The sequence below is a fragment of the Actinomyces radicidentis genome (genome assembly GCF_001553565.1).
Lineage (GTDB): Bacteria > Actinomycetota > Actinomycetes > Actinomycetales > Actinomycetaceae > Actinomyces > Actinomyces radicidentis.
In genome coordinates, this window is the sequence record NZ_CP014228.1 from 344,967 (window position 1) to 575,652 (window position 230,686).

Annotated in this window: 189 protein-coding genes, 3 tRNA genes and 11 pseudogenes (2 of these 203 only partly in view); 81 read left to right on the top strand and 122 right to left on the bottom strand. The window is 71.9% G+C overall.

Annotation, left to right across the window (positions count from 1 at the left end; genetic code table 11):
- Nucleotides 1–134, bottom strand: the beginning of a protein-coding gene (gene secA / locus AXF14_RS01430) for a preprotein translocase subunit SecA (protein ID WP_067939479.1). It extends 2,713 nt beyond the left edge of the window; only the first 134 of its 2,847 coding nucleotides appear in the window; the start codon lies at nt 132–134; its stop codon lies off the left edge, out of view.
- 286 nt (nt 135–420) lie between these two features.
- Between secA and AXF14_RS01435 the strand changes: the two genes are divergently transcribed.
- Both AXF14_RS01435 and hpf read left to right on the top strand, forming a co-directional pair.
- Nucleotides 421–1,356, top strand: coding sequence for a ComF family protein (locus AXF14_RS01435; RefSeq protein ID WP_067939483.1), 936 nt, complete (start codon nt 421–423; stop codon nt 1,354–1,356).
- A gap of 296 nt (nt 1,357–1,652) precedes the next feature.
- Nucleotides 1,653–2,297 (top strand): ribosome hibernation-promoting factor, HPF/YfiA family, encoded by a 645-nt coding sequence (gene hpf, locus AXF14_RS01440; protein WP_067939486.1) that lies wholly within the window; start codon nt 1,653–1,655, stop codon nt 2,295–2,297.
- Between the two features lie 178 nt (nt 2,298–2,475).
- Here the strand turns inward: hpf and AXF14_RS01445 are convergent, their stop codons facing one another.
- The 3 genes from AXF14_RS01445 to mtrA form a co-directional block, all read right to left on the bottom strand.
- Nucleotides 2,476–4,188 carry an LpqB family beta-propeller domain-containing protein gene (locus tag AXF14_RS01445; RefSeq protein WP_067939489.1) on the bottom strand — a complete coding sequence of 571 codons (1,713 nt, stop codon included), beginning with the start codon at nt 4,186–4,188 and terminating at the stop codon, nt 2,476–2,478.
- Complete coding sequence (mtrB, locus tag AXF14_RS01450; RefSeq protein ID WP_236755833.1) at nt 4,185–6,128, bottom strand: MtrAB system histidine kinase MtrB; 1,944 nt, start codon at nt 6,126–6,128, stop codon at nt 4,185–4,187. Before mtrB ends, AXF14_RS01445 begins: the two co-directional genes overlap by 4 nt.
- A gap of 174 nt (nt 6,129–6,302) precedes the next feature.
- Nucleotides 6,303–6,986: an MtrAB system response regulator MtrA gene (gene mtrA, locus AXF14_RS01455; protein WP_067939493.1), complete on the bottom strand. Its 684-nt coding sequence runs from the start codon at nt 6,984–6,986 to the stop codon at nt 6,303–6,305.
- Between the two features lie 146 nt (nt 6,987–7,132).
- On the opposite strand from mtrA, the gene AXF14_RS01460 reads away from it, so the two are divergent.
- The 5 genes from AXF14_RS01460 to AXF14_RS01480 are packed head-to-tail and all read left to right on the top strand — an operon-like array spanning nt 7,133 to nt 12,712.
- Nucleotides 7,133–8,425, top strand: a complete 1,293-nt coding sequence (locus AXF14_RS01460; RefSeq protein WP_067939496.1) for a DUF7847 domain-containing protein — start codon at nt 7,133–7,135, stop codon at nt 8,423–8,425.
- 34 nt (nt 8,426–8,459) lie between these two features.
- Entirely contained in the window at nt 8,460–9,191 is a 732-nt protein-coding gene (locus AXF14_RS13460) for a DUF4129 domain-containing protein (protein WP_067939499.1), read from the top strand.
- Complete coding sequence (locus tag AXF14_RS01470; protein ID WP_067939502.1) at nt 9,188–10,378, top strand: DUF4350 domain-containing protein; 1,191 nt, start codon at nt 9,188–9,190, stop codon at nt 10,376–10,378. Before AXF14_RS13460 ends, AXF14_RS01470 begins: the two co-directional genes overlap by 4 nt.
- Complete coding sequence (locus AXF14_RS01475) at nt 10,375–11,412, top strand: AAA family ATPase (protein ID WP_067939506.1); 1,038 nt, start codon at nt 10,375–10,377, stop codon at nt 11,410–11,412. Before AXF14_RS01470 ends, AXF14_RS01475 begins: the two co-directional genes overlap by 4 nt.
- 7 nt (nt 11,413–11,419) lie before the next feature.
- Nucleotides 11,420–12,712: a DUF58 domain-containing protein gene (locus AXF14_RS01480; RefSeq protein ID WP_067939511.1), complete on the top strand. Its 1,293-nt coding sequence runs from the start codon at nt 11,420–11,422 to the stop codon at nt 12,710–12,712.
- A 50-nt stretch (nt 12,713–12,762) separates the two neighbouring features.
- On the opposite strand, the gene AXF14_RS01485 is transcribed toward AXF14_RS01480, so the two are convergent.
- Nucleotides 12,763–13,758: a stage II sporulation protein M gene (locus tag AXF14_RS01485; RefSeq protein ID WP_067939514.1), complete on the bottom strand. Its 996-nt coding sequence runs from the start codon at nt 13,756–13,758 to the stop codon at nt 12,763–12,765.
- A 14-nt stretch (nt 13,759–13,772) separates the two neighbouring features.
- Between AXF14_RS01485 and AXF14_RS01490 the strand changes: the two genes are divergently transcribed.
- Nucleotides 13,773–14,615 carry an RDD family protein gene (locus tag AXF14_RS01490; RefSeq protein ID WP_067939518.1) on the top strand — a complete coding sequence of 281 codons (843 nt, stop codon included), beginning with the start codon at nt 13,773–13,775 and terminating at the stop codon, nt 14,613–14,615.
- An 84-nt stretch (nt 14,616–14,699) separates the two neighbouring features.
- Here AXF14_RS01490 and AXF14_RS01495 read toward each other — a convergent pair whose 3' ends face one another.
- Nucleotides 14,700–14,906, bottom strand: a complete 207-nt coding sequence (locus AXF14_RS01495; RefSeq protein WP_067939523.1) for a Trm112 family protein — start codon at nt 14,904–14,906, stop codon at nt 14,700–14,702.
- 4 nt (nt 14,907–14,910) lie between these two features.
- Complete coding sequence (locus AXF14_RS01500) at nt 14,911–15,354, bottom strand: DUF3499 domain-containing protein (protein WP_067939528.1); 444 nt, start codon at nt 15,352–15,354, stop codon at nt 14,911–14,913.
- Nucleotides 15,355–15,429: 75 nt separating this feature from the next.
- On the opposite strand from AXF14_RS01500, the gene AXF14_RS01505 reads away from it, so the two are divergent.
- Nucleotides 15,430–15,885 carry a metallopeptidase family protein gene (locus AXF14_RS01505; RefSeq protein WP_067939531.1) on the top strand — a complete coding sequence of 152 codons (456 nt, stop codon included), beginning with the start codon at nt 15,430–15,432 and terminating at the stop codon, nt 15,883–15,885.
- 34 nt (nt 15,886–15,919) lie between these two features.
- Here AXF14_RS01505 and AXF14_RS13835 read toward each other — a convergent pair whose 3' ends face one another.
- From AXF14_RS13835 to AXF14_RS01520, 3 genes are read right to left on the bottom strand one after another with little or no spacing between them, the layout of a single operon-like run.
- Entirely contained in the window at nt 15,920–17,482 is a 1,563-nt protein-coding gene (locus AXF14_RS13835; protein ID WP_067939536.1) for a DUF5719 family protein, read from the bottom strand.
- Nucleotides 17,479–21,627: a glycosyltransferase gene (locus AXF14_RS01515; protein ID WP_067939539.1), complete on the bottom strand. Its 4,149-nt coding sequence runs from the start codon at nt 21,625–21,627 to the stop codon at nt 17,479–17,481. The genes AXF14_RS13835 and AXF14_RS01515 overlap by 4 nt, the downstream gene beginning before the upstream one ends.
- Nucleotides 21,624–21,941: a WhiB family transcriptional regulator gene (locus tag AXF14_RS01520; RefSeq protein WP_067939545.1), complete on the bottom strand. Its 318-nt coding sequence runs from the start codon at nt 21,939–21,941 to the stop codon at nt 21,624–21,626. The genes AXF14_RS01515 and AXF14_RS01520 overlap by 4 nt, the downstream gene beginning before the upstream one ends.
- 287 nt (nt 21,942–22,228) lie before the next feature.
- On the opposite strand from AXF14_RS01520, the gene AXF14_RS01525 reads away from it, so the two are divergent.
- Nucleotides 22,229–22,960: a TIGR03089 family protein gene (locus tag AXF14_RS01525; RefSeq protein WP_067939548.1), complete on the top strand. Its 732-nt coding sequence runs from the start codon at nt 22,229–22,231 to the stop codon at nt 22,958–22,960.
- 53 nt (nt 22,961–23,013) lie between these two features.
- On the opposite strand, the gene manA is transcribed toward AXF14_RS01525, so the two are convergent.
- Nucleotides 23,014–24,204: a mannose-6-phosphate isomerase, class I gene (gene manA, locus AXF14_RS01530; protein ID WP_067939552.1), complete on the bottom strand. Its 1,191-nt coding sequence runs from the start codon at nt 24,202–24,204 to the stop codon at nt 23,014–23,016.
- Between the two features lie 130 nt (nt 24,205–24,334).
- Here manA and rfbA point away from each other — a divergent pair, with 130 nt between their 5' ends.
- From rfbA to AXF14_RS01550, 4 genes are all read left to right on the top strand, one after another.
- Nucleotides 24,335–25,207, top strand: a complete 873-nt coding sequence (rfbA, locus tag AXF14_RS01535) for a glucose-1-phosphate thymidylyltransferase RfbA (RefSeq protein WP_067939556.1) — start codon at nt 24,335–24,337, stop codon at nt 25,205–25,207.
- 164 nt (nt 25,208–25,371) lie between these two features.
- Complete coding sequence (locus AXF14_RS01540) at nt 25,372–27,162, top strand: NTP transferase domain-containing protein (protein ID WP_067939559.1); 1,791 nt, start codon at nt 25,372–25,374, stop codon at nt 27,160–27,162.
- Nucleotide 27,163: 1 nt separating this feature from the next.
- The gene (locus AXF14_RS01545) at nt 27,164–28,117 is read left to right on the top strand and encodes a DMT family transporter (protein ID WP_067939562.1); all 954 of its coding nucleotides are present in this window, start codon (nt 27,164–27,166) and stop codon (nt 28,115–28,117) included.
- A gap of 77 nt (nt 28,118–28,194) precedes the next feature.
- Nucleotides 28,195–29,064, top strand: coding sequence for a LicD family protein (locus tag AXF14_RS01550; protein WP_067943886.1), 870 nt, complete (start codon nt 28,195–28,197; stop codon nt 29,062–29,064).
- A 17-nt stretch (nt 29,065–29,081) separates the two neighbouring features.
- Here AXF14_RS01550 and AXF14_RS01555 read toward each other — a convergent pair whose 3' ends face one another.
- The 4 genes from AXF14_RS01555 to AXF14_RS01570 form a co-directional block, all read right to left on the bottom strand.
- Nucleotides 29,082–30,341 (bottom strand): lipopolysaccharide biosynthesis protein, encoded by a 1,260-nt coding sequence (locus AXF14_RS01555; RefSeq protein ID WP_236755836.1) that lies wholly within the window; start codon nt 30,339–30,341, stop codon nt 29,082–29,084.
- Between the two features lie 15 nt (nt 30,342–30,356).
- On the bottom strand, nt 30,357–31,247 hold the full coding sequence (locus tag AXF14_RS01560; protein ID WP_067939571.1) for a glycosyltransferase family A protein: 891 nt from the start codon (nt 31,245–31,247) through the stop codon (nt 30,357–30,359).
- Nucleotides 31,248–31,306: 59 nt separating this feature from the next.
- A complete protein-coding gene (locus AXF14_RS01565; RefSeq protein ID WP_067939574.1) occupies nt 31,307–32,314 on the bottom strand; it encodes a glycosyltransferase family 2 protein in 1,008 nt (335 codons plus the stop codon).
- 129 nt (nt 32,315–32,443) lie between these two features.
- Complete coding sequence (locus AXF14_RS01570) at nt 32,444–33,283, bottom strand: LicD family protein (RefSeq protein WP_236755843.1); 840 nt, start codon at nt 33,281–33,283, stop codon at nt 32,444–32,446.
- 119 nt (nt 33,284–33,402) lie between these two features.
- Between AXF14_RS01570 and AXF14_RS01575 the strand changes: the two genes are divergently transcribed.
- A complete protein-coding gene (locus AXF14_RS01575) occupies nt 33,403–34,506 on the top strand; it encodes a glycosyltransferase family 4 protein (protein ID WP_067943887.1) in 1,104 nt (367 codons plus the stop codon).
- 10 nt (nt 34,507–34,516) lie between these two features.
- Here the strand turns inward: AXF14_RS01575 and AXF14_RS01580 are convergent, their stop codons facing one another.
- Genes AXF14_RS01580 through AXF14_RS01595 form a run of 4 tightly spaced genes read right to left on the bottom strand, consistent with a single transcriptional unit; the run spans nt 34,517 to nt 38,865 of the window.
- Nucleotides 34,517–34,912 carry a DUF2304 domain-containing protein gene (locus tag AXF14_RS01580; protein ID WP_067939584.1) on the bottom strand — a complete coding sequence of 132 codons (396 nt, stop codon included), beginning with the start codon at nt 34,910–34,912 and terminating at the stop codon, nt 34,517–34,519.
- A complete protein-coding gene (locus AXF14_RS01585; protein WP_067939588.1) occupies nt 34,909–35,655 on the bottom strand; it encodes a glycosyltransferase family 2 protein in 747 nt (248 codons plus the stop codon). The genes AXF14_RS01580 and AXF14_RS01585 overlap by 4 nt, the downstream gene beginning before the upstream one ends.
- The gene (locus AXF14_RS01590; RefSeq protein WP_067939591.1) at nt 35,648–37,369 is read right to left on the bottom strand and encodes a DUF2142 domain-containing protein; all 1,722 of its coding nucleotides are present in this window, start codon (nt 37,367–37,369) and stop codon (nt 35,648–35,650) included. Before AXF14_RS01590 ends, AXF14_RS01585 begins: the two co-directional genes overlap by 8 nt.
- Before the next feature lie 59 nt (nt 37,370–37,428).
- Nucleotides 37,429–38,865 carry a sugar nucleotide-binding protein gene (locus tag AXF14_RS01595; protein ID WP_067939594.1) on the bottom strand — a complete coding sequence of 479 codons (1,437 nt, stop codon included), beginning with the start codon at nt 38,863–38,865 and terminating at the stop codon, nt 37,429–37,431.
- 258 nt (nt 38,866–39,123) lie between these two features.
- On the opposite strand from AXF14_RS01595, the gene AXF14_RS01600 reads away from it, so the two are divergent.
- Genes AXF14_RS01600 through AXF14_RS01615 form a run of 4 tightly spaced genes read left to right on the top strand, consistent with a single transcriptional unit; the run spans nt 39,124 to nt 43,455 of the window.
- On the top strand, nt 39,124–39,954 hold the full coding sequence (locus tag AXF14_RS01600; RefSeq protein ID WP_067939597.1) for an ABC transporter permease: 831 nt from the start codon (nt 39,124–39,126) through the stop codon (nt 39,952–39,954).
- On the top strand, nt 39,954–41,159 hold the full coding sequence (locus tag AXF14_RS01605; protein WP_067939601.1) for an ABC transporter ATP-binding protein: 1,206 nt from the start codon (nt 39,954–39,956) through the stop codon (nt 41,157–41,159). The genes AXF14_RS01600 and AXF14_RS01605 overlap by 1 nt, the downstream gene beginning before the upstream one ends.
- On the top strand, nt 41,156–42,532 hold the full coding sequence (locus AXF14_RS01610; RefSeq protein WP_067939604.1) for a glycosyltransferase family 4 protein: 1,377 nt from the start codon (nt 41,156–41,158) through the stop codon (nt 42,530–42,532). Before AXF14_RS01605 ends, AXF14_RS01610 begins: the two co-directional genes overlap by 4 nt.
- Complete coding sequence (locus tag AXF14_RS01615; protein ID WP_067939607.1) at nt 42,529–43,455, top strand: glycosyltransferase family 2 protein; 927 nt, start codon at nt 42,529–42,531, stop codon at nt 43,453–43,455. Before AXF14_RS01610 ends, AXF14_RS01615 begins: the two co-directional genes overlap by 4 nt.
- Nucleotides 43,456–43,506: 51 nt before the next feature.
- Here AXF14_RS01615 and AXF14_RS01620 read toward each other — a convergent pair whose 3' ends face one another.
- Complete coding sequence (locus AXF14_RS01620) at nt 43,507–46,062, bottom strand: glycosyltransferase (RefSeq protein ID WP_067939610.1); 2,556 nt, start codon at nt 46,060–46,062, stop codon at nt 43,507–43,509.
- A 137-nt stretch (nt 46,063–46,199) separates the two neighbouring features.
- Here AXF14_RS01620 and AXF14_RS01625 point away from each other — a divergent pair, with 137 nt between their 5' ends.
- Nucleotides 46,200–46,496 (top strand): hypothetical protein, encoded by a 297-nt coding sequence (locus AXF14_RS01625; RefSeq protein ID WP_067939614.1) that lies wholly within the window; start codon nt 46,200–46,202, stop codon nt 46,494–46,496.
- Nucleotides 46,497–46,546: 50 nt separating this feature from the next.
- A complete protein-coding gene (locus tag AXF14_RS01630) occupies nt 46,547–47,917 on the top strand; it encodes a glycosyltransferase (RefSeq protein ID WP_150118381.1) in 1,371 nt (456 codons plus the stop codon).
- 87 nt (nt 47,918–48,004) lie between these two features.
- Here the strand turns inward: AXF14_RS01630 and AXF14_RS14730 are convergent, their stop codons facing one another.
- The 3 genes from AXF14_RS14730 to AXF14_RS01645 form a co-directional block, all read right to left on the bottom strand.
- Nucleotides 48,005–50,932, bottom strand: coding sequence for an N-acetylmuramoyl-L-alanine amidase (locus tag AXF14_RS14730; RefSeq protein ID WP_067939621.1), 2,928 nt, complete (start codon nt 50,930–50,932; stop codon nt 48,005–48,007).
- A gap of 212 nt (nt 50,933–51,144) precedes the next feature.
- The gene (locus tag AXF14_RS01640; RefSeq protein WP_150118382.1) at nt 51,145–51,639 is read right to left on the bottom strand and encodes a hypothetical protein; all 495 of its coding nucleotides are present in this window, start codon (nt 51,637–51,639) and stop codon (nt 51,145–51,147) included.
- Between the two features lie 2 nt (nt 51,640–51,641).
- Nucleotides 51,642–54,176 carry a family 78 glycoside hydrolase catalytic domain gene (locus AXF14_RS01645; RefSeq protein ID WP_067939627.1) on the bottom strand — a complete coding sequence of 845 codons (2,535 nt, stop codon included), beginning with the start codon at nt 54,174–54,176 and terminating at the stop codon, nt 51,642–51,644.
- Nucleotides 54,177–54,319: 143 nt separating this feature from the next.
- Here AXF14_RS01645 and rfbB point away from each other — a divergent pair, with 143 nt between their 5' ends.
- Nucleotides 54,320–55,315: a dTDP-glucose 4,6-dehydratase gene (gene rfbB / locus AXF14_RS01650; protein WP_067939632.1), complete on the top strand. Its 996-nt coding sequence runs from the start codon at nt 54,320–54,322 to the stop codon at nt 55,313–55,315.
- 154 nt (nt 55,316–55,469) lie between these two features.
- Here the strand turns inward: rfbB and tagD are convergent, their stop codons facing one another.
- The 8 genes from tagD to AXF14_RS01690 form a co-directional block, all read right to left on the bottom strand.
- A complete protein-coding gene (tagD, locus tag AXF14_RS01655; protein WP_067939635.1) occupies nt 55,470–55,868 on the bottom strand; it encodes a glycerol-3-phosphate cytidylyltransferase in 399 nt (132 codons plus the stop codon).
- 175 nt (nt 55,869–56,043) lie between these two features.
- Nucleotides 56,044–58,275, bottom strand: a complete 2,232-nt coding sequence (locus tag AXF14_RS01660; protein WP_067939638.1) for a DUF6541 family protein — start codon at nt 58,273–58,275, stop codon at nt 56,044–56,046.
- Between the two features lie 60 nt (nt 58,276–58,335).
- A complete protein-coding gene (locus AXF14_RS01665) occupies nt 58,336–59,631 on the bottom strand; it encodes a nucleotide sugar dehydrogenase (protein WP_067939641.1) in 1,296 nt (431 codons plus the stop codon).
- A gap of 87 nt (nt 59,632–59,718) precedes the next feature.
- Nucleotides 59,719–61,725 (bottom strand): DUF6541 family protein, encoded by a 2,007-nt coding sequence (locus AXF14_RS01670; protein WP_067939644.1) that lies wholly within the window; start codon nt 61,723–61,725, stop codon nt 59,719–59,721.
- Nucleotides 61,718–63,070, bottom strand: a complete 1,353-nt coding sequence (locus AXF14_RS01675; protein WP_067939648.1) for a glycosyltransferase — start codon at nt 63,068–63,070, stop codon at nt 61,718–61,720. Before AXF14_RS01675 ends, AXF14_RS01670 begins: the two co-directional genes overlap by 8 nt.
- The gene (locus tag AXF14_RS01680; RefSeq protein ID WP_067939651.1) at nt 63,067–64,179 is read right to left on the bottom strand and encodes a glycosyltransferase family 4 protein; all 1,113 of its coding nucleotides are present in this window, start codon (nt 64,177–64,179) and stop codon (nt 63,067–63,069) included. Before AXF14_RS01680 ends, AXF14_RS01675 begins: the two co-directional genes overlap by 4 nt.
- Nucleotides 64,176–65,417, bottom strand: a complete 1,242-nt coding sequence (locus AXF14_RS01685) for a glycosyltransferase family protein (RefSeq protein ID WP_236755845.1) — start codon at nt 65,415–65,417, stop codon at nt 64,176–64,178. The genes AXF14_RS01680 and AXF14_RS01685 overlap by 4 nt, the downstream gene beginning before the upstream one ends.
- A 155-nt stretch (nt 65,418–65,572) precedes the next feature.
- Nucleotides 65,573–67,084 (bottom strand): glycosyltransferase, encoded by a 1,512-nt coding sequence (locus tag AXF14_RS01690; RefSeq protein WP_150118383.1) that lies wholly within the window; start codon nt 67,082–67,084, stop codon nt 65,573–65,575.
- Between the two features lie 53 nt (nt 67,085–67,137).
- On the opposite strand from AXF14_RS01690, the gene wecB reads away from it, so the two are divergent.
- Nucleotides 67,138–68,220: a non-hydrolyzing UDP-N-acetylglucosamine 2-epimerase gene (gene wecB, locus AXF14_RS01695; protein WP_067939659.1), complete on the top strand. Its 1,083-nt coding sequence runs from the start codon at nt 67,138–67,140 to the stop codon at nt 68,218–68,220.
- Between the two features lie 116 nt (nt 68,221–68,336).
- Here wecB and AXF14_RS01700 read toward each other — a convergent pair whose 3' ends face one another.
- From AXF14_RS01700 to AXF14_RS01725, 6 genes are all read right to left on the bottom strand, one after another.
- Entirely contained in the window at nt 68,337–68,993 is a 657-nt protein-coding gene (locus AXF14_RS01700; RefSeq protein WP_067939663.1) for a glycosyltransferase, read from the bottom strand.
- Between the two features lie 227 nt (nt 68,994–69,220).
- A complete protein-coding gene (locus tag AXF14_RS01705) occupies nt 69,221–70,609 on the bottom strand; it encodes a lipopolysaccharide biosynthesis protein (protein ID WP_067939667.1) in 1,389 nt (462 codons plus the stop codon).
- Nucleotides 70,606–71,889, bottom strand: coding sequence for a glycosyltransferase (locus AXF14_RS01710; protein WP_084355268.1), 1,284 nt, complete (start codon nt 71,887–71,889; stop codon nt 70,606–70,608). Before AXF14_RS01710 ends, AXF14_RS01705 begins: the two co-directional genes overlap by 4 nt.
- Complete coding sequence (locus AXF14_RS01715) at nt 71,886–72,884, bottom strand: Gfo/Idh/MocA family protein (protein WP_084355269.1); 999 nt, start codon at nt 72,882–72,884, stop codon at nt 71,886–71,888. The genes AXF14_RS01710 and AXF14_RS01715 overlap by 4 nt, the downstream gene beginning before the upstream one ends.
- A 2-nt stretch (nt 72,885–72,886) precedes the next feature.
- Complete coding sequence (locus AXF14_RS01720; protein WP_067939671.1) at nt 72,887–74,026, bottom strand: DegT/DnrJ/EryC1/StrS family aminotransferase; 1,140 nt, start codon at nt 74,024–74,026, stop codon at nt 72,887–72,889.
- Nucleotides 74,026–74,670 carry an acyltransferase gene (locus tag AXF14_RS01725; protein WP_067939674.1) on the bottom strand — a complete coding sequence of 215 codons (645 nt, stop codon included), beginning with the start codon at nt 74,668–74,670 and terminating at the stop codon, nt 74,026–74,028. The genes AXF14_RS01720 and AXF14_RS01725 overlap by 1 nt, the downstream gene beginning before the upstream one ends.
- Nucleotides 74,671–74,807: 137 nt before the next feature.
- Here AXF14_RS01725 and AXF14_RS01730 point away from each other — a divergent pair, with 137 nt between their 5' ends.
- Nucleotides 74,808–75,518 (top strand): glycosyltransferase family 2 protein, encoded by a 711-nt coding sequence (locus AXF14_RS01730; protein WP_067939677.1) that lies wholly within the window; start codon nt 74,808–74,810, stop codon nt 75,516–75,518.
- Nucleotides 75,519–75,561: 43 nt separating this feature from the next.
- Complete coding sequence (locus tag AXF14_RS01735) at nt 75,562–75,978, top strand: DUF2304 domain-containing protein (RefSeq protein WP_084355270.1); 417 nt, start codon at nt 75,562–75,564, stop codon at nt 75,976–75,978.
- Nucleotides 75,979–75,984: 6 nt separating this feature from the next.
- Here AXF14_RS01735 and AXF14_RS01740 read toward each other — a convergent pair whose 3' ends face one another.
- On the bottom strand, nt 75,985–76,893 hold the full coding sequence (locus tag AXF14_RS01740) for a glycosyltransferase (protein ID WP_257721772.1): 909 nt from the start codon (nt 76,891–76,893) through the stop codon (nt 75,985–75,987).
- A 157-nt stretch (nt 76,894–77,050) separates the two neighbouring features.
- On the opposite strand from AXF14_RS01740, the gene AXF14_RS01745 reads away from it, so the two are divergent.
- Together AXF14_RS01745 and AXF14_RS01750 are read left to right on the top strand one after the other, a co-directional pair.
- Nucleotides 77,051–78,298: an LCP family protein gene (locus AXF14_RS01745; protein ID WP_067939680.1), complete on the top strand. Its 1,248-nt coding sequence runs from the start codon at nt 77,051–77,053 to the stop codon at nt 78,296–78,298.
- A 604-nt stretch (nt 78,299–78,902) separates the two neighbouring features.
- Entirely contained in the window at nt 78,903–79,835 is a 933-nt protein-coding gene (locus tag AXF14_RS01750) for an LCP family protein (RefSeq protein ID WP_236755847.1), read from the top strand.
- 66 nt (nt 79,836–79,901) lie between these two features.
- Here AXF14_RS01750 and galE read toward each other — a convergent pair whose 3' ends face one another.
- From galE to AXF14_RS01765, 3 genes are all read right to left on the bottom strand, one after another.
- The gene (gene galE / locus AXF14_RS01755; protein ID WP_067939683.1) at nt 79,902–80,891 is read right to left on the bottom strand and encodes a UDP-glucose 4-epimerase GalE; all 990 of its coding nucleotides are present in this window, start codon (nt 80,889–80,891) and stop codon (nt 79,902–79,904) included.
- An 89-nt stretch (nt 80,892–80,980) separates the two neighbouring features.
- Nucleotides 80,981–81,505: a 5-(carboxyamino)imidazole ribonucleotide mutase gene (gene purE / locus AXF14_RS01760; protein ID WP_067939688.1), complete on the bottom strand. Its 525-nt coding sequence runs from the start codon at nt 81,503–81,505 to the stop codon at nt 80,981–80,983.
- A gap of 103 nt (nt 81,506–81,608) precedes the next feature.
- The gene (locus AXF14_RS01765; RefSeq protein ID WP_417862741.1) at nt 81,609–82,895 is read right to left on the bottom strand and encodes a 5-(carboxyamino)imidazole ribonucleotide synthase; all 1,287 of its coding nucleotides are present in this window, start codon (nt 82,893–82,895) and stop codon (nt 81,609–81,611) included.
- A 136-nt stretch (nt 82,896–83,031) separates the two neighbouring features.
- Here AXF14_RS01765 and AXF14_RS01770 point away from each other — a divergent pair, with 136 nt between their 5' ends.
- The 3 genes from AXF14_RS01770 (at nt 83,032) to AXF14_RS01780 (ending at nt 85,857) form a co-directional block, all read left to right on the top strand.
- Complete coding sequence (locus tag AXF14_RS01770) at nt 83,032–84,300, top strand: hypothetical protein (protein ID WP_417862323.1); 1,269 nt, start codon at nt 83,032–83,034, stop codon at nt 84,298–84,300.
- Between the two features lie 63 nt (nt 84,301–84,363).
- The gene (locus AXF14_RS01775; RefSeq protein ID WP_067939692.1) at nt 84,364–84,966 is read left to right on the top strand and encodes a GtrA family protein; all 603 of its coding nucleotides are present in this window, start codon (nt 84,364–84,366) and stop codon (nt 84,964–84,966) included.
- 171 nt (nt 84,967–85,137) lie between these two features.
- Complete coding sequence (locus AXF14_RS01780; RefSeq protein ID WP_067939695.1) at nt 85,138–85,857, top strand: VTT domain-containing protein; 720 nt, start codon at nt 85,138–85,140, stop codon at nt 85,855–85,857.
- Between the two features lie 169 nt (nt 85,858–86,026).
- On the opposite strand, the gene AXF14_RS01785 is transcribed toward AXF14_RS01780, so the two are convergent.
- The 4 genes from AXF14_RS01785 to AXF14_RS01800 form a co-directional block, all read right to left on the bottom strand.
- Nucleotides 86,027–87,106 (bottom strand): sensor histidine kinase, encoded by a 1,080-nt coding sequence (locus tag AXF14_RS01785; protein WP_067939698.1) that lies wholly within the window; start codon nt 87,104–87,106, stop codon nt 86,027–86,029.
- A 78-nt stretch (nt 87,107–87,184) separates the two neighbouring features.
- Complete coding sequence (locus AXF14_RS01790) at nt 87,185–87,853, bottom strand: response regulator transcription factor (protein WP_067939701.1); 669 nt, start codon at nt 87,851–87,853, stop codon at nt 87,185–87,187.
- Nucleotides 87,854–87,935: 82 nt separating this feature from the next.
- The gene (locus tag AXF14_RS01795; RefSeq protein WP_417862327.1) at nt 87,936–89,063 is read right to left on the bottom strand and encodes an adenylate/guanylate cyclase domain-containing protein; all 1,128 of its coding nucleotides are present in this window, start codon (nt 89,061–89,063) and stop codon (nt 87,936–87,938) included.
- Between the two features lie 79 nt (nt 89,064–89,142).
- Nucleotides 89,143–90,048 carry a biotin--[acetyl-CoA-carboxylase] ligase gene (locus AXF14_RS01800; protein WP_067939707.1) on the bottom strand — a complete coding sequence of 302 codons (906 nt, stop codon included), beginning with the start codon at nt 90,046–90,048 and terminating at the stop codon, nt 89,143–89,145.
- Nucleotides 90,049–90,176: 128 nt separating this feature from the next.
- On the opposite strand from AXF14_RS01800, the gene AXF14_RS01805 reads away from it, so the two are divergent.
- Complete coding sequence (locus AXF14_RS01805; protein WP_067939711.1) at nt 90,177–90,863, top strand: Maf family protein; 687 nt, start codon at nt 90,177–90,179, stop codon at nt 90,861–90,863.
- A complete protein-coding gene (locus AXF14_RS01810; RefSeq protein WP_169798235.1) occupies nt 90,860–94,567 on the top strand; it encodes a carboxyl transferase domain-containing protein in 3,708 nt (1,235 codons plus the stop codon). The genes AXF14_RS01805 and AXF14_RS01810 overlap by 4 nt, the downstream gene beginning before the upstream one ends.
- Before the next feature lie 102 nt (nt 94,568–94,669).
- Here the strand turns inward: AXF14_RS01810 and AXF14_RS13015 are convergent, their stop codons facing one another.
- From AXF14_RS13015 to AXF14_RS01840, 6 genes are all read right to left on the bottom strand, one after another.
- Nucleotides 94,670–95,416 carry a MarR family winged helix-turn-helix transcriptional regulator gene (locus AXF14_RS13015; RefSeq protein ID WP_084355273.1) on the bottom strand — a complete coding sequence of 249 codons (747 nt, stop codon included), beginning with the start codon at nt 95,414–95,416 and terminating at the stop codon, nt 94,670–94,672.
- Nucleotides 95,417–95,572: 156 nt separating this feature from the next.
- A complete protein-coding gene (locus AXF14_RS01820; RefSeq protein WP_150118384.1) occupies nt 95,573–96,436 on the bottom strand; it encodes a hotdog family protein in 864 nt (287 codons plus the stop codon).
- Nucleotides 96,437–96,470: 34 nt separating this feature from the next.
- On the bottom strand, nt 96,471–96,638 hold the full coding sequence (gene rpmG, locus AXF14_RS01825; protein ID WP_067939724.1) for a 50S ribosomal protein L33: 168 nt from the start codon (nt 96,636–96,638) through the stop codon (nt 96,471–96,473).
- 61 nt (nt 96,639–96,699) lie between these two features.
- Nucleotides 96,700–96,773: transfer RNA gene (locus AXF14_RS01830), tRNA-Met, on the bottom strand.
- Between the two features lie 41 nt (nt 96,774–96,814).
- Nucleotides 96,815–96,886, bottom strand: a tRNA-Thr gene (locus tag AXF14_RS01835).
- Between the two features lie 121 nt (nt 96,887–97,007).
- Nucleotides 97,008–97,092 (bottom strand) — tRNA-Tyr (locus AXF14_RS01840).
- A 211-nt stretch (nt 97,093–97,303) separates the two neighbouring features.
- Between AXF14_RS01840 and AXF14_RS01845 the strand changes: the two genes are divergently transcribed.
- Nucleotides 97,304–97,801: a YajQ family cyclic di-GMP-binding protein gene (locus tag AXF14_RS01845; protein ID WP_067939728.1), complete on the top strand. Its 498-nt coding sequence runs from the start codon at nt 97,304–97,306 to the stop codon at nt 97,799–97,801.
- Between the two features lie 83 nt (nt 97,802–97,884).
- On the opposite strand, the gene htpX is transcribed toward AXF14_RS01845, so the two are convergent.
- The 20 genes and pseudogenes from htpX to AXF14_RS01950 all read right to left on the bottom strand — a co-directional run bounded on the left by htpX (nt 97,885) and on the right by AXF14_RS01950 (nt 121,196).
- On the bottom strand, nt 97,885–98,751 hold the full coding sequence (gene htpX / locus AXF14_RS01850; RefSeq protein ID WP_067939732.1) for a zinc metalloprotease HtpX: 867 nt from the start codon (nt 98,749–98,751) through the stop codon (nt 97,885–97,887).
- A gap of 141 nt (nt 98,752–98,892) precedes the next feature.
- Nucleotides 98,893–99,462, bottom strand: a complete 570-nt coding sequence (locus AXF14_RS01855; RefSeq protein ID WP_067939736.1) for a GNAT family N-acetyltransferase — start codon at nt 99,460–99,462, stop codon at nt 98,893–98,895.
- Nucleotides 99,463–100,174: 712 nt separating this feature from the next.
- A complete protein-coding gene (locus AXF14_RS01865; protein WP_067939742.1) occupies nt 100,175–100,471 on the bottom strand; it encodes a hypothetical protein in 297 nt (98 codons plus the stop codon).
- 127 nt (nt 100,472–100,598) lie between these two features.
- A pseudogene (locus AXF14_RS01870) lies at nt 100,599–102,077 on the bottom strand (FAD-dependent oxidoreductase); the annotation flags it as partial.
- Nucleotides 102,078–102,297: 220 nt separating this feature from the next.
- Nucleotides 102,298–103,398 (bottom strand): polyprenyl synthetase family protein, encoded by a 1,101-nt coding sequence (locus AXF14_RS01875; protein WP_067939745.1) that lies wholly within the window; start codon nt 103,396–103,398, stop codon nt 102,298–102,300.
- A complete protein-coding gene (gene nuoN, locus AXF14_RS01880) occupies nt 103,395–104,954 on the bottom strand; it encodes an NADH-quinone oxidoreductase subunit NuoN (protein ID WP_067940210.1) in 1,560 nt (519 codons plus the stop codon). The genes AXF14_RS01875 and nuoN overlap by 4 nt, the downstream gene beginning before the upstream one ends.
- A complete protein-coding gene (locus tag AXF14_RS01885) occupies nt 104,951–106,519 on the bottom strand; it encodes an NADH-quinone oxidoreductase subunit M (RefSeq protein ID WP_067940212.1) in 1,569 nt (522 codons plus the stop codon). Before AXF14_RS01885 ends, nuoN begins: the two co-directional genes overlap by 4 nt.
- A 14-nt stretch (nt 106,520–106,533) precedes the next feature.
- Nucleotides 106,534–108,540, bottom strand: coding sequence for an NADH-quinone oxidoreductase subunit L (gene nuoL, locus AXF14_RS01890; RefSeq protein WP_067940215.1), 2,007 nt, complete (start codon nt 108,538–108,540; stop codon nt 106,534–106,536).
- A 14-nt stretch (nt 108,541–108,554) separates the two neighbouring features.
- Nucleotides 108,555–108,860, bottom strand: a complete 306-nt coding sequence (gene nuoK, locus AXF14_RS01895; RefSeq protein ID WP_067940218.1) for an NADH-quinone oxidoreductase subunit NuoK — start codon at nt 108,858–108,860, stop codon at nt 108,555–108,557.
- Entirely contained in the window at nt 108,857–109,813 is a 957-nt protein-coding gene (locus AXF14_RS01900) for an NADH-quinone oxidoreductase subunit J (RefSeq protein WP_067940221.1), read from the bottom strand. Before AXF14_RS01900 ends, nuoK begins: the two co-directional genes overlap by 4 nt.
- Entirely contained in the window at nt 109,810–110,499 is a 690-nt protein-coding gene (gene nuoI / locus AXF14_RS01905; protein WP_067940224.1) for an NADH-quinone oxidoreductase subunit NuoI, read from the bottom strand. The genes AXF14_RS01900 and nuoI overlap by 4 nt, the downstream gene beginning before the upstream one ends.
- Entirely contained in the window at nt 110,492–111,913 is a 1,422-nt protein-coding gene (gene nuoH / locus AXF14_RS01910) for an NADH-quinone oxidoreductase subunit NuoH (RefSeq protein ID WP_067940227.1), read from the bottom strand. The genes nuoI and nuoH overlap by 8 nt, the downstream gene beginning before the upstream one ends.
- A complete protein-coding gene (locus AXF14_RS01915; protein ID WP_067940230.1) occupies nt 111,910–114,633 on the bottom strand; it encodes an NADH-quinone oxidoreductase subunit G in 2,724 nt (907 codons plus the stop codon). Before AXF14_RS01915 ends, nuoH begins: the two co-directional genes overlap by 4 nt.
- 3 nt (nt 114,634–114,636) lie before the next feature.
- Complete coding sequence (gene nuoF / locus AXF14_RS01920; RefSeq protein WP_067940233.1) at nt 114,637–115,992, bottom strand: NADH-quinone oxidoreductase subunit NuoF; 1,356 nt, start codon at nt 115,990–115,992, stop codon at nt 114,637–114,639.
- Nucleotides 115,989–116,720 carry an NADH-quinone oxidoreductase subunit NuoE gene (nuoE, locus tag AXF14_RS01925; protein ID WP_067940236.1) on the bottom strand — a complete coding sequence of 244 codons (732 nt, stop codon included), beginning with the start codon at nt 116,718–116,720 and terminating at the stop codon, nt 115,989–115,991. The genes nuoF and nuoE overlap by 4 nt, the downstream gene beginning before the upstream one ends.
- Nucleotides 116,720–118,114, bottom strand: a complete 1,395-nt coding sequence (locus tag AXF14_RS01930; RefSeq protein ID WP_067940240.1) for an NADH-quinone oxidoreductase subunit D — start codon at nt 118,112–118,114, stop codon at nt 116,720–116,722. The genes nuoE and AXF14_RS01930 overlap by 1 nt, the downstream gene beginning before the upstream one ends.
- Complete coding sequence (locus AXF14_RS01935; RefSeq protein ID WP_067940244.1) at nt 118,114–118,875, bottom strand: NADH-quinone oxidoreductase subunit C; 762 nt, start codon at nt 118,873–118,875, stop codon at nt 118,114–118,116. The genes AXF14_RS01930 and AXF14_RS01935 overlap by 1 nt, the downstream gene beginning before the upstream one ends.
- Nucleotides 118,872–119,501, bottom strand: coding sequence for an NADH-quinone oxidoreductase subunit B (locus tag AXF14_RS01940; protein ID WP_084355275.1), 630 nt, complete (start codon nt 119,499–119,501; stop codon nt 118,872–118,874). The genes AXF14_RS01935 and AXF14_RS01940 overlap by 4 nt, the downstream gene beginning before the upstream one ends.
- A gap of 43 nt (nt 119,502–119,544) precedes the next feature.
- The gene (ndhC, locus tag AXF14_RS01945) at nt 119,545–119,904 is read right to left on the bottom strand and encodes an NADH-quinone oxidoreductase subunit A (RefSeq protein ID WP_067940247.1); all 360 of its coding nucleotides are present in this window, start codon (nt 119,902–119,904) and stop codon (nt 119,545–119,547) included.
- Nucleotides 119,901–121,196 carry a geranylgeranyl reductase family protein gene (locus AXF14_RS01950; RefSeq protein ID WP_067943905.1) on the bottom strand — a complete coding sequence of 432 codons (1,296 nt, stop codon included), beginning with the start codon at nt 121,194–121,196 and terminating at the stop codon, nt 119,901–119,903. Before AXF14_RS01950 ends, ndhC begins: the two co-directional genes overlap by 4 nt.
- Before the next feature lie 400 nt (nt 121,197–121,596).
- On the opposite strand from AXF14_RS01950, the gene AXF14_RS01955 reads away from it, so the two are divergent.
- Nucleotides 121,597–122,298, top strand: coding sequence for a demethylmenaquinone methyltransferase (locus AXF14_RS01955; protein ID WP_150118385.1), 702 nt, complete (start codon nt 121,597–121,599; stop codon nt 122,296–122,298).
- Nucleotides 122,295–123,866 (top strand): isochorismate synthase, encoded by a 1,572-nt coding sequence (locus AXF14_RS01960; protein ID WP_084355277.1) that lies wholly within the window; start codon nt 122,295–122,297, stop codon nt 123,864–123,866. The genes AXF14_RS01955 and AXF14_RS01960 overlap by 4 nt, the downstream gene beginning before the upstream one ends.
- Before the next feature lie 141 nt (nt 123,867–124,007).
- Here the strand turns inward: AXF14_RS01960 and AXF14_RS01965 are convergent, their stop codons facing one another.
- The gene (locus AXF14_RS01965) at nt 124,008–125,789 is read right to left on the bottom strand and encodes a S1C family serine protease (protein WP_084355278.1); all 1,782 of its coding nucleotides are present in this window, start codon (nt 125,787–125,789) and stop codon (nt 124,008–124,010) included.
- A 218-nt stretch (nt 125,790–126,007) separates the two neighbouring features.
- Between AXF14_RS01965 and AXF14_RS01970 the strand changes: the two are divergent.
- Nucleotides 126,008–126,870, top strand: a pseudogene (locus AXF14_RS01970) (ISL3 family transposase); the annotation flags it as partial.
- A gap of 39 nt (nt 126,871–126,909) precedes the next feature.
- On the opposite strand, the gene AXF14_RS01975 reads toward AXF14_RS01970, so the two are convergent.
- A protein-coding gene (locus tag AXF14_RS01975; protein WP_150118386.1) for an IS3 family transposase occupies nt 126,910–128,153 on the bottom strand; the annotation gives its coding sequence in 2 pieces (ribosomal slippage) (nt 126,910–127,832 and nt 127,832–128,153; 1,245 coding nt in all).
- A 355-nt stretch (nt 128,154–128,508) separates the two neighbouring features.
- Here AXF14_RS01975 and AXF14_RS01985 point away from each other — a divergent pair.
- From AXF14_RS01985 to AXF14_RS02000, 6 genes and pseudogenes are all read left to right on the top strand, one after another.
- Nucleotides 128,509–128,895, top strand: a complete 387-nt coding sequence (locus tag AXF14_RS01985; protein ID WP_150118387.1) for a winged helix-turn-helix transcriptional regulator — start codon at nt 128,509–128,511, stop codon at nt 128,893–128,895.
- 112 nt (nt 128,896–129,007) lie between these two features.
- Nucleotides 129,008–129,670: an alcohol dehydrogenase catalytic domain-containing protein gene (locus tag AXF14_RS14275; RefSeq protein ID WP_236755849.1), complete on the top strand. Its 663-nt coding sequence runs from the start codon at nt 129,008–129,010 to the stop codon at nt 129,668–129,670.
- Between the two features lie 24 nt (nt 129,671–129,694).
- Nucleotides 129,695–130,045 (top strand): zinc-binding dehydrogenase, encoded by a 351-nt coding sequence (locus AXF14_RS14280; protein WP_236755851.1) that lies wholly within the window; start codon nt 129,695–129,697, stop codon nt 130,043–130,045.
- Between the two features lie 101 nt (nt 130,046–130,146).
- A pseudogene (locus AXF14_RS13020) lies at nt 130,147–130,353 on the top strand (transposase); the annotation flags it as partial.
- A gap of 123 nt (nt 130,354–130,476) precedes the next feature.
- Nucleotides 130,477–131,664: pseudogene (locus AXF14_RS01995) on the top strand (ISL3 family transposase); the annotation flags it as partial.
- A 300-nt stretch (nt 131,665–131,964) separates the two neighbouring features.
- Entirely contained in the window at nt 131,965–133,038 is a 1,074-nt protein-coding gene (locus AXF14_RS02000; protein ID WP_067938828.1) for an IS110 family RNA-guided transposase, read from the top strand.
- 140 nt (nt 133,039–133,178) lie between these two features.
- Here AXF14_RS02000 and AXF14_RS13030 read toward each other — a convergent pair.
- Nucleotides 133,179–134,062, bottom strand: a pseudogene (locus tag AXF14_RS13030) (transposase); the annotation flags it as partial.
- 142 nt (nt 134,063–134,204) lie between these two features.
- On the opposite strand from AXF14_RS13030, the gene AXF14_RS02010 reads away from it, so the two are divergent.
- The 4 genes and pseudogenes from AXF14_RS02010 to AXF14_RS02025 all read left to right on the top strand — a co-directional run bounded on the left by AXF14_RS02010 (nt 134,205) and on the right by AXF14_RS02025 (nt 137,277).
- The gene (locus AXF14_RS02010) at nt 134,205–134,402 is read left to right on the top strand and encodes a hypothetical protein (RefSeq protein ID WP_067940262.1); all 198 of its coding nucleotides are present in this window, start codon (nt 134,205–134,207) and stop codon (nt 134,400–134,402) included.
- A 160-nt stretch (nt 134,403–134,562) separates the two neighbouring features.
- Entirely contained in the window at nt 134,563–135,072 is a 510-nt protein-coding gene (locus AXF14_RS02015; protein WP_067940265.1) for a hypothetical protein, read from the top strand.
- Between the two features lie 159 nt (nt 135,073–135,231).
- Nucleotides 135,232–135,732: a hypothetical protein gene (locus AXF14_RS02020; protein WP_067940268.1), complete on the top strand. Its 501-nt coding sequence runs from the start codon at nt 135,232–135,234 to the stop codon at nt 135,730–135,732.
- A gap of 199 nt (nt 135,733–135,931) precedes the next feature.
- Nucleotides 135,932–137,277: pseudogene (locus tag AXF14_RS02025) on the top strand (ISL3 family transposase).
- Nucleotides 137,278–137,404: 127 nt separating this feature from the next.
- On the opposite strand, the gene menD reads toward AXF14_RS02025, so the two are convergent.
- The 4 genes from menD to AXF14_RS02045 form a co-directional block, all read right to left on the bottom strand.
- Nucleotides 137,405–139,216, bottom strand: coding sequence for a 2-succinyl-5-enolpyruvyl-6-hydroxy-3-cyclohexene-1-carboxylic-acid synthase (menD, locus tag AXF14_RS02030; RefSeq protein ID WP_067940271.1), 1,812 nt, complete (start codon nt 139,214–139,216; stop codon nt 137,405–137,407).
- Nucleotides 139,213–140,313: an o-succinylbenzoate synthase gene (locus AXF14_RS02035; RefSeq protein ID WP_067943913.1), complete on the bottom strand. Its 1,101-nt coding sequence runs from the start codon at nt 140,311–140,313 to the stop codon at nt 139,213–139,215. Before AXF14_RS02035 ends, menD begins: the two co-directional genes overlap by 4 nt.
- A 143-nt stretch (nt 140,314–140,456) precedes the next feature.
- On the bottom strand, nt 140,457–141,503 hold the full coding sequence (argF, locus tag AXF14_RS02040) for an ornithine carbamoyltransferase (protein ID WP_084355280.1): 1,047 nt from the start codon (nt 141,501–141,503) through the stop codon (nt 140,457–140,459).
- Complete coding sequence (locus AXF14_RS02045) at nt 141,500–142,096, bottom strand: hypothetical protein (protein ID WP_067940274.1); 597 nt, start codon at nt 142,094–142,096, stop codon at nt 141,500–141,502. Before AXF14_RS02045 ends, argF begins: the two co-directional genes overlap by 4 nt.
- Before the next feature lie 558 nt (nt 142,097–142,654).
- Here AXF14_RS02045 and AXF14_RS13490 point away from each other — a divergent pair.
- Both AXF14_RS13490 and AXF14_RS02060 read left to right on the top strand, forming a co-directional pair.
- Nucleotides 142,655–143,041, top strand: a complete 387-nt coding sequence (locus tag AXF14_RS13490) for a transposase (RefSeq protein WP_150118389.1) — start codon at nt 142,655–142,657, stop codon at nt 143,039–143,041.
- 27 nt (nt 143,042–143,068) lie between these two features.
- Nucleotides 143,069–144,509, top strand: a pseudogene (locus AXF14_RS02060) (IS256 family transposase).
- Here the strand turns inward: AXF14_RS02060 and AXF14_RS13035 are convergent.
- Entirely contained in the window at nt 144,506–144,940 is a 435-nt protein-coding gene (locus tag AXF14_RS13035; protein WP_150118390.1) for a hypothetical protein, read from the bottom strand. The pseudogene AXF14_RS02060 and the gene AXF14_RS13035 overlap by 4 nt on opposite strands.
- A gap of 448 nt (nt 144,941–145,388) precedes the next feature.
- Here AXF14_RS13035 and AXF14_RS02075 point away from each other — a divergent pair, with 448 nt between their 5' ends.
- The 8 genes from AXF14_RS02075 (at nt 145,389) to AXF14_RS02110 (ending at nt 154,859) form a co-directional block, all read left to right on the top strand.
- Nucleotides 145,389–146,600, top strand: coding sequence for an ATP-grasp domain-containing protein (locus AXF14_RS02075; protein WP_150118391.1), 1,212 nt, complete (start codon nt 145,389–145,391; stop codon nt 146,598–146,600).
- Nucleotides 146,597–147,775: an ATP-grasp domain-containing protein gene (locus AXF14_RS02080; protein WP_067940289.1), complete on the top strand. Its 1,179-nt coding sequence runs from the start codon at nt 146,597–146,599 to the stop codon at nt 147,773–147,775. The genes AXF14_RS02075 and AXF14_RS02080 overlap by 4 nt, the downstream gene beginning before the upstream one ends.
- A 69-nt stretch (nt 147,776–147,844) precedes the next feature.
- A complete protein-coding gene (locus tag AXF14_RS02085) occupies nt 147,845–148,702 on the top strand; it encodes an isocitrate lyase/phosphoenolpyruvate mutase family protein (RefSeq protein ID WP_067940293.1) in 858 nt (285 codons plus the stop codon).
- Between the two features lie 14 nt (nt 148,703–148,716).
- Nucleotides 148,717–149,757 carry a hypothetical protein gene (locus AXF14_RS02090; RefSeq protein WP_150118392.1) on the top strand — a complete coding sequence of 347 codons (1,041 nt, stop codon included), beginning with the start codon at nt 148,717–148,719 and terminating at the stop codon, nt 149,755–149,757.
- The gene (locus tag AXF14_RS02095) at nt 149,757–150,851 is read left to right on the top strand and encodes a thiamine pyrophosphate-dependent enzyme (RefSeq protein ID WP_236756149.1); all 1,095 of its coding nucleotides are present in this window, start codon (nt 149,757–149,759) and stop codon (nt 150,849–150,851) included. The genes AXF14_RS02090 and AXF14_RS02095 overlap by 1 nt, the downstream gene beginning before the upstream one ends.
- Entirely contained in the window at nt 150,848–152,230 is a 1,383-nt protein-coding gene (locus AXF14_RS02100) for an aldehyde dehydrogenase family protein (RefSeq protein ID WP_067940311.1), read from the top strand. Before AXF14_RS02095 ends, AXF14_RS02100 begins: the two co-directional genes overlap by 4 nt.
- A gap of 45 nt (nt 152,231–152,275) precedes the next feature.
- On the top strand, nt 152,276–153,526 hold the full coding sequence (locus AXF14_RS02105; RefSeq protein WP_067940315.1) for an MFS transporter: 1,251 nt from the start codon (nt 152,276–152,278) through the stop codon (nt 153,524–153,526).
- Entirely contained in the window at nt 153,519–154,859 is a 1,341-nt protein-coding gene (locus tag AXF14_RS02110) for a hypothetical protein (protein ID WP_067940318.1), read from the top strand. The genes AXF14_RS02105 and AXF14_RS02110 overlap by 8 nt, the downstream gene beginning before the upstream one ends.
- Before the next feature lie 39 nt (nt 154,860–154,898).
- Here the strand turns inward: AXF14_RS02110 and AXF14_RS13040 are convergent.
- The 5 genes and pseudogenes from AXF14_RS13040 to AXF14_RS02140 form a co-directional block, all read right to left on the bottom strand.
- Nucleotides 154,899–155,375 (bottom strand): annotated as a pseudogene (locus AXF14_RS13040) (DDE-type integrase/transposase/recombinase); the annotation flags it as partial.
- A gap of 429 nt (nt 155,376–155,804) precedes the next feature.
- Nucleotides 155,805–156,878 (bottom strand): IS110 family RNA-guided transposase, encoded by a 1,074-nt coding sequence (locus tag AXF14_RS02120; protein ID WP_067938828.1) that lies wholly within the window; start codon nt 156,876–156,878, stop codon nt 155,805–155,807.
- Nucleotides 156,879–157,178: 300 nt separating this feature from the next.
- Nucleotides 157,179–158,366 (bottom strand): annotated as a pseudogene (locus AXF14_RS02125) (ISL3 family transposase); the annotation flags it as partial.
- A 308-nt stretch (nt 158,367–158,674) separates the two neighbouring features.
- Nucleotides 158,675–159,031: a transposase gene (locus AXF14_RS02135; protein ID WP_169798238.1), complete on the bottom strand. Its 357-nt coding sequence runs from the start codon at nt 159,029–159,031 to the stop codon at nt 158,675–158,677.
- A 94-nt stretch (nt 159,032–159,125) separates the two neighbouring features.
- Nucleotides 159,126–160,493 (bottom strand): arginine deiminase, encoded by a 1,368-nt coding sequence (locus AXF14_RS02140; RefSeq protein WP_067940325.1) that lies wholly within the window; start codon nt 160,491–160,493, stop codon nt 159,126–159,128.
- Between the two features lie 202 nt (nt 160,494–160,695).
- Here AXF14_RS02140 and AXF14_RS02145 point away from each other — a divergent pair, with 202 nt between their 5' ends.
- The 5 genes from AXF14_RS02145 to AXF14_RS02165 all read left to right on the top strand — a co-directional run bounded on the left by AXF14_RS02145 (nt 160,696) and on the right by AXF14_RS02165 (nt 165,068).
- A complete protein-coding gene (locus tag AXF14_RS02145; protein WP_067940328.1) occupies nt 160,696–161,205 on the top strand; it encodes a hypothetical protein in 510 nt (169 codons plus the stop codon).
- 63 nt (nt 161,206–161,268) lie between these two features.
- A complete protein-coding gene (locus AXF14_RS02150) occupies nt 161,269–161,868 on the top strand; it encodes a hypothetical protein (protein WP_067943921.1) in 600 nt (199 codons plus the stop codon).
- Nucleotides 161,869–161,993: 125 nt separating this feature from the next.
- Nucleotides 161,994–163,205: a sensor histidine kinase gene (locus AXF14_RS02155; protein WP_150118394.1), complete on the top strand. Its 1,212-nt coding sequence runs from the start codon at nt 161,994–161,996 to the stop codon at nt 163,203–163,205.
- Entirely contained in the window at nt 163,202–163,870 is a 669-nt protein-coding gene (locus AXF14_RS02160; RefSeq protein WP_067940336.1) for a response regulator, read from the top strand. Before AXF14_RS02155 ends, AXF14_RS02160 begins: the two co-directional genes overlap by 4 nt.
- 34 nt (nt 163,871–163,904) lie before the next feature.
- Nucleotides 163,905–165,068 carry a 1,4-dihydroxy-2-naphthoyl-CoA synthase gene (locus AXF14_RS02165; protein ID WP_067940339.1) on the top strand — a complete coding sequence of 388 codons (1,164 nt, stop codon included), beginning with the start codon at nt 163,905–163,907 and terminating at the stop codon, nt 165,066–165,068.
- A 90-nt stretch (nt 165,069–165,158) separates the two neighbouring features.
- Here the strand turns inward: AXF14_RS02165 and AXF14_RS13850 are convergent, their stop codons facing one another.
- From AXF14_RS13850 to AXF14_RS02180, 3 genes are read right to left on the bottom strand one after another with little or no spacing between them, the layout of a single operon-like run.
- Nucleotides 165,159–166,097 (bottom strand): anti-sigma factor, encoded by a 939-nt coding sequence (locus AXF14_RS13850; protein WP_169798239.1) that lies wholly within the window; start codon nt 166,095–166,097, stop codon nt 165,159–165,161.
- A complete protein-coding gene (locus AXF14_RS02175) occupies nt 166,094–166,648 on the bottom strand; it encodes a sigma-70 family RNA polymerase sigma factor (protein ID WP_084355285.1) in 555 nt (184 codons plus the stop codon). The genes AXF14_RS13850 and AXF14_RS02175 overlap by 4 nt, the downstream gene beginning before the upstream one ends.
- Before the next feature lie 30 nt (nt 166,649–166,678).
- The gene (locus tag AXF14_RS02180) at nt 166,679–168,376 is read right to left on the bottom strand and encodes a cytochrome c biogenesis protein CcdA (protein ID WP_067940344.1); all 1,698 of its coding nucleotides are present in this window, start codon (nt 168,374–168,376) and stop codon (nt 166,679–166,681) included.
- Nucleotides 168,377–168,562: 186 nt separating this feature from the next.
- Here AXF14_RS02180 and AXF14_RS02185 point away from each other — a divergent pair, with 186 nt between their 5' ends.
- Complete coding sequence (locus tag AXF14_RS02185; RefSeq protein ID WP_067940346.1) at nt 168,563–168,868, top strand: hypothetical protein; 306 nt, start codon at nt 168,563–168,565, stop codon at nt 168,866–168,868.
- Between the two features lie 278 nt (nt 168,869–169,146).
- Nucleotides 169,147–169,758 carry a YagU family protein gene (locus tag AXF14_RS02190; RefSeq protein ID WP_067940348.1) on the top strand — a complete coding sequence of 204 codons (612 nt, stop codon included), beginning with the start codon at nt 169,147–169,149 and terminating at the stop codon, nt 169,756–169,758.
- 252 nt (nt 169,759–170,010) lie between these two features.
- On the opposite strand, the gene AXF14_RS02195 is transcribed toward AXF14_RS02190, so the two are convergent.
- Together AXF14_RS02195 and AXF14_RS02200 are read right to left on the bottom strand one after the other, a co-directional pair.
- Complete coding sequence (locus tag AXF14_RS02195; protein ID WP_067940351.1) at nt 170,011–170,991, bottom strand: 1,4-dihydroxy-2-naphthoate polyprenyltransferase; 981 nt, start codon at nt 170,989–170,991, stop codon at nt 170,011–170,013.
- Between the two features lie 157 nt (nt 170,992–171,148).
- Nucleotides 171,149–172,585 carry an AMP-binding enzyme gene (locus tag AXF14_RS02200; protein WP_236755860.1) on the bottom strand — a complete coding sequence of 479 codons (1,437 nt, stop codon included), beginning with the start codon at nt 172,583–172,585 and terminating at the stop codon, nt 171,149–171,151.
- Nucleotides 172,586–172,657: 72 nt separating this feature from the next.
- On the opposite strand from AXF14_RS02200, the gene AXF14_RS02205 reads away from it, so the two are divergent.
- Entirely contained in the window at nt 172,658–173,104 is a 447-nt protein-coding gene (locus AXF14_RS02205; protein ID WP_067940355.1) for a PLD nuclease N-terminal domain-containing protein, read from the top strand.
- A 57-nt stretch (nt 173,105–173,161) separates the two neighbouring features.
- Here the strand turns inward: AXF14_RS02205 and AXF14_RS02210 are convergent, their stop codons facing one another.
- Nucleotides 173,162–173,911: a hypothetical protein gene (locus tag AXF14_RS02210; protein ID WP_067940359.1), complete on the bottom strand. Its 750-nt coding sequence runs from the start codon at nt 173,909–173,911 to the stop codon at nt 173,162–173,164.
- Nucleotides 173,908–174,606 (bottom strand): histidine phosphatase family protein, encoded by a 699-nt coding sequence (locus AXF14_RS02215; protein ID WP_067940361.1) that lies wholly within the window; start codon nt 174,604–174,606, stop codon nt 173,908–173,910. Before AXF14_RS02215 ends, AXF14_RS02210 begins: the two co-directional genes overlap by 4 nt.
- Nucleotides 174,607–174,680: 74 nt before the next feature.
- Here AXF14_RS02215 and dapD point away from each other — a divergent pair, with 74 nt between their 5' ends.
- From dapD to AXF14_RS02235, 4 genes are all read left to right on the top strand, one after another.
- Entirely contained in the window at nt 174,681–175,664 is a 984-nt protein-coding gene (gene dapD, locus AXF14_RS02220) for a 2,3,4,5-tetrahydropyridine-2,6-dicarboxylate N-succinyltransferase (RefSeq protein WP_067940364.1), read from the top strand.
- Nucleotides 175,665–176,005: 341 nt separating this feature from the next.
- Nucleotides 176,006–176,776 (top strand): succinate dehydrogenase cytochrome b subunit, encoded by a 771-nt coding sequence (locus AXF14_RS02225; protein ID WP_067940367.1) that lies wholly within the window; start codon nt 176,006–176,008, stop codon nt 176,774–176,776.
- Nucleotides 176,773–178,773, top strand: a complete 2,001-nt coding sequence (locus tag AXF14_RS02230) for a fumarate reductase/succinate dehydrogenase flavoprotein subunit (protein ID WP_067940370.1) — start codon at nt 176,773–176,775, stop codon at nt 178,771–178,773. Before AXF14_RS02225 ends, AXF14_RS02230 begins: the two co-directional genes overlap by 4 nt.
- On the top strand, nt 178,770–179,525 hold the full coding sequence (locus AXF14_RS02235) for a succinate dehydrogenase/fumarate reductase iron-sulfur subunit (RefSeq protein WP_067940372.1): 756 nt from the start codon (nt 178,770–178,772) through the stop codon (nt 179,523–179,525). Before AXF14_RS02230 ends, AXF14_RS02235 begins: the two co-directional genes overlap by 4 nt.
- Nucleotides 179,526–179,720: 195 nt before the next feature.
- On the opposite strand, the gene AXF14_RS02240 is transcribed toward AXF14_RS02235, so the two are convergent.
- From AXF14_RS02240 to dapC, 3 genes are all read right to left on the bottom strand, one after another.
- Nucleotides 179,721–181,127, bottom strand: coding sequence for a citrate synthase (locus AXF14_RS02240; RefSeq protein ID WP_084355286.1), 1,407 nt, complete (start codon nt 181,125–181,127; stop codon nt 179,721–179,723).
- A gap of 254 nt (nt 181,128–181,381) precedes the next feature.
- Nucleotides 181,382–181,690, bottom strand: a complete 309-nt coding sequence (locus tag AXF14_RS02245) for a GNAT family N-acetyltransferase (protein WP_067940375.1) — start codon at nt 181,688–181,690, stop codon at nt 181,382–181,384.
- A gap of 74 nt (nt 181,691–181,764) precedes the next feature.
- Nucleotides 181,765–183,027 (bottom strand): succinyldiaminopimelate transaminase, encoded by a 1,263-nt coding sequence (gene dapC / locus AXF14_RS02250; RefSeq protein WP_084355600.1) that lies wholly within the window; start codon nt 183,025–183,027, stop codon nt 181,765–181,767.
- Nucleotides 183,028–183,297: 270 nt separating this feature from the next.
- On the opposite strand from dapC, the pseudogene AXF14_RS13050 reads away from it, so the two are divergent.
- Nucleotides 183,298–184,514, top strand: a pseudogene (locus AXF14_RS13050) (IS110 family RNA-guided transposase).
- A 1,487-nt stretch (nt 184,515–186,001) separates the two neighbouring features.
- Here the strand turns inward: AXF14_RS13050 and fdxA are convergent.
- From fdxA to AXF14_RS02355, 18 genes are all read right to left on the bottom strand, one after another.
- Nucleotides 186,002–186,355, bottom strand: a complete 354-nt coding sequence (gene fdxA / locus AXF14_RS02270) for a ferredoxin (protein WP_067940397.1) — start codon at nt 186,353–186,355, stop codon at nt 186,002–186,004.
- 196 nt (nt 186,356–186,551) lie between these two features.
- Entirely contained in the window at nt 186,552–188,216 is a 1,665-nt protein-coding gene (locus AXF14_RS14645) for a VanW family protein (RefSeq protein ID WP_067940401.1), read from the bottom strand.
- A 516-nt stretch (nt 188,217–188,732) separates the two neighbouring features.
- The gene (gene typA, locus AXF14_RS02280; RefSeq protein ID WP_067940404.1) at nt 188,733–190,655 is read right to left on the bottom strand and encodes a translational GTPase TypA; all 1,923 of its coding nucleotides are present in this window, start codon (nt 190,653–190,655) and stop codon (nt 188,733–188,735) included.
- Nucleotides 190,656–190,855: 200 nt separating this feature from the next.
- A complete protein-coding gene (locus tag AXF14_RS02285) occupies nt 190,856–191,602 on the bottom strand; it encodes a hypothetical protein (RefSeq protein WP_067940408.1) in 747 nt (248 codons plus the stop codon).
- A gap of 135 nt (nt 191,603–191,737) precedes the next feature.
- Complete coding sequence (locus tag AXF14_RS02290; protein WP_169798240.1) at nt 191,738–193,444, bottom strand: ABC transporter family substrate-binding protein; 1,707 nt, start codon at nt 193,442–193,444, stop codon at nt 191,738–191,740.
- A gap of 199 nt (nt 193,445–193,643) precedes the next feature.
- Nucleotides 193,644–195,344, bottom strand: a complete 1,701-nt coding sequence (locus AXF14_RS02295) for an ABC transporter family substrate-binding protein (RefSeq protein WP_067940415.1) — start codon at nt 195,342–195,344, stop codon at nt 193,644–193,646.
- A 301-nt stretch (nt 195,345–195,645) separates the two neighbouring features.
- Nucleotides 195,646–197,379 (bottom strand): ABC transporter family substrate-binding protein, encoded by a 1,734-nt coding sequence (locus AXF14_RS02300; protein ID WP_067940418.1) that lies wholly within the window; start codon nt 197,377–197,379, stop codon nt 195,646–195,648.
- 264 nt (nt 197,380–197,643) lie between these two features.
- Complete coding sequence (locus AXF14_RS02305; RefSeq protein WP_067940421.1) at nt 197,644–199,857, bottom strand: dipeptide ABC transporter ATP-binding protein; 2,214 nt, start codon at nt 199,855–199,857, stop codon at nt 197,644–197,646.
- Nucleotides 199,854–200,876 carry an ABC transporter permease gene (locus tag AXF14_RS02310; protein ID WP_335338919.1) on the bottom strand — a complete coding sequence of 341 codons (1,023 nt, stop codon included), beginning with the start codon at nt 200,874–200,876 and terminating at the stop codon, nt 199,854–199,856. Before AXF14_RS02310 ends, AXF14_RS02305 begins: the two co-directional genes overlap by 4 nt.
- Before the next feature lie 3 nt (nt 200,877–200,879).
- Nucleotides 200,880–201,839, bottom strand: coding sequence for an ABC transporter permease (locus tag AXF14_RS02315; RefSeq protein WP_067940425.1), 960 nt, complete (start codon nt 201,837–201,839; stop codon nt 200,880–200,882).
- Nucleotides 201,840–202,100: 261 nt separating this feature from the next.
- Entirely contained in the window at nt 202,101–203,897 is a 1,797-nt protein-coding gene (locus tag AXF14_RS02320) for a dipeptide ABC transporter ATP-binding protein (protein ID WP_067940429.1), read from the bottom strand.
- Nucleotides 203,894–204,949 carry an ABC transporter permease gene (locus AXF14_RS02325; protein ID WP_084355289.1) on the bottom strand — a complete coding sequence of 352 codons (1,056 nt, stop codon included), beginning with the start codon at nt 204,947–204,949 and terminating at the stop codon, nt 203,894–203,896. The genes AXF14_RS02320 and AXF14_RS02325 overlap by 4 nt, the downstream gene beginning before the upstream one ends.
- Nucleotides 204,942–205,871: an ABC transporter permease gene (locus tag AXF14_RS02330; protein ID WP_067940434.1), complete on the bottom strand. Its 930-nt coding sequence runs from the start codon at nt 205,869–205,871 to the stop codon at nt 204,942–204,944. The genes AXF14_RS02325 and AXF14_RS02330 overlap by 8 nt, the downstream gene beginning before the upstream one ends.
- Nucleotides 205,872–206,004: 133 nt before the next feature.
- Entirely contained in the window at nt 206,005–207,660 is a 1,656-nt protein-coding gene (locus AXF14_RS02335) for an ABC transporter substrate-binding protein (protein ID WP_067940437.1), read from the bottom strand.
- A gap of 191 nt (nt 207,661–207,851) precedes the next feature.
- Nucleotides 207,852–208,946, bottom strand: coding sequence for an LLM class flavin-dependent oxidoreductase (locus AXF14_RS02340; RefSeq protein WP_067940441.1), 1,095 nt, complete (start codon nt 208,944–208,946; stop codon nt 207,852–207,854).
- Nucleotides 208,947–209,084: 138 nt separating this feature from the next.
- Nucleotides 209,085–210,110, bottom strand: coding sequence for a bile acid:sodium symporter family protein (locus AXF14_RS02345; RefSeq protein WP_067940445.1), 1,026 nt, complete (start codon nt 210,108–210,110; stop codon nt 209,085–209,087).
- Between the two features lie 68 nt (nt 210,111–210,178).
- Nucleotides 210,179–210,766, bottom strand: coding sequence for a biotin transporter BioY (locus AXF14_RS02350; RefSeq protein WP_417862364.1), 588 nt, complete (start codon nt 210,764–210,766; stop codon nt 210,179–210,181).
- A gap of 131 nt (nt 210,767–210,897) precedes the next feature.
- On the bottom strand, nt 210,898–211,956 hold the full coding sequence (locus tag AXF14_RS02355; protein WP_067940449.1) for an alpha/beta fold hydrolase: 1,059 nt from the start codon (nt 211,954–211,956) through the stop codon (nt 210,898–210,900).
- Between the two features lie 136 nt (nt 211,957–212,092).
- Here AXF14_RS02355 and AXF14_RS02360 point away from each other — a divergent pair, with 136 nt between their 5' ends.
- Both AXF14_RS02360 and AXF14_RS02365 read left to right on the top strand, forming a co-directional pair.
- Nucleotides 212,093–213,433, top strand: a complete 1,341-nt coding sequence (locus tag AXF14_RS02360; protein ID WP_084355291.1) for a hypothetical protein — start codon at nt 212,093–212,095, stop codon at nt 213,431–213,433.
- 254 nt (nt 213,434–213,687) lie between these two features.
- Nucleotides 213,688–214,227 carry an NUDIX domain-containing protein gene (locus tag AXF14_RS02365; protein ID WP_067940452.1) on the top strand — a complete coding sequence of 180 codons (540 nt, stop codon included), beginning with the start codon at nt 213,688–213,690 and terminating at the stop codon, nt 214,225–214,227.
- Nucleotides 214,228–214,247: 20 nt separating this feature from the next.
- On the opposite strand, the gene AXF14_RS02370 is transcribed toward AXF14_RS02365, so the two are convergent.
- Complete coding sequence (locus AXF14_RS02370; protein WP_211260114.1) at nt 214,248–215,270, bottom strand: VOC family protein; 1,023 nt, start codon at nt 215,268–215,270, stop codon at nt 214,248–214,250.
- Between the two features lie 176 nt (nt 215,271–215,446).
- Nucleotides 215,447–216,403 (bottom strand): patatin-like phospholipase family protein, encoded by a 957-nt coding sequence (locus AXF14_RS02375; protein ID WP_067943934.1) that lies wholly within the window; start codon nt 216,401–216,403, stop codon nt 215,447–215,449.
- A gap of 84 nt (nt 216,404–216,487) precedes the next feature.
- Here AXF14_RS02375 and AXF14_RS02380 point away from each other — a divergent pair, with 84 nt between their 5' ends.
- The gene (locus AXF14_RS02380) at nt 216,488–217,606 is read left to right on the top strand and encodes an NADH:flavin oxidoreductase/NADH oxidase (protein WP_067940456.1); all 1,119 of its coding nucleotides are present in this window, start codon (nt 216,488–216,490) and stop codon (nt 217,604–217,606) included.
- A gap of 141 nt (nt 217,607–217,747) precedes the next feature.
- On the opposite strand, the gene AXF14_RS02385 is transcribed toward AXF14_RS02380, so the two are convergent.
- The 3 genes from AXF14_RS02385 to AXF14_RS02395 form a co-directional block, all read right to left on the bottom strand.
- A complete protein-coding gene (locus AXF14_RS02385; protein WP_067943936.1) occupies nt 217,748–218,209 on the bottom strand; it encodes a YchJ family protein in 462 nt (153 codons plus the stop codon).
- 8 nt (nt 218,210–218,217) lie between these two features.
- A complete protein-coding gene (locus AXF14_RS02390) occupies nt 218,218–219,573 on the bottom strand; it encodes a M18 family aminopeptidase (protein WP_067940460.1) in 1,356 nt (451 codons plus the stop codon).
- A 105-nt stretch (nt 219,574–219,678) separates the two neighbouring features.
- Nucleotides 219,679–220,296 carry a GNAT family N-acetyltransferase gene (locus AXF14_RS02395; RefSeq protein WP_067940464.1) on the bottom strand — a complete coding sequence of 206 codons (618 nt, stop codon included), beginning with the start codon at nt 220,294–220,296 and terminating at the stop codon, nt 219,679–219,681.
- Nucleotides 220,297–220,388: 92 nt separating this feature from the next.
- Here AXF14_RS02395 and AXF14_RS02400 point away from each other — a divergent pair, with 92 nt between their 5' ends.
- Together AXF14_RS02400 and AXF14_RS02405 are read left to right on the top strand one after the other, a co-directional pair.
- Nucleotides 220,389–221,057: an HAD family hydrolase gene (locus tag AXF14_RS02400; RefSeq protein WP_067940467.1), complete on the top strand. Its 669-nt coding sequence runs from the start codon at nt 220,389–220,391 to the stop codon at nt 221,055–221,057.
- Nucleotides 221,058–221,241: 184 nt separating this feature from the next.
- A complete protein-coding gene (locus AXF14_RS02405; RefSeq protein WP_067940471.1) occupies nt 221,242–221,856 on the top strand; it encodes a GtrA family protein in 615 nt (204 codons plus the stop codon).
- Between the two features lie 79 nt (nt 221,857–221,935).
- Here the strand turns inward: AXF14_RS02405 and AXF14_RS02410 are convergent, their stop codons facing one another.
- The 4 genes from AXF14_RS02410 to AXF14_RS13855 all read right to left on the bottom strand — a co-directional run bounded on the left by AXF14_RS02410 (nt 221,936) and on the right by AXF14_RS13855 (nt 223,911).
- Entirely contained in the window at nt 221,936–222,655 is a 720-nt protein-coding gene (locus AXF14_RS02410; protein ID WP_067943938.1) for an aminoacyl-tRNA hydrolase, read from the bottom strand.
- Between the two features lie 208 nt (nt 222,656–222,863).
- The gene (locus AXF14_RS02415) at nt 222,864–223,457 is read right to left on the bottom strand and encodes a DUF1349 domain-containing protein (RefSeq protein WP_067940476.1); all 594 of its coding nucleotides are present in this window, start codon (nt 223,455–223,457) and stop codon (nt 222,864–222,866) included.
- Nucleotides 223,458–223,473: 16 nt separating this feature from the next.
- Nucleotides 223,474–223,671, bottom strand: coding sequence for a hypothetical protein (locus AXF14_RS02420; protein ID WP_067940480.1), 198 nt, complete (start codon nt 223,669–223,671; stop codon nt 223,474–223,476).
- Nucleotides 223,672–223,767: 96 nt separating this feature from the next.
- Nucleotides 223,768–223,911 carry a hypothetical protein gene (locus tag AXF14_RS13855; RefSeq protein ID WP_169798241.1) on the bottom strand — a complete coding sequence of 48 codons (144 nt, stop codon included), beginning with the start codon at nt 223,909–223,911 and terminating at the stop codon, nt 223,768–223,770.
- A gap of 94 nt (nt 223,912–224,005) precedes the next feature.
- Between AXF14_RS13855 and AXF14_RS02425 the strand changes: the two genes are divergently transcribed.
- From AXF14_RS02425 to AXF14_RS02440, 4 genes are all read left to right on the top strand, one after another.
- Nucleotides 224,006–225,283 (top strand): M48 family metallopeptidase, encoded by a 1,278-nt coding sequence (locus AXF14_RS02425; RefSeq protein WP_067940484.1) that lies wholly within the window; start codon nt 224,006–224,008, stop codon nt 225,281–225,283.
- 155 nt (nt 225,284–225,438) lie between these two features.
- Nucleotides 225,439–225,726, top strand: coding sequence for an LppP/LprE family lipoprotein (locus AXF14_RS14295; RefSeq protein WP_257721784.1), 288 nt, complete (start codon nt 225,439–225,441; stop codon nt 225,724–225,726).
- 106 nt (nt 225,727–225,832) lie between these two features.
- Complete coding sequence (locus tag AXF14_RS02435; protein ID WP_067940490.1) at nt 225,833–226,183, top strand: hypothetical protein; 351 nt, start codon at nt 225,833–225,835, stop codon at nt 226,181–226,183.
- Nucleotides 226,184–226,414: 231 nt separating this feature from the next.
- Entirely contained in the window at nt 226,415–227,521 is a 1,107-nt protein-coding gene (locus AXF14_RS02440) for an IS110 family RNA-guided transposase (protein WP_067940495.1), read from the top strand.
- 295 nt (nt 227,522–227,816) lie between these two features.
- Here the strand turns inward: AXF14_RS02440 and AXF14_RS02445 are convergent, their stop codons facing one another.
- The gene (locus tag AXF14_RS02445) at nt 227,817–228,401 is read right to left on the bottom strand and encodes an LLM class flavin-dependent oxidoreductase (RefSeq protein WP_236755864.1); all 585 of its coding nucleotides are present in this window, start codon (nt 228,399–228,401) and stop codon (nt 227,817–227,819) included.
- Between the two features lie 291 nt (nt 228,402–228,692).
- Between AXF14_RS02445 and AXF14_RS02450 the strand changes: the two are divergent.
- The 3 genes and pseudogenes from AXF14_RS02450 to AXF14_RS02455 form a co-directional block, all read left to right on the top strand.
- Nucleotides 228,693–230,002 (top strand): annotated as a pseudogene (locus AXF14_RS02450) (ISL3 family transposase).
- A 222-nt stretch (nt 230,003–230,224) separates the two neighbouring features.
- On the top strand, nt 230,225–230,365 hold the full coding sequence (locus AXF14_RS13860; RefSeq protein ID WP_169798242.1) for a hypothetical protein: 141 nt from the start codon (nt 230,225–230,227) through the stop codon (nt 230,363–230,365).
- A gap of 91 nt (nt 230,366–230,456) precedes the next feature.
- Nucleotides 230,457–230,686 carry the start of a transposase family protein gene (locus AXF14_RS02455; protein ID WP_067940500.1) on the top strand. It continues 586 nt past the right edge of the window, so only the first 230 of its 816 coding nucleotides appear in the window; it begins with the start codon at nt 230,457–230,459; its stop codon lies off the right edge, out of view.

Sequence of the window (230,686 nt, forward strand, 5' to 3'; positions counted from 1 at the left end):
GTGACCTCGCGGAGCTCCTCGTCGGTCATCTCGCTGTAGGCGTCGGCGAGCGCCTCGACCTGGGTGGCGAGGGCGTCGAGCCGCTTGACGGTGCGGCCCTCACCGATGCGAAGGATCCGGTCGACGATCGACACGCTGGCTTCTCCCTTGGTTCGCGGGGGCGGGCCGTGTGGCCCCGGCCGCGGTGGCGGCTCACGCGCCGAGGGGCGCGGCCCGGCGCCCGGTCACCCGGGCGCCGTCGCCGCAATCGTAGTGGACGGCCCCGAACCTCCCGCATGATCTCGCTCATCGCGAGCGTCACCGGATGGTTGCGGAGCGGCGTCGGACGCCGGGCTCCCCAGGCGCCCGCCGTGGGACCCTCCTCCCCCGCCCCGCGGCACGGCCGGGCACGAGCCCTCGCCGACGGCGCAGCATCGTCGCGTGCCTCCCGACCAGCTGCTGAGCGCCGTCGCTCGTCTCGTCCTGCCCGCCTCCTGCGCCGGCTGCGGACGCTGGGAGACGACGCTGTGCGAGGACTGCGCCGCGCTCCTGACGGGCCCGCTCGAGAGGGTCGAGCACGTGCGCGCCGTGGAGGACCTCGAGGTCGCGGCCCCGGCGCGCTACTCCGGCCCCGTCCGGCCGATCGTCCTCGGCTGGAAGAACGGGGCGCGGGAGGACCTCGACGCCGTCGTCGCCGAGGCAGGGCGACGCGCGGGCGCGGCGTGGGCGCAGGACCGCCTGCTCGCGCCCGACGGCGGAGCCCGCCCCGCCTCCGGCGACCGTCCCGCCGGCACCGCCGTCGGCTCGCCGGGCGGTCCGCTCCTGGTCGTCCCGGCACCGTCGGGCGTGGGGCGTCGGCTCCGCGGGCGCCTCGTCGTCGCACGGCTCGCCGATGACGTCGCCCGGGGCGTCGCGGAGGCCCTGCGCGGCAGCGCGGCGGGCCGCGCGACCGGCCCCGGTGACAGCGCGGCGACCGGTGCGGGGCCGGAGGGCCAGCGTCCTCGGGCGACGCTCCCCACGGCCGTGCTGTCGGCCGACGTCCTGCGGCGGGACCGGCGCCGGGCGAGCACGCACCAGGCCGGGCTCTCCGCCCGCGGCAGGCGCAGCAACCGCGCCCGCGAGCCCCGGGTCCTGGCCGACGTCGCGGGCGCCCGGGTCCTGCTCGTCGACGACGTCGTCACGACCGGGGCGACGCTCGGGGCGTGCGCGCGGGCGCTGCGGGCCGTGGGCGCCGAGGTGCTCGGAGCCCTCGTCCTGGCGGCCGCGCCGCCGCCGACCACGGCCCACCCGAGGGTCCCCGGCGGCGGCGTCCGGCGCCCCGCGCCCGGCGCCGAGGGCGCCCCGGCCGGCGCGCCCGGGACCGATGAGCACCGATGAGCACGGCGTCGTGCCGGCCGTCCCCGAGCACTCCGTCGCCGCCCCCTCAGCCGCTGGCGAACCGGCCCCGCGTGAGCCCGCGACGGCGTCCACGGAGGTCGGACGAGTGGTGTAAGTTATGTGGCACATCGCACACGAGGTCGTCCCCGGTCCACCGACGTCAGCGTCGACGCCGGACCGGGGACGCGGATCCAGGAGGTGGTCGAGGACTCTCCAGAACCCGTCGTGAGGTGCGGCGGGCGCTCTTCGGACCGATCCCCCGAGGGGATCCCCAGAACCCGGAAAGAGGTTCCACCATGGACATCACCGTCGTCGGCCGTAACGCTGAGGTCAGCTCGCGTCTGCGGGACTACGTTGAGGAGAAGGCCGTCAAGGTCGAGCAGTTCGACCCGCGCGTCCAGCGCGTCGAGGTCGAGGTCACCCACGAGCGCAACCCGCGGCAGGCGGACACCGCCGAGCGCTGCGAGATCACCGTGATCTCCAAGGGCCCGGTCATCCGCGCCGAGGCCAGCTCCTCCGACCGCTTCGCCGCCTTCGACATCGCCATGGGCAAGCTCACCGAGCGCCTCCGCCGCGCCCGGGACCGCAAGAAGGACCACCGCCGCTACGCGGTCGAGGCCTCCGGCGTGCTCGAGGGCGCGTCGACGCTCGAGGAGCCGGTCGTCCCGGACACGGACGACGCCCCCATCGAGGACCAGCCCAAGGCCCCCACGGAGCACGGCGTCGCCGTCGAGTCGCAGCTCGGCGACTCCCCGGTCCTCGTGCGACAGAAGCTGCACGAGGCGACCCCGATGACCGTCGACGAGGCGCTCTACCAGATGGAGCTCGTGGGCCACCCCTTCTACCTCTTCATCGAGAAGTCCACGAAGCAGCCCTGCGCGGTCTACCACCGCCGCGGGTGGACCTACGGCGTCATCCGCCTCGACGCCCAGGTCCTCTGAGAGAACCGCTCACCACCACTGCGCGCGGGTGCGCCCCGTCGTCCTCCGGGACGGCGGGGCGCACCCGCGTCCGCCGCCGGTGCGCGGGCCGTCGAGGGGCGTCCCGTCCGACGCCGTCGAGGGCGCCGGCCCCGCCCCCCAGGGGCCGGCCGCGGCGAGCGACCGGCCTCGACCGGCGTCAGACGAGCGGGTAGGAGACGTCGGTGACGTCCGTGGACACGACGCGCCAGGTCGCGCCGACGCGCTGCCAGACCTGGTGGGAGTCGTCGACGAGCAGGACGGTTCCGTCCGTGCGGTTGGCGACGATGCTCGCAGCCCCCTGGGCTCCCGGGCTGGCCGAGAGCGTGCCCGGCGCCTGGACCCGCCGGACGACCGGCGCGTCGTCTCCGTCGGAGGGCTCGGCCAGGAGGCACAGGTCCGTCGTGTCGAACCAGGCGAGGCCCGCGCGGGCCCCGCTTCCGGGGAGGAGCCGCACCGCCTCGCCGAGCCCGGTGGGGGCGCCGTCCTCGTCGCGGATGACCGCCGCGAGGGTGATGGTCGCGCCGGACGTGCGCACGAGGAGGCGCTCGGACTCCGCGGAGAGGTCGATCGCCTCGATCCCGTCGGTGAGCCAGTCGGCGGAGACCTCGGCGCGCAGACCCTGGGCGTTGACGACCGTGAGCGCTCCGGCCGAGGCGGTCCAGACCCACCCGTGGCGATCGACGACGGGCGGCAGCATGACGATCTTCGAGGGGTCGTCGGTGTCCGCGGACAGGACGGCCGTCGCGGCCCGCTCCCCGGCGCCGACGCGCAGGAGGCTAGCGCCGGACAGGACGTAGACGGCGCCGTCGACGCCGAGGGCCGGGTAGCGGGCCTCCTTCGTGCCGAGGACGTCGGAGGTGACGAGGGTCGTGCGGGTCGAGGAGGCGCCGCGCACGACGTTCCCGCCGCTCATCCCGACGAGCGCCCCGGGTGAGGCGCCGGGCTCGGGCAGGTCGGCCGCCTCGCCGAGGTCGTCCGAGCCGGTGCTCGCGGTGACGGAGTCGATACCGTCGACCTGCGTGAGGGTCGCGCTCAGCTGCGCGACGAGGAGCGCCCGCTGCGCGGTGGTGAGGCGCTCGGCCTCCTCCGAGAGGCTCACCTGGGCGGTGCCGCCGCCGGTGACGACGCCGTCGTCGACGAGGGCGAGTCCCTTGGGGACGGCGGTGGTGACGGCGGGCGCGAGCCAGGACGCGGGACCGCCGAGGAGCGCCGTGACGAGGCCCTTCTCGCCGTCGCGCCGCGGGAGGAAGCGCAGGTCGGGGACGAGCCGCCGGCGGTCGCGGGTGAGGAAGTAGACCGGGCGGGCGATGAAGTTGTCGGCGAGGGCCGAGGAGGGCAGGAGGATCCCGCCGGGCAGGTCGACGATGCGCCACTCGCCCGCGGCGTTCGTGGCGAGGGAGTACGCGGCGTCGAGGGTGGTGCCGTCGACCTGGGTGAGGACGCCGGTGGAGCCCAGCGAGGCGGTCTGCTCGGTCGAGACCTGGACGGAGCCGTCGTCGGCGACCTCGAGGACGCGCGCCTTGGAGCCCTGGTAGACCCGGACGACGCCGAGCGGCTCCCAGCTCGTCCGCACGGGCCCGAGGAGGAAGCTGCGGGCGGTCGCGAAGTCGTCCGAGAAGCCGGCCTCGCAGGCGCGGAGGAATCCGGAGACGATCTGCTCGACGGTGGCGCCGTCGGCGGGCCCCGCGGCTGTCTGGACGAGGCCGGAGTCGTCCTTGGTGACGGCGTCGGAGCGCGTGACGCCGCCGGAGCGCGGCAGGGAGGCGCAGCCGGCGAGCGCTCCGGCGGCGGCGCTCCAGCCGAGGACCGCGAGGGCCCGGCGGCGGGTGACGGGCGCGGCGGGAGGGGCAGGACGGGTGCGGCGGGTCATCGGGCTCCTCCCTTCGGGGCGTCGGGGGTGCGCGCGGAGGGGGCGTCGCCGGGGACGCGCACGGTGACGCGCCGACCGGCGGCGGGCGGCGGGACCGGGCGCGCGCCGCCGCGCGGCTCCGCGGCGAGGTCCGGCGTCGGGGCGGTCGGAGCCGTCGGGGTCTCGTCGTCCTCGTCGTCGTGGTGGACGCCCTCGGCGCGGCGGGAGACCGGGACCGGGCCGATGGCGGAGCTCGGCGCCGGCGCGGCCGGGTCGCGCCGCGAGGTTGACCTCGACACGACGGGGGCGTCGTCGGGGACGGCGCCGAGCGGCCAGGCTCCCGTGAGGACGCCAGGGGTCCCGTCGGGTCCGAGGCTGCGGGGCAGGACCATGAGGAAGGCGGAGCCGTCGCCGGGCCAGCCCCAGTTCTCGAGGGTGCCGCCGTGGAGGTGGGCGTCCTCGAGGGAGATCGACAGGCCGAGGCCCGTGCCGCCCAGGGTGCGCTTGCGGGAGGGGTCGGCCCGGTAGAAGCGGTCGAAGACCTTGCCCAGGACGTCCGGGCTCATGCCGACGCCGTGGTCGCGCACCCTCACGGCCACGATCGTGTCCGTGCCGGCCAGGGTGACGTCGATCCGCGGCGGCTCGCCCTCCTTGGCGTGGTCGAGGGCGTTGGTGACGAAGTTGCGGACGATGCGCTCGACGCGCACGGCGTCCATCTCGGCGATGAGCGGCTCGGGGGCGGGTGCGATGGTGACGACGGCGCTGCGCTCCTCGATCTGGACGCCGAGGTCCCCGACGACCCGCTCGACGACGGCGCGCAGGTCGGTCTCCTCGACGGAGAGCTGGACGCGGCCGGAGTCGATGCGGGAGATGGCGAGGAGGTCCTCGAGCATGCGGGTGAAGCGGTCGACCTGGTCCTGGAGGATCTCGATGGAGCGGACCGCGAAGGGGTCGTTGATCTCGTCGCGCGCGTCCATGATCTGCTCGCTCGCGAGCCGGATCGAGGACAGGGGCGTGCGCAGCTCGTGGGAGACGTCGGAGACGAAGAGGCGCTGGAGCTCGGAGAGGTTCTCGAGGCGCTTGATCTGGGACTCCAGGGCGTCGGCCATGTCGTTGAAGGAGCGGGCCAGGGCGGCGAGCTCGTCCTCGCCGGCGACCGCGAGGCGCTCGGACAGGAGGCCGGACGCGAGGCGCTGGGCGGCGAGCGAGGTCCTCCGCACGGGGATGAGGACGCGCCAGGTCAGGCCCCAGACCCCGAGGATGAGGATGAGGAGGAAGCCGACGCCCGCCAGCTCGATGGCGCGGGCGGCGGTCGAGATGAGGCGCTGCTCGGGCTCGAGGGAGTAGACGAGGTAGAGGTCGTAGTCGCCGGCCACGGGCAGGCTCGCGCGTGACCCGACGATGATCCCGGGGGCGGTGCCGTCACCTGAGGCGGCCGGCACGGAGACGGACTGCCAGAACTGGGCGCCCGTGTCCCCCTTGACGGCCGCGTCGTCGACGGCCTTCTCGAGCTCGGGGGTGACGAGGGAGGACAGGCGGGTGTCCGTGGCGAGGTCGTTGATGGCGGCGGAGGAGGCGTCCGAGCCGCTGCGGAGCATGACGACGCCGACGCCGCCGGTCCCGGAGGAGGAGCCCTTGATGCGTGACACCTCATACTGGACGGCGGCCGCGGCCTCGTCAGCAGTGGTGACGGTGGTGTCGTCGAACTCGGCCTGGACGGTGGCGACGCGCTGGCGGGCGTCGGCGAGCACGGCGTCGCGCCGGTCGTTGAAGACGTCGTCGCGCACGCGGCTCGTGACACCGGTGAGGAGGAGCGCGATGAGGACGATGCCCGCCGCGGTGGCGAGCAGCGCCATGCGGGTCGAGAGGCTGCGGCGCACGGCGAGCACGAGGCGGCGCAGCCGCGGGGGCAGCCACCGGGGCAGAGGGCGCCGCGTCGGGGCGCCCGGGGAGCTCGTCACTGGTTCATCATCCCGCGTCGGGGGCGGCGATCCGGTCACGGACGGGCCGCATCACGGCAACGCGCCGTGATCCTCACGACCCGGCCGCTCGACGGGTCCGTGCGGGCGGCGCACGACCGACGCGGCCCGGACGGACCGCGGCGCCGACCGAGGCGGGCCGTCGGCGCGCTCAGCTCACCTGGACTCGCCGGCGCGGTAGCCGACGCCGCGCACCGTGATGACGATGGCGGGGTGCTCGGGGTCGTGCTCGATCTTGGCGCGCAGGCGCTGGACGTGGACGTTGACGAGGCGGGTGTCGGCGGCGTGCTGGTAGCCCCAGACCTGTTCGAGGAGCTCCTCGCGGGTGAAGACCTTCCAGGGGGTCCGGGCCAGGGTGACGAGGAGGTCGAACTCGAGCGGCGTCAGCGCGATGGTCTCGTCACCGCGGTGGACCTGGTGCCCGGCGACGTCGATGTCGAGGTCCCCGGCGCGCACGTGCTCGGCGTTGCCGCCGTCGGTGTTGCGGCGCAGGCGCGTGCGGACGCGGGCCAGGAGCTCCTTGGACTTGAAGGGCTTTGTCACGTAGTCGTCCGCGCCGGCCTCGAGCCCGGCGACGACGTCCTGGGTGTCGGTCTTCGCGGTGAGCATGATGACGGGGACGTCGGACTCGGCGCGGATGAGACGGCAGATCTCGACGCCGTCGACGCCGGGGAGCATGAGGTCGAGGAGCACGAGGTCGGGGTCCGTGCTCCGGAAGGTCTCGAGGGCCTGGGCGCCGTCCGCGCAGAAGGACGGCGCGTACCCCTCGGACTCGAGCATGATGCCGATCATCTCTGCGAGGGGGGTGTCGTCGTCGACGACGAGGATGCGCGTGCTCATGGTCCTATCTTGACACGAACACGTTCCTCACAGCGGGCTTGCGTCACGGCCCGGTCACGGACCGGCCCCGAGGACGGGGCCGGCGAGGTCCGATCTCCTCCTCGTGGCGGAGGCCACCGGCGCGCGGGCCGTGCGAGGGTGGGGCCATGAGCGAGAACTCCGGCTGGCTCCCGCCGACCTCCGGCGGCGACCGCGACGCCCGTCCCCAGGAGGAGACCCCCGCCCCGCGCTACGGCGCCTACGGCTCCGCCCCCGCCGGCACCCCGTCCTACGGGTCCTACGGCTCGGAGGATTCCGGCCAGCAGGGCGCCGCGCACCCCGGCGCCCCCTACCCCGGCGCCCCCTACCCCGGGAGCACCCACCCGGGAGACTCCTACCCCGGCGGTCTGCCGCCCCAGGGCGGCTGGGGAGGCCCGAACGCCTCCGCGCCCTACGCCCAGGGATCCGGCGCGCCCGGCGGATTCTTCCTCGCCCCCAAGCCCGGCATCATCCCGCTGCGACCGCTGGGCATCACCGAGATCATCGGCGGTGCCGTCGACGCCCTCCGGGCGAACCCGCGCGCCATGTTCCTCCCGGCCCTCGTCGTCATGACCGTCATCGGACTCGTCTCCGCGCTCCTGTCCGGCCTGTCGATGCGCCCCCTCAACTCGATCGCCCAGACGATGGAGTCCGACGCCAGCCCGACTGCCGACCAGCTCGCGCCCATGGTCGGCAGCAGCCTCGTGACCATGGGCTCGACGGCCCTCGAGGGCCTCATCACGTCGATCGCCACGGCCGTGCTCACGGGCCTGCTCATCGTCGCCGTCTCGCGCTCCGTGCTGGGTCGGGTCGCCACCCCGGGCGAGGCCTGGGAGCGCACCCGGGGCCGCGTGTGGGCCCTCATCGGCCAGTCCCTCCTCATCAACCTCATCACCGGCGTCGTCGCGCTCGTCCTCGTCGGCGCCGCCGTCCTCCTGGCCGTCGTCATCGTCTCCTCCGCGTCGGACGGCTCGACCACCGCCGTCGTCCTGGCCGTCCTCGCCGCGATCATCCTGGGCCTCGGCGCCGTCGTCGCGTCACTGTTCCTCGCGGTCCGGCTCTCGATGTCCTCCTCCGCCCTCATCCTCGAGAACGTCGGCGTCCTCGACGGCATCCGCCGCTCCTGGCGGCTCACGCGGGGCTCCTTCTGGCGAGTCCTCGGCATCCTCGTGCTCGCCGGACTCATCCAGGCCCTCGTCACGGGTCTGCTCGGCGGGCTCGCGAGCACGGTGAGCACCCTCATCACGGCGACCGCCCCGACCCAGATCGCCCTGGCGACCGCCGTCACCTCCTTCATCGCGACCATCCTGTCCGCACTCATCCTGCCCTTCACCGCCTCGGTGACGGCCCTGACGTACATCGACCTGCGCATGCGCCACGAGGGCCTCGACGTCGAGCTGCGTCAGGCGGCGACCCGCTGAGCCGTCCGCCGGAACCGGCGCCCGGACCCCGACCATGACTCCCCCGCTCGCGACCGTGCTCCCCGCCCGCGCTCTGGCGCGGGCGGGCGCCGTCGTGCACGCGCGGGCGCTCGCCGCCGACGTCCCCGCCACGCCGAGCGCCGATGAGGCGCGCGAGGCCGCGAGCCACGAGCTCGCGAAGCCCGCCTACCAGCCGCGCGACGGCCTGGCCGGGGCGGTGCTGGCCTGGCTGCGCGACCACCTCGACCCGGGCGGGCTCGTGCCCGGCGCGCCGTCGTGGCTCTCCGTGCTCATCGTGGGCCTGGCCGTCTGCGGCCTCCTCGCGCTGGTCCTCCTCATGCTCACCCGCCTGTCCGGGGCCCGCACGAGCCGGATCCCCTCCCACTCCCTCTTCGACGGTGACGACCGCGACGCGGACGCCCTGCGCGCCGCGGCGGAGGACGCCGCCGCGCGCTCCGACTGGTCCACGGCCGTCGTCGAGCGCTACCGCGCCATCATCAGGTCCCTCGACGAGCGCGGGCTCATCGAGGACCACCCCGGGCTCACCGCCCACGAGGCCGCGGTCGCCGCCTCCGCGGCGCTCGGCTCCCTCGGCGCCGAGCTCGTCGCCGCGGCCCGCGTCTTCGACTGCGTCCGCTACGGCGACCTCCTGCCCACGGCGCAGCAGGACGCCTCCATGCGCGAACTCGCCGACCGCGTCACCGCGACGACGCCGCCGGAGCCGGAGCGCTCCCCCGCCCCCGAGCGCTGGGCGGTGCACCGGTGAGCGCCCCCGCCGCGCCGACCGCCATCGCCTGCGCCGCGCCCGGAGCGGACCAGGTCCTGGGGGCACCCGTGCGCGAGCGACTGCGGCGCTGGAGGCCCTTCGCCATCGCCCTGGCCGTGCTCCTCGTCGTCGCCCTGCTGACGACCTGGAGCCGCCCGGAGACCTCGAGCACGCCGCTGGCCACGACCAACCCCGGGGACGACGGGGCCCAGGCCCTCACGGCCCTCCTGCGCGACGAGGGCGTCACGGTCACCACCGTCTCCAGCGTCGACGACGCCGTGGCCGCCTCCTCCGAGGGGGCCGCCGTCGCGCTCGTCAACGCGGGCTCGCTCAGCGCCGCCGACCGCGAGCGCCTCGCCGGGGCCGGCGGCGACGTCGTCGTCATCGGCTCTACCTACCAGGCGCTCACGGGCCTCACGCACCTCACCTCCAGCGGCGCCTCGGCGAGCTCGAGCACGCCGCTCGAGGCCCGGTGCGAGGACCCCGACGCCGTCGCCGCCGCGACGCTGCTCGGCTCGAGGGGCTCCGTCGCCACCGACGGCGTCCGCGGCGCCGTCGGCTGCTTCCCGGTCGCCGTCGGCACCTACGCCTACGCCACCGCGCCCCTGCCCTCCGGCGCCGTGCTGAGGGTCATCGCCGACTCCGCGGCACTCACGAACGCGCGGCTCGCGACGGCCGGGAACGCCGCCCTCGGCGTGCGTGCCCTGGGCCACCACGACCGCGTCGTCTGGCTCGACGGCGACCACATGGAGCCGCCGAGCCTCTGGGACACGACGAGCGTGCCCCCGTGGACGCCGGTCGTCCTGGCCCAGCTGGGGCTCGTCGTCCTCGCGCTCGCGCTCGTGCGCGGCCGCCGGATGGGACCGGTCGTCGTCGAGGACCTGCCCGTCGCCGTGAGGGCGACGGAGACCACGCGCGGACGCGGGCGGCTGTACCGCCGCGCCGGCGACCGAGCCCACGCCGCGCGCGTCCTGCGCGCGGGCACCGCCACGCGCCTGGGCCGCCGGCTCGGCGTGCCCGCGGGCGCGGCGACCGACGAGCTCGTCGCCGCCGTCGCCCGCGCCACCGGCCGTCCCGAGCCCCTCGTCCACGAGGTGCTCGCCTGCGACCCACCCACCGACGACAGGGCCCTCGCGGACCTGGCCGTCCAGCTCGACCGACTCGAGAGCGAGGCACAGAGATCATGAGCACCTCGGACCCCAACCCCGACCCCGACGCGACCCCCGCCGCAGCCGCCGCCACCGGCCCCGCGGGGGCCCCGACCGCCGGCCAGGCGGACCCCCACTCCCGGCTCGTCGCCGTCCGCGGTGAGGTCGGCAAGGCCGTCGTCGGCCAGGAGGGCGCCGTCACCGGCCTCGTCATCGGACTGCTCGCCGGCGGGCACGTCCTCCTCGAGGGCGTCCCCGGCGTCGCCAAGACCCTCCTCGTGCGCTCCCTGGCGGCCTCCCTCGACCTGGGCACCAAGCGCGTCCAGTTCACCCCCGACCTCATGCCGGGCGACGTCACGGGCTCCCTCGTCTACGACGCCCGCACGGCGGAGTTCTCCTTCCGCGAGGGCCCCGTCTTCACCAACCTCCTCCTCGCCGACGAGATCAACCGCACGCCACCGAAGACCCAGGCCGCCCTTCTCGAGGCGATGGAGGAGCGGCAGGTGAGCGTCGACGGCGAGCCCCGGCGCCTTCCGGACCCCTTCATGGTCATCGCGACGCAGAACCCCGTCGAGTACGAGGGCACGTACCCGCTGCCGGAGGCCCAGCTGGACCGCTTCCTCCTCAAGCTCGTCCTCCCGCTGCCGGACCGCTCCGACGAGCTCGAGGTGCTCAGCCGCCACGCGGCCGGCTTCAACCCGAGCGACCTCGCGGCCGCCGGGCTCCGGGCCGTCGCCGGCCCCGGTGACCTGGCGCGCGCCAGGGAGCATGTCCGCACGATCGGAGCGTCCCCGGAGGTCCTCGGCTACGTCGTCGACCTCGTGCGCGCCACCCGCCAGGCTCCCAGCGTCGCCCTCGGGGTCTCGCCCCGAGGCGCCACGGCCCTGCTCGCCGCCGCCCGCGCCTGGGCCTGGCTCTCCGGCCGGTCCTTCCTCACCCCCGACGACGTCAAGGTCCTCGCCCTGCCGGCTCTGCGCCACCGCATCTCCCTGCGCGCCGAGGCCGAGATGGAGGGCGTGACCACGGAGTCCGTCATCGCGGGCGTGCTGCGCGCGGTCGAGGTCCCCCGCTGAGGCCGCCGTGTACCTGACGACGCGCACCGTGCGGACGCTCCTGGCGGGCGTTCTCGTCGTCGTGCTCGTCCCGCAGCCGGCGACGGTCCTCGTCATCGCCCTCGCCGTCGCGGCGCTCGTCGTCGTCGACGTCGTCCTCGCCCCCTCGCCGCGGAGCCTGCGGGTCTCCCGCGGCGTGCCGCGCTCCACCAGGCTCGGGGAGAGCGTCACCGACACCCTCACCGTGAGCTCGCAGGCCGCCCAGGTGGTCCACCTCGAGGTGCGCGACGCCTGGCCGCCCTCGGCCGGGGCCGTCGGCGAACGCGGCTCCCTCACGATCCCGCCGGGTCAGAGGCGCCGCCACCGCACGACCCTCACGCCGACCCGACGGGGCGACCGCCTGGCCGAGCGCGTCACCGTGCGCGTGCGCGGGCCCCTCGGCCTGGCCGGACGCCAGGCCTCGCTGTGCGCCCCCGCCACGCTGCGCGTCCTGCCCGCCTTCGCCTCACGCCGCCACCTGCCCAGCCGCCTGGCCCGGCTGCGCGAGATGGACGGTCGCAGCGCCGTCCAGGTGCGCGGCGCCGGCACGGAGTTCGACTCGCTGCGCCAGTACGTCGCCGGCGACGACGTCCGCTCGATCGACTGGCGGTCGACGGCGCGGCGCGGCGACGTCGTCGTGCGCACCTGGCGGCCCGAGCGGGACCGGCGCGTCCTCATCGTCCTCGACACGGGGCGCACCGCGGCGGCGCGCCTCGGGGAGGGCACGCGCCTGGACTCGCAGATCGAGGCCGCGCTGCTCCTGGCGGCCCTCGCCTCGCGCGCCGGGGACCGGGTGGACGTCATCGCCCTCGACGAGGCGGTGCGGGCCCAGGTGCGCGGCGAGTCCGGCCCGGCGCTCATGAGCGCGCTCGCCGACGGCCTCGCCCCCGTCGAGCCGGCCCTCGTCGAGACGAGCTGGTCCCTGGCGGCGGGGACCGTGTCCCGCGCGCTGTCCCAGCACTCGCTCGTCGTCGTGCTCACCGGCCTGGAGGGCGCGAGCGCGGACGCGGCGACCCTGCGGGCCCTCGCCCCGATCGTGCGCGAGCACACGGTGCTCGTCGCCTCGGCCACCGACCCGGGCCTGGTGGAGCTGCGCGGGCGGCGCTCCGACTCGGAGAGCGCCTACGTCGCCGCAGCAGCCGAGCAGGACCTCCTCGAGATCGAGGCCGCCCGCGACCGACTGCGCCGCGCGGGCGCCGAGGTCGTCGAGGCCTCCCCCGCGGGCCTCGCACCCGCGCTCGCCGACTCCTACCTCGCGCTCAAGGCGGCGGGTCGGCTGTGAGCGCCGTCACCCTCACCCGCCCGACGGCGGCATCGCGCCCACGGTCCTGCTCAGGCGGCCTCGGGCAGGACCGCCCCGGCCTCCTCCTCGTCGAGGTCCCCGCTCTCGCCCCCGACGACGGCCCTGCGCCCCAGGACGATCGTGTAGGTCCACAGGGCCGCGAGCGCCAGCGCGCCGACGGCGATCTTGAGAGCCCACGGGACGGGCGCCGGGGTCACGAAGGCCTCGATGACGCCGGAGACCGCGAGCGCCGCGGTGAGGGCGACGGCCACGGTGATGAGGGTGCGGCCCTCCTCGGCGAGGGCTCGCCCGCGCGAGCGCTGCCCCGGGACGAGGAGCGTCCAGAACAGGCGCAGGCCGGCTCCGCCGGCGATGAAGACGCAGGTGAGCTCGAGCAGACCGTGCGGGCTGATGAGCTCGAGGAAGAGGCCGAGGGAGTCGTGGTCGGCCATGACGGCGCCGGCCTGCCCCAGGTTGACGGCGTTGGCCCACAGGACCCAGGCGGGCAGCGCCCCGGTGACGCCGCCGGCGACGCACAGGGCGGCGACGCGCGCGTTGTTGGTCCAGACCTGACCGGCGAAGTCCTGGGCGGAGTACGTGGAGTAGTACGCCTCGAAGGCGTGCTGGGCGTAGGCGTCGAGCTCGCTCGGCGAGCCCAGGGCGGCCATCGCCTCGGGGCTGTGCAGTGTCCAGACCCCCACGACGACCGCGACGAGGAGCGTCGCGGCGGTGACGCCGAGCGTCCACCAGCGCACGCGGTACAGGGCCGCGGGCACGGTGCGCGTGAGGAAGCGCCCCAGGTCCGAGGCGCGCGACTCGCGGGTCCCGGTGACGCGGGCGCGGGCGCGGGCCAGGCGGGTCGAGAGCTCGGCGACGAGCTGCGGGTCCGGCGCGCTGGTGCGCACCTGGGAGAGGTGGTGCGCCGTGCGCCGGTAGAGGGAGACGAGCTCGTCCGCCTCCGCACCGGACAGGCGGCGGCGCGAGGCGAGCGCGTCGAGCCGGTCCCACTGGTCCCGGTGCGCCGCGCTGAAGGCATCGATGTCCACGGAGGGAGTCTGACATGGTGAGCGAGCCCGTCTCCTCGTCCGAGCGGATGATCGAGCAGGACCGCGTCGTCACGGGCGAGGCGGTCGCGCTCGACATCGTCCCGGCGACGCTCGGGAACCGGATGGTCTCCGGCGTCATCGACTACGGCCTGACGGCCGTGGGGCTGGCGCTGTCCCTCCTCACGTGGGCGACGGTCCTGCCGCGGCAGTCGACCGCGGCCGAGATGACGCAGGCCTCCCTCATCGTCTCCCTCTGGCTCGTCGTCCTGCCGCTGGCCGTGGAGACCCTCTCGCGGGGCCGGTCGGCGGGGAGGCTCGTCGTCGGCACGCGGGTGGTGCGCGACGACGGCGGCGCGGTGCGTCTGCGGCACTGCCTCGTGCGGGCCCTCGTCGCGGTCATCGAGGTCTGGACCACCTCGGGCGTGCTCGCGGTGTGCTCCTGCGCGGTGACGCGCCGGGGCAAGCGCCTCGGGGACCTGCTGGCAGGCACCTACGAGGTGCGCGAGCGGGACGGGGCGCAGTCCGCTCCCCCGCTGCTCATGCCGCCCGAGCTCGCGGCCTGGGCCGCGCAGGCGGACATGGGGGCGCTGCCCGGCGGGCTGGCCATGGCGGCCCGGACCTTCCTGCAGCGCGCCTCGTCGACGAGGCCCGAGGCGCGGGCGCGTCTCGCCGCGCAGCTGGCCGACGCGGTGGCGCCTTACGTGGCGCCGGCCCCGCCGGCGGGCACGCACCCGGAGCGCTTCCTCGCGGCGGTGCTCGTCGAGAGGCGGGACCGGGAGCTGTCGCGCGAGATGCGGGACCGCGAGCTCGACGAGGCCGCTGCCACGCGTGCGCTGCGCCCCCGCTACGGCGTCTGAGCCGGGCCGGGGCGCAGGCCGCCCCTGCGGCTCGGCCCGCTCGACGTCTCAGCCCGAGCCCCGCCCCGGCCGGGGCGCCGAGCGTCAGGCGAGCGGGCTCGCCTCGTGGGCGAGGAGGATCGGCACGCCGTCGCGCACCGGGAAGGACAGGCCCGCCTGCGGGGAGTCGAGGCGGGGCTCGCCGTCGGGGCCGACGGCGTCGACGAGCTCGCCGCCTGTGACGGGGCAGCGCAGGTCCTCGCGGAGCCAGGCCGCCGGGGCGGGGGCGGTCGAGCTGGTGTCGGTGCTCACGGGGTCAGTCCTCCTTCTCGCCTCGCAGCACGCGCAGGTGCCCTCGGCGCAGGATCTCGCCGTCGCCCAGACCCGTGAGGTGGGTGGGGAGCTCGGCGGGGTCGTGGGTGATGGGGCCCGGCATGATGCCGCCGGGGCGACCGGCGTGCTCAGCGGGCTGGGGGCGCGGGCGCGGCGTGCGCGAGGCCTCGCGGACGGCGTCGGCGAGGGCGGTGAGGTCGTCGTCGCTCGGCGGTGCCGGGGCGAAGTCGGTGGCGAGCCGGATGACCTGCCATCCGCGGGGGGCGGTGAAGGACTCGACGTGCTTCTCGCACAGGTCGTAGGCCTCGGGCTGGGCCTCCGTGGCCAGCGGGCCGAGCACGATGGTGGAGTCCGCGTAGACGCTCGTCAGGGTCGACACGGCGGGGTTCTCGCAGCCGGGCCTGCGGCAGCGTCGGACGGTTCTCACGGCGGCAGGCTATCGCGCGCCCGCCGAGGGGCCGAGCGCGCCACTCGGGCCCGCCGGGGACCTAGGGTGTGCTCCATGACGCCAACCGAGCCGAGGCCCCGCCGCTCCCCCGCGCAGGCGCCGCGCAGCTCGCGGCGCCGCGACCGTCACGGGCGCGGCCTGCGCGGTCCGCTGCTTCCGCCGGGGCTGCCGGCCTGGCGCACGCGCGCGGAGCGCTTCGACGAGATGGTCATCACCGCGGCGGACGAGCTGGCCGCGCACTGGCCGCAGGTGGAGTCGATCCAGTTCGCGGTCGAGGAGGTACCGCCCTCGGACCCGGCCCCCTGGGAGCGCGGCGTCGTCCTCGGGCGGGGCTTCGCGGCCGAGCCGCGCGCCGGGCTGCCGGCGCGGGTCGTCGTGTACCGGCGCCCCGTCTCCTCGCGCGCGCAGGACGACGAGGAGCTCATGGAGCTCGTGCGGCGCGTCGTCGTGGAGCAGGTGGCGCTCATGCTGGGGCGCCGCCCCGAGGAGATCGACCCCGAGGGCTACTGACGCCCTCTCCGCCGGGCCCGGAGTGCCGGCCGGCTCAGCCGAGGCGCAGGCGCCGCTCGGCGAGCGCCTGGGAGTCCGCGACCGGGGTCAGCGCCGAGATGAGGGTGCCGGCGGCGTCGCCCTTCACCGTCGCGGTGACGACGACCGCCGCGGTGACGTCGCGCCCGGGCTCGCCGCTCATCGTGACGGCGTCGACGTCGTCGGGGACCTTCGCCGTGACCGTGGTGCCGGCGGGGACGTCGACGTCGGTGGACCAGGAGCCGTCGGCCGAGGTCAGGTGGACGGTCGTGTCGCCGAGGGCCGCGTCGCCCGAGCTGCCGAGGAGGAGCTGCGGGCTCATCCCGTTCGAGCGCGGCATCGAGACGGACCCGGCCCGGACCGCGGAGGGCTCGCCGGCCTGGGCCCAGGCGACGTCGTGGACGAGGGCGCCGGAGGCCTCGGGGTACTGCCCGTCGCTGCGCACGAGGCGGACGGCGGCGGCGACGGGCTGGTCGGAGGTGACGTGCACGCCGTAGGCGCCCGCGTCGACGCCGGCGAGGCTGACGTCGAAGACGGCGCCCGGGTCGATGGTGACGGACTCGGCGCCCGGGAGGACCTCGGAGCCGTGCTCGCCCTCCATGGTGAGGGTGACGGTGGCGGGCTCGCTGCCGGGGTTGGCGACGCGGACGGCGGGGGCGTCGGAGGACGTGGCGCCGTCCTTCTCCTCCTGGCCCTGGCCGGCGGCCTCGGTGAGGAGGACGCCGGGGACGGTGAGGTCGGTGGAGGGGGCGGCGCCGGGGGTCATGACCTCGGTGCCCGCGGGGGTCTCGCCGTCGAGGGACTCGGTGGCCAGGGAGACGCCGAGGGCGCCGTCCTCGGCCTCGACGCCGACGGCGACGCGGTCGGAGCCGTCGGAGGCGGTCTCGAGCAGGACGGTGCGGGTCTCGCCGGCGGGGACGGCGACGACCCCGCCCGAGGGCAGGGTGAGCTCGCCGGTGGAGCCGAGGAGGGTGACACGGGCGGTGACGGAGGTCGATCCCGGGTTGGTCAGGCGCAGCTCGGAGGAGGAGCCGACGGCCGCGGAGCCGCCGACGATCCACGAGACGGCGCTGGGCGGGGTGCAGGAGGCGGTGGTGAGGCCGCGCAGGTCGCCGTCGGAGGAGAGGCTCGTGACGACGCCGGTGGCGCTGCCGCGCTGCCCGGGGGCGGTGGCTGCGGCGCCGGCGGTCGGCGAGGCGCTCGCGGTGGCGGAGGGCGAGGCGCTCGCGGCGTCCTCGAGGCGGATGACGCCGCCGTCGGCGCCCTTCCCGCTCCAGGTGGGGTCGGCCGTGAGGGTCTCGCCGTCGTAGCTGAGCGAGCCGGACGGGTTCAGGCTCGTGACGGCGGTCGAGGTGGTCGCCTTGCCGACTGTGACGGCGCCGATCGTGTCGGAGGGGCCGGCGGGGCAGACGTAGCTGACGGCGCTCGCGGGGGCGGGCACGCCGTGCGGCTCGACCTGCGGGGAGGTCGCTCGCGGGGCGAGGGCGCCCCACCAGGTGAGGCCGCCGACGGCGACGACGGCCGCCGCGGAGACGAGGAGGCCGGTGGTGCGGCGGGCCGCTCGGGCGAGGCGGGTCATGCGGTGGTCCTCCTGCGTCGCAGGGGCAGGGCGGCGAGGGCGACGACGGCCCAGGAGGCCCAGATCGCCGGGGCGAGGATGTGCTGCTCGCCGTCGTCGTGGGTGAGGACGAGGCGGCCCCCCTCGGCGGGGACCGCGAAGGCCTGGCGCCAGGCTCCTGAGGCGCCGCCGGGGGCGGTGGTCGAGGCGAGGTCGCGGCCGTCGAGGGTGGCGCGCCATCCGGGGTCGGCGCGCTCGGCGAGGACGAGGTCGCGGTCGTCCCCGTCGTCGGCGGCCGGGAGCTCTGCGGTGATGCGGCCGGCGCTGGATCCGCGGGTGGAGACGGTCGTCGTCGCGGCCTGCGCGCCGCCTGAGGCCCCGGTGACGAGGGCTGCGCGGGCGGGCTCGCCGGTGGCGGGCTGGACGCGCCAGGAGGTGCCCGTCGAGGTCGTGGCGAGCTGGCCGAGGCCCTCGGTGGAGTCGAGGCCTGTGCGGGCCGTCGCCGTGGTCTCGTCTCCGGAGCGGGAGGCGAGGACGACGACGGCCACGTCGTGGGCGGCGAGGTCGGCGGCGGCGTCGGGGTCCTGGCCGCTGGTGGCGCGGGCGACGGCGTCGGCGAGGGAGGCGTCGGCGGAGTCGGTGAGGACGGTGGGGACGGTGCCGTCGAGGGCGGGGTCGCTCGTGGCGCTGCCCTGGTAGGAGCCCGTACCGGTGAGGGACCCGTCGGCGTCCTCGTCGACGCGCTCGCGGCGCTGGGCGGTGAGGACGTCCGGGAGGGCGTCGACGAGGCGGGTGCCGTCGCCGCGCCGCAGGGTCGCGGTGAGCGAGTCCCCGTCGGAGCTGAGGAGGAGGACGCGGCCCGAGGTGCGCGAGGAGGCGATGTCCTCGGCGATGAGGGGCACGGCGCGGGAGGCGGGGCGCAGGGCCATGAGCTCGGCGTCCGCGCCCATGGCGGTGGAGCGGGCGGCCTGCGCGGCCCAGGCGCCGCCGACGGCGAGGGGGACGAGGAGGCAGGCGGTGCCGAGGACGCCGAGGATGACGTGGCGCCAGCCGACGCGGTGGCGGACGAGGGCGGAGCGTGCGGCGTCGCCTGCGGCGAGGGCGGAGGCGATCATGCCGGCGAGCGCGAGGGAGAGGCCGGTGCCGGGCCAGGCGCGCACGAGGACCTCGCCGGTGCCGTCGGGGGCGGTGCCGACGGCGGTGGTGACGCGGACGGCGACGGCGGCCAGGGCGAGTCCCGCCACGGTGAGGAGGGCGCCGGTGCGGGCGCGGTGGCCGCGGTGGCCACTGAGGAGGAGGCCGAGCACCGCGAGGACGGGGGTGCCGACGAGGGCGGCCTTGATGACGAGGGAGACGGTGGGGCTGGGGGCGAGGGCGTCGAGGTCGACGGGCGAGCCGAGGAGGAGCTCGACGGAGCTCGGGGCGCTCGCGGCGACGGGTGCGCCCGCCTCGGTGAGGAGGTAGCGGACGCCCTCGTCCCAGGCTCGCCCGGAGCCGGTGAGCTCCCAGGCCCGGGCCCAGGCGGGGGCGGCGGTGAGGACGACGGGGACGGCCGTGAGGAGGAGGCGGGTGGCGGTGCGGCGGGCCGTGAGGGCGAGCCCCGCGAGGAGGAGCAGGAGGAGGGGCGCGGTGGCCGGCTCGGCGGCGACGACGAGGCAGAGCAGGAGGCCGGCGAGCGCGGCCGCGGCGGCGGAGCCAGGGCCGTACTGCTCGGTGGCGGCGGCGCGGACGGCGGCGCCGTGCGCGGTGGTCGCGGCGACGACGACGCCCTCGGCGTCGTCGAGGACGGGGGTGGCGGGGTCGTCGTCGACGGGGCCCGCGCCGAGGTCGGTGCGGCTCGAGCGGCTCGTGCCGGCGTCGTGCTCGGGGGCGACGACGTCGGAGGCGGCGTCGGGCGCGAGGGCGTCGGCGTCACTGCACTCGGACGGGGCCGCGGAGTCCGGGGCCGCGACGGAGGAGGGGGTGTCCGAGGGGGCTGCGTCGTCGGTGCCGGCCCCTGCGGCCGTGCTCCCGTCATCGGGCTCCTCCCCCAGGTGGGCGAGGTCCTCGACGCGCTCGGAGGCGAAGCGGTCGAGCTCGGCCTTCTCCTCGGCGGAGGCGTGGTGCGCGCCGACGAGGCCTGAGAGGACGACGTCGCGGCGGTCGGCGCCGACCGCGCGGGACAGGGCGGTGAGCGCCCAGGGCAGGACGAGGTGGACGAGGACGGCGGGGAGGCGCCCCTGGCCGAGGGAGAGCAGGAGCGTCGGGGAGAGGGCCCAGGTGAGGGCCGCCCAGGCGCGCAGGCTAGTGCGCCGGGTGATCGTGCCGGCGGCGTACCAGGCGCCGAGGGCGGCGAGGGGGACGCCGAGGACGAGCACGGCATGGACGAGGTCGTCGCCGGTGAGTCCGAGGCGTCTCACGACGGCGACGGGCACCGCGATGATGGCGAGGAGCGGGTTCATGGCGCTCGGGTAGCCGTCGCCGGAGGGCACCCACGTGCCCCAGGCGGTGGCCCACAGCTCGTGCCAGTCCTGGCCGACGCGGGTGAGCGCCCCGCCCGTCACGAGCCGGGTCGCCAGGACGCGGCTCGTACCCGCCAGCCCGAGGGCGGCGGTGATGACGAGGGTCGTGCCGAGGACGCGCCGGCGTCGCCGCCGGCCGGCGGCCAGCTCGCGCAGCTCGAGCTCGCTGGGCGCCGCGGCGCGCCCGAGGCGCTCGTGCTCCTGGCGGGCGACGTCGCGCCGGGCGGCGCGGATCTCGGCCGGCGTCGCGTAGAGCTCGGAGAGCACGGAGCGCGGGACGGTGCGCAGCGCGTGGAGGCGGCGGCGGCCCTGGCGGATCGTGCGCGCGGAGCGCAGGGCGGCCCAGGCGGCCGCGGTCTCGTCGTGGGCGAGGGCGGGCTCCTTGGCGACGAGCCGCCACAGGGAGCGGAGGAGGCCGAGGAGGAGGACCCAGGGCAGGAGGAGGGTCAGGGGGCGGTTCGAGAAGGTGGCCCAGGCGCGCAGCTGGGCGGTGCGGCGGGCACGGTAGGAGCGGTCGGCGTCGGGCTCGTCCCGCTGGGCGAGGGCGGCGAGCTCCTCGTCGGGGGTCGGCGCCTCCCCCGGCTCCGTGCCGCGGGTGCGGTCCTCGTGGGCGGTGTCGCGGCGGCGGCCGGTGCCGCGCAGGCCGAGGTAGGACGCGCGGCGGTGGCGCACGCGCGCGGCGGGGACGAGGACGACGCGGTGGCCGGCGAGGCGCGCGGCGCGGGAGAGCTCGAGGCCGTCGCCGAAGGGGCCGAAGGCGGGCGAGGGGCCGCCGACCTCGTCCCAGAAGGTCTGGCGCACGAGGACGCCCGCGGTGCCGACGGCGAGGACGTCGGAGCGCTCGTCGAGCTGCCCCTGGTCGATCTCGCCGTCGACGACGTCGATGGCGCGGCGGGCGGAGCGGGTGGTCCGCAGGCCCGCCTCGAGGAGCCGGGTCGGGTCGTCCCAGTCGACCTGCTTGGGACCGAGGACGGCGGCCGAGGGGCTCACGGCCGCCGTGGTGACGAGGCGCTCGAGGCAGTCGGGCTCGGGGGCGGCGTCGTCGTGGAGGAGCCAGAGCCAGGCGGTGGACGGGGCCCCGTCCACGCCGGGGCCGGTCGAGGCGTTGTCGTCGGCGGCTCCTGCTCCGTGGCGCCGGGCCTCGGAGCGGGTGATGGGCGAGCGGGCGCCGGCGGGGCCGTCGAGGCGGCCCGTGTCGCGCCGGTCGCCCAGCGGGCCGAGCCGCAGGCGGCGGTGAGGCTGCTCGTCGACGCCCTCCGAGCGGCGGCCGGGAGCGAGCGCAGCGGTGGGGACGGAGGTGGACCCGCCGGCGCGGCGGTGCGTGCGACGGCGGTTGCCCTCGGCGACGAGCTCGCCGTAGAGCGCGAGCCCGCGGTTGACGGCGTCGCCGAAGGTGGCGGCCTCGGGGGCGCGGACGATGCGGACGTCGGTGACGGCGTCGAGGCCGGAGTCGTTGACGGACTCCTCGACGGGCGTGCCGTCGCCCAGTCCGTTGGCGCGGGAGCAGACGTCGACCAGGAGGACGACGTCAGGGGGGAGGGTCTGGCGGGCGACGGCTCCGAGCGTGCGGCGCAGGTACGGGGTCGTGCCCGCGGTGACGATGACCGCGAGGGTCTCGGCGAGGAGGGCGGGACCGGCGAGGCTCGAGGCGCTCGCCGGGGTCATACCGCGCGGCGCTTGAGCTTGCGGCGCTCGCGCTCGGACAGGCCGCCCCAGATGCCGAAGCGCTCGTCGTTGGCGAGGGCGTACTCGAGGCACTCCTCGCGGACCTCGCAGGTGGCGCAGACGCGCTTGGCCTCGCGGGTCGAGCCGCCCTTCTCGGGGAAGAAGGCCTCCGGGTCGGTCTGCGCGCACAGGGCGCGCTCCTGCCACGCGAGCGGGCCCTCGTCGACCTCGTCACCGCCGAAGAGGAGCAGCAGTGCCTCGTCGTCGGCGTCATCGGTCCTGGTGATCGGACCGTCGCCGAGGATGTTCCACACGATGGCGTCCCTTCGAGCTGTCTTCTGCTTACCAGTGGAAATTACACGGGTGTAGGACGGGTGAGTCAAGCCGGGCGGGTCGATTTCACCCACTTGTGACGATTCCGCATCATGATGCGGTTTCAAGAGGGTGAAGTGAGACCCGCACCACGTGCGACGGGTGAAGTCGGACGGGTGCGCGCCCCTGGCAAGGGCGACGCCCGACGGTCCGCAGCAGCATTCTCACGACTCCTCGCGAGCCCCGTCCCGGCGGTCCGGCAGCCGGTCGCTTCTGCTTGGATGGCGCCATGACCGACGCCCTCGCAACGATCCTCCCGCAGCACTCCGACGCCGACCGCCCCTGGCTCGTCTGGTACGCACCCGGGGAGCGAGTCGAGTTCTCGGGGCGCGTCCTGGCCATGTGGGAGGCCAAGACGGCGGGTTTCATCACAGTTGAGTCACGACCTGGCGCCCCGGTGCACGTGGGGCTGCCCGTCCACTGGCGCACGGTCACCTGGTGCGCTGGGGCCTGGGCCGCCGGATCGCCCGTCCTCCTCACCGACGGCCCGACCGCCGACTCGCTCGTCGAGGCGGGCGACGAGCCCGCGGGCCTGTCCGTCGCGATGGACGCGGCGCTCCTGAGCGAGGAGGCCGACGCGCAGGCCCTCGTGCCGGCCGCGTCCCTGGCCGTGCGCTGGCCTGGCGAGCTGCCGCCGCTGGTCCTCGACGGCCTCGCGGACCTCATGGTCCACCCGGACAGCTTCTCGGGCCCGGCGGTGCCCGGCTCCGCCGCGGCCGTCCTGGAGGCCGCCGAGGGCGCTGCGCGGCCCGTCAGCCGGGACGAGCTGGCGGAGGGGCTGCGCCCGGTCACCGTCCGGCCCTGCGCGAGGGCCGTGACGGTCCGGGAGTCGGAGCCGCTCGAGGCCGTGCGCGGGGTGCTCGCCGCGTGGCGGGCGGGCCTCACGGCGGTCCTTCTCTCCCCCGACGCCGACGACGCGCTGGCCGCGACGGCGGCGCGGCAGGAGGGCGCTGACGTCTGAGCGAGAGCCGCAGTGCCGACGCCCACTCCGACGGCGGTACCGCGCTGGCCGGATCAGGGCACGTCGGCCTGAACGACGGTTCCGCGCCCCTCGAGCGCAAGGGTGCGCTCGTCCGCACCGACGAAGACCGCCTGCCCGCGGCGCAGCGGCAGGGAGCCGATCGGCGTCGTCACCTTCACCTCGCCGTCGAGGCAGAGGAGGAGGCGGGGCCCGCGACCGGGCACCTGGACGCGGCCGTCCTCGGGGACGACGTCGGTGACGAGGAGCTCGAAGTCGTCGACGGGGGCGTAGTAGGCGCGGGTCGCGCGCGAGAGGTACTCCGGGGCGGGGCGCACCGGCGGGGCCGCGACGTAGTCGACGCAGGCGAGCATCTCGGGGACGTCGACGCGCTTGACGGTGAGGCCGGCGCGCAGGACGTTGTCCGAGGAGGCCATGATCTCGACGCCGAGGCCGGAGACGTAGGCGTGGACGGACCCTGCGGGGACGAAGAGGGCCTCGCCCGGGCGCAGGGTCACCGGATTGAGGAGGAGGGCGGCCGCGAGACCCGGGTCGCCGGGGAAGGCGTCGGACATCGCGATGGCATTCGCGTCGACGCGCGGCGAGGGTGACTCCCCCGCGGCGAGGCGCGCGGCGAGCTCGGCGACGAGGTCGGCGACCTCATCGCCCGTGGGTCGCGTCGCGTCCTGGACGAGGTCCGTGAAGACCTGCCGGATGCCGAAGCGCGTCGGGTTGAGGCGCAAGGTCCGGCGCATCCGCCGCGCCAGCGGCGACTCGAGCCCGACGAGGACCTCCCCGACGCGCCGCGGCGCGCGGAAGCCCGCGACCGCCTCGAAGGTCTCCAGGGCGAGGACCATCTCCGGCTTGTGGTTGGAGTCCTTGTAGTTGCGGTCGGGGGCGTCCGGCGCGAGGCCGGCGCGGTTCTCGCGCGCGTAGCCCTCACCGGCCTGCTCGAGGGAGGGGTGGACCTGGAGGGAGAGGGCCCGAGCGGGCGCGATGAGCTTGAGGAGGAAGGGCAGCTGCGGACCGAAGCGCCGAACGACGTCCTCACCGAGGAGCCGCTCGGGCGCGGAGTCGATGAGGGCCTCCAGGGTGCGCCCGCCCTGGACACGGGTGGGGCCGGCGGGGTGCGAGCCGAACCACTGCTCGGCCCAGGGGCGCCCGTCCGCGGGCACGCCGAGGAGGTCCGGGATCGCGTCGGGCGCGCCCCACGCGTACTCCTGCCTGGCGCCTTCGAGTCTCTCCATGAGGGCGACGGTACCGGCAGGCGGCCGACCCCGCTCGGAGGCGGCCCCAGGGCGGCGGGCGGACATGCACTTGGGCACTGGCCGCCCGATAACGCTCGCTCCCAGCCGTCCCATGGGTCAGACTGTTCTCATGCGAGGCATCATCCTGGCCGGCGGTTCCGGCACGCGACTCAACCCGATCACCCTGGGCACCTCGAAGCAGCTGGTCCCCGTCTACGACAAGCCGATGGTCTACTACCCGCTGAGCACCCTCATGCTCGCAGGCATCCAGGACGTCCTCGTCATCACGACGCCGCACGACGCCGCCAGCTTCCACCGACTCCTCGGCGACGGCTCCCAGCTCGGCGTCAACCTCTCCTACGCCGTCCAGGAGGTCCCCAACGGCCTCGCCCAGGCCTTCGTGCTCGGCGCGGACTTCATCGGTGACGACGCGGCGGCCCTCGTCCTCGGCGACAACATCTTCTACGGCCCCGGCATGGGCACCCAGCTCCGTCGCCACACCGATCCCGCCGGCGGCGTCGTCTACGCCTACCAGGTGGCTGACCCCACCGCCTACGGCGTCGTCGAGTTCGACGAGAACAACAAGGCGATCTCCATCGAGGAGAAGCCCGCTCACCCGAAGTCCGACTACGCCGTCCCCGGCCTGTACTTCTACGACAACGACGTCGTCGAGATCGCCAAGAACCTCGAGCCCTCGGCCCGAGGCGAGTACGAGATCACCGACGTCAACCGCGTCTACCTGGAGGCCGGGCGGCTTGAGGTCGAGGTCCTCCCCCGCGGCACGGCCTGGCTCGACACCGGCACCTTCGACTCCCTCGCGGACGCCACGAGCTTCGTGCGCACCATCCAGCACCGTCAGGGCCTCAACATCGGCTGCCCCGAGGAGATCGCCTGGCGCAACGGCTTCATCGACGACGAGGGCCTGCGCCAGCGCGCCGAGCCGCTCGTCAAGTCCGGCTACGGCGAGTACCTCCTCGACCTGCTCGACCGCGGCCGGCGCTGAGATGCCGCGCAGCGTGCTGCGGCGGACCAGGCCGCGCACCGAACGCGCCGCAGCCCCTCAGCATCGTCGCAGGTGCGCAGGAGCTAGCACGATCGTTCAGATTCCCGTAGGCTAGGTTCGTTTTCGAACACCGACCACCGACGGCGATCCCGAACGGATGACCGATGCCCACGAGTCTCAGCGAGCCCCAGTTCACCGTCCTCAACACCCTGCGCACGGCCGCCTCACCCCTGACCCAGCGGCAGCTCGAACGCAGCACGCCCCTGTCACTGGGCACTGTCAACGCCACCGTGCGCGAGCTGGAGGCGCTCGGGCTCGTCAGCGACCGGAGCATCACCGAGGCAGGCCTCCAGGCGCTGGCCCCCTACCGGGTGGACAACGCCATCATCCTGGCGGCCGGCCTGTCCAGCCGCTTCGCCCCCATCTCCTACGAGCGCCCCAAGGGCACCCTCCGCGTCCGCGGGGAGGTCCTCATCGAGCGCCAGATCGAGCAGCTCCGTGACGCCGGCATCGAGGACGTCACCGTCGTCGTGGGCTACAAGAAGGAGCACTACTTCCACCTCGTCGAGAAGTACGGCGTGTCCCTCGTCGTCAACAAGGAGTACGCCAGCCGCAACAACAACGGCTCCCTGTGGCTCGTGCGCGAGCAGCTGGGAAACACCTACGTGTGCTCCTCGGACGACTACTTCACCGAGAACCCCTTCGAGGACCACGTCTACCACGCCTACTACTCCGCGCAGTACGCCTCGGGCCCCACCGACGAGTGGTGCCTGACCACCGGGCCCGGAGGACGGATCACCGGGGCGACCATCGGCGGTGCCGACGCCTGGACGATGCTCGGTCACGTCTACTTCGACCGCACCTTCTCCAGGACGTTCCGCACCATCCTCGAGTCGGTCTACGACCGCCCCGAGACGGCACCGCTGCTGTGGGAGTCGATCTACCTCGCCCACATCAAGGATCTCGACATGGCGATGCGGCCGTACCCGGCCGGCGTCATCAACGAGTTCGACTCCCTGGACGACCTGCGCGGCTTCGACCCCCACTTCATGGAGAACCTCGACTCGGAGGTCTTCAGCACCATCAGCTCCGCCCTCGGGTGCGACAAGAGCGAGATCACGGACTTCTTCCCGCTGAAGCAGGGCATCACCAACCTGTCGTGCCACTTCCGCGTCGGGGACGAGGAGTACGTCTACCGCCACCCCGGCGCCGGCACCGACAAGATGGTTGACCGCACCGCCGAGCTCGAGGCCCTTGAGCTCGCCCGGAGCATCGGCATCGATCGGACGTACGTGGCTGGCAGCCCCAGCAGGGGCTGGAAGATCTCCCGGTTCGTGCCCGAGGCTCGTAACCTCGACGTGCGGGACGACAACCAGCTGCGCACCGCGATGGGCATGTGCCGGACGCTGCACTCCTGCGGCCGCCGCCTGGAGCGCACCTTCGACTTCATCACTGAGGGACTTCGCTATGAGTCTCTCCTGCGGGAGCACGGTCCCATCGACGTGCCCGGGTACGACGACCTGCGCACGAGGGTCCTGCGTCTGAAGTCCCGTGCCGACGCCGACGAGCACGGCCTCGACCTCGTCCCCAGCCACAACGACTTCTTCCCCCCGAACTTCCTCGTCGCCCCCGACGGGCGTATCGACCTCATCGACTGGGAGTACGCAGGGATGTCCGACGGTGCCGCCGACTTCGCGACGATGGTGGTGTGCACGCCCGAGATGGACGAGGAGAGGATCGAGACCGCTCTGGGCTTCTACTTCCAGCGCTCCCCCACGGCGGACGAACGTCGTCACTTCCGCGCCTACGTCGTCCTCGCGGGCTGGTGCTGGTACGTCTGGGCCCTTGCCAAGGAGGCCGAGGGGGACGACGTCGGAGAGTGGCTCCTGACCTACTACCGCCACGCCCACGAGCACCTCGACAGGCTCCTGGCTGAGTACGAGGACGAGGCCTGAGATGCGCTTCGGACTGATCTCGGGCGCCCTGTGGGGCCTCGACACGGTCATCCTGGGCATCGCGCTCGCGATGGCGCCCTTCGTCGGTGGCGGGCACGCAGCGCTGTCAGGCGCCGTGCTGCACGACGTGACCAGCGCCCTCATCCTGCTGGCCTACATGGCTGCCAGAGGCCGCCTACGGGACACCCTGGTCGCCGTGCGCACGCGCTCAGGACGGGCCGTCATCATCGCGGCCCTGCTCGGAGGACCGGTGGGGATGACCGGCTACCTGCTGGCGATCAGCAACATCGGCCCCGCCTACACCGCGATCACCTCGACCTTCTACCCGGCCGCGGGCACGGTCCTGGCCTTCTTCGTCCTGGGTGAGCGGATGCGCCCCCGGCAGGTCATCGCCCTCGTGACCGCGCTGGCTGCGATCATCGTCATCGGCTGGTCCTCCTCACGGAGCGCTGAGTCCGGTTCCGCGCTCATCGGGGTCCTCGGCGCCGTGACCTGCGTCCTGGGCTGGGGCTCCGAGGCCGTCCTGCTGACCTGGGGGATGCGTGAGGAGACGATCGACAACGAGACCGCGCTCCAGATCCGTCAGACGACGTCGGCCCTCGTCTACGTGCTCGTCGTCGCGCCGCTGGGCGGAGCGCTGGGCCTCGCCGGGCGGGCCGTCGCCTCCCCGGCCACCGCGCTCGTCGCGCTCGCTGCTCTGGCCGGCTCCGCCTCCTACCTCTTCTACTACCGGGCGCTGGGAACGATCGGGGCCTCTCGGGGGATGGCTCTCAACATCTCCTACTCGGCCTGGGCCGTGCTCTTCGCCCTCCTCCTTCAGGGGACCGTGCCCACTGCCGTGCAGCTCGTGTGCTGCGCCGTCATCCTGGCTGGGGCCGTCCTCGCGGCGACGCCCCGGTGGTCGCTCCTGTGGTCCCGCCCGTCGCAGCCCTCGTCACCGGCGACCTCCTCCTGAGGACTCCCGCCACCCGCTTCATCTGTCCCACCACCGCCGGCTCCGCCTGCCGGCCGCACTCTCACAAGGAGACGCTGATGCCATCCTCTGACGCCGTCGACCCACGGCTCCTCACCCAGATCCAGACCGCCACCACCCGGGTCCTGGCCGAGCTCGACCGGGTGTGCCACGAGCTGGGGGTCGTCTACGCCGTCTACGGCGGCACCGCGATCGGCGCGGTACGTCACCAGGGCTTCATCCCCTGGGACGACGACATCGACGTGTGCATGGAGCGCAAGGACTACGAGCGCTTCCTCGCTCAGGCCCCGGCCCTCATCGGTGAGGACTTCGTCATCGACAGCCAGGAGTCGAACGCCCGCTACCCCAAGACCTTCGCGATCATGGGCCTGGAAGGTACTGAGTTCGTGCCTGCCGCGGCCGCCGAGCGTTCCTACCCGATCCCCATCGGGGTGGACGTCTTCCCTCTGGACGTCATGCCCGAGGAGCCCCGCGCCTACCGCCGCCAGGCCCGCCGCTCGTGGCTGTGGGGCCGGCTGCTGTTCCTGCACGGTTCAGCCACCCCGGACACGGGCCTGGGCACCCCGCTCAGGCAGGTGGCCGACGCCGTGTTCCGCGTGACCCACTGGGGGCTGCACGCCGCCCGGATCACCCCGAGGACCATCTACCGGAGGTGGGAGCAGGCGGCCCGGGCCAGCGAGGGAACGGACTCGCCGTGGCTCGGCGACTTCTCGACGCAGGACCCACGGCGATGGTCGATGCGACGCGACGAGCTGCTGCCGGTGCGCCGGGTCCCCTTCGGGAGCATCATGGTGGACATCGCCCACGACTACGACGCCGTCCTGACACGAGGCTACGGTGACTACATGACGCTGCCGCCCGAGGACGAGCGGGTCAACCACAGCCCCGTGCGCATCAGCTTTGGTCGGCACGCGCCTCAGGTGGACTGAGGCGCCCCCGCGCACGCTCAGGCGGCACCGGGGCGAGGCGACGTCTCCAGGCGTCGGTAATCGACGACGAGGAACAGCGCCAGCACGATCACGGCCACCGCGTAGGAGACCACCCCGCCCCAGGACACTCCGTTCATGCCGAAGGTGTCCACCATGAAGCGGTAGCACAGGAGCGTGACGACGGTGGCCGCCACGTTGCCCAGGAAGCTGGCCTTGAAGTCACGCAGAGCCAGGAGCAGGTCGTTCATGAACCAGGCGAAGGCCGTGGTGAAGGTGCACAGCACGGCAGGCAGCAGCAGGTAGGTGTACCGGGTGATCTCCGCGCCGTACATGAGGAAGAGGATCGGCTTCCCCAGAAGGAGCAGGAGCACGGAGAAGACGGACGTCACGCCGATGATCCCCAGCGTGGTGCGCCGCAGCAGGTGCAGGGCGGAGCGCTTGTCACTGCGGAACCGCTCAGCGAACTCCGTCATGAGCGGGCTGTAGACGTAGGCGGCGCCCATCTGCACGATGACGGCTGGCGAGGCGACGGAGGCGTAGATGCCCAGAGCCGCTGCTCCCGCCGTCGCCGCCAGGTACTGGCGCGGGATGGTGAGCACCGACGAGGAGCACACCTGCGCGAGGACCAGAGGCAGCAGCGTGCCCAGTATCCTCGCGACGCCTCGCAGGTCGAGCTCAGGACGCAGCCGCTCGAAGCGAGCCGCCCGTGGAAGGGCGTAGACCAGGCCGACCGCTGCTGTTGCCACGGCCATGAGGCCGACGGCGAGGTCGAGGGAGTTGGTCCACCACAGGGCGGCGCAGAAGACCACCAGGGTGGACACGCCCTGCATGAGGTAGGACCGGCCGATGACGTCCATGCGCCGGTGCCGCTGCAGGACGGCGTGGAGCACCTCGATCAGCGTCGCGGCCAGCGAGTACAGGAGGTAGAGCAGGATGACGCTGAGGGCCCGGGTGCCACTGGTGGCCAGGGCGTAGCCGAGGCCGATGACGAGGGCGAGCACCGTCGTGCACAGGCGCAGCCCCACGTAGGCCCCCGCCGTGCGCTCACCGTCAACGTCCGTGACCTGAATGGTTCTGAGCCGGAAGTCAGCGAAGGGTGTGACGAGGTTGGAGATCGCCATCGCCAGGGCCAGGGCTCCCGCCGCGTCAAAACCGTGCGACAGGCGCACGACGGCGATGGTGATGAGGTAGTTGCAGGCGAGCCTGCCGATGGAGCCGACGGCGTTCCACGCCATATTGGCCCTGAGCGAGAGTCCCTGCCCCTGAGCGAGTGCCACCACGCGTGCTTCTCCCTACTTGAAGACGGTGTAGCGGGCGACGAGCGCCGGCAGGTAGCAGGCCACGGCCAGCATCCTGCTCGGGGCCATGCGGATCGCGCCCTTCTGTCCTGCCAGACGGCATCCGACGAGGTAGAGGACCGTCTCCCGGGCTCGGCCTCGCAGGGTGGTGGAGCGGGTGGCGCAGTAGCGCTTGTGCTTCCAGTAGCCGATCGGGTTGCGCTTGGCGTTGGCCACGAAGTTGTGGGTGAGCCCGTCCGGAAGGTAGTGGCAGATCGTGAGGATCGTGTTGTCGGTGCGCATCCAGTAGTGCTCATCGAGGGCGAAGAACACGGAGGCCTCGGAGACGAAGGTCTCCGAGGGAGCGACCTCATAGGGGTGGTCACGCAGGACGTCCGTCCGGTGGATCAGGGAGGTGTCCCCCCTGAAGCGGTACCGGTCCAGGAGGTCCCACATCTTGACCCTGCTGACCCCCTGGGGCATCCACGTCCCCAGGGGGGTCGTCTCGTCCGTGCCCCGCAGGGCGACGATCCCGGCGTAGGAGTCGTCCCCGGCGATCGTGCCCCACAGCGTCAGGACGTGCTCGACCGCGGTCGGCACGATCCAGTCGTCCGAGTCCACGACGAAGAACAGCGGGCACTCACAGCGCTCGACGCCGACGTTGACCGCGCGCTGCTTGCCACCGTTGGGCACCTTGAGGTAGTCGATGGCGATCCGTCCCTCGGCCTGCCACCCGGCCACCAGCTCCTCAGTCTCGTCACTGGAGCCGTCGTCAACGACCATCCACACGAAGTCCTGGCTGGTCTGAGAAACCAGGCTGCGGTAGAGGACCGGCAGGATGTACGCGCGGTTGTAGGTCGGCGTGAAGACGCACAGAGACCTCGCGACAGACGGGCTGTCAGACATGTTCCTCCCTCAGGACCCGGAGTCACCCACCATTATGCCTACTCACCTGCCACCAGAACTCAGGACGCGGTCTGGGTGGGGTGCCTGCGAGAGAAGACCGCTCCGAGCAGGCGTGCGGTAGCCCTCGGGCCCACGACCCGGCCCAGGAGCCCGCACAGACGCGGAACACGGTCCCTGCTCATCGCGACGACCTGCGGGAGCCTCGCCAGCAGGTCGTCTCGACCGGCCGATCCGGAGGAGAGCAGCCCCAGTGCCGCAGCCTGACCGGCCCAGACCACCATCGGGTAGGCGAGAAAGGCCTGCAGCGCGTCACGCCGCTGAGGAGACAGCTCGTCGGCGAGGGCGAGGTTCTCGGTGAGGACCTCCTGAAGATCGTCCACGGACGCCTCGGTCAGGGCGTGTGACGTCTGAGCGTAGGGGTGCCCCATGCGGTAGACGTAGAAGCGGTCGTCGCACCAGGCGACCGACGCGCAGTGGGCGATCACCTTGGCGCTCCACTGCGTGTCCTCGTTTCGCATGCCGACGGGGAAGACGATGCCGTGCTCCTCCAGCAGACCGCGACGCACGACCTTGGTCCACACGGCGCTCGACGTCAGTCCGTGGTCGATGATGAAACGGATCGCCTGGGCCGTGGGCAGCGCTGCGACCTTCTCCCCGATCGCGGTGGGCTCGGTCTGGGTGACCTCGGAGCCGTCATGGTTGGACCGGCAGCTCATGTGCCACAGGAGGTCGACCGGACGCTGGACGAGGGAGGAGACGACCTTGTCAAGGCAGGCCTCCGTGCGCCACCAGTCATCGTTGTCGATGAAGGTGACGTACCTGCCCGTGGCAGCGGACACCCCGGCGTTGCGCGCGGCGCTCGTGCGCGCGTTGGCCTGGTGAATGACCCGGATCCGCTCATCCCTGGCGGCGAGAGCGTCGCAGAGCTGCGGGGAGGAGTCAGTGGAGCCGTCGTCGACCAGGATGACCTCCCAGTCGGTGAAGGTCTGGCCCAGGACGCTGTCCACGCACTGAGGGAGGAACTCCTCGGCGTTGTAGACAGGAATGATGATGCTGATGAATGCCACGAGATCCTCACTCGGGTGGATGGAGCGCGCTTCTCGCCTCGCCCTGCCTGGGAGCAGGCAGGCAGGCCGAGGAGCACCACGTTACTGACCGGGCACCGCTCCGGGGCGGGGCCAGTGAACGCACCCGCGTCAACGAGCGTCGTCGGAAGCGGCCCAGGTGGCGGTGCGGACGTGCGCCGGCGGACGCTCCTCGGGCGACGGAACCCTCCGCCAGTCCCCGTAGCGGGCTGTCAGGACGTCCTCAGCACGCGCCGGAATCGGCAGCATCGCCCCCTCGAACAGGGTTCGACGCACCGGGAGGAGATCCTCGGGCCGCAGCGTGTTGTTGTCCATGTCGTTGTCCACGAGCATGACGTAGCGAGGATCCTTGGCGTCAGCGACGTGCGCCGCCCGGGCGAGCTCGTCGCTGCGACGCGCGATCTCGTAGGGGTTCATGCGCCTGGTGACCGGGTAGATGAGACGCTTGACGAGGGCCGCCCGCCAGCTGGTCGCCAGGTGCGGGTCACTCGCCGCGATCGACCGCTTCCAGACGTGCCTCAGGGCGCGCAGACGGGTCAGGCGGATCCGCCTGTCGGCGAAGTCCACGTGCTCCAGCGGGAAGATGTCCACCCACAGGCCGAGGTCCTGCTCCACCCCGACGTAGCTCTCCTCGACGTGGGTACGCGTGTCCACGAGCTTGAAGAAGGGGTAGATCGAGTTCCGGTCCCGGTAGGAGGTGAGCCGGAGGTGCTCCGGCAGCGCTCCTGAGCGGCTCAGCCCGTAGAGCCTCTCGAAGTCCGCCCGAGGCATGTAGACGTCGATGTCGTCATCCCAGGGGATGAAGCCCTCATGCCGCATCGCGCCGATGAGGGTGCCGAAAGCCAGCACGTAGGTCAGCTCATGCTCCCGGCAGAAGCGCTCCAGCTCCAGCAGGACACCCAGCTGCACCTGACGTGACTCCTCATCGCTGAGCTGCTCGCCCTTCCTCACTACAATTCTCCTCATACACTGCACGCTCAGCCCCGAGAGGCTCTTCCGTCCGCGTCACGGCCCGACGTCAAGGGTATCTGCTCAGGCTGCGTGTGCGCGACCACGAGGAGGACGGCGCGGTGCGAATCGCCATCATCACGAACAGCTACCCCCCTCGCATGGGCGGCCTCGAGCTCCACATCGAGAACCTCGCCCACGGGCTCCACGCCCTGGGGCACCAGGTGCAGGTGCTCACCATCGCACCGGACCCCGGCGTCCGTGAGGACGGAGGCGTCCGCGTCCTCACGGGGCGCTCCCACCTCCCGATCGCTGACGTCATCAGCGTCCCCAGCCCCGGCGCGACCCGCGCGATCACCGGGCTCCTGCGTCGGGAGGGCGTCGACCTGGTGTCCACCCACACCCGCTTCTTCCCCATGAGCCTCATCGGGCTGCGCGCCGCCCGCGCCGCTGGTGTCCCCGTCATCCACACCGAGCACGGCAGCGGCTTCGTCGCCTCCCCCTCCCCCGTCATCGCCCTGGGGTCACGAGCCGTCGACCTGACCATGGGGCGTTACGTGCTGCGTCACGCCGACCGCGTCCTGGGCGTCTCCCCCCAGGCTGCCGCCTTCGCCCGCAGGCTGGGTGCGCCGCACGCCGAGGTCTTCTACAACGCGATCGCTCCGGTGACGCTCGCGTCACCGCCGGATGACCGCCCGCGCCACCTCGTCTTCGTGGGCCGGATGGTTCCTGGCAAGGGGTGGGACACCTTCCTGGAGACCGTGGCCCTGCTACGCAGCCAGGGCCTCGACGTCGACGGTGAGGTGCTCGGCGACGGAGCCGATCTGGCGCAGGCACGCTCCAGGGCCTCCGAGCTCGGCCTCAGCGGGATCGTCGCCGTGCGCGGGAGAGTCTCGCAGGAGGCCGTCCAGGCGTCCTTGACCGGCTCGACGCTCGTGAACCCGACGGTCCTGTCCGAGGGGTTCCAGACCACGCTCTTGGAGGCGATCGCCGCCCAGGGTCGGGTCGTCACCTTCGAGGTCCCCGGAGCCCGTCTGCTGCGAGAGCAAGGCGCTCCCGTCGTCGTGTGCGAGGAGCGCAGCGCCTCAGGGCTGGCGCGGTCACTGACGACCGTGCTGACCACTCCGCCTCCGGCGGCCTCCCAGGATCTCATCGCCCAGTGGACGTGGCCCGTGCGGGCCCACGAGTACGCCGCCATCGCCGAGCAGGTCGTCCGCTCCAGGTGACGCCCGTGACTCAGGAGCCGCTGCGACCAGCAGGGTCCTCGTCATGGCGCAGCCGTGCGACCTCCTGCTCAAGAGCCCTGACATCATGACGCAGCAGGGCGGTCTCCTCCGCAAGACGCCGACGGTCCTCGGAGGCCTGCGAGAGATCCACGCTGAAACGCAGCGAGAGCAGCAGCAGGATGATCGCAGCGACGAAGAACGCGAGGTTGAGGGGCACCTTCACCCCGATGAGCGTGGAGAGGGCCTTGAGCGCCCCGGGGATGACGGAGAAGAAGACCGAGCCGACCGCGATGACAATCCACCAGGTCGCGTAGACCTCCTTCATGCCCGAGTTGCGCATCTTGAGGAAGACGGACACGAGGACGATCACCCCGAAGAGCGCACCGAGGAGATAGGTCGTCGTCATGCTGAGGTCTCCTCCGAGAACGTGACGGCGCTCCGTGGCCGCGTCAGGGCGATGCCCAGCGCCATGAAGGCACGCAGAAGGAACCGTGCCGCCTTGATGGGGTTGTGCGAGGGCGTGCCACCAGCCCGAGGCCGCATCTCCACGGCGACCTGGGTGACGGTCAGTCCGCTGCGCGCCGCCAGGACGAGGGCCTCGACGGTGTCCCCGAGGTACTCGGCCGGGTAGTCGCGGGCGAACAGGGTGATGGCCCGCCGACCGCTCAGCTTGAAGCCGGAGGTCGTGTCCGTCAGCCGCGTCCGGCACACGCGCGAGAGCACCACCGAGAGCACCCTCATCGCCCAGTGCCGCGGCCCGTGCACGGTGTAGTCACCCTTGCCGGCGAATCGCGCGCCGATGACGACGTCAGCGCCGCCGGAGCGTGCCGCCTCAAGCAGCGCGGCGACCTCCCGGGGATCGTGCTGACCATCAGCATCGAGCTGGACCGCGTAGTCGTAGCCGTGCCGGTACGCGTAGAGGTAGCCCGCGCGCATCGCCCCTCCCACACCGAGGTTGACGGGCAGGTCGAGGACCTTGACGCCGCGCTCCTGGGCGATCGCGGCGGTCGCGTCGGTGGACCCGTCGGAGACGACGAGGACGTCGACGCCGCCACCGAGCACCTGCTGGGTCTCGTCGAGGACCGCTCCGATGACGTCAGCCTCGTTCCACGCCGGGATGATGACGAGGACGCTTCCCGGGTCAGTCACGTCCCCGCCCTCCCCTGCTGGGAGCAGCGTCGGTACCGCCCCGGTGAGCACCGGCCTCGGGCGCGGGCCCCCTACCCGCTCCGTCGGCCGCCACGGCGTCGCCGTCCGGCTCCTGCTCGGAGCCGGTCCGCGACGCACCCGTCGCGCAGTCGCCGAGCAGCGGGGAGAAGGGGCTCGTGAGGACCGCGGCGCCCTGACGCCGGCTGAGCCACAGGGCGGCCACGACCAGCAGGGTGAAGGCCACGCAGGCGGTCATCCACACGAGCATCGGGCCGGGGACGCGCTCGCTCCACCACCAGCTCGCCTGGTAGTCCAGGTTGAGGAACTCCTCCACGTCCATCCCGTGCACGTAGCGGAACATCACCGAGTGCATCGTCAGCGCGAAGCCTCCAACGACGCACAGGCAGATCCCGGCCAGCTGGGCAGGACGCATCTCGAAGCACCGCTCACCTCCGGCGACCAGCAGGAAGAGGACGGCGACCGCCAGGAGCGGGAGATTGTACCGCGCCTGGTAGGAGAAGATGTCGGGGAAGAGCCCGACCGCGTAGAAGACGGCGGGGATCCCGAGCATGGCGCCGACGACGACCGTCGTCGACAACCACGTGCGCCAGGAGCCTCGCGCGAGCCCCGCCATGACGCATCCGCCCAGGGCCAGGACCCCCAGGACGAAGGGGGCGAACTGGTCGAGGTGGACGTCGATCCAGCCGGGCAGCCAGAACTGGCCGTAGAAGCCGGCGACGTACTTCGGGGCCGTGAGGACGCCGGTGACGAGCCTGTCCCAGAGCTCGGAGTGGCCACCTGCCGAGGACTGGGCGCCGGCCGAGCGCCCTGCGATCATGCCCTGGATCATCCACCACGTGCCGACCAGGGCCAGCACGACGGCCATCACGGCCTCGGGCAGCCGCTTCCGGTTCCACGGCACCGCGAGGGCCAGGGCGACGGCGACGACGAAGAGGTAGAAGGAGGTGTCGTACCTGGTGGCCAGGCACAGGAGCGCGCCGATCAGGGCGGTGACGAGCAGGAGGACGCGCCGTGAGCCGTGCGAGCGAGTCGCCAGGAGCATTCCCGCGCCGTAGACGAAGGTGCCCGTCACGGCCCACGAGCTGGGGTTGTTGGAGGCGATGAAGTAGACCCCCATCGGTACCCAGGACACCAGGACCGCCACGGTCAGTGCCAGCCTGTCCCGACGCTGCGCCCCGAGCCACAGGAGGGTGACGAGCGTGGTGGCGATGAGGACGTTGACCCCGCGCATCAGGACGGCCGAGCGCTCCGGGTCCCCGGTGACCAGCAGGTGGTGGAACCGGTAGAAGCCGCCGGGGTACCCGCCGTCGTCGTACCGGTTGATCCAATGGGTCCTCGTGTCCGAGTACGTGAGCACGCAGGCCGCGGACTCCTGGGTCCGGAAGGAGTAGCACGTTCCTCCCAGCGGCGCCAGCGAGGAGGACGAGGACTCCCCGACCGCCTCGGGCACCTGCACGAGCACCCTGTCCCCGTCCACCTTGGAGGGGCAGGACTCGTACGCCGGCCTCGGGCACCAGATGCTCCCAAGGTGGTAGTCGTCATCGGGGGCCCCGCCCATGGGGGAGGCGACCGCCCAGCCGAGCCCGGAGGCGAGCATGAGCAGCACCATGGCGGCCACTGCCAGCACCGCCCCCCAGCGGGAGGGCGTCCGCCCCCCGTGCGAGCCCCCGCTGTCACCGCGGCTCGTTCTCATCCGGTCCTCCCCACCAGACCGTCGTGCCGACGGGCGCGGCCCTCGAGCACGACGACGCCTCACAGGTCGATCGTGGGCACGTACTGCCCCAGGCGCTCCATCGAGTCGCGCGGGGTGAAGCCCGTGGCCTCGATCTTGGACAGGTCCAGGGCGGACTTGAGCGGGCGGGGGGCGACGCCCTCCTTGCCGGCGAAGTACTCCTCGGTGGTGACGGGGGTGACGTCGTCGGCGGAGAAGCCGCGCAGCTCGAAGACGCGCTTGGCGACGTCGGCCCAGGAGACGACGGGGCCCTCGCCGGAGAGGTTGTAGGTGCCCCACTCGGCGCCGGTGGACAGCAGGTGGATGATGCCGGCGGCGAGGTCCGAGGTGAAGGTGAGCCGGCCGGTCTGGTCGGCCACGACCGACGGCTTGATGCCGCGCTCGGCCAGGGAGGCCATCGTCTTGGCGAAGTTCTTCCCGTCGCCCACCACCCAGCTGGTGCGCACGAGGTAGTGGCGCTCGGTGGCCTCGATGGCGGCGTCGCCGCCGGCCTTGGACTGGCCGTAGACGCCCAGCGGGCTGGGGGCCTCGTCCTCGGTGTGCGGCTCCAGGGTGCCGTCGAAGGTGTACTCGCTGGAGACGTGGACGATCGTCAGGCCCCGGCCGCCGGCCTCACGGGCCAGGTTCGCCGGGCCCGTGGCGTTGGCCCGCCAGGACAGGCGGCGTCCGTCAGGAGTCTCGGCGCCGTCGACGTTCGTCCAGGCCGCGGCGTTGATGACGACGTCGTAGGCGGACCAGTCGAAGGCGGCCATCTGGGCGGCGTCGGAGATGTCGACGTCGGGCAGGTCCACCCCGGTGGGCTGGTAGCCGGCCTGCGGCAGCTGCTTCATGAGCTCGCGGCCGAGCTGCCCGTTGGCGCCGGTGACGAGGACGCGCCTGCCCGTACCGGTGGTCTCGGCAGCGGGGAAGGGAGTGACCTCGGCCAGTCGCGGGTGCGCCTTGTCCTTGTCGGAGAGGATCGCCTGCTCCAGCGGGATGGGCCACGGGACGGCGGCGGTCTCGTCGGCGAGGTTGAGGAAGGTGTACTGCGCGTCCGGCGACCAGTGGTCGTTGACGAGGTAGGTGTAGGCCGTGTTCGGCTCGAGGGTCTGGTAGGCGTTGCCGACGCCCTTGGGGACGTAGACCGCGACGGAGGGGTCGATCTCCGTGGTGTAGACGGTGCCGAAGGACGGGCCCTCGCGCAGGTCCACCCAGGCGCCGAAGACGCGGCCGGTGGCCACCGAGACGAACTTGTCCCAGGGCTCGGCGTGGATGCCGCGGGTGACGCCGACCTCGTCGTTGAAGGAGATGTTGTTCTGGACGGGGCCGAAGTCCGGCAGGCCGAGGGCCACCATCTTCTCGCGCTGCCAGTTCTCCTTGAACCAGCCGCGGTTGTCGCCGTGGACGGTGAGATCGATCCGGAGGAACCCGGGGATCGGGGTGGTCTCGACGCCGAGGGGCTTAGGGGTCGCAGTCATGTCTTCCGTTCGATGAGCTCAGGCACCGGTCCAGGCACCGTCACCATAGTAGTCGTCAGGACCGCGCGCCCCTACCCCCGGCACGGGAGCCGGAGCGGCCCAGGCCCCAGGACGTCGGCGGGAGGTGCTGGCGACCCCACGAGCGCGGTGACGGTCACCACGGGCGCACGAGGCAGGTCAGGAGAGCCCGCCCCCTATGCTGTCCCCCATGCAGCGCGGTCTCCTCCGTGCCTGCACCTCTTCGACGAAGGGTGAGCCGTGCCAATCTTGCGGGAGCTGCGCGAGTCGCGAGAGCTTCTCTACAACCTGACGCTGCGCGAGGTGAAGGGGAAGTACAAGCGCACCGCGCTCGGTCAGCTCTGGTCGCTGGCGAACCCCCTGGCGCTCATGCTCGTGTACTCGTTCGTGTTCCGCTTCGTCATCAGGGTCCAGCCGGACGCCGGGGACCCCTCCGGCTTGGACGTCTTCGCCCTGTGGCTCATGTGCGGCCTGCTGCCGTGGACGTTCTTCACCAACGTCGTCAACGGCGGCATGGGAGTCCTCGTCGGCAACGAGAACCTCATCAAGAAGGTTTACTTCCCGCGGTCCAGCCTGGTCGTCTCCACCGCCTTGTCCTGGCTGTACTCGTGGAGCATCGAGATGCTGGTGCTCGTCGTGGCGATCGTGCTCCTGGGAGGGAGCCCCTACCTCTTCATCGTGCCCACCGTGGGCGTCATGCTCCTGCTGACCCTCTTCTCCACGGGCGTCGCCATGCTCCTGGCGATCGCGAACGTCTACTTCAGGGACACGCAGTACCTCATGGGAATCGTCTTCCAGATCTGGTTCTACGCGAACCCGATCGTCTACCCGGCGTCGATGGTGCGGTCGGTCTCCGACTCCGTCGGGACGTTCCACGGGGCGAGCATCTTCGACCTCTACCGCCTCAACCCCTTCTACTACTTCCTCGAGGCCTTCCGTAACCTGCTCTACGACAACAGGTTCCCGGACGGGCTCACGTGGGGGGTCATGCTCGTGCTCTCCATCGGCTTCCTCACGGTGGGCTGGAGAGTCTTCAGCTCTCATCAGGACCACCTGGCGGAGGCGCTGTGATGACGACGTCAGCAGTCTCCGTCGAGCACGTCTCCAAGGAGTTCCGCGTCTACAAGGAGCGGAACAACACCCTGAAGTCCGCGATCATGCGTCGCAACCGGTCCTCCTACCAGGAGTTCCAGGCTCTCAAGGACGTGAGCCTTGACATTCCGCAGGGCTCCACCTTCGCACTCGTGGGAGACAACGGCTCCGGCAAGTCGACTCTCCTGAAGTGCATGGCACGGATCCTCGTGCCGGACGAGGGCAGCATCCGAGCCCACGGACGCGTCGCCGCCATGCTCGAGGTCGGGTCAGGGTTCCATCCCGAGCTCTCGGGCCGCGACAACATCTACCTCAACGGGTCGATCCTCGGGATGAGCCGTCGCGAGATCGACAAGAAGCTCGATGACATCATCGCCTTCTCCGGGGTGGAGGACTTCATCGACCAGCCCGTGAAGAACTACTCGTCGGGCATGTACGTGCGGCTCGGGTTCTCCGTCGCGATCAATACCGAGCCCGACATCCTCCTGGTCGACGAGATCCTCGCCGTGGGCGACGCCTCCTTCCAGGAGAAGTGCGCCAAGAAGTTTGACGACCTCAAGGCCGAGGGGCGCACCATCGTGGTCGTCTCCCACTCGATCGCGCAGCTGCGGGCGATGGCGGACACGGCCGCCTACCTGGACCACGGCGCCCTTCAGGAGGTCGGCCCGTCGACGGCCGTCCTCGAGAAGTACGCTGACGCGGCCCGCGAGAACATCCGCATCGACGACGACGGCCGGGTCCGGTGGGGCACGGCCGAGGCCACCGTCCGCAGCGTGGAGGTGCTCGGCGAGGACGGCGCCCCGCTGACCTCGTCCGCGCGGACGGGCTCAGCCCTCGTGCTGCGCCTTCACTTCGAGGCTCCCTCCGCCCTCGTGAGGCCACGAGTGGGCCTCGCGATGAGCACGGGCGTCGGCGCGCACCTGTGGTCCAGCTTCACCAACGACGCGGGCTCCCCCATCGAGCGCATGGAGGGCGAGGGGCACATCGACCTGCGTGTGCCCGACCTGCCGCTGCAGCCGGGAAGATACCCGGTCGACGGGGCGATCATCAGCGCGGACGGCGAGTCCGTCATCGACTACGTCCGGCAGATCGCCGTCCTGGAGGTCGCGCTCGGTGGCCCCAAGGAGTCGGGCGGCCCGGTGGCGCTGCGAGGCACGTGGGGCGACGTGGAGGTCGACCGATGAGCGCGGACGTCACGAGGGCACGAGTCCTGGTCGTCACCCTGGACACGCTCGGCGACCGGATGGCGGGGCCCGCCATCCGCGCCTGGGAGATCACGGCGCACCTTGCCGCCCGAGGGCACTGGGCCCGGCTCGTCACCTTCGCCGAGTGCACCCGTCGCAGTCCGGACTTCGAGGTCGCGAGCATCGGCGTCGACTCCTTCCGCAAGGAGGTCGAGGCCGTCGACGTCGTCATCATCCAGGGCTACGTCGCGGCCACCTTCCCGTGGCTCGCCGACGTGGACCAGAAGATCGTCTACGACCTCTACGACCCGTTCCACCTGGAGTCGCTCGAGGTCGAGCGCTACCAGCCGCTGCCCCTCCGGCACGCCGCCCTGGCTCGCGCGCTCACGGAGCTCGGCACGCAGATCGCCCGCGGCGACTTCTTCATCTGCGCCTCCGAGAAGCAGCGTGACCTGTGGCTGGGCCACCTGGCGGCAGCGGGACGCGTGAATCCGCTGACCTACGACTCGGACCCCTCCCTGAGGGAGCTCATCGACGTCGTCCCGTTCGGGACGGCAGACGTGCAGGCCGAGCAGCGCAGGCACGCGCTCAAGGGCGCCGTGCCCGGGATCACCGAGGATGACCCGGTCGTGATCTGGGGCGGTGGCGTCTACAACTGGTTCGACCCGTTGTCGGTCGTCCGGGCGATCGACCAGGTGCGCGCCGAGGTGCCCAACGTGCGCATGGTCTTCCTCGGCATGAAGCACCCCAACCCGGACGTGCCCGAGATGAGGATGGCGGCTCGCACGCGGCAGGAGGCGGACCGACTGGGACTGACCGGAAGGCACGTCTTCTTCCACGAGGACTGGGTCGAGTACGACGACCGGGTCAACTTCCTCATGGACGCCGACGTGGGTATCTCGACCCACTTCGCCCACATCGAGACGGACTTCTCCTTCAGGACCCGGATCCTGGACTACCTGTGGACAGGGCTACCGATCGTGTCCTCCGACGGTGACGCCTTCGCCTCGTTGATCACGGCCGAGGGCCTTGGCCGCGTCGTGCCGGTCGGAGACGTTGACGCGCTCGCGCAGGCGCTCGCGCTCCTCCTCACGGACCCGGCCGGCCGTGAGGAGACGCGTCAGCGGGTCAACCGTGCGGCGGCGGCGTACCGGTGGGAGCAGGTGCTCGCACCTCTCTTCCAGTTCTGCGACGATCCGCGACACGCCGCCGACTGGGCGGAGCACACGGCCGTGGCGAGACCTGTCAGCCGCCCGGGTGTCCTCACCGCGCTCAGGAGCGACGCGCGGGCCGCCGTGCGGGTGCTGCGAGCGCAAGGGCTCCGCGGGGTGGCCGCGAAGGTCCGGTGGAGACTCGCCAGGTTCCGCCGGTGAGTACCGTCAGGCCGGAGGGAGGTGTCGCCGCCGTCGTCGTCACCTACCACTCGGGGGACGTCCAGCGGCTGGTCAGCGCCCTGAGCGAGCAGTGCGACCACGTCATCATCGTCGACAACGGCTCATCCCGGGCGGAGGTCGACGCGCTGCGCCAGACGTGCACCGAGTCGGGCGCCCTCCTGGTCACCCTGGGAAGGAACACAGGAATCGCGGCGGCCCAGAATCGCGGCATCGAGGTCGCCCGCGAGCTCGGAGCGCAGCAGGTGCTCCTGTCCGACGACGACTCGGCACCTGAGCCTGGAATGGTCACCCGGCTGCTCGAGGGGCTGGAGCTGGCCCAGCGCAGCGGCCCCGTGGCCGCGGTCGGTCCTCTCATCGAGGAGGGCGACGGCGCCGACGAGCTCATCTACGTGGCTCGGACGTGGGGCCCTCGCCGTGCGAACCGCTCTGAGACCCGGGTGGAGCTCGCTCCCGTGGCCTTTCTCGTGGCCTCGGGCTGCCTCCTGAGCCTGGACGCCCTGGACCTCGTCGGGCCGATGAACGAGTCGCTCTTCATCGACCACGTCGACCTGGAGTGGGGGCTGCGTGCGCGGCGCGCGGGCCTCGGGCTCTTCGTCGTCACGAGGGCGCGCATGTCGCACTCCCTGGGGGACCGCATGGTCACGATCCCCGGTCGGCGTCAGCCTGTGCACGTCCACTCCGCGACACGGAACTACTACCTCGTCCGCAACACCACGTGGCTCCTGCGGTCAGCGCTGCTCCCGATGCGGTGGAGGCTCGGCTACGTCTGGTGGATGCTCAAGTACGTCGGCTTCAACGTGCTGGTCAACCCGCCTCGTGCCCAGAGGCTGAACGCCGCCCTCCAGGGAGTTCGCGACGGAGCCCTGGGCCGCATGGGGCCTCGTCACGAGCGCCGTGCGTGACGGGCGGCGGAGGACGACGTCACTGCCGCCCGCACGGCTCGCTCACGAGGCTCACCCCTTGAGACGCCTCCGGGCCCTGGTCGCCACGCCCCGGACGCCCTCGTGACGGATGACCGTCCGGGTCCGCCGGGTGAGCCTGGCAAGGCGGCGCGCCCGCTCACCACGCAGCATCCGGCCGCGGTCCTCCGGCAGGGGCAGGTAGGGGTCGACGACGGCGTCGACGACGGAGAAGGGCTCGGAGTCCGCCACCGGGGTCCACCGGGACGCTTCCCGGTGCCCGTGGACCCGGACGTCGAGCGCCGCACGCACGAGGAGCTCCTCGTACACGCGCCCCTGGAGGGCCGGGGACCACGTGAGGAGAGCCTTCCTGCGCGCCGCTGCTCCGACCTGGGCCCGCAGGCTCCGCGAGGAGACGAGCGCCTCGAGGCACCTCTCCCACTCGTCGGTGGTCGACGCGAGGAATCCCGTTCGCCCGTGCTCGATGGCCTCGGTGAAGGGCGTCGTCGGACTCGCGATGGTGGGTCTGGCTACGAGAGCGGCCTCGAGCCACTTGATGGCCGACTTTGACTCGTTGAAGACCGTCTCCCCTGCCAGGGGGGCGAGGTTGACGTCCGTCTCCCGCAGGAGTCGGGGCAGGCGTTGCCACGGTACGAATGGCTGCCGGTCGACCCGGTCAGTCATCGCGGCGAGCGCCGGCGTCTCAGCCAGGTGCCCTCCAAGACGCAGACGGACCTCGGGGTGGCGACGCATGACGGCGAGGATCGCCGGCTCGAGGACCGCCCAGTCAGCGTCGTGGGTGTCCGTGCCGGAGAAGTACCCGATCGAGACAGAACCGTCGGCGGCCGCGGAGGGGACGTCACGCACCGCCTGGTCCGAGGCCTGCGCCAGGATCCGACCGACACCGTTCGAGAAGCGGTACGCGGGCAGGCCGGACAGACGAGTCGCCTGCGCGCACAGCTCGGCCGTCGACCCGATGAATCCGTCGCAGGCCTCCAGAGTCGTGCGATAGCGGTCGACGCCGTGCCACCACAGAGCCTCCTCCTCCGGAGCGAGGCGAGACAGACCGGGCAGCGTCCCGCGGAGAGCGGGGTCGAAGATGAGGTCGTCGACGTCGTAGAGCACCGGGACGCGTCGCTCCTTGGCCGCGTCAACGACCTGGAGCACCTGGTCCGTCGCGGGGACCCGGTACAGCACGATCGCGTCGGCGTCACGCACCTCCTCCACGAGCCGGGGGTCGCGGTAGTGACGAATGAGCGACCTGTGGCCCAGGCCAGCGAGAGCCTCGGCGGGGAGATGGACCCGGTAGCGCAAGGGCGCTCCGTCGATGCCGACGATGAAGAGGACCTCGCGCAGCAGACGTGCCTGCGCCCTGTAGACGTCCTCCGGGACAGCCGTCGCAGCGCGAGCACCGTCGTCGGCCTGCGAGTAGATCGTGACGAGCTGCTCAGCCTGATCCGTGAAGGCCCGGATGGGGGACGCGGGCCCCTGTCCCGTCAGCAGGCGCGACGCGGCGGGGTCGTCGGCGAGGCGCCCCAGCACCTCAGCGAGCGCCGCAGCGTCTCCAGCAGGGACGACGTGTCCGTTCACTCCGTCCCTGACGACGGCCTCCGGGCCGAGCGTGTCGGTGCAGATGACGGCGAGTCCCGCGGCGAGCGCCTCGCGGGTGAGGATCGAGTGCGACTCCCTCATGACCGAGGGGAGCACGAGGACGTCATGCTCGTCGAGGACGGACAGGAGGTCGTCGGGTGAGTAGGGAGGTAGGGGGCGGAACCAGCGAGGCGTGCCCGGGACGGACCTCTCCCCCACCCCGTAGGCGTCGACCTCGATGCCGGGGCGGTCGCCGAGGGTCCGCGCAGACTCGCACAGCACCTCGAAGCCCTTCATGGGCTGCGTGCCTCCGGCGTACATGATCCTCAGCGGGCCGCTCCCGCGGCGTCGCCGCGGCGTGGTACCGAGCCTCGTCAGCTGGTCATCGGGCAGCCCGTTCTCGTTGACGAGCAGGCGGTCCGGGTCGACACCGTTGGCTGCGAAGACCTGCCTGGCGGCCTCTGACGGCGCGAGGACGAGGTCGACGGAGCGAAGCGCCTCCCGCAACCGTGCGGCGCGCCGGCTGCTGCTCCGGCCGGAGGCGCAGCCACAGGTTCCGCAGTCGACGACGAGGCTGCACGGCACCATCGACTCATCGACGAGGAACTGCCGGGAGCAGAACCACCAGAAGTCGTGCATGGTCACGATCACTCGTGCACCTCGCTCGTGCGCCGCCTCAATCAGGCCGACGCCGAGCGTCTGGAGGGAGTGGACGTGCACGACGTCAGGCTGAACCCGGTCGAGCCACGCCTCGAACACCTCCGTCACAGCGGGGTTGTCGAAGTTGAGCGGATCCGTCCACGCGGTCCACGGCGTCGTCACGACCCAGGTCACGTGGACGCCCTGACCGTCGTCCTCGTCCCAGGTCTCAAGCGGCTGCCGACCGTCGTCCAGGTAGCCGGCGAAGACGAATGACTCGTGGCCGGCCTCAGCGACGTACCGCGCGACGCGCTGCGGGACGAGCGTTCCGCCGGAGACGAAGTTCGGCGGGTAGTGAGCGGAGACCTGGGCGATGCGCATGGAGATCATCCTAACGACGAGGCTGAGCGGGCGGCCGTCTCAGTGGCTCTCAGTGGCTCTCAGTGGCTTCTCCGTGGTCTCCCAGTGGCCTCGGTGGGCGCCGCTGCGGGACGAGGCGCTCGCGTATCATCCGGCGCGTGGTTACTGAACGTGACGGAAGCCTCCCTACGAGGCCCGAGACCGAGCTGCAGCTACGCGTCGCGGAGCTCGAGGCGCAGGTTGCCGCTCTCAAGGAGGCGGCCCTCATCCGAGCCGGCATCATCGAGGACCAGAGCGCCGTCATCGCGGCGCACGACGCCGAGGTCGCCCGGCTCCGCGCTCAGCTGGACGAGGAGCGTGCGCGCTCTCAGGAGCTTCGCGTCCGGGCGCTCGGCAGCGTGCGACTGCCCGGCTCTGGCCGGGTGCGCCGGGCCCTGGGATGGTCCCGACGATGACGGCTGTTCTCGTCAGCCCAGGTCCGGACCTTGAGGTCACTCGACGCAGCGTGGCGCTGTCAACGGGGAACACGGTCCGGTGCGTCGAGATCGACTGGGCGCGGCCCGAGGCCCTGCGAGCCGTGGAGGAGCTGGACGTCGCGGACGACTGGCTGCTCCTGCTGCGGGCGGGAGACGAGGTGGAGCCCGGCGCGCTGGCGTCAGTGACGAGCTTCGGGGAGGCTCTCGGCGCCGACCTCGTCACCGCTGACCGGGTCGAGGGCGGTGAGATCCACCGGGTCCAGCGCTGGAGCAGCTCCCTGTTCGAACAGCTTCCCTACGTCGGCCGCGCACTGGTTGCTCGTTCCCGGCTCCTGGCTGCCGTCGCGCGAGAGACCACCGACGGTGGGCGCTGGGAGTCGGAGTGGGATCTGCAGCTGCACCTCGTTGAGCACGCGGAGCAGCCACGCCACTGTCCGGTGACCCTCCTCCGCCAGACCACCCCCGTGGGTACCGGGGGCGTCGGCGGAAGGCTGCGGAGCCTGCGACGACACCTCAACGCGACGGGGCGTCCCCGCTCGGTCGCACGGATCTCGCTCGCCGGCCCGGCCACACCACGGGTGCGCCCACCGAGCACCCACCGCTGGCCTGAGGTCTCGGCCATCGTGCCGACCGCCTTCGCCCGTCGCCCGCTCGCCGACGGTGCCGAGGCAGTCCTCGTCGAGCAGCTGCTCGAGTGCCTGACCCTGGCGACTGATGACGGGGTGTCCCTCGAGGTGGTCCTCGTCGTCGGCGAGCAGGCGCCGGACGCCTCGATCGCCTCCGCCCGGGCCATCGCGGAGACGGCGGGGCTCGACGTCGTCGTGGTCCGGACCACCGGCCCGTTCAACTTCTCGAAGGCGGTCAATGAGGGCGCACGAGCCGCCCACGGCGAGGTGCTGCTCCTCCTCAATGACGACGTCCAGCCCATCGCCTCCGGCTGGCTCCCCGAGATGCTCGGAGCCTTGGCGCAGCCGGGTGTCACGGCGGCAGGCGCTCGGCTCCTGTTCGACGACGGGCGCATCCAGCACGTGGGCGTGGTCGTCCCACCGGACGGGCCTCCCTTTCACCCTCAGATCTTTGAGAGGGATGACCCGTTGGACCCGCTCGCCCACGCTGACGTCGACTACGTCGCCGTAACGGGAGCGTGCCTTCTCACGCGCCACGCGGACTTCGACGCGGTGGGCGGGATGGAGGAGTCCCTGCCTCTCAACTTCAACGACGTCGATCTGTGCCTGCGGCTGGGGCGGGCCGGAGGTCGGATCGTCTGCGTCAACGCGGCGCGTCTCATCCACCGGGAGTCGTCAACCCGGGAGGCTGTCCTGACCTCCTCGGAGACGTCCCGGGCGCTCCAGTGGCGCGACGGCGCGGTCAGTGACCCGCACGTCGAGTACTGGGGCTAGGGCCCCGAGGACGGGCCCCCCACCCGGGTCGCCCGCACTGGCCTCGGCGCGGATCACCCCGTGCACGAGGCCAGTGCGGGCAGCGGATCACCCGAAGATCTGGGTCATGAGGCTGCGGACGGAAGCACCGTAGCCGACCGCGGAGGCCCAGCCCGCTCCGGCCGGGTTCTCGTGGATGCCGAGGTGCTCGACGTATCTCGCCGACCCCTTGGTGACGTAGGCGAATCGGGGATCGACAAGGGGACGGTGGAGGGTCGAGGTGGACGCTGAGGGGTCAGCGTAGGCACGCAGGTGCTGGACCTGGGCGCGGACACCGGTCCGGACGTCGGCGAATGACGCGCCGGACACTCCGCCCCCGGTGGCCCCCAGGCCACCGAAGTTGTACTGCGAGATCCTGACGTCACCGCCGAACCTCAGCCACCCCGTCTCCTTCATCATCTGGGCGAAGAGAACCTCCGGGCGGACCCCCTCAGCCACGGCCTCGTCGTAGACCACCGTCGCGAAGGAGCGCAGCGTGCCCGTGCCGCCTGCGGCGAGCCGGCGCGAGGGGAAGGTCGCCCCGGACCGCTGGTAGCTGGCGACCATGGCGTTGACCACCTGCGTCCTCGTCCCCGACGGAGCGCCCATGATGGGAGCGAGCCTGGTGGAGGTGGCACCGGCCGCCGACGTCGCGTATCCCAGCCACGCTCCGTTGGAGCCGAATGACGAGGCCCGACCGTCGATCACGCGCCTGCCCGTGACCATCGCGCCGGAGTCGTCCAGGTAGTACCAGGTCCCGTCGACCTGCTGCCACCCGGTGCGCATCGCGCCCGACCGATCCATGTAGAACCAGGTCGATCCCGCCTTCAGCCAGCCCGTGGCCATCGCGCCGGAGCGGCCCAGGTAGTACCAGGCGCCGTCGACCTGCTGCCACCCGGTGCGCATCACGCCCGAGTCGTCCAGGTAGTACCAGGCGCCGTCGACCTGCTGCCACCCGGTGCGCATGCCACCGGAACCACCCATGTAGAACCAGGTCGATCCCGCCTTCAGCCAGCCCGTGGCCATCGCGCCGGAGCGGCCCAGGTAGTACCAGGTCCCGTTGACCTGCTGCCAGCCCGTGGCCATCGCGCCGGAGCGGCCCAGGTAGTACCAGGCGCCGTCGACCTGCTGCCAGCCCGTGGCCATCGCGCCGGAGCGGCCCAGGTAGTACCAGGCGCCGTCGACCTGCTGCCAGCCCGTGGCCATCGCGCCGGAGCGGCCCAGGTAGTACCAGGTCCCGTCGACCTGCTGCCAGCCCGTGGCCATCGCGCCGGAGCGGCCCAGGTAGTACCAGGTCCCGTCGACCTGCTGCCACCCGGTGCGCATACCACCGGAGCCACCCAGGTAGTACCAGGTCCCGTTGACCTGCTGCCACCCGGTGCGCATCGCGCCCGAGCCACCCAGGTAGTACCAGGTCCCCTTGACCAGCTGCCACCCCGTCAGGCGGGTTCCGTTGGCGCTGTAGAGGTACCAGGTCGAGCCGGAGAGCTTCCAGGTCGTCGCCGACGCCCCCATCACCTGCTGAGCGATCGCGCGGATCTGGCTCAGCCTGGAGTAGCCGACGTCGCCCGGGCAGGTCGTGTAGTTCACGTCCCGGTGGGCGAAGATGTAGGTGAAGCTCTGCGTCGAGCCCTTGGGGTACTTGATCATGCTCGACGGGTAGCCCACCACGAAGCTCGAGGAGCCGTAGGCGTTGGTGACGCCCTGACGGCCGAGGAACCAGCCGGCCATCTTGCCGACGGCGTCGACCTGCGCGCTGCTGGGGCTGGTCGCGGTGAAGTCGCCCATCATCGAGACGCCCATGGTGCCGTTGTTGACGCCGAGGGCGTGCCCGCCGGCGACCATCTTGCCGGGTGCGGAGGCCAGGGAGCCGGAGCGCCCCTCGAAGACCTGCCCGTACTTGGAGACGAGGAAGTTGTAGCCGATGTCCCCCCAGCCCAGGGTGACCGCGTGGTAGTAGTAGATGCCGTTGACGATCGAGGCGGACTGCGCGGCGGTGTAGTTGTTGGTCCCGGCCGTGTGGTGGACGACGACGTGGTCGGCCTCGTAGTACTCCCGGGTCCAGGTCATGTACGACTCGTTGGCGCCCCACTCGGAGCGGGTGGTCACGGGCACGGGCAGGCTGTTGGCCGTCGTCGTGGCGGCGAGCAGGGTGGCCGCGGCGGGGCTGACGGCGCTGCCCCCACCGGTGCTGCCCGGGGCGCTCGGCGCGGGCTGCGAGGGCGGGGCGCTCGGCTCAGGCTGCGAGGGCGAGGCGGTCGGGTCGTCGGTCTGCTCGGCGAGGGGCCCCAGGGCGCTGGGCGACGCGCCCGCGTCATCGGTGACGACCTCCGTGGGCTCGGCGTCGACGGTCTCGAGCTCGGAGGCGTCGACCTGCTCCTGGCCGGTCGGCTGCCCGGGAACCATCGCGAGGTTGAGGTCGGCGGGAAGCTCGCCGGACGGGCTGATGATGCTCGCCTGGACGGCGTCGGCGCCGCCCGTGACGAACTCGTCGGTGCCCTGGAGCCCGGTGCCGTCGTCGCGGCCGGCGTCCGAGGCCTGGTTGAGGTACCAGGAGGACCAGACGCCGTCCTCCCGGACGCGCAGGTAGATCTGCGTCCCGGTGGGGAGCTCGGCGGATCCCTTCCAGCTGAACCCGGCGATGAGGAAGTCATCGACGGCGATGGGCTTGGTGAGGAGGGTCGCGTCCTTCTCCGGGTCCACCGGGGCGGTGGACGCCGCGAGGAGCGTCGTGCGTCCGGGGGCCACGCCGCTGCCACCGGAGGTGGCGGCAGGAGCGTCGGACGGGGCAGCGCTCGGCTGGGAGGTGCGCGCTGCCTCATCGAGTCCCGCCTCGGCGACGGCGGTGCCGTCACCCGCCGCGGTCGTGAGCTGGAGGAGCTGGGTGGGTGCTTTCGCCTCGGCCGGGTCGGCAGCGGTGGCGGTCGACGCGGGCGCGAGCCCGACGACGAGGAGCGGCACCGCGGCGACGAGGCCGAGGAGTCGGGAAGCCGACATGGGGGTCCTTTCGGCAAGTTTTCCTGGCTGATTCCTGCGAGACGGCTGTGCAGCATGAGGCACATGTGACTCGTGGGAACTGCGTTGCAGGGTACCGGCTCCCCTCCAGATGACAACGGTGTGATGCCCCAGGTCACACGATTTCACCCGACCAGAGGCGACTCGGGTCTCCCGACCCCGCGCGGTCGGGCACCCCCTGCGGCCGGCGACTCTCAGAAGACCTTGCCCACCAGCACGGTGTCACCCGGACGCCCGTAACCGACGGAGGTCTCGGCGGCACCGGACGACAGCGTGTGACGCATCAGGTAGGTGTTGCCCCGTCTCAGGACGAGGAGGTCGGTCCTGACCCCGGTCGGAGCCAAGATGGTGAGAGCGTGAGGTCCGGCGTCCAAGGTGACGACGAGCGCTCCGAGAGACGCGGTCACGCCGCTCGTACCCACCGCACGGGTCTGACCATCGACGAGCACGCCGGTCGCGCCGCCCGCCCCATCGACGCTGAGCGTGGCACGGACGCCTGCAGGCACCTCGGTCGACACCTGCCACGACCGAGTGACGCCGTCATCTGCGCCCGTGGCGCTCGTGGTCACAGCACCGCGCGCCGTCGAGGTCATCCCCGTCGCCGACATCCCGGGATCGACCGCCACGCCGACGGCGACGGCCCCACCGCCCGCGCCGGTCTCACGGGCACCAGCGACCTGCTGGAGCACCGCTACGGCGCCACCGGCCCCCCCCACGGGTGGGAGAAGGTCGTGTTCGGCTTCGAGGACACCGTCCAGGCCTCGGGCGCGATCGTCGCCTTGAGCGACAAGAGCACGTGAGAGTAGGTCCTCACGTCCGCCGCCTCCGTCCGGGTGAGGACGGCATTGGCCAGGTCCCCGTTCCCGGAGCGGTAGAGGCCGCGGTAGAAGAAGAACGCCATGTAGATGCTCCCGGCGGTCTGAGCCCCTGCCCGACGGGCTGGAGCCACGAGGGACCGCACCATGGCGTCGTCCGCGTAGACCCCGTAGGCGAGGGCGACGTAGGCGTTCTGGGCGACCGCGTGGGACACGGGGGTTCTGCTCGCCGTGAGCCCGTCGACGTAGACGCCGCGCTTCGCGTCGTGGAGCCTGGCGATGACGCTGGCCTTGAGCGAGGCCGCTCGGGCGCGGTACGTCGCAGCGTCACCGGCGACCCCGGCCGCCGAGGCGAGACCGCCGAGGGCCTCGTAGGCGGCGACGGCGAAGACGGTGACGACCGTCTTGTACCGGGTGCCGTCGACGTCGTACCCGGGGAGCTCAGAGCGGGGCCAGTCGACGAGGTCCGTCGTGCCCGTGGACGCCACGAGCCCGCTCGTCCGGTCGAGGGCGACCGTCGCCTCGACCTGCGACCTGACCCGGGTGCAGACGCTCCTGACGTAGGAGGCGTCACCGGCGCGGAGGTAGTCGTCGCGCACACCGATCGCCGTCATGAGCCGGTACTCGGTGTACTGGGAGGGGTTGGCCAGGAGCCAGCGCCACGTCGCCCGGACCGACATCTCGTCGCCGCCGAGGGCGTAGACGAGGGGCTGGACAACCAGCAGGTCCCCCTCGTACGGCCGGCGCTCGCGAGTCACCGAGTCGTCGATGGAGTCCGAGGCCGTCGCGGCGACGGAGGTCCTTCCGAGCTCGACGACGTCCTGCAGCAGGGACGAGCTCGAGGTGAGGGAGCCCGTGAGCCCGGTGGGGATCGACGTCTGGAGCGCACTCACCCGGGAGGCCGTCAACGTGCCCGGGTAGTTGGAGATGGTGACGTACCAGAAGCCCTTGAGCGAGAACCCGCTGAAGGTGACGTCGGTGCCCCGGAAGGTCCAGGTCTCGTCGTAGTGGTTCCCGGTCCGCATCGAGGAGACGGCCTTGCCCCCGCTCAGCTCCTCGCCGAGGTGGACGCGCACGGCCGTGCGCGTCGACGCCGTCGCCGTGAGGCGGACGTCACCGATCACCTCCTTGGCGAAGGCGACGGTCCAGGAGCCATCAGCGTTCCGAGTGACCGAGCTCGGAGCCACCGCGGTGCGCACGGCGCTGCCGGCCAGGGCGGGCGTGAGCGTCCACCCCGCCGGCATGGCCACGAGAGCCGGCGTCGCCCATCCGGTCGTGCCGGAGAGGGCTGAGGCGTCCTGCCAGCCGTAGGGGAACTTCGTCGTGTCCACGTTCTGCGCCAGCTCGGTGTAGTAGCCCGTCCCGATGGAGGTCCCGGAGGTGCCGTAGACGACCTCGTCCATGGCGGCGATCTGCGTGCGGGTCCTGTCCGCCGCGGAGTTGTAGAGGATCGAGCTGCTGCCGTCGGCGTAGAAGGCGGTGAGCTGGACGAGGACGCCGGAGGTCGCAGCCTGCGAGTAGGAGAAGAGACCGACGACGTTGAGGTCGACCTTCATGGCGCTCGTGACGTCGTAGGCGTTGTAGCTCACGGCGTTCCTGGCACGCCGCTCGGGCCCGACGCCGACCTCCGTACCGTTGACGTAGACGTTGAAGACGTGGCGGCGCGACGCCTCGGTATCCAGCGCCGTGGCCGTGAGGACGACCTTCTCGGGCGCGCTCGGCACCGTGACCTTCGCGCGCATGAGGTTGGAGACACTGGTCGTCGGCGTCCACACGAGGGACGTCGAGCGCAGCTGGGAACCGACGGCGGTGACGAAGGGGGCCCGCACGGACACGCGGGAGGTACCGGACGAGTCCGTGGAGGTGACGCGCCAGTAGTAGAGCCGGTTGTCCTCGAGTGCGGCGGCGAGGGCCGGAGCCGTGACCGAGGTCTGGGCGTCGGAGCGGATGGTGCCCGTCGTGGCGACCGGCGTGGCGGAGTCCTTGCGCTGGAAGACGTCGATCCGGTAGGAGCTCTGCGCGTGACTGAGCGACCAGCTGAAGGTGAGGGCGCTCCTGTCAGCCGCCGTGGCGTAGTCCAGGTGGTTCACCTTGAGACCGGTCGGACCGCCCGTCGTCGTGTCCGCCGGGGCGGGGGCCGCGGCGGCGAGGCGACGGACGTTGGCGGCGCCGGTCGGGGCGGCGGTGGCCGTCTCCACGGGCCCCGGTGACGCCTGCTCCACCGGAGCGATGACGTCCGGTGCCGTCGAGGCACCGGCCTCGGCCTGCTCCTGCTCGAGCCGCGCCGTGTCATCCTCGGCAGCGGCGGCAGCGGGGGACGGAGCGACGCCGGGCACGACGCCCGCGCCGAGGAGTGCGAGGACGAGGGCGAGCAGGACGACGCGGACGCGCGAGCCGAGGGAGGGGAGCACGCCAGCGCTCTAGGAAGTCGGTGACCAGAAGCATCGGGGTCGAGACAGGATCGTGATGTATCCAGGCGCACACCTCCCCCTTTGCCCACGTGGCAGAATGCGAGCGGAACTATCACGCAACGCCTCCAGGGAGCCCCGTACCCATGAACGTCCTCATCACCGGCGGCGCCGGCTTCATCGGCGCCAACTTCGTCCACCAGACCCTCGTGCGCCACCCCGACGCCAAGGTCACGGTCCTCGACAAGCTCACCTACGCGGGCAACAAGGGCTCCCTGGCGGACCTCGGAGACAAGGTCGAGCTCGTCGTCGGTGACATCGCCGACGCCGACGTCGTCGACCCGCTCGTGGCCGAGGCCGACGTCGTGGTCCACTTCGCCGCCGAGTCCCACAACGACAACTCGCTGCGCGACCCGTCCCCCTTCATCCAGACGAACCTCGTCGGCACCTTCACGCTCCTCGAGGCCGTGCGCCGCCACCAGGTCCGCTTCCACCACATCTCCACCGATGAGGTCTACGGCGACCTCGAGCTCGACGACCCGGCCAAGTTCACGCCGACGACGCCCTACAACCCCTCCTCCCCGTACTCCTCCTCCAAGGCCGGCTCCGACCTCCTCGTACGCGCCTGGGTCCGCTCCTTCGGCGTGGAGGCCACCATCTCGAACTGCTCGAACAACTACGGCCCCTACCAGCACATCGAGAAGTTCATCCCCCGTCAGATCACCAACCTCATCGACGGGGTCAAGCCGAAGCTCTACGGTGCGGGTGAGAACGTGCGCGACTGGATCCACGTCCTGGACCACAACGACGCCGTGTGGGACATCATCGAGAAGGGGCGCGTCGGCGAGACCTACCTCATCGGCGCCAACGGCGAGAAGAACAACAAGGAGGTCGTCGAGCTCATCCTCGAGCTCATGGGTTACGACAGCTCCGACTACGAGCACGTCAGCGACCGCCCCGGCCACGACATGCGCTACGCCATCGACAACACCAAGCTCGTCGAGGAGCTCGGCTGGGCGCCGAAGTACACCGACTTCCGCTCCGGCCTCCAGGCGACGATCGACTGGTACAAGGACAACGAGGCCTGGTGGCGCCCGCTCAAGGCGGAGGTCGAGGCCAAGTACGCCGCCCAGGGTCAGTGAGGCTCCTCATGCCGTAACCGCTGGCTGCGGGCACCGGCTCTCGGAGCGTCCGCGACCTGTGTCATCCGGTGCTCACGGGGCTCCGCCCCGCCATGGCGGCGGCACGTGCCGCCGCCATGGCGCTGGCCCACGGAGGGCACGGCAGGCGGAGTCCTCAGGAGGTAGCCCCGTGCATGTCGCTCTTGATCTGGGTCGTTGAGACCTCCGGCGTTCGCGGCAGGTAGACGACCTCGCACAGCCCCTCCAGCTGCTCGTCGAAGCGCCCCTTCCAGTCGTCACCGATGACGAAGACGTCGATGTCGTACTTCTTGACGTCCTCGGTCTTCTGCTCCCAGGTGTCCTCCGGGATCACGAGATCCACGTAACGGATCGCCTCCAGCATGGTACGCCGCTCGTCATAGGAGAAGTACGCCTGCTTGCCCTTGCCCGCGTTGAACTCGTCCGAGGAGAGCGCCACGAGCAGGTAGTCGCCCAGTGCTCGTGCTCGTCGTAGCAGCTCAATGTGGCCGTAATGCAGCAGGTCGAAGGTGCCGTACGTGATCACGCGCTTCATCTGACCTCGCTCATCGGGAGAGGGAATGCCCGGACGGGCCTCAGTCGCTCTGTCGGGCTGGAGAGCCGGGCGAGAGTCATCCTAGACCACGCCCCGCCCTCATTCGCCTGGGCTTCGGGGCTGTGACACGCGGGCGCCCGCTCCCCTGGCAGGCCCCGCTCGCCACCGCCCGGCCTCAGCAGCCGGTGATCCGCCAGAGCGTGGCGGTGCCGCCCCGCCCCGATGACGCTGAGTCGATCCGTTCGAGGTACCGCTGCGGCAGGCGGTCGAGGGGCTCGCCCCACAGCGCCTGGCGCCCGCCCCCGGTCGTGCCGTCCTGGACGACGTCGTCGGAGTAGTAGTAGAGGGCTCCTCGCTCACGCAGGATCTCGCACACGCGCGGGTTCGTCCCGATCTCGTCGAGGTGCTCACCGAGCCAGCGCAGGTCCCCCTCGGGCGGCTTGGGCCGGGAGGGGTAGAGCACCTCCACCCCGCCGACGCTCCACAGGTACGCGGACCCGTTGGAGGGGTCGCCGACGACGACGGCGTCCGCCGGCAGCCGTGAGGCCGCGCGACCGATGAGGGCGAGCTCCTCGCCGCCGAGCATGGCGCCGTAGGAGACCCGGTCGGGCACGTGGACGGCCTGAAGGACCTCGGCCTTGAGGGGGGCGCGCCAGGCCGGGGCGAGGACGAGTGAGGCCAGCAGGATCGTGGCCGGGACGTGGTGGCGGGCCAGGGCACGCAGGCCGGTGGCCGGTCCCCTACCGCGCGACGCCCGCCCGCCGGCACCCGGGGCGCCCGCTCCGTCGGCGTCGCCGCCGGCCCCGGCGCCGGCCCCAGCGGCGCCGGCACCCCGCGCGGCGGCGCCGGCCGCGCTCCCCCAGCGCCGGCGGGCCTCGGCGACGCCGAAGGTCGCCAGGACGAGCATCCCGATGGTCGCCAGCGGCATGATGCGGGCGCGCTGGGTGTACCAGGGGCCGGCGAGCCCCCGCAGGGGCCAGGCGGGCCCGGAGGCGAGGAGCAGGAGGGCGAGCGCGATCCCTGTCGCGACCACCCAGCGTCGGCTCCCCGGCGCCCGCCAGGCGGCGACGGCCCCGAGGACGGCGAGCACCGCCAGGAGGAGGTTGCCGGGCACCCACGGGGTGAAGGTCGCGAGCAGCGGGTGGTCGGACACGACGGCCCAGAGCGTCTCCGCCATGTTGGCGCCGCCACGCGGGTAGCGCAGCACGGACAGCAGCGGGACCCGCATCACCCAGGCCCCGGCGACGACGAGGAGGACTCCCGCCACCGCTGCCGTGAGCATCGAGGCCCGGGCCGCGCCGCCGCGGCCCCACGCGCGCCGCAGGGGCGCCGTGCCGGCCGCGAGCGCCACGGGCCCGGCGAGGACGAGGAGGTTGAAGACAGCGGCCCCGTGAGCGACGAGCACGCCCAGGCAGGCCAGCGCCCCGACGCCGAGCGCCGTCGTCCGGGCGAGAGCACCGACGCGCCCCGCGGTGGCGGCGCGCACCACGAGGGCGAGCGCACCAGGCAGCACGGCGAGGCTGAGCGCGTAGGGCCAGGTGCTCGTCAGCAGGAGCAGGACCCCGATGACGGAGCCGGACAGGGCGGTGCCGACCGCCAGGACAGCACCGTCGGCGCCGTCAGCACCGTCGGCGCCGTCAGCACCCTCGGCGCCGTCAGCACCCTCGGCACCGTCAGTACCCTCGGCACCTGCGTCGGGCAGCGAGCGGGCAGTGACCTCGCGGAGCAGCGCCGCGACCCCCAGCGGCCAGACGAGGGCGGCGAGGAGCAGCACCATGACGTTGGCGCCGGCCACCACGGAGCCGGGCAGGAGCGCCGTGAGGGCGTGCCAGCCCGTCGGGTAGTAGACGGCGTGGCCGTCGTAGAGGGAGGCCAGTCCGCCGAGCGGTGAAGCGTCTCCCTCGGCGCGGACGAAGGCGGTCGCCGAGAGGTGGAAGACGGCGTCGGAGGCCTGGGCTGGCGACTCGGGGCCGTGCGTGCCGATGATGACGGGCACGGCGGTGAGGAGCCCCGCGAGGAGGACGGCGCACGTGAGTCGTCGCCGCGCGCGTGCGCTGAGCGGCGTGGCGTCCAGGAGGGTGCGGGTCGCCGCCTCCGAGGCCACCTTCTCTCCGGCGGCGCGGCTGCGCGACCGCCACGGCCGTACCAGCGCGAGACCGAGCAGGACGAGCGCCGCCCAGCACCAGGCCGCGGCGCCCGTGGTGAGCACCGCGCGGTCCCAGCGCTCCCCCACGGCGTGCGCGAGGACGGTGGCGGGGCCGACGGCGGCCAGGAGCAGGGCGGGCGCGGCGCCGAGCGCGCTCACCCCGCGCAGCCCCCAGGACCGCGCGAGCAGCCAGCCGGGCCCCAGCAGGAGCGCGGCGCAGGCGAGGACGGTCGGCAGCGCCGACCACCAGGACCCGTTCATGGGCGGTGCGGACAGGCCGGGGGCGTGGACGCAGAGGTCAGCCGCGGGTGGGGCGTGGGCTCACTCGCCTCCGCCGATGACCAGGCGCGGGGTGCCGGCCCACAGGGCGGGGTCGGTGACGCGGCGGCCGTCGAGGAGGAGTCGCACGCCGGGCAGCTGGGCCGGGGTGAGGTCGCGGTACTCGGGGTGGTCTGCCTGGACGATGGCGAGGTCGACGGCCTCACCGAGGTGGTACGGGGTCCACCCGAAGCCAGCGAGCTCCTCGTCGGTGTACATCGGATCCTGGACGAGGACCTCGGCGCCCTTGGCGCGCAGCGCGTCAACGGTCGGGAAGACGCCGGAGAAGGCGGTCTCCTTGACCTTCCCGCGGTAGGAGGCGCCCAGCACGACGACGCGCAGGCCCGTGAGGTCCCCGAGGACCTCCTCGGCGCGGCCGACGACGTAGTCGGGCATCGTCGCGTTGAACGTGCGGGCGGTGCGGACGACGGAGGCGTCGGGGTCCGTGGACAGGTACAGGCGCGGGTAGACCGGGATGCAGTGGCCGCCCACCGCGATGCCGGGGCGGTGGATGTGGGAGTAGGGCTGCGAGTTGCAGGCGTCGATGACCTTCTCGATGTCGAAGCCGGCCCCGTCCGCGTAGACGGCGAACTGGTTCGCCAGCCCGATGTTGACGTCGCGGTAGGTGGTCTCGGCGAGCTTGGCCATCTCGGCCGCCTCAGCCGTGCCCATGTCCCACACGCCGTTGGGGCGCGGCAGGTCGGGGCGCTCGTCGAAGTCGAGGACCTGCTCGTAGAAGGCGACGCCGGCCTGCGTGCCGGCCTCGTCGAGGCCGCCGACGAGCTTGGGGTAGCGGCGCAGGTCCGCGAAGACGCGGCCGGTCAGGACGCGCTCGGGGCTGAAGACGAGGTGGAAGTCGGTCCCCTCCTTGAGCCCGCTGATCTCCTCGATGAGGGGCTTCCAGCGGTTCCGGGTGGTGCCGACGGGGAGGGTGGTCTCGTAGGAGATGAGGGTGCTCGGCGTGAGGTTCTCAGCCAGGGAGCGCGTGGCCGCGTCCATGAGCGCGAAGTCAGGCTCCCAGGTCTCGTCGTTGACGAAGAGCGGGACGACGAGGACGACGGCGTCGGCCCCGGGGACCGCCTCGGCGTAGTCGGTGGTGGCGCGCAGGGCACCGGCGGGGACGAGGCGCTCGAGCTTCTCAGCGAGGTGCGCCTCGCCCGGGAAGGGCTCGCGCCCGGCGTTGACGGCCTCGACGGTCCTCGGGTTGACGTCGACGCCGATGACCTCGTGGCCCTTCTCGGCGTACTGGACGGCCAGGGGCAGTCCGATCTTTCCCAGGGCAACGACGGCGATGCGCATTCAGCGGCCTTCCGAGTGGTGATCCGTGTGGTCGGGACGCCCGTCCGGGACCGCGTCAGCGCGCGGCCCCGGGTGCGTCCACGTCCGTCATCGTACCCATCCGCACCCGGAGATGAGCCACAGGCTGCGGGTGCCGTCGGAGGCCACGAGGGTGAGCTCGCTGCGCGGGACCTGACTCAGCTCGTTCTGCCACTTGGGCAGGGCGCCGCCGCCGGGGGCCCCGCCGCCGGTGCGGTCGGCGTCGGTGTAGTAGTAGTGGGCGCCGAGGCTGTCGAGGTCGCGGCAGACCTGGGGGTCGGTGCCGAGCCAGGCGGTGTTCGCGGCGACGTAGCTGCGCAGCTCCTCGGCGTTGGGGCGCAGCGAGGGGTAGACGACGTCGGTGCCGGTGAGCGCCCAGTAGTAGGCGGAGCCGTTGGTCGGCTCGCCCAGGACGACGGCGCCGGGGGGCAGCCTCTTCGCTGAGGACTGGAGGAACTGCGCCTCGCCGGTGGAGAGCATGACGGGCCAGACGAGCTTGTCCGGCTGGTAGGCGTAGGCGGTGATCCGCCAGTGCTCGACGGTCCGTTGCGCGGCGATGACGACGGGCACCACCGTGTAGGCGACGACGAGCAGGGCGGCGAGGACAGCGGTGGCCGGGCGCCGCAGGCCCGCCAGGCAGCGGGCGGAGGCCAGGCGTAGGAGGGCGGCCTCCAGCCCCGTCATGGCGAGGACGAGGACCGGGATCTCCAGGAGCGGGAGGATGCGGGCGCGCTGCTTGTACCAGGGGGAGGCGAGCAGGCCCACCGACGAGGAGGTCCACACGGTCCCGAGGAAGACGATGACGACGAGGACGACGGCGAGGACGGCCCACCGGTTGCGGTGCCGGCGCAGGGCCGGGACGATCCCGAGCAGGGCGAGGACGGTGAGCCACAGGGCCCCGTCACCGCCGTAGGGGATGAGGTTGATCATGTGGTCGTCGCGCAGCATGCCGAGGACGAGGCCCTTGACGTCCCCGGTCTTGCGCCAGTAGCCGGCGAGCATGTGGAGCTGGTCCTGGAAACCGAGGAGGCCGACGACGAGGACGAGCACCGCCACGCCGATGATGAGGAGCACGGTGCTGCGGGACCGGCCGCCGGCCGCCCAGCGGCGACGCAGCCAGCGCCCCCCGACGATGACGAGGGTCGGCACGGCGATGAGGGCGAGGTTGAAGGCGGCGGTGCCGTGGACGTAGACGACGCCGAGGACGGCGAGGAGGGCTGCGAGCAGACCGCCGGCCCGGGAGACGGAGGCGCGCCGTGGCACCTCGACCGAGCTCGGCCGCATGACCATGACGAGGCCCAGGACGCCGGGCAGGAGGCAGACGGACCAGCCGTAGGGCCACAGGGTCGTCATCATGACGACGCGGGCGGTCGCGAAGATCGAGGCGAAGGCTCCCACGAGCAGCGGCAGCCCGTCGCGCACCCGGCGCGTGGCCGGTGAGAAGGAGGCGCCGAGGACGGAGGCCATGCCCAGCGGCCACGCCACGGCGAGCCCGGCGACGACGGTGAGGTTGGCGGCGGCGGACACGGAGGTCGGCAGGATCGCGACGAGGGAGTGCCAGCCCGAGGGGTAGAAGTGGACCGAGCCCCAGTACATCTCGGGGAAGGCCCCCACGGGGAAGGCGTCCTGGCCGCGGCGCAGGTAGGCGGCGGCGTTGAGGTGGAAGACGCCGTCGGAGGCCTGGAGCGGGGTACCGATCCCCTTCATGCCGCGGTAGACCGCCCACCCGGAGGTGAGCGCCGCCGCCACGAGGACCACGAGGAGCGGCCACCACGGACGCGGCGGGCGCCCGGCGCCGGACGCGGCGAGGCGTCGGCGCGCCCGCCGGGTGACGAGCCGCCCCAGGAGGACGCCGAGCGCCGTGACGACGACGAGCCCGACGGCGACGTTGCGCAGCGTCCACGGCACGTGCGCCCCGTGCATGACGACGGCGAGGCCGGCCAGGAGGAAGGCGAGGACGGCGGGGGCGCCGCCAAGCGCCTGGAGGCGCAGGACGAGGAGCGAACGCAGGACGAGGTAGCCGGGCAGCAGGAGAAGGACGAGCAGCAGGGCCCCGGCCAGCAGGGTCTCAGCCACGGCGCCCGCTCACTGCGCGGTCGCTCGGGAGGTCGGGGACGTACCGGGACAGGACCGAGGCCGCCATGAAGCGCAGGGGCGCCTCGCGGGCGAGCAGCGCGACGGGCTCGCGGGTGAGCAGGGTCCCGGGGCGGCCGTGATGGCGGCGGCCCTCACCACGGGCGATGAGGGTCGCGGCCGGGACGTCCGTGCCGAGGCAGGCGTCGAGGAGCTCGGCGTCGGCGCGTGAGAGGACCCGCTCGTAGCCGGGGGCGGCGGCGGCGAGGTGACGGGCGGTGGCCGCGAGGTCGGCTCGCTCGGCGGCCGTCCAGATCTCCTCGCGGGAGCGGTAGTGGACGGCGCCGAAGACGTGGATGCGGGCCATCTTGACGGCGAGCGCTCGCCGCGTGGGCAGCGGGAGGGCGGCCCACCAGTCCTCGTCGAGCATGCGGTCCAGGAAGCCGAGCTGCTCGGCCATGGGGCGCACGACGTAGGTGACGCGGTCGCCGGCGTCCTCGCCGATGAGGTAGGCGGGGCCGGTGGCGTCGTAGGCGGTGAGGACGCTCGCCATGAGGCGGGTGACCATGGCGACGTCGCCACCGACGCCGGCGCCCTCGACGAGGGCGAGCCCCTCGCGTTCGAGCGCGGCGACGCTCATGAGGCCGAGGGGGGCGCTGCGGTAGGCGAGGCGGTCGGCGACGAGCTCCGCGCGCGCGGCGCCTCGGGCGAGGTGGGCGAGGCGCACGCGCAGGTCGCGCGGCAGGCGACCACCGAGGCGCGCGGGATCGCCGAGGGAGGTGAGGGCGGGCGCGGCGAGGCGGCTCGGGCGCGGGGCCGGGGTGGGCACGTGGTTGCCCGGCGAGCCGAGGGCCAGGCGCGGGACGACGAAGTCGGCGCCGGCGGCACGGGCGAGGCGGAGCCAGGAGGCGACGGCGCCGGGCAGGAGGGAGTCGTCGGAGCCCATGATCGAGACCCAGGGGGTGCGGGCCGCGCGCATGCCGGCGTTGAAGGGGCCGGAGGCGGAGGGGCGCGGGTCGGCGTGCTCGAGGTAGCGCACGCGGTCGCGGTGCTCCGGGGCGATGGCGGCGGCGATCTCCTCGGCGGCCCGGTTGTGGCAGGCGACGGTGACGGCGGCCTCGGGGTTGCCGTCGAGGGCGGAGGCGACGGCGCGGGCGACGGGCCTGGCGGGGTTGTGGCAGGCGATGACGACGTCGACGCTCTGCCCGGGGAGCAGCGTCGTGGTGCCGAGGTCGGTGCGCTCGACGGTGGAGGGCCCGAGGGCGCGTCGGCCGGGCCCGGGCTGGGCGACGGCGGGCCGCGCGGTCTCCGGAGCGGGCTCTGCGGCGTGGCGGCCGGCGGGGCTCATGACCATCCCTCCGTGCGCGGGGCGAGGGCCTCGCGGTAGACGCGGTGGTAGCCGGCGGCGACGACGGGCGAGGAGAAGGCGTCGCCGATGCTCGCGCTGATCTCCTCGGCGCTCGTGGACAGGGCGGCGGCGTCGAGGTCGATGACGGCGTCGGCCCAGGAGGCGGGCTCGCGGGAGGCGACGAGGCGGGCGGTGACGCGGGTGAGGTACTCGTCCTGGCCGCCGGCGGTGCCGACGACGACGGGGCGTCCGGCGATGACGGCCTCGGCGGCGGAGACGAAGAAGTTGTCGCCCTTGGTGGGACCGAGGAAGAGGTCGGCGGCGGCCAGCGCCTCGCGGACGCCCTCGCGGTCGAGGGTGCCGAGGAGCCGGACGCGCTCGGTGACGCCGAGCTCGGAGGCGAGGGCGAGGACCTCGTCGCGCAGGGGCCCCTCCCCCGCCCAGGCGAGGTGGGCGTCCACGTCGCGGGAGGCGAGCTCGGCGACGGTGCGCACGGCGAGGAGGGGGTCCTTGCGGTCGATGAGGCCGCCGACGCTCACGAGCTCGAGGCGGCCGTCGCGGCGCGGGCGGCGCGGAGCCGGATCATAGGGCTCGACGATGCAGGGCACGACCCGTGTGGGGCGCTCCCCGCGGACGGCGCGGACGGGCCGGGCGAGGTAGTCGCAGACGGTGGTGACGACGTCGGGCAGGGCGAGGAGGCGTGAGAGGGCCGGGAGGGCGGCGCGTCCCGCGCGGCCGAGGGTCTCGGGGTTGGTGAGCGCCGACCAGTGCTCCGTGTGGACCCACGGGACGTCGGGGCGGGCCAGCGAGAGCGGCTCGAGGCTCGAGAAGGCCATGGAGTGGACGAGCTGCGCGCCCGCGAGCGCGTGCCGGAGCCGGGCGGCGGCGCGGGCGACGGAGGCGGGGTCGGCCGGGTTCATGGGGATGCGGAGGACCTCGACGCCCTCGTGGGTGAGGCGGCGGGTGCCGTCGTCGTCGGCGGGCGGGACGAGGTGGACGAGGCGGACGTCGTGGAGGGACTGGAGGGCGTGGACGTCGCGCAGGACGAAGCTGCCGCGACTGGGCGCCTGCTCGGTCGGGAACCAGGTGGTGACGGCGGTGATCCTCATGCGCGGTCCTCCTCGGCGAGCTCGATGGACGGGTCGACGGCGGCGGCGCGTCGGGCGAGCGCGGCGACGGCGCGGCGCCAGCCGCCGACCTGCTCCTCGGCGGAGAGCTCGTGGGCGGCGCGGTGGGCGGCGGCCTTGCCTGCGGTGACGACGTCGTCAGTGAGGGCGTCGATGGAGCGGGCCAGCGAGGCGGCGGTGAAGTCCTCGGTGACGAGGCCGAGGTCGTGCTCGCGCACGAGGCGTTCCATCTCCGGGCTCGGGGAGACGACGGTGGCGAGGCGGGCCTGGACGAAGTCGAAGAGCTTGTTGGGCAGGGTGTGCTTGTAGTTGAAGGAGACGGGCGGGATGGAGAAGACGCCGACGTCGTAGCCGGCGAGGGTCTCGATGAGCTCGGCGTAGGGCACGGGGTCCATGACGCGCACGCGCCCCTCGGGCAGGGCGGCGGCCTGCCCGCGCAGGGCCTCGATGACGGAGGGGTCGTTGCGGGTGAGGTAGAGGTCGAGAGTGGCGTCGCGGGTGGCCAGGCCCATGGCCTCGACCATGATCTCGAGGTGGCGGTCGGGCAGGGCGGCGCCGGAGTGGACGAGGCGCAGCGGGCGACCCGGGCCGGTGGCGACGGGGGTGGGCTCGGCCTCGCGGTAGGGGGTGGCGTTGGTGACGACGCCGGCGTCGATGCCGTACTCCTCGCGGTAGGCGTCGGCGAGGCCCTGGGCGACGGTGGTGACGGAGTCGGCGCGGGTGACGTAGGTGCGGCAGAGCCAGCGCACGTAGGGGGCGACGAAGAGGTGCCAGCGGCGCACGCCCTCCTTCTGGCGGGGCGCGTACTCGTGGAGGTCGGCGTGGACGCCGCCGGTCGGCTGGAGCCAGAGGGCGAGCGGCACGGTCTCGGCGTCGTCGGCGAGGACGACGTCGTAGTCGCCGGGGGCGAGGTGCTCGCGGGACCAGGCGACGACCTCCTGGGCGGCCTGGGCGCGCTCGAAGCGGCGGGCCATGACGAGGGGGCGGTCGAGGCGCCAGGAGACGAGCTCGTCGGGGATGCGCACGTGGCGGGCGACGCCGTCGGGGGCCTCGCCGTAGCCGCAGGTGGTGAGCTCGTACTCGGAGGAGAGGAGGCGGACCTGCTTGAGGACGCGGGCGTCGGAGACGATGGGCGAGAAGGACAGGATGAGGAGACGGGGCCGACGCCGGCCCGCAGGGGTGCGGCTGCCGCGTCCGGCCAGGACCTCGTGGCTCGTCATCGCTTGCTGCCTCCCTGTGCTCGTCCCGTCCGCGGCTCGCCGGTCCGGCTCCGGCGGACATCCGGCGGCCGGTGACCGGTCGGTGGCTCGTCACCGGTCGGTCACCGTCTGCGCGCCACCCCATCGTAGTGGGCGCGGGGCGCTCTCCGGTCACGTCACCCCTGGTGACGGCCGAGGACGGCGTCGACGTAGGGCGCGGGGACGTCCTCGGGGCGCAGGTGCTCGGACACCCAGGCGGCCGCCTCGAGCCCGGCGCTCTCGCGCGCAGCGGGCTCGCAGTGGTCCAGGATCCGGCGGGCGGCGGCCTCGCGGTCGGGGACGATCCACCCCCCGGGGTAGATGGAGCGGGCGCCGCCGGCCCAGCGCTCGGCGTCGGGCCAGGCGCGCACGACGGGGACGCAGCCGGCGGCGGCGCCCTCGGCGACGGACTCGTGGGTGCCCTCGTGGCGCGAGGAGGAGACGATGAATCCGGCGCGGCGCAGGAGCTCGGGGACGTCGTCGCGACGGCCGAGGACCTCGACGGCGTCACCGAGGGCCGCGATGCGCTCCTCGGCCTCACGGGCGTAGGCCTCGTCGCGGGCGACGGCGTGGGACGGGCGGGGTCCGACGAGGACGAGCCTCCAGGCGGGGTCCTGCTCACGCAGGCGGCCGAGCACGTCGAGGGTGAAGAGGACGTCCTTGACCGGCGTCGCCCACCCGACCTGGATGAGGGTGCGCTCGGCACCGGGCTCCTTGGCGGTGGCGAAGCGCGTGTAGTCGTGGGGGTTGCGGACCGTGCTGATCCGGTGGGCCTGGGCGAGGCGGGGCGCGGCGGCCGCGAGCGCGTCGCGGACCGAGGGCGAGATGAGGAGCATCTCGTCGACGTTCCCGAAGTCGGCCAGCAGCGGGTAGGGGGTCATGCCCTCGTAGCGGTGGAGGCGGGACACGAGGCGCGTCCCTCCGAGGTCCATGAGGCTGAGCCAGGCGAGGGGGTAGGCGCCCCACTCGACGAAGAGCGTGTCGGTGGTCTCGAGGTGCCGGGCGAGGAGCTCGGGGACGGCGGGGCGCTCGCCGGTGAGGGCGAAGCGGGCTCGGGCGCGGACGGCGCGCCGGTGGGTGGGGCGCTGGTCGGGAGGGAGGGCGGCGAGGTCGAGGCGGCTCCAGCGCAGGGTGCCGGCGGGAGCGCCGGTGGCCTCGACGAGGCGGTCGAGGAAGGTCCAGGAGGAGTGGCAGGCGGCGAGGACGCGCGGTCCCCCGGCACGCTCCGGGCGGACGGGGTCCGGGTCGAGGAGGAGGCGCCGACCGGTCTCGGAGGCCCGGAAGGGTGCGAGGAAGCCCTCGGGGTCGGAGAGCACCGGGGAGCTGTCGTAGGAGTGGTGGACGGTCGGGTGGAAGGCGAGCTGGAGGGCCCCGTCGAACCACTCGGTGGTCCAGTCGAGGTCGCCGCGCTCGAGGGCGGCGTCGGCGCGCTCGAGGAGCCGGCTGATCGTCGATCCCAGCTCGGCGGGCCGGCGGCCCGCGGTGAGCTCGTCGCGCGCCGTGACGAAGGCGGCCAGGGCGCCGGCCGAGCCGGGCCGCTCGGCCGTCGGCGCGGCCCAGCCCCGCGCGGGCAGGCGCTGGAGGAGCGGCGAGACGGTCTCGACGGCGCGGCGGCGCGCGGCGGCCAAGGGGCGTGCGGAGGGGCTCACGCGGTCACGGTAGCGCCCGCGCCGGGGGCGGCGGGTCGCTTAGAGTCGCGTCCGTGAAGGTCCTCTCCGTCGTCGGCGCCCGCCCGCAGTTCGTCAAGCTCGCCCCCATCGACCACGCCTTCCGCGCGGCCGGCGTCGAGCACGTCATCGTGCACACGGGCCAGCACTACGACCCGATGCTCTCCGACGTCTTCTTCCGCGACCTCGGGATCTCCGCGCCGGACGTCCACCTCGGCGTCGGCTCGGGGAGCCACGGCCGCCAGACCGGGGCGATGCTCGCCGCCATGGACGAGGTCCTCGAGACGCACCGGCCCGACTGGGTGCTCGTCTACGGGGACACGAACTCGACGCTCGCCGGGGCCCTCGCCGCCGTCAAGCTGCACGTGCCGGTCGCCCACCTCGAGGCCGGGCTGCGCTCCTTCAACCGGGCGATGCCCGAGGAGATCAACCGGGTGCTCACCGACCACGCCGCGGACCTCCTCCTCACCCCGACGCAGGTCGGGGCCGCCCACCTCGCCGACGAGGGCCTCGCCGAGCGGACCGTCGTCGTCGGAGACGTCATGACGGACGTCCTGCTGCAGGTACGCGACGAGGTCGCCGGCGCCCCCTCCCCCGTCATGACGGAGCTGGGCCTGCCCGAGGACGGGTACTCGCTCGCGACGATCCACCGCGCGGAGAACACGGACGACCCGGAGCGCCTGCGCACGGTCCTGGAGTCCTTGGCCGCCGTCGACCACCCGGTCGTCCTGCTCGCGCACCCGAGGCTCGTCGCCAGGTGCGCGGAGCACGGGATCGCGCTCGAGGACACCGGGAGCCTGCGCATCCACCCGCCGCTCGCCTACCCCGAGCTCATCGCCTCGGCGCTCCACGCCCGCGGCGTCGTCACGGACTCCGGCGGTCTGCAGAAGGAGGCCTTCCTCCTGCGCGTGCCGTGCACGACGGTCCGTCCGCAGACCGAGTGGGTCGAGACCGTCGACCTGGGCTGGAACGTCCTCGTGGAGCCCGGCCCGGGGCTCGTCGCCGCGGCCTCGCGACCGACGCCGGCGGAGCCGGACGAGGAGGTGGCGCACCCCTACGGGGACGGTCGCGCCGCCGAGCGCGTCGCCGAGGTGCTCGCCGAGCACCTGCCGGCCTGAGCCCCGCTTGCCCCGACCTCAGCGGTGGTCGACCGTCAACGCACCGCTCGACCGTCTGATTCCTGGAAATCAAACGGTCGAGCGTGCTTCTGACGGTCGACGGCGGAATAGGGGAATCAGCAGTCGATGAGGTCCGTCTCGACCTTCTTCTGCAGCACCGCGCCGTTGGCCCGCTCGTAGAAGCCGACGACGGTGTCGACGAAGACCTTCTCGTCGTCCAGCGGCAGCAGGTGCCAGGCGCCGACACGCCAGTACGCGGACAGTCGCTGCCGCAGCGGCTCGTCGATGGCTGAGCGGACGGAGACCTTGTACATGTCCGCGCGCAGCTCGGAGTTGCGGAAGCCGGCGACCTGCCCGAGGAGCGCCGAGGTGTCGTGGACGGTGTACACGAAGCCGCACTCGAAGCGCCGCGTGGCGTAGCCGCCCATGTGGAGGCCCGGGAAGGCGCCGTGGACGTGGACGACGTCGGGGCGGGCCTTGGCAGCGTTGACGTAGCGGCGCAGCGCGGCCTCGGTGCGGCGGCGCACGAGGGCCCGGGAGCCGGGGAAGCCACCGACCCGGATGGTCTGGACGCCGCCCTGGACGATGACGACGCCGTCCTCGGTGCGCACGGTGAGGGGCTTCGGGCGGCGGCCGACGGGGGTGGGCTCGAGGATGACGGCGCCGACCGTGTGCCCGGCACGCTGGAGCATGGCGGCGAGCTCGGGCAGGGGGCGTCCGCTGCCGCCGATCGAGGGCTCGGGCCAGCCGGAGGAGAGGAGGAGGACGTGCACGGTGGCTCCTGTCTGCAGGGGCGGCGGGGCACGACGTCGTCGCCGCGCTCCCGCATTGTCTGCCCGCACCGGGACCGCTCCACGGGCCCGGGGGCCCACGCGTGCCGTGGTCGACCGCCAACGCGCTGCTCGACCGGCTGATTTCTGGAAATCAGCCGGTCGAGCAGGGATCTGACGGTCGACCACACAGGTCGGTCCCGACGGCGCAGGCCCCCGGGACCGGAGCGCTACTCCTCCGCCTCGTCGATCTCGCGCTCCGCCTCCGCCTCAACGGCCTCCGCGGCGAGCGCCTCGGCCTTGTCGGCCGGCGGGTGCCGGTCGAAGTACCGGGCCGCCCGGATCGCGAGCCCGGTGTTGATGAGCAGGAGGGCGGTCATGGCGCCGCCGAGGACGTCGATGGTCGTGAGCAGCGGCCAGGGGCTGAACGCGAGGATGGACAGGGGCACGGCGCAGTAGACGCAGGCGAAGGCGAGCATGACCTGCTGGCGCTCGGCGACGATGAAGGTCGTCGAGATCGGCGAGGTCACGATCGTCATGAAGAGCCACGGGGTGAGCGCCCGGGCGAAGTCGCCGGAGGCGACGTACTGCTCGCCGAAGACGAAGGGGAAGATCCACGGGCTCACGAGGTAGATGAGCGCGAAGGGGATGATCCCGGCGAGGAAGGCGCGCTTGGCGACCCACTTGACGAGGGGCTCCATCTCCCCTGGCCTGAGCGTGGTGAGCTTCTGGAAGAAGACCTGGCTGATGGCGCTCTGGATGAGGGACATCGGCACCTGGAGCATCGTCCACGCCAGGTTGAACTGCCCGAGCGACTTGAGCGAGGCCTCGCCGACGAGCAGCGTGATGCCGTTGGTCCGGATCGCGTCGACGATCGCGTTGGGCCCGTTGAGCAGCGGCATCTTGCGGTACCGGTAGGCCATGGAGCGGATCGAGGGGGCGTCCTCGGGCAGCGGCTCGCGCAGGTCCTTGGCGCGCAGCCCGAGGTTGGCCCAGGCGTAGAGCTGGCCGGCGATCATGCCGAGGAACAGCCCGACGACGTTGGTGAGACCCACGAGACCGACGCCGAGCTGCCCCGCGGAGGAGCCGACGGACTGCTGGGCCCGGTTGACGGCGATGCGCTTGTAGTCGGACTTCCGGTTGTACCAGTACTGGAGGACGTTGACCTCCGCCAGGAGGAAGACGGACAGGCCGACGAGGCACAGGAGGTCGGCGAGGACCCAGTCGCCGTCGTAGTGGGCCGCGACCCACGGGCGGGCGAGCACGGCGACGAGGCTGGCGAGGGCCGACATGACGATGATGGAGCGGGTCGCGAGGCGCTTGAGGACCCGGGCGTCGGTGTCGGACTCGGGCAGCATCATCGTCATGTCGAAGCGCAGCGAGGCGATGGCGACGACGAGGGAGGCGATCGAGGAGAAGACGCCGATGCGCCCGTAGTCGGCGTCGGTGAAGATGCGGCGCAGCGGGATTGACAGGAGCATCGAGCCGGCCTGCGCGATGACGGTCCCCGACATGAGGGTGAGCGAGTGGCGCAGGACCGGCGAGGAGGCGAGCGTGGCGCGCACCCACCCGACGGGGCCGCGACCGGGCGCCTCGGCCCCGCCCGCGGGTGCGGTCACCGGCGGGCCGTCCCGGCGAGGAGCAGCTCGGCGGCGCGGCCGAGCGCGGTCTGCATGGAGCGGTTCTCGAGGACCCACTGGCGGCGACGGCTCGCACGGCCACGGCCGGCCGTACCGCCGGCGGCGCCGTCGGCGTCGTCGGCCTCGCGCTCGGCGAGGGCGGCGAGGACCTCCCGGGCGACGAGGGCCGGGTCGTGGTCGACGGCCCAGCCGAGGTCGTTCGCGGGCAGGTCGGTGCGCGCGGGGCCGGGGCCCGCGTAGACGACGGGCGTGCCGCAGGCGAGGGCGGCGAAGATCTTCGTCGGGTAGGCGAAGTCGTAGCCGAGGCCGGGCTTGATGGAGACGACCGAGGCGAGGGCGCCGCGCTGCCAGGCAGCGGCCTCCTCGGGCGGTGCGAGGGGCTCGAAGCGGATCCGGGCGTCGCCGGCCGCGGCCTGCTGGAGGGCGTCCCAGTCGCTGCCCTGGCCGAGGTAGACGAGCTCGACGTCGGGGCGGGTCTCGTGGACGATCCGCAGCGCCTCGATGAAGACGCCGGCGCCCTGCCACTCCGAGGCGGTGCCCGCGTAGAGGAGGTACGGGGCGCTCGGGGCACCGGGTGCGGTCTCCCCCTCGCTCGTGAACACCTCGGTGTCGATGCCGTTGGGGACGACGGTGACCTCGCGGCCGCCGAGCTCGCGGACGCGCTCGGCGACGCCGTCGTTGACGGCGAGGACGCGGCCCGCCCCGGACAGGGCGAGGCGCTCGACGAGCCGCAGCGCGGTGACGACCCAGGCGGGTGCGCCGGTGGACTCGGAGGCGTCGGACCAGACGTCGGCGGCGTAGTAGGCGTAGGGCACGCCGCGAAGGGCGGCGGCGACGCGCACGACGGCGCCCGTCGTCGGCGGGGGCTCGGCGATGAGGAGGTCGGGGCGCGGCCCGGCGAGCAGCCGGACGGCGAGCGGCAGGTCGAAGCTCATGTACTGGGCGTAGCCGCGGATGTAGCCGGACTCGTCGCGCAGGGTGCGCGCGGAACGCACCTCGACGCCGGGGTCCTCGGGAGCGACGACGCCGGGCGGGGTGGAGGTGAGGACGGTGACGCGGGCGTCGCGGTCCGCGAGCGCGCGGGCGAGCCCGCGCAGGCGCAGGGCCGCGGCAGCGGCCTCGGGGGCGTAGAGCCGGGTGGCGAGGGTGACGCGCGGAGAGTCGTCCCACGGGTCGCGGGCGGGGCGGCGCAGGCCGGTGAGGACGACGCCGACCCCCGCCGCGGCGGCGGCGAGGGCCAGTGCGGAGCGGGCTCTCACAGCTCAACGGTCCTGTTCTCCGCGGCGGAGGTGAGGACGGCGTCGATGACCTCGAGGGTGCCGACGCCCTCGGTCATGGTCACGATGCCGGAGGCGTCACCGCCCACGGCGTCGCGGAAGTGCTCCTGCTCGAGGGCGAGGGGCTCGCGCTTCTCGATGGCGAGGCGGGTGACGTCGCCCTCGGTGACGCCGCGGAAGTTGGCGACCTGGTCCCAGGTGTTCTCCATCGTGCCGTTGGCGTAGAAGGTGAGGTCCCCGGTGAGGGTGTCCGCGACGAAGGAGCCCTTCTCCCCCGTGACGATCGTGACGCGCTCCTTGAAGGGGGTGAGCCAGTTGACGACGTGGGAGACGATGACGCCGTTGGTGAGCCGCCCGGAGGCGACGACCATGTCCTCGTTCTCGCGGCCGGAGCGGTGGGCGACCTGCGCGCTGACGTTGGCGTAGGGGGCGCCGGCGACCCAGGCGGTGAGGTCGATGTCGTGGGTCGCGAGGTCCTTGACGACGCCGACGTCGCTGATGCGGGCCGGGAAGGGCCCCTGGCGGCGGGTGAGGACCTGGTAGACCTGCCCGAGCTCGCCGGCGTCGAGGCGCTGGCGCAGGGCGCGCAGGGCCGGGTTGCAGCGCTCGACGTAGCCGACGGCGCCGACGAGTCCCTTGTCGGCGAAGGCGTCGGCGACGCGTCGACCGGCCTCGGTGGTGTGGGCGATGGGCTTCTCGACCATCGTGTGGACGCCGGCCTCGGCGAGGGCGAGGGCGACCTCCTCGTGGTAGACGGTCGGGACGGCGACCATGGCGGCGTCGAGCCCGGCGTCGATGAGGGCGTGGACGTCGGGCAGGAGCGGCAGGTCCCCGGCGACGCCGAACTTGTCGCCCGCGGGGTCGGCGACGGCGACGAGGTCCATGCCCTCGGTGGCGCGGATGACGCGGGCGTGGTGGCGCCCCATGGACCCGAGGCCGATGAGGCCGACTCGCAGGCTCTTCGCGGTCTCGCTCATGCTCAGGCACCCGCCTTCGCGACGGCGCTGACGGCCTCGACGACGCGGTCGAGGTCCTCGGCGGTCAGCGAGGGGTGGACCGGCAGGGAGAGGCACTCGCGGGCGGCCTTCTCGGTGCCGGGCAGGTCGAGGCCCTGCGCGAAGCCGGCGAGGGAGTCGAGGCGGTGGTTCGGGATCGGGTAGTAGACGCCCGAGCCGACCTGCCACTCCTCCTTGAGGGCGGCCTGGGCTGCGGTGCGCTCCTCGCCCGTGGCCCCCTCGAAGCGGATCGTGTACTGGTGGTAGACGTGCCGGTAGCCCTCGGGGACGGCGGGGGTGACGACGCCGGCGACGCCGGCGAGGCCCTCGTCGAGGACGGCGGCGTTGGCCTGGCGCTGCTCGGTCCAGCCCTGGAGCTTGGTGAGCTGGACGCGGCCGACGGAGGCGTTGACGTCGGTCATGCGGTTGTTGAAGCCGACGAGCTCGTTGGCGTACTGCTTCTCCATGCCCTGGTTGCGCAGGAGGCGGACGCGGCGGGCGAGCTCGGCCTCGCCGGTGGTGACCATGCCGCCCTCGAGGGCGGTCATGTTCTTGGTCGGGTAGAAGGAGAAGGAGCCCCACTCGCCGAAGGTGCCCACCGGCTTGCCGTCGATGGCGGCGGCGTGGGCCTGGGCGCAGTCCTCCCAGACCTTGAGGCCGTGCTTCTCGGCGATGGCGAGGATCTCCGGCATGTTGGCGGGCAGGCCGTAGAGGTGGACGACCTCGATGGCGACCGTCCTGGCCGTGATGGAGGCCTCGACGCTGGCCGGGTCGAGGGTGAAGGTGACCGGGTCGATGTCGGCGAAGACGGGGCTGGCGCCGGTGGCGGCGACGGAGTTGCCGGTGGCGGCGAAGGTGAAGGAGGGGACGATGACCTCGGCCTCGCGCAGGGCGGCCGGGTCGGTCTCGTTGAAGGAGGCGAGGGTCGCCAGGTGCTGGGCGGAGGTGCCGGAGTTGACGGCGACGGCGTGGGCGCCGGCGGCGACCTGGGCGCCGAACTCCTCCTCGAAGGCCTTGACCTGGGGGCCCTGGACGACCATGCCCGAGGCGAGGACGGCGTCGACGGCGGCGCGCTCCTCGTCGCCGATGATCGGCTTGGCTGCGGGGATGAACTCGCGTGACATCAGTGGGTGACCTCTCGGATGGTGGTGTCGGACTCTGAATCAGTGGGGGCGGTCTCCTCGAAGAGGTCGCCGGTGACGGGGCAGCGCCAGCGCGGCGCGGCGTCGGAGTGGGCGGGGTCCCCGGCGGGGACGGCGACGAGGGGCTCGCCGGCGCGGCCGACCCAGCCGATGCGGCGGGCCGGGACCCCTGCGACGAGGGCGAAGGCGGGGACGTCCTTGGTGACGACGGCGCCGGCGGCGACGGTCGCCCAGGCGCCGATGGTGACGGGCGCGACGCACACCGAGCGGGCGCCGATCGCGGCGCCCTCCTCGATGGTGACGCCGACGGGCTCCCAGTCGGAGGCGGACTTGAGGGAGCCGTCCGGGTTGACGGCGCGCGGGAAGTGGTCGTTCGTGAGGGTGACGGCGGGGCCGATGAAGACGCCGTCGGCGAGGCGGGCGGGCTCGTAGACGAGGGCGTAGTTCTGCACCTTGCAGTTGCGTCCCATGACGACGCCCTCGCCGATGTAGGCGCCGCGCCCCACGATGCAGTTCTCACCGAGCTCGGCGTGCTCGCGCACCTGCGCGAGGTGCCAGACGCTCGAGCCGTCGCCGATGACGGCCTCCTCGGAGACGTCGGCGGACGGTGCGATGCGCGTGGACATGGGGCTCCTGGTGTGCTGACGGCGTCGGCTCGCCCGCCGCGGCGCGGGTGGAACGTGCCCTCCCGCACGGACGGGCGCGCCCAGTCTAAGCCGCGGCCGTGCGAGAATGCCGTGCACCCGAGGGAACGGCAGGACGGATGACGGTGAGAGATGCGGCGGAGGCCGGCGCGCCGAGCGCGCCGATCGAGGACGCCTGGCTCGTCATCCCGCTGTTCAACGAGGCCGCGGTGGTCCGCGGCGTCATCGAGCGCGCCCGCGAGGTCTTCCCGCACGTCGTCGCCGTCGACGACGGGTCCCGCGACGCCTCGGCCGCCGAGGCGCGGGCGGCGGGCGCCGTCGTCGTGCGCCACCCCATCAACCTCGGGCAGGGGGCCGCCCTCCAGACCGGCTTCACCTACCTCCTCGAGCGGACCGACGCCCGCTACGCCATCACCTTCGACGCCGACGGGCAGCACGCGGTCGCGGACGCCGCCGCCATGGTCGCCCGCGCCGAGCAGGAGGATCTCGCCATCGTCCTCGGCTCGCGCTTCCTCGACGGCTCGACCCAGGTCGGCTGGCTCAAGCGCCTCATCCTGCGCACCGCGGCCGTCGCCAGCTCGCGCACCTCGGGCCTGCACCTCACGGACGCCCACAACGGTCTGCGACTCATCCGTCGCGACGCGCTCGCGCAGCTGGACCTCAGGCAGAACCGGATGGCGCACGCCAGCGAGATCGTCCGCCAGCTCGGGGAGACGGGCCTGCCGTGGGCGGAGCACCCGGTCCGCATCGAGTACACGGACTACTCGCGATCGAAGGGGCAGTCGCTGTGGAACTCCGTCAACATCCTCGTCGACCTGCTCTTCTCATGAGCGTCGTCACCACCCGTTACCGGACCGTCCAGGGAGACCGCGCATGAGGACCCAGCTCGTCATCCAGGTCGTCCTCATCGTCGCCGTCGCGGCGATGGGGTGGATGATGCTGCGCTCCCCCGGCGGCGCGCGCCACCTCGCGGCCCGGCGCCTCGTCACCCTGGCCTTCGTCCTCTTCGCGATCGTCGCGATCATCACGCCGTCGCTCGTGACGGACCTCGCCCACCTCATGGGCGTCGGGCGCGGCGCGGACCTCCTGCTCTACGCCCTCGTCATCGCCTTCCTCGCCTCACTGCTCTCGTCCTTCCGTCGGAACGCGGCGATGGAGCGGCGGCTCACCCGCCTCGCGCGTCGCGTCGCCCTCGAGGAGGCGCCGGGCCCGGACGGGCGGGACGCCACGTCCTCCGGCGAGGGCGGCACCCGGACGACGGCGCCTCCCTCGCGGCACGAGGAGCGCTGAGGCGGCTCAGCGGCGGGGAGTGGTCCTCACCGCGACCTCCTCGCGGGCGCGGAGCCCCGCGGACAGCGCCCACCTCAGGGGCGCCTGCCACGGCTCGCCGTAGGCGCGGTTGAGGTAGCGGCGGGCGGACGCGTGGTGCGCCCGCACCATCGCCTCCGGTCGGGCGCGCCAGCTGGCCCCCTGGTCGTGGACGACGACGGCGTCGGTGACCTGGACGTTGGTCCAGCCCGCTGCGCTCACACGGGCGCCGAGGTCGACGTCCTCGAAGAACATGAAGTAGCCCTCGTCGAAGCCCTTGACGATCCTCCACGCCCGGGCCGGGAGGAGGAGGCAGGCGCCGGAGAGCCAGCCGACCTCGCGGAGCCCTCCGGTGGAGCGGCCGCGGTAGGCCTCGGTGAAGGGGTTGCCCGGCCAGACGCGTGCGAGCAGGGCGTGGCCCGTTCCGTTGATGAGGGACGGGAGCGCACGGCCCGAGGGGTACACGGTGCCGTCGGTGTTGAGGATCCGCGGGCCGAGGCAGCCGGCGTCGGGACGGGACCCGGCCGCCGCCACGAGGGCGTCCAGGCTGCCGGGGCGCCACACGATGTCGGGGTTGGCGACGACGACCCAGTCCTCGGCGAGCCCCGCCGCACCGAGGTTGGCGCCGGCCCCGTAGCCCCGATTGCTGCCGTCACCCCGGACGACGGCGCCGTGCCGTGAGGCGGCCGTCCGCACGACGTCGTGCGCGGAGCCGTTGTCGACGACGACGGCGCTCACGGAGTGCTGCGTCGACGCCGCGTGGAGCGAGTCGAGGAAGCGGTCGAGCTCCTCCCCCGGGTTGAAGGCCACGGTGACGACGCGGACCTCGGCGGAGCCGGGCTCGGCGAAGCGGGCGGGCGCGGGCTCCGGCTGGTCCGGTAGGTGGGTGGCAGTCACACGAGGAGAGTAGCGGGGCGGCGGCTCGGCCTGGTGGATCCGTGAGACCTCGGTCGGGCGGATCGAGACGCAGCCCACGCGGGGAGTCGGTGAAGATCGTCCTCCGGGAGGAGCGCTGGTCCCCTCAACTCACAGGGCCGCTGCATATGATCGCCGGGTGTCCTCCACCGTCACGCCGCACGCGCGGCACTCAGCGCGAGACTCACGTCGGAACCTCGGTCGCCGCGCAGGCATCGCCGTCCTCGCCGTCGTGCTCTTCCTCGTCTCCGGGGCCTGCATCGCCCTGTGGGACCTCCAGCACCAGGTCAACCGCGTCGACGTCTCGAGCATGCTCGGCACGGACCGACCGACCCGCGCGGCCACGGCCGACTCCTACAAGGGGCAGGCGGTCAACATCCTCGTCCTCGGATCGGACTCCCGGCAGGGCGACAACGACGTCGACGGCTCGGCGGAGACCGAGACGGTGGCCCGCTCGGACACGGCGATGGTCATGCACGTCTCCGCCGACCGGAAGCGCATCGACATCGTCTCCATCCCGCGCGACACCCTCGTGGAGGTCCCCGACTGCACGAGCTCGGACGGCTCGACCGTCTCCGGCTCGGACTCGGAGATGTTCAACCAGGCCTTCGCGAACGGCGCCGGGACGGACGATGACGAGAACGCCATCGCCGCGGGTGCGGCCTGCACCATCAAGACCGTCGAGACGCTCACGGGCGTCTACATCGACGAGTACATGGTGGTCGACTTCGACGGGCTGTCCAACATGATCGACGCGCTGGGCGGGGTCAAGGTCTACGTGACCGAGGACATCGACGACGCCGACTACACCGGGCTCGTCCTCAAGAAGGGCTGCTACCTCATGGACGGGGCCACGGCGCTCAAGTACGCCCGCGTGCGCCACGGCGTGGGCGACGGCTCCGACATCCAGCGCATCACGCGCCAGCAGAACCTCATGAGCGCCATGCTGCGCACCGCCAAGGAGAAGAACCTCCTCACCAACGCGGACGACCTCTACTCCTTCGCGAAGTCCGCGCTCGCCTCGCTCACGACCTCCCCCGGGATCGGCTCGCTGTCGACGCTCGCCGGCCTGGCGCAGTCCATCCAGGACATCGGGATGGACAAGGTGAACTTCGTGACGATGCCGAACGAGGCCCCCGACTGGAACCCGAACCGCGTCGTCCCGACGGACGAGGCGGACGAGGTCTGGGCCGCTCTCAAGGTGGATAAGGCCGTGCCGGCCCAGACCGTCTCCGTCGCCGCGGACGGGAGCACCCCCAGCGCGCAGGCGACACCGAGCGCCTCGGCCGAGGACGCGCAGACCGCGGAGGCCGCCGCCACGACCGCAGCCCCGGCGGCGGCCAGCACGACCAAGGCGACGGAGGATCCGGCGGCCCAGTGCCACTGAGCCCCATCCACCTCCACCACCGCACCACCGATCTGATCGAGGCGCACCACCAGTGACTTCATCCTCCGACGGGCTTCCCCCCTCCATCCGGCCAGGGGCCGGGTCGGGGCCGCGCGGCCCCCGCAGACGCCCGGTGTCCCCGGCGCGCCGCGCGAGGGGCGGTGGCGACCCGACGCGCTCGCGCTCGGAGGAGGCCCCGCAGGCCGGGGAACCCGAGGACGAGGCCGGGGGCGCGGCGGCCGCGAGCACCGGAGGCGACTCGTCGCCCTCGGTCGGCCGTACGCCGGCGGCGCGCCGTCCGGGTCAGGGGCAGCGCCGGCCCCAGGGCCAGGGCGACCGTCGCGTCTCGAGCCACGCGCGTCCCGGCTCCTCCGCCGTCCCCATCGGACGGTCGGAGGCCGCTCCCGACCGCACGCGCACGATGCCCAGAGCCGTGCCCGGCGCCTCGTCCGGGCGCGGGCAGGGCCGTCCCGCGCCGCGCGCGGTGGAGCCGAGCAGGGGCGGCGAGACCCCCGCTCGACCCGGCTCGCGATCGAGCCTCTCCGGAACCGGGGAGCGCCCTCCGCGGACCGGCGGTTCGTCACGCCGCCGCAGGAAGCATCCGGTGCTCCGCACGATCGCGCTCATCCTCGTCATCCTCCTGGCCCTCGTGGGCCTGCGAGTCGCCTGGGTCTGGCACCGCGTCGACTCCGACATCTCGAGGACGGACGCCCTCAGCTCCACGGACACCTCCGACGGCGAGACCTGGCTCATCGTGGGCTCCGACTCGCGCGCCGACGGCGCCGTCCAGGACGCCACGGAGGGTGCGCGCTCCGACTCGCTCATGGTCCTCAACCGGGCTCCCAACGGGGAGGCCACCCTCATCTCGCTGCCCCGCGACACCTACGTGGACATCCCGGGGTACGGCGGCAACAAGATCAACGCCGCCTACTCCTTCGGGGGCGCCTCCCTGCTGGTCTCGACGGTCGACGACCTCACGGGCCTCACGGTCGACCACTACGTCCAGGTCGGCATGGGCGGCGTCGAGGAGATGGTCGACGCCGTCGGCGGCATCAACGTCTGCCTCGACTACGACGTCGACGACGCCGACTCCGGCCTCGTCTGGGACACCTCCCAGGGCACCTGCCAGGACGTCGACGGCGAGAAGGCGCTCCAGTACTCCCGCATGCGCAAGTCCGACCCGACGGGAGACATCGGTCGTGCCAAGCGGCAGCGGGCGGTCATCGCCGCGGTCGTCGCCAAGGCCGCGACGGTCTCGACCCTGGTGAACCTCTCCCGCCAGGACGCGATCATCGACGCCGGCACCGGTGCGCTCACGGTAGACGAGGGCACGAGCACGGGCGACCTCGTGCAGATGATGGCGGCCTTCCACAAGGCCTCGAGCCACGGCCTCACGGGTGCGCCGCCGATCTCCTCGCTCGACTACGAGCCCGGCGGCATCGGCTCGGCGGTCCTCCTCCAGGACACGACGGCGCCCGACTTCTTCGCCAAGGTGAGGAACGGCTCGCTCACGACGAGCGACTTCAACCAGGGCTGAGTGATCAGTACGACGGCGGGGCCGGTTCCCTCGAGGGGAACCGGCCCCGCCGTCGTGGGTCCGAGGTCAGGCGAAGTGCGGACGGTTGGGGTCCGCCTGCCAGGCGGTGAAGGAGGAGCTGACGATGTCGTCGAGGTCGTGCTCCGGCTTCCAGCCGAGGACGCGGCCGATGCGGGAGGCGTCGCCGATGAGCTGGGGCGGGTCGCCGGCGCGACGGTCGAGCTCCTCGGGCTCGCGGTCGAGACCGGTGGAGGCGATGACCTTGGAGACGACCTCGCGGACGCTCGAGCCCGTGCCGGTGCCGACGTTGAAGACGTGCTCCGTCATCTCCTGGCCTCCCGCGAGGTAGTCGAGGGCGGCGATGTGCGCGGCGGCGAGGTCCTTGACGTGGATGTAGTCGCGGACGCAGGTGCCGTCGGGCGTCGGGTAGTCGGTGCCGAAGATCTTCGGGGTCTCACCGTTCGCGAGGCGCTCGAGGACCATCGGGATGAGATTGAGGGTGGCCATGTCGCCGAGGTCGTCCCAGCCGGCGCCGGCGACGTTGAAGTAGCGCAGGCCCGCCCAGCGCAGGCCCCAGGCGCGCTCGGCGTCGGCCATCATCCACTCGCCGATCAGCTTGGTCTCGCCGTAGGGGTTGATCGGCCTGCAGTCGATGTCCTCGGGGACGACCTCGACCGGCGGCATCCCGTAGACGGCGGCGGAGGAGGAGAAGATCATCTGGTCGACCCGCGCCTGGTCCATGGCGAGGAGCATGTTCGCCAGGCCGCCGACGTTCTGCTGGTAGTACCAGGCGGGGCGGGCCACGGACTCGCCGACCTGCTTGCGCGCGGCGAAGTGGATGACCGCGGTGACGCCGCGACGCTCCATGAGGTCCGTGAGGGTCTCGACGGCGTCGCCGGAGGCGACGTCGAGCTCCACGAGGGTCGCGCCCTCGACCCGCTCGGGGGTCCCGTAGGAGAGGTCGTCGACGACGATGACGTCCTCTCCGCGCTCGAGGAGGAGGCGGACCACGTGGGCCCCGATGTAGCCGGCGCCGCCGGCGACCAAGATGCTCATGGGGCCAAGGCTACCGCCGTGCCCGTGAGGCGTCTGCGGATCGTCTGTGAGGCGACTCTCCGGCCGCCGAGGCCCCCTCCGCGCGCTGCTCAGACCTGGGCGCGGCGCTCCCGCAGACGGGCGCCCTTCTCGTGGGCGACGCGCGAGACCTCCGCCTGGAAGTCGCGCATGGCGGCGCGGATGCGCTCCGCCTCGGCGCCCTCCCCCGCCCCGAGGATCCGGGCGGCGAGGAGCCCGGCGTTCCGGGCTCCGCCGATGGAGACGGTGGCCACCGGAACGCCGGCGGGCATCTGGACGATGGAGAGGAGGGAGTCCATGCCGTCGAGGTACTTGAGCGGCACGGGCACCCCCACGACGGGCAGCTCGGTGACGGCGGCGAGCATGCCGGGCAGGTGGGCTGCTCCCCCGGCGCCGGCGATGATGACGCGCAGCCCGCGCCCGGCGGCCTCGCGCCCGTACTCGATCATCTCGGTGGGCATGCGGTGGGCGGAGACGACGTCGGCCTCGTAGGCGATGCTCATCTCGTCGAGGGCGTCGGCGGCGGCCTCCATCGTCGGCCAGTCGGAGTCCGAGCCCATGACGATGCCGACGACGGGCTGCTTGCTCTCGCTCATGACGGTGTGTCCTTCCGGGACGGGGTCGACCGGGCTGACCGAACTCAGCGCGCGGATCGACCGAACTCAGTGGATCGGGGAGGAGGGGATGGCTGAAGGTGGCTCAGGCGTCGCCGCGCAGGACGGCGACGACGGCGCGGGCGCGCTCGCGCACGGTCTCGACGTCGGCCGGCTCCGCGGAGCGGCCCGTGAGGTTGACGTGGCCGAGCTTGCGGCCGGTGCGCCAGCCCTTGCCGTACAGGTGGATCCGGGCCTCGGGCTCGAGGGCCATGGCTCGACCGAGCGCACCGGCGTCGGGCTCGTGCTCCCCGCCGAGGAGGTTCACCATGACGGTCGCGGGGACCGTCGGGGCGGCGGAGCCCAGCGGCAGGTCGAGGACGGCGCGCAGGTGCTGGGCGAACTGGCTCGTCACCGCCCCGTCCTGCGTCCAGTGCCCGGAATTGTGGGGGCGCATGGCGAGCTCGTTGACGTAGACGCGGGTCGGCTCGCCCGGCGCCTCGACGGCGAAGAGCTCGACGGCGAGGACGCCCGTGACGCCGAAGCGCTCCGCGACGGTGCGCCCGATGCGCTCGGCCTCCGCGGTGGCGGCGGGATCCAGCCCCGGGGCCGGGGCGAGGACCTCGGAGCAGATGCCGCCGTCCTGGACGGTCTCGACGACGGGCCAGACGGCGACCTCGCCCCGCGGGCTGCGCGCGAGGAGGACGGCGAGCTCACGGGTGAAGGGGACGGCCTGCTCGATGAGGAGGCTCGTGACGGCGGCTCCACCGAGGCTGCCGCCCCCGCCCGCACCGGCGCCGTCGGCGCGGCCGGCGGCCGCCGCGGCGGTGGAGGCGATCCAGGAGGCGGCCTCGCCGTCGTCGAGCTCGGCCGCCGAGCGGACGAGGAGGACGCCGTGGCCGTCGTAGCCGCCGCGCGGTGTCTTGAGGACGAGTGGCCAGCCGTTCTCCTCGCCGAAGGCGGTGACGACCGCGCGCATCTCCGCCTCGCTGCCGGCGGCCTCGGCCCAGGCGGGCTGGGGAAGCCCGGCCTCGGTCATGGCGCGGCGCATGGCGAGCTTGTCGCGGGCCAGGAGGAGGGCCCGGGCGCTCGGCTGGACGGAGACGCCCTCCTCGGCGAGCGCGAGGAGGAGCTCGTGGTCCTGGTGCTCGTGCTCGAAGGTGAGGGCGTCGGCGGGGCCGACGGCCTGGAGCCGGGGGGCGTCCCCGCCCTCGGCCGCGGATGCGCCGGAGACGAGCGCGCGGACGGCGTCCTCGTCGTCGGCGGCGCCGACGGGGGCGTCGACGGTGACCTGGGCGGTGGAGCCGTCGGGGGCCTCGACGAGGGCCCGCACGTGGATGCCCAGGCGGGCGGCCTCCTCCTGCATCATGCGGGCGAGCTGCCCGCCGCCGATGACGGCGACGACGGGGAGGTCGCCGTGGAGCGTGCCCGCGCCGTCCGCGGGAAGGCTCGTGGGGGACGGGGTGCTCGACTCGCTGCTGCTGGCTGCGCTCACGGCCTCAGGCTACCCGCCCTCGTAGATTGGGCTCGTGCCGGCCACCTCAGAGAACAGCATCCGAGACCGAGTCCCCGACGAGGACGCCCCGCCCTCCGCGGGCCGAGCGCGGGGCACGCGCGCGCTGCGCGTCCTCGCCGTCTGGGCCGCAGCCACCCTCGTCACCTTCCTCCTGGCGCGCCTCGGCGCTCAGGACACCCCGGCGACACCGTGGGGCGGGGCCTCGCCGTCGTGGACGGAGCACCTGGCCTTCTGGGACTCCGGCTGGTACGAGCGCATCGCCCGCGAGGGCTACCCGACGACGCTGCCCGTCGGCGCTGACGGCGCGGTGAGCCAGAACGCGTGGGCCTTCATGCCGATGCTGCCGTGGCTCGCCGGCCTCCTGTCCTGGACGGGCCTCGGCTTCTACGTCCGCGCCGCCCTCGTGTCCCTCGCGGCCTCGGCGGGCGCCGCCGTCGTCATGGACCGGTGGCTCGCGCCGCGCGTGGGCGGGCGCGCCTCGCTGTGGGGCGTCGCCCTCGTGTGGAGCGCCGCGCCGGCGCTCGTCCTGCAGGTGGCCTACGCGGAGTCGCTGGGCCTGCTGCTGGTCGGCGGGGTCCTGCTCCTCGCGGACCGACGGCGCTTCCTCGCCGCGGTCCACCTCGTCCTCCTCGCGGCCCTCGCACGGCCGGTGGGCGTGCCGCTCGCGGCGGGCCTGGGGCTGTGGTGGCTGCTCGAGCTCCTCGCCTCGCGGGGCGTCGGCGCGGGCCGCCCAGGGTGGCTCGACCGGCTTCTCCGCGCGGACCCGCGGCTGTCGGCAGGCGAGCGCCTCCGTCTCCTCGGCCTCACCGTCGCCAGCGCGCTGTCCGCCCTCGTCTGGCCCGTCATCGCCTGGCTCACCACCGGGCGCCGGGACGCCTACACGGCCTCCGAGACCGCCTGGCGCGGCACGGAGCTCACGCCCTTCCTGCCGTGGCTCGACCGTGGCGGCTGGTGGGCGGGGGCCCACCTCGGTCCGGTGCTCCTCCTCGGCGGCCTCGCGGTGACGGCCCTCGCTCTCGCGGCACCGGCGTCGCGCCGGCTCGGTTCCGCGGCCTGGTGCTGGTGCGTCGGCTACGCGCTCTACCTGCTCGCCTTCTTCGACCCGACGGCCTCCCTCATCCGCGTGCTCCTGCCCCTGGCACCGCTCGGCTGGGCCGCGGCCGCGTCGCTGCGCTCACGCCGCGGCCGCCTCGCCGTGCTCGTCCTGGGCGTGCTGGCGCAGGTCTGGTGGATCAGCTGGGTGTGGGACCTCGGCAGCGTCTCCGTCCAGTGGGTGCCGTGAGCCGGGCGACCTCACACGGCGCCGAGGGGCCCGGGGGCGCCCGCCGCCCCTAGGATCGCTCGCGTGACCACCTCGAAGAGCCCCTCCCCCGCCGTCCACGAGCGGGAGGGGGCGCCCGGCTCGCTGCGCGACCGGCTGGTCGCCTGGATCAAGGAGTTCATCCAGTTCGGGCTCGTGGGCGCCTGCTCCTTCGTCATCGACATGGGGCTGTTCAACCTCTTCCAGCACGGCCCGGTCGCCTTCCTGGCCGGTCACCCGAACACGGCGAACGTCGCGTCGGCCACCATCGCGACGATCTTCTCCTGGGTGGCGAACCGGCTGTGGACCTACCGCGGGCGCACGCAGGAGAACACGGCCCGTGAGGCGCTGCTCTTCGCCTTCGCCAACGTCGGCGGCGTGCTCATCACGCAGTTCTGCCTGCTCTTCACGCACCACATCCTGGGCCTGACGGGGCCGCTGGCGGACAACATCGCCGCCTACGTCGTCGGCTTCGCCCTGGGCACCGCCTTCCGCTTCCTCTTTTACCACTACATCGTCTTCACCGGCTCCGCCGAGGAGCCGGCCGCCGACGGCGTCGTCCTGGGCGCCTCGATCGGCGGGGTCCCCGAGACCCGCGACGAGACCAACGACGGCCACCGACCCGACGCGGAGGCCCGGAGGCGCTGAGCCGGGACCACCAGCGCCCGGAGCCCGTCGGCCCCCGGCGCACTCCGGCGACGACCGCGGAGACCCGGCGCCGAGGCTCCGCCCGGCGCACCGCGGCCACGTGCCCGATCGCACACGCCCCCTGTGACCGCGCTCCGCGCGACGCGGCGGCACCGTCCCTAGCCTGGGCACGTGACTGCTCTGCCCGCGGCCATCGCCGCCCTCTCCGGGAGCCTGCCCACCGCACCGCTCCCCGCCCTCGGCCCCTCCTGGCTCGACGCGGCGAACATCATCACCAAGATCGTCGAGTGGTTCGGCCCCTGGGCCATCGTCGGCGTCATGCTCGTCATCTTCGCCGAGACGGGCCTCCTCGTCGGGTTCTTCCTTCCCGGCGACTCCCTGCTCTTCACCCTCGGCATGTTCGTGGGCCAGGGCGCCGTCGGGGTCAGCATCTGGGTGGCCGCGCCTCTCGTGCTCCTGGCCGCCGTCATCGGCAACCAGACCGGCTACGCCATCGGGCACAAGGCCGGCCCCTCGATCTTCAACAAGCCCGACTCGCGGTTCTTCAAGCAGGAGCACGTGGACCGCACGAGCGTCTTCTTCGAGCGCCACGGCGGCGCCGCCGTCACCCTCGCCCAGTTCGTGCCGATCGTGCGCACCTTCACCCCGGTCATGGCCGGCGTCGGCCGCATGCACTACCGGCACTTCTTCACCTTCAACCTCATGGGCGCGATCCCGTGGGCCTTCGGCATCACCTGGCTCGGCTACTTCCTCGGCTCCATCACGTGGATCCAGAAGAACATCGACGTCATGATCCTCGCGATCGTGCTCGTCTCGATCCTGCCGATGATCATCTCCGGCCTGCGCGGCTGGCTCGCCTCCCGCCGCGGGAGCGCGGAGCCTGAGGCCTGAGCCTCAGCGGAACCCCGGCCACGCAGGAAGGCGGCCTCACCCAGTGGGTGAGGCCGCCTTCCTGCGTGGCCGGGCGCGCGCTCGAGAGGGCCCGCCGACGCGAACGAGCCGGTTCCAGGACGGCACCGCCGTCGGAGGCGACGACGGCGGCGCGATCAGGCGGAGTGCCTCAGAACCTGCCGCGCCGCCCGACGGAGACGAGCGCGCCCTGCGGGAGAACGTTGTTGGGGTCGAGGGACTTCGGGACGGCGTTGAGGAGGATGGAGAAGACGGCGGGGCGCCGCTGGCTCAGCTCGATGCGGCCGCCGTCGGCCTCGACGAGGTCCCTGGCGAGCGCGAGCCCGACCCCGGTGGAGCCGTGCCCGGAGACCGAGCGCTCGAAGACGTGCGGGGCGAGGTCGTCCTCGACGCCCTCCCCCTCGTCGGCGACGTCGATGAAGACGCCGTGGCCGCCGTTGGCGCTGCGCACCGTGACCGAGGTGGTCCCGTCCCCGTAGCGCAGGGAGTTCTCGATGCACGTCGCGAGCTCCTGGGCGAGGGAGCCGCGGGTGGCGAGCACGGGCAGACCGACCTCGTCCTTCATGACGAGGGTGCGGCCGGCCTCCGCGAAGGAGGGCTCCCACTCCTCGCGCTGCTGGGCGAAGACGTCCTCGAGGTGGAGCGCCTCGGTGGTGCCCCCGCCGGAGCGCCGCGAGATCTTGAGGAGGTCCTCGACGACGCCGGTGAGCCGCTCGACCTGCTCGACGCAGGCGCGGGCGCCCGCCTGGACCTCGGGGTCGTCGCTGAGGAGCTCGATCTCCTCCAGGCGCAGCGAGAGCCCGGTCAGCGGCGTGCGCAGCTGGTGGGAGGCGTCGGAGGCGAACTGCCGCTCTGCGGCGAGGCGGCCGGCGACGCGCTCGGCGGAGCGGACGAGCTCGGCCTGGACGAGGTCGATCTCCTCGATGCCGCTCTTCCTGAGACGGGGGCGGACCTGCCCGGAGCCGAGCTGCTCGGCCTCCGCGGCGAGGTAGATGAGCGGCGCGGAGATCCGGCGGGAGTAGTGGGCGGCGACGACCCAGGCCGCGAGCAGCGCCACGGCGGTGAGCAGGACGAGGGTGAGGATGACGGTGAGGATGACCTGGGAGCGGTAGTCGGAGTCCCGGGTCGTGCGGAAGGTGACGAGGATCCAGCCCCCGCCGAGCGGCACGCCCAGGAGCACGACCGCCACGCAGACCGCCGTCATCGTCATCTGCATCGCGCGTGCGCGCATGTCGCTCCCTCCTCTGGGACGACGGCGCCCCGGCGCTCGCGTGGGCGAGGGCCGGGGCGCCGCGACGTGTGGGTCCGGTCAGCCGACGAGGCGGTACCCGTCGCCCTCGGCGACGAGCAGGGCCGGGGCGTCCGCGTCGTCGCCGAGCTTGCGGCGCAGCCAGGTCACGTGCATCTCGACGGTCTGGTGGCTGCCGGTCGGGTCCTCGCCCCAGACCTCCTTGAGGATGACGTCCTCGGGGACGGCCTGGCCGGCGCCGCGGACGAGCACGCGCAGGAGCTCGAACTCGCGAGTCGTGAGCTGCAGCTCGCGGGAGCCGATGAAGGCGCGGTGGGCGGCGACGTCGACGCGGACCTCCCCGCTGGTGAGCTCGTCCTCGGTGGCCTCGCCGGAGGCGCGGCGCACCTGAGCGCGGACGCGGGCGAGCAGCTCGGCGAGGCGGAAGGGCTTGGTGACGTAGTCGTCCGCGCCGGCGTCGAGTCCGACGACGAGGTCGGTGGCCTCGGAGCGGGCGGTGAGCATGAGGATGGGGGTGGTGAGGCCCTGGGCGCGCACCTGGCGGGCGACGTCGAGGCCGTCGATGTCGGGCAGGCCGAGGTCCAGGACGATGATGTCCGCCCCGGAGACCTCCTCGAGAGCGCCCTTGCCCGTGCCGTGGGCGCGGACCTCGTAGCCCTCGCGTCCGAAGGCGCGCGCGAGCGGCTCGGAGATCGCGGGGTCGTCCTCAACGAGAAGCACTGTCGTCATGCCATGGATCCTAGGCGGTCGACGGGCCCGCGTCATCATTCTGGAGAGGGAGATCGCCTGGCGGTCCCCGTCCCGGCGCAGGTCAGGCGAGCTCGAGGGACCAGGGCACCACGTTGCCGAGGCCCTTGGCGACGACCTCGTGGCAGCGCCGCACGACGTAGCGGTCCGCGACCTCGAGCTCCCCGATGGCCCTGGCGGTCGCCTCGTCCATGCGGATGCCGCCGGGCTCGGCGGTGTCGACGAGGCGGGAGGCGAGGTTGACGGTGGGGCCGAAGACGTCGCCGGAGCGGGAGACGACGCGCCCCTGGACTAGGCTGGCGCGCACGAGCATCATCTCGGGGCCGGACTGGATCTCGTCGACGAGGGCGGTGATGACGTCGGCGGCGGTCTCGAGGTCGTCCGCGATGTACATGACGGCGTCGCCGATGGTCTTGACGACGCGGGCGCCGCGTGAGGTGACGACGTTGCGGGCCGTGGTCTCGAAGTCGTCGAGCATGGTCGCCAGCTCCTTGCGCCCCATCGTCTGGGCGCGCTGGGTGAAGGAGACGATGTCGACGAAGCCGAGGGAGCGGGTCAGCGGGTAGAGGTCGGGGCCGGTCTCCTCGCGACCCCGCTGGGCGACCTCGGACTCGGTGCGCCCGAGGAGGGAGGCGAGGTGGCGGCGCCACACGTAGGTGAGCTGGTCGCTCATGGAGTGGGCCATCTCGTCGACGTGGTCGAGGACGACGAGGCGGGCCGAGGTGTCGTCGAGGTGGAAGCGCTGGGCGACGTCGGAGACGAGGGTCTCGAGCTGCCACAGGACGAGGCGGTCCATGGTCTGCGCCTGGGCGCGCAGGAGCTCGAGGATGGAGCTCGCGGCGAGGCCGCCGCCGGGGGCGGAGGGCGAGGGGATGCCGTCGTCGGTCTCGTCGATGAGGTCGGCGATGGCGCGCAGGGCGTCGACGTCGCGGGCGGTGAAGCGGACGGCGTCGGGGTCGAGGTCGGCGAAGCCCATGGCTCGCCAGAACTTGTGGGCGAAGGACTGGCTCGTGCCCGCCTCGCGGGCGAGCTGGCGGATGCTGTAGACGGGGTCGCCGCCCAGGAGCATGCGCTCGTGGCCGGTGATGGTGGCCCAGTCCGCGGCGGGGGGCGGGACGGCGGCCGACCCCGGTTGGGGCCCCCGCTCGGGGCTCTGGGAGTCTCCCTTCGCGGGGGTCGGCTGCTCACTCACGCCCGACAGGGTAGCGCAGGTCACAGGGGATGTCCCGTCCGGTCGGAAGGTGCTGCTCAGGGCGCTGTCCGAGGGGCTCTCAGGCGGTGCGCAGGGCGGTCACGTCGCCCGCGGTGACGGCGGCGCGGCCGCGCTCGGTCTCCAGGACGAGGCCCGGCTCGAGGTCGACGGCGCGGCCCGTGACGAGTCCGGAGGGCGTGTCCGCGCGGACCTCCTGGCCCAGCGTGAGGCAGGCGGTGCGCAGCCGTCGCCCGAGGTCTCCGTCCGCGGCGTCGGGATCGCCGCCGACGGCCTCCCACTCGCCGATGACGGCGGCGAGGCGGTCGCCGAGGTCGTCGAGGACCGCCTCCGGTGTCGTGCGGACGCCGAGTCTCGCGAGGGAGGCGGCCCAGGGGACGGGGAGCTCCTCCGCTCGCTGGGCGACGTTGACGCCGATGCCGAGGACGACGGCGGGGGCCTCCTCCCGGGAGGCGGGGACGGCGCCGGGCTCCGGAGCCGCGGCGGGGGGCACGAGCTCGGCGAGCACGCCGACGAGCTTGCGGCTCCTCCCCCAGCCCTGGATCGCCGGTACGCCGTCGCCCGGCGCCGCGGCGGACCCGACGCGCCCGTCGGCGGGCACGGCGACGACGTCGTTGGGCCACTTGGTCCGGGCCAGCCACGGGGAGCCGGCCTCGCGCAGGAGGCCCTCGACGGCGTCGCGGGCGGCGAGGCCGCCGAGCAGCGGGAGCCAGGCGAGGCGCTCGACGGGGACGAGGGGCCGCAGCACGACGGAGACCGTGAGGGCCCCGGTGGCCGGGGTCTCCCAGCGGTGGTCGGAGCGGCCGCGGCCCGCCGTCTGGGTGCGGGCGCGCAGGGCGGAGAGGTGGGGCCATGCCACGGCGGAGGCGGGGTCGAGGGAGCCGCCGGGGCCGGTGAGGGCGGCGCGCAGGTCCGAGCTGGTCGATCCGGTGCGCTCGACGGTGCGCACGAGCAGGGCCTCGGTCATGCCGTGAGCGTAGCCGGGGCCCGGGCGGTCGGGAGGGGCCGGGCGGCGACGCGGAGCGGACTCGTGTCACGGGCCGCGCGGTTCGCCGGAGCCGGGGCGCCCCGTGGTGGTCTCACTAGGCTGGGGCCGTGCTCCTCCTCGCGTCGAAGTCCCCCGGTCGTCTCTCAACGCTGCGCGCCGCAGGCGTCGAGCCCCTCGTGCGCGTCTCCGAGGTCGACGAGCCCGCCGTCCTGGCGGACCTCGCCCACGAGCGCGCCGCCGCCGGGTCGCCGGCTCCCACGCCCGCCGAGCAGGTCCAGGCCCTCGCACGCGCGAAGGCCCTCGCCGTCGTGGGCTCCCTCTGCGCCGAGGAGCGCGCCCTGCCGGGGCTCGTCGTCGTCGGCTGCGACTCGATGCTGGAGATCGACGGGGAGGTCGTCGGCAAGCCGCGCACGCCCGAGCGCGTCGTCGAGCGCTGGCGCGCCATGCGCGGGCACCGCGGCGCCCTGCACACCGGCCACTTCCTCGTGCGCGCCTCGGACGGCACCACCGCGGAGGGCGTCTCCACCGCGCTCATCGGCTTCGCCGACGTCAGCGACGCCGAGATCGAGGCCTACGCCGCCACCGAGGAGCCCCTGTGGTGCGCCGGGGCCTTCACGATCGACGGCCTGGGCGGCGCCTTCATCGAGTCGATCGAGGGGGACCCGCACGGCGTCGTCGGCATCTCCCTGCCCCTCCTGCGCCGTCTCCTCGCCGGGCTCGGCGTCACGTGGACGGATCTGTGGGGGCGCCCGGGTGGAGCGGCTGGGTCCACCGGTGCGGGGTCGGGCGCGTGAGGCGGCTGCTCGTCGCCGCCCGCGGGCTCACCGCGCTGCGCGTGGCCCGCACAGCCCGGCGCCTGGGCTGGTCGCCGGTCGGCGTCGTCACCGCCGCCGACCGCGACGCCGTGTGGACGCGGGCGCTCGACGACGCCGCCGAGGTCACCGCCTACGACGACGTCGACGCCCTCCTCGCCGCGGCCCGCTCACTCGGGGCCTCCGGCCTGCACCCCGGGGTGGGCTTCGCCGCCGAGGAGGCGGACCTGGCCCGGGGCGCCCTCGCGGCCGCCCTGGCCTGGGCGGGGCCCTCGCCCGAGGCCCTCGCGCTGCTCTCGGACAAGGCGCGCCTCGCGGAGCTGCTCGCCGGCCTCGACGTCGACGCGCCGCTCACCTCCGAGGTCCTCGACGGCGTCCCCGCGCTCGAGCGCTTCCGCGAGCGGGTGGACGGCGCCGTCGTCCTCAAGGCGGCGCACGGCGGCGGCGGACGGGGCCTCACCCGGCTGCTCCCCGGCGCCGACGCCGAGGCCGCCTGGACGGCGGCGCTCGGGCTCGGCCCGCTCATCGCCCAGGCGGAGGCGCCTCGCGCCCGGCACCTCGAGGTCCAGGCCCTCGCCGACGGCGAGCGCGTCCTCACGCTCGGCACCCGCGAGTGCTCCGTCCAGCGCCGATCCCAGAAGCTCGTGGAGGAGGCCCCCGCCGTCGGTGTGGGCCTCGGAGCGGTCGGAGCGATGGAGGAGGCGACACGGCGCGTGCTCTCCGAGGTCGGCTACCGCGGGGCCGCGACCTGCGAGTTCCTCCTGCCCGCGGACGGCGTCCCCCTGCTGCTCGAGGTCAACGCTCGGCTGCAGGTCGAGCACGCCGTCACCGAGGAGGTGACCGGCGTCGACCTCGTCGCGGCCCAGCTCCTCCTGGCCGAGGGACGGGACGTCGAGGAAGCGCTGCGCGTGGCCGGTCCGGGCGCCCGGCTCGAGGGCAACCGGGTCCTCACCGGCGGTCACGCCGTCGAGGCCCGCGTCTACGCCGAGGACCCGGTCACGCTGCTGCCGCAGGACGGCGACCTGCTCGGCGTCGAGGTCCCGGTCTCCCTGGGCCGCGAGCGCGCGGCCGTGGTGGCCGGCTCCCCGGTCGGGGCGCCGCGGCTGCGGGTCGAGCGCGGCCTCTTCCCGGGCGACGCGCTGCGCCCGGAGTACTCCGAGCCGGTCGCGCTCGTGACCGGCGTCGGCGCCGACCGGGACGAGGCACTGGCCGCCCTCGACGAGGCGCTCGGCCAGGTGGCGGTCCGCGGTCCGCGCACCCTCGTCCCGCTCCTGCGCCGCGTCCTGCACCAGCCGGCTCTCCTCGACCCGCGGGGGCTCTGGACCCGGTGGCTCGAGGACGGGCTCCTCCGTGGCGCCGTCCTCGAGACCCGGGACGATGGCCAGGGGCCCGCCGAGGCGTCGTCGCCGGCCGGTCCCCAGGAGATGCGGGCGCCCATGGCGGCCACGCTCCTCTCCCTGCACCCCGCCGGACCGGTCCGCGCGGGCGAGCAGCTCGCGGTCCTCGAGGCGATGAAGATGCGACTGCCCCTGCGGGCCGAGGGCGACGGCGTCCTCGTCCCCGAGGTCGGCGGTTCCCCGCGCCCCGTGCGCGCGGGGGAGCTCCTCGGCCGCGTCCTGCCCGGTGGAGCCGATCCTGAGGACGTCGGCGCACCGACCAGCCCCTCGGGCGTCCGCGACCCGCGCTCCGCCGCCGGGCCGTCGCCGGCGTCTCCGCGTCACCGCAGCGCCCGCGAGCGCGTCGAGGAGCTCGTCGACGACGGCTCGCTGCGGGACCTCCTCGACGAGGACGCCGTCCTCACCGCGCGCGCCCGGCTCAACGGCCGCGAGGTCGCCGTGTGGGCGCAGGACCCGACGGTCCGGGGCGGCACGATGGGTCTGGCCGGGTCGCGCCGCGTCGCCGCCCTCATCGACGCCGCCGCCGACGACGTCGTCCCCGTGCTCTCCCTGCTCGACGGCGGTGGCGCGCGCGTCCAGGAGGGGGTCGACGCCCTGGCCGGAGCCGGGCTCGTCCTGGCGGCCGAGACGCGGGCCCGCGGCCGCACCATGCAGCTGGGGCTCGTCCTCGGCGCCGCGGCCGGCGGGGCGGCCTACGCGCCGGCGCTCACGGACGTCCTCGTCATGGTCGAGGGAGCCGCGCGCGTCCTGCTCACGGGGCCCGCCGTCGTCGCCTCGGTGACCGGGGAGCGGGTCGACGCCGAGTCCCTCGGGGGCGCGGCCCTGCACTCCCGCCGCGCCGGCACGACTCACCTCACCGTCCCGGACGAGCGCGCCGCGTGGGAGGCTGCCCGACGGGTCCTCGGCTACGCCCCGCTGTCCGCGCCCTCGCTCCTCACCGCACCGGCACCGGGCAGGGCGCTGCCGATGCGGGTCGGGGGCGCCGGGGCGCTCCCCGTCCCCACGGACTCCGGGACCGGCGCCGTGCTGCCGGATGATCCCTCGCAGCCCTACGACGTGCGGGACGTCCTCACGCGTCTCACCGACCGCGGCGAGCTCCTGGAGCTGCGTTCCGACTGGGCCGCCTCCGCCGTGACGGGGCTGGCCCGGGTGGGCGGCGTGCCGGTCGGCGTCGTGGCGACGCAGCCGGCGGTCCTCGCGGGCGCGCTCACGGCTCAGGCCGCGCAGAAGGTCGAGGAGCACCTCGCCCTGTGCGAGCGCCTCGGCCTGCCGGTCCTCACGCTCGTCGACACCCCCGGCTTCCTGCCGGGGACGGAGTCCGAGGCCTCCGGCGTCGTCCGGCACGGCGCTCGGCTCGTCGCGGCCTACGCGGCAGCGGGCGCTCGGGCGCGTCTCGTCACGCTCCTCACGCGCCGGGCCTACGGCGGCGCCTACGTCGCCCTGGGCTCGACGGCGCTCGCGGGAGCGCTCTCACTCGCGTGGCCGACCGCGCGGATCGGGGTCATGGACGCGGGCTCCGCCGTCGACCTCATCCACCGTCGCGAGCTCGCCGCGGCCCGTTCCGAGCAGAGCGAGGACGCGGTGGTGGAGCTGCGCTCCCGGCTCGTCGCCGAGCAGGAGCGTTCCGAGGCCCCGGGGACCGCGCTCGAGCACGGCTGGGTCTCCGAGGTCGTCGCGCCCGCCACCACGCGCGCACGCCTCGCCCGGGCCTTCTCCGCACCCGGTCCGGGCGCCCCGCTGCTTCGCCCTGTCGGGGGTGTGCGCCACCCGGGTGACGGCTGGGTCGAGTGCGGCTGCGGACGGCGGCACTGGGGGCTCAACGGGGCCGCCGGGCTGCTCGTGTGGCGGCGCCGCGACGAGGGGATCGAGGTCCTCCTGCAGCTGCGCTCGGGCTGGACGCACCAGGGCGGTACGTGGGGCGTGCCCGGGGGCGCCGTCGCCGACGGCGAGGACTCCGCGACGGCCGCGCTGCGCGAGCTCGAGGAGGAGACGGGGCTGCCGGCGCGCGTGCTGCGCCTGGGCGCGCCGCACGTCCAGCAGCACCCGGACTGGTCCTACACGACCTGGACGGCCGGGGCGCCCTCGGACGGGACCTGGGACGCGCTGCTGCCGGTCGACGGCGAGTCCGCCGCCCTCGCCTGGACGCCGCTCACGGCCACGCCGTCGGGCACGTGGGCTCCGCCGGTGCCCTCGGGCGCGGACGGCGGCCCGCTCCTGCCCGCCCTCGCGGCCGTGTGGGACGAGCTGGCCGTCCTGCTCCCCCAACCGGCAGAGGTGCTCACGGACTGATCGGGCCCGCGGGGCCCGCCTCGCGCGGCGCCCCGTGCCCGGGAACGACGACGTCGGCCCGCCCCATGTGGGGCGGGCCGACGTCGTCGGGTCGGGCCCGGCTCAGATCTCGACGTCGCCGGGCTCGACGAGGGAGTGGAGGAGGACCGTGAGCTCGCTGAGCTGCTCGCGGTCGAGGTGGTCGATGACGTGGCGGCGCACGCCGTCGAGGTGGATGGGGGCGGCGGTCCGCAGGAAGTCCTCGCCCTCGGCGGTGAGGTGGCAGTTGACGCCGCGCTTGTCCATCGTGCAGGCGGTGCGCTCGACGTACCCGGCCTTCTCGAGGCGCCCCACGGTGTGGGTGAGGCGCGAGCGGGAGTGCGAGACGTTCTCGGCGAGCGCGGACATCCGCAGCGTGTGCTCCTCGGCCTCGGAGAGGCGGACGAGGATCTCGTACTCGTGCATGGAGATGCCGGCACCGGCCTCGAGCTCGTGGTTGAGCTTGGCGGTGACGGCGGTCGAGGCGGTGAGGAAGGCGCGCCAGGCGTTCATCTCGGTGGCGTCGAGGTAGCGGGCCTGGGCGGGGGCGCCGCAGGACGAGGCAGCGGAGGACTGGGCGCAGGCGGTCTCGGACGCCGACGCGGACTGGCCGCAGGAGGTGGCGGGCTGCTCCGCGGCTGCGGCGCTCTGGCCGCAGGAGGTGGCGGGCGCCGGGGCCTGTCCGCAGGAGGTGCTCGCGGGCGCGGCGGCCGCCTGGCCGCACGAACTCGGGGCCTCGGCGGCCTGCTGGCCGCAGCTCGTCGCCGGGGCGGCGCTCTGTCCGCACGCGGCCGCGGGGGCCGCGGTCTCCGTCTGCTCGATGGTGCTCATCGACCTCTCCGTCCGTTCCTCGTGCCCGCGCGGGAGGCCGCGCGGGGCCTCCTCGCCGGGTCGTTCACGATTGAACAACCTCCGGTGCACCTGTATATCACCGCGTGTGCGGCGCGGTCTCGTGGGTCCGGTCACCCCTCCGACGACGTCAGGGGCTCAGTCGCAGCGCAGGAGCGTGCGCGCGCCGGCTCGCACGGCGCCCGTCACCGGGTCGACGGCGAGCGCGCAGCCGGACCTCGGCACCGTGCAGGGTACGAGGAACCGCAGGTCGACCGGTCCGTCCCCGCGCGGCACGACGGCGAGGCTGAGCGTGGCGAGAAGGAGGCCGTGGGCGACGACCTCGTCCGCCCCGACGGGCAGGCCCGCGGCGCGAGCGGCGCCCGGTCGCAGGTGGAGGGCGTTGCGGTCGCCCGTCGCCTCGGCCCAGGCCGTGACCCGGTCGGGCGTGAGGCGCACCGTGACCGCGGCGGGAACGGGCGAGGGCGCCGCAGGGAGGTCGGAGGGCGCGCGGACCGCCTGGCGACCGGTCTCGAGCGGGTCCGCGGCTCCGGGGGCCGCGTCCAGGGGCGCGCCCGTCGTCGGCTCCACCGGCGTCGAGGCGGCGCTGCGCCGGGCGAGCTCGTGGATGACGAGGATGCCGTCGACCTCCGCCTCGGCGCGTGCGATCCACCAGCCGGCGCGCTCGGCGGAGCGCAGCGACCGGAGTGACACCCCGCGCCCCCGTGGTTCCGCGACCGCGTCCGCTCCGCCGGCGTCGCGGGCAGCGGGTCGGATCCGGCAGCGGCGGTGGACGAGGCCGTCCCAGGGGGCGTTGAGCGCTCCGTCGGCGAGGAGGCCGAGCGCCTCGACGGCGGGGGCGATCGCGGCGGCGGCGACCGCCGCGTGGTCCTGCGCCCCGTCGTCGGTCCCAGCCCGGTCGCGCGGCTCTCCGAGGAGGTCGCGCAGCACGCGCGTCATCGCCGTCCTCCGGGCACGACGAAGCCCCGCCGACTCGGGGTCGACGGGGCTTGCGGTGCTCACGCCGAAATGCTACCGGCTGCGAGGAGAACCGGCCTCAGCGGGTCTCGCGGTGCTCGGTGTGCTTGCCGCAGCGCGAGCAGAACTTGCTGACCGCGAGCCGGTCCGGCGTGTTCCGACGGTTCTTCTTGGTGATATAGTTGCGCTCCTTGCACTCCGAGCAAGCCAAAGTGATCTTGGGGCGAACGTCGCTGGCCTTAGCCACGGGTCTCTCCTCTGTCTGATCCTCGAGGGGCGCGCGAGGGCTGCCTTGCTCGAATCTTGCGTAGCGGGGGAGGGACTCGAACCCTCGACCTCACGATTATGAGTCGTGCGCTCTAACCAGCTGAGCTACCTCGCCATGTCAACACAATGGGGGCCGAATGGCCCCCGCTGCATCCGAGCCTCGAACGAGGATTGAACTCGTGACCTCTTCCTTACCAAGGAAGTGCTCTACCACTGAGCTATCGAGGCAACGAGCGGGATCCTAGGCAGATCCGGATCGCTGTCGCAATCCGGAGCCGCGTGGACTCGCTCACTGCGGGCCGCTCCCCGAGGGGAACGTCCGGATCATCGGACCGGTATCCGGTGATCGTGGTGGCGGGTGAGGGATTCGAACCCCCGTAGCATTCCGCGGCTGATTTACAGTCAGCTCCCATTGGCCGCTCGGGCAACCCGCCTCGCGCCTGACGTGGAACCCGTGGGCTCACCGCTTGGCGCCGTGGAAGAATAGCAAGCCGACGGACCGGGGCGCCAATCGCGGGCGTAGGACCCTGCTCACACGCCGCCGGCTCGGCACCACCGTCGCGACGACGGGACGAGCCCGTCCTCCCGACGGCGCCGCCCACCCCGGCACGCGCCTTCCTCCCCGCACCTCATGAAAAGACGCCCATGGCCTCCGAGTCCTCCTTCGACGTCGTCTCCGAGCTCGACCGGCAGGAGGTCGACAACGCGGTCAACCAGACCGCCAAGGAGATCTCCCAGCGCTACGACTTCCGCGGCGTCGACGCGGGCGTCGAGCTCGCCGGTGACGCCATCACCCTCACCGCCAACTCCGCCAAGCGCGTCCTCGCGGTCCTGGACGTCCTGCAGTCCAAGCTCTTCCGTCGCGGGGTCTGCCTCAAGGCCCTCGACCTGGGCGACAAGGAGCCCAAGCCCCAGGGCAAGGTCTACAAGATGGTCTGCCCGCTCAAGGAGGGCCGCAGCCAGGAGGTCGCCAAGCAGATCACCAAGGCGATCCGCGACGAGGGCCCCAAGGGCGTCAAGGCCACCATCCAGGGCGACGAGGTGCGCGTATCGTCGAAGTCGCGCGACGACCTCCAGGCCGTCATCTCCCTGCTCAAGGGCCTCGACGTCGACGCCGCGCTCCAGTTCGTCAACTACCGCTGAGTCACGAGGACGGGCCCCGTTCACCGCGCTGCGGCGGCCGGGGCCCGTCGTCGTGCCGTGCCCGCGCAGGGGGACGCATCGGCTCAGTAGCCGGCCATCTCCTCGAGGCGACGGATGCGCTGGTCCATCGGCGGGTGCGTGGAGAACAGGTTCCTCGCGCGCCCGAAGGGGTTGGCGATCATCATGGCGCTCACGGGCTCGGCCTTGGGGTCCTGGGCCATGGGACGCGCGGCGACGCCCGTCTCGAGCTTGCGCAGGGCGGAGGCCAGCGCCAGCGGGTCGTTCGTGAGGACGGCGCCGTCGTGGTCGGCGTCGTACTCGCGGGTGCGGGAGACGGCGAGCTGCGTGATGGTCGCGGCGAGCGGCGCGAGGAGAGCGAGCAGGATGAGCGCGATCGCGTTGCCCTCGCGGCGGTCGCGGCCGCCTCCCCCGAACCACAGGACCATCGAGGAGATGCTCGAGATGATGCCGGCGATGCCCGCGGCGACCGAGCCGGTGAGGATGTCCCTGTTGTAGACGTGGGAGAGCTCGTGGCCGAGGACGCCGCGCAGCTCGCGCTCGTCGAGGAGCTGGAGGATGCCCTGGGTGCAGCACACGGCCGCGTGCTCCGGGTCGCGGCCCGTGGCGAAGGCGTTCGGGCTCATCGTCGGCGCGACGTAGAGGCGCGGCATGGGCTGGCCCGCGCTCGCGGAGAGCTCGCGGACGACGGCGTACATGACGGGGGCCTGGGCCGGGGACACCTCGACGGCGCCCATCGAACGCACGGCGAGGCGGTCCGAGTTCCAGTAGGAGTAGGCCGTCTGGACGATGCCGATGATCGGCATGATGAAGAGCCACACCGAGGAGCCGGTGCCCTCGGCGAGCAGCCAGCCGATGATGAGGAGAAGGCCCCACAGGCCGCCCATGAGCGCGGCCGTCTTGAGCCCGTTGTGATGGTTGGTCCCCGTCATGGCGCCCAGTGTATGGGCGTCTCCTGTGAGGCGCCTGGGAACGCCGGGCGCCTCTGTGGAGGACCGCCCGCGGCTCCCCTGTCACCGACGGGACAGCACGATCCGCGCCGGTGCGGCGTGGAATGGAGGCGGCGGCTGCGCTCAGTCCCGCGGGGCCAGCCGGGCCCCGGTGAGACCGCGGTCGAGGTGGTGGAGCAGCGCCCGGTACTGCTCCTCGGAGAAGGGCGCGCCCTCGGCCTCGCGGACGAGGGGCCAGGACTCGCCGGTCGCGTCCCTGAGCGCGAGCCCGGTGTCCCGGAAGCCGGCCCGCTCGTAGAAGGCGAGCCGACGGCGCCGCTGCTCGGCGTTCGGGGCGTCAGCGACGACGGGCTCGACGTCGAGGACGACCGTGCAGCCCGGGTGGCGCCGCGAGAGCTCGGCCAGGAGCCGGGAGCCGACTCCCCTCCCCCGCGCCGCCGGGTCGACCGCGAGGTAGAACAGGTAGAGGAGGTCCTCCCCGGGGCGCCGCACGGTCCAGGTGAGAGCGCTCGGGCGCTCGGTTCGCGCGCCGTCCGAGTCGTCGTACCAGGCGATGAGGTCGATGCCGGGGCGGAGGCTGATGGCGTGGAGCGCCGCCCAGGGCAGCCGCTCGGAGTCCGGGAAGGCCTCGCGGTAGACGCGTCGGGCCCACCGGTCGGCCCGGGTCAGCGGCCGGACGCGGCGGGTGCGCATCAGGTCCGGTCCGCGCTCAGGACCACTCCGGGCAACGGCGCCATCCCTAACAGACCTAGCCGTCGGTATCTGCTCACGACGGCGGCGATCGCCTTGTCCCGATGTGATACCCCGTGTCATCGCAGCGTCTATCTCCTCTTGGCGACCTTTCGCGCTCCCAGAGCGAGAGCGAGGAATCGGAGATAGGACGCCTCGCCCTCACGCAGGAGCTGCTCGGTCAGCACCAGGAGCCGCCCGGCCACCTCTGTGTACATCACGGTCTCCCGCTTTGAGGGCTTGACCATGACGTCATAGTCAGCGTCCGTACGCGCACTGTGAAGGTCGATCAAGCTCTGACAAACCTCCGCAAGCCTCGGGTCGACGAGCCCGCGAGGAGCCAACCCCGGATGGACCGGTTTGGACGAGTTATTCGCTAGAGCGACGACGTCTTCGCACAGTCCGACAAGATCCGTATGAGTGATCCATCGGGCCACCTGCGCGTGAGCCGTAGACCACCCCAGACGACCGGAGTACCAATCGTCACCCTGGATCAGGCACTGAGCCGCGTGTTTGCTGAGCTGATGGAACGCCACATAGTACGACGCGCTGATAGCGCGCCGAAGGTCTGCGGTTCGCGGGTTACCACGGCCGCTCGGAAGAAGGCTCTTCGCGTGCGCGAGCAGTAGCTCCGGGGTGAGATCAGCAGCGCGGTGCGACGGGAACTGACTGCTCGTCACGAGCGAACCTCCAGCATGTCCTCATCGGCATCGTGATAGAGAACTCGGAACTGCTCTCCGATCCCCATGAGCTCACTCGTCCTGGCCCACACGGTTCGCCGGAGCCGAGCCGCCTCATCGACGTCCCAGTCCGTATTCGACTCGCTCGAAAGATAGACCCTCACGATAGTGATGACGCCGTCGGGCCAGGCTTCGTCCTCCACCTCGACACGAGCTACGACGAGACTCCCTTCAGTGAGCCCCTGGAGGCGATGCTGAATCTGCTCATTGCGCGTCAGCTCTTTCGTAGCCATGACCCTATGGTCTGCTACGGCTCGGGGACAGTCAACCGCGGATGGAGGTTGGAATCTGCTGGGCGCTTCTGGTCTCCCGTGCCCGCTGTTCCCGAACGACCCGGGCCTCCTCGCGCAGGCCGTCGGGGAGGCGGTGGGCGACGCGCTCGGGGACGCGGTCGGCATCGGGCTGGCCGATGAGGTCCTCGGGGACCTCCGTCGAGCAAGAGATCGCCGTCATGGCGTGACGGTCGACGACCTTGACGCGCTCGCGCGGGTGGGAGTCGCCGCCAGTGACGGTGACCTCGCCGAAGGACTCGCCAAGCTCGCGCTCGTAGGCGTCGAGCAGCTCCCAGCCCTCCCAGGTGGTGAAGGGGACGCCGCGGGACTCGAGCAGCGCTAGGAGGGCGTCGTGGCCGACCTGCGCCTCGTCATCGGTGTCGGCGTGCAGGAGCCCGGCCTGGGCGTCAGCGACGAGGTTGGAGACGGTCTCCTGCGCGTCGGACTTGGTGGAGCCGATGAGGCCGACCGGGCCGCGGCGGATCCAGCCGGTCGCGTAGACACCGGTCAGCGGCTGCCCGTCCTCGCCGATGACGCGGCCGCCCTCGTTGGGCAGGACGTGGCGGAGGTGGTCGAAGGGCAGGCCCTCGATGGGGCTGCCGGCGTAGCCGACGGCGCGGTAGACCGCCTGGACGGGCCACTCGCGGTACTCCCCCGTGCCGGAGACGGAGCCGTCGCCGTTGAGGCGGGTGCGCTCGGTGCGCAGGGCGCGGACGTGGCCGGCGTCGTCGAGGAGGACGGCGTCGGGCGACTGGAAGAGGTGGATGTGGATGGTGCGCGAGGCCGTGAGGTCCTCGGGCTCCTGCATGGCGTAGTTCTCGAGGGCCTTGACGACCTGGCGCTGCTGGTTGGAGGAGCGCAGGGCCTCCTCGGAGCCCTCGTCGTACTCGAAGTCCTCCTCGTCGACGGTGACGTCGACGTCGGGCTGCTTGCCGAGCTCGCGCAGCTCGAGCGGGGTGAACTTCACCTGGGCGGGGCCGCGGCGGCCGAAGACGTGGACGTCGGTGACCGGGGAGGCCTTGAGGGTCTCGGCGACGTTCTCCGGGATCTCGGTGACCATGAGGTCCTCGGGGTGCTTGGCGAGCACGCGGGCGATGTCGAGGCCCACGTTGCCGACGCCGATGACGGCGACCTCCCTGGCGGACAGGTCCCAGGTGCGCGGGTGGTCGGGGTGACCGTCGTACCAGGAGACGAAGTCCGCCCCGCCGTAGGACTCGGGGGCGTCGACGCCGGGGATGTCGAGGGGCTGGTCCGTGTCCGCGCCGGTGGACAGGACGATGGCGTCGTAGTGCTCCTGCAGGTCCGCGACGGTGACGTCGCGGCCGACCTCGACGTTGCCGATGAGTCGGATGTCGCCGCGCTGCAGGATCTTGTACAGCGCGACGATGATCTGCTTGATGCGCGGGTGGTCCGGGGCGACGCCGTAGCGCACGAGGCCGTACGGGGCGGGGAGCCGCTCGAAGAGGTCGATGCTCACGTCCAGGCCCGACTTCGACAGGATGTCCGAGGCGTAGATGCCTGCGGGACCGGCTCCGATGACGGCGACACTGAGAGGACGTGCGTTCACTGCTCTTCGTTCCTGTTGTGACTGTTGGGACAAGCGGTCGCGGCGGAGGCCGGGACCGTGTCAGGACAGTGTATGGGCCTCACGCCGGGACGCACCGAGCCGTCCACCAACGGGTCGCCTCACGAGCACGGAGCCGCCGTCCCGTGGTGGGACGGCGGCTCCAGTGGACTGACGGTACCGAGCGCTGCGACTCGGCCGCGGCTCCTCGCGCAGGCGCTTCTCAGGCGGCCCGGTCGACGAGGACGCGGGCGAACTCCTCCATGCCCTCGCGCACGAGGACGACCCGCTCGCGGGCGTCGGAGACCGCGGCCTCGACGACATCGGGCTCGGCGTCGGCGAGCCGCTCGCGCGTGCCCGCGACCACGGCCGCCTCGAGGCCGGCGAGCAGGTCGACCGCCTCCTGGGCCCACTGGGTCGCCATGGCGCGGGTGCGCTCGAGGACGGGGTGGACGCGGAGCCGGTCGACGACGTCGGCGAGGACGGCGTCGTCGGCGAGGTCGCCGGTGGACAGGGCGGAGAGGATCGACTGGCCCGCGGCGTCGAGCTCGCCGGCGGCGAGGGCCTGGCGCAGGAGCAGGACGGGCATGGTGTCGACGCCCTCGCGCAGGTCCGTGCCGGGGGTCTTGCCGGTGGTGGCGGAGTCGCTCGTGAGGTCGATGACGTCGTCGGCGAGCTGGAAGGCGACGCCGATCTTCTCGCCGAACTCCTCGACGATCCGCTCGGTCTCCGCCCCGCCGCCGGTGAGCATGACGCCGTAGCGGGCGGAGACGGCGATGAGGGAGCCGGTCTTGTCCGCGAGGACGTCGATGTAGTGCTCGACGGGGTCCGTCCCGGCCGGGCGGGGCAGGGTCTCGTGGAGCTGGCCCATGCACAGGCGCTCGAAGGTCTTCGCGTGGGCGAGCACGGCCTGGGGGCCGAGGGCCGCGACGAGCTGGGAGGCGCGGGCGACGAGGACGTCACCCGTGAGGATGGCGGCGGAGTTGCCCCACACGGTCTGGGCGCTGGGGGCGCCGCGTCGCAGCGGGGCGTCGTCCATGACGTCGTCGTGGTAGAGCGTCGCGATGTGCGTGAGCTCGACGGCCACGCCGGCGTCCCGGACCTGCTCCCCCGTGGCGAGGGCGGGGTCGCCCAGCTGCGCGGTGAGCAGGGTGAGGACCGGACGGAGCCTCTTCCCGCCGGCCTGCGCGAGGTGCGAGGTGGGCGGGTTGATGGTCTCGTCGGCGTTGTTGACGACCTCGAGCAGCCGGGTCTCAACGGCATCGAGGGCCGGAGAGATCCGGCCCTCGAGCTCAGGGGTGTCCAGCGGGAGCGGTCCGATCACGGGACGAGCATAGCGGCGTTGCCCAGGGCGGTCAGAACCACCTGGGGCAGGACGCCGAGGACGATCGTGAGGATGACGGCGAGCGCGACCGCGGTCGTGATAAGGCCGTCGGAGCGCACGATGACCGTGGCCTCCTCCGGGTCGCGGAAGAACATGAGCACGATGAGGCGCATGTAGAAGAACGCGGTGATCATCGAGGAGATGACCGCGGCGACGACGAGCCAGGAGGCACCGCCCTGGACACCGGCGATGAAGAGCTCGAACTTCCCGATGAAGCCCGCGGTGAGCGGGATGCCCGCGAAGGACAGGAGGAAGAGCGTCATCGCGCCGGCGAGCCACGGGGAGCGCTTGCCGAGTCCCCGCCAGGAGTCGAGGTCGGTGGCCTCGGCGCCGGCGGCGCCCTCGTGGCTCTGGCGGACCAGGCCGACGACCGCGAAGGCGCCGACCGTGGAGACGCCGTAGGCGAGGGCGTAGAAGAGGATGGCCCGCACGCCCATGCCGTTGAAGGCGATGACGCCGATGAGCATGTAGCCGGCGTGGGCGATGGCGGAGTAGGCGAGCATGCGCTTGACGTCGCCCTGGACGACGCCGACGAAGGTGCCGACGACCATCGTGAGGACGGCGACCGTCCACAGGAACGGCGCCAGGTCCCAGCCGAGGTTGCCGGCGACGACGTAGTAGAAGCGCACGAGCGCGAGAAAGGCGGTGGCCTTGACGCCGGCCGCCATGAAGGCGGTGACCGGGGTCGGGGCGCCCTGGTACACGTCCGGGCTCCAGGCGTGGAACGGGGCGGCCGCGATCTTGAACAGGAGGCCGATCGTCACGAGGGCGATGCCCGCCAGGGCGAGCCAGTCCATGCCGGAGACGCCGCCGGTCTGGACGGCGGTGGCGATGCCCGCGTAGTCGACGGCGTCGGAGAAGCCGTAGAGGAAGGCGGAGCCCATGAGGAGGAAGGCCGAGGCGAAGGCGCCCAGCAGGAAGTACTTCAGCGCGGCCTCCTGGGACAGGAGGCGGCGGTGCCGGGCCGTGGCCGCCATGATGTACAGCGGCAGGGAGACGAGCTCGAGCATGACGAAGAGGCTGATGAGGTCGTTGGCGACCGGGAACAGCATCATGCCGGCGAGCGAGAAGAGCGTCAGCGGGAAGACCTCGGTGGAGACCCAGCCGGCGTGGAGGGACTCGGTCTCCTCGGCGGAGCCGGGGCGGTCCGCGGGCTGGGCGGCGAAGAATCCCTCGCCCGTGGAGGTGCGGTCCGCGATGACGAGCAGCGAGAGCAGCCCGATGACGAGGAGGACGCCCTGGGCGGCGACGGCGAAGGGGTCCTCGGCGAAGCCGGTGGAGAGGGTGTCGGCGCCGTCGTGGCGGATGACGCCCCAGCGGGCGGCGAGCGCGACGCCCGAGCCGAGGACGGCGAGGAGCGACAGGACGGTCTGCACACCGTGGCGCGCCCTGCGGGGCACGAAGGCCTCGATGAGGACGCCGAGGACGCCGGCGCCCAGGATGATGATGACCGGGGTGAGGCCGGCCCAGTTGATGGTCGGGGCGGTGAAGCTCACTTGGTGATCCCTTCCTGAGCGGTGGGGGCGATGACGGCGGAGGCCGCCGCGTCACCGGAGGTGGTGCTGGTCGTCTGGGCGACGTCCTCGGCGACGCCGTCGACGGCGTCGGTGAGGAAGGCCGGGGCGAAGCCGAGCACGAGCATGGCGGCGATGACCGGGACGACGACGATCTTCTCGCGCAGGTCCATGTCGCCGCGCTGGGCGACCCGCTCCGTCCAGGCCCTCGTGGGCGCGCCGGTGAAGACGCGCTGGTAGGGCAGGAGGACGTAGACAGCGGCGATGATGACGCCGAGGACGGCGAAGATCCCGAGGACCACGGAGACCGAGAAGGTGCCCGTGAGGACCATCCACTCGGGGACGAAGCCGGACAGGCCGGGCAGCGCGATCGAGGCGAGGCCGGAGACGAGCCAGGTGCCCGCGACGAGCGGGAGGACGCGGGCCATGCCGCCGAGCTCGGAGATCCGGACGGTGCCGGTGCGGCGGGCGAGGAAGCCCGTCACGAGGTAGAGGCCCGCGATCGACAGGCCGTGGGCGACCATGTAGACCATGGCGCCGGTGGCGGCGACCTGGCTGCCGATGAAGATGCCCAGCACCATGAAGCCGAAGTGGCTGATCGAGGTGTAGGAGATGAGGCGGTACAGGTTGTCCTGCGCGACGGCGGCGAGCGCCCCGTAGAGGATCGAGATGACCGCGAGGACCATGATCGGGGTCGCGGCCCAGCGCGAGGCCTCGGGGAAGAGCGGCAGGACCAGGGTGATCATGCCGAAGGTGCCGATCTTGTCCAGGATGCCGATGAGCAGGACCGAGGTGCCCGGGGTCGCCTGCTCGGCGGTGTCGGGCAGCCAGGTGTGGACCGGGAACATCGGGGCCTTGATCGCGAAGGCGATGAAGAGACTGAGGAACATGATCCGCTGCGTCGACTGCGAGGCGGTGAGCTGGCCGACGAGGCTGGACACCAGGTAGTTGGAGTCGCCGCCGGGGCCGTACACGTACAGCATGACGACGCCCACCAGCATGACGAGGCCGCCGGCCAGGGAGTACAGGAGGAACTTGAGGGCCGCGCGGTGGCGGTCCGGTCCGCCGAAGCGCCCGATGAGGAAGTACACCGGCAGCAGCATGGCCTCGAAGCAGATGTAGAAGAGGAAGACGTCCTGCGCCGCGAAGATCACGACGATGAAGGCCTCGAGGAGGAGGACGAGGGCGGAGAAGCCGCCCTGCCGCTCGGCCTCGACCTCGCCGTGGGAGGCGAGCATGACGATCGGGACGAGGAAGGCCGCCAGGAGGAGCATGGCCAGGCCGAGGCCGTTGACGCCCAGGGCCCAGGAGATGCCGAGCGCGGGGATCCACGAGTGGGTCTCGGCCAGCTGGACGACGCCTCCCTGGCCCGCGTCGAACTGCGTCGCGGCGATGACGCCGATGACGAGCTCCGCGAGGGAGAGGACGAGGCCGACGGTGCCGCCGAGGCGGCGCAGCGGCGGCACGACCCAGAGGAGCAGCGCCCCGACGAGCGGGACGAGCACCATGAGGGTCAGCACGGGGAACGATGCGGTGATGGACTGCATGTGGTCGTGTCCTCTCAGAACCTGCTGGCCAGGACGGCGATGAGGGCGAGGACCGTTCCGCCGAGCATGTAGCCGGCGTAGGAGCGGACGAACCCGTTCTCGGTGCGGCGCAGGACCGAGCCGAGCCCGGCCGCGCCCTTGGCGAGTCCCTCGACGGCGCCGTCGACCACGTAGTGGTCCGAGGCGCCGGCGGCGATGACGAGTCCCTGGCCGGGACGCATGGCGACCGCCTCGTTGATGGGGTCCTGGTACACGTCGCGGCGCGCGGCCTCGACCAGGACGTTGGAGGGCTGGACGACCGTGGGGACGTCGTTGCGCACGTACATGGCCCACGCGACGAGGACGCCGACGATGACCAGGGCGAGCGTGAGGCCCATGACGACGCCCGCCGGGAGGACCGGCTCGCCGTGCTCGGCGTGGCCCGTGACGGGCTCGAGCCAGGTGACGAAGGCGCTGTTGATGCTGAGGACGCCGCCCAGGCCGATCGAGAAGACCGACAGGACGATGAGCGGGATCGTCATGAGCGGGCCGGACTCGTGCGGGTGCACGGGGCCCTCGACGTCGCGCTCGGTGGTCCAGCGGGCCTTGCCGTGGAAGATCATGAAGAAGAGGCGCGACATGTAGAAGGCGGTGAGGCCGGCGGCCAGCAGCGCGATCGTGCCGAGGATCCACGGCTTCGCGCCGTCGCCGACGAAGGCGGCCTCGATGATCTTGTCCTTCGACCAGAAGCCGGAGAAGGGCGGGACGCCGAGGATCGCGAGCCAGGCGATGCCCATGGTGATCCAGGTGACCTTCATGACGCGCTTGAGGTCGCCGAAGCGGCGCATGTCGACCTGGTCGCTCATGGCGTGCATGACCGAGCCCGCTCCGAGGAACAGCTGGGCCTTGAAGAAGCCGTGGGTGAGCAGGTGGAAGATCGCGAAGGCGTAGCCGATCGGGCCCAGGCCGGCGCCGAGCATCATGTAGCCGATCTGGCTCATGGTGGAGGCGGCGAGGACCTTCTTCATGTCGTCCTTGGCGGAGCCGATGACGGCGCCGAGGACGAGGGTGATCGTGCCGATGATCGCAACGGCGAGCTGGGCGTCGGGGGCGCCCTCGAAGATCGCGCCGGAGCGGACCATGAGGTAGACGCCCGCGGTGACCATCGTCGCGGCGTGGATGAGGGCGGAGACCGGCGTCGGGCCGGCCATGGCGTCGCCGAGCCAGGCCTGCAGCGGGAACTGCGCGGACTTGCCGCAGGCGGCCAGGAGGAGGAAGAAGCCCATCGCGGTGAGCCAGCCGGTGGAGACCGAGCCGGACTGCGCGGCCGGGAGGACCTGGTCGAAGGCGACCGAACCGACCTGGGAGACCATCGCCATCATGGCGAGGAGGAGGCCGACGTCGCCGACGCGGTTCATGATGAAGGCCTTCTTCGCGGCCGTGGCGTTCTCGCGGCTCTTGGCCTGGGCGGCCTGCGGGTCCTCGGCGTCGGCGGTGTTCCAGAAGCCGATGAGGAGGTAGGAGGCGAGGCCCACGCCCTCCCAGCCGACGAAGAGGACCACGTAGGAGCTGCCGAGCACGAGCGTGAGCATCGCGGCGACGAAGAGGTTGAGGTACGCGAAGAAGCGGCGGCGGTCCCGGTCGTGCTCCATGTAGGCCACCGAGTACAGGTGGATGAGGAAGCCGACGAAGGTGACCAGCGTGACGAAGGTCAGCGACAGCGGGTCGACCCGGAGGCCGGCGTCGACGCTGAGGGAGCCGGAGCCGAACCAGTGCCACAGGTCGACGCCCATGGTGCGCTCCCCCGCGTCGAGGGAGAGGACCTGGCACAGGATCCCGATGCCGAGGCAGGCGTCGAAGAGGGCGGCCAGAAGGCCGAGCCAGTGGCCCCACGTGTCGGAGGCGCGGCCGGCGACCAGGAGGAGCCCGGAGCTGAGCAGCGGCACGGCGATGAGGAGCCAGGCGTAGGAGGCCAGCCCCGTGGCCGGGGCGGCGGCGCCGACCACGGACTGGGCGGCGAGGAGGAGAGGAGCGGTGGTCATCTGGGGCGGTCCTCTCAGAGACGGAGCAGGTTCTCGTCGTCGACCGACGTGGACCTGCGGGACTTGAAGATGGAGACCACGATGCTGAGACCGACGACGACCTCGGCCGCGGCGACGACCATGACGAAGAAGGCGAAGACCTGCCCCGTGAGGTCGCCGTACATCCTCGAGAAGGTGACGAGGACGAGGTTGACGGCGTTGAGCATGAGCTCGACGCCCATGAGCTCGATGATCGCGTTGCGGCGCAGGAGCACCGTGAGCGCCCCGAGGGTGAAGAGCACCCCGGCGAGGACGACGTAGGCGGTGACGGGGAGACTCACTTCTCCTCCTCCTTCTCCTGGGAGTCGTCGGCCGGGGCCGCCTCGACCGCGGGCGCGGACTCGGGGGCGACGGGCTGGGCGACGGCGGGGGCCGCGGCACCGGGCATGGCGGGCATGCCGGAGCGGGCCGGGTTGATGTCCTCGCGGGCGCGGACGCGGCCCTCGCGCTGGGCGGCCGCGTACTCCGGGGAGACCTCAGCGAGGGACAGGCCCTGGCCGCGGACGCGCAGGACGCGCGGGACCGACTCCTCGACGGCGTCGCCGGAGGCCTCGAGGGCCGGGGCGGCGGCGGTGTTGGTCGAGGCGTAGACGCCGGGCATCGGCTTCTGACCGGGGTGGACGCCCTTGGAGGCGTAGGCCCGCATCTTGTCGTCCATGGTCGACTGCTGCGTGACCTTGGCGCGCACGCGCTGGCGGTGCGTGAGGGTCAGGGCGCCGAGGGCGGCGATGATGAGGAGGAAGCCGGTGAGCTCCATGGTGACGACGTGGTCCCCGAAGAGGACGCCGGCCAGGTCCGCCGGCGTGGCGGAGTCGCCGTTCTTGAGGCCGGTGGCGCTCGGGAAGGCGGTGCGCCACACGACGGCGGACAGGACGGCGACGAGGCCGACGCCGAGGAGGGCGATGCCCCACTTGCCGGCGGAGACCGGCTCGTCGCCGCCGACGCCGACCAGCATGATGACGAAGAGCACCAGGGTCATGACGGCGCCGGTGTAGACGACCATCTGGGTGATGCCGAGGAAGGGAGACTCGTTGGCGATGTAGAGGATCGCCAGGCCGACCATGATCGCGATCATGTTGACCGCGGCGGACACCGCGCGGCGCGCCGTGAGCAGGCCGAAGCCGCAGACGACGCACAGGAGCGCGACGAGGGCGAACAGGACGGTCTCACCGGAGCCCATGTCGCCGACGGAGTTGAGGTTGGCGGCCAGGAGGGAGGGGACGAGGACGTTCACCGCACGGCCTCCTTCGCGGCCGCGGCGACGGGGCGCGCGGAGCCGAGGGTCGGGTCGTCGGGGCGGTTGGCGCGGACCCAGTCGACCTGGGACTGCGTGACGCCGGTGACGGCCTCGCGGTAGTAGTCGCCGTCCTCCGTGCCCTCGACCATGGGGTGGGGGGCGTCCAGCGCGCCCTCGGGCACGGGGGCGAGGAGGTCCTGCTTCTCGTAGATGAGACCCGTGCGGTTGGGGCCGACGAGCTCGTCGATCTCGTGCGTCATGGTCAGGGCGCGAGTCGGGCACGCCTCGATGCACATGCCGCAGAAGATGCAGCGCAGGTAGTTGATCTGGTACACGCGGCCGTAGCGCTCGCCGGGCGAGTACTGCGCGCCGGGGGCGTTGGAGGCGGCCTCGACGTAGATGGCGTCGGCCGGGCAGGCCCAGGCGCACAGCTCGCAGCCGATGCACTTCTCCAGCCCGTCCGCGTAGCGGTTGAGCTGGTGCCGGCCGTGGTAGCGCGGCATGAGGATCGGGCGGATGAACGGGTACTGCTCGGTGACCGTGGGCCGGAACATCGAGGAGATCGTCACGCCGTAGCCGGCGACGGGGGCGAAGAAGCGGCCGATGGCCGAGGGCTCGTCGGCCAGCCACTTGTCGTGGTCACCCCCGCCCGGTGCACGGCGGTCGTGGGTCTGGTCAGTCATCGGATCCCTCCTGGACGTTCGTCACGGAGTCGGGGGTGGACTGGGCGCCGGCGAGCGCGGGGCGCGGGGCCCCGGCGGCGGCGCGGCGGGCGCGCGGCGACAGCGGGAGCTGCTCGCCCGGCATCGGCGGGACGGGGAAGCCGCCCGCGATGGCGTCGAGCTCCTCGCCGGGGACGACGAGGTCGCCGTCGGCGTCAGTGCGCGCGGTGGCGGCGGAGGTCTTCTCGTCTCCCCCGCGCTCCGGGACGAGGAGCAGCAGGAGCATGGCGACGAGGAAGACCGCGCCGAGGATGAGGAGCAGGCCCCGCGAGGACCCGCCGGAGAAGGAGCGGTAGCCCTGGACCAGGGCGACGAGCACGAACCAGGCGAGCGAGACCGGGATGAGGAGCTTCCAGCCCAGCTGCATGAAGTGGTCGTAGCGGATGCGGACCAGGGTGCCTCGCGTCCAGATCATGAAGAACATGCACAGCCAGACCTTGGCGATGAACCAGAGCATCGGCCACCAGCCGTGGTTGAAGCCGTCCCAGATGGACCCGAGGATCCAGGAGCGCCAGCCGCCCAGGAAGAGGGTGGTGCACATGGCCGAGACGTTGAACATGTTGATGTACTCGCCGAGGTAGTACCAGGCGAACTTCATCGAGGAGTACTCGGTCATGTGGCCGGCGACGAGCTCGCCCTCGGCCTCGGGGAGGTCGAAGGGCAGGCGGTTGACCTCGCCGACCATGGACACGACGTAGATGAGGAAGCTCGGGATCATGGCGAGGCACCACCAGATGCGCTCCTGAGAGGTGACGATGCCCGAGGTGGACATCGTGCCCGCGGCGAGGAACACGGTGAGGATCGACATGCTCATGGAGAGCTCGTAGGAGATGACCTGGGCCGCGGAGCGGACGGCGCCGAGCAGCGGGTAGGTCGAGTGCGTCGACCAGCCGCCGAGGATGAGGCCGTAGACGCCGAAGCCGGTGATCGCCAGGACGTAGAGGACCGCGACCGGGAAGTCGGTCAGCTGCAGCGGCGTCACGTGGCCGAACATGCTGACCTCGGGCCCGAAGGGGATGACCGCGTAGATCATGAAGGACGCGAAGGCCGTGATGATCGGGCCGAGCAGGAAGATGAAGGTCTCGGCGCCCTTGTGCCAGATGTCCTCCTTCATGATGAGCTTCGTGGCGTCCGCGATGAGCTGCGGGATGCCGAGGAAGCCGTTCACGTTGGGGCCCGGGCGGGTCTGCATGCGCCCCAGGACTCGGCGCTCGGCCCAGATGGCCATGATGACGCTGAGGATGAGGAACAGCATGATGAAGACGGCCTTGATGAGGGAGAGCCACCAGGTCGTCTGGCTGAAGTCGGCCGTCGCTCCCCCGATCGTGGGGAGCGCCGAGCCGAGGTCGGCGTTGAGAAGAGTCGCGGTGCTCACCGGACCACCTCCGAGCTGTTCGTGAGGGCGAGCGACAGGCTGACGTGGGAGCCGTGGCCGGCGCCCAGGGTCTGGTGGACGGTCGATCCGGCCGAGCACTCCGGGAGCCACACGGTGCCGTCCGCGACGCCGCCGACGATGGCGGGCAGCGTGATGGAGCCGGTGGGGGTGCTCACCTCGACGGGCTCGCCCGGGGTGACCGAGAGGCGGGCCGCGAGGTCGGCGCCGAGGCGGGCGATCGGGCGCAGCGCCGTGGCGGCGAGGAAGGCCTCGCCGTCCTGGAGGCGCCCGGCGTCGAGCATCGGCTTGTGGGTCGTGAGGACGGCGTCGAGGCCGGAGACCGTGGAGAGGGTCTCGGGGACGTCGTCGCCGGTCTCGGCGCCGGCGGCCTCAGCCTCGGTGAAGGAGACCTCGCCGCGCGCCCCGGTGTGCAGGCCGAGGCCGGCGAGCTCGGAGTGGAGGGTCTCGAGGTCGTCGACGCCGAGGTCGATGCCCATCTCCGCGGCGAGCACGCCGAGGACCTGGCGGTCGGTGCGGGCCCGCGAGACGTGGGCCTGGCCGAAGGGGCGCACGCGCCCCTCCCAGTTGACGAAGGTGCCGTTCTTCTCGACCGCCGGGGCGACCGGCAGGACGACGTCGGCGTGCTCGGAGACCTCGGAGCGGCGGACCTCGAGCTGGACGGTGAAGCCGGAGGAGGCCAGCGCCGTGCGGGCCAGTCCCGGGTCCGGGAAGTCGCGGACGTCGACGCCCCCGACGACCAGGCCGCCGAGCTCGCCGTCGGCGAGGGCGTCCAGGATCGCGGTGGTGTCGCGACCAGGGGTCGCGGGCAGGGCCGGGCGCTGGTGGAGGCCGCTGGTCTCGATGCCCCAGGCGGCCTGGACCTCAGCGCGGGCGGCGGCGTCGGCGACCGGGCGGCCGCCGGGCAGGAGGCTCGGCAGGAGGCCGGCCTCGATGCCGCCGCGCTCGCCGGAGCGGCGCGGGACCCACGCGAGGCGGGCGCGGGTGCCGGTGGCGAGGGCGTCGACGACGGAGAGCAGGCCGGGGACGGAGGCGGCGCGCTCACCCACGAGGATGGTGGCGCCGTCGCCCTTGAGGGCCTCGACGAGCTCGGGGTGCGTCTGGGACAGGAGCGCGACGACGCGGGCCTCGTCACCGGGGGCGGCGAGGATCGTGTCGGCGGCGAGCTTGCGGGAGCCGTTGGAGGCGACGGTGGCGACGGTGGCGACCTTGACGCCGCCGGCGCGCACGCCCTTGCGCAGGCGCAGGAAGAGGGAACCGCACTCGTCCTCGGGCTCGAGGGCGACGAGGAGGACCTGGCCGGCCCTCTCGAGGCTGCGGTAGGTCACGGCGCCCAGGCCCGTGCCGGCGACGCGCTTGGCGAGGAAGGACTCCTCCTCGGCGCTGTGGTCGCGCACGCGCTGGTCGATGTCGTTGGTGCCGAGCACCGTTCGGGCGAAGCGGGACCAGGACCAGGCGTCCTCGAGGGTGAGTCGGCCGCCGGGCAGGAGGCCCACGCCGCCGTCGGCCTGGGCTCTGGCGAGGCCCTGGGCGGCGACGTCGAGGGCGTCCGACCAGGACGTCGGGACGAGCTCGCCGGACTCCTCGTCGCGCACGAGCGGCACGGTGAGGCGGTCCTCGAGGCTCGACCAGGCGAAGCCGAAGCGGTCCTTGTCGGTGATCCACTCCTCGTTGACCTCGGGGTCGTTGCCGGCCAGGCGGCGCAGCACGACGCCGCGGCGCATGTCGACGCGGATCGCGGAGCCGGAGGCGTCCTGCTCGGTGACCGAGTCGGTGGAGACGAGGTCCATCGGGCGGGCTCGGAAGCGGTAGCGGGCGCTGGTGAGGGCGCCGACGGGGCAGATCTGGATGATGTTGCCCGAGAAGTAGGAGGCGAAGGGACGGCCGGAGAGGTCGAGGTCCTCGCGCACGTCGCCGGCGACGGAGCCGGTCACGGTGCCGCCCGCGACACCCGCCTCGCCGGAGGGGCCGGCCAGGCCGGCCTCGGGGGCGAGGTAGTCGCCGCCGCGGATGGTCTGGGTGGAGATCCCGGCGATGCCCTCGGGGTCGAAGAAGTCGAGGACCGTGGAGTCGAAGCGGCCGATCTGCTCGCCGTAGAGGCCGCCGTCGACGTGGCCGCCGACGTGGCCGCCGCCGCGGCCCTGGAGCGCGATGAACGGGTCGCCGGCGATCTGGTCGGCGAAGCGCACGCAGCGCTGGCACAGGATGCAGCGGTCGCGGTCGAGGAGGATGTTGCTCGTCAGACGCAGGGGCTTGGGGAAGGTGCGCTTGACGTCGGTGAAGCGGGTGACGCTCTGGGCGCCCGAGGCCATGAGCTCGAGGGCCTGGTTCTGCAGGGGGCACTCGCCGCCCTTGTCGCACACGGGGCAGTCGAGCGGGTGGTTGATGAGCAGGAACTCCATCGTGCCGTCCTGCGCCTTGGCGGCGACGGGGCTGGTGGCCTGCGTCTTGATCTCCATCCCCTCCATGGCCGTCATGGCGCAGGAGGGCTGGGGCTTGGGCATGGGGCGGACGACGCCGTCGCGGCCCGGCATGGCCACCTCGACGAGGCACTGGCGGCAGTTGGCCGACGGCGCCAGGAGCGGGTGGTCGCAGAAGCGCGGGATCCGGACGCCGACCTTCTCCGCGGCGCGGATGAGGAGGGTGCCCTTCTCGACCTCGACGGGCATGCCGTCGATCGTCATGTTGACCATGTCAGTCATGTGTCACCGTGCGCTTTCAACGATGGAGGAGGCGGCGTGGGGGAAGAGCTCGGCGGCGGGGGTGGTGTACCCGGCCTCGAACTCGCTGCGGAAGCGCTTGATTCCGGAGCGCACCGGGGTGGCCGCGGCGTCGCCGAGGGCGCAGAAGGAGCGGCCGGCGATGTTGGAGGCGATGTCGTCGAGCTTGTCGACGTCCCCGGGCAGGCCCTTGCCGACCTCGAGGCGCTCCATGATCTGGCGCATCCAGTAGGTGCCCTCGCGGCAGGGGGTGCACTTGCCGCAGGACTCGTGCTGGTAGAACTCCGTCCACCGCGCCACGACGCGGACCACGGAGACGGTCTCGTCGAAGACCTGGAGGGCGCGGGTGCCGAGCATGGAGCCGGCGGCGCCGACGGACTCGTAGTCGAGGGGGACGTCGAGCTCCTCGGGGCCGAAGATCGGCACGGAGGAGCCTCCGGGGACCCAGAACTTGAGCTCGTGCCCGGGGCGCACGCCCCCGGCCATCTCGATGAGCTCGCGCATCGTGATGCCGAAGGGTGCCTCGAACTGGCCGGGGTTCACGACGTGTCCCGACACGGAGAAGATGCCGTGGCCCTTCGACTTCTCGGTGCCCATCGAGGAGTACCACTCGGCGCCGCGGGCGAGGACGCCGGGCACGGAGGCGATGGTCTCGACGTTGTTGACGACGGTCGGGCGGGCGTAGAGGCCCGCGACGGCCGGGAACGGGGGCTTGAGGCGCGGGTGGCCGCGGCGTCCCTCGAGGGAGTCGAGGAGCGCGGTCTCCTCACCGCAGATGTAGGCGCCGGCGCCGGCGTGCGCGGTGATGCGCAGCGGCTTGGTGCCGTCCAGGCCGAAGCCGGTGGAGAGCAGGCCGGCCTGCTCGGCCTCGGTGACGGCGTGGAGGAGGCGGCGGTAGACGTGGACGGCCTCGCCGCGCAGGAAGATGAAGGCGTGGTCGCCGCCGATGGCGCGCGAGGTGATCGCGACGCCCTCGATGAGGGCCTGCGGGTTGAACATGATCGTCGGCATGTCCTTGCAGGTGCCCGGCTCGGACTCGTCGGCGTTGACGACGAGGTAGCGGGGCTGGCCGTCGTCGGGCGGCAGGAAGGACCACTTGAGGCCGGTCGGGAAGCCGGCGCCGCCGCGGCCGCGCAGGTTGGAGGCCTTGACGAGGCCCACGAGGTCCTCGCGGCTCATCTCCTTGGCCCTGGCCAGGCCCTGGTAGCCGCCGTTGGCGCGGTAGGTCTCCAGGGACCAGGAGCGGTCCTTGTCCCAGATGTCGGTGAGGACGGGCGTGAGGGTGCCCGGGGCCGTGAAGACGGGGCCCTGCGGCTCGGCGTCCGTGGCGTTCTCGCTCACTTGGTCTCCTCCTTGGGGGCGGTCCAGCCGTTCTCGCGCGCGATGCGCAGGCCGAGGAGGCTCGGGTCGCCGGGGCGTCCGCCCTCGTCGGAGCGGCCGTCCTCGAAGCCGGCGAGGACGCGGGAGTTCTCGCGGAAGGTGGGCAGGGTCTCGGGGCCGCGCGTGGGGACGACGTCCTCGCCGCGGCGCAGGCGGTCGATGATGTCGACGGCGCTGGCCGGCGTCTGGTTGTCGAAGAACTCCCAGTTGACCATGACGACGGGGGCGTAGTCGCAGGCGGCGTTGCACTCGATGCGCTCGAGGGAGATCCTGCCGTCCTCGCTGGTCTCGTCGTTGCCGAGACCGGTGTGCTCGGCGACGGCCTTCCAGACCTCGTCGCCGCCCATGACGGCGCACAGGGCGTTCGTGCAGACGCCGACGTGGTACTCGCCGGCGGGGTGGCGGCGGAACTGGCTGTAGAAGGTCGCGACGGCGGAGACCTCGGAGCGGGTCAGGCCCAGGGACTCGGCGCAGATGGCGATGCCGCGGGGGGCGACGTAGCCGTCGACGCTCTGGACGAGGTGCAGCATCGGGATGAGGGCGCTGCGCTCGTGGCCCTCGGGGTAGCGGGAGCGGATCTGCGCGATGTCCTCGCGCAGGCGCGCCTCGACCTCGGGCTCGTAGCCGGAGGTCGTCACCGGGGCGGCGGCCGCGTGGCGGCCCGCGGTGGGGGTGTTCTCGACGGTCATCAGCGGTCCACGCCTCCCAGGACGGGGTCGATCGACGCCAGCGAGGGGACGAGGTCGGCGATCATGCCGCCCTCACCCATCATGGCCAGCGACTGCAGGTTGGAGTAGGAGGGGTCGCGGAAGTGGACCCGGTAGGGGCGGGTGCCGCCGTCGGAGACGGCGTGGACGCCCATGACGCCCTTGGCGTGCTCGACGGTCTGGTAGACCTGGCCGGCCGGGACGCGGAAGCCCTGGGTCACCAGCTTGAAGTGGTGGATGAGCGACTCCATCGAGGTGCCCATGATCTCGCGGACGTGCTCGAGGGACTGGCCCTGGCCGTCGGTGGCGATGGCCATCTGGGCGGGCCAGGCGATCGTCGGGTCGGCGACCATGTGGCTGTTGGACGGGTCGTCGCCGCGGGCGGTGATCTCGTCGAGGCGGTCGAGGGCCTGGGAGACGATCTTGAGGGACTGGTAGCACTCGTCGAAGCGTACGCGCAGACGGTTGTAGCAGTCGGAGCGGTCGTAGACCGGGACGTCGAAGTCGTAGGTCTCGTAGCCGCAGTAGGGACGGGTCTTGCGCAGGTCGAGCGGGTAGCCGGCGGCCTTGATGCAGGGGCCGGTGAGGCCCAGGGCCATGCCCGCGGCGAGGGTGATCTCGCCGACTCCGATGAAGCGCGACTTGAGGAGCGGGTTCTCGAGCAGCAGCTCGCCGAGCTCCTTGATGTCGTTCTTGATGTCCGGCATGACGGAGCGGACGAACTCGCTGAACTCGGCCGGGACGTCCTGGGCGAGGCCGCCGGGGCGGACGTAGGCGTGGTTCATGCGCAGGCCGGAGACCATCTCGAAGGCGCGCAGGATGTTCTCGCGGCAGCGGAAGGCGATCGTCATGAGGGTCGTGCCGCCGAGCTCGTTGCCGCCGGTGCCGATCGCGATGACGTGCGAGGCGATGCGGTTGAGCTCCATGAGGATGACGCGCACGACGGTGGCCTTCTCGGGCACGTCGTCGGTGATGCCGAGGAGCTTCTCGACGGCGAGGGCGTAGCCGACCTCCTGGAAGAAGGGGGCCACGTAGTCCATACGGGTCACGAAGGTCTCGCCCTGGGTCCAGGTGCGGTACTCCATGTTCTTCTCGATGCCCGTGTGGAGGTAGCCGGTGCCCACGCGGACCTCGGTGACCTTCTCTCCGTCGGTCTCGAGGACGAGGCGGAGGACGCCGTGGGTGGAGGGGTGGACGGGCCCCATGTTGACGACGATGCGGTCGTGCTCGAGGCGGTCCTGCTCGTCGCGCGCGGCGATCTCGGCCGCGATCTCGTCCCAGTCGCCGCCCTCGGCGGTCCACTGCGGGGCGCCCTCGGCGAGCGCGTCGGTGGCGGGGCCGGTGGCGTGGAACTGGGTGCTGCTGGCGGTGCTCATCAGCGGTACGACCTCCGGGTGTCGGCGGGCGGGGTGGTGGCGCCCTTGTACTCGACGGGGATGCCGCCGAGCGGGTAGTCCTTGCGCTGCGGGTGCCCGACCCAGTCGTCGGGCATCGCGGAGCGGGTGAGGTTGGGGTGGCCGTCGAAGACGATGCCCATGAGGTCCCAGGTCTCGCGCTCGTGCCAGTCGTCGCCGGGGTAGACGGAGACGATGGAGGGCACGTGCGGGTCGGACTCGGGGCAGGTCACCTCGAGGCGGATCGCGCGGGAGCCGTGGGTCAGCGAGACCAGCTCGAAGCAGGCGTGGAGCTCGCGGCCGGCGTCGCCGGGGTAGTGGACGCCGGAGACGCCCAGGCACAGCTCGAAGCGGAGGTCCTGGTCGTCGCGCAGGGGGCGGACGACGTCGAGGAGGTGCTCGCGCGTGATGAAGAGGGTGAGCTCGTCGTGCTCGATGACGACCTTCTCGATCGCGTCGGCCGGCTCGACCCCGGCGTCCTGAAGGTCCTCGACGAGGGCGTCGACGACGTCGTCGAACCAGGAGCCGTAGGGGCGCACGGCGGCGGGAGCGAGGGCGACGACGCTGGTGGTGCCGCCGTAGCCGGAGGTGTCGCCGGCGTCGGACTGGCCGAACTGGCCCGTGTGCGTGCCGATGACCTCGAGGCGCAGCTCGGGGCGCACCTCGCGGCCCGCGACCTCGGGCACGGCCGGAGCCGCAACCTCGGGGGCCTCGACGTCGAAGGAGGGGGTGTTCTCACTCATGCGAGCAGGCCCTTCATCTCATGGGTGGGGGTGGCGGCGAGGGCGGCGGCCTCGACGGCCCGGGCGATTTCCTCGCGGTGGCCGAAGATCGGGCGGCGCTCGATCTGGCGGGTGAGCTCGAGCATCGCGTTGATGAGCATCTCCGGGCGGGGCGGGCAGCCGGGCAGGTAGATGTCGACCGGGACGATGTGGTCGCAGCCCTGGATGACGGCGTAGTTGTTGAAGATGCCGCCCGAGGAGGCGCAGGCGCCCATGGAGATGACCCACTTGGGCTCGGGCATCGAGTCGTAGACGTTGCGGATGACCGGGGCCATCTTGTGGGAGACGCGGCCCGACACGATCATGACGTCGGCGTGGCGCGGAGAGGCGCGGAAGACCTCCCAGCCGAAGCGGGACATGTCGAAGCGGGGCGTGCCGGTGCCCATCATCTCGATGGCGCAGCAGGCCAGGCCCATCGTGACCGGCCAGAGAGAGCGCGCCTGGGCCAGGCCCGTCAGCTTCTCGACGCTGGTGAGCATGAAGCCCGGGCCCTCGACGGACTGCTCGGCCTCGATCTGAAGATCGTCCCGCTTGGAGGGGATGGTCTTCATCTTCTCGTTGTAGGCCTTGAACTCGGTCTTGTCCATGTGCTGCTCCTGTAGGTCCTTCGCTCCGTCTTGCCTGCGCCGGTCAGTCCCAGTCGAGACCGCCGCGGCGCCACTCAAGGAGGTAGGGCACGGTGATGAGGGCGATGAAGACGAGGGCCGCGCTCAGCCCGAAGAAGCCGAGGCGGTGGAACGCCGTGGCCCACGGGTAGAGGAAGACGACCTCGACGTCGAAGATGATGAAGGTCATGCCGACGAGGTAGAAGGCGACGGGGAAGCGCCCGTGGTCAGTGTTGGCCGGCGTGGGGTCGATGCCGCACTCGTAGTTCTGCGTCTTGATCTTGTTGCGCTTGTTCGGGCTGACGATCGCCGAGAGGGCGAGACCGCCGAGGGCCACGACGAGCGCGACCGCCGCCATGATGAGCAGTGAGACGTAGGGGTTCATGCTGCCGGCACCATTCTCGAGAGGATCTGGATGAGGTGGTCGGTGGGGTCGCCGCCGCGGCGCTCCCAGCCGTCCGAGAGGAGCTTGGTCACGAGCCTCATGAGGCGCTTGCGCGGCAGCCCGTAGCGGGTGCACAGGCGCATGACCTCGGGGTGCTCGATGAGGGAGACGAAGACGCGTCCCAGCGTGTAGTAGCCGCCCATCTGGGCCTCAAGGGCGCGAGGGTACTCGGCCAGCGCGAGCTCGCGCCCGGCGGCGGTGGAGCGGGCGGAGGCGAGGGCCGCGGCCTGTGCGGCGTAGCGGCCCGACATGATCGCCTGGGCGATGCCCTCCCCGTTGAAGGGGGAGACCATGCCGCCGGCGTCGCCGAGGAGCATGAGCCCGTCGGCGTAGTGGGGCTTGCGGTTGAAGGCCATCGGGAGGGCGGCCGAGGACAGACGACCGACCTGGTTCTCCGGGGTGAAGCCCCAGGACTCGGGGCAGTTCTCCATCCAGCGGCTGAAGACGGCCTTGTAGTCGATGCGGGTCGTCGCGGCGCGGCTGGACACCGAGCCCAGGCCGACGTTGACGAGCCCCTCGCCGACCGACCAGATCCAGCCGTAGCCGGGCAGCAGGTCGGAGCGGTTCGCGGGGCCGTCCCACAGCTCGAGCTGCGACTCCATCCAGGAGTCGTCGGAGCGCGGGGAGCGGAAGTAGGCGCGCACGGCGACGCCGAGCGGGCGGTGCTCGTCCTTGCTCCGGCCGACGGAGGTGGCGAGGCGGGCGGAGACGCCGCCGGCGTCGACGACGAGCGGCGCGGTGACGGTGGCGGGCGCCTCGACGCCCGGGTTCCCGACGCGCGGGGTGGGCTTGACCTCGACGCCGGTGACCCGGCCGGAGGCGCTGGTGACGGCGCCGGTGACGGTGACCCCGGTGAGGAGCCGGGCGCCGGCGGCGACGGCGTGCTCGGCGAGGTCGCGGTCGAGCTGGGAGCGGCGGCGCGCCATGCCGTAGGAGGGCAGGGAGCGCTGCTCGGGCCACGGGACGTGGAGCATGTGGCCGCCGCCGATGACGCGCAGTCCCTCGTTGCGCTGCCAGCCGGTGGTGTCGACGCCCATGAGGGCGAGCTCGGAGACGGCGGAGGGGGTGAGGCCGTCGCCGCAGACCTTGTCGCGGCCGAGCTCGTTCTTCTCCAGGAGGAGGACGTCGAGGCCGAGGGTGGCCATGTGGTAGGCGGCGGAGGCTCCGGCGGGACCGGCTCCGACGACGACGACGTCGGCGGTGAGGTCCTCGGAGCGGGCGGGGGTGCGCACGGCGGGCTCGCCGGACGTCGGCGCGGCCTGGTGGGCCCGGCGGCTCTGCGGTGTGCGGGCGTCGGACACGAGCGCGTGCACCTCCTTCACGGGGAGCGGGGTCGCTTGGGTCGGCGGCCGAGGGCTCCGCGGGCAGGCGGAGCCGCGCATGACTCTACCGAGGAGCCGGGAGCGCTCCGGCAGCACCGGGGCCGTGGCGCGCTTTCGGCGTCATGGTGCCGCGAGGGGGTCGGGCCGGTCACGGTCGGGTCTCACCCCGGTGAACGTATTTAGCACCGCACCACCTTGCGAATTTCACGTTTGTGAAGTGGGTCTCTGGTCCTAGGCGCGCACCTCGCCCGTTCCCCCGGCGACGGCGCCGACAGGCCGGTGGTCCTCGGCGCCTGACATGATGGGCCCCATGAGCCGAGCCACCCTTGCCAAGGACCCGCGCGAGGTCGCGGGCATGTTCGACGCCGTCGCGCGCCGCTACGACCTCACGAACGACGTCATGAGCCTGTGGCAGGTGCGCATGTGGCGCCGCGTCACCCGCACCGCCGTCGGCGCCCGCCCGGGCACCCGGGTGCTCGACCTCGCCGCCGGCACCGGCACCTCCTCCGTGGAGTACGCCGCCGACGGCGCCCGGGTCGTCGCCTGCGACTTCTCCACCGGCATGGTCGCCGAGGGCAAGGCCCGCCACCCCGAGATCGAGTTCGTCGCCGGCGACGCCATGGCGCTGCCCTTCGCCGACGCCTCCTTCGACGTCGTCACCATCTCCTACGGGCTGCGCAACGTCCAGGACACCGTCAAGGCCCTGTCCGAGATGCGCCGCGTCACCCGCCCCGGCGGACGAGTCGTCATCGCCGAGTTCTCCCAGCCGGTGTGGAGGCCCTTCCGCGAGCTCTACCGCTTCTACCTCGGCACGGCCCTGCCCGCCGCCGGGCGCCTCGTCTCCTCCAACACCGAGGCCTACTCCTACCTGGGCGAGTCCATCGTCGACTGGGCCGACCAGGAGCGCCTCGCCGCCCTCATGCAGGAGGCCGGCTGGCGCGGCGTCGGCTACAAGAACCTCTCCGGCGGCATCGTCGCCGTGCACCGCGCGACGCGCCCCGCCGAGCAGTGAGCGCCGCCCCGCGCGCCCGCCGCACCGCGCTCTCCCGCTCGACCGTCTCCCCCGTCCCCCTCGTCACGGCCTTCCGGCCGGCGGACGAGGTCGCCGCCCACCCGCCCCGGCTCTCCTTCCGGACGACTCCCCTGCCCGAGGGGGCGCTCGCCCTGCCGCAGCGAGGCGAGGACGGCGAGCTCCACGGCACGCCGATCCCCGAGGACCCGGCCACGCCCCTCACCCTCATCGACCTCCTCGAGTCCCACGGGGACGTCGCCTCCTGGGTCCGCGAGGGCCGCGGCGTCGTCGCACTGGGCCGCACCCTGGAGATCTCGGCGCGCGGCGAGGAGAGGATCGAGGAGCTGCGCGCCGCGTGGCGCGCCACCGTCTACGCCTCCTGGTGGGAGGACCCGCTCGTCCGCCCGGGCACGGGCCCGGTGGCGCTCGGCACGATCGCCTTCTCCCCCGCCTCCGCCGAGCGATCGGCCCTCCTCGTCCCGCGCATGCTCGTGGGCCTCGACGACGAGGGCGGCTGGATCACGACCGCCGTCGCCGAGGGCGAGGAGCATCCGGACCCCGAGGCGCTCCTGCCGGCCCTCGTGTCCACGGCCCGCCTCCACCGGGCCGCCGCTGAGCGCCAGGAGACCGCCGAGGTGTCCCCCGGGGCCCTCAGCGAGGAGGCCTGGTGCGAGGCCGTCGTCGAGACCCAGCGGCGGATGGCCGAGGGCGAGGCCCGCAAGGTCGTCCTCGCCCGGGACGTCCTCGTACGCCCCTCGCGCGGCCTGGCCACGGGCACCGTCCTCGGGCACCTCGCCCGCCACTACCCGTCGTGCTGGACCTTCGCGGTCGACGGGATGATCGGTGCGACCCCGGAGCTGCTCGTGCGCCTCGAGGGGCGGCGCCTCTTCTCCCGCGTGCTCGCCGGCACCGCGCGCCGCAGCGGGGCGGCCGACGCGGTCCCCGCCTCACCCTCCGCCTCCCCAGCCGGGCCGGACGGGACCGCGTCGCCCGCCCCCGGTGCCTCCCCCACCGGCGAGGAGGCCGCCCCGACCACCGACGTCCTCGAGGACCTCGCCGCCTGGCTGACGGGCTCGGAGAAGAACCGCGAGGAGCACGAGCTCGCCCGCGCCTCGGCGGTCCGCGCCCTCGACCCCCTGTGCTCCGTGGTCGAGGCCCCGGAGCCCTTCGTCCTCACGCTCCCCAACGTCCTCCACCTCGCCACCGACGTCACCGGCGTCGTCGCCGGGGACACGGGCGCGCTGTCCCTCGTGCGGGCCCTGCACCCGACGGCGGCCGTGTGCGGGGCGCCGACGCCGTCGGCGGCCCGGATCATCGAGGAGGTCGAGGGGATGGACCGCGGCCGCTACGCCGGGCCGGTCGGCTGGGTCGACTGGCACGGCGAGGGCGAGTGGGGCATCGCGCTGCGCAGCGCGAGGCTCAGCGCGACGGAGATCGGTCCGTCCTCCCCGGCCCGCGTCTTCGGCGGGGGCGGTATCATGCCGGGCTCGGACCCGCGTGACGAGCTCGCCGAGACCCGCGCCAAGATGCGCCCCGTCCTCGAGGCCCTGGGCGCCGCCGAGGGCTGACGGCCTCGCCTCAGGCGCTCGCCGGCACGGACCCGCGCGGTCCGACTCGTCCGCGGTACCACGACGGCGTCGCCGCCCTCCCCGGCTCGGGGGAGGGCGGCGACGTCGTCGAGCCGGTGCGGCGCGTCCGCGCGAGCCGCCTCAGGAGTCCTTGCGCTCCGAGAGCGTCGCCTGGACCGAGATCTCCTTGCCGTCGCGGATGACGGTGAGGGTGGCCGTGTCGCCGGCGGAGTACTGCCGGACGAAGCCGGTGAGGGCCGCAGCCTGCGTCGTCGGCTTGCCGTCGATCGCGGTGATGACGTCGCCCTCCGCGAGGCCGGCCTTGGAGGCGGGGGAGTCGGACTCGACGGAGCCGACCTCGGCGCCGGCGCGGGTGGCGCCGTCGACCTCGGAGGAGCCGTCGCCGATGGACACGCCGAGGTAGGCGTGGGTCGCGGTGCCGGACTTGATGAGCTGGTCGGAGACCTTCTGGACGAGGTTGGAGGGGATCGCGAAGCCGATGCCGATGGACCCGGACTCGCTCGAGGAGGACGAGCTCATCGAGGCGATCGAGCTCGTGATGCCGATGACCTTGCCGGACTCGTCGAAGAGCGGGCCACCGGAGTTGCCGGGGTTGATCGCGGCGTCGATCTGGATGGCGTTGGTGTAGACGCTGGAGTCGGTGGAGGACTGGGACTGGCTCTGGGACTGGTCCTGCGACTGGCCGAAGAGGTCGCCGAGGCCGCCGGAGGACTGGCCCTGCGAGGAGTCGGACTCGGTGGTCGTCGTGACGACAGGACGGTTGAGGGCCGAGACGATGCCGGTGGTCGCCGTGGAGGACAGGCCGAGCGGGTTGCCGATCGCCATGACGTCCTCGCCGGTGGCGACGGAGTCGGAGTCTCCGAACTGGGCGACGGTGAGGTCGCTCGGGGCGTTCTCGAGCTCGACGACGGCGAGGTCGGTGGCGGGGTCGGTGCCGGTGACCTTGGCGGAGTAGATGCGCCCGTCGGCGAGGGTCACCTGGATCTGGGCGGCGCCGTCGACGACGTGGTTGTTCGTGATGACGTGGCCGGAGGAGTCGTAGATGACCCCGGAGCCCTCGGCGGTGCCCGAGGAGGTCTTGACGGTGATGGCGACGACGGCGTTGCCGACGGCGGAGGTGACGGCCTCCCAGTCGGGGGCGGCCTGGGTCGAGGACACGGTCTTCGTCGTCGAGCCGGTGGCGAGGGCCGTCGAGCGGGCGGTCGCGACGGAGCTGGTCGAGGACGAGTCCCCGTCGATGGCCTGGACGACGGCGGCGGTGCCGCCGGAGGCGATGACGGCCGCGGCGAGGGTCGCGGCGATGACGCCGCCCCAGCCGGGTCCGCGGCGCTGCTTGCGGCGGCGCGGGGCGGCGGAGTCCGCGGCGGAGCCGTTCGGGTAGCCGGAGTAGGGCGGCTGGCCGGAGCCGTCGACGCCGGTGGCGGTCTGCGGGGCCGGGGCGCCCGCGGCGGCCGCCGAGGCGGCGTAGGGGGCGCTCGCCGCGGTGGCGTAGCCGGGGGCCGAGGAGGCGGAGCCGTAGAGGCTCGTGCGGCGCGAGAGGTCGTAGCCCGCGGGCTGGCTGGGGGTGCTCCGGTACGGCGAGGGCGCCGTGCCCTGGCGCAGCGGGGTCGCGTCGAAGCGGCTCGTGTCGTGGTACGGGTCGGCCGCCGTGGAGGCGGTGGGCGGGGCGGTGGGCGGGGCGGCGGGGGCCTGCTGCGGCTCCGGGGTCCGGCCGCGCACGGCCGGCTGCTGCACGGTCGGGGCCTCGCCGGTGGACGGGGTCCGCCCGGCCGCCTGCTCCGTCGGCCGGCTCGTGCGGTCGGTGGCGTTCACCTGGGCGGCCCGCTGCCGGGCCTCCTCGGCGGCCTCGCGGCTGAAGCGCGGGGTCGTGGGCTGGGTCGCGTCGTCGTCTCGGGTGCTCATGTGTCCTCCTCGGGCCGGGCCCGTCATCAAGATGGCTGAAGCCTCACGCCGGGTCCTGGACCGTTTCCGACCCCTGTCTGGGACCGACCTGTGAAACCGGCTCATCACATTTGAGGGTGTAGAGGCGGGGTGATCACGGCGGCGCGTCGGTCCGCGGATGAGGGTCGAGGCCTCCCGAGGATGGAAGTTCTCACACTCACCATCCGGAAGACCTCGACGTGCCTGACGCTACCTTCACGCGCCCCAACCTGACCACGTTCACCCGCCTCGACGAGCTCGGCCTGGAGGTCGTCGGCCAACAGATCGAGCCGAAGCGGGCCGTGTCGGCCTGCCGGGTCGTTGAGCCGGACCAGTGGTGGCGGCGGTGCGGCTGCCAGGGAACACCACGTGGCACCGTGGTGCGTCGTCTGGCGCACGAGCCGTTCGGCTGGCGACCCACCATCTTGCTCGTCACCGTGCGTCGCTACCGCTGCGGCGAGTGCGGGCACGTGTGGCGTCAGGACATGAGCGGAGCCGCCGAGCCGCGGGCGAAGTTGTCCCGAGGGGCGTTGCGGTGGGCGTTGGAAGGACTCCTGGTCGCGCATCTGACCGTAGCCCGGATCGCCGAAGGGCTGGCAGTGTCGTGGCACACCGCCAACGACGCCGTCCTGGCCGAGGGCAAGCGGGTCCTGATCAACGATCCGCGGCGTTTCGACGGCGTCCATGTGCTCGGCGTCGATGATTCCCCCGCACGCTGCGCTCTCAAGCGGGAGGTGCCCCCTCTGTGTGGCGGCACACCCGTCACGGCGACAAGTACGTCACCGTGATCATCGACCTCACCCCGATCAGGGATGACACCGGCCCGGCACCCCTGCTGGACATGGTCGAGGGCCGCTCCAAGCAGGCGTTCAAGACGTGGCTAGCTGCCCGATTCGAAGCGTGGCGGGCCGGCGTGGAGGTCGTGGCCATGGATGGGTTCACCGGCTTCAAGACCGCCACCACCGAAGAGTCGCCCGACGCCACCACCGTCATGGACCCGTTCCACGTCGTCAGGCTCGCCGGTGACGCCCTCGACCAGTGCCGGCGCCGGACCCAGCAAGAACGGGCCTTCGCCCCGGATCGTGGACACGGTGTTGGTTGATTATGCTGCGGTTGGCAGCGTAGCGGCCCGGTGGGCCTCGTAGGTGGACGGGGACTGGTGGCCGCACCAGCAGTGGCGTCGGCGGGTGTTGTAGCGGGTGGCCCACCGCAACACAGCCCGCCGGCAGCTGGTGGCGTCGGTGAACGTGGCGGCGCCAGCGAGGAGTTCGCGTTTCAGGGTGGCGTTGAATGACTCGGCCAGGGCGTTGTCGGCGCTGGTGGCGACGGCACCCATGGATTGGGTGACGCCGAGTTGGCCGCAGAGTTTGGCGTAGTCAGCCGAGGTGTAGACCGACCCGTGATCGCTGTGGAACACCGCCCCGGCCAGGCTGCCCCGGTCACGGCGGGCAGCCTTGAGTGCGTCTTCGACGAGTTCGGTGCGCATGTGGTCGGCGATCGCCCAGCCGGCGAGTTTGCGGGAGAAACAGTCGATCACGGTGGCCAGGTACAGATTGCGGCCCTCAGGCAGCGGCAGGTAGGTGATGTCGCCGACGTAGATGGTGTTGGGCCGCTGTGCGGTGAAGTCCCGCCTGAGCAGGACGGGGTACTTCTGGTCGGCTGGCTCGGGCAGCGTGGTCCGGACCCGGCGGCGGAGCCGGATCCCGGCCAGCCCGTGGTGGCGCATCACCCGGGCGACCCGCTTGTGGTTGACCCGGTCCTGGGCCGGCACGCCGTCGTTGAGTTCAGCGGTCACCCTGGGTGCCCCGTAGGCGGGGTCACCACCGGTCTTCGGGTCCTGGACGGTCCGGATCCGTTCGGCGAGCTCGGCATCGGCCACGACCCGTTCGGCCCGGGCCGGTGCGGCGGCGCACCAGGCGTACAACGATGACCGACAGACCTCCACAGCCTGACACAACCGCTTCACCTCCAAGGCGTGCTGGTGGTCGGCGACGAACTGGAAGCGGTTCACCAGTTCGTCTCCCCAGCGAAATACTTGGCCGCTTTCCGCAGGATGTCCCGCTCGGTCTCGACCTTGACCTTGTCGGCCCGTAGCCGGGCGTTCTCCGCCTCCAACCGGGCGATCCTCACCGCCGCGGACTCGGTACCGGCCGACTTCGCGCCGCTGGAGGAGTGTTGTGGTGGCGCAGCCGTCGAACCTGTCCCGAACGCCCTCACCCAGTGCGCCAACGTTCCCCGGGACACCCCCAGATCGGCGGCGATGCCCTTCAACGTGGCATCGGCAGTGGACTCGTACAAGTCGACGGCCTGCCGACCGAACTCATCGGAGTAGTTCTTCGTGGCCATAGTCCTGATCATCTCGCTTCCTCCAGCAACTGCTGGATTCCACGTGTCCAAGACCCGGGGTCAGGGCCCGGTGACCATGATGGCGGTGTTCCTCTCCAGGACGTATCGGTGGACCGCTGGGTGATGCGGAGTGACGGGCCGACCGCGTCGTCGCGGCCCCGGCGTTCCCTGGCGGTGGGCTTCCTGCTGGCGAACCTAGGGAGCGAAGCCGGTGCTCACCCCTCCATGCCTCGGGTGGAACGGAGCGTTCCGCCCGAGTGCGTAGAAGATATTCAACGGACGATAGTTACCCGCAAGGTCTGCTACTATCCATTGGTTAGTGCCCGCGGGATGATGCGACTTCGAGGAGTGGATGATGACGATCTGTGACGCGGCAACGGTGGGCGCGGATGGCGAACCTCGCGGGGATGTGTACTCGGCGGAGTGCCCGTGCCGGGATCTGCTCGATGTGGTGGCGAACAAGTGGGCGGCTCTGGCGATCGGCGCTCTGGCCGAGGGGCCGCAACGCTTCGGTGCGTTACAGAAGCAGCTGCAAGGGGTCTCGCCGAAGGTGCTCACCTCGACGCTGAGACGGCTGGAGGGATTCGGCCTCGTCGACCGCGAGGTCTTCCCGTCCGTTCCCCTGCATGTGGAGTACTCGCTGACCGGCGCCGGCCGTAGCGCACTCGGTCCGGTGTTCGCGCTCCGGGAGTGGGCCGAGTCGCACTACGTCCATGCGGCCTCGCATGCGGTGCACCCTTGACTCGTACTTTCTAATGGGTAGTAATGGCTCTTGCAGGTAACCACTGACTCAGAGTTATCGTCACAGCGTGTTGCTGCACTCGGCAGCGACACCGACGAAAGGACTCTGACCCATGGCAGCTGCAACCGCTCTCGGAACAGACACCATCCCCGCGGTCGTTTCCCGCGCTGGAGGAGCACTGGAAGGCCCCGACAGCCTCATCGATGCCGAGATCCCCGCACCGGAGGCACCCACCGGCCACGACATCCTGGTCGAGGTGAAGGCCGTCTCCGTCAACCCCGTCGACGTGAAGGTCCGCGCTGGCGGCGGGACCTCGACCGACGACCGCATCCTCGGCTGGGATGCTTCGGGCACCGTCGTCGCCGTCGGCGAGGACGTCACGCTGTTCCAACCGGGCGACGACGTCTACTACGCAGGCAGCCTGGAGCGCTCCGGCACGTACGCGAAGTACCAGCTCGTCGACGAGCGCATCGTTGGCAATAAGCCGAAGACGCTCAACCATGCGGAGGCTGCGGCTTTGCCGCTGACGACGATCACGGCATGGGAGGCACTGTTCGATAAGCTGCGGCTGACCGCGGAGGATACGGGCACGCTGCTCGTCCTCGGCGGAGCCGGGGGCGTGGGATCGATCCTCATCCAGCTCGCGAAGACACTAACCGGCGTCAGAGTGATCGCCACCGCCTCGCGTGAGGAATCCCGAACCTGGGTCGAGAGTCTCGGCGCTGATGTGGTCGTCGATCACAGCGCGGACGACTTCGAGCAGCAGATCTTGTAGGCGGCACCGGAGAGGGTGGACTACGTGTTCACGCCGCAGAGCAAGGGGCGGATGCCGCTGTTCGAGTCCGTCACTCGGCCGTTCGGGCAGATCGTCGCGATCGACGACGAAGGCGACCTCGACTTCATGTCACTGAAGGGCAAGGCGATCTCCTGGCACTGGGAGTTCATGTTCGCCCGCCCCCGCCACGGCTGGAACCTCATCGCCCAGCACAACCTCCTCAATGCTGTCGCTGAACGCATCGACGCGGGCCAGATCCGCACGACGCTGACACGGACGTACTCGCCGCTCGATGCTACGCAGCTGCGCCGAGCGCACGCCGACGTCGAGACCGGACACGTGGCCGGCAAGGTCGTCGTCGCAGAAGCCGACTGAGTCGGCGCGGCAGGTTCTGGACCATGGGTGCTGATACGTGCTCGCGGGGCGTCTGCAACGGGCTTGGAGGGTCGGCTGGCGGGCCGCTTCGGGCCTTCGCCCTCGGAAGCACCCTGAAAGAACGCGCCACCGACGTGCTGGCCTACTTCGACCCACCCGGCACGTCCAACGGCCCTACCGAAGCCCTGAACGGCCGCCTCGAACACCTGCGCGGTTCCGCCCTGGGGTTGCCGAACCTCACCCACTACATCGCCAGATCACTGCTCGAGACCGGCGGATTCAGACCCCAACTACACCCTGCATTGTGATGAGCCTCAGGGGCTCTTCACGAACGAGGGTGTAGTCGGTTGAGCGCGTCGGTGGCCGGGTAGGGGTCGAGGTCTCCCGGATGATGGAAGTTCTTCACGCTCGCCATCCCGAAAGACCTCGACGTGCTCCACCCTACTTTCGCGACCCCTGACCTGACCGTGTTCTGCCGCCTCGACGAGCTCGGCCTCGTCGCCGTCGGCCAGCTGATCGAGCCGGATCGGGCCACGATCGAATGCCGCGTCGTCGAGGACGACCCGTGGTGTCGGAAGTGCGGTGTCGAGGGCGTGCCGCGGGACACGGTCACGCGTCGACTGGCGCACGAGCCGTTCGGGCACCGGCCGACGACCCTGCTGGTGCGGGTGCGCCGGTACCGGTGCGGACACTGCCGGCGCACGTGGCGCCAGGACATGACGCGGGCAGCGGCGCCGCGTGCGAAGATCTCCCGCGGCGGCCTGGAGTGGGCGCTGGGGGGCATCGTCATCGACCACCTCACCGTCACCGGCGTCGCCGCAGGTCTCGGGGTGTCCTGGAGTGCCGCGAACGCCGCCGTCCTCACGGAAGGCAAGCGGCGCCTGGTCGACGACCCCGCCCGGTTCGACGGGGTCACCACGATCGGTGTCGACGAGCACGTCTGGCGACACACGAGGCTGGGCGACAAGTACGTCACCGTGATCATCGACCTCACGCCCGCGAGGAACAAGACCGGGCCGGCCAGGCTGCTGGACATGGTCGAGGGCCGCTCCAAGGCGGTGTTCAAGCAGTGGCTCGCCGCCCGCCCTGCGGACTGGGCGAAGCGGATCGAGGTGGTCGCGATGGACGGCTTCGCCGGGTTCAAGACCGCTGCCGCCGAGGAACTCCCCGACGCCGTCCCCGTCATGGACCCGTTCCACGTGGTCCGCCTCGCCGGCGACGCGCTGGATGTCTGCCGGCGTCGGGTCCAGCAAGACACCACCGGTCACCGCGGGCTCAAGGGCGACCCGCTCTACAAGGCCCGCCGCACCCTGCACACCGGGGCGAGCCTGCTCACCGACCGGCAGCGGGCACGCCTGGACGCAGTGTTCGCAAGCGAGGAGCACGTCGAGGTCGAGGCGACCTGGGGCATCTACCAGCGCATCGTCGCGGCCTACCGGGAGCCCGACAAGAACAAAGCGAAGGCGATGATGCAGGAGGTGATCGCTGCGATCAGCAGCGGCGTTCCCGCGGCGCTCGTCGAGGTCCGCAAGCTCGGCCGGACCATGAAGCAGCGGGCGGGCGACGTGCTCGCGTTCTTCGACCGCCCCGGCACCAGCAACGGTCCCACGGAGGCGATCTGTGAGTCTGGAATCGGCCGGTCTGGGACTGGCTGGTCATGATGGATGTCGGCCGTGTCGACCGGGGTGTGACTCTCGAAGCAATTGGCCCGCTTGCGGTGTCTTTCCGTTGAATTGTCCGCCCGGGTCGGCGCGGCCGGCGCCGTCCGGCCCACCTCGGTGGCCTCATCAGGAGACTGCCCGACCCCTGCGGGGTCGTGGCCCATCACAGATTCGCCCCGACGTGACCTCTTCCCGGACCGGTGCCGGCCGCTCAGCGACCGTGACCCTGTCGGTTTGAAGAGAGGAGCGTCGATCGCCATGGCTATCGTCGCGCATGCCCGCCCGTTCGTCATCGGCGTGGATACCCACGCCCGCAACCACGCCATCTCGATCCTGGCCTGCCCCACCGGTGAGATCGTCGATGAGGCCCAGTTCCCCGCCACCGCAGCGGGTCTGTCACGAGCCGTGTCCTGGGGCGGACGACGCACCGGCGGCGACGCCGGCGTGCTCTGGGTGATCGAGGGCACCGGAACCTACGGGGCACGCCTGGCGCGCGCCGCATCGGATGCTGGATACGCGGTCGTCGAGGCCCCGCGCATGAACGCCCGCGCGAACCGCGGCATCGGCAAGTCCGACCCGTTGGACGCCCGCCGCATCGCCGCCGCAGCGCTCCCGCTCCAGGACACGCAGCTGCGCGAACCGCGCGCTGACGACGGTATCCGCGCCGCCGTCAAGGTGCTGCTGGCATCTCGTGATCACATGAGCACCGAGCGCACCGCGACGATCAACGCGCTCACCGCGCTGCTGCGAGTGGTCGACCTCGGAATCGACGCCCGCCGCCCGCTCACCGCGACGCAGATCGTCACGATCGCGGCATGGAGAACACGCGACGAAAACCTCGCCACCGCTACAGCCCGAGGCGAAGCCACCCGTCTCGCCAAGCGCGTCGCCGCACTCGACACTGAACTCAAGGACATCACCAAGCGGATCACCGATCTCGTCCGCCAGAGCCCTGCAGGCACGCTCCTTGACCAGCCCGGAATCGGGCCGGTCACCGCCGCCGTCGCGTTGACCGCCTGGTCGCATCTGGGTCGCATCAGATCCGAGGCCGCGTTCGCCAGCCTCGCCGGTGTCAGCCCGATCCCCGCGTCCTCGGGCAACACCGTCCGGCACCGCATCAACCGCGGCGGTGACCGACGCCTGAACCGCGCCCTCCACATGGCCATCGTCACCCGCATGCGCATGGACCCCCGCACCCGCGCCTACGTCGAGCGCCGCACCGCCGAAGGACGCAGCCTCCGCGAGATTCGTCGCTGCCTCAAGCGATACCTCGCCCGTGAGATCTACCGACACCTCAACACCGCAGCCCGGGCCCAGCTCAAGACGACTTGACAGACATAGGAGATTCAACGGGCGACCCGAACACCTCCGCGGCTCCGCCCTCGGCTTCCGCAACCTCACCCACTACATCGCTCGGTCGCTGCTCGAAGCCGGAGGGTTCAGACCCGCGCTACACCCTCGTTCGTGAAGAGCCCGTTCAGGGCTTCGGTAGGGCCGTTGGACGTGCCGGGTGGGTCGAAGTAGGCCAGCACGTCGGTGGCGCGTTTGTTCAGGGTGCGTCCGAGGGCGGTGACCTGACGTAGGGCGCCGGGGACCGCGGTGCTGATGCTGGCGATGAGTGCCTCCATGCGGGCGCGGCCGTTGGCTCGGTCGGGGTCGCGGTAGGCGGCGACCAGCTGCTGGTAGGCGCCGTAGGTGGCCTCCAGCTGCACGTGGTCGTCGCCGGTGAGCAAGGCGTCGAGGCGGGCTTGTTGTCGGGGGGGGTGAGGAGGTCGGCTCCGGTGTGGAGGGTGGGCCGTGCCCGGTACAAGGGGGGTCCTGAGCGCGGCCGCGGTGGCCGTGGAGTTCTTGCTGGGTCCGGCGCCGGCACCGGTCGAGGGCGTCACCGGCGAGCCTGACGACGTGGAACGGGTCCATGACGGTGGTGGCGTCGGGCGACGGCGGTGTGCCACGACACTGCCAGCCCTTCGGCGATCCGGGCTACGGTCAGATGCGCGACCAGGAGTCCTTCCAACGCCCACCGCAACGCCCCTCGGGACAACTTCGCCCGCGGCTCGGCGGCTCCGCTCATGTCCTGACGCCACACGTGCCCGCACTCGCCGCAGCGGTAGCGACGCACGGTGACGAGCAAGATGGTGGGTCGCCAGCCGAACGGCTCGTGCGCCAGACGACGCACCACGGTGCCACGTGGTGTTCCCTGGCAGCCGCACCGCCGCCACCACTGGTCCGGCTCAACGACCCGGCAGGCCGACACGGCCCGCTTCGGCTCGATCTGTTGGCCGACGACCTCCAGGCCGAGCTCGTCGAGGCGGGTGAACGTGGTCAGGTTGGGGCGCGTGAAGGTAGCGTCAGGCACGTCGAGGTCTTCCGGATGGTGAGTGTGAGAACTTCCATCTTCGGGAGGCCTCGACCCTCATCCGCGGACCGACGCGCCGCCGTGATCACCCCGCCTCTACACCCTCAAATGTGATGAGCCCGATATCGTCTCCAAGTCGCATGTGGGCAAGCTCCTCGGCGGGGCGCTGGAACTCGTCGTGCAGGCATCTGCCATGGCGCTCATCGCCGTCCTGCTGGTGGAGCCCCTGCCCACAGTCCTCGTGTTCTGCACGACGGCACTGGTCTCCTTCCGGCCGCTCTACTGGCTGTACGGGAAGATCCCCGAACCAGAGGGAGACGACGGATCGTCCCCTCGATGAACGACAGAGGCGCCACCGGAGCAGAACGTCCGGCCTGTGTAACGGCCCGGCACACGCAACCCTGACGAAGATCAGTCTTACGGTTCACGCAGCCAGGATTTTAGGGTGGTTACGGGAAATAAAATCCCAGACCTAACCAGATGATCAAGGAGGATTCATCATGGATCGCAGGAAGTTTTTGCAGCTCTCCACCGCCGTTGGTGCCGGTGGCACCATGCTCGGCCTCGCGGCGTCGGCGACCGCCGCGCCGGTCCTTGCCATTTCGGACGAGGATCGTCAGCTCAATGAGATTCAGGCTGCCCTTGAGGCCCTGCCCGAGGACCTCAAGAACGCCGACCCGGCCACCGCCCCAAACTACGAGCGCCGACTGACGGCGGCGCTTGGAGGCCTCACCGTCGTCACATCTACCTCGGTCACCTCCGGCAACACCGCTGCGTTCAACGCAGGTAAGTGCGCTCTCGAAGTTGCGGGACTCGTCATCCAGTACGGCATCCCGGTAGCGAAGATCATCTCCTGGATCAGGAAGGCTCGCGCACTGTGGGGAGGCGTCTCGGGAATCCTCCGTGCTATCCGCAGTGGAGTCGCCGCAACCCAGATCGGCGGGGAGGCTGCGACTGTGCTCGGATCCTTGCTGGGCATCGATAGCGTAGTCAAGGCCTGCTTCCGCTGACTCCTAGGTCACCCGGGATGAGGGTGGGAATCCGAGACGGAATCGTAGGAAGATAGAGCCATGGACAGCAACGCTCGCGCATCAGCCCCCTCTAACGCACACTCACCACGCTGGCGCCCAGCGATCCCGCTCTGGGCACTGGCTTCCGGGAGAGCCTTCATGGCTTTGCTCAATGGAGTCGGACTTGGCATCGTCACCGGGATCTGGTCGGCACTGACCCAGGCAGGCCTGACCGTCGATCGCACGGTTGCATTCGCGATCGTGGCCGCAGTCATACGGGAGGTTCTCGACGCGACGGCCTCGCGACTGATCATGCGAGCCAAGCGGAGTCAGGACCCCGAAGGGGCGACCCTTACTGTCATATCGCTCTTCTGCCCAGCCGTAGCAGGCTTCGTGGCTGCTAGGCTGTTGGTGCCCACCTCGATACTCACCCTCACCCTGGTGACCTGGATCTTCTACGTGGTCGTCATCATAACGCTCGACAAGCCCTGGGACACCACCCTCAACCACGAGGAGATGATGAAGCGCGGCCGTCAAGTGCGGCTGATGACGCACGAGCACTTCGCTGAGGAGATTCAAGACGGTCGTTTGAGTTTTCAGGAAATTGACGATGAAGGCTACTACATTGACGAAGACGGCAACCGGATCAAAGAAGAGTAGACGATGTTGAACAAGCCTCGCACACATCGAATCGTCACGACACTCGTTCTAGTGGCAGCGCTACTGCCTCCGCTAACCCGGATCATCACATTTGAGGGTGTAGAGGCGGGGTGATCACGGCGGCGCGTCGGTCCGCGGATGAGGGTCGAGGCCTCCCGAAGATGGAAGTTCTCACACTCACCATCCGGAAGACCTCGACGTGCCTGACGCTACCTTCACGCGCCCCAACCTGACCACGTTCACCCGCCTCGACGAGCTCGGCCTGGAGGTCGTCGGCCAACAGATCGAGCCGAAGCGGGCCGTGTCGGCCTGCCGGGTCGTTGAGCCGGACCAGTGGTGGCGGCGGTGCGGCTGCCAGGGAACACCACGTGGCACCGTGGTGCGTCGTCTGGCGCACGAGCCGTTCGGCTGGCGACCCACCATCTTGCTCGTCACCGTGCGTCGCTACCGCTGCGGCGAGTGCGGGCACGTGTGGCGTCAGGACATGAGCGGAGCCGCCGAGCCGCGGGCGAAGTTGTCCCGAGGGGCGTTGCGGTGGGCGTTGGAAGGACTCCTGGTCGCGCATCTGACCGTAGCCCGGATCGCCGAAGGGCTGGCAGTGTCGTGGCACACCGCCAACGACGCCGTCCTGGCCGAGGGCAAGCGGGTCCTGATCAACGATCCGCGGCGTTTCGACGGCGTCCATGTGCTCGGCGTCGATGATTCCCCCGCACGCTGCGCTCTCAAGCGGGAGGTGCCCCCTCTGTGTGGCGGCACACCCGTCACGGCGACAAGTACGTCACCGTGATCATCGACCTCACCCCGGTCCGGGACGGCACCGGGCCCTCACGCCTGCTGGACGTGGTCGAAGGTCGGTCGAAGAAGGCGTTCAAGGACTGGCTGGCCGAGCGGGACCAGGCTTGGCGCGATGGGATCGAGGTCGTGGCCATGGATGGGTTCGCGGGCTTCAAGACCGCCACCACCGAGGAGCTGCCGCACGCCGTGACGGTTATGGATCCCTTCCACGTCATCCGGTTGGCCGGGGACGCTCTCGATGAGTGCCGCCGCCGAGTCCAGCAGGAACTGCACGGACACCGCGGACGCAAGGGCGACCCGCTCTACACCGCGCGGCGGACCCTGCACACCGGGGCTGACCTGCTCACCGACCGCCAGCACGAGCGCCTTGACAAGCTCTTCGCTGGGGACCGGCACGTGCACGTCGAGTGCACCTGGGGGATCTACCAGCGCATGATCTGCGCCTACCGTCACCCCGACCGGGCAGCCGGCCGCGTCGAGATGAGCTCCGTGATCGACGCCCTCGCCGAGGGTGTGCCTGAGACGTTGGTAGAACTGCGCAAGCTCGGCCCCACCCTGACCAGACGCGCCTGCGACGTCCTGGCCTACTTCGACCGGCCGCGCACGAGCAACGGACCTACCGAAGCCGTGAACGGTCGCCTCGAGCACCTGCGTGGCCTGGCCCTGGGCTTCCGCAACCTCACCAACTACATCGCCCGCGCACACCTCGAAACCGGCCGATTCAGACCACACCTACACCCCGAATTGTGAAGAGCCGTGAAACCTGAGCCTGGCATGTGAGTCTGCTCGCCTCGGGGCGACGCGCGGGACCGGTGTTCGCGGTGCGGGCGGGCGAGGGGCAGTCGGAGCGGAGCCTCGAGCCCGGACCGGGGCGCTCTCAGAGGCGGACGTGGACGACGGAGAGACCGCGGACGGGCTCGGCGAGGAGGGCGTCGAGGGCGGCGGGGTCCGTCGGCCGCTCCACCCGCGCTCCGAGGGCCTCGGCGAGGGCTCCGGCGTCGGCGACCTGCGGGGTGGAGAAGTAGCGCTCCATGACGGGGGCCGGCGTGACCGCCGGGTACTCCAGCGTGGAGAAGATGCCGCCGCCGGCGTCGTCGAGGACGACCACCTGGAGGTCGGGCTCGGACTCGAGCCGTCCCCGGGACAGGCTCATGGCGTCGTGGAGGTACGTGAGGTCGCCGACGAGAGCGCGCACGGGCCGTCCCGAGGCGAGGTGGGCTCCCAGCGCGGTGGCGATGGTGCCGTCGATGCCGGCCAGGCCCCGGTTGGCGAGGGCGGCGACGGGGGCTCCGTCGCCGGCGGGGGCGAGGCGGTCGAGGCGCCGGATCGGCATCGAGGAGCCGAGGACGAGCAGGGGCGGGGCCCCCGCAGGGTCCGCCGGGTCCGCGGGGCTCTCGGCGGCCGCTGCGCTCGCACGCCAGACGGCGAGGGCCGCGGCGTCCGCGGTGAGCGCGGAGGGAGCGGCGGCGTCCTCGGGGAGGAGAGCGGGGGCGACCGTGAGGGCGGCAACGGCGTCTTCCCACTCCCCCGCCCAGGCGGCCGGTGCGGCGGCGAGGCCGAGCGCCCCGATGACGTCCTCAGAGGTCGTGACGCCCAGGGTGACGGGCAGGACGCGCGCAGCGGTGCCGGCCGTGTCCGTCCAGCGGGCGGTGTGCACGAGGACGTCGACGGGAACGTCGTCGCGCGCGAGGAGGGTGCTGACGGGGCGGGTGAGGCTGGGGTGCCCGAGGACGAGGACGTGCTCGGTACGGGCCGTGAGCCCGGCGCCGTCGGAGGTGCCGAGGAGCTCGGCGTAGCGGGGCAGGGCGCCGGCGGCGTGGCGGGCGCCCGAGCTGGGCTCGGCGAGGAGGGGCCAGCCGAGGTCCCGGGCGAGGCGGGCGGCGAGCGCCCCGAGGGGCTCCGGGCAGTCGCCGACGACGATGACGCCGCGCTCGTCGCGGGCCGGCGAGGGGGCCGCGGTCGGTGCCGGTGAGTCACTCGCGGAGGCGCCGGCCTCCGCGTCGGCGAAGCGACCGGCTCCACCCGTGACGCGTCCGGCGAGCCGGATCTTGGTCCGGCTCTCAACGCCGTCGAGCAGGGCGGGCAGGTCCTCCCCCGCGGCCGGGGCGAGCGGCGGACGCAGGCGCACGTTGACCTGCGCGGGCCCCGGATCGTTCGACAGCCGGCCCGTCGCGGCGTCGACGGCCCGACGGACGAGGCCGGTGACGGCGCTGCGGCCGGCGGCCCCGCCGAGGTCGACGGGAAGGTCCGCGGGCAGGTCGACGGTGGCGCGCAGGGCGGGTGAGAAGAGCCCGGCCTGCTGGGTCGTCTGGTTGGCACCGGTGCCGACGAGCTCGTGCGGGCGGTCGGCGGACACGATGAGGAGCGGGACGCCGGCGGCGTCGGCCTCGAGGACGGCCGGATGGAGGTTCCCGACGGCGGTGCCGGACGTGGTGATGACGGCGGTGGGACGGCGCTCCCCGGCGAGGAGCGCGGCGCGTCCGGCGCCCACGGCGGCGAAGCCGGCGCTGCGCTCGTCGAGCAGGACGCGCACGGCGAGGAGACCGCGCTCCTCCGCCTCGGCGAGGACGGGGACGAAGGGGGCCGAGCGGGACCCGGGGGCGAGGAGCACGAGGCGGACGCCCCCGGAGACGAGGGCCGTGACGACGTCGCGGGCGGTGGCGATGGAGGACGGGACGGTGCTGGTCACAGAAATACTCCGGCGAGGGCGGCAGCGGGGTCGGTGGGCTCGCGGGAGCGGCGCTCCGCGAGGGCGGCGAGCATCCCGCTGAGGCGCTCGGTCCAGCGGGCGGCGGTCTCCGAGGAGGCGGTGACGCGCGCGAGGGCGCCGGGCTGGGGCTCCCACCGGCCGACGGCGAGCGCGCCGTCCACCGGGAGCGCGGGCTCGTCGCGCACGTCGTCGACCGCGAGCGCGACGGTGCCGAGGCCGCAGGCGTGGTCGAGGACGGGCAGCGCGGCGGCGAGCTGGGCACCCCTCCCGACGCCCACGCTGGAGTCCAGCGCGGAGGAGACGACGGCAGGAAGGCCGAGCGCCTCGGCGAGCGCGAGCGCGCGCCGGACGCCGCCGAGCGGGGCGACCTTGAGGACGGCGACGTCGGCCGCGGCCAGGCGACGGACGGCGAGGGGATCGTGGCTGAGCCGGATCGACTCGTCGGCGGCGAGGGGAACGTCGACGGCGCGGCGGAGCGCCGCGAGGTCCTCGACGTCCATGACGGGCTGCTCGGCGTACTCGAGGCCGCCGGCGGCGCGGTCGACCTCGGGCAGGAGGGCGAGCGCCGTGTCCAGGTCCCAGGCGCCGTTGACGTCGACGCGCACGCGGCCACCGGGGCCGAGGGCGTCGCGGACGGCCTCGAGGCGCGCCAGGTCGCGGGCCCGGGCGGCACCCTCCTCGCCGCGGCCGGAGCCTGCTGCGGCGTCCGTGCCCAGGCGGTAGCCGGCGATCTTGACCTTGGCGGTCGTGGCACCGGATGCGAGGACGATCTCGCGGGCGCGCTCGGCGTCGACCTCGGGGACCGTGACGTTGACGGGGACCGAGTCGCGGTGGGCGGGCAGGTCGGCGTCGTCGCGCGTGGCGGCCTCGAGGCCGGCGGCGAGCCAGGGTGCGGAGGCGGCGGCGTCGTACGTCCAGAACGGGGCGACCTCGCCCCAGCCGGCGGGGCCGTGGAGGAGGAGGCCCTCACGGCGGGTGAGGCCTCGGAAGCGCGTGCGCATGGCCGTCTCCCAGACGACGGCGCGGTCGACGTCCTCGAGGAGTCCGGTGGGGTCGAGGGGACGCAGGGCCGCCAGGTCGAGCTCGCCGACGTCGGTCCCGGGCGCGTCCTTGGGACCGTCGGCGTGCTCGGCGGGGCGCGCGGCGGCCTCCCCGGCGCCGGCGCGGTGGCCGGGCGCCGGGGAGGCCGGGGTGCTGCGGTCGAGGGGGTTGGAGGTGGTCACTCGCCCAGGGTCGCCACCATGACGGCCTTGATGGTGTGCATACGGTTCTCGGCCTGGTCGAAGACGATGGAGCGCTCGGACTCGAAGACGTCGTCGGTGACCTCGATGCCCTCCATGCCGGTGGACTCGAAGAGCTGCTCACCGATGACGGTGTCGCGGTCGTGGTAGGCGGGCAGGCAGTGCATGAACTTCGCCTGCGCGCCCGCCTTCTCCATGAGGGAGGCGTTGACCTGGTAGGGCTTGAGCAGCGCGATGCGCTCGTCCCAGACCTCCTTGGGCTCGCCCATGGAGACCCAGATGTCGGTGTGGACGAAGTCGACGCCCTTCACGCCCTCGGCGACGTCCTCGGTGAGGGTGACGGTGGCGCCGGTGGTCTCGGCGACGCGGTGGGCCTCACCGACGCACTCCTCGTCGGGCCACAGCTCGCGCGGTGCCACGATGCGGACGTCGGCTCCCATGAGGGCGCCGGTGACGAGGAGGGAGCGGCCCGTGTTGAAGCGGGCGTCGCCGACGTAGGCGTAGGAGATCTCGGCGGCCGGCTTGCCGGCGTGCTCGATCATGGTGAGGGTGTCGCAGAGCACCTGCGTGGGGTGCCAGTCGTCGGTGAGGCCGTTCCAGACGGGGACTCCGGAGAGCTCGGCGAGCTGGGCGACCTTGGACTGGTCGTCGCCGCGGTACTCGATGCCGTCGAACATGCGGCCCAGCACCCGGGCCGTGTCCGCGACGGACTCCTTGTGCCCGATCTGGGAGCCGGAGGGGTCGAGGTAGGTGGTGTGGGCGCCCTGGTCCGCGGCGCCGACCTCGAAGGAGCAGCGGGTACGTGTCGAGGTCTTCTCGAAGATGAGGGCGATGTTCTTGCCCACCAGGCGCTGGGTCTCGCGGCCGGCCTTCTTGTCCGCCTTGAGGGCGGCGGCGAGCTCGACAAGGGTCATCCACTCCTGCGGGGTGAAGTCGAGCTCGCGTAGGAAGGAGCGCCCCTTGAGGGCCTCCAGAACGGCGGCGTCGGGCGCGGGGAGCTGGTAGTCGGTGGGTGGGTTGCTCATGGGTATCCTCTCGGTCGGCGGTCCGGGCACATCGTATCCAGAGCGCGGCGCGCGACGGAGGCGGCGTGCCGGGGCAGGCCATGCCGTGCGAGCCGCCACCGCTCGCGGTAATGGGAGGACTCAGCAATGCCCCTCATTTTACGTGCCACGTCTGAATCGATGCTCTCGGCCACGAACTGCCCTCCGGGAACGGGAAAGAGCGGCCGGACGCGGTCCTGAATGGTCTCAGGGTGTTTGCTTGAGCGTGCGTAGATGTGCCCGTACATACGAGGCAGTCGATCTACGCGGGCCTTCTCGTTAATCTGGTCCAGCATGAACATGAGGTTCTGTCCGGGATCATCCGCATGCCGCGCCAGCCGGTTCAAGGTTTCGGACATCGCGTCTGTCTCACGCTTCGCGGGGACGAGTCGCGTCTGCTTGGGTGTACCCAAGGGCTTCTCGTCGACGTAGTAGACTAAAGAGCCCCGACGTCGTCGAACTGCCCCCACGAGTGCGTTGAAGACCCTGAGCTGTTGGGGGAATCGGATAACGTTCTGCTCCCTGAAGACATCGGCGACCTTCTTCTCCCAGCGTCCCAGATGCTCCGTCTTCACGATCTCCTAGGGAAAGAGTGTCGCCTTCTGCCACTGGAACCTCGCTCTGATCTCTCGTGCAGCGTCTTCAGGGATGGCGAAACCCACATACCCGAATCCGGGGCCGGTTCGAAACCTGGGATGATCTGGCGAGATGAATGCTCCGGGCTCCCCGACCTCGTCGATGTAGGCAAGAAACATCGCGATCCCGACTCCGTCGTCCTCAGCGATGGGCGAGCTCCGTACGACCGCGGCTCGACATTCGAGGCGAAGAAACCCCGCTCACACGAAACGGGGCCTCCACAAATTGACGTTCGGGGGAACTATTCCATCCCTAACTACCTGAGGATAACATAACACCCGAGCCCGACGGAGTCAATCCTTCGACGAGACTCACGTGATGTGCCCGCGAAAGACTCGCGGTGCATCACGTAGCGAGTGCCCGCCAAACCCGTGCTGCTTGGGGTCGGCGGCGCAGGCTTGGGTATGGGGAGCAGGCTGTCGATGCAGGTCAGGGCTGAGATCACCCGCAAGTACGCCAAGGCGTACAGGAGGGCCTCAAAGTAGGACAAGGGGCGCATGCCGAGCGAGGTGTGCGCGGTGACCGGCTGGAGCCGCGACAACGCGCGCCGCCGGCTCACCGCCGCTGGCTCAGCGCCCGCCCGAGCCCGTGTTGCTCCCAGGCGCAGCGAGCGCAGGGCGCGTGCGCGCAAGTACTCCTACGATGCTCTGGTCGTGCTGCAGCGGGTGTGGGCGTCCTGCGGCTACCAGTGCGGTAAATACCTGGTCGTCTCGATGCCCGTGGTGCTCGATTTGCTCGAGGCCGCGGACGAGCTCGATGATGAGGCACGTGACGGCCCGCAGGTGCGCGGCGAGCTGGAGGCCATGAGCGCGGCGACCATCGACCGCTACCTCAAGCCCGCCCGAGAGCGCGCCAGGGTCGGGGCTGTTCAATCTTCTGTGTAAGCCCTCTCCGTCTGGAAGGACTGCACGATGACGACAACGACTCCGACGACGGGTGCCGACGCCTCGAACGGTGAGGCGCTCTCGGGCGCTGAGGTGGCCCGGCGCCTGCGCGAGTCCGGTGCCCTGGACGAGCTCCTGGCCAAGGTCACCGCCGGCTCGGTACCGGTCACTGGTGCCGACGGACTGCTGCCGTAACTGCTCAAGGAGGCCCTGGAGACGGGGCCTGCAAGCCGAGATGAGCGATCACCTGGGCTACGACAAGGGCGAGCCCACCACCGTGGCCCGCGGTAACGCCCGCAACGGCACGACCACCAAGATGATGGATTCTGAGGTTGGTCCCTCCTGGATCGAGGTCCCCAGGGACCGCGCCGGCACCTTCACCCCGCGACTGGTGCGCAAGGGCCAGCGGCGTATGGACGGCCTGGACGCGTGTGAATCATCAGCCTGTACGCCGGCGGCATGACCGTGCGCGACATCGCCCGCCACCTGGCCAAGACCCTGGGTGAGGGGGCTGTCCTGGGCGACGATCTGAAAAGATCACCGACGCCGTGTGCGAGGCGGTCCTGGCGTGGCAGGAGCGGCCTGTGGAGGCCTTCTACCCGGTGGTGTTCCTCGACGCGATCCGCATCAAGGTCCGTGAGAGTCACCGCGTGTCCAACCGGGCGGCCCACATCGCCGTGGGAGTGGACATGGACGGGATCAAGCACGTCCTGGGCATCTGGGTCCAGGCCGAGGAGGGAGCCTCCTTGACGGGCGGCGCGTGTGCGCCCAGCTCGGGGCCGCGGCATCAGCGACATGATGATCGTCGAGGGGGGCACCTCCCGCTTGAGAGCGCAGCGCGCGGGGGAATGCGACGGGCTCACGGGCCTTTCGGAGGCGACCTGGGCGACCTGGCCCGACTCCATAGTCCAGACCTGCGCGGGTAGCACCTGATCCGCTCCTCGATGCGCTTGGTGTCCTACGGGGAGCGCAAGCAGGTCGCCGCCGCCCTCAAGCCGGTCTACACAGCGCCCAGCGAGAAGGCCGCCGCTCAGGCCCTGGCTGATCTTGAGGCCAGCCAGATCGGTGCGCGTCACCCGCAGGTGGTGGCCTCCTGGAAGCGGGCCTGGGAGCGGTTTATCCCGTTCTTGGCCTTCCCGCCGGCGCTGCGCCGGGTCATCTCTCCCCCACTGCGTGGGAGGTGCCCCCTCTACCAACGCGATCGAGTCGCGCAGCTACCAGCTGCGCAAGGTCACCAAGAACCGCGGTCACTTCCCCTCCGACCAGGCGGCGGTGAAGCTGCTGTGCCTGGCGATCTGCGACACCCGTGGACAAGAGAGCCGCCGACCGAGCCAAGGACGCCGGCAAGAACTCCCACCAGCGCGTCGCCAAGGCACGACTCGTCCAGGGACGCGTCACCAGCGGCTGGAAGCAGGCCCTGGCCCAGCTCGCCGCCGCCTACCCCGAACGCATCGACCCCTACCTCTAAACCAATCCGCTTACACAGAAAACTTGACAGGCTCGCCCGGCCTTCGTCGCCGTCAGGCCCCGCGCCTCGACCCTGGCGCGCTCTCGGGCGGGCTTGAGGTAGCGGTCGATGGTCGCCGCGCTCATGGCCTCCAGCTCGCCGCGCACCTGCGGGCCGTCACGTGCCTCATCATCGAGCTCGTCCGCGGCCTCGAGCAAATCGAGCACCACGGGCATCGAGACGACCAGGTATTTACCGCACTGGTAGCCGCAGGACGCCCACACCCGCTGCAGCACGACCAGAGCATCGTAGGAGTACTTGCGCGCACGCGCCCTGCGCTCGCTGCGCCTGGGAGCAACACGGGCTCGGGCGGGCGCTGAGCCAGCGGCGGTGAGCCGGCGGCGCGCGTTGTCGCGGCTCCAGCCGGTCACCGCGCACACCTCGCTCGGCATGCGCCCCTTGTCCTACTTTGAGGCCCTCCTGTACGCCTTGGCGTACTTGCGGGTGATCTCAGCCCTGACCTGCATCGACAGCCTGCTCCCCATACCCAAGCCTGCGCCGCCGACCCCAAGCAGCACGGGTTTGGCGGGCACTCGCTACGTGATGCACCGCGAGTCTTTCGCGGGCACATCACGTGAGTCTCGTCGCATGCTTGACACGCCTTTCGGTAGCCTCTAACCTCCCGATATCGCCCCCCCCGGATCGCCCTGATCCACGAGAGACGGTCCCACGTCACGCGAGCGCGAGCCCCACCTCAAGTGACCCTGACGGGACTGTTTGTCATGTTGTCGTTCGTCACCGGTCTGCGAAATTCCATTGTTCCGCAGATGGGGTGCTGCAGCCGATAGCTGCCGTGCGCTTTTGCCTGCGCATTTTCATTCCTATCTTTAGGGGGATATAATGAATGAGAACCTAGTCGTTTTCGCCACTAACCGTGTCTCTGGCTTGAAAAAGCAGGCGGCAGAGGATCTCCGTTATCATATGGTGATCTTTACCGAGGACAAGTACCGTGACGACTATGAGGACGCAGGCTTCTCGCCGGTCTTTTCGGTGCCGGCCCTCGAGGACTTCACCGCGGTGCGCGCAGAGTTCGCTCGACTGCTGGAGACCATCGACTTCGTCGGTGTCATCGGCGGCTCCGAGCGAGCCGTGCAGCCGGCTGGTTTCGTCCGTTCGTACTTCGGGCTAGAAGGCCCGGGCTTCGAGGAGTGTGCTCGCCTGACGGACAAGTACCTGATGAAGCGCTCTTGGCTCGCCGCCGACCTGCCAGTCGCCGACTTCATGGCCGTCCGCGGCGTCGACAACTTCGGGGAGATCGTCTCAAGCCGCTCGCTGCCTATGATCATCAAGCCCTCCCGCGGCACTGGCGCCGTCCAGATCACCGCGGTGACTACGGAGGAGGAGCGGGAGGCTGTGCTGGCCAACCCTCCGGCCTATGTTACCAACGACGACTACTACGCCCTCGTCGAGAAGAAGTTGGAAGTCATCGCAGAGTACCACGTCGACGCTGTCGTCTCCCGTGGCGGGATCTGCTATGACATGGTTGGTCGCTACTTCGCGCCTCCGATGAACTGGCGAGAGCCCGGTCTGCGGGGTTCGCATACCGTCAACCCCGAGGACCCGGCTTTCGAGCCCGTCCGGACTCTGGGCGCCCGTGCCGTCGCTGCCCTTGGAGTGACCGACGGCGTCACCCATTGTGAGGTCTTCGAGACCCCCGACGGCTTCGTCCTGGGCGAGATCGCCGGCCGTCCCGGCGGCGGCAGCGTCTCCTCTCTGATGAAGCACCAGTTGGGCGTGAACGCCTGGGACGCGTTCGTGGCTACGACTCTGCGTCGTGAGATCCCTTCTGCCAAGCCGGGTGTCACGTCCCTGGTCACCGCATGCGTGATGCTGCCCGAGGCCGAGCAGCCCGTGGTCGAGTGGACCTCGGCTGAGGAAATCGCCGCCCTCGACGGCGTGGAGGAGGCTATTGTCACCTGCCAGGCAGGCCGCACCTCCGGCTACCGTCACTCCTCGGTGGGCTCGGGTTACGTCGTCTACCGGTCCGAGTCCGACGACGTCATCGCCGACGGCACGCGCATCACGGAGTCCTTCAAGCTGGTCTACGCATGACCAACGTCCTGATCCTGCAGCAGCCGGGTTCGTCGTCGCCGATCGACCAGTGGCTGCGGGAGGTCGATCCGCAGGTGCGGTTGGCTATCATCACCGGGCCTGGTTCGATCCGCAAGGGCTCTTACGCAGAAGGGGTGAAGGTAGTCGAGACCGACGACTACTTCTCTCCCGAGACCATGGTCGTGGCGCGAGCCGCAGCTATCGAGATCGCGGCCGACCACGTGGTCAGCAACGCCGAGCAGGACGTCTTGCGGGTCGCGGAACTCCGCGATGCGCTGGGCCTGCCCGGGATGTCCGCCCAGCTGGCTTTAGCCTTCCGTGACAAGCTCGTGATGAAGCAGTTGTTCGCCGACGCGGGCCTCGTCGCCGCTCCCGCAGCTCCGGTCCGCTGCGTGCACGACATCGTCGCACTCTCGCACGAGCACGGTCGCGGCGTAGTCAAGCCGCTGGATGGCATGGGAGCCAAGGACCTCGTCGTGATCCCTGCCGAAGCCGCACAGGCCGACGTCTTTGAGGCAGTCGCGCCCCTCCTAGAGGAACTGCACGCAGGTCGACTCATGTGGGAGAAGTTTGTCCCTGGCGATGGTCTCCACTGCGACGTGACGCTGCTGGAGAAGGACATCAAGATCTTCTCGGTTTCCCGCACGCTCGCCCCGCCGCACGCTTACGCGACGCACAACTATACTTCCTACACCTTGGACTGGACCGATCCTACCTATGCTCAGGCGCGCAAGTGCGTTGAGCAGTTGGTCGGCGCGATGCCCCCGAAACACGGCGTGACGATGTTGCACTTCGAGCTGTTCGAGAACCCCGACGGCAGCGGCCTCACCGCTGGCGAAGTGGGCGCGCGAATGGGCGGAGGTGGCATCCGCGCCGCAGTGCGGGAGGTGACCGGTCGCGACATCGCTCGCGAGGGCTACCTCTTCGCCGCTGGCTACGGTGGGTCGCTAGAGGCCACGCCGCCCCCGGAGACCTCCGCCGGTTGGATGCTGTTCACCAGCACGGCGCCCGAATTGGGCGACCCCCGCCCGGAGTGGGTCGTCTCGACGTGGACGCGTCCGCGCACCACTTCCACGCCGCAGCACTCCGTTGACGCCGTCGGAGGAATGATCGTGCGCGCTGACTCCTCCGCAGCACTCCGGGCGACCCTCGAGTCGCTCCATTGGCACTTGTGACGCCATCGCGTCACATCCACTCCCAGCATTCGCTGGCCCATCCCACTGCGACACGAGAGTCACCATTCGATGATTAACTTCCGCGACACACTAGCCAAGTACAAGCACCTGACCCTGATGGGGATCAATAACGCTCTGAGCGCTCGCCTTGCCGAGCAAGCGGGCTTCCAGGCACTCTGGTCCTCCAGCCTGGAGGTCTCCGCCTCCCACGGTGTGCCCGACGCGAGTTTCCTGGGTATGAACCAGTTCGTCGAAGCAGCACATCAGGCTCAGACCGCCGTCGACATCCCGATACTGGCCGATTGTGACTCCGGCTATGGCGACTCGATGAACGTCGCTTATATGGTCCGCAGTTATGAGGATGCCGGCATCACCGCCGTCTGTATGGAGGACAACCTGTTCCCCAAGGTGAACAGCCTCCTGGACCAGCGCCGCACCATCCTGGGTGCCGACGAGTTCGTCCAGAAGATCGTCGCCGCCAAGTCCGCCCAGCGCGAGGACTCTTTCTTCGTGATGGCACGCACCGAGAGCTTTATCGCGGGCGAGTCTGTCGATGAACTATTGGCCCGTGCCGAGGCCTACCGTGAGGCGGGCGCCGACGCCCTCCTGTTCCACGCCAAGGCCCCCCACACCGAGAAGCTACGCGAGGCTCTCACCTGTTGGGGCCGCAAGCTCCCTGTGGCGGTCGTGCCAACGGCCTACCCGCGCTACTCGGCTCCCCACCTCCAGGAGGCAGGCGCTGACATTGTCATCTTCGCCAACCAGGGCATGCGTGCGGCCGTCCGCGCCATGCAGGACGTCTTCGCCACTCTCTCCAAGCACGGTTCGCTGCTGGACGTCGAGGAGCAGATCGCGCCGGTGAGCGACATCTTCGAGTGCCAGGACCTGACTGAGTGGCGCCGCTTGGCCGACGGAACCCCCGCATGAGTAGCGTCCACCGCTTGAGCGGATTTGAGGGACCAGTCAAGGTCCTGGGCTCCAACGCCCGCTTGGACTCCCTAAATGGCCTGAGCCTGGAGCGGCCAGGAACCGTCCGGCTTGGCGACGTCTGCCTCTTCGAGGTGGTGGCTCTGGGGAGTTCATACAACAACATGGAGAACCCCGCGGGGCGCTCCGAGAAGCTCTATGCCGGGGATTGTTTCGTCGCACCTCTGGGCAACCGTGAATCCGGTCACTACATCTGCGGTCATATCCCGTCTGAGGGCCTAGCAGTGACTCGGGAGACCGAGATGAACGTCCTCTCGAACGGAGGCATCGTGGGCCTGCTCGACCGAGCCCCCGACTACCTTGGGCCGACGGCACGCGTGCGTCTGTTGGGTCGGCTGGCCGACGCGGACGGTCCGCTCAACACCATCGAACGTGCGCGAACCCTCTCCACGCCCACCTTCCACAGCCCACTTGTGCTGGTCTGCGCTAGTGGCACCAACACCGGCAAGACGACGTTCATGGGGGCCCTGGTTCATGAGCTTAGCCGTCAGCTCCCGCATGTCGCGGGCGCTAAGATCGCCGGTACCGGCTGTCTGGAGGACCTAGCCGAGTATCGCGACGCCGGTGCCAAGACCGTCTTGGATTTCCCCGACAATGGGCTTCCGTCTACCTACATGGAGTGGGAGATCGTCGGTCCGCGACTGTGGTCTCTGCTCGATCGGGTGAGTGCTGACGCGGATCTCACGGTTCTAGAGGCGGGTGGCGACATCATCTGGGCCAACATCCCGGAGATCCTGAAGACTAAGGATTTCACCCGGGCGCTGCGCCGCATCGTCTTCATCCCCGGCGATCCGACCGCCGCCCTGGGCGCCCGTCATCTCCTCGACTCCTGGGATGTCGCGACGGAGGTCACGTGGGTGGTTCCGCCGTTCCTCAATCCCGACACCTTCGCTCGTCGTATGAGTCAACTCGGGCTGGGTGACGTGGTGTGCGACAGCCGCTCCCGGGAGGACATCTCCGCATTGGCACAGTCGCTGGCAGGAGGGGTGGCGTGATGGAGAAGCTTGCTGGCGAACAGTTCGTCGCTACGCTCGTCGAACTGGGCATGACTCGTTTCACCGGGGTTCCATGCTCCACTTTCAAGGGGTTGTTCCACGCCCCGGAGCTGAAGTACCTCCCGGCGCCCCACGAGGGCCTGGCCTACGCCTGGGCTGTCGGCGGACACTTGGCGGGTCGCCCGACCGGGGTCATCAGCCAGAACAGCGGCGTGGGGAATTTGATAAACGCTCTCACCTCGCTGGCCCTGCCGTGCGACGTGCCCGTCTTCTCGCTGGTGAGCCTGCGCGGCTACCCGACGCCGGAGTCCGACGAGGCGCAGCACGTGGTTATGGGTGGCGCGACTGAGGGAATCCTTCGCGAGACCGGTGCCATGGTGCAGGTGATGGACGCTGCTTGCTACGCCGATCAGATGGACGAACTGCTCCACGGCACCCAGCCGAAACCGCGCTTCCTTCTGGTGCCCAAGGGCATGCTGGTCTGGGAGGCAGCGTCGCCGGTCCGCGACGATGAGCGTGCGAGACGACCAATGTCCGCCATGGACGTGGCTCGCGTGGTCGCTGAGGTCAGGCCACCGGAGGTGGCGACCTTTGCGACGACGGGATTCTCGTCCCGCTATCTCGCCAGCTTCGGCGATCTGCCCACAAACTTCTATATGCAAGGTTCCATGGGCCATGTCCCGGCCCTGGCCGCCGGTTTCGCAGCGGCCAGCGGGCAACCCGTCGTCATCCTGGATGGCGACGGCGCCCTCGCCATGCACCCCGGCGCGATGTCGTTGGTCGGCCGTGCTGGGCTGCACGTCGTGCACGTGGTGGTCGACAACGGCACCTATGCCTCGACCGGCTCCCAGGCGCTACCGATGGTGCCGCAGTGGCACCAGCTGGCCCAAGCCTATCAATATGACCACTGCGCGGACGTCAGCAACGCGGTGGACCTCGCAGAGGCACTCCGCGCCGCTGTGGAGGGCGCCGGTGCGACGCTGATCGTGGCGCGCACCAATGACGATGTCTGTAACGACGTCCCGCGTGCCTCGACCCTGATCCGGATGAACGACATGTTCACCCGCCTGCAGACCGAGGTGGCTCGACGATGACCCAAGCACGGACCGACGTCCTCAATCCTTGGACCGGCGAGATAGTCGGCACCGTGCCCAGTATGGGGGCCGATGAGGTTCGCGACGTGGTCTCGTTCTGTATGAGTTCCCAGGTCGACTTGCTGGCCCACGAGCGCGCGGCGTGCCTCCGCCGCGTCGCGCGGCTGATCGAGCAGGAGGCCGAGGACTGGGCCCGCCTCATCTCCCAGGAGTCTGGGTTGTCTCTCCATGACACCCGGCACGAGGTGTCACGAGCCCTGGAGGTAATCGAGTGGGGTGCAGTCGTCGCCGTGACCGAGCGGGGAGAGACCTGGACTTCAGATGTCGCGCGTGGTCACGCCGATCGGGTGTGCTGCTCCTTCCGCGGCCCGATGCCCGGTGTGGCCTTGGTCGTGACGCCGTTCAACCACCCGCTCAACCAGGTGGTGCACAAACTCGTCCCCGCCATCGCGGCGGGGGCCCGGGTGGTTCTCAAGCCCAGCGAGAAGACGCCCTTGACTGCGATCAGATTCGTGAACCTGCTGCGCGCAGCCGGGTTGCCTCAGCAACAGGTCCAGGTGGTCACCGGGGATCCGGAGGTGGTCGTCGGGGCAGCCCTCGGCTGCGATGAGATCACCAGTCTGGCCTTCACCGGCAGCACCCGCGTCGGCCGGATGCTCGGGTACCAGGCTGGCCCCAGGCGTATGTCCCTCGAGCTGGGTAGCATCGACTCGGCCATCGTCCTCGACACCACCGACATCGCGCGGACCGCACAGACCGTCCTGCGCGGTGCCTTGGCCAACTCAGGGCAGCGGTGCACTGCGGTGAAACGAGTGGTGGTCGTGGACGACATGGCCGACGCACTCGTCGATGCGATGGTCACTGGGCTCGCGGACTGGACTTGTGGCGATCCGCTGGACCCGGCCACGCGGATCGGAACGGTCATCGACGAGACCGCGGCGAGCGCGGCGGCAGCCGCAGTCTCGGCTGCAGTCGACATGGGCGCGAGGCTGGTGTCTGGCGGCGAACGCCACGGCGCACAACTCGTGCCTATGCTGGTCGATCATTGCCGTCTGGGCATGACCCTTGTGGACTCGGAGGTGTTCGCCCCAATCGCTCCGGTGATCCGGGTGCGGGATGTCGACGAGGCGATCGAGGTAGCCAACGCAGGCCCCTACGGCCTGTCCTGCGGTGTGTTCACCGAAAGCCTTTCAAAGGCCACCCAGGTGTCGCGGTGCATGCGGACCGGATCGGTCAACATTAACGAAGTGCCCGGCTGGAGACTCGAGGTGACGCCCTTCGGTGGCATCGGGGATTCCGGCATGGGCGTGAAAGAGGGGATTGCCCGCATGACCGAGTTCTTCCAGTTTGAAAGGTTGGTCAGCCTCGATGTCCGCTGAGGTGGATGCCACCACGGCCACCGTCCGAACCCCTCGGGGCGCCGCATGTTCTCCAGCGAGATGAGGTACTTGGCGTCGACCTTCCTGAACAATCTGGGCACCGGCTTGATGCTCACCGTGCAGGCTGTCTTTGTCACGAAGAACCTGGGGATCTCGCCGGCGCACTTCGGTTTCGTACTAACCTGCGGTGCCGTGCTGGGACTGTTTGCAGGGGTGGCCTTGGGCAAGTGGTCCGACGGCCGCAACCTGCGGCGTCTGATGCCAGCCTTCGGCGTTCTCCAGGCGATGACCGCGGCGGGCTACCTGGTGTCGTCGTCGGTATGGCTGCTCGGCGTTGTGGTGGGGCTGGGGGCCATCGCAGGACGCGGCGGCGCTGCTGTCCGGGGCCCGTTTATGGCTGCCCTGGTTGGCCGCGAACGGTTGGTCACCTATCGAGCGAAGGTGCGGTCGGTGGCCAACGCCGCGATGGCTGTGGGAGCTGCCCTGGGCGGTATCGCCCTTGGCTTCGGCTCCGGCTTGGCGGTGGGGACCGCTATGGGCATGGTGCCGGTGGGATATCTCCTGGGCGCCTTACTCACAGCGTCGGTGACCCTTCCCCATGCTGGAGGAACCAAAGCTGGCCCCAAGAAGGAGAGCGCCGTCGCCACGCAGCCCAGTGCGCAGTCTCTGCCGGTGCAGCGCAACCTCAGGTTCCTTATCGTGGTGGGTTTGAACGCCGTTCTCATGGTCCATGTGCCGCTGCTCGGGGTCGCGTTCCCGCTGTGGATCAGCGGGCGTACCTCGGCACCCAGCTACCTGATCTCCGTCGTGGTGCTCATCAACACGGTCGGCGTGGTGCTGCTACAGGTTCCAATCAGTAAGTTCGTCAAGACCCCGCGTGATGCCGCACGCGCCTGCTTGGCGACTGGCGTGGCCCTGGCAAGCGCCTCGCTCCTGCTGGTGTACTCAAGCAAGGGCAGTGCCCTGCTCCAGGCCGCGGTGATCGTGGTGGCCGCGCTGCTCCACCTCGTCGGCGAGGTCTGGCAATCTGCGGCAAGTTGGGAACTCGCCTTCGAGCTGGCCCCGGAGGACCGGTTGGGCGAGTACCAGGGAGCGTTCAACTCCGGAATGGACCTCAGCCTCATGTTGGGCCCGGCGGTCTTCGGCATGCTTGTCTCCGCCCCAAGCCTTGCTGGTTGGTGGATTCTCGCCGCCACCCTCGTTCTAGCGGGCCGACTGATGGGGCTGGCTGTGCGGCGCGCCGTTCCGGCGGGGGAAACCTACGTCAACGACGAGGAAGAGGACCACCGTGGCTGAGTACGATGGACATTGGCGTGGACCATGGCTGGGTGATATCCGCACCATCGCAGATGGGGGTGACATCGAGCGTGTGCACGCGCACTCCGGGACTTACCAGATGGGGCGTCCTGCCATCGTCGACCAACAGACGTTGACGGCACTCACGCATGACATCGCCACAGTCATGGCGGCGCTGGTGAAGCTGCCCCAGATCTTGGCGGACGGTGACATCCGCCGCTTCTGGACCCTCCTAGGCTATGACCAGGCCAAGCAGGACCTGATCGGCATCGGCCATCGCGAGGACATGCTCGGTAAGATCGGTCGCTGCGACCTCTTCCAGGACGCATCCGGCTTCAAACTGCTCGAGGTCAATTCGAGTTCGGCAGTGGGTGCACTGGACAGTCGGCTGCTGATGGATGCCTATCTGCGCGATCAGAGGTTCGCCGAGCACGTCAAGGAGGCTGGCCTGAGTTTCATCGATCCGGCACAGAGTCTCGGCTCTGCGCTGCTGGCCACCTTCCCCGAGGTGCAGGCCGGACCGATGGTGCTCCTGGACCACCCGGACAGCTACGCGGTCTCTCATCAGGTCCACGATTTCCTCGCTGCCTTGCTAAGTTCGCATGGGGTGGAGACGTTCAGCGGTTCCCTCGGCGACGTCGAGGTTCGTGGCGGCCAGGCCACATGCCAGGGACGCCCCTTCGCGTTGGCCTACCGCGTGTTCCAGGGACGCGAACTCACCGCATCTGTTGCCGAGCTCGAGCATTGGAGCCACCTGCTGCGGGAATTGGATGCCGTGGACGTCCCGATGGTGCTGCCGCTGAGCTCCACCAGCATCAGCGACAAGCGGAGCCTGGCGCTGCTTCAGAGCGATCTAGTTCAGCCTTCGTTGGGTGCCGACGAGCGGGAAGTGGTTGCGCGGATGCTGCCGCGCTCGGTCATCGTCAGCAGGGGTGAGACGTTCGGCTGCGACGAGAAGGGACTGGACTGGTTGCGGGTGGCCCAGCAGGAGACCATCCTCAAGCCGTGCGTGAGTAGTTCCGGCAAGGGCATCGTCTACGGCCGCGACCTGGACCGAGCGGAGTGGGAGACGCTCATCGCCACCCCTCCGGCCGGAGGCTATGTCGCTCAGGAGTTAGTGCACCCGTTGGCGGAGGCATTCCCAAACAAGGACGGTTCGGAATCGATGTGGCAGGTTCAATCGGAAGCTTTCCACGTGTGGGGTGACGTCATCCCGGCTTCCGCGCGAGCCATGCGGTTCGGGTATCCGGGACCCATGCGGTCCCTCTTTAGAGGGGAGCAGGAGCCTCCCCAGGATGCCGCGGTGGGCGGCCTGATGCTCGTGGCCGAGTAGGCAGAATGGATCGTCCCACGTTTGGTGGAGGCTGTGTTGTCAGGCGGCGGCCGGTTGGCCGACGCAGTGCTGATCGTAGAGTGCCTCGACGGCGGTGGGGGCCATGTCGTCGGGGTTGTACCTGTGCGCTCGCGTAGTGTTGTACCAGGACACCCACCCTGCGGTGGCCTTCTCGACCTCGTCGCGGCCGGGCCAGGAGCGGGGCCAGATGACCTCGCGCTTGTAGGACTTGCTGGGCGCCTCGGCGGCGGCGTTGTCGTAAGAAGAGCCCACGGCGCCCGTGGAGGCTTCGATGCCCTCCTCGATGAGCCGCTCGGAGTAGCGAATGGACAAGTACTGCGACCCGTGGTCGCTGTGTTGCACGAACCCGTGCAGGCTCCGGCCCGTGCGGGCCCCGCGCGACCAGACGGCCTGCTCGAGAGCGCCCAGGACGAAGTCGGTGTCCATGACGGTCGAGGCGGCGCAGCCCACGATGGCCCGCGAGTCGAGGTCCATGACGAAGGCGGTGTAGCAGAACCCGCTCCACGTACGGGCCTAGGAGGGGGCACCTTCCACGAAGTGGGGGAAAGTCCACGACCCACCGCTCGTTCGGCGCGGAGGCGGTGAAGTCGCGGCGAAGCAGGTCGGTGGGCTGCTGGCTGCACCTGGCCGGGCGGGTGGTGCGGATCGAGCGTCCCGGACCGATACCCGTCAGATCGAGGGCCTTCATCCTGCGCTCTACGGTGCACCGGGCAACCGGGCAGGAGCGGTCTTCTGCATTGAGCAGCCGCCACGTCTTCCTCGACCCGAGAGCCTCGTTGAGGGGCTCTTCACGAACGAGGGTGTAGCGCGGGTCTGAACCCTCCGGCTTCGAGCAGCGACCGAGCGATGTAGTGGGTGAGGTTGCGGAAGCCGAGGGCGGAGCCGCGGAGGTGTTCGAGTCGCCCGTTGAATCTCCTATGTCTGTCAAGTCGTCTTGAGCTGGGCCCGGGCTGCGGTGTTGAGGTGTCGGTAGATCTCACGGGCGAGGTATCGCTTGAGGCAGCGACGAATCTCGCGGAGGCTGCGTCCTTCGGCGGTGCGGCGCTCGACGTAGGCGCGGGTGCGGGGGTCCATGCGCATGCGGGTGACGATGGCCATGTGGAGGGCGCGGTTCAGGCGTCGGTCACCGCCGCGGTTGATGCGGTGCCGGACGGTGTTGCCCGAGGACGCGGGGATCGGGCTGACACCGGCGAGGCTGGCGAACGCGGCCTCGGATCTGATGCGACCCAGATGCGACCAGGCGGTCAACGCGACGGCGGCGGTGACCGGCCCGATTCCGGGCTGGTCAAGGAGCGTGCCTGCAGGGCTCTGGCGGACGAGATCGGTGATCCGCTTGGTGATGTCCTTGAGTTCAGTGTCGAGTGCGGCGACGCGCTTGGCGAGACGGGTGGCTTCGCCTCGGGCTGTAGCGGTGGCGAGGTTTTCGTCGCGTGTTCTCCATGCCGCGATCGTGACGATCTGCGTCGCGGTGAGCGGGCGGCGGGCGTCGATTCCGAGGTCGACCACTCGCAGCAGCGCGGTGAGCGCGTTGATCGTCGCGGTGCGCTCGGTGCTCATGTGATCACGAGATGCCAGCAGCACCTTGACGGCGGCGCGGATACCGTCGTCAGCGCGCGGTTCGCGCAGCTGCGTGTCCTGGAGCGGGAGCGCTGCGGCGGCGATGCGGCGGGCGTCCAACGGGTCGGACTTGCCGATGCCGCGGTTCGCGCGGGCGTTCATGCGCGGGGCCTCGACGACCGCGTATCCAGCATCCGATGCGGCGCGCGCCAGGCGTGCCCCGTAGGTTCCGGTGCCCTCGATCACCCAGAGCACGCCGGCGTCGCCGCCGGTGCGTCGTCCGCCCCAGGACACGGCTCGTGACAGACCCGCTGCGGTGGCGGGGAACTGGGCCTCATCGACGATCTCACCGGTGGGGCAGGCCAGGATCGAGATGGCGTGGTTGCGGGCGTGGGTATCCACGCCGATGACGAACGGGCGGGCATGCGCGACGATAGCCATGGCGATCGACGCTCCTCTCTTCAAACCGACAGGGTCACGGTCGCTGAGCGGCCGGCACCGGTCCGGGAAGAGGTCACGTCGGGGCGAATCTGTGATGGGCCACGACCCCGCAGGGGTCGGGCAGTCTCCTGATGAGGCCACCGAGGTGGGCCGGACGGCGCCGGCCGCGCCGACCCGGGCGGACAATTCAACGGAAAGACACCGCAAGCGGGCCAATTGCTTCGAGAGTCACACCCCGGTCGACACGGCCGACATCCATCATGACCAGCCAGTCCCAGACCGGCCGATTCCAGACTCACAGATCGCCTCCGTGGGACCGTTGCTGGTGCCGGGGCGGTCGAAGAACGCGAGCACGTCGCCCGCCCGCTGCTTCATGGTCCGGCCGAGCTTGCGGACCTCGACGAGCGCCGCGGGAACGCCGCTGCTGATCGCAGCGATCACCTCCTGCATCATCGCCTTCGCTTTGTTCTTGTCGGGCTCCCGGTAGGCCGCGACGATGCGCTGGTAGATGCCCCAGGTCGCCTCGACCTCGACGTGCTCCTCGCTTGCGAACACTGCGTCCAGGCGTGCCCGCTGCCGGTCGGTGAGCAGGCTCGCCCCGGTGTGCAGGGTGCGGCGGGCTTTGTAGAGCGGGTCGCCCTTGAGCCCGCGGTGACCGGTGGTGTCTTGCTGGACCCGACGCCGGCAGACATCCAGCGCGTCGCCGGCGAGGCGGACCACGTGGAACGGGTCCATGACGGGGACGGCGTCGGGGAGTTCCTCGGCGGCAGCGGTCTTGAACCCGGCGAAGCCGTCCATCGCGACCACCTCGATCCGCTTCGCCCAGTCCGCAGGGCGGGCGGCGAGCCACTGCTTGAACACCGCCTTGGAGCGGCCCTCGACCATGTCCAGCAGCCTGGCCGGCCCGGTCTTGTTCCTCGCGGGCGTGAGGTCGATGATCACGGTGACGTACTTGTCGCCCAGCCTCGTGTGTCGCCAGACGTGCTCGTCGACACCGATCGTGGTGACCCCGTCGAACCGGGCGGGGTCGTCGACCAGGCGCCGCTTGCCTTCCGTGAGGACGGCGGCGTTCGCGGCACTCCAGGACACCCCGAGACCTGCGGCGACGCCGGTGACGGTGAGGTGGTCGATGACGATGCCCCCCAGCGCCCACTCCAGGCCGCCGCGGGAGATCTTCGCACGCGGCGCCGCTGCCCGCGTCATGTCCTGGCGCCACGTGCGCCGGCAGTGTCCGCACCGGTACCGGCGCACCCGCACCAGCAGGGTCGTCGGCCGGTGCCCGAACGGCTCGTGCGCCAGTCGACGCGTGACCGTGTCCCGCGGCACGCCCTCGACACCGCACTTCCGACACCACGGGTCGTCCTCGACGACGCGGCATTCGATCGTGGCCCGATCCGGCTCGATCAGCTGGCCGACGGCGACGAGGCCGAGCTCGTCGAGGCGGCAGAACACGGTCAGGTCAGGGGTCGCGAAAGTAGGGTGGAGCACGTCGAGGTCTTTCGGGATGGCGAGCGTGAAGAACTTCCATCATCCGGGAGACCTCGACCCCTACCCGGCCACCGACGCGCTCAACCGACTACACCCTCGTTCGTGAAGAGCCCGTTGAGGGCGTTGGACGCCCGCAGAGCCGCGATTCTCCCGTCGACCACGGCGTCCGACAGCGACCGGGCGCTGGGCGGCCGGGACCTGGCGGCGTAGAAGGTAGAAGGGGCGATGCTGCACCCGGCGCTGGTCAGCGTGGTAAAGATCGGCACGGGCCCCGAACCCGTCCTCCTTGTCCTCGATGTACTGGCAGATCATCGGGATGGGCGGCCTGGCTCCGCCGCGAAAAAAGCCGAGGCACTCTTCAAGATCGCGTTGGCCCGCGTCAGCTCACGGACCTCTTTCTCCAGATCTCGGATACGGGCCGCGTCCTCCGTGGTGGTGCCGGGGCGCTCACGCGCATTCACCTGGGCCCGGCGCACCCAGCCGCGCAAGGTCTCGCCGTTGACGCCGAGCTCGTCGCCGATCCGCGTGAAACACCCCTTCGCACGGTCCGGGTCCTTCAGCGCGTCTAGGCACAGCCGGATCGCACGCTCCTTGACCGCGTCGGGGTACTTCCGCAGGTCACGGGCATGAACCTCGTCCTTCCGTGGATTCAGACCCTCCACCACACCCGGGACGATCCAGTCAATCCTTCGGCACCCTCCTGTGGAGCGCATGGCCGTTCAGTCCCCACATGGCCGCAGCCTCAGCCGTCCGTGGCGCTCAGACCGCGTCGCGGGTGACCGGGCAGGTCATGCAGTGCGAGCCGCCGCGGCCGCGGACGAGCTCGACGCCGGGGGTCTCGATGACCTCGACGCCGGCCTGGCGCAGGGCGTCGTTGGCGCGGGCGTTGTGGGCGTAGCCGATGACGCGGCTCGGGGCGACGGCGACGACGTTGCAGGAGTCGCGGGCGAGCTCGCGCAGGGCCTCCGCCTCGTCGCTCATGTCGGGGCTGATGATGCGGAAGGAGTCGATGCCCGCGGCCCGGGCGAGGACGTGGTCCATCTCCGAGCCGTCGTGGACGGTGACGTGGAGAGAGGCGCGCCGTCCGCCGCCGGCCTCGACGGCGTCCTTGGTGGAGCCGTGGGCGGCTCCGGGCTCGATCTCGACGGTGGTGACGTCGTTGAAGCCGGGGAAGCGCAGGTAGGTGTCGGGGGCGACCTTCGTCATGAGGGTGTCGAGGTGCATGACGGCCTCGAGCTCGGTGTAGAAAGCGCGGTCCGGCATGTGCACGCCGATGACGCGGTCGGCGACGCCGTCGGCGAAGAGCCGCGAGGCCAGCCTCTCGACGCCCGCCGCGGAGGAGCGGTGGGACAGTCCCATGACGAGGGAGCGGTTGCCGACGACCTGGAAGTCGCCGCCCTCGACGGTGGCCGGGGAGGCACCGTGCTGCTCGGACCAGAGGATCCCGCGGTCCTTGAAGGCCGGGTGGTAGCGGTAGATGGCCTCGTAGTTGACGGCCTCGCGTCGGCGGGGACCGAGGGCCATCGTGTTGACGTGCTTGCCACCGTAGAGCCAGGCGGTCGTGTCGCGTGTGAAGAGGTGGTTCGGCAGCGGGGTGATGACGAACTGGCCCTCGAGGGTGGACAGGAAGGTCGTGGAGAAGAGGACCTCGGCGTCGGCGGGGGTGAGGCGCTCGCGCAGCTCGGTGCGCGTGATGCCGGCGATGAGGACCTCGGCGAGCTCGGCGGAGGGCAGGCCGGAGAGGTAGTCGGTGAGGACCTCCGAGGTGGAGACGCCGACGGCGAGAGGGCCGACGGTCTCCTCGAGAACGAGCGCGCGAGCCTCGGGGTAGTCGAGTGACTCGACGAGGAGGTCGCGGAAGTCGTGGACGAGGGCGCCCTCGGCCCGCAGGATCGCGGTGAAGGCGTCGTGCTCGGCCTGCGCGCGGCGCACGGACAGGGCGTCGTCGAAGAGGAGGCTGTCGGCGTTGATCGGGGTGAGCCTGGCGATCTCCGCGCCGGGGCGGTGCACGATGACCTCGCGCAGGCGGCCCGTCTCCGAGCAGACCTGGCCGCCTCCCTGGCTCGCCGGGATGAACGGCCGTGCGCCGGCGGCGGTGGTCGTAGCAGCTTCCTCGGTCCGTGTCATGACCCCAGGGTAACGAGGGCTCCGGCAACATGCCTGAAGTAGGTGGGTCCCCTCAAGACGCCGCAAGCCCGCCCGAGCAGCACCTGACGTTGCGCAAGCGACCCTGACGAAGATCAACCTGCACCGCGAGCACCCAAGATCCTACAGTCCCTGTGAGGGGAGCCACCTGTCATGACAGACAGATAGACTTGGAGTCATCACCATGGACCGCAGGAAGTTCTTGCAGCTCTCCACCGCCGTTGGCGCCGGGGGCATCATGCTCAGTACCGCATCATCGGCCGCTGCCGCTCCCTCCAACCGCACCCTGGATGAGGATCACCAGCTCAACGAGATCCAGGGCGCCCTTGAGTCGCTCCCCGCAGACCTGAGAACGGCCGACCCGGCCACCACACCGAACTATGCGCACCGGCTTTCAGTGGCGCTTGGAGGCCTCACTGTTGTCATGCCAACGTCGTCCGCACTCCGAAACAGCCCTGCGATGAATCCGGCTCAGTGCGCCATCGAGGTCGCGGGGGTCATCATCGAGTACGGCATCCCGGTCGCGAAGGTCCTCTCCTGGATCCGTACCGCTCGTAGGCTATGGGGTGGGGTCAGGGGAATCATCCGTGCAATCCGTAGCGGAGCCGCAGCGGCCCAGATCGGCCCCGAGGGAGTGGAGGTGCTCAAGGCTCTGCTGGGCTTCGGAGACGTGATCGCCGCCTGCTTCGGATGAGCCCCGGAGAACCCAGGAAGATAACCACGGCGATCCAAGATGGGCGCGAGCAAGGGAGAGGCCATGGAAGACGAACCCACAGCGAATACCCCAGAAGCGGATACAGCCCCCTGGCATCCAGAGATCCCAGTCTGGGCACTGATCTGCGGGCGAGTCATGATGGCGCTATTCCTCGGATTCTGCCTCAGTCTGATCACGGGGATCTGGTCGACACTGACGCAACCAGGGCTGAGTCTCGGCCGTGTCGCCGCGTTCGCGGCCACGGCCGCCGCGGTACGAGAGCTACTTGACGCAGCAGCCGCACGGTTGATCATGCATGCTCGACGGACGGACGACCCAGAGGGCATCCCCTTGACCATCGCCGCAGTCATATGCCCAGCCGTGGCAGCCGCTACGGCCGCCACGCTTCTGGCACCAGACTCACTCATCCCTCTCACCCTGATGACATGGGCCTTCTACGTCGTCGTCATCATCACGCTCGACCAGCCCTGGGACACGTCCCACCGGCACACTGACATGATGGAACGCGGTCGGCAGGTGCGACTGATGACGCGAACACATTTTTCCGAGGAGATTCAGGAAGGACGCTTGAACCTTTCAGAGATCGATGATGAAGGCTACTACGTCGATGAGAACGGTCGTCGGATCAAGGACGGAAGATAGACGATGCTCCACGGTCATCCCGCCAGAAGCACTCTCGTTACGGTAATGATACTCGTGTCCCTCGCGACCCCGGTACCACCCGGTCCATCCACGTCTCTCCCCGCAGGGACGATCAACATCCCTTGGTGCCGGTACCTACCACCCCCATTCTTATGCTCGTCGAAATGACTTCGGCACAATCTTCTGGATACGCCTCGCCCCTCAGAGGGTGGGTACTCATGATCAGTGTGACGCTGGTCTTCGGCCTCGATCTGCACACACTCCTCACGACGTCGTCTACTGTCTCGACCGCCTGGGAGGTCGGGCAGGTTCTTGCTTTCGTTACCTACGCCCGCTACGAGCGCCTCGGCGCTGCGATCTTCGCCGCAGTACTGTGCGCCGCACTCCTCACACCAGGCGCCCACCTTCTGTGGGCGTCAGCATTGACGTGGGTCATCATCATCGATCTCGTCAGTCGAGGTCGTCATTGGACAGCCACGGGCATCTTTCTGGTCTTCTACGGGGGTCAGACCCGTTGGCTCACACCACGAGAGCTCCTCGCCTCGGCTCTGCTGTGGGGCGCCATCTGCGTAGTCGCCGGCCTGCTTCTCCGGCGACTCCTCCAGCGAATGAGGCTCTTGGAGCGGGACGCCCAAGAGTCCCGCGAGGCGATGACGTCCATGAGCCAGCGACTCCAGCATGATGTGGCTGACACCCTGCACGATGATCTCGCCGCTGACTTGACTCACGTTCTCATCCTGAGTCGTCACTTGCGAGACTCCACCCCTGGGCATGAGAAGGAAGTGGCCACCATAGAGGCAATACTGCGGCACTCACTCGTTCACCTCCGCGCGCTCATCGACAGCCTCGCTGCACCCCCAGGCTCGCTGACCGAGGAGACCTCGATTGCCGAGCTCCTGCGCACTTGCCAGAAGGCGCTTGCACAACGCTCCATGACGCTGGACACCGACATTGACGAAGCTGAGCTCCGTCTGGCGCAGTACGGAACTCACGGGCCTCAGCTCCTCGGTTCACTTGTTCGCGAGTGCACCATCAACGCGCTCAAGTACAGCGAGGACGGAGACCTCCTCTCCCTGATCGCGGAGCCGACCGAGACAGAGCTGGCGATATCCTTCACCGCTCCTTGGCGTGACCATGAGGTGCCGGCGGAGCTGCATGGCGGTCACGGCATGTACGCCCTCACCAGGCGCTTCAATAGGGCCGGAGGGAGTCTCGTCGCCAGCAGGGTCGGCAACTCATGGAGCGTCATCGCAACCATCCCTGCCGCTCCACCACCTCAACACCACACAACCTCAGCCGCCCTCAGCCCGGCGCGAGACGCGCGAGGTAGTCGATGACGGACCTCAGCGCGCCACTGCGGATCATGATCGTCGACGACGACCCGCTCATTCGAACCGCATTCGCTGCCCAGATCGATGCCCAGCCGCCCGTCTCCGTCACTGCGACGGCCGCGGACGGACTGACAGCCGTAAGCCTTCTGAATGACGGCGAGGTGACCATCGACGTAGCGCTCATTGACATCGAGATGCCTGGGCTGACTGGGCCTGAGACCGCACAGGCCATCATGCAGGAGCACCCCAACATGGCGATCGTCATGTTCACCGTGTTCCACCGTGAGGACTCTCTTGGCGATCTCCTGTCCCTCGGTGTCAACAGCGTGATCACCAAGGATGAGGCACCTGAGGACGTCGCCCTCGCCCTGGTCCGCGCCTACCAGGGCGAACCAGTCATGTCTGCACGTCCCACGGAGCTCCTCGTCGACGCCTACATGACACAGCAGGCGCAGCATGAGGCCGTACGGCGCACCCAAGCAGCCGTGGACAGCATGCCTCCACACCTTCAGGCCGTCCACGCCTACCTGCTGCAAGGACTGACGAACAAACGGATCGCGCTTCTCCTAGACCTCTCACAGAACACCGTCCGCCTCTACGTCTCCGAGATTCTCCAGCAACTTGGATACCGCTCGCGCACTGAGCTGCTCGCCGCACACATCACGAGATGATCCGGCCCGCGTCCACCCGGCTACTCTGACGCGTATGCCAACCCCCGACATCGACACGCCGCCGTCAGACACGCTGCCGCCTCGTGTCTCCGAGATCTTCGACCCCACCGTCTGGCGGGAGGTCGAGGGCTTCCGTCACGCCCGGCACGCGCTGCCGGGGGACGGGACCGACGCCGCGGCACCGTCCAGCGACGGCGACGTCGATGACCGGGCACTCACCGACGTCACCTACCACCGCGGCTGCGAGCGCGACGCGCAGGGCCGCTGGGTCCGCGACCTGCCGGTCGTGAGGGTCGCGATCGACCGTCCCGAGCTGCGCAACGCCTTCCGCCCGCGCACCGTCGACGAGCTCTACCGCGCCCTCGACCACGCCCGGATGAGCGGCGACGTCGGCGCCGTCATCCTCACGGGGAACGGCCCCTCCCCCAAGGACGGCGGCTGGGGCTTCTGCTCCGGGGGCGACCAGCGCATCCGCGGCCGGGACGGCTACCACTACGAGTCCACCGACGGCGTCGGCGGGGCGGTCTCCGGGGAGTCGGCGCCGGGCACCGCCGCCCGCGGCGCCGACGGCGCGGACCTCCCGCAGGCGGAGGGCCACGACGCCGAGGTCGCAGCGCGCCGCGCCCGCGTCGACGCCGCCCGCGCCGGGCGGCTCCACATCCTGGAGGTGCAGCGGCTCATCCGCACCATGCCGAAGGTCGTCATCGCGGCCGTCTCCGGCTGGGCGGCGGGCGGCGGCCACTCCCTCAACGTCGTCTGCGACCTGTCGGTGGCCTCCCTCGAGCACGCCCGGTTCAAGCAGACCGACGCGAACGTCGGCTCCTTCGACGCCGGCTACGGCTCGGCGCTCCTGGCCCGCCAGGTGGGTGACAAGCGCGCCCGCGAGATCTTCTTCCTCGCGCGCACCTACGACGCCGAGACCGCGGAGCGCTGGGGCGTCGTCAACGAGGCCGTCCCGCACGCCGAGCTTGAGACGACGGCGCTGGAGTGGGCGCGCACGGTGACGGGCAAGTCCCCGCAGGCGATCCGGATGCTCAAGCTCGCCTTCAACCTCGCCGACGACGGCCTGGCCGGCCAGCAGGTCTTCGCCGGGGAGGCGACGCGCCTGGCGTACATGACGGATGAGGCGGTCGAGGGGCGCGACGCCTTCCTCGAGCGGCGCGAGCCGGACTGGTCCCCTTTCCCGTACTACTTCTGACGGGCCTCGCCGCAGCGGGCGGTGCCTTTCCCCTGGGCCCCGGCCGGTCGGCGCGAGGGCGCCCGGCGGCCGGGCGCCGCGGGCCGGCGCTCAGGCGCGGCCGGCCGACGCGCTCGGTGAGGCGGTGCCGCCTGCGCCGCCCGGGCCCGAGGGCGTGGTGCGCTGCGTCGTCGTGCCGTCGGCGTTGACGTCGAAGGTGACGAGCGGGGCCCCGGTGGGCTGGGTCGAGCCGCCCTCGGGCTCCTGGGTGATGATGATCTGCTCGCCGTCCTCGGGCATGAGGTCGAGGAAGGTGAAGCCGGTGCCGGCGCTCGGGTCGTAGAGGCCGAGCGAGCTCGTGGTCCCGCCCTTGACCAGCCAGACCTGGAGGCTGTGCCCCTGGGAGGCGGCCATCATGGCCTCAGGGAGGCTGAGGGCCGTCATCGACATGTCCTCGGACCAGGTGAGGGTGGCGACGTGCCCGTCGGGCATGGTGTCGGTGACGCGCTGCACGTCCTGGGCCTGGTTGAGGTGGGCGTAGTGCTCGGTCGAGGCCATGGAGCTCATGGCGGTCGAGCGGCCGATGCCGGTTCCGATCCCGATGCCGACGCCGAGGATGACGACGGCGGCCGCGGACCTCAGCAGGACGGTCCTGCGGCGTCGGCGGCGCAGCGGGACGACGACGGCGCCGTGGTCCCCGACCGCGTCCTCCCCGGTCCGCTCCACGGGCTTCTCGGCGGGGTCCTCGGCGGCGGCCCCGGTCGAGGTCTCCCCCGGGGTCGCCTCCGGTGCCGTGCCGGCTGCCGCGACGGCCTCGGACGCTCCGCTCGTCTCCGTGTGGAGGGCCCTCAGGAGGTCGGCGCGCAGCGAGGACGGGGGCTCGACGGGTGCGAGGGACTCCATGAGGAGCCCGAGGAGCTCGGGGTCCTCGATGTCCGCGCCATCGTCGGAGACGGCCGCGCCGTCGAGGAGGTCGGCGTCGTCGGCGACGGCCGGCGGGTCCTGCTCGCGGTCCTCGGGCTCGAGGGCCGGCTGCTCATCGTGCTTCATCGGTCCACCCCCATCTCGGTGCGAAGGCGTGCGACGCCGTCGCGGACGCGTGTCTTGACGGTGCCGAGCGGGGTGCCGGTCCGCTCGGCGATCTGGCTGTGAGTGAGGCCCTCCACGTAGGCGAGGAGAAGGGTCGTGCGCTGGGGCTCCCCGACGGCGTCGAGCGCCGCCCGGACCTCCTCGGCCTCGAAGGCGTCCTCGATGCTCTGGGCGGTCGAGTCGGCGTCGGGCATCGTGGGCACCCAGCGCTGCTCGCGCCGCCGGGCCGACTCCGAGGCGCGGACGCGGTCGACGGCACGGCGCCGGGCCATGACGGCCATCCAGGCGCGGGCGCTGCCGCGGGCCGGGTCGAAGGAGCCGGCGGTGCGCCACACCTCGAGGAGCACCTCCTGGAGCACCTCCTCGCTCTGCGCCGGGTCGACGAGGACCCGTCGGACGAGGGCGAGGAGCCGGCCCGCCCAGCGGTCGTAGAGGAGCACGAAGGCGCCCTCGTCGCCGGCTGCGACCCGGCCGAGGAGCGTCTCGTCGCTCGGGGCGTCGTCGGCTTCCACGGGGAGATCGTAGGCCGGTGCGCGCACCGCTCACCCGAAGGTGAAGGAGTAGAGGCTCAGCCCCTCGTCGGCCCGCAGCTCGAGGGTGCCCGAGCCGGCCTCGGGGCGGTCGATGAGGCGGACGCCGTTGGGGGTCCCGGAGACCTCCTCGCGGTGCTCCACGCCGTCGACGGTCCAGGTGAGTGCGCCGGTGCCGGAGACGACGAGGTTGACCTGCTTGCCGCGCCAGGCGAGGCGGACGGTGCCGGGGCCGCCCTTGGGGGAGATCGACTCCCCGGTGACCTCCCAGGTGCCGCCGAGGCCCACCTCGTCGGGCTCGAGGGAGTCCGGGAGGGTGAGGTCCTGCACGCCGGTGGTCAGGGGCCCGTTCGCGATCCTCTCGGCGCGGTCGGCCCCGAGGTAGGTCTCGGGCGTGCGGTCGGCGGCGACGGAGGCGCCGTCGTCGGTGAGGACGGGCGCGGGCAGGGTCACGTCCGGGTCCGCCTGGACGAGGAGGCAGCGCACGAGCTTCTCGAGGGCCTCCTCGCCGCCCTCGCCGTAGGCCACCTGGCGCAGGGTGCCGGAGGCGTCGGCGAGGTAGTGGGCGGGCCAGTAGTGGTTGTCGAAGGCGGTCCAGGTCTCGAGGCGGGAGTCGACGGCGACGGGGTAGGTGATGCCGAGCCTCTCGCTGCCGGCGCGCACGTTGTCGGTGTCGCGCTCGAAGGCGTACTCGGGCGAGTGGACGCCGATGACCTGGAGGCCGGCGTCCTTGTAGGTCTCCCAGAGGCGCTCGACGGCGGGGACGGATCGCTGGCAGTTGATGCAGGAGTACGCGTAGAAGTCGATGAGGGTGACCTTGCCGGCGCGGTCGGCGTCGGTGAGGGCGCGCTCGCCCGGCGTGTTGAGCCAGGCGGTGGCACCGGTGATGGCGGGCAGGGGTCCGCAGCTGGCGAGGTGGTCGGCGCCGGGCTCGCAGGAGCCGGCGGCGGTGGAGGCGGAGTCGCGGTGGAGGAGGGCGTCGGTGCGGGCCTGCACCGAGGCGGTGTAGTCGGGCAGGGCCCGTTGGAGGGCGGCGGGGGCGTCGAGGACGATGCCGACCGCGAGGGCGACAAGGAGGGCCCCTGCGGTGACGCGCACGCCGCGCTGGTGGCGGCGGAAGGCGGCGACGCGCTCGGTGACGCCGCGGCCGGCGAGGGCGAAGGCGAGGAGCGGGATCGCGGTGCCGACGCCGAAGGAGACGGCGAGGACGACCGTGTCGGTGCCGATGCGCCCCGTGGCCCCGGCGACGGCGACCGCCGCGAGGACCGGGCCGGCGCAGGGCACGTAGGCGGCGCCGAGGACCAGCCCGAGGAGGAAGCCGTTGGAGGGGCCGGCGCCGTCGGGGCCGCGCAGCCGGGCGAAGGGGCGCTCGAGGAGCCCCATGACGCGCGGGACGATCATGCCGATCCCGATGAGGACGAGGAGGACGACCCCGGCCCAGCGGATGACGCCGTCGGGCAGGTGGAGGAGGTTGAGGAGGGTCGAGCCGAGCAGGGTGAAGACGGTGAAGGACAGGACGAGGCCGCCGACGACGAGGAAGGGGCGGGCCCGCTCCCCGCGGCTCCGGCGGGCGGCGCCCTGGGCGTCGTCGCCGTCGCCGGCTCCGACGGCGCCGCCCGCGACGAGGATGACGGGCAGGACGGGCAGGATGCACGGTGAGATCCCGGTGACGGCTCCTCCGAGGAGCCCGATGAGGATGAGGCTGAGCACGGTGGCCTCCTTGGCTGGGTGGTGGTTCACCCGGGGTTCGGAGCCGAGGGCGCCGTGGATGGGGCCGAGCCCGCTCGCATGATGCGATGCGCATCACATGCTCTGGCGGCATCCGCGGTCCCTTCCGCTCCGAACCCCTCGGTGACAGGCCCCGACCCGCGGGGCGTCTCCAGAGAGGAACCCACCATGCGCCGCCAGACCACCGCCCTCGTCACCGCCCTCGCCCTCAGCGCCGGCCTCGGCCTCGCCGCCTGCGGGAACGAGGACGCCGGCGACACGATGACCCCGAAGGACACGATGAGCGCCTCGCCCGCCATGACCGACGACTCGATGAAGGACGACTCGATGTCCGCCTCCCCGAGCGCCGACGCCATGATGAGCGACGACTCGACGGCGATGTCGGACGACTCGATGAGCGACGGCTCCATGAAGGACGGCTCGTCCTCGGACCCGTCCTCGATGAGCACCGACTCCATGAACGACGGCAAGTGAGCCGATCGGGGCGGCGCGTCCGGCGACGTCGTCGTGCGCGCCGCCCCGGGCAGCCCCTCCCGTGACATTTCCGGGGGAGCTCCGGCGACGAAAGTCGTTCCGGCCCGGAACCGCGGGCGTTTCGTCCCACCGACTATCCGGTGTTTGTCACGGTCATCGGACGTTCACCTCGAGACGGTTTCGTGACAGAGTCCTGTCCGACCACGAGGACGTGCCCTCCCCGTGGGCGCCTCCTCCCCATCCCGAGCGGCACCGCCGCTCCCCCGTTGGAGGCACCCATGCCCGCCTGGATCCTCAGGATCACCGGCCCGCTGACCGACAGCCCGCGCCGTCGTCTCGGCGTCGCCGCGATCGTCGGCCTCATCGCCGGCACCTTCTCCGCCATCGTCAAGTTCGGCTGGGAGGTCCCCTTCCCGCCCCGCACCCCCGAGCGCCAGCTGACGAACCCGCCGCAGGCCATGCTCGAGTGGTTCGGCATGAGCCACGACATGTCGCACGCGACCGTGAGCTTCAGCCACACGGACCTGCCGATCATGTCCTTCATCGTGCACTTCTCGTTCGCCATCGTCTTCGGCATCGCCTACTGCGTGCTCGCCGAGTACTTCCCGCGCGTCAAGCTGTGGCAGGGCGCCGCCTTCGGTGTCGCCGTCTGGATCGGCGCGCACATCATCGTCATGCCGCTGCTCCACTGGGCCCCGAACCCCTTCCCGTGGGCCGACGTCGCCCGCACCGGCATCAACCAGTACGGTCCGCAGAGCTGGTCCGAGCACTTCTCCGAGTGCTTCGGCCACATCGTGTGGATGTGGTCCATCGAGATCGTCCGCCGCGACCTGCGCAACCGCATCACGCACGAGCCCGACGCCGAGGTCGCCCTCGCCGCCACCCGCTGATCCCGGCGCCGACGCCGCAGCACGCAGGACGCCCGCCGCTCCCCTGAGGAGCGGCGGGCGTCCTCGCGTCTCCCCGCCGCAGCTCCGTCCGCGAGATCGGGACACGTGAACCGCGAGATCGGGACATCCCTCCGACCGTCCCCTCAGGCCGGGTCGCTCGCACCTGGTGGCCGACGCCCAGCCGGGACCCATGGGTGACGATGTCCCGGTCTCGACGTCAGGATGTCCCGATCTCGGCGACGGGCAGCGCGGTCAGGCGGCGGTGACGGTAACGAGCGCGACGGCGACGACGACGCCGTAGACGAGCTCGAAGAGGCCGGCGTCGCGCAGGGCCGGGATGAGCGCGCGCCCCTTGGCGCCCGCCGTGACGGTGCGGGTCACCTTGTGCGCCATCCACGTGAGGACCGCGAGCACGATAAGGAGCTGGATCCCGCCGCCGAGGGCGGTCCCGTCGCCCTCGCGGGAGTCCACGGCACGCGCCCAGCCGAGGGAGACGACGGCGAGGAGCACCGGCAGGCGGATCATCGCGACGAAGGAGGTCCGAGCGCCGTCGTCGCCGAGGCGCACCGCGAGGGTCCGCTTGCCGTGCGCCGGGTCCGTCTCGATGTCGCGCAGGTTGTTCACCATGAGCAGCGAGCAGGCGATGAGGCCGATGCCGCAGGCCGCCGCCCAGAGCCACCCGGGGACCGTGCCGGTCTGGACGTAGGTCGTGCCCGTGGTCGCCATGAGGCCGAAGAAGACGAGGACGAACACCTCCCCCAGGCCCGCGTAGCCGTAGGGGTGGGAGCCGCCCGTGTAGTACCAGGCGGCGGCGATGGCAGCGGCTCCCAGGAGCAGCATCCACCACTGCCCGGACAGGGCCAGGAGGACGAGGCCGAGCAGACCGCCGATGCCGAAACAGCCGAAGGCGGCGAGCTTGACGGCGCGCGGGGAGACATCGCCGGAGGCGGTCAGGCGCGGCGGGCCGGTGCGGTCGTCGTCGGTGCCGCGCACGCCGTCGGAGTAGTCGTTGGCGAGGTTGCAGCCGATCTGCAGGGCGAGGGCGACGCCGGCGGCGAGGAGCGTGCGCACGAGGGAGAAGCCGCCGAGCGCGGCGGCGGCTCCGCCCCCGAGGATGACGGGGGCGACGGCGGCGGGCAGGGTGCGCAGCCGGACGACCTCCGCCCAGCTCGTGGCGCGGGGCTCGCGCGGCCTCGGGGTGCCCGGGGCGTCGGGAGCGGCTGAGGTGCTCATGGGGTCCTTCCTGCGGGGTGCCGGCGACCCGTGAGCCTACCGCTCACCCTGCCAGGCCCCGGGATCGAGGGACAGGCCCCCGGATCGAGCTCGGGGACGGTGGTCCGAGGCCGTCTCACTCGATCCCGGCACATCGGGCCGCAGCGGGCGGCGCGCTTCAGTCCCCTGCCAGCAGGGCGGCGACGGCGCGGCGGTCGACCTTCCCGGGGCCGCGCGTCGGGAGGGCGTTCAGGACGAGGACCTCCTTGGGGGCGTGGGCGCCGTCGAGCACGTCGCGCACGGCCTCGCGGACGGCCTCCGCGTCGAGCGCCCTGCCGGTCTCGGGGACGACGGCGGCGACGACGCGTCTCCCCCAGCGGGCGTCCGGCAGTCCGACGACGCAGGCCTCACCGACGCCGTCGAGCCGGGTGAGGGCCTCCTCGACGGCGCGCGGCTCGACCTTGATCCCGCCGGTGACGATGACGTCGTCGAGCCGGCCGAGCACCTCGAGGCGGGTCACGCCGTCGTCCCCGGTGAGGAGGCGGCCGCGGTCGGCCGTGAGGACCTCTCGGCGGTGGCCGGTACCGGTGCCGGGCGCTGGGACCGTCTCCCGGAAGGTGGTCGCGCCGCCGCCGGCGAGGTAGCCCTCGGCGAGGACCGGACCGGCGAGGACCACGCGGCCGACGCCCTCGCCGTCGGGCTCCTCGATGCTCACGCCGACGCCGTCGAGCGGCAGGCCGTCGTAGACGCAGCCGCCGCCGGTCTCGCTCATGCCGTAGGTGGTGAGGAAGCGGACCCCCGCGGCGCGTGCGCGCGCCAGGAGGCCGGGGTCCGCGGCGGCCCCTCCGAGGAGGACCCCGTCGGCGTCGGCGAGCGCTTCGGCGGCGTCGGCGTCGTCGAGGACGCGCAGGAGCTGGGTGGGGACGAGGGAGGCGTACACCCGCCCGTCGGGCGCCGAGCCCGCCTGCTCGCGGGCGGCCCGCAGCCCCCCGACGAGGGCGGCGGTCCGGAAGCCGTCGGAGGTGTCGACGACCACGGGGCGGGTACCGGCCAGGACGGAGCGGACGAGGACCTGGAGCCCGGCGACATGGTGCGCGGGCAGGGCGAGGACCCAGGTCCCCGTCCCCCCGAGGCGCGCGTGGGTGGCGCGGGCCGAGGCCGCGAGCGCGGCGGCGCTCATGGCGACGAGGGACCCCGTGCCGGTGGTCGACCCGGAGGTCCTCAGGACGAGGTCGGCGGCCTCGGGGACGGCGTCGACGCGCGCGCGGAGGTCGGCCTCGACCTCGCCGGGGTCCTCGGCGGGACCGACCGGGACGAGGAGGGGGCGGGGTCCGGCGGGGACGGCGGCCACCTGCTCGGGGCCGAGCGCCTCGAGGAGTCCCCTGGAGGCGAGGACGGAGGTGAGCGCGCTCGTGAGGAGGCCGACGTCGTCGGGCCGGGTGCCGCCGACGCACAGGTCGAGGGTGCGTTCGGCGAGCGGGGCGGTGGGCTGCTGGGACGGCGTCGGGCCGGCCACGCTCATGGGCGCCGTCGGCGTCGGCGCCCCGGCCGGTTCCGGGGTCCGCGCCTCCGCGTCCACCGCGTCCTGCGCTGATCCCTGCTCCGTGCCCGTCACGGTCCCAGGGTCGCACAGGTCACCGCGGACCGGGGTAGCCGGGCGGCGCGGGCACGCCCGTAGGATGCGGCCATGCGCGTCGCACTCACGGTCCTGGTCCTCGCCCTGACCATCTACGCCCTCCTCGACTGCGCGCGCACGCCCGACGAGTCGATGCCGGCACGGATGCCCAAGCTCCTCTGGGTCGTCATCATCGTCATGGTGACCGGCGTGGGCCCGATCGCCTGGATCATCGTCAGCCGCGTCAAGGCGGCGGAGGAGCGCGGCGGCGCCGTCGAGCCGACGGTCTGGTCGTCCCGGGAGGGCACGAGCTTCCACCGGCCCGAGCGGGCGCGCCCGGTCGCCCCCGACGACGACCCCGACTTCCTGCGGGGCCTCGAGGAGGACATCCGGCGTCAGCGCCGCGAGCAGGACGGCGGTCGCGGCGGCGAGGGAGCCTCCGACGACGACGACGACGGCGACGGCGACGGCGGAGCCGACGACGTGGACGGCGACGCCCCGCAGGCGCCGAGCGCCTGAGGCCGTCCCGCCGTCACCGTCCCGGGTGCGGGGCCGCGGCGGCTCAGCGCTCGGGCCTCAGCGCAGCGCGGTCCGGGACCAGCGGGGCCAGCGGCTCGTGTCGACGTCGTAGCCGTGCGCGGCGGCGTGCACGAACCAGTCGGCCGGCAGCCAGGTGCGCCCGAGGATCTGCGGGTGGTCCGGCATGTAGCGGGCCGCCCAGAGCACGAGGATGAGCTCGGCCCACTGCCCGCGGAGCTTCCAGCGGGCGGAGCCGTTCGCGTTCGAGGCGGCCATGACCGCCTCGCCCGGGGCGGTGAGCTGGACCTCCTGGACGTCGGCGTAGGCGATCGGGAGGATCCCCTCCCCCGTCCCCAGGTAGATGGCGTGGGTGGAGACGGTGAGGCGGGCCCGGGCCACGGAGCGCCAGCGCTCGACGGCGTCGGCCTCGGCCGCCTTCCTGCGGCGCGAGTTCATGTAGGCCTGGCCGCCGAAGAAGGCGGCGGTCAGGGCAAGGCCCACGGGCCCGCCGGCGAGGAAGAAGCCGCGCGAGGGGTTGTAGGTGGCGTCGCCGCGCCCGTAGATGAGCATCTCGGCGTCGCAGGTGGCGAGCATGACCTCGTCGGCGGCGAAGGCTCGGCGCACCGGGTCGACCACCGGCGAGACCGGGTTGGGCCGGTGCCCGTTCGCCAGGGCGGTGAGGACCCCGGCGGTGTTCCACCAGACGAAGTCCTGGCCGGTCCAGGGGCGCTGGGGCGCCGGGCGCGCGGCTCCGGCGTCGTGCCCTGCGGGGACGGGGACGAGGCCCCCGCCGACGGACTCGCTCACGCCCGGTTCCCCGCGACGGAGCCGTCCCCGATCTTCTCAGCAGCGGCGGAGGTTCCCGGGACCATGTCCTCGGCGGAGCGCAGGAGGTCCCCGGCGGGCTCCCAGTAGGCCAGGCCGACGAGGGTGCGGCCGTCGAAGGTGAGGGAGGTCAGTGACGCCAGGGAGCACTGGCGACGGCGCGGGTCGTGGAGGTAGGAGCGGCCCTCGAGCCACAGGCGCGTGGTCCACACGGGCAGCTGGTGGGAGACGAGGAGCGCCTCGCGGCCCTCGACCTGGCCGATGGCGTCGCGGATCGCGCCGCTCATGCGCTCGACGATCTCCGTGTAGGGCTCGCCCCAGCTGGGCCGGGCCGGGTTGAGGTAGTAGCGCCAGTGCTCGGGGTGGGCGAGGACCCAGCGGTTGCGGTTGACCGCGACGCCCTCGAAGTGGTTGCCGGCCTCGATGAGGCGGGGGTCGGTCGTGGCGGTGAGGCCGTAGGCGGCAGCCGTGGGGGCACCGGTCTCCCGGGCGCGCTCGAGCGGGGAGGTGATGACGGCGGCGATGTCGTGGTCCGAGGCGGTGAGAACGTCGGCCACCTGGGCGGCCATGCGGTGCCCGAGTCCGGAGAGGTGGTACCCGCTCATGCGGCCGTAGAGCACGCCCTCGGGGTTGTGGACCTCGCCGTGCCTCATGAGGTGAATCGTGGTTCGCGCCATGGACGGGATTCTCGCACGGCCGCACTTCGACCATTCACCGACGCGGGGGACCTGGGTCCCGTATCGTGTGATCCATGACCACTCGCAGCGCATGGGGTCTCGGTCTGGCGACCGTGACCGACGACGGAAACACCCTCGACGTCTGGTACCCGAAGCCGCGCCTCGGCGACGAGCCCGAGGACGGGGACGCGGCCCTCCTGGAGCAGCTCTCCGCGATGGAGACGCGCGACGAGGCGCGCAAGGTGCACACGACGGTCGTGCGCACCTGGGCGGACCTCGACGACGCCCCGCAGACCGTGGCCGGTGCCTACCTGCGCCTCCACGTCCTCTCGCACCGGCTCGCCAAGCCGAACACCGTCAACCTCGACGGCATCTTCTCCCGCCTGCCCAACGTCGTGTGGACCTCGATGGGCCCCTGCTCACCGGAGGGCTTCGAGGAGACCCGCGCCCTCCTGCGCGTCAAGGCCGGCCACCCGATCCGCGTCAACTCCGTCGACAAGTTCCCGCGCATGGCCGACTACGTCATGCCGTCGGGCGTGCGCATCGGCAACGCCGCGAACGTCCGCCTGGGCGCCTACCTGTCCGAGGGCACGACGGTCATGCACGCCGGCTTCGTCAACTACAACGCCGGCACGCTCGGCCGCTCCATGATCGAGGGCCGCGTCTCCCAGGGCGTCGTCATCGGCGACGGCTCCGACGTCGGCGGCGGCGCCTCGACGATGGGCATGCTCTCCGGCGGTGGCCGTCAGCGCGTGGCTCTCGGCGAGCGCTGCCTCCTCGGCGCGAACTCCGGCCTGGGCATCCCGCTCGGCGACGACTGCGTCGTCGAGGCGGGCCTCTACCTCACCGCCGGCACGAAGGTCTCCCTCATGCCGTCGGGCGGGGTCGTCCCCGGCAAGCACGGGCTCTTCGCCGAGCCGCGCGTCATCTCCGCGCGCGAGCTCGCCGGAGCCTCCAACGTCCTGTTCCGCCGCAACTCGCAGTCGGGCGCCGTCGAGGCCCTGGCCCGCGGCGGCAAGGGCATCGAGCTCAACTCGGAGCTGCACGGCAACCAGTGACCTCCTAGCCCGGGGCCCTGCAGGTCGACCCCTCGCCCTTCCCGCACCAACCCCCACCAACCCCCACCAACCCCCACCAACCCATGGTCGACCGTCAATGCACCCGTCGACCGTCTGATTCCCGGGATTCAGGCGGTCGACGGGTGCATTGACGGTCGACCAGTGCGCAGGCGGTCGGGAGAGGGCGAGGGGAGGAGCTCTCCCGGGCCTTTCGTCATGGTTCCGGGGTCCGACGGCGCAGGAGCGGCTTCCAGCGGATCCGTCGGGCCCCGCTGAGCCTCCCACGGCGATATGACGCGCATTACAGTGGAGAGACGCTGTCGAGCCGCGATCGGAGCGCCATGACCCACCTGCGCCCCTCACCCCAGCCGCCCCTCACGGGCGACGCCCCGGAGCCGCGGAGGCTCCGCCGTCGGCCCCCGTGGGCCCGTACGCCCGTCCTCAAGACGACGGCAGCGCTCACCGGCCTCGTCATGGCCGCCTTCGTCCTCATCCACATGATCGGCAACCTCAAGGCGTACCAGGGGCCGGCCGCCTACGACGCCTACGCCGCGTGGCTGCGCGGCATCGGCTACCCGCTCCTCCCCCACGAGGGGCTCCTGTGGGCGCTGCGGATCGTCCTGGGCGCCTGCCTCGTTCTCCACGTCGCGGCGACACTGACCATCCGCGCCCGAGGACGCGCGGCCCGCGGCCCGGAGCTGCGCCGCGGGCTCGCCAGGCGCGGTCTCGCCGCCCGGTCGATGACCGTCACCGGGCTGCTGGTGCTCGTCTTCATCGCCGTCCACCTCCTCGACCTCACCATCGGTCGGCTCGTCGCCCCCTCGGGCTTCCTCGGGCTGACGAGCGGGGCGGACGGCGCTGTCACCGCCCACGCCTACGCCAACCTCGTCGCCAGCCTCAGCCGGCCGCCCATGGCCGGCTTCTACCTCCTCGTCATGGCCGTCCTCGGCGTCCACCTCGCCCACGGGCTGTGGACGGCCGTGGCCGACCTCGGGGTGACCGGGGCGCGCACGCGCCGCCTCCTCGGAGCCCTGGCCGCGCTCGTCGCCGCGGCGGTGGCCATCGGCGACGGGATCCTCGCCGTCCTCGTTCTCGCAGGAGCCGTCTCATGAGCACGACCACCGGCCCCTCCGGCCCTTCGCAGCGCACCACCGCCGAGCCGACGGCGCCCGTCGACGGCCTCTACGGCGTCGGCCCGGACCTCGACGCCCACCTGCCCGACTGCCCGCCCGAGCGGGCGTGGGAGCAGCGGTGCTCCGAGTACCGGCTCGTCAGCCCCGCCAACCGGCGCCGCCTGTCCGTCATCGTCGTCGGCACGGGACTGGCCGGCGCCGGGGCCGCCGCGAGCCTGGGCCGTCTCGGCTACCGGGTCGAGTGCCTCACCCTGCACGACTCCGCCCGGCGAGCCCACTCGGTCGCTGCGCAGGGCGGCATCAACGCCGCGCGCGCCCGCAAGGTCGACGGCGACAGCCTCGCCCGCTTCGTCAAGGACACCGTCAAGGGCGGGGACTACCGCGGGCGGGAGGCCGACGTCGTCCGGCTCGGCGAGGAGTCCGTCCGGGTCATCGACCACATGGAGGCCATCGGCGCACCCTTCGCCCGCGAGTACGGCGGCCGGCTCGCCACCCGCTCCTTCGGCGGCGTCCAGGTCTCCAGGACCTACTACACCCGCGGGCAGACCGGCCAGCAGCTCGAGATCGCCTGCGCCCAGGCGCTCCAGGAGCAGGTCGAGCGCGGCACGGTGCACCTGCGCACGCGCACGGAGATGCTCGACCTCATCGTCGCCGACGGCCGCGCCCAGGGCGTCGTGACCCGCGACCTGCTCACCGGGGAGATCCGGGCGCTCACGGCCCACGCCGTCGTCCTCGCCACCGGCGGCTACGGCAGCGTCTACCACTACTCGACCCTCGCCATGGCCTCCAACGCGACGGCGACCTGGCGGGCGCACCGGCGCGGCGCGGCCTTCGCGAGCCCCTGCTACGTCCAGTTCCACCCGACGGCCCTGCCCGTGAGCTCCCACTGGCAGTCGAAGACGACGCTCATGAGCGAGTCCCTGCGCAACGACGGGCGCATCTGGGTACCGGTGGCGCCGGGCGACCCGCGTCCGGCGGGCGACATCCCCGAGGCGGAGCGCGACTACTACCTCGAGCGGAAGTACCCGGCCTTCGGCAACCTCACGCCGCGCGACGTCGCCTCCCGCAACGCCCGCGAGCAGATCGAGGCGGGCCGCGGCGTCGGGCCGCTGCGCAACTCCGTCTACCTCGACTTCCGCGACGCCATCGCGCGCCTAGGGCGGGAGGTCATCGCCTCGCGCTACGGGAACCTCTTCTCGATGTACCTCGACGCCACCGGCGAGGACCCCTACGAGGTGCCGATGCGCATCGCGCCGGGCGCCCACTTCACCATGGGCGGGCTTTGGGTCGACTTCGACCAGATGTCGACCGTGCCGGGACTTTTCGTGGGCGGAGAGGCCTCGAACAACTACCACGGGGCGAACCGGCTCGGCGCGAACTCGCTGCTGAGCGCGAGCGTCGACGGGTGGTTCACGCTGCCGCTCAGCGTCCCGTCCTACCTCGCCGGGCTCGTCGGCTCCGAGCCGCTGGGCGAGGACGCCCCAGAGGCCATCGAGGCGGTGGAGGCGACGCGACGGCGCGTGGCAGCGCTGCTCGCCGTCGACGGCGCCCACCGCCCCGTCTGGTTCCACCGCAGGCTCGGCGAGGTGCTCTACGCCGGCTGCGGGGTGAGCCGCAGCCGCGAGGGACTCCTCCCGGCCCTGGAGGAGGTGCGGGCGCTGCGCGAGGAGTTCTGGCGGGACGTCCGCGTGGTCGGCAGCGGCGAGCGCCTCAACCAGGAGCTCGAGCGGGCCCTGCGGGTCGCGGACTTCCTCGAGCTCGCCGAGGTCATGGTCCTCGACGCCCTCGACCGTCGCGAGTCCGCCGGCGCCCACTTCCGTGAGGAGCACGCCACCGCCGAGGGCGAGGCCCAGCGCGACGACGAGCACTGGTGCTCGGTCACGGCCTGGGAGACCACGCCCGACGGCTGGCACGTGAGGCGCAGCGAGCCGCTCGCCTACTCCCTGGTCCCCATGCAGGTGAGGAGCTACCGATGAGGGTCGACCTCGAGATCTGGCGTCAGGACGGGCCGCGGGCGCAGGGGCGCTTCGTCGAGTACGTCGTGGAGGACGCCGAGCCGGAGATGAGCCTGCTGGAGCTCCTCGACCGCCTCAACGACCTCATCGTGAGCGAGGGTGGCGATCCGGTGGCCTTCGAGTCGGACTGCCGCGAGGGGGTCTGTGGGGCCTGCGGCTTCCTCGTCAACGGCCGGCCGCACGGGCCCGTGGACCGCACCCCGGCGTGCCGGCAGCACCTGCGCGCCTTCCCCGGGGTGACGCGCTTCCGCCTCGAGCCGCTGCGCTCGGCGGCCTTCCCGGTCATCCGGGACCTTGTCGTGGACCGCTCGAGCCTGGATGCGCTCATCCGGGCGGGTGGAACCGTGGACGTCGCGGCCGGGACCGCGCCCGACGCCGACTCGGTCCTCCAGCCGCACGCCCGGGCCGAGCTCGCGCTCGACTTCGCGGCCTGCATCGGGTGCGGGGCGTGCGTCGCGGCCTGCCCGAACGGGTCGGCGGCGCTCTTCGCGGGAGCGAAGGAGGCGCACCTTGCGCTCATCCCGCAGGCTGCGGCCGAGCGCTCACGTCGCGCGCGGCGGATGAGCGCCGCCCTCGACGAGCTCTTCGGGCCGTGCTCGCTGTACGGCGAGTGCGTCCTCACATGCCCGGCTGGGATCGCGATCGAGGCGATCAGCGTCCTCAACCGGGAGGTCCACCGCGCGGCCTGGCGGGGTTGGGGCCGGGACGACTGAGGAGACCAGCCCCTCTCCAACCCCAACCCCCAACCCGTGGTCGACGGCGCAGTGTGGTCGGACGGCCAGCCCCCGCCCGCCCCAACCCGTGGTCGACCGTCTATGCACCCGTCGACCGTCTGAATCCCCGGATCTAGACGGTCGACGGGTGCATAGACGGTCGACCAGCGCGGAAGGCGGAAGCCCGCGAGAGCCTCAGACGCGGGTGACGCGGTCCAGGCTCGGGACGCCGACGCGGGTGCCCGGGTAGGCCTGGCCCTTCTTCTCCCGACGGTGCATGGCGACGTAGTGGCGCTCGGTCTCGCCGGTGTAGACCTGGCGCGGGCGGCCGATGCGCTTGGCCGGGTCGGTGATCATCTCGCGGTACTGGGCGATCCAGCCGGGCAGGCGGCCGATCGCGAAGAGCGGGGTGAACATCTTCGTCGGGAAGCCCATGGCCTGGTAGATGAGGCCCGTGTAGAAGTCGACGTTCGGGTAGAGCTTGCGGGAGACGAAGTAGTCGTCGTGGAGGGCGACCTCCTCGAGCTGCATCGCGATCTCGAGCTTGCGGTCGCCGTCGTCGGAGCCGAGCCGGGTGAGGACGTCGTGCGCGGTCTCCTTCACGAGGGCGGCGCGCGGGTCGTAGTTCTTGTAGACGCGGTGGCCGAAGCCCATGAGCTTGACCCCGTCCTCCTTGTCCTTGACCTTGCGGACGAACTCCTCGGTGCTCATGCCCTCGGTCTGGATGCGGTCGAGCATGCGCAGGACGGCCTCGTTGGCGCCGCCGTGGAGCGGACCGGACAGGGCGCCGACGCCGGCGGCGACGGAGGCGTACATGTTCGCGTCCGAGGAGCCGACGAGGCGGACGGTGGAGGTGGAGCAGTTCTGCTCGTGGTCCGCGTGGAGGATGAAGAGCATGTCCAGGGCCTTCACGACCGCGGGGTCGATCTCGTAGGACTGGTAGGGCATGCCGAAGGTCATGTGGAGGAAGTCGTCGACGTAGCCGCGCTTCGGGTCCGGGTAGAGCAGGGGCAGGCCGACGGCGCGGCGGGCGATGTAGGAGACCATCGTCGGCATCTTGCTCAGGAGCAGGACGGTGGCGAGCTCGCGCTCGTAGGGGTCGTGCGGGTCGAGGGTCTCCTCGTAGTAGGTGGCCAGGCCCGAGATCCCCGCCTGGAGGATGGCCATGGGATGGCCCGAGGAGGGGAAGGAGGTGAAGAAGGAGCGGAAGTCCTCGTGGAGGAGGCGGTGCCGCGCGATGCGGCGCTCGAAGCGCTCGAAGGTCTCCTGGTCCGGCAGCTCGCCGTTGATGAGGAGGTAGGCGACCTCGAGGAAGGAGGAGGACTTGGCGAGCTCGGCGATGGGGTAGCCGCGGTAGCGGAGGATGCCGGCGCCGCCGTCGATGTAGGTGATGTCCGAGGTGCACGAGGCGGTGTTGGTGAAGCCCGGGTCGAGGGTGACCAGCCCGGTGGTGCCCAGCAGCTTGCCGATGCCGAGGCCGTCGGAGCCCTCCGAGGCGGTGGAGCGGGGGAGCTCGAGCGTCGTGCCCTCGACGGTGAGGGTCGCGGGGCCGCCCTGCTCAGGGGCCTGGGGCTCGGTGGACGAGTCGCTCGCGTTGGTCATGGTGCCTCCTTGCGGCTGACGACGGAGGACGCAGCAGCCCCGTCGCGGCGCTCTCCGACGAGCGCAGAGCCGCGACCGGGGCCAAGGTCCTGTTCCGTGGACCACTGTAGTGGGTGCTGGGCCACACCGGGTCCAAGTGGACTGGCCTTCGGTGACGGATCGGCGTCAGCCGTCAGCACGCACGGACGCCGGGCGGGCCCGGTGCCGCGTCGGGCACCGGCTCACCCGTCTGGACCCGTGGTCGACGGCGGGGCTCAGCCCTCGGCGACGAGGTCGGCGTACTCGGGGTGGCGCTCGATGTAGGAGGCGACGAAGGAGCAGGTCGGGACGCCCCTGCCGCCGACGCCGCGCACCGAGTCGAGCGCGCTGGAGGCGAGCGCCGAGCCGGCGCCCCGTCCCTCGAAGCGCGGGTCGACCTCGGTGTGCGGCATGGTGACGACGTCGCCGTCGACCACGTACTCGAGGAAGCCCGCGAGCTCGCCGTCGATCCTGGCCTCGTAGCGGTTGGCGTGCTTGGCGTCGGTGACCTCGACGGCGGGGTTCTCGTTGGCTGCGTTGGTCATGGGGCGTCCTTCCTCGGGCGGGGCGCCGTCCCGGTGACGGGACGACGAGTGCCCTCCGAGGGTATCGCCGCAGGTCAGGCCCGGAACAGGTCGGTGGCGCGCAGGCGCTCACAGGCGGCGGCGACGCGCTCGTCGGAGTCGGTGAGGCTGACGCGGACGCGACCCGCCCCGGCCTCGCCGTAGAAGTCGCCCGGGGCGACGACGATCCCGAGCTCGGCGAAGGCGCCGACGAGGTCGAAGGCGCTCATCGACTCCGGCCCCGAGAGCCACAGGTACAGGCCCGCGACGCTGGCGGGGTCGTTGGTGAGGCCGGCGGCGGCGGTCGCCTCGACGAGCTGCTCGCGGCGGGCCCGGTAGCGCTCCTTCTGTGCGGCGACGTGCGCCTCGTCGCTGAGCGCGGCCACCATGGCGGCCTGGACGGGGGCCGGCACGAGCAGCCCGGAGTGCTTGCGGACCTCGGTGATGGCGCCGACGAGCTCGGGGTCGCCAGCCAGCATGGCGGCGCGGTAGCCGGCGAGGTTGGACTGCTTGGACAGCGAGTAGAGGACCAGGAGGCCGGAGCGGTCGGGCTCGCCGTCGGGGCCGGCGCCGCCGACGCGGGCGTCGAGGAGGCTCGGGACGCCGTCGGCGGCCGCTCCCTCCCAGCCGAGCTCGGCGTAGCACTCGTCCGAGATGACGACGGCGCCGCGCTCGCGCGCCCAGGAGACGACGCGGGCGAACTGCTCGACGGACAGGACGCGCCCGTCGGGGTTGCCGGGGCTGTTGACCCAGACGATGGCCACCTCGCCGCCCGGCAACTCCCAGGTGGCAGGGTCGGCGTCGGTGTCGACGGGCACGGGGGTAGCGCCGGAGATCCGGGCGCCGACGTCGTAGGTGGGATAGGCGGCCCGCGGGTGGAGGACGAGGTCGCCGGGGCGGGCGCCGAGCTGGAGGGGCAGGAGGGCGACGGTCTCCTTGGAGCCGATCGTCGGGATGACGCAGGCGTCGGTGAGGCCGGTGACGCCGCGGCGGCGCGCGAACCACCCGATGATGACGGCCCGCACGGCCGCGGTGCCGACCGTGGCCGGGTAGCCCGGGGCGTTGGAGGCCGCGGCAAGGGCCTCACGGGCGAGCGCGGGGGTGTCGTCCACGGGGGCGCCCACGGCGAGGTCGACGACGCCGTCCGGGTGCTCGGCGGCGCGTGCCCGGTAGGGGGCCAGCGAGTCCCAGGGGAAGTCGGGCAGCGCGAGGCGGCGCGGCAGGACGGTGCGGGAGCGGGGGCTCGTCTGCGTGGTCACGGGCTGATTGTGCCCCGGGACGCGGCGACGGCGCCGAGCCGTCCAGCGGGCGGCTGTCATCGGCACCATCGCAAGCATCCAACAAGCACTTGCCCGTTACCTTGTTGGTGGTTGCCGGCGAGGGATGCCGGTGGCCGGGCCAGCGGTGGTCGGCATGATGTCTTGCCCCTGTCTTGAATGATCCGGGGGGTGTTGTCACCGGCCGCCGCAGGGCTGCTGGTTCACCGCTGATCAGGGGAACGGACCGAGACTCGAGTCCTTTCGTAACGTGGGTGCGGGACCAGCCGCTCGAGGCTGGCCCCGTGTCCTGCGAGACGAAGGAGCACCGCGATGCGCACCGACGAGATCGATGTGTTCATCGGGACCGGTCGTGGGCAAGTCCGACCACTGGGCCACCGCCCTGAACAGGGACGGCAAGCGCCTGTTCGACAAGGCCCTGCCCAACGACGAGGCCCGCCTACGCGACCTCTACAAGCGGCTCGGGGAGCACGGCCGGGTGCTGGTGGTCGTGGACCAGGTGCGCCACCATCGGCGCCCTGGCCGTCGCCGTCGCCCAGGACATGGGCATCGCCGTGGGCTACCTGCCCGGCCTGTCCATGAGACGCATCGCGGACCTGACGCCCGGCAACGCCAAGACCGACGCCAGAGACGCCGCCGTCATCGCCGAGGCCGCACGCACCATGCCCCACACCCTGCGAGCCCTGGACGCATCTGATGAGGAGGCGGCGGCCCTGTCGATGCTCACCGGCTCCAGGCCTCGACCTGGCCCGCCAGGTCAACCAGACCACGGGCCGCATCCGGGGCCCGTGTGCACCCAGACCTCGCCCCGCCCTGGAGAAGATCCTGGGCCCATGGCTCGAGCACGACGCCGTCCTTGAGGTCATCGTCTCCTGGCCCACCCCCGCCGCACTGCGCAAGGCCGGGCGGGCGCGCGTGGACGCCAAGCTCAAGGCCCACGGCGCCCGCCGCCACGCCACCTGGGCTGGCGCCATCATCGACGCCCTGACGGCCCAGTCCGTGGTGGTGGCAGGCACCGACGCCGCCGGGGTGGTCCTGCCTCACCTGGCGCGTCAGCTCATCTCCCTGCACGCCCAGAGGGCCGACGTCGCCTCCCAGGTCGAGGCCCTGGTGGAGGCCCACCCTCATGTGCCAGGTCCTGACCTCCATGCCCGGCATCGGGGTCAGGACCGCAGCCGTGCTGCGTCGCCGAGACCCTCGGACGCTCCTTCGCCTCCGGGGCGCACCTGGCCTCCTACGCAGGCCTGACCCCGGTGACGCGGCGTTCGGGGTCCTCGATCCGCGGCGAGTACACCTCCCACGCCGGCAACAAGAGACTCAAGCGAGCCATGTTCCGCTCCGCCTTCGCCTCACTGCGCTCGGACCCAGTCAGCCGCGCCTACTACGACCGCAAGATCGCCCAGGGCAAGCGCCACAACCAAGCCGTCATGGCCCTGGCCCACCGCCGCATCCTCACCCTGCATGCCATGATCCGCGACGGCGCCCTCTATGACCCCCAACCAACCCACCAGCTACCCGCCGCCGCTTGACCAACAACATAGGGGCACCCCCCTTCATCCGCGAATGCGACACTGGTCACACCCTACTCACTCCCTGAAAGGTCACGACCATGAATCGCGCACGCGTCCCAATCAAGCCCATCCTCGCCAGCTTGCTCGTATGTGCCTTCGGTATCCTCGGCCCCACTCCGTTGGCCGCAGCCGCTAGCCCCACGCAGCCCGTTGCTCGACAATCGCCAACGAGCGTCGTTCCGAACGACTCGACCATGACGGTGTACTCACCAACCGCAGGTCGTGCCGTAGCACTCACCTCGACCGGGACATATACGGCTCAGCGCTCCGCCGACGGCTCTACTGTCACGCTCACGTTCCCCGACGGGCACTCGGTCACGGTTAACGCTCTGCAAGCACCAGACCTCGAGTCCAGCGGTAACGTCCACACGTCAGACATGGCGGCGAGGCACAGCACATTTGCTTGCTCGATGGCGATCACGGTTGTTGGCTGGATCCACTCCTGGGGATGGACCGCAGCCGCAGCCCTCCTCGCCACACAGGGCGCTGCGGGCGCAGCCATCGCTGCGTACGTCTGGGCATACGGCGTCGACACGTTCTTCGTGTGGGTCGGCACACATTGTTGACATGAAAGTGCAACCAGGCGATGGAGGAATCAGAACCGAGGAGACGAGGATGCCCTCGACGCGCGGCACACACTCAGTCCGGTTAGTGGAATACATCTCGACAGGGAGCATCATTCTCGGTGTCCTGGCCTTGATGTGTGCTGCTCTCTACAGCCTGTCGTGGATAAGGGTTGGAGGGAACGGCCCACTCTCGCCCGTCGTCATCCCGGCGGGGATACTGGGAGCGTCGCTCATCGCCTCGGGGCTCGGCGGCCGTTGGGCCCTGCACGCCGACTCGAAGTAACGTCGCTGTGAGGTGGGGCGCCACGGGCGCCCCACCTCACAGCAGATAATGATGTCTCACTCTCATTTACCCCGGCGTGCGAGCCAACTCGCCCCTCGTGGGCACGTCCATCACGAGCTGCACTTCCCGGAAAGGATCCGGATATACCCGGCGCTCGAGCTGCGTCTTCAAGGGCAACGGAAAGACTTGAGGGGCTCGGCTCTGCGCCGCTCGCCCCCCCCGGCCGGAGCCACGATCACATGAAGCGCCAGCAGTCTCGCGGGCTCCGCGGGCGGGCCGGCCACCCTTGTCCTCGACACCACCAAGTCAGGCAGGCGCGTAAACATCTCCTGACCGACGTCCATCCACTCGCCCGATGAGAAGGGAGAAGAATTCATGGGGCTCAACAGCCTTCACACGGCAATGCCACTGGTACTAACTGTCCTTCAGCTCCTCCCGCTCCGGATCATCGCCGCCGCGGCGGCGGCCACGGGGATCAGCGACATCCGCAAGGGCAGGCGGCAGTCATCCCATCACACCCACCATACCGAGAACGGCTCCGGCCCACCTACAGGTGGGCCGGAGCCGTTGCGCGCAGGGACCGAGCCGGCGTCGTATCAGCCGAGCCCGTTCTCCTGGCGGTACTCGAGGTTCTGCGGGGGCAGGGCGGCGATCATGGGGTCGTCGTAGGGCAGGACGCCGGTCTTCTGGGCGCCGCCGGGGGCGCCGAGGCCCTTGAGCTCGAAGAAGTCGATGTTGGCGCGGGTGTAGTCCTCCCACTCCTCGGGGACGTCGTCCTCGTAGAAGATGGCCTCGGTCGGGCAGACGGGCTCGCAGGCGCCGCAGTCGACGCACTCGTCGGCGTTGATGTAGAGGCTGCGCTCGCCCTCGTAGATGCAGTCGACCGGACACTCGTCGACGCAGGCGCGGTCCTTGACGTCGACGCAGGGCTGGGCGATCACGTAGGTCATGAGCGACGATCCTCTCGAAGGCGGGCGTCTCCGCTGGTCGCGGTAGACGCTGCCCCCCAGTATCGTCCCGGCCCCCGCAGGGCCCAAGCCACGGCGGGAGTGCTCGTCACCACGCCGTTTCGCACGGCGCGCTCCGGCCTTATTTCGGAAAGGGGCGCTGCGCGGATCCTGGCGTGCGCGCAGGGGCCGACCGCGCTCAGCGGCAGACGACCGGGTTGTCCGACTGGTACGAGGTGGTGAGGACGTCGTCGGGCGTGCTCGTGCCGTCGGGCTTCGTGCGGTGGCGGGTGACGGTGATGTCGAAGCCCTGCTCGCCGCCGCCGTAGGGGGTGCAGGAGGCGCCGGTGTCGACCTTGGTGGCGTAGGCGCGGTAGTTGTGCGGGGTGCCGTTGTCGATGGTGACGTCGTAGTAGTGGGTGCCCCACAGGCGGGCGTGGACCTCTCCCCCGCTCACCCAGGCCTGGAGGAGCACGGCGTTCGGCGTCGAGTTCCTGAACTTGAGGTCCAGCACCCCGGTCCACAGGGTCGAGTCTCGCCCCGCCGGGTAGCGCTCGAACCAGTAGGTGTGGGGGTGGTGCTCGACGTCATCCATGCCGGCCTCGAAGGCAGCGTTGAAGACGGTGGTGTCGACCTGGCTGAGGCCGCCGCCCATGGCGTCGGTGTGCTGTCCGTCGTTGATGACGCCCGCGGCGGCAAAGCCGTGCGCGGCGTCGACCGGGCCGAGCGCGTCGGACAGGGAGAAGGTGTCACCGGCCTTGACGAGGGTGGAGTTGATGGCGGCGGTGCCGGCGATGAGGTTCTGGTCGCGCCCGTACTGGGAGGTGTAGGGCGTGGAGTACTCGCCAACGATCTCGTCCATCGTCCAGTCCTTCTCCGCCGTGGTGACCTCGGGCTTGGAGACGGAGGCGGGCAGGACGGCGGTGCGGTCGCCGTCGGTGGTGCCGGCCTTGAGGACGGCGGCGGCGAGGGCGGCGGAGTCGATGCCGAGCCCGTCCTCGGCGGCGACGTAGGTGGGCGTGGCGTCGTCGCTCCCCTCGATGGTCCAGGTCGCGTCCTGGGCGGGGGCGTCGACGGCAGCGCCCATCGCCGCGGTGACGGCGTCGTGGAGGCCCTGCGCGTCGAGCGCGGCGGTGAGGGAGCCTCCCTCCGAGGTGATCCGGGTGAGGGCCGCGGTCTGCTCGGGCGTGAGGGTGAGGATGCGGCCGGCTGCGGCGGTCTCCGCGGGCGTCCCGGCGGCGGTGACGGTGACGTCCCCGGACAGGAGCGGCGTGAGGGTGGTGTCGATGAGGTCCTGGGCGTCGGCGTCGGTGATGCCCGGCTGGGACTCGCCGGCCACGAGCGCGACGGACTTCTCGCCCAGGGGCCAGCCGGCCGCCAGCGCCTCGACGGAGGCGTCGACGTCGAGGCCGGTGCCGACGGTGCCGTGGTGGAGGACCGGGGTGGCGCCGTCGAGGGTGACGGAGGCGTCGGCGGTGCCGGTGGACAGGGTGGAGAGCTTGGCGACGAGGGCGGAGCGCAGGGCGTCGGAGTCGACGGTCGTGGCGCCGGCGGCTTCGACCGTCTCACCGGCGAGGCGGCGCGCGATGGTGACGGGGTTGAGCGTGAAGGAGGTGAGGCGCTCGACGGCGCCCGCGGCGTCGGCGCTGACGCCGGAGTCGGCGGGGACGAGGGTGTCGGAGGCGTCGCCGACGGTGATGGTGACGGGCTCGGCGAGCTCGGCGTCGACGGCCGCGGTGACGGCGCTGCGTGCGGCGGCGGGGCTCATCCCGCCGACCTTCGTGCCGGCGACGGAGGCGTCCCCGAAGAGGTGCTGGGCGGTGGCCAGGGCGAGGCCGCCCCACACGGCGGCGACGGCGAGCACACCGGCCCCGGCGAGGAGGAGGGGGCGACGGCGGCGCTCCGGAGCGACGGTCTGCGCGGTATCGCTCCGAGCGCCCTCGGCCTGCGCGGTGTCCGCCGCCTCCAGGGCGCTCTCGGGCGCGTCGGCGGCAGCGGCGTCGGGCTGCTCGGCACCCCTCTCCTGCGCGGAGCGCTCGGAGGCGGCGGGGGCGATGCTCGGGGGAGGGCGTCGGTCTCGGGAGCGGGGTCGGGCGTGGGGGCGCTCATGGCCCCATCCTGACGAAGATCGGGGCGTGCGCCCAGGAGGCGGGCCCGGTCCTGCGGTGCCGTGACCGGAGAGTGATCCCCGTCCCCACCCGCTGGTCCGGGGCAGGTTCCCGCTCCCCCGCGCGGCGAGGGCCGCGGCGGGCCCCGCCGGCGCCCCACGGCAGCCCTGACCTGTCCCGTCCCTCCCCCGCGGGACGACGACGGCCGGCGCTCCGCGGGTGCGGGGGCGCCGGCCGTCGCTGCCGGGGGTGGGCCGGTGGGCCCGTGCGGCTCAGGCCTGGCCGCGACGGCGCTTGGCCGCCTCCTTGAAGCGCTCCTGGGAGTCGAGGATGACCTTGCGGATGCGGACGGCGTCCGGGGTGACCTCGACGCACTCGTCGTCGGCGGCGAACTCGAGGGACTCCTCGAGGGTGAGCTTGCGCGGGGGGACGAGGCCCTCGAAGGAGTCGGCCGTGGAGGAGCGCATGTTGGTCTGCTGCTTCTCGCGGACGACGTTGACGTCCATGTCCTCGTTGCGCGGGTTCTCGCCGACGACCTGACCCTCGTAGGTCTCCTGGGTGGGCTCGACGAAGAAGGTGCCGCGGTCCTGGAGGCGGATGAGGGCGTAGGCGGTGACGGCGCCGGCGCGGTCGGAGACGAGCGAGCCGGTGGTGCGGGCGACGATCTCCCCGGCCCAGGGCTCGTAGCCCTCGGCGATGGAGGAGGCGATGCCGGTGCCGCGGGTGTCCGTGAGGAACTGGGTGCGGAAGCCGATGGTGCCGCGGGCCGGGATGAGGAACTCCATGCGGATCCAGCCGGTGCCGTGGTTGGTCATGGTCTCCATGCGGCCCTTGCGGGCGGCCATGAGCTGGGTGACGGCGCCGAGGTACTCCTCGGGCACGTCGATCGTCATGCGCTCGACGGGCTCGTGGCGCTTGCCGTCGATCATCTTGGTGACGACCTGCGGCTTGCCGACCGTGAGCTCGAAGCCCTCGCGGCGCATCTGCTCGACGAGGATCGCGAGCGCGAGCTCGCCGCGGCCCTGGACCTCCCAGGCGTCGGGGCGGGAGGTGGGCAGGACGCGCAGGGAGACGTTGCCGATGAGCTCGCGGTCGAGGCGGTCCTTGACCTGGCGGGCGGTGACCTTGGCGCCCTTGGTGCGGCCGGCCATCGGGGAGGTGTTGATGCCGATGGTCATGGAGATCGCCGGGTCGTCGACGGTGATGAGGGGCAGCGGGCGCGGGTCGTCGGGGTCGACGAGGGACTCGCCGATGGTGATGTCCTCGATGCCGGCGACGGCGACGATGTCACCGGCGTGGGCTTCCTCGGCGGGCTTGCGCTCGAGGCCCTCGGTGACGAGGAGCTCGGAGATGCGGGCGTTCTGGATGGTGCCGTCGTGGCGGGCCCAGGCGACGGTCTGCCCCTTGCGCAGGGTGCCGTTGTGGATGCGCAGGAGGGCGAGGCGGCCGAGGAAGGGCGAGGCGTCGAGGTTGGTGACGTGGGCCTGCAGGGGGGCGTCCTCGTCGTACTCGGGGCCGGGGATCCGCTCGATGATGGTGCGGAAGAGCGGCTCGAGGTCCTCGTTGGCGGGGAGCTGGCCGTCGGCGGGCTGCTCGGTGTCGGCGCGGCGGGCCTTGGCGGAGGCGTAGATGACCGGGACGTCGAGGACGGCGTCGAGGTCGATGTCGGGGTGCTCGTCGGCGAGGTCGGAGGCGAGGGAGAGGAGGAGGTCGGTGGACTCGGCGACGACCTCGTCGAGGCGGGAGTCGGGGCGGTCGACCTTGTTGACGACGAGGATGACCGGGAGGTTCGCGGCCAGGGCCTTGCGCAGGACGAAGCGGGTCTGGGGCAGGGGACCCTCGGAGGCGTCGACGAGGAGGACGACGCCGTCGACCATGGACAGGCCGCGCTCGACCTCGCCGCCGAAGTCGGCGTGGCCGGGGGTGTCGATGACGTTGATGGTGATGCCCTCGGGGAACCCGGCGTCCTGCGCGGCGGGGCCGCGGTAGTGGATGGCCGTGTTCTTCGCGAGGATGGTGATGCCCTTCTCGCGCTCGAGCTCGCCGGAGTCCATGACGCGGTCGCCGGTGGACTCCTCGGTGGCGCGGGCACCGAATGCCCCGGCCTCCCAGAGCATGCCGTCGACGAGGGTGGTCTTGCCGTGGTCGACGTGGGCGACGATGGCGACGTTGCGCAGGTCCTGGCGCACGGTCATACGGGGGTCTTCTTCCATCCGGGAGGTCGCGCCCCGCTCAGTTCGCTCCGACGGGCCGAGGGGCGCCGCCGGCGCAGGGCGCACAGCGAGCCAAGGGTAGTGGCCGGGGCCGCTCCCCTGCCATGACGGCGGCGACAGGCCCGGTGTGCGTCGCCTCACGGGCCCGCTGCGGACGGCGGGGCGCACGGCGCCCGCCCGTGTCAGAGGACGGTGGTCGTGAGGAGGAGGGCGAGCGCGACGAGTGCGACGACGGCGACGGGAGCGGCGCCCCAGCGGCTGACGATCGCGGGGGCCGCCCCCGCTGCGCCGTCGGGGCGGGCGGCGGCCGCGTGCCCGAGGCGCTGCTCGCGGCGGCGCAGCCGGGTGACGAGCCGGAGGTGCTCCTCGCGGGAGGCCTGGTAGAGGTCGATGAGGTAGGCGCCGTCGGCGGCGTCGAGGTGGGTGCGGTAGCGGCGCGGGGCGGCGTCGAGGTCCTGGCTCGCGGTGACGTACTCCTCGCGGGCGGCGCTGCCGCGGCGCGCGTGGCGGGTGGCGGCGATGACGCCGCCGCGCTGGCAGGCGGAGACGGTGACGGAGCGCGGGCGCGCCCTCTCGGAGGCGCCGTCGTCGCCGCCGTCGGTGCCACCGTCCGCATGGCTCCCGTTCCCGGGGCCGGTGACCTCGACGGCGAGGGCCCAGCGCGTCGGCGCGGCGCGCAGGGCGTCCCAGCTCAGCACGTGGCTGCGCCAGGCGTTGCGGATCGTGAGGGCGTCCTCGGCCAGGACCGCCTGGGGGCGCCACCACAGGAGCCAGACGATCGTCTCGACGCAGGCGGCGACGGCGAGGGCCTGGAGGCCGTTGCGGTAGCCGTCGGAGAACCAGATCGCGACGACGACGTAGAGGCCTCCGAGGGCGACGGCGACGACGCCGACGCGGCCGAGGAGGGAGCGCAGGATGACGGTGGGCACGGCCCCATCCTGCCCCATGGCGCCGCCCGGTCACCGGGACGCGTCCCGGCCCGGACGCGGGTTCGTCCGGGCCGGGGCCGTCGATCGCGACGACCACCGTCCGCGCAGAGGCGGCGGGCCGCCGTCGTCATCGCGTCACTCGGCGTAGCCGATGTCCTCGGGGCGGACCGAGGACAGACCGAAGGAGCCGTAGTTGGCGAGCGTCCTGGGGACTGCCGTGTAGTCGGCCCTGACGTAGAGGGGGATGACGGCGGCGAGGTCCCAGATGGCGGCGTCGGCCTCGTTGCCGAGCTCGATGCGCTTATCGGGGTCGGCCTCGACGGCGACCTGGTCGATGAGCGCCTCGAGCTCGTCGCTCCACACCTGGGCGAAGTTGGAGGCGGAGTCCTTGCCGTAGATCATCCCGATCCAAGCCATCGGGTAGGGGGTTCCCGTCCAGCTGAAGCTGGCGATCTCGAAGTTCCCCTTGTAGATGCGCTCGGGGAAGAAGTCGTCGGAGTTCGTGTCGTCCATGACGATCTCGACGCCGATCTCCTTCATGCTCGCCTGGAGGACCTTTCCCTGGGTGGCCGAGGTCGTCGCGCTCGGCAACCGGAGGTACTTGAGGGACAGCGTCCGGCCGTCCTTCTCCCGGTACTCCTTGCCGTCGGGGAGCGTCCAGCCCAGGGCGTCCAGCTCGGAGGCGGCCTTCTCCTTGTCGAGGGCCAGGGGCGTGGAGTTGTCCTGGTAGCCGGTCTGGCTCGGCATGAAGAGGTGGTTGCCGAGGCGCAGCTCGCTCGCCGCGACGGGCAGGCCCTGGAGGTCGGCCTCGGCGATCGTGTCGCGGTCGATGCCCTTGACGATGGCCTGGCGCAGCTTCTGGTCGGCGAGGAGTCCCGTGGACCCGTTGATGGTGAAGTGGCGCCAGTCCAGGCCGCGGGCCTGGCGGATCTCGCCGTCGGCGCGCTGCTCGCACTGCTGGTAGGTGGAGGCGTCGGCGATGTCGTCGACGACGTCGATCTCCTTGTTGGCGAAGGCCTGGCCGCGTGCGGAGGCGTCGACGACCTTGAGGACGACGGAGTCGAGGAGGGGCGCGTCGCCCCACCAGGACGGGTTGGGCTCGAGGGTGATCGTCTGCTTGCCCTGGTCGGCGGCGGTGACGACGTAGGGTCCGGTCCAGCCCGCCGTGTCGGAGGCGTCGGTCCATGCCGAGAAGGTCTCGACGTCGGCGGCTCGGGAGGCCGGGACGATCCCGCCGCCGAGGACCGAGGACCAGTCGGGGTAGACGGCGTCGAAGGTGGTGACCATCTCGTACTCGTCCGCACCCTGCTCGATGGACTCGATGTGCTCCCACCCGGAGGTGGAGGCGACGACGGCGGTGAAGGCCTCGTCGGTGCCGTTGCAGGCCTTCCAGCAGGCCTGGTAGTCCGCGACGGTGATGGGGTCGCCGGAGGCCCAGACGGCGGCGGGGTTGAGGTGCATCGTGACGACCGTCTTGTCGTCGGCGATCTCCTCGGAGTAGTCCTCGCAGAACTCGGTGCGGGCCTCGAAGGAGGCGTCGTCGGCGTAGATCCAGTTGACGACGCCGCAGAAGCTCTGGATCGAGGCGTTGGCGACGGTGTTCCCGTCGAGGTGCATGACGTTGAAGTTGCCGACGAAGGCGTCGATGGGGACGGTGAGGGTGCCTCCCTGGGCGAGCTCGTCGCGGGCGCGCTCGTTGAGGTCGGAGGCCGCGAGGCCCGCGGCACTGGCGCCGCCGGTGGCGGAGCCACTGCCGCCCGAGCCGGAGGAGGAGCAGGCCGCCAGCGCGGCGAGGGCGGCCGCGGAGGCGGATCCGGTGAGGAAGAGTCGTCGGTTGAGCATCATCGCTGGACCTCTCGATGGGGACGGGTGACCGCGGGGGACGGCCGTCCAGCCAGTGTGCCCTAGCGCACATGTCCGTGTCATGACATCGGTCGAAGGTCCCATGATCGGGACCGCCTCGAGCACGACGCGGGCCCCGGGCGCCGCGGGGAGGAGTCCCAGCGGCGCCCGGGGCCCGAGCCGCGCCGTCGTCAGTGCGTCACTTGGCGTAGCCGACGTCCTCGGGACGGACCGAGGACAGGCCGAAGGAGCCGTAGTTGGCGAGCTTCTTCGGGACGGCCGTGTAGCTGGCGCGCGAGTAGATCGGGATGACGCCGGCGAGCTGCCAGATCTCCTTGTCGGCGTCCTGGGCGAGCTTGACGCGCTTGGCGTGGTCGGCCTCGACGGCGACCTCGTCGATGAGCTTCTCGAGGTCCTCGCTCCACACGCCGGTGTAGTTCGAGGCGGAGCCCTTGCCGTAGACCTGACCGATGTTGTTCATCGGGTAGGGGGTGCCCTGCCAGGCGAAGGAGACGATCTCGAAGTTGCCCTTCTTGACCCGCTCGGGGAAGAAGTCGTCGTTGTTGGTGTCGTCCATGACGATCTCGACGCCGATCTCCTTCATGTTCGCCTGGAGGACCTTGCCCTCGGTGGCGGAGGTCGCCGTGTCGGGCAGGCGCAGGTACTTGATGGACAGCGTCTGACCGTCCTTCTCGCGGTACTCCTTGCCGTCGGGCAGCGTCCAGCCCAGGGACTCGAGGTCCTTGACGGCCTGCTCCTTGTTGAAGGCGAGGTCGCCGGTGTTGTCCTGGTAGTCGGCGTCCTGCGGGGCGAAGAGGTGGTTGCCGAGCTGGAGCTGGGAGACGGGGACCGGCAGGCCCTGCAGGTCGGCCTTCGTGATGGTCTCGCGGTCGATGCCCTTGACGATCGCCTGACGCAGCTTCTGGTCCGCCAGGAGACCGGTCGAGCCGTTCATGGTGAAGTGGCGCCACTGGAGGCCGGCCGCCTGACGGATCTCGCCGTCGCCGCGCTGCTCGCACTGCTGGTACGTCGAGGCGTCGATGATCGTGTCGACGACGTCGAGCTCCTTGTTCGCGAAGGCGGTGCCCTGCGCGGAGGCGTCGACGACCTTGAAGGTGACCGTGTCGAGGAGCGGCTTCTCGCCCCACCAGGCGTCGTTCGGCTCGAGGACGACGGCCTGCTTGGTGGAGTCGGCGCTGGTGACGATGAAGGGGCCGGCCCAGTAGTCGGTGTCGGAGGCGTCGGTCCAGGACGCGAAGGCCTCCGGCGACTCGGTGAGCTTGCTCGGGACGATGGTGCCGGAGAGCACGGCGGACCAGTCGGGGAAGACCGAGCTGAAGGTGACGACCATCTCGTACTCGTCGGAGCCCTGCTCGATGGACTCGATGTGGTCCCAGCCGTCGGTGGAGGAAACCATCTCGGTGAAGGCGTCGTCGGTGCCGTTGCAGGCCTTCCAGCAGCCCTGGTAGTCGGCGTAGGTGATCGGGTCGCCGGAGTTCCACTTGGCCTCGGGGTTGAGGTGCATCGTGACGACCGTCTTGCCGTCCTTCTCCTCCTCCGTGAAGTCCTTGCAGAACTCCTCGCGGGCGGAGAAGCTGCCGTCCTCCGCGTAGATGAAGTTGTGGATGCCGGCGAAGTCCTGGATGCCGGAGTTGTCGGTGGTGCCGCCGTCGATGTGGAGCGGGTTGTAGTTCGGGACCATCGAGCTCATCGGGATGGAGAGCGAGCCGCCCTGGGAGAGCTTGCTGCGGTCCTGCTTGTTGATGGCCGAGGCGGCGAGCTTGACCGGGGTGGCGGAGGCGTCCGAGCTGCTCGAGGAGCCGGAGCCGCAGGCCGCGAGGGCGGCGAGGGCGGTGACGGACGCGGAGCCTCCGAGGAAGAGGCGACGGTTGATCATCATGGGGTGGGATCCATTCGTCGGGATGGTGATGTAGCCAACATGTTAAGCGTCGGCGACGAACGGGTGACACCAGGGGGACCCGTCCTGCGGAGTGAGACCGCTCACCGCGCTCAGGGAGGTCACAGGTGCGTGGGACGCCCCGGTCGAGCCCTTGCCAGCGCTCCGCTGCGATCGGGCCCAGACCGTCCACCGCCGCCGGCGGGACCCCCGTTGCGAGCGCACGCGACGGGGCCCGGGCGGTGCGTGCGCACCACCCGGGCCCCGCGGGTCTGACCGCCCCCTCAGGGGCGCGGGCTCAGGATCAGGCCGTCGGCGTCGCCGTGGCGCCGGAGAGGTCGGTGTAGCCGACGTCCTGCATGCGACGCGACGAGAGCCCGAACGAGCCGTAGTTGGCGAGGGTCTTCGGGACCGCGACGTAGCCGGCGCGCGAGTAGATCGGGGTCACGATGGCCTCGTCCCAGATGAGCTTGTCGGCCTGGTTGGCGAGCTCGACACGCTTGGCGTGGTCCGCCTCGGAGCCCACCTCGTCGATGAGCTTCTCGAGGTCCTCGCTCCACACGCCGGTGTAGTTGGAGGCGGAGTCCTTGCCGTAGATCTGGCCGATGTTGGCCATGGGCCAGTCGGTGCCGATCCAGGTGAAGGCGACGATCTCGAAGTTGCCCTTCTTGACCCGCTCGGGGAAGAAGTCGTCGTTGTTGGTGTCGTCCATGACGATCTCGACGCCGATGTCCTTCATGTTGGACTGGAGGACCTTGCCCTCGGTGGCGGAGGTCGCCGTGTCGGGCAGGCGCAGGTACTTGATGGACAGCGTCTGACCGTCCTTCTCGCGGTACTCCTTGCCGTCGGGCAGGGTCCAGCCGAGCTCCTCGAGCTCCTTGATGGCCTGCTCCTTGTTGAACTTGTAGTCCCCGGAGTTGTCCTGGTAGTCGGCGTCGTTCGGCATGAAGAAGTGGTTGCCGAGCTGGAGCTGTGAGGCGGGGACCGGCAGACCCTGGAGGTCGGCCTCGGTGATGGTCTCGCGGTCGATGCCCTTGACGATCGCCTGGCGGAGCTTCTGGTCCTGGAGGAGACCGGTGGCGCCGTTCATGGTGAAGTGGCGCCACTGGAGGCCGGCCGCCTGACGGATCTCGCCGTCGGCGCGCTGCTGGCACTGCTGGTAGGTGGAGGCGTCGATGATCGTGTCGACGGTGTCGATCTCGGAGTTGGCGAAGGCGGTGCCGAGCTGGGAGTCGTCGATGACCTTGATGGTGACGGTGTCGAGGAGCGGCTCGTCGCCCCACCAGTTGGGGTTGTGCTCGAGGGTGATGATCTGCTTGGTCTCGTCCACCTTGGTGACGATGAAGGGACCGGTCCAGTAGTCCGTGTTGTTGGCGTCGGTCCAGCCGGAGAAGGTGTCGACGTCCTTGGCGAGGGCGGCCGGGATGGTGGCGCCGCCGAGGATGGAGGACCAGTCGGGGAAGACGCCGTCGAAGGTGGTGACGACCTCGAACTCGTCCTTGCCCTGCTCGATGGACTTGATGTGGTCCCAGCCGTCAGTGGAGGCGACGACGGCGGTCTTGGCGTCGTCGGTGCCGTTGCAGAACTCCCAGGCGGCCTTGTAGTCCTCGTAGTTGATCGGGTCGCCCGAGTTCCACTTGGCGTCGGGGTTGAGGGTGAGGGTGATGACGGTGTTGCCGTCGACCTCCTCCTCCTTGTAGTCCGTGCAGTAGTCCTCGTCGACGGAGATGGAGGCGTCGTCGGCCCAGATGAAGTTGGAACCGAGGACGAAGTCGGCGAGCTTCTGCGCGTCGCCGGTGTTGCCGTCGATGTGGAGGCGGTTGTAGTTCGGGATCCAGGTGCCGATCGGGATGGTGAGCTCGCCGCCCTTCTGGAGCTTGTCACGGTCGACCTTGTTGATGTCGGAGGCGGCGAGCTTGGTCGGCGTGGCGGACGCGCCGGAGGACGAGCTGCTGCCGGAGCCGCTGCAGGCGGCCAGGGCGGCGAGGGCGGCGACCGAGGCCGAGCCACCGAGGAACAGACGACGGTTGATCATCATGGGGATCTCCTTGTTCAAAGGGGGGAGAGAGTGGTGCCGACTGGGTGTGAGGTCGGTCTCCCATCTCGGTGAGCAAACCATACGGAGGTTTCCGCCCGTTGTGGTGCGGTTCTCACAAACGTCATGCGTCGGAAACAAATGACTATGCACATCCCCGTATCCCCATGTACCCCGCGGGATACCGATGCGAGAGGGGCCCCGCACCCTCGGTGCGTGACCCCTCTCACTCGTCCGGTGGCCGGTCACCCGGCCGTCCGCGCCGACTCAGAACACGTTGGCGTGCTCGGAGTAGTAGCAGGAGACCTCGTGGTCCTCGGCCATCGTCGTGAAGCCCGGGAGCGCCTCGAGGCAGCGGGAGCGCTGCTCGTCGGTGAGCTCGTTCTTGAACTTCGGGCAGCGGGTGCGGAACGGGCAGCCCGAGGGCGGGTTGGCCGGGCTCGGCAGGTCGCCCTCGAGGATGATGCGCGAGCGCGTGCGCTCCTTGGCCGGGTCAGGGATCGGGATCGCGGACAGGAGGGCCTGCGTGTACGGGTGCGCCGGCGCGGCGAAGACCGCGTCCACGTCCCCGATCTCGACGATCTTGCCGAGGTACATGACCGCGACGCGGTCCGCGATGTGGCGGACGACGGAGAGGTCGTGGGCGACGAAGAGGTAGGAGAGGCCCAGGGTGGCGCGCAGCTCGTCGAGCAGGTTGATGACGCCGGCCTGGATGGAGACGTCGAGCGCGGAGACCGGCTCGTCGAGGACGAGGAGGCTCGGCTCGAGGGCGAGGGCGCGGGCGATGCCGATGCGCTGACGCTGGCCGCCGGAGAAGTTGCGGGCGTAGCGGTTGGCGTGGCTCGGCTCGAGGCCCACGAGCTCCATGAGCTCGTCGACACGCTTGGAGACGTCGCCCTTCTTCCAGCCGTTGGCGCGCAGCGGCTCGGCGATGAGGTCGAAGACCGGCAGGCGCGGGTCGAGCGAGGCCATCGGGTCCTGGAAGACGATCTGGACGTCGCGGCGCATCCGGCGGCGCTCCGAGCGGGTGACCTCCGAGGTGTCGCGGCCGAGGACGACGATCCTGCCCTCCTCGGGGGCCTTGAGGTCGAGGACCTCGAGAAGCGTCGTCGACTTGCCGCAGCCGGACTCGCCGACCAGGGCGAGGGTCTCGCCCTTGCGGACGTCGAAGGAGACGCCGGAGACCGCGTGGACGGTGCCGACGCGGCGCTTGAAGACGGCGCCCTTCATGAGCGGGAAGTTCTTGACGAGGTCCGTGACGCGCAGGACCTCCTCGCGCTCCTCGTGCGGCAGGTCGAGGGCCTCGGGGGTCTTGAGCCTCGGCAGCGGGTAGATGTCCTGGTAGTCGAGGTTCTTCTCCTCGATCTCCGGGAAGCGCTTGCAGGCCGAGTACTGCGGGCCGGCGGGGACCTGGCCGGAGGCGTCCAGCGCCCCCTCGGGGCGCACGAGGGTGAGCTCGGGCTCACCGCTGAGGCACTCCTCGGAGGCCATGGGGCAGCGCGCCGCGAAGGGGCAGCCCGTGGGCTCCTTGAGCAGCGACGGCGGGTTGCCGTCCAGGGTGGCCAGCGCCGAGTCCTTCTTGGCGTCCAGGCGCGGGAGGGCGCCGAGCAGGCCGATCGTGTACGGCATGCGCGAGCGGTAGAAGATGTCGTCGACGTCGCCGGTCTCGACGATGCGGCCGGCGTACATGACCGCGACGCGGTCAGCCATGCCGGCGACGACGCCGAGGTCGTGGGTGATCATGATGACGCCGGCGCCGGTCTCCTGCTTCGCGGTGCGGAGCACGTCGAGGATCTGGGCCTGGATGGTGACGTCGAGGGCCGTGGTCGGCTCGTCGGCGATGATGAGGTCCGGGTCGTTGGCGATGGCGATCGCGATGACGGCGCGCTGGCGCATGCCGCCGGAGAACTCGTGCGGGTAGGCGTTGACGCGCACGTCCGGGTTCGGGATGCCGACGAGGTCGAGCAGCTCGATGGCGCGCTTGTGGGCGTCGCGGTCGCTGATGCCCTTGCGGTGGATCTTGAGGGCCTCCTCGATCTGCTGGCCCACCGTGTAGACGGGGGTGAGCGCCGAGAGCGGGTCCTGGAAGACCATGGCGACCTGGGTGCCGCGCAGCTTCGACATGTAGCCGTCGGACCGGCCCAGGAGCTCGGTGCCGTGGAGCCGGACGGAGCCGGAGACCCTCGCGGAGTCGTCGAGCAGTCCCATGATCGCCGTCGAGGTGACGGACTTGCCGGAACCGGACTCGCCGACCAGCGCGACGACCTCGCCGCGGGCGACGGAGAGGTTGACGCCGCGCACGGCGTGGACGGTGCCGTCCTCGGAGGGGAAGGAGACCTTGAGGTCCTCGACCTCGAGCAGCGGGGCGCTCGAGGTGGGGTCCGGCTGGGCGTCGGACTCGAAGCGCTGCGAGCGCTTGCGCGTGGTGGTCGGTGCGCTCTGCTCGGGCGCGGCGCTGGTTGACGTGGTAGCGGGGCTCATGCCTGGCCTCCGGACTTGGACGAGGAGTCGAGCGCGTCGCGGACGCCGTCGCCGACGAGGTTGATGCACACGAGCATGACGATGAGGATGAGGGCCGGGTAGACGAAGGTCCACGGGTACACGGCGATGTCGCCCTGGGACTGGGCGATGAGGGTGCCCAGGGAGGTCTTCGGGGGCTTCACGCCGAAGCCGAAGTACGACAGGGTCGTCTCGGACAGGACGGCGCTGGCCACGCCCAGGGTCGCGTCGATGATGATGTACGACGAGATGTTGGGCAGGATGTGCCGCGCGATGATGGTCGGCGCCGGGACGCCCATGTACTTCGCGGCCGTCACGTACTCCATGTTGCGCACGGACAGGGTCATCGAGCGGATGACGCGGGCCGAGAGCATCCAGCCGAAGGCGGCCAGCAGGATGATGAACATCGGGATGGAGCCCTTGGAGGCGGCGCCCATCGACTGGCTGATGATGGCGATGAGGAGGAAGGACGGGACGACGAGCAGCAGGTCGATGACCCACAGCGCGCACTTGTCGAACCAGCCCCCGAAGTAGGCGGCGGCCGAGCCCATCGCGGCCGCGACGATCGTCTGGATGCCGGAGACGCACAGGCCGATGACGAGGGACTTGCGCAGGCCCTCGACGAGCATCGCGAAGACGTCCGAGCCGTCCTTCGTGGTGCCGAGCCAGTGGTCGGCGTTCGGCGGCACGTGGAAGTTGAGGAAGTCGGAGTCCGTGTACTTGTAGTGCCCGATGTGCGGGCCGAGCAGCGCGAACAGGACGATGAGGAGGAAGCCGACGAGGCCGAGGACGGCGCTGCGGTTGCGCAGGAAGCGGCGTCGGAAGATCTGACCGCGGGAGAGCCGCTTGAAGGCGGTGTCGCCCTCCTCGAGCGCCGGTCCGGTGCCCTCGGTGGCCCCCATGTTGGCCTCGTTGACGAGCTCGCCGCCCTCCGTGCCGATGGCGGGGCGGTCGGTGCCGGTGTGGCCCGGCTCGCCCTGGTTGAACTCGGTGGTTGCCATGGCTCAGCTCACCCTCACTCGCGGGTCGATGATGGCGACGAGGATGTCCGACAGGAACGCGCCGATCAGGGTCATGAGTGCACCGAAGGCCGTCACGGCGACGGTGCCGTTGATGTCCATCGTCGAGATGGACTTGATGGAGTACTCGCCCAGGCCGTGCCAGGAGAAGACCGTCTCAGTGATGGCCGCGCCGGTGAAGAGGCCGGCGAGCGCGAAGGCGAAGTAGGTGCCCATCGGGATGAGGGCCGTGCGCAGCGCGTGGCGGGTGATGGCCTTGCGCTTGATGAGGCCCTTGGCGCGGGCGGTGCGCACGTAGTCGGCGCCGAGCGTGTCGAGCATGAGGTTGCGCTGGTAGCGCGAGTAGGAGGCGATGCCGCCCAGGGACATCGAGATGGTCGGCAGCAGGAGGTGCTGCGCTCGGCCGGCGAAGCCGGAGCCCTCGCCGACGAACTCGAAGTACTGGCCGCCGAGCGCGTGGTTGGCCTCGATGGCGCCGAGCTTGAGGAAGAGCGCGAGGACCATGACCGGCGTCGAGATGATGATGAGGGACAGGACGGTGAAGAAGCGGTCCCAGAAGGAGTACTGGCGAACGGCCGTCCAGGCGCCCAGGGCGGTGCCGAGGAGCATGCCGATGAAGGAGCCGAGGAAGACGAGGCGGACCGAGACCCAGATGCGGCGGGAGACCTCGGCGTTGACCGACTGGCCCTGCGGGGTCTTGCCCCAGTCCCAGTGCCCGAGCACGCCCGTGATCCAGATCTTGAAGCGACCCATGACCGGGTCGTGCGGGTTGATGTTGTACGACGTGAGGGTGGCGTAGATGCCGTCCCAGTTGAGCTTGGTGTTGCTCAGGTCGTACAGACCCAGCGGGTTGAGCTGCGTCGCGGCGAGGAAGTACGCCATCACGGTGGCGATCACCAGGAGGATCGCGTAGTTCGCGATCCGCCGCGCAAGGTATGGGAGCATGCGGTCTTCTCTTCCGGGGGACCGGGGTCGGCGCCTGGTGGGAGCCGGAGCCGCCGGTTGCGGACAACACCGTCCGTACACGGGCCCTCGGGGGTGCTCGGAACCGGACGGCTGCGCTCACGATACCCGCACCAGGAAATCCTGCGGACACGTTGTCGGAGGAGATTGCGCAACGCTCCGCCCTGGTCAGGGGCGGCCCGCCGCGCGGGGCGCCGTCGGATTGCGGCCCTCGGTGTGACCGAACGGGTTGCCGGGCGCCGGTCACCGCTCCCCGTACAGGGCGATGCTCGCCCCGGGCACGGCGTCGATGAGCTCGCGTGTGTAGTCCTGGCGCGGGTGGGCGAAGAGCGCGTCTGACTCCCCCGTCTCCACGACCCTCCCGTGCTGCATGACGACGACGTCGTCGGCGATCTGCCGGACGACGGCGAGGTCGTGCGTGATGAAGAGGTAGGTGAGGTCGAGCTCGGACTGGAGGTCCGCGAGCAGGCGGAGGATCTGCGCCTGGACGAGGACGTCAAGGGCGGAGACGGCCTCGTCCAGGACGACGACCTCGGGCTTGAGGGCGAGGGCGCGGGCGACGGCGACGCGCTGGCGCTGCCCGCCGGAGAGCTCGTTGGGGTAGCGGCGCATGGCGGAGCGCGGCAGGGCCACCATGTCGAGCAGCTCGGAGACCCGGGCCTGGCGCTTCTTGCGCGAGCCGATCCCGTGGACGCGCAGGGGCTCCTCGATGACGCGGTAGATCGAGTACATCGGGTCCAGCGAGCCGTAGGGGTTCTGGAAGACCGGCTGCATCGTGCGGCGCAGGTCGAAGAGCTCCTTGCCCTTGAGGGTGGACAGGTCGACCCCGTTGTGGAGGACCTTGCCCTCAGTGGGGTCGAGGAGCTTGAGGACCATGTTGGCCACGGTGGACTTGCCGGAGCCGGACTCCCCCACGAGCGCCGTCGTCGTGCCACGGCGCACCCCGAAGGTGACATCGTCGACGGCCTTGAGCGTCGAGGCGGCACCCTTGGCACCGCGGACGTCGAAGATCTTGGTGAGGTGCTCGACGCGGATGATCTCGTCTGCGTCCGCGGCGATCTCGTGGACTCCGAGCTCGTCGGCGGTGACCTGGACGCCCTCCGCGTGGGCGGCCTCGATCCTGTGGGAGGCCAGGGAGGGCGCGGCCTCGACGAGCCTCTGGGTGTAGGGGTGCCGCGGGTCCTGGAGGACCTCGATGCTCGGCCCGGACTCGACGACCCGGCCGCGGTGCATGACGACGACGTGCTCGGCGCGCTCGGCGGCCAGGCCCAGGTCGTGGGTGATGAAGAGCATCGCGGTGCCGAGCTCGTGGGTGAGCCGGCCCAGGTGGTCGAGGATGCGGTGCTGGACGGTGACGTCGAGGGCGCTCGTCGGCTCGTCGGCGATGAGGAGGCGCGGGCGCGCCGCCAGGCCGATGGCGATGAGGGCGCGCTGGCGCATGCCGCCGGAGAACTCGTGCGGGTACTGACGGGCGCGGCGCGCGGCGTCGGGCAGGCCGGCGTCCTCGAGGAGGAGGGCCACCTGGTCCTCGACCTTGATGCGGCCCCCGTGGACCTCGGCCTGGACGTCGGTCTCCCCGTCCTCGGCGGCGGCCAGCTTCTTGAGGCGGTCGTCGGCGACGCCGGCGAGGCCGTTGGCCTTGAGCGCCTCCTTGACCTGGAAGCCGATGGACCACACGGGGTTGAGGTTGCTCATCGGGTCCTGCGGGACGAGCCCGATCTCGCTGCCGCGCAGCTCGCGCAGGCGCTTGGCGCTCGGGTGCGAGATGTCCTCGCCGTCGAAGAGGATGCGGCCGCCGGTGACCCTGCCCGTGCCGGGCAGGAGGCCGATGACGGCGTTGGCGAGGGTGGACTTGCCACTGCCGGACTCGCCCACGATGGCCACCGACTGGCCGGGGTAGAGGGAGAGGCTCGCCTTGCGGACGGCCGGGACCATGCCGGTCGAGGAGCGGAAGGCGACCTCGAGGTCCTCGACCTGGAGGAGGGGACGGGGCGCGGCGGAGCCGGCCGCGGCGGCGGTGCTGGTGCGGTTGTCAGTCACTTGCGGGCCTTCGGGTCGAGGGCGTCGCGCACGGCGTCGCCCATCATGATGAATCCGAGCACGGTCAGGGCCAGGGCGCCCGCCGGGTAGAGGAGCACCGAGATGTGGTCGCGCAGCGCCGACTGGGCGGTGGCGATGTCGGCACCCCAGGACACGACGGTCGAGGGCAGGCCGATGCCGAGGAAGGACAGGGTCGCCTCGGAGACGATGAAGCTGCCCAGGGAGACCGTGGCCGTCACGATGATGGGGGCGGCGGCGTTGGGCATGACGTGCCGGACGAGGATGGCGAGGCGCCCGGAGCCGAGGGACTTCGAGGCGGTCACGAAGTCCTCGTTCTTGACGCTCATGACGGCGCCGCGGGTGATGCGGGCGATCTGGGGCCACCCGAACAGGGCGAGGACGAGGACGACCGTGAGGATCGAGGAACGGCCCTTGAACAGCTGCATGACGACGATCGCGGCGAGGACGAAGGGCACCGCGAAGAAGATGTCGGTGAAGCGCGCCAGGAGGGAGTCGACCCAGCCGCCGAAGTAGCCGGCGACGGCGCCGATGACGGAGCCGAGGACGACAACGATGAGGGTGGTGAGGACGCCGACCGTGACGGAGGCGCGGGCGCCGTAGACGGTGCGGGCGAAGATGTCGCAACCCTGACGGTCGAAGCCGAAGGGGTGCCCGCTGACCGGCCCGCCGTAGGAGTCGGAGAGCTGGCAGTAGGTCGGGTCCGTGCGGGCGAAGAGGCCCGGGAGGAGCGCCAGGAGGACCGCGCCGACGATGAGGACGGCGGACACCCAGAAGATGGGCCGTCGGCGCAGCTGCTTCCAGGCCTCGCCCCACATGGAGGACGGGGCGGAGTCGTCGGCGACGGCGTCGACCGCCCCCAGGCCCTGCTCGTCGTCGGGAGCGACGAAGCGCTCCTGACCGGCGAGCACGGCGCCCTCGGAGGCGAAGAACGGGGCGGCTGCCCCGGGGGCGAGCGGTGCGGCTGTGCCGGAGCGGGCGTCGGTGGGCTTGTCGCCGGGCTGCGGGCGCTGGTTCTCGATGGGCTCAGGCATAGCGGATCCTCGGGTCGAGGGCTGCGTAGAGCAGGTCCACGAGCAGGTTGGAGACGATGAAGACGATGATGAGGACGGTCGTGAAGGAGACGACAGTCGGGCCCTCGCCCTGGAGGATCGCCCGGTAGAGGGTGCCGCCGACGCCGTTGATGTTGAAGATGCCCTCGGTGACGATGGCGCCGCCCATGAGGGACCCCAGGTCCGCGCCGAGGAAGGTGACGACGGGGACGAGGGAGTTGCGCAGGACGTGGACGACCATGACGCGCGAGCCGGACAGGCCCTTGGCGCGGGCGGTGCGCACGTGGTCGGCGGAGAGGTTCTCCCCCACCTCTGTGCGCGTCAGGCGCAGCACGTAGGCGAAGGAGACGGCGCTGAGCACGACGGCCGGCATGAGGAGCTGCTTGAACCCCGGGTGGCTGCCGGCGGTGACGGGGAGCCAGCCGGCCTTGACGCCGATGAAGAACTGCAGGACGAAGCCGATGACGAAGGTCGGCACGGCGATGACGACGAGGGAGAGGAAGAGGACGGCGGAGTCGAAGACGCCGCCCTTGCGCATGCCGGCGAGGAGGCCGACGACGATCCCGAAGACGGCCTCGAGGACGAGCGCCATGAGGGCGAGGCGGATCGTCACCGGGTAGGCGCGGGCGAGGACGTCGATGATCTCCTTGTGCCCGCGGATGGTCGTGCCCAGGTCGAGGCTGAAGACGCCCTTGAGGAAGAGCAGGTACTGGACGATGAAGGGCTTGTCCAGGTTGTACTCCGCCCGGATCTGGTCCTGGAGCACGGGGCTCAGGGTGCGGTCGCCGCCGAGCGCGGAGACGGGGTCCCCGGGCATGGCGAAGACCATGGCGTAGATGAGCAGCGTGGCCCCGAAGAAGACGGGGATCATCTGCAGGAGCCGGCGTCCGGTGTATCGGAGCATCAGCCCTCCTCGTGGGGTGGTGGGTTCGGGTGGGGTGCGCGGGTGGCGCGGGAGCGCGGGGTGGCGCGCCCTGACAGCGGGCGAGGTGCTCGTCGCGGCGCGCGACGAGCACCTCGCCCGTGGTGTCGGCGGGTCAGAACTTCGAGATGGCCTCGGCCTGGTCCCAGAGCTTCTTGGCCTCGTCGGCGTCGAAGGTGAGGACCTCGTTGCCGTCGACCTTGTCGGTCCAGCCCTGGATGACGGGGCTGGTGAAGTCGGAGGCCGGGGTGCGGGTCTCGTAGTAGAGGGTGTCGCAGATCTGGGCGCGGTCGATGGCGCGGGAGAGGGCGGCACGGCGGGCGCGACCCTCCTCGTCCATCTTGAAGTGCTCGGTGTTGACGTCGATCGCGAAGCACTGGATGACGGCGCCGGGCTGGTTGATGGCCCGCTTGCCGAGGTCGTCCTTGAAGGAGGACAGGGCCGAGTCCGGGACGGAGTCGATGACGTCGACGGCGTCGGAGAGCAGGTCGTTGTAGGCGGCGTCGTAGTCCGTGTAGAAGGTGAAGGTGACGCCCTTGTTGGCGGGCTTGCGGACGCCGTCGTAGTCGGCGTTGGCGACGAGGGCGGCCTGGGAGTCGTGGTCCCAGCTGTCCAGCGTGTAGGGGCCGTTGCCGACGGGGGACTCGCCGAAGGCGTCCATGTCGTCGTAGGCGGAGTCCGGCAGCGGGTAGAAGGCGGCGTAGCCCAGGCGCAGGGCGAAGTCGGAGGCCGGGGCGGTCAGCTTGATGGTGAAGGTGAGGTCGTCGACCTTCTTGAGACCGGTGAGCTCGGAGTCCTTGTCGTAGGAGAAGCCCTCGATGGGCTCGTAGAAGTAGCTGGAGAGCTGGGCGTTGGAGAGCAGCGCGCCGTAGTTCCAGGCCTTGATGAAGGAGTCGGCCGTGACGGCGGTGCCGTCGGAGAACTTCCAGCCGTCCTTGATCTTGACGGTGAAGTTCTGGTTGTCGCTGGTCTCGATCGACTCGGCGACCTCGTTCTCGACGGAGCCGTCGGTCTTGTAGGAGACCAGGCCGGCGAAGAGGAGGTCGACGATGCGGCCGCCGCCGACCTCGTTCGTGTTGGAGGGGACGAGCGGGTTCTGGGGCTCGGTGCCGTTGGCGAGGACGACGCCGTCGTCGGCGGTGGTCTTGATGGCGTGGTAGACGGGGACGGCGTGCCAGTCGAACTCGACGTCGGAGACGTTGTTGGAGTAGCCGCCGAAGCCGTTCTGGTACCACAGCGGGATGGCCGACAGGTCGGTGAGGAGCTGCGTCTGGGCCTTCTCGTAGTCGGCGAGGGCCGTGGCGTCGTCGCTCGCGGCGGCGGCCTGGGCGAGCAGGTCGTCGAAGTCCGCGCTGGAGTACTGGGCGTCGTTGGAGCCAGCGCCGGTCTGGTAGACGGAGCCGAGGAAGTTGGCCATCGACGGGTAGTCGCCCTGCCAGCCGGAGCGGAAGGCGCCGACGAGGGTGTGCTTGGTGATCTGGTCGCGCAGCTCGGAGAACTGGGCGAAGGGCAGCGGCTCCATCGTGATGCCGAGGGTGTTGCTGACGGAGTTGCAGACCGCCTCGACCCAGGCCTTGTGGGGGCCGTCGGAGTTGTAGGCGAGGGTGAGGGACCCGCCGGAGGCCTTGCCCTGGCCGCCCGAGGCGGCGGAGGCGGAGGCGCTCGAGGAGGACGAGGAGTCCGAGCTGGATCCGCATCCGGCGAGGATGACGGCGGTGATGCCGGCCATGCCGAGGCCGAAGGAACGACGGGAGATCTGGGGGGTGTTCATGGGGTGATGTACCTCCGAGGACGGGGTGCCGGTGTCTCCGGCGGGCCGGGGCCTGACGCGCCGGTCGACTGCATGAGTATGCATCGATCTCGATGGCCGGTCACCTCCCGCGTTCATGTGCGGTTCACGTCACACCCATGCGGGGCTCGCGGGTCGCGGGACCCCGACGGGCGCACGCCCCTTCCCGGAGATCACCAGGCGGCGGCGAGGAGCTCGTAGGAGCGGCGACGCGCCGCGGCGTCGTGGGCGTAGGTGAGGACGAGGACCTCGTCGAGGTCCCAGCGCTCGGCGAGCTCGCGCAGGCGGGCGGCGACGTCGTCGGCGGTGCCGACGAAGGACAGGGCGAGGGAGGCCTCGACGGCCCTGTCCTTGCCGGAGGCGAGGGACCGCCAGGCCGCGGCGTCCTCGCTCGGCGGGTCGAGGGGCGCGGGGCGGCCGCCGACGGTGCGGGCGGAGGCGGCGCGCTGGGTGGAGAAGAGACGCTCGGCCTCCTCGGCGGTCTCGGCGACCATGACGTTGACGGCGGCGGCGGCGTGAGGCCGACGATCCTCCACGACGGTGGGGGCCCCGGCGTCGAAGACGGAGCGGTAGGTGACCAGAGCGGCCTCAGCGGGGGCCGGGGCGAAGTGCGAGGCGACGATGAAGGGCACGCCCAGGCTGCCGGCGACGCGGGCGCCGTTGACGGAGGAGCCGAGGACGGCGACGCGCGGGCTCGTCCCCTCCCCCGGGACGGCGCGGACGCGCTGCGGGATCGCGGGCGCGACGGCGTCGGGGTCGTCGTCGGGCAGGAGGGAGCCGGGGACGGCCGTGGCGTCGCCGGCGACCTCGCCGAGGTAGGCGAGGACCTCGAGGATCTCCTCGGTGAAGCGGCCCGGGTCGGCGGCTCGGCGGCGCAGGGCGGCGGCGGTGATGGGGTCGGTGCCGGGCGCGCGCCCGATGCCGAGGCCGACGCGGCCCGGGTACATCGTCGCGAGGGTGCCGATCTGCTCGGCGATGACGAGCGGGGCGTGGTTGGGGAGCATGACGCCGCCCGAGGAGACGCCGATGCGCTCGGTGGCCGCGAGGACCTGCCCCATGAGGACGGTGGTCGCGCTCGCAAGGAAGGTGGTGGAGCCGTGGTGCTCGGCCAGGAAGTAGCGCTCGTAGCCGGAGCGGTCCGCGGTGCGCGCGAGCTCGACCATCTCGGTGAGGGCGTCCGCGCGGCTGCGGCCGGCGGAGACGGGGACGAGGTCGAGGACGGAGAGCACCGGCGAGGTGCTGCTTGCCGGGGTCCTGGCTGCGGTCACCGCGCCACCATAACGGCGCGGTGCGGGCGTGCGCCCGGGACGCACGGCCCACGCCGCGGTGGCGGGGGTCTCAGCGCCCGGCACGACGGCCCAGGTCAGGGGCCCGCGGGCGCCACACGACCCCCGGGCCGGGGAGGCTCACGCGCTCGGGGCGCCGACGTCGGCCCGGCGGGCCCGGATCCAGGCGTCCGAGCGGCGGTAGACGGTCGCGAGGACCGCGCCGGAGAGGTTGTGCCAGATGGAGAAGACGGCGCCGGGCAGGGCGGCCTCGGGCGTGAAGTACTGGATGGCGAGGCCCGCGGCGAGGCCGGAGTTCTGCATGCCGACCTCGATGGAGGTGGTGCGGGCGACGCGCGGGTCGTCCTTGGCGGCGACGTGGCCGGCGCACCAGCCGAGCAGGTAGCCGAAGACGTTGTGGCAGGCCACCACGAGGACGACGAGGAGGCCCGCCGCCTTGATGGTGTCGGCGCTCTTGCCGACGACGGCGAGGACGACGTAGCAGATGCCGAGGACGGAGATCCAGGGCAGGGCGGGCAGGACCTTCTCGACGAGCCGGCCGACGACCATGCGCACGAGGAGGCCGCCGAGGACCGGCACGAGGACGATCTTGACGATGGACAGGGCCATGTCGCCGCCGGCGACCGGCATGTACTGGCCGGCGAGCCACTTGGTGAGCAGGGGCGTCATGATCGGCGCGATGAGGGTGGAGATCGAGGTCATCGTGACCGAGAGGGCGACGTCGCCCTTGCCGAGGTAGGAGATGACGTTGGAGGAGGTGCCGCCGGGGGCGCAGCCCACGAGGACGACGCCCGCGGCGAGGGCCGGGTCGAGCTGGAAGACCTTGGTGAGGACCCAGGCGACGCTCGGCATGATGACGTACTGGGCGATGACGCCGATGACGACGGGCACGGGGCGCCGGGCGACGAGGGCGAAGTCGGGCAGCGTGAGGGTCAGGCCCATCCCGAACATGATGATGCCGAGGGCGATGTTGGTGCCGGTGGCGAGGGAGGCGGCCTGGTCCGGGATGACCATGGCGATGACGAAGGACGCCAGGATGAGGAGGGGGAAGACGGTGACGGCGACGCGCGCCGACCGGTCCTCCTTGCTGGGGCCCGCCGCGGGGGCGGGGCTCGCCTGGGACGTCCGAACCTGGGGAGTGCTCATGCTGCCCTCCTACCGCCCCGTCCTCACTGTGGGACGGGGCGTCTCAGCAGGCGGTCGACTCCGGGGGCTCAGGAGACCCGGCCGCGCAGCGCGCCCGCGGCGGCGAGGGACTTGAGCAGGTCGCCGACGATGAACGGGACGAGGCCCGCGCCGATCGTCGCCTCGGGCCCCATGCCGGTGGCGACGGCGAGCCAGATGAGCCCCGGCACGTAGACCACCGCGGAGGCGGCGACCATGATCAGCACCCGGGCGAGCAGCCCCGGCCGGGCGCCGTCTCGGCGAGCGGTGGCACGACCGGCGACGGCCGCCGCGAGCGCGTAGCCGAGGACGTAGCCGAAGGACGCGGTCACGCCGCCCGACCAGCCGGCGAGGACCGGGGCCCCCAGGGCCGCCAGCCCGGCGAGCAGGAGGGCGGAGGCGACGCCGCGGCGCGAGCCGAGCACGCCGCCGACGCCAAGGGCGGCAAGGGTGCCGAGCGTGACGGGCACGGGGGTGAAGGGAAGGGGCAGACCGACCTGACCGATGAGCGCGATGGCGGCGGTGCCGGCGAGGACGAGGCCGGCCTCGCGGGCGAGGAGCCGGGCCCGGGAGCGCGGGGCGACGTCGGCGGTCGACGGGGCGGCGGTGCGGGAGCTGAGGATCTCGTTCATCGTCATGCGACAAGCGTAGGAAGGACGGTGCCGCACGGCATCGGGCGAGGTCGCCGGTAACGGGCCGTCCGAATTGGAGGATCCCCACAAGGGGTTCGGGCGGCTGCGGCCCGGGCGCCGTCGGGAGCGGCGGGGCGTCAGGCGGTGAGGCGCCGCTCGGGCAGGTGCTCCTCGACCCAGGCGAGGAGGTCGCGAGTGACCTCCTCGCGGTTCGTCTCGTTGAGGAGCTCGTGCCGGGCTCCGGGGTAGAGGCGGAGGGTCACGTCGCGGACGCCGGCCCGCCGCATGCGGGTGGCGACCTCGGTGACGCCCTTGCCCGCTCCCCCGACGGGGTCCTCGGCCCCGGAGGCGACGAGGAGCGGCAGGTCGCACGGGATGGACTCGAAGGCGCGGCGGGAGCTGACGGCGAGGCCGGCCTCGAGGAGGTCGCGGTAGAAGCCGGCGGTGCAGGTGAAGCCGCACAGCGGGTCCGCGAGGTAGCTGCTCACCTCGGACTCGTCCCGGGCGAGCCAGTCCACGACCGTGCGCGCGGGCGCGAAGGGGGCGTTGTAGGGGGCGATGATCTGCGACTCGAGGACCGCGCTGGGGTGGCGCGGGCCGCGAGCCCGGGCCTCGGCCAGGGCGAGGAGGCGGCCGACGCGGCCGAGGGCCCCGGGGTCGCCGGCCGTGCCCATGACGACGGCGCCGACGACGCGGCGGCGGTCGCAGCGCGCGAGCGACCCGCGCACGATGAGCGAGCCCCAGGAGTGGCCCAGGAGGATGACGGGGGCGTCGGGCCAGGTGCGGGCGATCTCGTCGCGCACGACGTCCTGGTCGCGCAGGAGCTGGCGCCAGGAGGAGGCGTCGCCGGTGTGTCCGCGCTCGTCGTCGGCGGCGATGGTGGCGCCGTGCCCGCGGTGGTCGTCGGCGACGACGGCGAGGCCGCGGGCGCAGGCGGCCGCAGCGAGTCGGCGGTAGCGGCCCGAGTGCTCGGCCATCCCGTGGACCACCTGGAGGACGGCGCGCGGCGAGCCGGGCTCGGGGGCGACGTCGGTGCGCACCTGGGGCGCGCGCGGTGCGCGCTCGTCACCGCCGTCGGAGGTGGCGGGCTCCGGGCGCGCGGGGCTGCCGAGGACGCGCACGGCGTCGGGGACCCACGAGCGCACGGCGAGGCGCTTGCCGTCCGTGGCGGTGAGGAAGGAGCTGGTGGACTTCACAGGAGGCTCGGTGATCGAGGGGCGCAAGGACGGTCACAGGCTAGTAACAGGCTCCGACGGGTGAGTGGGCCGCAAGGGCCCCTGTGAACCTTCTTGCGGATACCGCGGGATCCGTCTCACGTGGCAGCCTGTGCGGGTGAAGATCAGCGTCACGACGGGCAGCCGGGCGCCCGGCCACCGCTCGGCCGCGACGGGCGGCCGGGTGCTGGTGGGCAACGGGAAGCAGGCGCTCGCGCTCGTGGCCCGGCGCCTGCGGGGCCTCGGCGTGCGGGCGGTGCTCGTCCCGGCGTACCGCTGCGCGACGATGGCCGCGCCCTTCGAGCTCGAGGGCCTGCGGGTGCGGGGCGTGCCCTGCGGTGCGGACCTGCTCATGGACGCGGGGGCGCTGCAGCAGGCGCTCGTGGTGGAGCCCGGGGCGGCGGTGCTGCACTGCGAGACCTACGGGGCAGCTGCGGGCGCGGGGCTGCGTGCGGCGCTCAGGACGGCGCGCGAGGCGGGCTCCGCGGTGGTGCTCGACGCCTCGCACTCGGTGCTCGACCGGGCCGTGCTGCTCCGTGCGGGGGCCGGCGCCGCCGGGACGGCCGACGACGGGGCCACGGACAGCAGTCGGGCCGGCGACGGTCGGACTGCCGGTGGGCCGGCGGACGACGACGGGCCCTGGGACGTCGTCGTCGCGAGCCTGCGCAAGACGCTGCCCGTCCCCGACGGAGCCCTGCTCGTCTGGTCGGGGGAGGGCTGGACGCGGGGCTGGGACCCGGCGGGCGACCTCGTGGGGCGCGCTCCCGTGGACGAGGGGTCGACGGCGCTCGGGGCCGCCCTCGCCGCGGCCGTCGCGCGGCTGCGCGCACTCGCCCCGGGAGCGCCCGGTTTCGGGACTGCGCGCCTGGAGGTCTGCGAGCTCGCCGAGCGGCACGAGGACGCCATCGAGGAAGCGCTCTCCCCCGTCGCCGCCGGCGAGGCGGTCGTCGAGGCGCTCGGGCGCGCCGCCGGCGGAGAGGCGGCCTGGCGCGGGGCGACTGCGCAGGACCTCCGGATCCGGCTGGGCGAGGCGCTGCGCGTCGCCGCCGCGCCGAGCGGGACGCCCCGCGGCACCCGGGGCGCCGACGCCGTCGGAGCCGGTCCCGGCCGCGCACCCGGGCCCGCGCTCCGCGTTCTCGACGCGCCCTGGTCCGGCGCGGTCGCGGTGACCGGCCGCGCGCAGGCGCTCACGGCGCTGGCGGAGGACCTGTCGGCGCGAGGACTGTGGGGACCGGCGCTGTGGGACGGCTCGGACGCCGTCGGAGGACGGGCCGTGCTCGCGCGCCCGCTGGACTGGCCGGGCGCGCTCATCGCCGCGGGGCGCTCGGGCGCGTGGGAGGACCTGGGCGGGGAGGAGCGCGTGACCGGCTGGCCGCTCGTCGTCACCCTGCCGACCGACAGGCCGGAGCGGGTCGAGGAGCTCGTCGCCGTCGTCGTCCGGGCGGCTGCGCTCGGCTGAGCGCGGTCCTGCATCGTGAGGAGGCGTCGCGGGGTCGCCCAGGGGCGCCCGGGCTCCGTGATCGCGTCCTGCCGCCCTCGCCGCCGGCGCGCTGTCGGCCCCGTGCGGGCGACGGGCCGTCCTGGGGCGCCCGGACTCCGTTGACGGGGTCAACTCTGGAGGCCGATCCCGGGAGGTCGCTGAGGGCGGGCCCGGGTGTCCGCTGAGAACGGCGCCGGCAGGGACCCGGGCCGGCTCGAGGCTACGGTGCTCCCATGGCCGTCCACTCCTTCAGCCTCGTCCCCGCCGCCTACGTCCTGCTCCTGCGCGAGCGCGAGGGCGCTGCGCCGCAGGTGCTCCTCCAGCTGCGCCGGAACACGGGTTACATGGACGGGCACTGGGCCTGCGGGGCGGCAGGGCACGTCGAGTCGGGCGAGTCCGTGCTCGCGACGGCGGTGCGCGAGACTCGCGAGGAGCTCGGTCTGGAGGTCGAGGAGAGCGCGCTGGAGCCGCTCACGGCGATGCACCGCACGGGCGACCTCGGCGGCGCGGCCATCGAGCAGCGCGTCGACTTCTTCCTCGTCCTCCGGGAGTGGGACGGCGAGCCGGCCGTGCAGGAGCCGGAGAGGAACGGCGGCCTCGAGTGGTTCGCGCTCGACGCGCTGCCCGAGCGGGTGCCGCCGCACGAGCGCGTCGTGCTGGGCCTGCTCGCGGCCTCGCTCGAGCCCGGGGGCGCCCCGGTCCCGCCGATCACGACCTTCGGGTTCCGGGAGGGCGAGAGCATCGAGCTCTACCGCGAGGCCCGCGAGCACTGAGGCGGCGCGGGCGCTGAGGCTCAGCCGACGGAGAGGCGCAGCTCGTTGCCCCACGGGTCGGGGACCACGAGGCGCCCGGCGCCGTCGCCGGCGTCGACGTCCTGCGTGAAGCGGACGCCGTGGGAGCGCAGGCGCTCGGCCGTCGCGGCGATCCCGACGGCGTCGGGGAGCGTGATGTCCACGGTCCCGAGGCCGAGGGCCGGGGTGCGCAGGCCGGCGCCTCGCGTGCCCCAGACGTTCATGGCCATGTGGTGGTGGTAGCCGCCGGCGGAGACGAAGAGCGCCTGACCGGGGATGACGCTGGTGACGTCGAAGCCGAGGGCGTCGACGTAGAAGTCCCGGGCGGTACCGACGTCGCCGACCTGGAGGTGGACGTGCCCGACCTGACCGCCGACGTCGAGGCCGTCGTCGGCGGAGACCTCGCGGCCGGCGGGGACGGCGAGGCCCTCGCGGGCGGCGGCGATCTCGCGCTGGGTGCCGGAGACGCCGAGGTGACTCATGAGGAACTCGCCCGGGTCGATGGCGAGGGTGTCCATGCGGACGCCGTTCTCGTCCCACTGCCAGGTCTCGCGGGGGCGGTCGTAGTAGAGCTCGACGCCGTTGCCCTCGGGGTCGTGGAAGTAGAAGGCCTGGGAGACGAGGTGGTCGCCGGGACCCTCGAAGAGCTCGGGGTGGCGGACCCACATGCGCACGAGGGAGCGGGAGAGCTCGCGCGGGGAGTCGAAGACGACGGCGGTGTGGAAGAGACCCGCCGTGCCCTGCTGACGCGGGCGGAGGTCCGGGGCGTCGACGAGGGTGACGACGACGCGCTCCCCCAGGCCCAGGACGGTGCGGCCGGCGTCGGTGGCGAGCGGGGTGAGGCCGACGCCGCGGACGTAGAAGTCCTCCATGGCGCGGCGGTCGGCGACGAGGAGCTCGACGGCACCCATGCGGGTGCGGGCGTCGAGGCGCTCGCCGTCGGCGACGGGGTGGGCGGCCCGGGAGACGGCGTCGCCGCGGTGGGCGACGTCGAGGAGCGGGGAGGTGGCGGGAGCGCTGGTCATGAGGACCTCCTGTTCGTTGAACAGTCAACCACAAGAGGTGGGAGTACGTTCCGTGATCCCGGACTCAGACGACCGGGCGCGCGGCGCCGTCCGACCGAGCTGAGCCCGCGGACGTCCCGATCTCAGGGTCAGGACGTCCCGATCTCAGGGTCAGGACGTCCCGATCTCGGCGGGGCTCAGACGCGGAGGAACTCGAGGATCCTCGGCAGCTCGCGGCGGGCCTGGACGAGGCCGGCCTCGTAGGCGCCGATGACGCGGTCGTAGCGCAGCTCGCCGTTCTCGATGCTCATGCGGTCGGGCGTGAAGAGGTAGACCTCGCCGTCGCGCACGCCCTGCTCGATGCGCTCGAGCTCGGCGTTGTAGTTCGCGGGCCGGTTGATGAGGCCCTCGGCGACCATCGGCATCCGGCGGAACATCCGGCGGTAGGCGCGCGGGCGGCGTTCCTCGGGCTTGCGGTAGCCGGCCGGGCGGGTCGAGACGACGAGCATGCGGGTGTAGCCGTCCGCGCGGGCGGCATCGGTGGCGAACCCACCCGTCGGGCCGAGCGCGCCGTCGAGGTAGGGGTGGCCGTCGATCTCGACGACGGGCATGAGCACCGGCATCGAGGAGGAGGCCTGGCAGCGGGTCCCGAGGGTCGCGAGGTCGGGCATGTCCTCGATGCCCCAGTAGACCTCCTCGCCGGTGTCGCAGCGGTAGGAGCCGATGCGCACCGTGACGTCGGAGGCCTTGTAGGTCGGCCAGTCGAAGGGGATGGACTCCTCGGGCAGCGAGGTGTGCTGGTAGATGTGCTCCGAGTTGAAGTAGCCCTGGCGGTGGGCGAAGGAGCGCCAGCCGCCGGCCTCGGGGTCCGTCGTGAGGCCGACGAAGGCCTCACGGGTGCGCCACAGGTCGCGCGAGACCATGTTGACGGTGTTCGTCGACCCGGCGGAGATGCCGCCGACCCACGGGAAGTGGAGTCCCGCCTCGAGCAGGACCTGGACGAGGGCCGCGGTGTAGGTGCCGCGCATGCCGCCGCCCTCGAAGACGAGCGCGACGTCGTCGACGCGGGTCGTGATCGGGGCGGGCTCGTGGCCGGGCTGCCCGTAGGGGACGGGGCGACCGACGGAGGGACGGGGATCCTGTGCGCAGCTCATGATGGCGCTCACCGTACCGCCCGGGCGAGGGCCGTCGGCGAACGCCCCGTGCCCGTGGACGGACCGCAGCCCTAGCCTGGGCGCATGACGAAGCCCCGGATCCTCCAGCCCCTGAACCTCGGCGCGAAGCAGGCGCGCAACAGCCTGTGGCTGCCGCCCATGTGCATGTACAACGTGCCGGAGGAGGACGGCGTCCCGACCCCCTGGCACGTCATCCACTACGCGACCCGCGCCGAGGGCGGCTTCGGAACCGTCATCGTCGAGGCGACCGCCGTGGAGGCGCGCGGCCGCCTGTCGGCCTACGACCTCGGCCTCTGGGATGACTCCCAGATCGAGGGCCACCGCGCGATCGTCGACGCCGTCCACGCGGGCGGCGCGCTCGCCGGCGTCCAGCTCGGGCACGGCGGCCGCAAGTCCGGCACCGCCCCGTGGCGCCCCGACGTGACGAAGGCCCGCCAGGGGACGCTGCCCGGCTGGGACCTCATCGGCCCGAGCCCGATCGCCTACCCGGGCCACGCCGTCCCGCGCGAGCTCACCACCCAGCAAGTGCGGGGGCTCGTCACGGCCTTCGTCGACGCCGCGGCGCGAGCCGTCGAGGCCGGCTACGACGTCATCGAGCTGCACGGCGCGCACGGCTACCTCATCCACGAGTTCCTCTCGCCGCTGTCGAACCGGCGCGACGACGAGTTCGGCGGCTCCGTCGAGGGGCGCCTCCGCTTCCCGCTGGAGGTCGTCCGGGCGGTGCGCGGGGTCATCGGCCCGGACCGCGTCCTCGACATCCGCCTCTCCGCGACCGACTGGGCCGAGGGCGGCCTCACCGGGGAGGAGACGGCGGACTTCGCGCGTGAGCTGGTCGAGGCGGGCGTCGACGTCGTCCACGTCTCGACGGGCGGCAACGTGCCGGGCACGGTCCCGATCGGCCCGGGCTACCAGGTGCCCTTCGCGGCGCAGGTGAAGGAGGCCCTCGCCGGGATGACGACGGCGGCCGGCGCGGCCCCGGTCGTCGTGGCGGTCGGCATCATCGAGGACGGCGCCCAGGCCGAGGAGATTCTCGAGTCCGGCCGGGCGGACGCCGTCGCCGTCGGGCGCGTGGCGCTGCGCGACCCCTACGTGCCGCTGCGCTGGGCGCACGAGCTCGGCGTCAACGACTGGGAGGAGGCCGGCTTCCCGGTCCCCTACTGGCGCGGCGCCTGGCGACGCTGAGCGGCTGCAGCGCCGCCCGGTCCAGGAGGGCCGACGACGGTGGGAGCCCTGGGCCGTGCCAGGCGTCCGGCACGACCCGGGGCTCCCACTGCGCCGGGACGGGTACGCGCTCTGCGGACCGGGGCGCGGCCCCTCGGTCAGTCAAAGGGCCTCGACGTAGAGCCAGCGGCCGGCGCGGCGCAGGAAGCGGCTGCGCTCGCGCATCGACTGCTCGGGCCCTGCGGCGCCGTCGGCGCCGGTGAGGCGGTAGCGGACGGTGAACTCGACGACGGCCTCGGCGCCGTCGGGCTCGTCGTCGCCACCGCCGACCGTCTCCTCGATCGTGAGTCCGGTCCACGTCGTGGCCGGGTCCCCGTAGGGGCCGGCGGGGCGGGTACGGGGGTGCCAGGTCCGGAAGAGGTGGTCCTCGTCCCCGCGGGCGAAGGCCGTGTAGCGCGAGCGCACGAGGGCCTCGGCGGTCGCCGCGGGCTCGCCGTCGAGGTAGGGCTGGCAGCAGGCCACGAGGGAGCGGCCGGAGCCGCAGGGGCAGCAGGACTCGGCGGGGCCGGCGGCGCGCTGGGCGCGGCGGTCGGCCCCGAGGAGCCCGAGGGCGGGGCGGCGCACGGGCGGGGTCACTCCCCCGCCCAGTAGGCGCGCAGGGCCTGGGACATCCACGGGCCGTCGAGGACGCCCGCCATCTCGCGCTGGGAGTGCATGGACAGGAGCGGCTGGCCGATGTCCACGGTGGTGACGCCGATGCGCGCGGCGGTGATCGGGCCGATGGTGGTGCCGCAGGAGACCGCGTTGTTGGAGACGAAGTCCTGGTAGGGCACGCCGGCGGCGCGGCAGGCGCGGTCCCACACGACAGTGCCGACGGCATCGGTGGCGTAGCGCTGCGAGGCGTTGATCTTGAGCAGGGGGCCGTGGTTGATGAGGGGGCGGACCTGCGGGTCGTGCTTCTCGGGATAGCTCGCGTTGACGGAGTGACCGGCGTCGGCGGACACGCAGATCGAGCGGGCCATGAGGGCGGCGCGCTCCTCGCCCTCGTAGCCGAGGCCGGCGGCGAGGCGGGCGAGGACGTCCTCGAGGAAGGGGCCGGCGGCGCCGGAGCGGGTCTCGGAGCCGACCTCCTCGTGGTCGTTGGCGACGAGGACGACGACGTCGCGGGCGTTCGCGGCGTCCCAGGCGCCCTCGCCGCCGGCGGCGAGGGCCTCGAGGGCGACGAGGCCGGCGTGGACGGAGGTGAGGTTGTCCAGGCGCGCGGAGGCGAGGAACTCTCGGTGGCGGCCGATGCGGGCGGGGGCCTCGGTGGGGTAGGTGAGGACGTCGTGGGCGACGAGCTCGGCCGAGTCGACGCCGGCGAGCTCGCAGAGGTACTGCTCGACGGCGTCGTGCTCGCCGCGGGAGGCGGCGTCGGAGCCCTCGTCGTCGAGGAGGCTCCACAGGGGCATGAGGTGGGCCTGGCGGTCGAGGCGGAGGGAGTCGTTGGCGCTGCGGTCCAGGTGCGGGGCGAGCTGGGAGACGCGGGCGACGGGGCCGGTGCGCACGAGGTGGACGGCGCCGTCGCGGGTGGTGAGGCGGCCGGCGAGGCCGAGGTCGCGGTCGAGGAAGGAGTCGAGGAGTGGGCCGCCGTAGACCTCGGCGTTGACGAGCTGCCAGCCCGAGCGGTCGAGGGCGGCGCGCGGCTTGAGCTTGAGGGCCGGGGAGTCGGTGTGGGCGCCGACGATGCGGAAGCCGGTGGCCGGGCCGGGGCGCTCGGGGAGCATGAAGGCGATGACGGCGCCGTCGCGGACGACGAGTCCGCGGGCGGGGAGCTCGTTCCAGGGCTCGGTCTCGGCGAGGCGGGTGAACCCGGCGGCCCCGAGGCGCTCGGATACCTCGGCGACGGCGTGGTAGCTCGTGGGCGAGGCGGTGACGAGGTCGGCCAGGGAGGCGGTGTAGTCGTCGGGGTCGGTGAGCGTCTGGGCGGGGGTGGGACGCGATGACATGGAGCCAGTCTGTCACCTCCTCGGGACACGATCCGGGCCCGTTGCGGGTGAACCGACCCCGTGCACGGGACCCGCAGCACCGCCACGGCCCGTCATCGGCGTCGCCTATCGCGGCAGGTCCGCGGCGTCGTCCTCCCATTCGTCGTTGAGGAGCTCGAACAGCCGGTGGTCGTGCCACTGCCCGCCGAGCCTCAGGTAGCGCTCGGCGTGGCCGTACTCGCGGAAGCCCGACTTCTCCAGGACTCGCCCTGAGGCGGGGTTGTCGGGGCGGCAGCCGGCCTCGAGCCTGTGGAGGCCGAGGCCGCGGGAGCCGTCGGCGAAGGTCCGTGAGCGCGGCGCCAGCGCCCGCTCGACGACGCGGGGCAGGGCGGCGCTCATGACGCCGAGGCCGCGGGCGGCGGCGTCGAGCCAGTAGCCGACGTTGGCGGACTGGAGCGGGCCGCGCACCACGTTCGAGACGGTGACGCGGCCGACGACCTCGCCGTCGAGCTCGACGACGAGCGGCAGGGCGGTGCCGAGCTCGGCGGCGGCGAGGAGGGAGGCGATGACCTGACGCTGCCCCTGGGGGCTCACGTAGTGGTCGGAGCGCTCGGGGGCGCCGATGAGCAGGGAGGCGCGGTTGCGGGTCTCGAGCTCGGAGAGGCGTACGGCGTCCTCGGCGCGCAGGAGCCGGACGGTCGGTGCGGGCGAGCCGGGGGCGGCGGTGTCGGCGGCGGAGGGCATGCGGGCAGTCTCGCACCCGGCGGCTCGGCGCGCGGCGTCACGGTCGGTCCGGCGGTCGCCCGCCGTTCACGCCTTGCTGACAGACTCGGGGCATGACCCCCTCCCCCGACGCCACGACCTCGCAGCCCACCGCCGGCCACGTCCCCTCCATCCCGCCCGCGGGCACCGGCCCGATCACGACCGTCCTCCTCGACGCCGACGGCGTCCTGCAGATCATCGGCACCCCGTGGGTCGAGGCGCTCACGGCCGTCGGGGGCCCGGAGTTCTGCGAGCGCCTCCTCTCCGAGGAGGGCGCCGGGCTCGCGGGCCGCGAGACGATGCGCGACCTCATCACGCGGGTGCGCGCGGAGACCGGGGCCACGACGCCCGTGCCCGACATCGAGATCCTGTGGGAGCGGGCCGTCCCGGACCCCGGGGCCTGGCAGGTGGTCCGCGACCTGCGCGCCGCCGGGTACCGGACCGTGCTGGCCACGAACCAGTTCTGGGAGCGCCGCGTCTGGATGCGCGAGAGCCTCGGCTACGACGGGCTGTGCGACGTCGACGCCTACTCCTGCTCGCTCGGCGCCGCGAAGCCGGAGGCGGCCTACTTCACCGCCGCGCTGAAGCTCGCGGGCGCCCGGCCCGAGGAGGCGCTCTTCGTCGACGACTCGGAGCGCAACGTCGTCGGCGCGGCGGCCCTCGGCATCCGCACCGTGCACCACCCGGCGGACGGCGGGGACGCCGCGCTGCGCCAGGAGATCATCGAGGCGCTCACCGCCTGAGAGTCGGCGCCCTGGTCCGGACTCGACGGCGCCGGATCCGATCGGTGGGCTCGCGCACGCCCCGTCTCATTCCTCGGCAGGAGGAACGGCGACTCTTCTCTCACTCTCCCGGACTTGTCCGACGGCGTCGTCGCGCGACAGACTCGGGGACGACGGGGCCGCGAGGGCCCGGGTGAGGAACGGCATGGCGGGATCGCAGCAGCGCGACGGCGCGTCGCCACGCGCGCCCCGGCGCCCCGGAAGTCGCGTCAGCGCCGCCCACGCGCGCGTGAGCAACCGCCTCGACGACCCCTCGCGCATCGCCCCGCGCGCCTTCCTCCGGCTCATCACGCGCCTGCACCGGCTGCTCCCGCGCTCGCTGCGGCGCCGCGTGCCGGTCACCTTCGTCGGCTACGCGCTCATCAACGGCTCCGGCTTCTGCCTCGACGTCACGGTCCTGTGGGTCCTCTACGACCACCTGCACCTGCTGTACCCGCTCGCCGTCACGGTCTCCTACGCCGTCGCGGGCGTCTACTCGCTGCTGCTCAACCGCTGGCTCAACTTCCAGGCGCGCGGGCACTTCGCGTCCCAGGGCTCGCGCTACGCCGTCGGCCTCGTGAGCCAGTACGTCATCTTCATCCTCGGGCTGTCCTCGCTCCTGCACTGGGCGGGCGTCAACGCCGAGCTGGCGCGCTTCAGCTCCGCGTGCTGCGAGGGCCTCTACCTGTACGTCCTCATGCGCCTGTGGGTGTTCCGCGGGACGCCCGAGCCGGCCGACGCCGATCCCGACGACGAGTCCGCCGTCCGGGTCGCGGCCTGAGCCCGCGGCTCAACGGCCCGGCCGCACCGGCCCCGACGACGACGGCCCGCCCCCGAACGTCGCCCCGGCGGTCCACCCGTCACCAGAAGGCGCGCGTGGTCTCCGTGGGCCCGTCGAGCTCGGTGAAGCCGGCGTCGATGATGGACACGGGTCGCGGCGTCGCCTCCCAGGACTCCCGGCTCGGGAGGACGACGTGCACGCGGTAGCCGTCGGCGGCCCAGGCCTCGCGGACCGCCTCCGGCATCTCCTCGCTCTCCCAGGCGAGCTGGGCGGCGTGGGCGACCTGGGCGCAGAGCTTGCCGCTCGTCATGACCTCGAGCGGCGTCACCTCGACGGTGACGATCGCGTCCGTGGAGGCGGAGTCCTCCCCGAGCTCGATCTGCGACGCGGCCTCCGGGTCCCGCTCGACGCGGGCGGTGATGGCGGCCGGGGCTGGCGGGAGCTCGTCGCCGTGGGGGAAGTGCGTGCCCTCGACCTGCGTCTTGGCAAGCGCGGGCGGAAGCGGCTTGACGGGGCCGGGGACGAAGGCACGGGCCTCGGCCCTGCCCCAGCCGCGCGGCCCGTCCTGGACGACGGTGGCGCCGGGCAGGTCCTGGACCTCGTCCCAGCGCTTGCCGCGGGCGCGGCGCACGAGCTTGCGGATGCGGCCGTCGCGCCAGTAGTCGCAGGCCTCGTGCCAGGGGCCGCCCGGGGCGGCCTCGGGGGAGGCGAGGAGGGTGACGACGGCGCGGGCGGTGGCCTCGGCGACGTCGATGCGGCGGGCGGGGTCGACCTTGTCGTAGTGGACCGCGATCTGCATGCCCCACGGGACCGCGTGGTCGGGGTTGCCGGGCAGTGCCGGGTCGAGGGCCGGGCGCTCGGCGTCGGCCACGGACGCGGGCACGGGCCCGGTGAGCGGGGAGACGGGGGCGTCGGCGCTGGTGCGGTCGGAGGGGTGCGCGGGAGTCACGCCCGCGACCCTAGCGCCGCCGCACGGGCGCGGGGCCGGCGCTCCGCCCTCGGTGGACTCAGTGGAGCGAGGCGTCGGCCTCGGTGAGGCGCCAGGCGTGGAAGGCGACCGTGAGCCCGGGCCGCGTGGGGGCGCAGGTGAAGGGACCGGCCTCGGCGACGGCGTCGGCCGGGAAGGGGATGACGCGGACGAGCCGGAGCTCGGGCCGGGTGCCCGGCGCCTCGACGACGCCGGCGCGCACCGTGAGGGCGTCGCCGCTGCGGGAGACCCGGACCAGGACGCGGCGACCGGTCCACTCCGGGACGGGCGCGACGGACCAGTCCGACACGGGAGCGGTCACGACCGCCCCGAGCTGGCAGGCGCCGTCGGAGTACTCGACCCCGGCCTTGACCCAGTGCTCGGAGTCGACGCGGACGAGGACGCCGCCCTGGTCGAACTGCTCGGTGAAGGCGGTGGTGAGCTCGACCTCGACGGCGCTGTCCTGCGGCAAGGGCGCGAGGAGGGCGTGCTCGGAGTCGTGGACGAACCCGTAGGAGGTGGTGCGCCAAGCGTCGGAGCCCTCGACGGCGGTGACGAGGAGGTCGCCGTCGCGCTCCTCGACGCCCTCGGGCTCGTGGGTCCAGCGGCCGTCGCTCCAGGGGATGTCGCTCACGGCACGAGGCTACCGGTCACCGGCCGGGTGCGGCGTCCTCCCAGGCCTCGACCACCCAGCCGCGCAGCTCCTCACCGGCCCCGCCCTCGAGCGGTGCAGTGCCCTCGTCGCGCAGGAGCCAGAGGTGGTGCATCCACATGCTCCTGGTCGGGTGGGCGACGGCCGCGAAGCGATCGGACTCGATCTCACGGCCGACGCCGAGCGAGAGCGCCACGGGGTAGCGTCGGCGCCCCATCCGCTCCGGGCGGGACACGACGAGGAAGCCACGGCGCCGGGCGAAGGTGAGCTGGGTGCGTGCGACGCGCAGCTCTCACTCCCCGTCCTGGCGGCTGCCGAGCTCGTCGACGGCGTCGAGCGCCCAGCCCAGGACCGCCGCGGCCAGGGGATCGTCGTCGACGAAGGCGCGGGCCTCCGCCAGGGCCTCATCCAGGTGCTCGCCGTCTCCGGTGCTCATGAGCCGACACTACGGCCCAGCGGCGGGGCCCCTCCCCGCCCCTTCGTCCCCGAGGAGGATCCGCCCCACCATCGCACGCCGATAGCGTGTGAGCATGGACGAGCAGCCGACACTCTTCAACGGGGCGACCATCCACGGCCGCCGGGGCACGAGCGCGTTGAGGCACCCGGCCGAGATGCCGCTCGTCTACGCCTGCGTCGTCGTCACGGCGCTGGCCTACGCCGCGTGGGTCGTGGTCCTCGTGTGGCTCGCTCACGGGCCGTCCACCTCGGGCGCGGCCGGCGAGGTCCGCAGCTTCTTCACCGAGGGCACGGGCACGCAGCTGCTCCTCGTCGTCCCGGCGCTCCCCGTCATCCTGTGGATCGGCCGCGCGCTCATGTACGCCCGGCAGCGCGCGATGGCGGTCCAGATGGGGCCGACGCAGTTCCCGGAGGCCTACCGCATGGTGGTCGAGGCGGCCAACGCCTTCGGCCTGCGCAAGGTGCCGGACGCCTACGTCCTCCTCGGCAACGGGCAGGTCAACGCCTTCGCGGCCGGGCACGGCTTCCGGCGCTACGTCGTCGTCTACTCCGACCTCTTCGAGGTCGGCGGCTCGGTGCGCGACCCGGAGGCGCTGCGCTTCGTCATCTCGCACGAGGTCGGCCACCTCGCCGCCGGCCACGTCTCCTACACGCGCCTCATCCTCACGACCCTCGCGGCCCAGGTGCCGCTGCTCGGACCGGCGCTCTCCCGCGCCCAGGAGTACACGGCGGACAATCACGGCTACGCGATCGCGCCGCAGGGGGTGCCCGGGATGATCGGTCTGCTCACGGCCGGCAAGTACCTCGGTGCGCACGTCAACCTCCACTCGGTGGCGGACCGCGCCACGCGCGAGCGGGACCTGTGGCTGCACCTCGTCGTCTGGGGCGCCTCGCACCCGGTGAGCACGTGGCGCGCCCACGCCCTGCGCGACCGCAGCCGTCCGGGTCGCCTCATGCTGCGCCCGCCCGCCACGACCGCCTGGTTCCCGCCGGTGCAGCCCGCGGGGACGGAGGCCTCGGGCGCCTGGCCCTCGCCGCCGCAGGTCCTCGCCCACCTCGACGCCGTCGCGCCGCGAGTCGACGGCGGGGAGCAGTTCGGCCGCTACCCGGGCGTCGCCTACGAGGTCCCGCGCGACGCGGTGCGCCTGGCCGACCCGACGCCCGTGCCGCGCACCGCGCCGCCCGTCGTCGAGCCGCCCCGGAGCGGCCCGGACAGCGACCGGCAGACACCGCCCCGGGCGGCTCCGCCGTCGGTCCCGCCCACCTCCGGGTACGGCCCCGACGGGACCGCCCGCCCCGATGACGACCGCGGCGCGGGCCCGGTCCGACCGGGCTCCCCCACCGCCGACTGACGACGGGCCCTCGAGCCGCATCCAGCACGACAACCCAGCACCGAGGAGGACACCATGATGACGACACCGACGGCCCCTCGGACGAGGAGCCCCCGCACGAGGACGAGGCGACCGCGCGCCGGCGCGGCAGCGCTTCTCGTCGCCTTTGCGCGGCGCTGTCCTGGATCACCGTCTCGATCGAGGGCGGCACGGCCTCCTCGCCGTACCAGATCATGCTGTTCCACCACGGGCGGTACATCGGGACGACGGCGTCGGATGGGATCGGCTTCCACCCCGACGTCGTGCGCCTGTCCGACTCGGAGATCCAGGTGACCTACATGTACACGCTCGAGGGTGAGGCGAACGCCGAGGCCTCGGGCCGGTCGGTGTCGACCTTCACCTGGGACGAGGCGACGGGTTCCATCGTCCACGGCGGCGAGTGGCCGCCGGAGGTCCAGGACTGAGCAGGACCGCCGACGCCGCTGGGAGGGGCGGCCGGGCACTCCGGCCGCCCCTCCCAGCGTTTCTCACGGCCTTGGCCGGAAGATCTCGAAACGGTACGGTTGCGGCATGAAGTCCCGAACCCTGGCGATCCTCGCCGCCCTCGCGATCGTCGTCGGCGTCGTCCTCGTGCTCATCCCCCGCACGGGCTCCGCCCCCGAGGTCACCTGCCTCGACCCCTCTGCCTCCGTCTGGACCATCCAGAAGGACGGCGAGTCCTGCACCGTCTCCCAGGCCGACTACGAGAGCTACTCGTCCTGGCGGAGCGGCTCCTCGATGCCCTTCCACTGGGCGGGCTGGCTGCTCGTCGTCACCGGCGTCTGCACAGGCATCGGCGCCGGGGTCGTCAAGCGCGGCGAGACCCTGCGCCGACGCGTCGCGTCAGGCGAGGTCGGCGAGATCCGCGTCGCCGTCTCCTGACGGCCCTCTTCGGAGCCCACGAGGTCGCCCGTGACTCCCGGTTCGCACCGGGGGCCACGGGCGACCTCGTGGTGAGCAGCGGGACCGCGCGGGCCCCTCAGACGCTATGGGGGTGCGCGAGGCCGTCGTGGTCTTGTGGGCCAGGGCCTCGCGTATGCAACCTTCGTGGATCACCACCGAGGCGGTCGTTAGGGGACCGCTGCGGGGTGCCGACATGCATAGGAGACCCTGGTGATTACTGAGCGTACAAGCCTGGGGCTGGACGTTCACGCCCGCAGCGTGAGCGCCGCCGCCATCGATACCCTCACCGGCGAGGTGATCCAACGCCGCCTGGACGGCGAGTACAGCCACACCATCGACCTGGCCTCACGCCTGGCCGCCGAGCACGGACCACTGCTGATCACCTACGAGGCAGGCCCCACCGGCTTCGGACTGGCCCGCGAGCTGACCGCCGCGGGCCACCGGGTGCAGGTCGCCGCACCCTCGAAGCTGGCCCGCCCCGCCGGACAGCGGGTCAAGACCGACCGCACCGACGCGATGTTCCTGGCCGAGTGCGCCCTGAACGGCACGATCACGCCCGTGCGCATCCCTACCCTGGCCCAGGAGGGCGCCCGCGACCTGGTGCGATCCCGCGACGACGCCCGCACCGACCTCATGGCCGCCCGCCACCGCCTGTCCAAGATGCTGCTGCGCCGCGGATGGGTCTACCCCGGCAAGACCACCTGGGGACCCGCCCACGACGCTTGGCTGCGCGCACTGCGCCGCGAGGACGTCCCCGCCCTGGGCGCCGGCGCCACCGCGGCCTTCGACGACGCCTACGACACCGTCACCCACGCCCTGGCACGACGCGACCGCCTCGATACCGCCATCGCCGCCCTGGCCGCCGACAGTGAGTTCACCCCCGTCACCGCCCGCCTGTCCTGCCTGAGAGGCATCTCCACACTGACCGGCTTCGCCCTCGCCGTCGAGATCGGCGACTGGCACCGCTTCACCGGCGCGACCATCGCCTCCTACCTCGGACTGGTCCCCTGCGAGCACTCCTCGGGCCAGACCCGCACCCAGGGCGGCATCACCAAGACCGGCAACACCCACGCCCGACGTCTCCTGACCGAAGCCGCCTGGCAGCACAAGAGCCCCTACCGCCCCGGCCCCGCCCTGCGAGCCGCATGGGCCAAGGTCCCCGGGGACGTCGCCACCCGGGCCGACACCGGCAACAGGCGCCTGAACAGGCGCTGGCAGACCCTGGCCAGCCACCACAAACGTCACACGATCGCCAACACCGCCATCGCCCGGGAGCTCGCAGGCTGGTGCTGGTCCCTGGCCGTCATGGACCACTAGAACGCCCACAGACCGCGCTGACCGGCACCACCAGGGCCCAGAGGGGAAGCAGCGTGAGGAGGACACCGGCGATTCGACTGTGAGCACCCCCAAGGGCACGCTCGACCTCAGACAAGCCAGCTCCTCCCACCGAAACCAGCGTCATGCGGCACACAGACCCGCGCATATCAGACTGACCACGCGTCGACACCAGACACGCCACCCCCACCCCACCGGCCAACGCCGAAGAGGGGGCACCCACCGGCCAGTGGATGCCCCCTCTTCACCCTGCCACTTGACAGGAAACCCCTACATATCAGTCGAGCGGGTAGCCGGTGGCCGGCCCCTGCGTGCTGGGCTCCCAGCCCAGCGCCGGGGCGACGTGCTCCGCGAAGGACTGGAGGATGTGGAGGTTGTAGTCGACGCCGAGCTGGCTCGGGATGGTGAGCAGGAGCGAGTCGGCCTCCATGAGGGCGGTGTCCTGCTTGAGCTGCTCGATGAGGACGTCGGGCTCGGCGGCGAAGGTGCGGCCGAAGGTGGCGTGACCGCCGTCGATGATGCCGATCTGGTCGCGGGATCCCTCGCTGCGCAGGCCGAAGAAGCGCTCGTCGAGGGCGGTCGTGATCGGGAAGATCGAGCGGGAGACGGAGACGCGCGGCGTCCAGTCGTGCCCGGCGGCGCGCCAGACGTCCTTGTAGACGCGGATCTGCTCGGCCTGGAGGTCGGAGAAGCCGGCGCCGGTGGCCTCGGTCAGGAGCGTGGAGCTCATGAGGTTGAGCCCCTCGCGGGCGGTCCACTCGGCGGTGGCGCGGCTGCCGGCGCCCCACCAGAGTCGGCGGCGCAGACCGGGCGAGTAGGGCTCGATGCGCAGCTCGTCGCCCTGGGCGACGGTCCCGCCCATGGTGGTGCCGTTCTCGCGGTCCTTGCAGGCCTGGGGGACGCCGTCGACGGCGGCGAGGAGCTGGGCGGTGTGGTCGTGGACGACGTCGGCGCCGCGAGGGTCCTCACCGTGGTAGCCGAAGGACTCCCAGCCGCGCAGGGCCTGCTCCGGTGAGCCGCGTCAGAAAAACCGGCTCTTCACAGATGAGGGTGTAGCTGTGGTGCGACCTGGGGCGGCGCGTCGGTGTCGGGGTGAGGGTCGAGGTCTTCCGATGATGGGAGTTCTCACACAACCCGTCCGGAAGACCTCGACGTGCCTGACGCTACCTTCACGCGCCCCACCTGACTACCTTCACCCGCCTCGACGGCCTCGGTGTGGAGGTCACCGGCCAGCTGCTCGAGCCTGACCGGTCCGTGCTGGCGTGCCGGGTCGTGGAGCCGGACGACTGGTGCAGGCGGTGCGGCTGCCAGGGCGTGCCCCGTGACACGGTGAGCAGGCAGTTGGCGCACGAGCCGTTCGGGTGGCGCCCTACCACGCTGGTGCTCACCGCGCGCCGCTACCGCTGCAAGGAGTGCTCGCACGTGTGGCCTCAGGACACCACCGCCGCGGCGCCGCCGCGGGCCAAGATCTCCCGCGCCGGCCTGCGGTGGGGGCTGGTCGGGATCGTCGTCGGCCACCTGACGATGGCCCGAGCTGCCCAAGGACTGGGCGTGGCGTGGAACACCGCCAACGACGCGGTCCTGGCTGAGGGCCGGCGTGTGCTCATCGAGGACCCGACCCGCCTGGACGGTGTCAAGGTCGTCGGGGTCGATGAGCACGTGTGGCGGCACACCCGGGGCGGTGACAAGTACGTCACCGTGATCATCGACCTCACCCCGATCAGGGACGGCACCGGCCCGGCACGCCTGCTGGACGTGGTCGAAGGCCGGTCGAAGAAGGCGTTCAAGGACTGGCTGGCCGAGCGGGACCAGGCTTGGCGCGATGGGATCGAGGTCGTGGCCATGGATGGGTTCGCGGGCTTCAACACCGCCACCACCGAGGAGCTGGCGCACGCCGTGACGGTTATGGATCCCTTCCACGTCATCCGGTTGGCCGGGAACGCTCTCGATGAGTGCCGCCGCCGAGTCCAGCAGGAACTGCACGGACACCGCAAACGCAAGGGCGACCCGCTCTACACCGCGCGGCCGACCCTGCACACCGGGACTGACCTGCTCACCGACCGCCAGCACGAGCGCCTTGACAAGCTCTTCGCTGGGGACCGGCACGTGCACCTCGAGTGCACCTGGGGGATCTACCAGCCCATGATCTGCGCCTACCGTCACCCCGACCGGACAGCCGGCCGCATCGAGATGAGTCCCGTGATCGACGCCCTCGCCGAGGGTGTGCCTGAGGCGTTGGTAGAACTGCGCAAGCTCGCCCCCACCCTGACCAGACGCGCCTGCGACGTCCTGGCCTACTTCGAGCGACCGCGCACGAGCAACGGACCCACCGAAGCCGTGAACGGTCGCCTCGAGCACCTGCGCGGCCTGGCCCTGGGCTTCCGCAACCTCACCAACTACATCGCCCGCGCACTCCTCGAAGCCGGCGGATTCAGACCACACCTACACCCTCAATTCGGATGAGCCGGTGATCAACGCGGCGAACGCGCACGGAGAGCGGTGGCAGGTCTACCGGGCCGCGACGGGGAACCCGCTTGATGACTGGCGGGGCGAGGAGGTGCTGCTGCTGGACGATCTGCGGGCCTCGGCGATGGATGCGAACGACTGGCTGCTGCTGCTTGATCCGTACAACGCCTCGCCTGCGAAGGCCCGCTACAAGAACCCCGCTACAAGAACAAGGGCGAGGTGGCCCCGCGCCTCATCGTCATCACGGCGACGATCGAGCCTGTCGAGTTCTTCTACTACGCCCGCCAGAAGGGCAACGTGGACGAGGCACTGAGGATTTCTCACCAGGCTTGGCGGTTCGACGGTGCCGCAGGGCTGTGACCTGCGGGGACGGCGTGTCGGATAGGCGCAGGCAGGGCCCGGTGACCAGGCTCGGTTTCACCTCTGTCCCCTCGCCCGAACCGAGCCCCGCGTGCTGTCCTATCGTGCCACCCTGCCCGTTCCCCTCGTCGTCGTGCGCCGCGTGTCGGCGTGGCTCCAGCATCACCGCACGGTCCACGACGCGCGCCCCTGGCAGCGGGCCGCGACGTGCTGGACGCAAGCCGTGTTGTTCCTGCGCTGGCTGATCAACGCCACCCCTGTTCACCGCCTCGCCGCCGACCACGGCCTGTCCCAAGCGACGGCGTACCGGTACCTGCACGA

Coding starts and splice junctions, on each gene's coding strand:
- AXF14_RS02075 (WP_150118391.1), top strand. CDS start 145,389: ATGAATGAGAACCTAGTCGTTTTCGCCACTAACCGTGTCTCTGGCTTG.
- AXF14_RS01685 (WP_236755845.1), bottom strand. CDS start 65,417: ATGACGAGCCACGAGGTCCTGGCCGGACGCGGCAGCCGCACCCCTGCG.
- purE (WP_067939688.1), bottom strand. CDS start 81,505: ATGAGCGAGAGCAAGCAGCCCGTCGTCGGCATCGTCATGGGCTCGGAC.
- AXF14_RS02085 (WP_067940293.1), top strand. CDS start 147,845: ATGATTAACTTCCGCGACACACTAGCCAAGTACAAGCACCTGACCCTG.
- AXF14_RS01730 (WP_067939677.1), top strand. CDS start 74,808: ATGACGGTGAGAGATGCGGCGGAGGCCGGCGCGCCGAGCGCGCCGATC.
- AXF14_RS02105 (WP_067940315.1), top strand. CDS start 152,276: ATGTTCTCCAGCGAGATGAGGTACTTGGCGTCGACCTTCCTGAACAAT.
- AXF14_RS02000 (WP_067938828.1), top strand. CDS start 131,965: ATGGCTATCGTCGCGCATGCCCGCCCGTTCGTCATCGGCGTGGATACC.
- AXF14_RS01790 (WP_067939701.1), bottom strand. CDS start 87,853: ATGACGACAGTGCTTCTCGTTGAGGACGACCCCGCGATCTCCGAGCCG.
- AXF14_RS01590 (WP_067939591.1), bottom strand. CDS start 37,369: ATGAGAACGAGCCGCGGTGACAGCGGGGGCTCGCACGGGGGGCGGACG.
- AXF14_RS02080 (WP_067940289.1), top strand. CDS start 146,597: ATGACCAACGTCCTGATCCTGCAGCAGCCGGGTTCGTCGTCGCCGATC.
- AXF14_RS02140 (WP_067940325.1), bottom strand. CDS start 160,493: ATGACACGGACCGAGGAAGCTGCTACGACCACCGCCGCCGGCGCACGG.
- typA (WP_067940404.1), bottom strand. CDS start 190,655: ATGACCGTGCGCCAGGACCTGCGCAACGTCGCCATCGTCGCCCACGTC.
- AXF14_RS02150 (WP_067943921.1), top strand. CDS start 161,269: ATGGAAGACGAACCCACAGCGAATACCCCAGAAGCGGATACAGCCCCC.
- AXF14_RS02300 (WP_067940418.1), bottom strand. CDS start 197,379: ATGATGATCAACCGTCGTCTGTTCCTCGGTGGCTCGGCCTCGGTCGCC.
- AXF14_RS02020 (WP_067940268.1), top strand. CDS start 135,232: ATGGCTTTGCTCAATGGAGTCGGACTTGGCATCGTCACCGGGATCTGG.
- rfbA (WP_067939556.1), top strand. CDS start 24,335: ATGCGAGGCATCATCCTGGCCGGCGGTTCCGGCACGCGACTCAACCCG.
- AXF14_RS02410 (WP_067943938.1), bottom strand. CDS start 222,655: ATGCAGATCGCGGTCCACTACGACAAGGTCGACCCCGCCCGCCGCATC.
- AXF14_RS02185 (WP_067940346.1), top strand. CDS start 168,563: ATGCGCCGCCAGACCACCGCCCTCGTCACCGCCCTCGCCCTCAGCGCC.
- AXF14_RS01785 (WP_067939698.1), bottom strand. CDS start 87,106: ATGCGCGCACGCGCGATGCAGATGACGATGACGGCGGTCTGCGTGGCG.
- AXF14_RS02245 (WP_067940375.1), bottom strand. CDS start 181,690: ATGACCAACGCAGCCAACGAGAACCCCGCCGTCGAGGTCACCGACGCC.
- AXF14_RS01940 (WP_084355275.1), bottom strand. CDS start 119,501: ATGGACAAGACCGAGTTCAAGGCCTACAACGAGAAGATGAAGACCATC.
- dapD (WP_067940364.1), top strand. CDS start 174,681: ATGACCACTCGCAGCGCATGGGGTCTCGGTCTGGCGACCGTGACCGAC.
- AXF14_RS01965 (WP_084355278.1), bottom strand. CDS start 125,789: ATGAGCACCCGAGACGACGACGCGACCCAGCCCACGACCCCGCGCTTC.
- argF (WP_084355280.1), bottom strand. CDS start 141,503: ATGAGCAACCCACCCACCGACTACCAGCTCCCCGCGCCCGACGCCGCC.
- AXF14_RS01985 (WP_150118387.1), top strand. CDS start 128,509: ATGACGATCTGTGACGCGGCAACGGTGGGCGCGGATGGCGAACCTCGC.
- AXF14_RS02400 (WP_067940467.1), top strand. CDS start 220,389: ATGACCCCCTCCCCCGACGCCACGACCTCGCAGCCCACCGCCGGCCAC.
- AXF14_RS02295 (WP_067940415.1), bottom strand. CDS start 195,344: ATGATGATCAACCGTCGCCTCTTCCTCGGAGGCTCCGCGTCCGTCACC.
- AXF14_RS02145 (WP_067940328.1), top strand. CDS start 160,696: ATGGACCGCAGGAAGTTCTTGCAGCTCTCCACCGCCGTTGGCGCCGGG.
- AXF14_RS01515 (WP_067939539.1), bottom strand. CDS start 21,627: ATGACCCCGGCGAGCGCCTCGAGCCTCGCCGGTCCCGCCCTCCTCGCC.
- AXF14_RS01855 (WP_067939736.1), bottom strand. CDS start 99,462: ATGCGCACCCGCCGCGTCCGGCCGCTGACCCGGGCCGACCGGTGGGCC.
- tagD (WP_067939635.1), bottom strand. CDS start 55,868: ATGAAGCGCGTGATCACGTACGGCACCTTCGACCTGCTGCATTACGGC.
- AXF14_RS02395 (WP_067940464.1), bottom strand. CDS start 220,296: ATGCCCTCCGCCGCCGACACCGCCGCCCCCGGCTCGCCCGCACCGACC.
- hpf (WP_067939486.1), top strand. CDS start 1,653: ATGGACATCACCGTCGTCGGCCGTAACGCTGAGGTCAGCTCGCGTCTG.
- AXF14_RS01930 (WP_067940240.1), bottom strand. CDS start 118,114: ATGAGCACCGCCAGCAGCACCCAGTTCCACGCCACCGGCCCCGCCACC.
- AXF14_RS02305 (WP_067940421.1), bottom strand. CDS start 199,857: ATGAGCCCCGCTACCACGTCAACCAGCGCCGCGCCCGAGCAGAGCGCA.
- AXF14_RS01720 (WP_067939671.1), bottom strand. CDS start 74,026: ATGTCACGCGAGTTCATCCCCGCAGCCAAGCCGATCATCGGCGACGAG.
- AXF14_RS02310 (WP_335338919.1), bottom strand. CDS start 200,876: ATGGCAACCACCGAGTTCAACCAGGGCGAGCCGGGCCACACCGGCACC.
- AXF14_RS01445 (WP_067939489.1), bottom strand. CDS start 4,188: ATGACCCGCCGCACCCGTCCTGCCCCTCCCGCCGCGCCCGTCACCCGC.
- AXF14_RS13460 (WP_067939499.1), top strand. CDS start 8,460: ATGACTCCCCCGCTCGCGACCGTGCTCCCCGCCCGCGCTCTGGCGCGG.
- AXF14_RS02095 (WP_236756149.1), top strand. CDS start 149,757: ATGGAGAAGCTTGCTGGCGAACAGTTCGTCGCTACGCTCGTCGAACTG.
- AXF14_RS02350 (WP_417862364.1), bottom strand. CDS start 210,766: ATGACGATGAACGAGATCCTCAGCTCCCGCACCGCCGCCCCGTCGACC.
- AXF14_RS02230 (WP_067940370.1), top strand. CDS start 176,773: ATGAGCACGACCACCGGCCCCTCCGGCCCTTCGCAGCGCACCACCGCC.
- AXF14_RS14730 (WP_067939621.1), bottom strand. CDS start 50,932: ATGTCGGCTTCCCGACTCCTCGGCCTCGTCGCCGCGGTGCCGCTCCTC.
- AXF14_RS02120 (WP_067938828.1), bottom strand. CDS start 156,878: ATGGCTATCGTCGCGCATGCCCGCCCGTTCGTCATCGGCGTGGATACC.
- AXF14_RS01545 (WP_067939562.1), top strand. CDS start 27,164: ATGCGCTTCGGACTGATCTCGGGCGCCCTGTGGGGCCTCGACACGGTC.
- AXF14_RS01490 (WP_067939518.1), top strand. CDS start 13,773: ATGGTGAGCGAGCCCGTCTCCTCGTCCGAGCGGATGATCGAGCAGGAC.
- AXF14_RS02365 (WP_067940452.1), top strand. CDS start 213,688: ATGGCCGTCCACTCCTTCAGCCTCGTCCCCGCCGCCTACGTCCTGCTC.
- AXF14_RS02015 (WP_067940265.1), top strand. CDS start 134,563: ATGGATCGCAGGAAGTTTTTGCAGCTCTCCACCGCCGTTGGTGCCGGT.
- AXF14_RS02165 (WP_067940339.1), top strand. CDS start 163,905: ATGCCAACCCCCGACATCGACACGCCGCCGTCAGACACGCTGCCGCCT.
- AXF14_RS01560 (WP_067939571.1), bottom strand. CDS start 31,247: ATGTCTGACAGCCCGTCTGTCGCGAGGTCTCTGTGCGTCTTCACGCCG.
- AXF14_RS02235 (WP_067940372.1), top strand. CDS start 178,770: ATGAGGGTCGACCTCGAGATCTGGCGTCAGGACGGGCCGCGGGCGCAG.
- AXF14_RS01475 (WP_067939506.1), top strand. CDS start 10,375: ATGAGCACCTCGGACCCCAACCCCGACCCCGACGCGACCCCCGCCGCA.
- AXF14_RS02330 (WP_067940434.1), bottom strand. CDS start 205,871: ATGCTCCGATACACCGGACGCCGGCTCCTGCAGATGATCCCCGTCTTC.
- AXF14_RS01800 (WP_067939707.1), bottom strand. CDS start 90,048: ATGACCGAGGCCCTGCTCGTGCGCACCGTCGAGCGCACCGGATCGACC.
- AXF14_RS02290 (WP_169798240.1), bottom strand. CDS start 193,444: ATGCTCAACCGACGACTCTTCCTCACCGGATCCGCCTCCGCGGCCGCC.
- nuoE (WP_067940236.1), bottom strand. CDS start 116,720: ATGACCGTCGAGAACACCCCCACCGCGGGCCGCCACGCGGCCGCCGCC.
- htpX (WP_067939732.1), bottom strand. CDS start 98,751: ATGACGGGGACCAACCATCACAACGGGCTCAAGACGGCCGCGCTCATG.
- AXF14_RS01595 (WP_067939594.1), bottom strand. CDS start 38,865: ATGACTGCGACCCCTAAGCCCCTCGGCGTCGAGACCACCCCGATCCCC.
- AXF14_RS02240 (WP_084355286.1), bottom strand. CDS start 181,127: ATGACCAACGCGAGCGACTCGTCCACCGAGCCCCAGGCCCCTGAGCAG.
- AXF14_RS02425 (WP_067940484.1), top strand. CDS start 224,006: ATGGACGAGCAGCCGACACTCTTCAACGGGGCGACCATCCACGGCCGC.
- AXF14_RS01675 (WP_067939648.1), bottom strand. CDS start 63,070: ATGAGCCCCGCCGGCCGCCACGCCGCAGAGCCCGCTCCGGAGACCGCG.
- nuoL (WP_067940215.1), bottom strand. CDS start 108,540: ATGACCACCGCTCCTCTCCTCCTCGCCGCCCAGTCCGTGGTCGGCGCC.
- AXF14_RS02405 (WP_067940471.1), top strand. CDS start 221,242: ATGGCGGGATCGCAGCAGCGCGACGGCGCGTCGCCACGCGCGCCCCGG.
- AXF14_RS02390 (WP_067940460.1), bottom strand. CDS start 219,573: ATGTCATCGCGTCCCACCCCCGCCCAGACGCTCACCGACCCCGACGAC.
- AXF14_RS14275 (WP_236755849.1), top strand. CDS start 129,008: ATGGCAGCTGCAACCGCTCTCGGAACAGACACCATCCCCGCGGTCGTT.
- galE (WP_067939683.1), bottom strand. CDS start 80,891: ATGAGCATCTTGGTCGCCGGCGGCGCCGGCTACATCGGGGCCCACGTG.
- dapC (WP_084355600.1), bottom strand. CDS start 183,027: ATGACAGCCGCCCGCTGGACGGCTCGGCGCCGTCGCCGCGTCCCGGGG.
- mtrA (WP_067939493.1), bottom strand. CDS start 6,986: ATGAGCACGCGCATCCTCGTCGTCGACGACGACACCCCCCTCGCAGAG.
- AXF14_RS01845 (WP_067939728.1), top strand. CDS start 97,304: ATGGCCTCCGAGTCCTCCTTCGACGTCGTCTCCGAGCTCGACCGGCAG.
- AXF14_RS02100 (WP_067940311.1), top strand. CDS start 150,848: ATGACCCAAGCACGGACCGACGTCCTCAATCCTTGGACCGGCGAGATA.
- AXF14_RS01735 (WP_084355270.1), top strand. CDS start 75,562: ATGAGGACCCAGCTCGTCATCCAGGTCGTCCTCATCGTCGCCGTCGCG.
- AXF14_RS02380 (WP_067940456.1), top strand. CDS start 216,488: ATGACGAAGCCCCGGATCCTCCAGCCCCTGAACCTCGGCGCGAAGCAG.
- AXF14_RS01580 (WP_067939584.1), bottom strand. CDS start 34,912: ATGACGACGACCTATCTCCTCGGTGCGCTCTTCGGGGTGATCGTCCTC.
- AXF14_RS01605 (WP_067939601.1), top strand. CDS start 39,954: ATGACGACGTCAGCAGTCTCCGTCGAGCACGTCTCCAAGGAGTTCCGC.
- AXF14_RS02315 (WP_067940425.1), bottom strand. CDS start 201,839: ATGCTCCCATACCTTGCGCGGCGGATCGCGAACTACGCGATCCTCCTG.
- AXF14_RS02225 (WP_067940367.1), top strand. CDS start 176,006: ATGACCCACCTGCGCCCCTCACCCCAGCCGCCCCTCACGGGCGACGCC.
- AXF14_RS01620 (WP_067939610.1), bottom strand. CDS start 46,062: ATGCGCATCGCCCAGGTCTCCGCTCACTACCCGCCGAACTTCGTCTCC.
- nuoI (WP_067940224.1), bottom strand. CDS start 110,499: ATGACTGACCAGACCCACGACCGCCGTGCACCGGGCGGGGGTGACCAC.
- fdxA (WP_067940397.1), bottom strand. CDS start 186,355: ATGACCTACGTGATCGCCCAGCCCTGCGTCGACGTCAAGGACCGCGCC.
- AXF14_RS01540 (WP_067939559.1), top strand. CDS start 25,372: ATGCCCACGAGTCTCAGCGAGCCCCAGTTCACCGTCCTCAACACCCTG.
- AXF14_RS02445 (WP_236755864.1), bottom strand. CDS start 228,401: ATGGGCGGGACCGTCGCCCAGGGCGACGAGCTGCGCATCGAGCCCTAC.
- AXF14_RS01865 (WP_067939742.1), bottom strand. CDS start 100,471: ATGGCTACGAAAGAGCTGACGCGCAATGAGCAGATTCAGCATCGCCTC.
- AXF14_RS01610 (WP_067939604.1), top strand. CDS start 41,156: ATGAGCGCGGACGTCACGAGGGCACGAGTCCTGGTCGTCACCCTGGAC.
- manA (WP_067939552.1), bottom strand. CDS start 24,204: ATGGAGAGACTCGAAGGCGCCAGGCAGGAGTACGCGTGGGGCGCGCCC.
- AXF14_RS02335 (WP_067940437.1), bottom strand. CDS start 207,660: ATGAACACCCCCCAGATCTCCCGTCGTTCCTTCGGCCTCGGCATGGCC.
- AXF14_RS02325 (WP_084355289.1), bottom strand. CDS start 204,949: ATGCCTGAGCCCATCGAGAACCAGCGCCCGCAGCCCGGCGACAAGCCC.
- AXF14_RS13035 (WP_150118390.1), bottom strand. CDS start 144,940: ATGCCGAGCGAGGTGTGCGCGGTGACCGGCTGGAGCCGCGACAACGCG.
- AXF14_RS01505 (WP_067939531.1), top strand. CDS start 15,430: ATGACGCCAACCGAGCCGAGGCCCCGCCGCTCCCCCGCGCAGGCGCCG.
- AXF14_RS01915 (WP_067940230.1), bottom strand. CDS start 114,633: ATGACTGACATGGTCAACATGACGATCGACGGCATGCCCGTCGAGGTC.
- AXF14_RS01680 (WP_067939651.1), bottom strand. CDS start 64,179: ATGAGGATCACCGCCGTCACCACCTGGTTCCCGACCGAGCAGGCGCCC.
- AXF14_RS13490 (WP_150118389.1), top strand. CDS start 142,655: ATGCCGAGCGAGGTGTGCGCGGTGACCGGCTGGAGCCGCGACAACGCG.
- AXF14_RS02160 (WP_067940336.1), top strand. CDS start 163,202: ATGACGGACCTCAGCGCGCCACTGCGGATCATGATCGTCGACGACGAC.
- AXF14_RS02205 (WP_067940355.1), top strand. CDS start 172,658: ATGCGCGTCGCACTCACGGTCCTGGTCCTCGCCCTGACCATCTACGCC.
- AXF14_RS02375 (WP_067943934.1), bottom strand. CDS start 216,403: ATGAGCTGCGCACAGGATCCCCGTCCCTCCGTCGGTCGCCCCGTCCCC.
- AXF14_RS02345 (WP_067940445.1), bottom strand. CDS start 210,110: ATGAGCACTCCCCAGGTTCGGACGTCCCAGGCGAGCCCCGCCCCCGCG.
- AXF14_RS01715 (WP_084355269.1), bottom strand. CDS start 72,884: ATGAGCGAGACCGCGAAGAGCCTGCGAGTCGGCCTCATCGGCCTCGGG.
- AXF14_RS13855 (WP_169798241.1), bottom strand. CDS start 223,911: ATGAGCACCGGAGACGGCGAGCACCTGGATGAGGCCCTGGCGGAGGCC.
- AXF14_RS02370 (WP_211260114.1), bottom strand. CDS start 215,270: ATGACCAGCGCTCCCGCCACCTCCCCGCTCCTCGACGTCGCCCACCGC.
- AXF14_RS01955 (WP_150118385.1), top strand. CDS start 121,597: ATGAGCCGAGCCACCCTTGCCAAGGACCCGCGCGAGGTCGCGGGCATG.
- AXF14_RS01885 (WP_067940212.1), bottom strand. CDS start 106,519: ATGCAGTCCATCACCGCATCGTTCCCCGTGCTGACCCTCATGGTGCTC.
- AXF14_RS01525 (WP_067939548.1), top strand. CDS start 22,229: ATGACCGACGCCCTCGCAACGATCCTCCCGCAGCACTCCGACGCCGAC.
- AXF14_RS01725 (WP_067939674.1), bottom strand. CDS start 74,670: ATGTCCACGCGCATCGCACCGTCCGCCGACGTCTCCGAGGAGGCCGTC.
- AXF14_RS01660 (WP_067939638.1), bottom strand. CDS start 58,275: ATGAACGGGTCCTGGTGGTCGGCGCTGCCGACCGTCCTCGCCTGCGCC.
- AXF14_RS02190 (WP_067940348.1), top strand. CDS start 169,147: ATGCCCGCCTGGATCCTCAGGATCACCGGCCCGCTGACCGACAGCCCG.
- AXF14_RS01460 (WP_067939496.1), top strand. CDS start 7,133: ATGAGCGAGAACTCCGGCTGGCTCCCGCCGACCTCCGGCGGCGACCGC.
- AXF14_RS01550 (WP_067943886.1), top strand. CDS start 28,195: ATGCCATCCTCTGACGCCGTCGACCCACGGCTCCTCACCCAGATCCAG.
- ndhC (WP_067940247.1), bottom strand. CDS start 119,904: ATGAACCCCTACGTCTCACTGCTCATCATGGCGGCGGTCGCGCTCGTC.
- AXF14_RS01665 (WP_067939641.1), bottom strand. CDS start 59,631: ATGCGCATCGCCGTCGTTGCCCTGGGAAAGATCGGACTGCCCCTGGCC.
- AXF14_RS01935 (WP_067940244.1), bottom strand. CDS start 118,875: ATGAGTGAGAACACCCCCTCCTTCGACGTCGAGGCCCCCGAGGTTGCG.
- AXF14_RS13015 (WP_084355273.1), bottom strand. CDS start 95,416: ATGAGCACCATCGAGCAGACGGAGACCGCGGCCCCCGCGGCCGCGTGC.
- AXF14_RS02215 (WP_067940361.1), bottom strand. CDS start 174,606: ATGGCGCGAACCACGATTCACCTCATGAGGCACGGCGAGGTCCACAAC.
- rfbB (WP_067939632.1), top strand. CDS start 54,320: ATGAACGTCCTCATCACCGGCGGCGCCGGCTTCATCGGCGCCAACTTC.
- AXF14_RS13835 (WP_067939536.1), bottom strand. CDS start 17,482: ATGACCCGCCTCGCCCGAGCGGCCCGCCGCACCACCGGCCTCCTCGTC.
- AXF14_RS13850 (WP_169798239.1), bottom strand. CDS start 166,097: ATGAAGCACGATGAGCAGCCGGCCCTCGAGCCCGAGGACCGCGAGCAG.
- AXF14_RS02435 (WP_067940490.1), top strand. CDS start 225,833: ATGAAGTCCCGAACCCTGGCGATCCTCGCCGCCCTCGCGATCGTCGTC.
- AXF14_RS02195 (WP_067940351.1), bottom strand. CDS start 170,991: ATGAGCACCTCAGCCGCTCCCGACGCCCCGGGCACCCCGAGGCCGCGC.